This window comes from Myxococcus sp. MxC21-1, from assembly GCF_032612255.1.
Lineage (GTDB): Bacteria > Myxococcota > Myxococcia > Myxococcales > Myxococcaceae > Myxococcus > Myxococcus virescens.
In genome coordinates this window covers 2,801,071-3,031,756 of the sequence record NZ_CP123278.1, presented here as the reverse complement: position 1 = coordinate 3,031,756, position 230,686 = coordinate 2,801,071, and the positions used below count along the sequence as shown (strand labels likewise).

Here is a 230,686-nt window from a genome sequence, read left to right as displayed (position 1 = left end):
GCGCTGGCACCCACCAGCTTGCCCTTCTGCCGGCTCGCGTCGTCCTTCAGCGACGTGAGCATCATGAAAGGGGTGTCGTGAAGTTGCCGGTCCGCGCGGATCGCCGCGCACAGCGCGAAGCCGTCCATCTCCGGCATCTGCACATCGGAGATGATGAGGTCCGGCTTGAGCTCCCGCGCCTTGGTCAGTCCAATCGCGCCATTCGGAGCGTCGAAGAACTCCAACCCCCACCCCATCAGGTACACCTGAAGAAGGTTGGTGATGGTCTTCGTGTCTTCGACGATGAGCACCTTTGCGTTCATAACTGGTACCTACCCACCAGGTCCGAGAACCGTTTCGAGAGATTGGTCAGATTGCCTGACACCTGTTCGATGCGCCGGGTGCTCTCCACCGAGTCTCCCATGGCGGATGTCAGCTCGCTCATCGCCGTGGAAATCTGCTCCACGCCAATGGTCTGCTGACGCGTGTTGCCGGCAATCTGCCGCGCCGCGCCCGACGACTCGCGGATGACCTCCGACAGGCCCAGGATGGTCGTCCCCGCTTCGCGAGCCAGCTCCATGGCCGCCTGCGCCCGGCGGCTGCCTTCCTCCGTGGCGCTGACGGCCTGCCTCGTCCCCTTCTGCACTTCGTTGAGCAGGCCGCGCACCTGCTCCGCGGCGATGCGGGACTGCTCCGCCAGCGTGCGCATCTCCGTGGCCACCACCGCGAAGCCCCGGCCATGCTCCCCGGCCTTGGCCGCTTCAATGGAGGCATTGAGCGCCAGCAGGTTGGACTGCTCGGCCACGTCCTTCACCGTGCCGATGATGTCGCCAATCTGCATCGTGCGCTCGCTGAGGTCGGTGATGGACAGGGCAATGGCCTTCACCTGCTCGCCGAGCTTCTCCATGCCGGCGACGCTCTCGCTGACGACCTGCTGCCCCTCCGCGCTGAGGGCTTCGGACTTCTGCGTCTGGGAGATGACCGAGTCCGCGTAGGCCGTGGCCTGCTTGGACGTCTGGGCAATCTCCGCCACCGTGGTGCTCGTCTCATTGATGGCGGAGGCCTGCTGGTGGGCCATGGCCGACTGCTGCGTGGAGGTGGCCAGCACGCCCGCCGCCTCGCGCTCCATCTCCGCCGCCGCGCTGCGCAGGTCCTGCAGCAGGTGGGAGAGCGCGTCCGTCATCACCGCGAAGCTGCGCGCCACGTCGCCAATCTCGTCCGAGCCCTGGAGGTCCACCTGCTGACGCAGGTCCCCCGCCGCGATGCCCGCCGCCGCGCGCGCCAGCCGCTCCAGCGGCACCACGAGCATCCCGGACACCAGCCATGCCGCCACCATGCAGGCCACCAGCACGAGCAGGCTGATGATGGCCGTGAAGCGCGTGGCCTCCCGCAGCGTCTGGCTCAGCCCCTCCTCGTGGAGCGCCAGCTGGAGGGTGCCCAGGTGCGAGGTGGAGCCCGCCGCGAGCACGGGCGCCGTCGTCTCCACCAGGCCCGTGCCCTTCACGGACCTGCGGCGGAGCACCGAGGCATCGCCTTCGACGGAGGCCGGAGCCTGCGCCTCGCCGACGTAGCGCTCCGCGGCGGCCTCGCCCAGGAGGACGCCGTCCGCGTCATGGACGCGGACATAGGCGACCTCGGGCCCCAGGCTCAGCGCGCCCTGCACCAACTCCTGCAGCCGCTCCGGGTCGCGCTTCGTGCTCAGCATGGGCGCCAGCGTCTTCGCCAGCTCCACACTCACCGAGTTGGCGCGGCGGGACAGGTCGTTGCGAAGCGCGTCGCCCATCTGCATCCACGTCGTGGTGATGAGGATGACGGCCACCAGCCCCCCCGTCGCCCCGGTGAGCGCGAGGATTTTCATCCGCAGACTGAGCCTGCTCCCCGGCGCGCGGCCCGGCGGTGTCAGGTGCGTCCCTTTGACGTCCACGTTGCCTCCCACCTCGTGCGGAGCGCGCGCCTCTCAGCGCACTCCAAGCCAGCCAGCCTGCTCGACTGGCGCCAGGGCCTGCCTCAGGCCGCCGGCCGTCATCGTCTCCACCCCACGCAGCGGGTGTTCATCATCCAGTCCATCCAGCGCGCGCAGGGCGTTCTGCCGCGCACGCTCCGCGTCCTCGGGCCGATCCATGCGCCCATAGAGGGCCACCAGCGTGGCGTGCCCCAGCGCCAACCGGGGCTCCAGGTACAGCGCCTTGCGAACCGCTTCCACGGCCCCGTTCAGGTCGTCACGAACCTCGGCCACCATGGAGAGCAGCAGGTACGCCTCGGGAACGAGCGCCTTCGCGGCCTCGCGCGCCAGCGCCTCCGCCTCCTCGAAGTGTCCCGCACGCGCCGCGATGATGGCGCGCTCCAGGGCAGGAACCTCCTCGGCAGCGAGCGCATCCACGGCCACCGACCGCGGCACGGCCGGAGTGGCGGCGTCTGGCGTTGGCGCGGCCCGCGCGGGGCGCGACGTCCCGGGCTCGCTCAGAGATGGACGCCCCTCCGGCACGCGCGCGCGGCGCGCCCTTGAATCGTCCAGCGCCTGAGGCCACCCGGCTGGAGGCACCGGCGAGGCCACCTGATTGCGGCCCATCCCCAGGCGAGGAAGCCGCGCCTCCGGCGTCGCCGCGCGAGGCGCACCCGGCGCGGGGACCCGAAGCGCCACGCTGCCCTCGGCCTCCACCGTCTCCAGCCCCAGGCCGTTGGTCAGCGGCACCTCCGCCGGAGAGACGAAGAGCAGCCCACCGGGTGCCAGCGCGGAGATGAAGCGCTTCAGCACCTCCCGCGCGAGCTCCGTCGGGAAGTAGATGAGCACGTTTCGGCAGAAGATGGCGCCCAGGCCCATGAAGGGCGGCGGATCCACGGCCAGATTGTGGCGCCGGAACTCCACGGCGTGCCGGACCTGGGGGATGACGGCGTAGTCGTCGCCGTTGGCGACCAGGAAGCGCTTCTCCTGCTCCGGCTCGATGCGGCGCAGGGACCACGGGCCGTACACGCCCTCCCGCGCGCGCTGGAGCGCCCGGCCCGACACGTCCGTCGCCAGGACGCGGAAGCGGCCTTCGGGCAAGCCCTCCGCCATCAAGGCCATGGCGATGCTGTAGGGCTCCTCGCCGCTGGCGCAGCCCGCGCTCCACACCTGGAAGCACGGGGCCGGGTGCGCCTGTGCCAGACGCGCCAGGGTGCGCAGGTGCTCCGGGTGACGGAAGAAGTACGTCTCGCCAATGACGGCGTGCTCGATGAAGCACTCCACCGCCGCGGCCTCGCGCACCAGCAGCTTGCGCAGGAAGGCGTCGGGCTCCAGGCCTCGCGACCGCGCGGCCCGCCCCAGCGCCGTCTCCAGCGAGCGGCGCAGGCTGCGCGCCAACGTCACCCCACAGGCCGACTGGAGGACGTCCTCGACCCGGGCCAGCGTCGCGTCGTCGAGCACGCCCTCGCTCACGGCGCCTCCGGCCCCACGAGCACCGCGGCCGTCCGAAGCAACGGGCGCACGCCTTCGGGCGTCCGGCACAGCCCCGCCATCAGCCCGCTGGCATCCCACGGCAGCGGCGACGTCCCATCCGGCGTCCCGTCCACCAGCACCGGGGACTCCACCAGGTCGCGCACGCGGTCCACCAGCACGGCCACCGTCCGCGCACCGCCGCCGCAGACGACCAGGTGCGCATCCAGGAGGCCTCCCGCTTCACCCCCAGGAGCGCCGCCAGGTCCACGACGACGGCCGGGCTGCCCCGGTAGACGAAGGTCCCCGCCACGTGCGCGGGCGCCCCGGGCAGCGGCTCCAGCTCCACCAGCCGCACCACCTCCTGCACCGTCTCCGCGTCCATCAGCGCACTGGTCCCCGCCGCGTCCACCGCCAGGTACATCCCTGGAAGTCGCAGCTCGCCCGCCAGCGACGCCAGCTCCTGGCGCAGCTGGGCCTGCTCCTCCTCGAGCTGACTCAGCCGCTCCTCGACAGAGAGACGGCGCGACTGCGCGACCACGGAATTGTCTGGTGTGTCTGCCATCAGGGGAACTCCCGCCTGTCACTGAAGCGCGGGATTGGAGCACGCTAGTCTGTCCGACAAAGAAGCGTCAATGCGGGCTAACCGGCATTCACTCTCACACGATTGGCGAGTGATGGCGGCAACGGAAGGCATCAGACGTGCTGGATCGGACAGCCCACTGGTGCGTAGCGCTCGGCAGGTATGGTTTGATGAAGTGCGGCGACACTTCTGGAGAACCGATGTTGCTTGCAGTCTGGGGCTACGAATGATCAAGGGCGACTCGCCGAATCCCGAGGCACCCACTGGAACGGGCGCGGATCCGCTCATCGGGCGGAATCTGAACGGCCGCTTCAGCATCCTGGAACCGTTGGGCATCGGGGGCATGGGCAAGGTCTACCGGGCCCTGCAGGCGCCGCTCGAGCGCGTGGTGGCGCTCAAGGTACTCAACCCCAGCTTCCCCAGCAGCCGGGACCCTGGTTTCCAGAAGCGCTTCCTGCGCGAGGCGTCGCTGACGTCCAAGCTGCGCCATCCCAACACCGTCACCGTCATCGACTACGGGCAGACGGACGACGGCATCTTCTACATCGCCATGGAGTACCTGGACGGCCGGACGCTGGCCCAGGTGCTGGGGCAGGTCGGCCCGCTGGCGTGGTCTCGCGCCATCGCCATCACCCAGCAGATCTGCCGCTCGCTGCGCGAGGCGCACAGCCAGGGCATCATCCACCGCGACCTGAAGCCGGCCAACATCATGCTCCTCAACGAGCAGGATCAGGACCTGGTCAAGGTGCTGGACTTCGGCCTGGTGAAGTCGGTGGCGGCCCCCCAGGAGGGGCAGATCTCTCCTGAAATCACCCAGAACGGCACGTTCCTGGGCTCGCCGCAGTACATGGCGCCCGAGCAGGCGCGCAACGCCACCGACGCGCGCAGCGACGTGTACTCGCTGGGCATCGTGCTCTTCCAGATGCTGATGGGGCGTCCGCCGTTCATCGCGCGCGACCACATCGAGCTCATCTTCGCCCACTACAAGGAAGCCCCACCCACCTTCCAGCAGGTGCGGCCGGACCTCCACATCCCGCCGGAAATCGAGGCGGTGGTCCGCCGCTGCCTGGAGAAGGACCCGGCGCGGCGCTACCAGACGATGGACGAGTTGCTGGAGGGCCTGCGCGAAGCGAGCATGGCCGCGGGCGGCAACAGCGGCATCTTCAAGCGGCCCGGCGGCGCGACGACGACGGGCCCCTACCCGTCCCCCGCGCTGTTCTCCAACGTGGGCAACAACACCGAATCCGGTGACACGCTGGCGGTGGACATCAGCGTGGAGGTGCCCCGGGACGTCAAGCGCGCCCGGCAGCGCACGCTGCTCACGGGTGGCCTGGGAGGCCTCGTGGTGGCGGGCCTCATCGCGGGCGGCGCGGTGTTCTTCATGTCGAACAAGGAAGCGGCACCACCGGCCCCCGCGCCCCAGGCGGAGGCCCCGGCGCCTGTCGCCGCCGCGCCCGCCGCGGAGCCGGCCGCCGAACCCGCTGCCGCCGCGAACGCGGGCAAGGTCCGCTTCAAGCTGATGAGCCAGCCCTCCGGCGCCCGCGTCTTCTACCGGGGCAAGGAGCGAGGCGTCACGCCCTTCACCCTGGAGATTCCGTCGGGACAGGATGGCTCCGTCACGGTGGAGCTGACCTTCGCGATGGAGGGCTACCAGATGGAGACCGTCGTCACGGGCGGTACTGGCGAGGTGGTGCTGTCGCAGAAGCTGCAGAAGCGCCGGGGCGGCGCGGGCGGCAGCCGGCACGTCGAGGTGGCCTCCGTGAGCGCGGACGAGACGGCGGAGGAAGTCGAGCCGGTGGCCACGCCGGGCGGCATGTCCGCGCCGGTGATGCTCGCCCCCACGGCCTCGCCCGCCACGGAGCTCCCTGTCGCGGCGGCCGTCGGTGGCGCCACGGCCGCGGCGGCCGACGCGGCTCCGGCCAAGGGCTCGGCGACCGGGCTCGCGCTGCCGGTCCTCCCCACCGCGGCGGTGGCCTCCGCGCGAGGCGACGTGCTCCCCTACAACGAGGACATGCCTCGCCCGGAGATGATCGACCAGGGCAAGGACATCATCTACACGCGCGAAGCGATGGCCGCGAAGTCGAGCGGCGTGATGATTGTCCGCTGCACCATCACCCAGAAGGGCCGCGTGGAGAAGTGCCGGACCATCAAGTCCGTGGCCCACATGGAGCGCGCGGTGCTCGATGCCCTCACGTCCCGGACCTACAAGCCCATCGTCTACAAGGGCTACCCGGTGAACGTGGACTACACCTTCAGCATGCGCCTGGTGGCACCGCGCCGCTGAGGCTGCATCCCTGACCGCCCCCGCTGGACCCAGCGCGCATCAGGGTCCGGTGGAGGGCACCACGGGAGGCGCGGGGGAACGGCCGGCACATCGCCGCCGGGCGGCACGCCCCAGTCCACCACCGGCCAGCCCCGCTTCCGGGCGTGGCGCCGCAGCCGGTGGTCCGGGTGGACGGCCACGGGCCGCCCCACCACCTCCATCACCGACAGGTCCGAATACGAATCGGTGTAGAAGGCGCATGCCGACAGTGCCACGCCCGCCTCGCGCACATAGGCCTCGGCACAGACGCGCTTGCCCTCGCCGAAGCAGATGGTGCCCAGGGCGCGTCCGGTGTGGAGGCCCGCGCCATCGACCTCGAAGCGGTTGCACAGCACCGCGTCCAGTCCCAGCTCCCGCGCCACCAGCTCCGACAGGTAGCCCGTGGACGACGTCAGCAGGACGAGCCGCTCCCCGGCACGCCGGTGCGCGTCCAGCACGGCCCAAGCCCCGGGCCGATAGAGCGGCCGCACCTGCTCCGCGTAGAACACGGCGGTGCGCTCCTGGAGCGGCTTCGCGGGCGTACCGGCGAGCTGGGCAATCGCGCGCGCGACGGCGTCCTGCATGGACACGAAGCCCAGGTGGTAGCGCGCAATCCAGAGGCTGGCGCGCAACGCCTGGAAGCGGGAGATGTGCCCCAGCTCGAGCTCGCGGCGAATCCACAGCGAGCCCGAGTTGGCGGCGATGAGCGTCTTGTCCAGGTCAAAGAATGCGACGGCCACGCCAGGACCTTTCATCCCGCCATAGGGACGCCGCAGCACGGACCGCACGCCGCCGCACACGCGTCAGGACGAGCGCGGCCAGCCCCAGCCCCAGCGCTACCGGTCCCGGCGCCGCCGCGCAGCCGCTGCCCCGGCCGTCCGCCTTCAACGCAAACCCCGCCCCCTCCCGCACGAAACACTGGGTGGGCGGCAGGTGACGCGGGTAGATGTCACAGAACCCGGCGGCCGACCCCGAGTCGATGACACGCTTGCGCGTCTCCCCCGGCGGCGCGGTGGCCTCCATGGTGGTGCCCGGGACGAAGACATGGTCCAGCCCCACCACGTGGCCAATCTCGTGCGTCATGGTGTTCTGGATGTCCGTGGCCACGCAGTCCACCGAGGGCTCGCGTTCACACACCGGTGAGTCCACCGTGGTGAAGAGGAAGCCGTAGCCCTGTGCCGGCTGGGACGCGTTCAGCTCGATGTCCGAGTCCAACACCCGCCCGTCCCGATAGGAGAACGTGGACGTGGTGAGGCCGATGGTCCCAGGCGGATGCTCCCAGCACTGGTAGACGTTGCCGCACGTCTCTTCGGTCCAGCACGCATCATCCGCCGGGGCAACCTCGTGGCACGACGTCTCCCGGAACGTGATGATGTTGTAGTTGTCCCGGGGACGCGTCTCGTCGTAGCCCACGGCGATGGGCGCTCGCCAGTCCTCGCCCCGGGTGAACCGGTAGTCGCTGCACCCGTCGGAGACGTTCCGCCACGAGTCGAAGGACGCCTCGATGGCCGCCACCTCGGAGTCCCCAGGCGTGCGCGCGCTGCCCGCCGCATCCAGGTGGTAGACATACTCACGCACCGGCCACACCAGGCACAGCGGGTGCCTGGGCACCACGGTGCGGCGGTAGGCCGGCTCCTCCTCCATCTGCGCTTGAGCGGAGGTGGCCAGCACGCGGCCGCGAGCGCCAGCGCCTTCCTCACCGGACCGCCTCCTCGCGGCGGCGGCGGCGCGCCAGCCACAGCGACCAGACGGCCACCAGCGACAGCGCCCCACCCGGCCCCGCCGCGGAGCAGCCTCCAGCCTTGGGCCCCAGTTCGATGGACGTCACCGGGTGGAGGCACGACTGGCTGGCCTGCCCCTGGGGGTAGGCGTCACAGACGAAGCCGCGCGAGCCCGAGTCCACCACGCGCTTGGACACCTCTCCCGGCGGCGCGCTGGGGTTCATGGTGGAGCCGGTGGCGCGCGTGTGGTCCAGACCGATGAGGTGGCCGACCTCGTGCGTGGCGGTGTTCTGCACGTCGGTGGCAACGCACTGGGTCGTCACCGGCGGGAAGCACGTGCCGCCGTTCGCCGTCGTGAAGGAGAAGCGCGCCGCGTTGAAGGAGATGTCCGAGTCGTAGATGATGCCCGAGCGCTCGTCGTACGTGGTGAGGGTGATGGCGATGGTGTTGTCGTCGTCATCCCAGCAGTCATGCGTGTTGGCACACGTGTCGTCGGCCCAGCACGCATCGCTCTCGGGCACCACGGAGTTGCAGTCCCGGGTCCGGAACAGCACCAGGTTGGTATTGGTTCCCTGGCGCCGGTAGCCCACCTGGCGTTCGTCCACGCGCGGGCCTTCCACCAACGTGAGGTTGCCGCACTCGGCGAAAATGTTCTGCCAGCTCTGGAAGGAGGCGCGAATCGCGTCGAACTCGGAGTCGCCCGCCGTGTCCGGGTTGCCGTAGGTGCTCTGGTTCCAGACGATGCGATGGGACGTCCAGTAGAGGCACTGCGTGCCCGTGTCACCCGCATCGACACGGCTGCGGACGTAGGGGTCCACCTGGCCCAGGGTCAGGGCCAACATCAGGGGCGCGAGCGGCATCACGGCGTCTGCTCCCCAAGGGCTTCACGGATGGCGGCCTTCAGCTCCACCAGCGTCATGGACTGGAGCGTGGACGCGGCAGGCTTTCGGGTGACGGGGTCCAACAGCTGCGACTCGGTGGGCTCTGGGACGGCCAGCGCCGTCTTTCCCTCACGCTTCACCTGGAACTTCCCCTGCGCCATGTCGGAGACGCGGAAGGCACGGGGGCCGCGCTTCTGCAGGAAGACCACCACCTCCTCGCCCGGCGTGAAGGACGCCAGGCCGTGCACCACCTGGCCAATGTCCCCCATGCGGCCCCCGGGCTGGGTGACGAGCACCGTGCTCCCAGGCTGGCCCTTGAGCGACTCCGTCACCTGGATTTCGACGTCGGTGAGGATGCGCATCTTGTCGCCGCTCCAGCGGCTCTCCACGCGCCGGACGACCCCGTGGACCACGGTGTCCGCGCCTACCGCGAGCCCGGACAGGTCCACGCGGAGCTGGGTGGTGGCGGTCGCGGGCACGCCCACCAGGAGGACAGCCAGGAGCAACGTGCGAACTACCTGACGAATCGACATACGAGTTCTCCCTGGCCATCCAACTTACTCCAGGAATGCCCCTCCGCGTTGACCCTCCATCCTCGCCCTGCTAATCCGCGCGCCCGTATGCCTCCTGCCCTTCGCGTCCGCTTCGCTCCCTCGCCTACCGGTTACCTTCACATTGGCGGTGCCCGTACGGCGCTGATGAATTTTCTCCAGGCGCGGCGCCAGGGCGGCACCTTCGTCCTTCGCATGGAGGACACGGACCAGGGCCGCTCCACCCCGGAGTCGGTGCAGGCCATCCTGGACGGACTGAACTGGCTGGGCATCGACTGGGATGAGGGCCCCGGCAAGGAAGGCCCCTACGCCCCCTACTTCCAGATGCAGCGGCTGGACACCTACCGCAAGCACGCCGACCAGCTCATCGCCGAGGGCAAGGCCTACCGGTGCTACTGCACGAAGGAGGAGCTCGACGCGCAGCGGCAGGTGGCGGAGAAGGCGGGCGGCGCGTTCAAGTACCCGGGCACCTGCCGCGAGCGGACCGAGCCCCCCGCCGGCCGCAACGCCGCGGACGCCGTCATCCGCTTCAAGATGCCCGCGGGCGACGGCTCCGTGTCCTTCACCGACAAGGCGCTGGGCACCATCACCAAGACGCACAGCGACCTGGATGACTGGGTCATGATGCGGGCGGACGGCATCCCCGTGTACAACTTCGGGTGTGTCATTGATGACCACCTGATGGACATCACCCTGGTCGCGCGCGGCCAGGAGCACGTCAACTCCACCTTCCCGCAGCTCATGCTGTACCAGGCGCTGGGGTGGACGCCGCCCGACTTCGCCCACCTGCCGCTCATCCTGGGCCCGGACCGCGAGAAGCTGTCCAAGCGCAAGCACCCGGAAGCGGACGTGATGGTGCACAAGCGCAACGGCGTCATGCCGGAGGCGCTGCTCAACTTCGTCATCCGCCTGGGCTGGAGCCACGGCAACGACGAGGTCATCAGCCGCGAGCAGATGCTCGAGTGGTTCGACTTCAGCGACGTGGGCACCACCTCCGGCGTGTGGAACCCGGAGAAGCTGCTGTGGCTCAACCAGCAGTGGATGAAGCAGCTGCCGGTGGAGACCGTGGTGGAGCGGCTGCTCCCCTTCCTGGAGGCGAAGGGCATCCAGGCGAAGGGCGACCCGCGGCTGGAGACGCTGGTGCGCACGCTGCGCGAGCGCTCCAACACCCTGGAAGACATCGCCACCACCGCGGCCAACGTCTACTTCCGCTCCGGCATCACCCTGGACGAGAAGGCCGCCACCAAGCATCTCTCCGGAGAGTCCCTCAACCTGCTGCGCAAGGTGCGTGAGACGCTCGCCGCGCTGCCGGAGTGGTCGGTGGAGGCGCTGGACGGCGTGGTGAAGCAGGTGAGCGAGGCCTCCAGCGTCGGCATGGGCAAGGTGGCGCAGCCCATCCGCGTGGCACTCACCGGCAACACCACCAGCCCGGGCATCGGCGAGACGCTGGTGCTGGTAGGCCGCGACGAATCCCTGCTGCGCATCGACGCGGCGCTGACGCGCGGTTGAGCTGTCAAGCGCAGGTAGCGGTGGACGTCCGCAGCGCAGGCCCCTATCTTTCGGACCCATGATGCGTGCCCTTGACAGCCTGAAACGCGGTTTCTATAAGGCGCGCCCGCTCGGAGCGGCGCTGGTGGCGCTCTGGGCGGTTTCAGCGGGCGCCGAAGTCGTCAATGGCGCGCAGTTGCCGGATGGGTCCAAGCGGGTCGGTGAGAATCGCTACCGGTCGCCCAGGGATTTCGATGGCACGCTGGAGTACTACCGCGCGGTCTACTCGACGAGCGGTTACCCCCGCCGGCAGATCGTGAACCAGCCGGGCGTCAAGGCGGTTCACATCAGCAACCCCTCGGGGAAGAACTTCGCGGGGCTGAACATTTACGAGGCGAACGACGAAGTTCGCATCTACATCGTCCCGACCCAGCAGGCAGCCAGGCCCGCCAAGAAGCCGGAGACGACGAAGAGCAGGAAGAAGTAAACGTCGCACCGAAGTTGTTGCAGTCCCGAAGTGGTATTGGTAGAGAAGCGCCGCGGTCGAGCAGGTCCTTGGGGAATCGTCTAACGGCAGGACAGCAGACTCTGACTCTGCTTATCTAGGTTCGAATCCTAGTTCCCCAGCTCGTAGTTCCGCAGTTGCAGTACGCGTTGGTCCGAAGCAACCTGAGCAGGACGAAACAAAAGGGTTGACGAGGGCAGACGAAAAAAGGTAGAAATCGCGGGTAGTTAGCGGCGGTTGAAACAAGTATCGGCCCTGTCGTCTAGCGGTTAGGACGGAGCCCTCTCACGGCTCAAACTCGGGTTCGAATCCCGGCAGGGTCACACTGAGACGCCCACCTTCTGAAAAGAAGGTGGGCGCTTCGCTTTGCGGGCCAGTTGCTGGTGGCGCGAGATGGCGCTCTGCGGGGCCCGGCGCCTCTTTCGAGGCGCGGCCCGCGCGTTCCTGCTCACGATTCTGCGGGGTCCTTCAGGGCAACGGCGCGGCGATGCTCTGCCGGAAGGCGGCGAGCGCCGCGGCGAGCCGATCTTGCGCCCGCTGCACGCCCCGGCGCAGCAGCAACATGCGCACCTTCTCCGGCAGCGCGACGGCGCCCTGGCTGGTGCCGAAGCCCACCAGGTCCATGCGCAGCGTAATCGCCTCCAGCAAATCCCCCAGGTCTGCCTGGGGGCTGGCGAGCAGCAGCACGTCGGGCGGTCTGCGCTGGAGGCGCTCGGCCAGCGTGCGCCACTGGGGGTCGCCCGTCTCCACGATGACGACGTCCGCGCGCTCCAGTTCGGGGGCGTAGGGCGGCAGCTCCACCGCCTCGAAGCCAGCGTCCTGAAGAACGGTGACGGTATTCGCGCTGCCCACGACGGCCACGCGGCCATTGAGGCCCAGGCGCACCGCTTCCTCGTAGGCTCGCAGCTCCGCCTCCAGGGCTTCGTAGGCGAGCTCCGGCGCGTCCTGCCCGGAGGCCAGGAGGGCCGCAGCCTCGCGGGCCACCTCCCGGGCCTGCTCCCGCACGAGCAGGCCCGCCGTCCTGCGCTCCAGGGCTGCGCGCACCTTGGCGCGCAGCACCCGCAGGTCGTCAAAAGGCTTGAGGATGTAGTCACTGGCGCCCGCGGCGAAGGCGGCGACGACGCTTTCGGAGCTGGCGTAGCCGGTAATCATCACCGCTTCCAGGGACGGCTGGAGACGGCGCGCCTCGGCGATGAGCTCCACGCCGCCCATGCCGGGCAGGTTCTTGTCCGTCACGAGGACGTCGAAGCGCTGCTCGGCCAGCAGCGGGAGGGCGTCCTCCGCGCTCGCGGCCAGCGTCACCACCAGGTCGGCATCTCGCTCCAGAAGGCGGGCACAGATGTCCAGCACGACGGGCTCGTCATCCACCACCAGCACCGTCGAGGCGAGCGTCCCCCCTTCCCCTCCTTCACCCTCACCGGTTTCGAACGGGAACTCCATGGCCGCGGAGATTCGCACAGCTCACTTCCAACTACGAAGCCCGCATTTGAGGCCCGCTATGCTGAAGGTGTGGCGAGCTTTCAAGACGCATTGCAGGACAACCGGGTACCCGGGCGGCTGGGCGACGTGCGGCTGCGTTATGACGGCGGCCGGCTGGTGGGCGAATCCCTACCGCCGCCCTGGGAGCGGCGTGCCCTGCCTGGACTGCTCGTCGGCGTAGGGCTGGGGTGCGCGGTGGGCGCCGCCGTCCTGGTGGGCGTCCGGGAAGGCACGACGTCGGCCTTCGCCCTGGGCCTGCTCGCGGCGGCCCTGGTGGGTCTGTCCCTCAAGTTGGAGTCCCGGCTGGGCCGCCGGCGCTTCGTCCTGCACTTCCGCACCGAGTCCTTGCGGTTGGAGCAGCTGGCCTGGTCACCGGGCGCGACCCGCGCGGCGGTGGTGCCCTTCGACGCGGTGCGGGCCGTCCACATGGTGGAGCGCCCCGGTCCCCGTTACGCGCTGGTGGTGGAGTACGCGCCAGAGAATGCGGAGGGCCCGCTGCGCCGCGCGGTGCTGGTGGAGGCCATCCGCCCCTCCGAGACGCAGACGCTGCACCGCGTGTGGCGCATGCTCAGCAACGCCTTCGGACTCAGGGGAGCGGGGCTCGCCGGAGGGTGATTTCGATTTCGGTGCCCTCCCCTGGCGTGGAGGACAACCGGAGGCTGCCGCCGAACTGCGTGACGAGCTCCCGGCAGATGGACAGGCCCAGTCCGGTTCCCACGCCCACGGGCTTGGTGGTGAACATGGGCTGGAAGACGCGCTCCTGCAGCTCCATGGAAATGCCGCAGCCGTTGTCCGCCACCGTGAGCACCACGTCCTCGGGAGTCGTCGTCCACCGGACCTCGATGCGCCCGGGACGTCCCGTGGTGCCCATGGCCTGCGCCGCGTTGACGATGAGGTTGAGCAGCACCTGGCACAGCTTCACCGGGCCGAAGGTGACGCGCACGGGCTCGCCGTTGCTCGTCAGCCGCGCCCGCTCCCGCACCTCGGCGCGCGCCAGCTTCACTGCGAAGGACACCACTTCCGCGACGTCCGCCGTGGCCTCCAGGTCCTCACCGCGGGCCTGGGCTCGCAGCCCCAGCGCCACCTGCCGCAGGTGCTCGGCGCCGTCCGCCAGGTCCTTGATGAGGGCGGGCAGGTCCTCCACCGTCTCCGCCACGGCGGGGTCGGGGTCCGTCTGCAGGTGCCTCGACACGTACTGGATGACGCTGCCCAGGTCGCGCTGCAGCGACGCCACGTTCTGCGACAGGTAGCCCACCGGCCCCATCAGCTCGTGCGCGATGCCCGCCGTCACCTGTCCCAGGGTGGCCAGACGCTCTGACTTCATCATGCGCCCTTCCACCTCGCGGATGCGCAGCTCCAGCCGGGCAATCTTGAGCGCATCATCGAGTGCGGCCTGGAGCTCCGTCCGGTCCCACGGCTTGACGAAGTAGCGCGTCACCTGGCCGCGGTTGACGGCGTCGATGACGGCCTGCATGTCCGCGTAGGCCGTGACGAGCATGCGCTTGGCGTCCGGAGCAATCGTGCGCGCCCGCTCCAGCAGCTCCACGCCCGTCATGCCCGGCATCCGCTGGTCGGAGAGGATGACGCCAATCTCGCCCCGGCGCTGCTCCAGGAGCGCCAACGCCTCGCTGGGCGAGGAGCTGCGGAAGATGCGGAAGCGCTGCCCGAAGTTCGCGTCGAAGACCCGGAGGTTCAGCGCGTCATCGTCGACGTAGAGGACCGCGGGGAGTTCAGACGGGTTCATGACGCTCCTCCTGGCCAGCGTCCCATGAAGGGGGCCAGGCTGGTAGGGCCTAGGATAGCGCCTCACCCCCTTCGCGATCTGCTGGGTACCGCGCGCACCACCAGGATAGGGCAAACGCCTGACGCGTCGCGCCTTCCGGAGAAGCCCTCTCCGTCCCGGGGTCGTGTCAGCGCGAAGAAGCCGACTGTTGCGGAACCGTGGCCTCCAGGTCGCCTTCCAGCGCCCGGGCCACCGCGTCCACGGAGCCGAAGCTGGCCCGGGGAAGCGAACCCAGGAGCGAGAGCACCAGGGCCGGGGCCTCGTTCTCACGGGCCACCCAGGTCAACTGCCGCGCGGACAGCGGAAAGACGGCGCCGTCGAGCGCCTTGTGCAGCGACTCCGCCAGCGGCAGCGGCGGGCCTCCGCGCGACTCCAACTCCGACACACCCTGGGCAAGCCGTTCGCGTGTCATGTCGTCGTTCATTGGAAGCAAGTTAAGCAGCGAACGCCCCCGGCCGCCGACCTTTTTTCGCGCTCGTGGAGCAGGCGGGGGGACGAGCCACGCAACCCGCTTGTGGGTGGTCAGCACGCGGCACACGTCCCACCGTTACCCCCACGAAGTGTGCCGGATGGCACCTGCTTGGGAGGACACATCATGGCGGACAACAAGGGTAAATCCGAGGAGACGAAGCACAACGCAGCCGGAAACAACGGCTATGCGGAGCGCATCGAGCATGTGGAGGGCACGCACCCAGAGCCCTGGCCCGGCATCCGCGGTCGCTCGGACGATGAGGAGAATGAGCTGCCGACCGGAACGTCACGCGAGCGCCAGGCAAGCGTGACGCAGACTCAGCGCAAGCTGGAGCAGGAGGCGCACGGCCGCAAGGAGCCGACGCGCAAGTAACAAGGGCCCATCCGGGCCCTGCCCCGCCCTCGCGCGCCCCAGGACGGGCACGCGGAGCGGGGCAACCGGACGGCCTAGAACAGCAGCCGCGTGGGGTGCTCGAGCAGCCCGCGCAGCTCGCGCAGGAACTCGGCGCCAATGGCACCGTCGATGACGCGGTGATCGCACGACAGCGTCGCCGTCATCATCTTCCGGACCGCCAGCTGACCATCGCGCACCACCGCCTTCTCGGAGACGGCACCCACCGCGAGGATGGAGGCCTGCGGCGGGTTGATGACGGCGACGAACTGGTCGATGCCGTACATGCCCAGGTTGCTGACGGTGATGGAGCCGCCGGTGTACTCCTCCGGCTTGAGGGCGCGCTTGCGAGCGCGCTCGGCCAGCTCACGCACGCCCGACGCGATGGCCTGCAGGCCCTTCTGGTCCGCATCCCGGAGGATGGGCGTGATGAGGCCTTCCTCCAGCGCCACCGCGATGCCCACGTCCACACTGTGGAACTGGACGACCTTGTCGCCCTGCAGCGAGACGTTGATCTTCGGGTAGCGGCGCACCGCCATGGCCACGGCCTTCACGATGAGGTCGTTGACGGAGACCTTGAGGTCCATCGCCTTCGCCTCTTCGCGCACCTTCGACGCCGCCTCCATGTCCACCTCGATGGTGAGGTAGAAGTGAGGCACGCCGGGCTTCACCTCCGTCATCCGCTGCGCGATGACCTTGCGCATGGACGTGAGGGGGAGCACGGTCGGCTCGGGACGCACGCCCGGAGCGGGCTGCGCGGCCGGGGCCTTCTTCGCGGCAGGAACCGCCGCCGGTCCACGCGCGAGCGCCTCCTCGATGTCGCGCTTCACCACGCGGCCAGATGGACCCGAGCCACTCACCTGGGTGAGGTCCAGACCCTTCTCGCGAGCGATTCTCTTCGCCACGGGGCTGGCGCGGAGACGCCGGCCACCCGCCTGGGCCGGAGCCGCCGCGGGCTTCGCCGCCGCCGGCTTCTCGGGAGCCGGAGCAGGCGCCTTGGGCTGCGCCGCCGGAGCGGCCGGGGCCGCCTTGGCGCCCTTCACGGTGAGGTACGCGATGGGCGCCCCCACCTTCGCCATCTGGTTCTCTCCGACGACGATCTCCGCCAGGGTGCCGTTGTCGTAGGCCTCGATTTCGAGGTTGGACTTGTCCGTCTCCACCTCGGCCACGGCATCGCCGGAGGACACCTTGTCCCCCTGCTTCTTGAGCCACTTGACGATCTTCCCCTCCGTCATCGTCGGGGACAGGCTCGGCATCTGGATGGCGATGCGGTTGTCGCCGCCGCCCGACGATGCGGGCTTCGCGGCGGCCTGCGGCGCGGGGCCGCGGGCGCCGGCTGGGGCTTCTGCTCAGGAGGCGCGGCGGCGGGCGCGGCCTGCTTGCCGGCCCCCACCTTCTCACCCTTCGCACCAATATAGGCGATGGGCGCGCCCACCTTGGCCATCTCGCCCTCGCCGACGAGCACCTGCAGCAGGTACCCGTCGTCATAGGCTTCGATTTCGAGGTTGGACTTGTCCGTCTCCACCTCGGCCACGGCATCGCCGGAGGACACCTTGTCCCCTTGCTTCTTGAGCCACTTGACGATCTTCCCCTCCGTCATCGTCGGGGACAGGCTCGGCATCTGGATGGGAATGGCCATACGCGTTCAAGCTCCCTCGCGGTACAGCACCTTCTTCACCGCGGCGATGATCTTCGGTGCGTCCGGCTGGGTCGCGTTCTCCAGGTTCGCTGCATAGGACATGTTGACGTCCAGGCCCGTGACGCGCTCCACCGGCGCGTCCAGGTCGTCGAACGCCTTCGACTGGATGATATCCACCACGGACGCGCCCACGCCGGCGAGCCCCCAGCCCTCCTCCACGATGACGGCGCGGTTCGTCTTGCGCACGCTCGCCAGGATGGCCTCCTCATCCAGGGGCCGCAGCGTGCGCAGGTCCAGGACCTCCGCGCTGATGCCCTCCTTCGCCAACTCCTCGGCCGCCTGCATGCAGAAGTAATACATGCGGCTCCAGGTGATGATGGTGACGTCGGAGCCCTCGCGCTTCACGTCCGCCTTGCCGAGCGGCACGACGTGCTCGCCTTCCGGCACCTCACCCTTGATGGCGTAGAGCCGCTCGCCCTCGAACATGATCACCGGGTTCTCGTCCCGGATGGCAGCCTTGAGCATGCCCTTGGCATCCGCGGGCGTGGCGGGCGCAATCACCTTCAGACCCGGGAAGTGCGCGTAGTTGGCCTCCAGCGCCTGGCTGTGCTGGCTGGACAACCGGCCGCCAGCGCCGCCCGGACCGCGGAACACGATGGGGCAGCGCAGTTGGCCACCGGACATGTGCCGCAGCTTGGCCGCGTTGTTGACGATCTGGTCCATCGCGAGAATCGCGAAGTTCCAGGTCATCATCTCCACCACGGGGCGCAAGCCCACCATGGCCGCGCCCACGCTCAGGCCGGTGAAGCCCAGCTCGGCGATGGGCGCGTCGATGATGCGCGCGCTCCCGAACTTGTCCAGCAGTCCCTGCGACACCTTGAAGGCGCCGTTGTAACGGCCCACTTCCTCGCCAATCAGATAGACGTTGGCGTCGCGTTCCATTTCCTCGGCGAGCGCTTGGTTCAGCGCCTCGCGGTACATCAACTCGGGCATCGTCGGCTCCGACTCGAACTCGAAAAAGGGTTGGTAGACAGGTCAGCGCGCGCCTAGCGGATGAGGCCCGCCTTCTTGTCGGCCGCCTCGGCCTGCTCGCGCGGCTCCAGGTCCCACGTCACCTTCAGCTCCTGGCCACTGGGGTACGTCGGCCAGTTCACCTTCTTCCCCAGCACGCGCTCGCGGGGGCGCACGTCCTCCTCGCCCTCCTCCACGATGGTGTCGCGCCACAGTTCGTCCAGGCTGGGCTCGGGCGACTCATCGGCGAACTTCACCGCCTGGTCCACCTGCGCATTGACCTCCGCTTCGATGGACTCGAAGACGTCGTCCTGGGCCAGCCCCTGCTTCAGGATGTAGGCGCGCAGCTTCGGAATCGGGTCGCCCTTGCGCTCGTCCTCCACCTCCTGCTTGGTGCGGTAGGTGGCGGGGTCGGCCATCGAGTGGCCGCGGAAGCGGTACGTGTTGGCCTCCAGCAGCACGGGGCCCTTGCCGGCGCGGCAGTACTCGGCGGCGTCCTTGACGGCCTCGTACATGGCCAGCACGTCCATGCCGTCCACCGGCTCGCCGCGCATGTCGTAGGCGCTGGCGCGCTTGTAGATCTCCGGCACCGCCGCGATGCGGGAAATGGCCGTGCCCATCCCGTAGCGGTTGTTCTCGCAGATGTAGATGACCGGGAGCTTCCACTTGGACGCCATGTTGAACGTCTCGTGGAGGGCCCCCTGGCTGGCCGCCGCGTCGCCGAAGTAGCAGACGGTGACGCGGTCCTCGTTGCGATAACGGCTGGCGAAGGCCATGCCCGCCGCCAGGGGAATCTGGCCGCCGACGATGCCGTAGCCGCCGTAGAAGTGATGCTCGATGTCGAAGATGTGCATCGAGCCGCCCTTGCCCTTGCTGTAGCCGGTGTCCCGGCCCATCAGCTCGGCCATGACCATGCCCGCGTCGCTGCCACGGGCCAGCGGCTGGCCGTGGTCACGATACGCACTGAGCATGTAGTCATCCGGTCGCAGGGCCTCCACCGGTCCCACCGCCACGGCCTCCTGGCCGATGTAGAGGTGGCAGAAACCGGCAATCTTCCCCAGCGTGTACTGCTGACCCGCGCGCTCCTCGAAGCGACGGATGAGGTACATCTTCCGGTACATGTCCAACAGCAGTTCTTTTGAGTACGGGCTGGCCACTGCGGAATGCCTCCATGCTGGCCGCCCACGGAACTCCCGGGGCGGCAAACGCCGAGCGACTCAATAGCCGCGCGGCAGTGGGACTTCAAAGCCTTTCAAGCCCCGTCCACGCCAGGTCTATTTCAGGCGCAGTGCGTCAGGAACCCAGCGCGAAGTGCGGGACGGAAATGACGCCATCCAGCAACTCCACCGGCCGGCCCGAATGGTCCGTGGCCAGGTGGATGACGGTGGCCTCTGGAAACTTCCGCCGGTAGTCGTTCGCGTGCGTGGGCTCATTGTCGAATGCAGCCACCACGCTCCCCAGGCGGCCCAGCCGCGCGTGCGCCTCCCGCTTGAAGGCGTCGTCGTCCTCGGCCAGCGTGGGCTTCATCACGAGGAGCACGCGGTCGTCATCCGGCAGCGCCAGGCCGTGACGGCGCATGCAGGAGACGGAGCCTTCCCGCATGGCCTCATGGCGGCCCGTGACGTAGACGAGCCTCGCGCCGGTGGCCACCACTTCGTGGGTGAAGCTGGCCGCGCCGTCGATGGCCTCGTCGTCCACGCAGTAGTCGCTGGTGAAGAAGCGCTCGGCCCAGAAGCGGCGGGCTTCGGCGAAGTGGGACTCCACCAGGGCGTCCTCCAGGCCGCAGGCGCGCATGGCCTCCTTCATGTCCCAGCCCGTCACCCAGTGGCGCGGCTCGCAGGCGGCCAGCACGGCCAGCGAACGGGCGACACCATACTCCCGGAGGATGCGGGCCTGCCGGGGCCGGTTGTCGAACAGGGTGGAGTCCAGGTCGAACGCCAGCACGGCGGAGGAGCCCAGGGAGCGGGCGCGCCCCAGGATGGAACGCAGGGTGTCGCGCCAGTCGTCGCGGATACGCTTCTTGAAGTCGTCGTAAGCCATGTGCGCGGGGGAGATTACCTGCGCCGGCGGGCCTCGGGGGAATAAGGTCGCATGCCCGCTGCCGCATTGGGTGCTCCTCAAGCGGGCCTCGCCCACCCAAGCGGAGCGAGTCAAGCACGACGAAGGGCCGCCCCCGGCCTGCGTCCCCTTCCCTTCGTGGGGGCGCCCGCCCAGGGGGCGAGGAACGCGTCAAGCGGCTTTCGAATCAAGTTCAGTAACGGGGATTTCCTGGGTCTCTTCACTTGGACTCCCGTCCGCCCGGAGAGACGGCGATCCAGCGAAGGCGTGCTCCCGTTCACCCGATCCTCAAGTCGCTGGCACAGCGCATCGAAGCTGCCCCATCAATGCCAAGGGAAAGTTCGAAGAAGAATCGGATTCGGAGCCGTCGCGGCAGGACTTCCGCCCCCAGTGTGAGCGGGCAGCACGGCCCAACAAGGCACGGCATTCGCATCAACCGTGGGTTCCACTTCAACCGACCTACAAATACGCACTGACGTCGTCCCCAATTCGCCTCCCCGGTCAACGCGACACAGCGAATGCGCCACAGGGCTCCCTGACCTCCGCGTCGAGCCCCGCCGCATCCAGGCAAGGCTTCCGTGCGGCGCCCTTCAGCGACTCGTGACGGCCAGACTCGTCTGACGCGTAAGCCGGGTAGGCGCCTGCCCGCTCAACCCACCAAAAGAATCACCCCAACAAACACCACTCGCAGCCCACCGCACTCATTTCCAAGACAAAGAGCTGACAACGTGAGCGCAAAACAAAGAAGTACCACCGCACCAAGACACATCCTCCTGGCACTCGCAGGGATATGGTTCACAGCCTGCGGAGACGGTCCTCTCCACGAGGAAGTTGAACCGGCACCACAATCAACTGCCGCCCCATTGGGACTCACAACAACGAGCACTTGTACGCCTGCCCAAATCGCATGGGACCACAACACGAGCATTCCGGACGCCCAGAAGGTTTGCGCGGGGGGCTGGGAGTACCAGTCCTACATTCAGCCCTGTTACGCGGAGACCAACTCGAGCGCGTGTCCTGTCATTGGGTACGAGCAAGGAACGTGCACGTACCACCACACCTGTAGAGACCCGGCATTCGGGATCGAGCGATTCCAAACCATCAACCAGGCTCCAATCATCGAAGGAACCCGATACTCCGTCATGGAGTGCATGCCGGGACAAGGCTGCCAGTACTTCGACGAGTACGACTACGACAACCAGGGCGGATGCAGCGCCAGCGTCAACACAGTCAGGGATTCGCTCCAGGGCGGATGGCACAACACCGTGACGTCGACCTGGAGCGAAGGTGCCATCACTCTCATTGGCGAAGGCAACGTCGCGCGCTTCACCCAGCAGTGCTACGTCACGCTCTACAACGTCCCGCTCTATCACCAGAGAGCCGAAGCGCCCTGCGAGACCTATACCGCCCAATGCGACGACACCACCAAGCCCATCCATGGGTTCTGCCGACACGAGAGCCACGGCCCCGCCCCGACGGAAAGCGAATGCGGACTCGCCAACGATGGCGCGACAAACACCTCGCCTCGAGGACTCTCGCTGGAGTCCCTCAAGGCGACCCACGACACCGCGGCAGCCATTGATCTGAGCCCTCACTGCTCGACTTGCGATCACCTTCCAATGCAGGATGACTCGGACGTAAATGCGAAGTACGCCTGCATCAGGCTGCGACTCAATCGCCTCATGAGGGATACAAAGTCAGACCGAGTGGAACGCAACGTCACCGCCAGCCAACTCCGCCGACTCATCGAGATGCGGGGCGATGCGCTGACTGCGGCGAACCTGGCCGATGCCCTCAGTCTCTATCGCAACAGTCGCTTTGGCTCGAACTGTAACAATGACCTCATGGTTCCCGAGGTGAGTCCGACTTGTGATCCCTCGATTGAGCACGACCGTTCATTCCTTGAAACGGTTTGCCACCCCCTCTCACTGGATCACGTCCAGGTCGCAGTCACCCGCCAGTTCTTGGATGAATGCCTCGACTTCATCGAGAATGCACCACTCGACCCGCAGTGCGGACTTCAGCCGTACGCGCTGCCCTACCGAGATGTCTCGATCTCCCTGCTGAAGAAGGTCTTCGCGGCACCTCACGGTCCCAGCGGCGCGCCCCGGCAGCAAACGCTGGTCAACAATCTGGCCGCCCTCGAAAGATGGCGGTACCACTCGCTCCGCGTTCTCCATGCGAGTGATAACTACCTGGAGGCTCCCCCTCAATTCTGGGAAGAATTGAGCGTGCTGATGAGCGCCTTCTGGAAGGGCGCGTACGACAGCGAGCAGCAAGTCGGCACCACACTCTCCCCGGAAGCCCTTGACGATCTCTCCGCGGCCTACATGAAAGTGGACCGAGAAGTCCTTCTGAGTGCATTCGCTCCGGAGTCCTACGTCCAATCCGCACTCCTCCTCCCGGTGATGAGCGACGCGTTTCACGGGATGGTGGATCGGCTCCGGGTCGCAAGCGCGTCCCACGACCTTGCGTGTCGCTATCTCACCTGCGCCAGCGGCCAATTGAGCACCGAGGTGAGCCAGCTCTGGAACCTCCTCAGTCTGCTCGACGACGCGGCTGCGCTGCAGAGTGCACTCAACAGCTCGAACAAGGTCCGCAGCGAGTGGCGAGCAGTCTTTCAGGCCATCGTGAATCAGCATTCACGCCTGGCGGCGGCCATGTCAGACGCCCTGGGACAGTACCCACTGCCCTCTGGCGCTCCCTTGCGAACCTTGAGTCATGAGCAGATACCCCAGATTGCATTGGGAATGTCCCAACTCTTGAGAGAGGCTCACGCCCGGAGCACGAGTTATGAAGCGCATGGCCTGTTCGACTCGCTCCATCGGAACGTCCTGTCCCGGGGAATGAATACAAGCTCGCTGGAGCAAGAGGCGCTCGACGGGGACCTGAACCAGCTCCGTAACAACCTCAGCCAAAGGGTCTCTGAGTACACCTCCACCCGGACCGCACTGATTCAAAACCTGCTTGCAAACCTGCAGACCCAGCAGGCCGAGACATCGGGAATGTGGCGAATCACCGCGCTTCACGAGCGCATGAAGGTTGTGTCGAAAGACCTGGCGGGCCTGCGCAACAACGTAGAGGTCGCCAACGTGCGTCAGGGCGACTTCATGAGCGCTTTCGATGAAGTGGTCGCGACCACGGATTTGAACCAGCTCATCCATCAAGACACCATCCCCCCTATCATGCTCAGTGCTGGCAATGCGGTCTACGCGGGAGGCAGCCCCGACCCTGAGACCCGCATCGCTGACATTGCAGCAAGAACGAATGGTTCAACGCCTTGGATGAAGGCCACAGAAGCCGGTGACTTCCTAACGGTCACAGTGACCGGACAGTGGTCGCCGACCTGTGCAATCAGTCAGGGAACCCACAGGCTGCCTGGAAGCCCGAACACGACGAAACCCATCCTTGTCACCCGAACAGAACAGGGACCCAATGGCTCCCAGACAATCCCTGTTCTCACAGGTCCCGAGGGGTTCCTCGTCAATCTCCAGAACAGCAACTTCCAGGCTGTCTCCAAACAGACCGTAAAGGAAGACGGCACCTACAGGACGTTCGACAAAACGGCTTCCACCTGCGCGGGCATGGAGGCCTCATATGGCTCCCCCAGCATTGTCGAAGGTGCATGGGGCGCCTCTTTCAAGGCCTACGTCAAGGCCGAAGGGTGCCTGAACTGGGACTGGGGTGAGCGGAGCTCCACAACAGAGGTCGACAACAATGCGAACGGCACAGAAAGCCGCAGTGTCGCGGCATTCACCACCGGACTCCGCGCAGCCAATACCCCCTTCCCACAACTTCCAGCAGGCAGCCTGCTGCTCGTGGAAGTCGAACGTCCAACGGCTCCCGCGCAGGCTCTGCGCCGCCACATCCGGAACATCCATCCCGTCCAGGCGCCGCATACATCCATCGCGATCGACCGAGCTTCGGACCTCTACCTGGTGGTCAATGACAAAACGGGTTGTGGCCCCACGGCAGCCGGCAGCCTGACCGTCAACATCAGCCATTCTCGTCCCCTCGCCGCCAGCATCCAGCAACTGGGCAGAGCCATGGCAGCCGTGCGGGAAGACCTCCGCAGCAAGTTCCCGGACTACCTGAGGCAGGGAAGACTGCATCCTCAGGATCTATCAGCGCTGAGGAGTCAAGCGTTCGCCCGGCTCTCTACCGAATGCAATTGCAACGTGAACGACCCTTCGAAGATCCCCACCACCTTCAACGGTTTGTTCTCGGCCTGGCTGGAGCATGACCTCTCCATCCTCCAGAGACAGGTGGAGATTCTCGCAGTCAGGCGGGAGCAGGACATGTTGGCCCTGGAACTCCGAGCGCTCCGCGACGAACTGGCCTCCGCCCAGGCCGAATCCCGGTGGGTACGAATGCTTCCACTTTGGAACCTGCGAAACCTGGACGGCGCTCAACTCGATTCGAGAACTCGCGAAGTGGTGTCCGGCCTCAATCAGTACCTCTACCCCATCATCCACCTACGCTATCCAAGCGTTTTCACCGCTCTTACGAATGACTCAGCCGCCCGAGCTCGCCTCATGCATCTGGTCGACATGGACTGGATGGCACCGGCACTGGATCGCGCCGAGTCCATCCTCGACGTCGAGTTCGACATCCGCGACAAGTTCGCATCCGCGAGGGCAGCGGCAAATCACCTGACTCCGAAGGTCGTCGCACTCAGCTTTCCGCGTCCGGGCGTCCAGGCCGACACGCCTTATCGGAAAGTCAGTGATTCACGAGCTGCGCAGGTATGGGACCATCTGCTGACAACCGGCATCGCTCCATTCACGGTGCTCCCCGAAGACTTCTACACGGCCTCCGGCGGACACGCGCAGTTGTTCTGTATGGAAGGCTCTCCGATCATCCGCGCCATGGGCCTGTTCGCCCGCGTTCATGTGACGGACGGAGTTGTCCTAAGCAGCGCGCTCGCAACACGGGCGCTGACTCAATTCGGCTCACAACTCGCATTCCCCACACTCGCGGGCTTGGAGACGTATCAACAGAGCAATGCGGAGTGGCATTTTGGAGGCCTCCCCGTGACATATGGCACGGCGAGCGATGCACTAGGCACTTTCGAAAAACATGCCCTTCCTGAACGAGTTGGGAATGGCCTATCCCCATTCACCCAGTTCGATGTCGATGGAACAGTGCTGTTCGCACCCGTTAGATTGGACGAGCCCCCCCTCATTGACATGATCAGCGAGCTCGTCCTCGTGTTCCAAGTCGAGCCACGGCAGCTCACCCAACCGATGACGTGGATCCGGACGTGCCACCCGGGAACTGCGCTCACGAGCCAAGGACTGCTGAGCGTCGAATCAGACATGCGGTAGCCAAGGGCGCTTGGCGTCCATTGTGGGGGCGGACAGTTGTCGCATGTCCGCCCCCCTATTTCCATCTGCAACAATCGATACACATCCGAGGTACTTCATGAAACACGTGCGGCTCTCAACCGCGCTCATGCTGCATGGGCTTCTTGCAGCACCCTACGCATTCGCGCAAACCTCCTCCTCGCTGGACGCAAAAGTCCAGGCCCCCGAACTAAGCGAGCCGCGGCGCGGCTCCCTTGCAGGCCAGCTCGCCAGCATCACGTTTGGTCCTGCCGATGTCAGCCGCGGAGCCTTCAGCCTGCCGGGACCCTTTTCATTCCCCACGGAGCGCGGCGCTCCCATGGGGACATTCTTCCCCACCTACGCTGTGGACAATGGACTGTCGGAATGGGGCGCAGGTTGGCAGAACGCCCTCTCCTTCACGCGATGGCGCGTGAAAGGCAGCCCCGACTACCTCACCGATGAACTCGCCGGTCCCTGGGGCCGGTTCGTTCCAGGAAACGACGGCTACTGGTATCCCAGCGGCCTGGATTCGACGATTCGCCTTGAGCATCTCGGGGACACCCTGGTCGCGTACCCCCCCGACGGAAGCCGTTGGAAATTCGGAGGAGACCATCGGATTGTCACCCCCCGCGGGACCTGGTCTTGGTTCCTCGAGGAGGTCGTCACCGCAACGGGGCGAAAAACCCGCTTCGACTATGAGGCCAATGCTTCGGGACGAATGTTCCTCAAGATGGTTTCCTATGGTGGCGTCGGGGATGACTTCCAGCACCGCGTCCTGCTGGAATACGAACCGATTCCCCGTCCTTTTCGAGACTTTCGCTCAGGCCAGGAATTGACGCTTGACCGGAGGGTGGCCACCGTCATCTCGCAAACGAAACATGCCGTCACCGGCTCCTTCGAGGAGCGCTGGCGGCACGAGCCCACCTGGCAGGCGGAGGAACTCGGCCCATCGTTTTATCTTCAATCGGTTGTCCAGCGCTTTGCGTCAGGGCAAACCGCCCCTGCAGCAACATACACATATCAACTTGCCTCCGAGCGGCTTTCCGCGGCGTCTCTCGAACGCGTACCAAAGCTCGATGCGCTCTTCACGTCCTTTTCATCGGACGCGCTCCAGCCTAACCGAGGGACCCTGCTCGATATCAATGAAGACGGTCGAATTGACATCGAGCACCATGCGGGCAACACGCTGCTGGTCCAGGGGGATGATGGTTTCATCTACGAGCCGCTCCCCCCACGGCCACCTGACACGGTGTTGGCCTGCCGTGGTCCCCAGTCCTCCTACAACCTGCCTCGAAACCTCGCGCAGCTTCGGGCTGACGGCGAGTACCAGGTCGTAAGCCTCCAACCGTCGTCCCTGCGGACACAAACGGCGCTCACCGTCTGCAGTCGCCTGGGTCAATTCCTGGCGAACCAGACGATCCCTGGAGACTGGGAACTCGGAGCCAACGTCAAATTGGTGGACATCAACAAGGATCATCAGCCTGATCTCGTTCGTGTCAGCAGCGGCGAGTACCGTATTCTTCCGAATATCAGTACCGGGAGTACCTACGCCTTCGGCGCTCCGATTCAGGGAGCGCTCCGTCCCAGCATCTCCCCCAACGCCTCATGGCTTCACGACTTCAACGGCGATGGTTTGCCAGACATTGTCTCCCGGTACAGCGGCGGAATCATGGTCTGGTTCGGATTGGGGAATGCCTCCTTTCTGCAGAATGGCCAAGCGTTCGAAATTCGGACGCTTTCGGGCCTCTCCCTCACGAATCTCTCCGATTTCCAACTCAACTTCATTGACATCAACCGCGATGGGCTCACGGACATTCTCCTCACCCGGGTCTCCAGCCCAGCGACCGTGCTGGCCGTCAACACTGGGACCCGCTTCCAGGAAGTCCCCGTACCGGCGCTCGCTAGCGTAGGCATGACCTTCAGTCGCCCCGTCATCGCGGATTTTTCTGGCAGTGGCGACGTCGAGGTTTCCTATACGAGGATGGAACAGTTCGTCACGCGCGCGTATCGAATTACTCTCGACACGCCGGGTACCGGGCTGATGCGTACCGCCGACGACGGCAAAGGAACGGTGCTGCATTTCGAGTATGCGCAGAGCAACGCCACGCCTGGAGCACGGCAGCGCCAGCCGCTGCTCGCCGCGATGGAGGTAGCGTCCTCCGGCCATGATACGGTTCGATTCACCTACAGCCACCTGGAGCCCACCCTCCACACACGAGGGAAGTTCCTCGTTGGATTCAACAAGGTTACGCGCACTACGAACATACAATCGCATGACATCGAATTCCTCAATGCGGATGACTATTCTGGACTGAGGACCAAGGAAGTTCGACAAGACCCGCTCACCGTCGGAGTCCATGCTTTCGCACAGTGGGTTTACGAAGATGCCCCTTTCCGTGGGATCAACAGGAAGCGGCTCAAGGAGAACCTGCGTGGCTGGGCGTCCGACACCGCGGGCCAACTCGCATCTGTGGAGAAGACAGAGTACCTGGCTTACGAAATGGAAGTCTGCCCATCCACTGTGAAGCAGACGAATGAGCACGGAACACTGCTCGTCGAGAAGTCACGTGCAACAATTTCTGGGTTCGGCCCCGCGCTGCATTGCGTGGAGGAGACCATCCGCCACACTGGCACCCACGTGGATCCCACGCTCGACTTCCGTCACGAAGTCCAGATTGCACGCAACGCAGTCGGCCTCGCCACGGATGTCTACAGCATCACGCCAACCCAAACCCTGACGTTACAGCACGTCACCTACTCGTCTGACTACATGGTTTCGGGAATCTCCATGCCGGGCCGAGGCACCACGCACTTCGCGTACGATCCAGGCACCCGCATCCTTCGACAGATCACGACCCCGGATGGCGTGGTCACCCAAGTGATGCAGCGGCATCCGGTCAGCGACACGATTCTTTCCTTGGAGAAGGACCGCGGAGCGCAGCAATACACACGTCACTTCCGGTACGATGGGTTGGAGCGTCTCCAGAAGGAATGGGACGACCTCGCTGGTTCAGAGATCCAACCGAAGCAGACTTACAGCTATCAGTACGCCACCGGCGTCGTCCCGGCATCCATCTTCATGTCGAGCCTGGTCGATGAACAGGACGGAGCGGCACAAGACAGCGTCCTCTACGCCACTGCGGCAGGTGAGAAAGTCACGGAGGCAACACGGATCCCTGAAGGCTGGGTTTTCGACGGGCTGGTCGAGCGCAAGGCTTCCGTTGCTGAAACCCGAACGTTCATGCGCCCTTCGATGCCAGGCACCGAAAACGTGCTTGCACTGGATTACGCGGCGCTTTTCGCCAATGGGCAACCCGTTGACTTCACTCGCAAGTCCTCTCATGGCCATGCTGTCGCCACGGCGAGGTCGTTTCATGCGGGTGTTGAGCAGCAGGTCGCAACAGCTCTTCGTTTGGAGGCGGGCCAGCTTCACCGGACCGCCTGGGAGAACGGTACCCACCGCACGCAAGTGACCCTGGATGCCTCAGAGCGTATCGTCGCTCGCGAAGACGAGGCCAACGTTCGCCACAAATATCGCTACGATGCCCTGGGGCGCATTCGCCAAGTCGAACTGCCAGATGGCAGCATGCACCAAGCGCACTTCGACGATCACGGCCGGGTATCGCTGATGATTCGCGAAGGCGTCGCGAATATTGAATACGCCTACGACATGGTCTCAGGTCTTCCCGTGCTCAAGCGATTCTCGTCTCCTTCGGGGGTCGTGCAACGACAGGTCACGTTCACGCACGATCCAGTGGGCAGACTTGAAAGCGAGACGCATGCGGACTTCGTTGGCAGCGCTCCGCTCGTTTATCGTTATTATCATGATGGCACCAGTCCTGAACATCCGACGCTCCGTACCACTTTGGGACTGGTTTCCACGGTTCAGGGCGAGGGCTACACCAAACGGCTGGAGTATCGCGCAGATGGCAAGGTCTCCAGGCGAATCATTCAACTCGACGGATGGCACACGGTCGAGTGGATGTACTCCTACGCCGCCAATGGCGCCGTACGCACCGAAACCTTGAAGTTGTGGAGCCCGCAGGGACCTCTTCAATCGAGCAACACCAAGTCCTGGCATTGGAACACCTACGGACAACTCTCGGAGCTGCACCTGGATGGTCAGCTTTTGGCCCTACTCGACTACAACGAGAATGGGCAGCCAACCACCATCGCATTCTCAGCAGGTGGCAGCGCTTCGTTGGGTTACGACCCGTTGACGCGAGATGTGATTTCACTCACCCAGGTCGGACTCAACTGGAGCGCCTCCACTTCCCTGAGTCTGAATGCTCGCGGGCTCATGAGTCATGAGTCGTTCTCCATCGGCGGCACTCACCTTCAACGTCAGTACGGCCACTCTCCACAAGGCTTCCTCGTCAGCGCCGTCGATTCACAGCACGCCTATCAATACGGCTTCGATGATTCCGGATTGCCCACCTTCATTGAAGAGCAAGGAGCGCGGAGGAATTTTTCGCGCCAGGGCAACACCCTCACCGTCGGCGGCACCTCTCACGTATTCGACGCCATGGGGCGCATCGTATCCAAGGGAGATTTGTCGCTCGCCTACGGGCCCAACGGCCAGGTTGCCACCGCGACGAGCCCTCAAGGACAGTGGGCCTATCTCTACGACGAGACTGGCCAGCGCCTCCTCAAGCTTGAAGCAGGGAATCCCATTGCAGGCTACCTCGACGGGGGCGTCTATCTGGATGCCACCGGCCTCACCGAGCCCTTCCGCTACGGCGGTCAGCTCGCGGGACTGATCAAGAATGGTCAGTTCCAGATGGTAGCAACCGACCTGCGGGGCTCCATCGTGGCTGACACCGATGGGACGACACGCTGGGTATCTCCATTTGGAAACCGAAGCACCCATCCCGACATTGCCGCAGCACTCGACTATACGCAGAACGGCTACGATGCTGATTTGGGAGTCATTCGAATGGGGATGCGCGACTACGACCCCACGCTCAACCTGTTCCTCACTCCCGACCCGCTCTATCTTGAAGATCTGGAGAGGTGCAGCGATAAACCGGTCGAATGCAACCTATATGGCTACGCTCGCAACGCGCCACTCAACCTCGTCGATCCCTCAGGGCTCGACACCGTGGTGCTCCACGGTGGTGGTCCAGGAAGAGCCTCTGGCGTGACGTTGTTGGCAAACACCATGAGGGCCCTCCTGCCGGACGTACGGACTGTTGTCCCCGATAGGATCCATGGAAATGGCTATATGGAGAAGGATCCAACACGCGCGATAGCCTTCGCCACCAACCACGTCCATGGGGATCAAGCCCAGAAGAACCTCGTGGGGTTCAGCCTGGGAGGAGACGCCGCCATCTTCGCGGCGGCCGCCGCTGGGCCAGAAGGCGCCCAAGGCGTCAAGTGGAACAACGTCGTCGTGTACGGGGCACGCGTCGACCGGATCATGGACAAACTTGAGGCCGCCGCGAAGAACTCGGAGCACCTCGTCATCGTCAACCTCATCGGTGACAAGTACCCGCTGGCTGCTGGTGGAAACAACAATTTCGGAGACCGACGGGCCGAGTCGCTCGCCGACCAAATTATCCAGAAATACGGCTCGTTGGAGGAATTTTCCAAGAAGTTCCCAAACGTCACGCTCGGCAGCGCTGTCGGCAGTCATCATGGAGCAGGCGACAGAGGATCATCCGTGAGTTCGGTGGTAACCGCGTTTGGAGCGTCACGCGAACTGACCGGCAAACACACGATGACGCTCCCCTAAAGGAAGGCGCCTTGACGAGAGAGACACCCCATTCTCCGCGTGCCCAGGTGCGTGGGGCCCAGCTTCGTGCCACACGATGGGCCGGCGCCGCCGCCTCCGCGGCAAGCGCACTGCTCTATCTCATCACCCTGCTCCATGCGCTACACGGCGCAGGGGAAGGCTCCTTGCTGGAGCGAGCACGGATGTTCACGGATGAGGTTTCCGTCCCCATCAACCACTGGACGCTGGGGCTCAACCTTCCCGCATTCCACGCGTCAATGATCTCGCTATGGCTCATTGAGGACCGGGCGTCACTCGCCGCAGTCTTGGTGCCTCAACTCACGTTTGTGGCGGTGTCGTCGCTCCAGATGGCGCTCATCGCCATGGGCCTCGCCTGGCTCGTGCAGCGCGGACGCTCAGCCCTCCGCCAGCACAGGGCGAACGACTGAGCCGCAGGAGGCTCCCGGCATCAGCGCCGGGAGCCTCAGGCCGCGGACTTCCACCCCGAACGGCTGGGCGGCATTCCGGGGCCGGGGTCCGTGAAGCGCTGCATGCGCTGGATGCCGTTGCGGTCCAGCACCAGCCGCACGAACTGGACGGAGTCCTGGCTGCGGTCCTTCTCTTCCTCCACCACCGTGAAGCGGAACACCATGTCCACCGGGTAGCGCTTGGTGCCGCGGATGTGGCCCACGGACAGGTCCGCCAGGTCCACGTATTCCAACGCCAGCTCCGGCTCGTCCATGTCGCGCAGGAAGCGCTCCACGTTGAGGCGGAGGATGTCCGTCACGCCTGTCAGGCCGCGCTGCGTGCGCGGCAGGTGCCGGGCATCCAGGACAATCTGCTTCTGGTAGCGGATGACCGTCTCCGACAGCTCGCCCTGCGTCGCGGTGAGGAAGTCATCCCGCTGGCGCAGCGCCGCCACCGTGTCCGGAACCTTCAGCGAGGGCCCGTAGTCCACCCGCTCCTCACACGCGCCAATGACACGCCCGGTGACGGGGTCCACCAGGTCCGTGGTCCGGTCCGCCAGGTGCATGGCCGCCACCCGGCTGAGCATCCGGCGCAGGCCCTCCTTGATGCGGTCCTTCACCATGTACCCCACCACGAGGATGAGGAAGAAGTTGAGGCTGGCTTGCGCGTAGCGCTCCTGCGCCCAGAAGGCCACCGCGGTGGCGACCGTCATCGCGATGCCCGCGGCCAGCGCGAAGAGCATCTCCTCCCAGCCCTGCCGCTTCTGCCGCCGCTTCGACGACAGGAACAGCACGTTCATGCAGAACTTCTTCAGGAAGCCCAGCCGAAGAATGTACTCCTCGTTGTCCCCCGTTGGACTGAGCACGCTGCGCAGCCGGTGCTCCTTGCGGTACGCCTCCTCCCGCAGCACCGCCTCCATCAGCCCCTTGCGCAGCCCATGCCACGGCTCGCCGCGAGGCAGCGACTTCATGTCCGCCACCGAGCGCCGGAAGCCGCCTTCCACCAGCAGGCTGACGTATTCGTCCACCAGCCGCAGCGACGCCCGCGAGCGCTCCTGCAGGTGCAACTCCCCCACCGCGCGCAGCCACACGCGGAAGCGCGCCAGCACCTGCGTCACACCCGCCTGCATGGCCAGGATCTCGGACTCCAGCACCGCGCACGCGTCCGTGGTCAGCGCCGCGGGGCCCTCGCACCGCGACTCCACCCCGGTGGCGAAGCGGCGCAGCGCACCGCGCAGCACGCAGGACAGGAGCTTGGCCTGGTACACGACGTCCTTCTCCGACCCCATCCCCGTGCGCAGCCACGCCTCCAGGCGCACCAGCGGCGAGGTGTCCGAGTTCAGCAGCTCGTTCACCGCCATCACCGGCGTCTTGAAGCGCACGTAGTTGTGGATGTTCGCGTAGAAGTCCGCCCGCGGGTACGTCTCCGCGTCGATGTTCAGGCTCCCCGGCAGGAAGAGATACGCCTCGACGAGGTAGCGCGTCTCATCCGCCCCGGAGGGCTGATACTCGAGCTTGATCTCAAACTGCTTCCGGTCGTGGACCTCGAAGCGGCTCTGCAGGGGTGCGGGTGACTGGGACACACCCGGAGTCTACGCTACATCCCTGTCACGCGGGAGTGACCCCAACGTCACACATCGTTGGGGCCACACGGATATTACCCGCCAGTACCGGTCCGATTCGCTGGCGCCGCCGGGGGCACCGGCAGCGTGGCCGGCACGGGCGTGGACTTCGGCTGGGGCCGGGCGTTCCACACCTGAGTGGCCAGCAGCAGCCCGAGGAAGGACAGCGGCAGCATGGCGTAGGGCCAGTTGCCCCAGTTCGCGGCGGTCTTCGCCTCGTCACCCATCGGCAGGATGGACCCCAGCAAGATGGACTGCAGCGCGGTGCCCGCGTACACGGCGCCGTCGATGATGCCAACCGCGAGGCCGGCGTTCTTCTTCCCGCCGAAGTCCATGCTGGCCGTGCCGGACAGCATGCCGTGCACGCCGATGACACACAGGGACATGAAGATGACCGTCCAGCCCAGGGCCACGCTCTCCAGAACGAACACGGAGATGACGGCGCCCACCGACATGCCGGCATAGAGCACGGCGGACACGGGGCCGCGGCGCGAGTCGAAGACGCGGTCGCTGATGACGCCGGCGAACATGCCGCCGGTGATGCCCGCCACGCACAGCAGCATGCCCCAGTTGGCGGCGACGAACGTCTCGCCGATTCCCGTGGCCTTCGCGAACTTGGGGTACCACTGCATGATGGCGTTGCGCATGAAGCCGCTGCAGAACTCGATGCAGAGGATGATGATGATGGCGCGGTTGGTCAGCATGCGCTTCAGCACGCCCGCCACCCCCAACTGCGGCCCCGTCTCGCCGGAGGACGCGTCCGCGGTGTCGAAGTCCGGATGGCCCGCGTGGCTGGGCGTGTCGCGGATGACGAAGTAGTCCACCACCAGGAACACGGCGAGGATGGCCGCGGGCACGAAGAACGCCCAGTACGTGGGCGCCGCCTTCACGATGAGCCGGCTCCAGTCATAGGCGAAGTAGATGCCCAGCGAGATGAGGATGCCGAACACGCCGCCCAGCAGGCCGCGCTCGCGCACGTGGAACCAGGCCGCGTTCACCTTGACGATGGAGACCGCGCCGAAGCTCTGGAAGTACATGTTGACGGCGTAGAGGAACGACAGCGTCGCCACCAGGCCGCCCGGCGGCGCCCAGTTGTGCGTCAGCACCGCGTACACCACGCCGCCCATGGCCACGTTCGCCACCGCCGAACCCGCGGCCGCCATCAGGATGGTCTTCCGGCCACCCAGCCTGTCCGTCAGCGGGCCGTTGAGGAGGAAGGCCACGCCGTAGACGGCGGTGCCCCACGCGAAGATGGTGCCGAAGTCCGCGTTGGAGGTGCGGTCCCCCATGGCACTGGTGGCCACGTTGAGGTTGTAGCGCCCCATGTAGAGGAACGCGTACGTCATGCCCAACGGGAACCAGTTGAAGAACCGGCGGCGCTTGAATGCCTCCGAGTGTCCCAGCTCCACCTTGGGCAGGCGCGCGAGGACGAGGCCGATGGCCCCCAGGAGGATGAGGATGGGCAGGAACTGGGCCAGCCAGGGGGGCAGCGACGACATGCAGCGACCTCTGCGGTGGATTGCGGAACGCCGCGCACCCTACCCCGGCACGCGGCCGTGCGAAAACAATGCACGCCCTTCAGGGCTGCAGGGCGAGCAGCCGCGTCAACGCGACTTCCGTCTTCGCATCCGGGATGTCACCGCGCCGGCACGCGTCCAACACGTCCTGGATGGGACGCCAGTGCAGCTGCGTGCCTTCCTCTAGAGGCGAACCATCCCCTTCAGGCTCCTCGGGTGACAGCTCGGTGACGTCCACCGCGGCGGGAAACACCTTTTCGGACAGGATGCCCGGCGCCAGGAAGAAGGCGCCGCCCAACAGCTGGATGTCCTCCGGCTTCACGTTGAACCCGGCCTCCTCGTGCACCTCTGCCGCGGCGCGGCGACGCAGGCCTTCCTCGCCCTTGTCCTCCGGCTCCAGGAGTCCCGCGACAATTTCTTCCACGCGCAAGTAGCCAGACGCAGGGTCTGGAACGGTCATCGCGTCACGGCTGTCCTTCCGGAAATACGCCGCGGGCCGGAGGTTCATCCGCGTCAGGACCTCCATGCCTGACGCACCGCGGCGATAGACGAGCACCGCCACCGCGTCCAACCGGGGCCGATCCACCACGTCCACGCGGTATACGGGAGAGGAAGAACCGTCCGCGCGCCGGTTGCGGCAGCGCAGCCGCCGAACCCTGAGAAAGCCCTCGTCGCATCTCGCGGTAGACGAGAAATCCTCGATGATCTCGATGTCAGTCACACTGGAATGACGCTGCCGCATGTCCGCCTGCTCTCCTGTGGAGTAGGAACGCCGATGGCAGGAACCTGGCCCACCATGGTGGCGTTGCTTGCCCGACAAAGCTTGATCCCGTACCTTGCGCCCGCTTTACCGCCGTCTCCCTCCCGAAACACGGAATTCTCTTGATGCGTCGCCTCCTGCTCGGCCTCTGCTGCGCCCTGGCATCTGCTTCGTGCATGCCGGTGCTGGAAGGCCAGGACTACAACCTCGAGGGGCAGGAGGTGCGTCTGACGCTCCTTCATACCTCGGACATCCATTCGCGCCTCATCCCCTATGACTTCACGCCGTTGAAGACGGACGTGGACCTGGGGACCATCCCGGAAGCGGGTCCCTTCGGCGGCGCCACGCGCATGGGGGCGTTGCTCAAGCGCGAGCGCTCCCAGGGCGAGCGTGTGCTGCACGTGGACTCGGGCGACTGCTTCCAGGGCGCGCCCATCTTCAACCTCAACACCGGCGAGGTGGAGTTCAAGTTCCTCTCCGAAGCGCGGCTCGACGCGGCCGTCGTGGGCAACCACGAGTTCGACGCGGGCCTCCTCAACTTCACCCAGATGGCGCAGCAGCACGCGACGTTCCCGCTGCTGGCGGCCAACTACTTCTGGGACGACTGGCGGGCGAACGGCAACCACCAGACGGCCCTGGAAGTGGAGCCGTACACCATCCGCAACGTGAAGGGCCTCCGGGTGGCCATCATCGGCATGGCCAACATCTCCTCGCTCAACTCCATCGTCGAAGGTGGCAACAGCCTCCAGGTGACGCCGCTGGAGCAGAACGAGGTGGCGCGCGCCTACGTGGACCTGCTGCGCCCCGTCACCGACCTCATCGTGCTGGTCAGCCACCTGGGCCTCCATGAGGACCAGGACGTCATCCAGGGCTACGAGGCCTATTACGAGTACGCCCGCGCCAAGGCCTACGTGCAGCGTCAGAAGGAGCCCTGGCAGGTGCTGGAGTGGTTCGGCCCCGAAGGGGACGACAAGTCCGTGGTGCGCGTGCGCATCCCCGGCGTGGTGGGCGTGGACGCGGTGATGGGTGGCCACCTGCACGTCGTGCTCAACCCGCCGCAGCTGCTCACCGACCCCGCGGGCCGCAAGGTGGTGCTCGCACACTCTGGCGCGTTCGCCAAGTACGTGGGCCGGCTGGAGCTGGTGGTGAAGATGCCCGAGGTGCTCGGCACCGGTGAGGGCGGCGAAATCATCAGCCAGGACTACCGCGTGTTCCCCATGGACGCCCTGTGGTGCGACGACGCCATGCGCCGCTTCCGCCACGACAGCAGCGTGTTCTGGGAGGAGGGCCAGTTCCTCCGCGACGAGCGCGTCCGTCAGGCCATCCAGGCGTGCAAGAACCAGGAGGACCGGATGACCACGCATCTGCTCCAGCCGTACATCCTGGGCATGGACTTCAACTTCCAGCTGACGTCCATCTTCTCCTACGCGCCGCGCGACGTGCAGCGCCGCAACAACTCCACGGGTGGTGACTCGCCGCTGGGCAACATCGCCGCAGATTCCATGCGCAAGCGCCGCCGCGTCGAGGCGGAGATGGCGCTCACCAACTCGCTGGGCATCCGCGACAACCTCTACGCGGGCGTGGTGAGCCAGGAGTCGATGTTCAACGTGTTCCCGTTCGAGAACACCATCAACATCATGTATCTCTCCGGCAAGGAGATGCAGGAGATGTTCGACTTCGTCACCGAGCGCTCCGCGGAGCGCGGCTGCGTCAGCCAGGCGCAGATCTCCGGCGCCCGCTTCACCATGGACTGCGCCCAGGTGCAGGTGAACGACCTGCAGATCGCCTGCAACCCGGAGCTCAACGGCGCGGACTGCCCCAACCAGGACCGCCAGGGTCACGCGCCGTGGCAGTGCCTGGTGGACCAGAGCAGCGACGCCAGCGTGGGCCGCTGCTACGCGCACCCGGGCACCAACATCCAGATCAACGGCAAGCCGCTGGACGTCACCGGCACGTACAAGATCGCCGTCAACGACTACATCGCCAAGGGTGGCTCGGGCTTCAACGTCCTCAAGCGCAACACCACCCGCATCGAGACGGGCATCTCGCTGCGCGACTCGCTCATTGGCTACATGCAGGGCTTCTGCACCTGCGAGGACATCCTCGCGGGCCGCGAGACGTCCAAGTCGGGCCACTACTGCGGCAACCTCGTCAACGGCCGCTGGACGGTGAACGAGCAGGTGGTGGGCTCCTGCCGCGCCGCCGCCGACTTCAAGGCCGCGCTGGACAAGCAGGTGGGCAGCTGCGCCTGCAAGGATCTGCTGTCGCTCCCCTCGGACGCCGCGGAGCGCTGCGGCGTGCCGGGCCTGACGGCCGAGGACATCCAGAGCCAGTGCAACGTGCCGGAGGGTCCGTACACAGGCCGCTGCAGCTGCCGGGATGTCCTGGCGGGCAACAACCCCATCTGCGGCACGGTGACGAACCAGCTGCGGAATTTCTGTGAGAACCCCACCTCCGTGTCCATCGCGGACGCGGTTGAGGATTCCCGTATCGGCCGGAGGGTGAAGTAAATGAAGCGCCTTCTCTTCCTGTCGGCCCTGGCGGCGGCCGGCTGTTACACCCAGGAAACGTCTCAGCCTGATGGCGTCGCCTCGTTCCGGGTCAACCTCACGGGCATCTACACCGGCGGCACGCGTACCCCGCTGCCGGTGGTGAATGAGTGCGCCACCGCGCACGGCGGCCAGAACCAGGTGCCGCTGGAGGTTCGCGGCACGGAGGACTGCCGACTCGCCCTGCCCCGAACGCCGGTGGACTTCGACGTGGAAATCCTCGCCCTGGACGCGAAGGGCCAGCCCATGGAGTCGTTCAACGGGCCGGTGTCCTTCCGCACGGTGCCGGGCAACCTGATGGGCGAGTACCGCTACCGCTGGACCCAGCTCACCAACGGCCGGGGCACCGGCACGGTGCGCTCCGGCCAGCTCTACGGCGACACCCACGTCTGGGTGCAGGACGAGCCGCCCCAGGTGGATTACGCCGACGGGCAGGTCATCCCCGGAGAGCTGCCCCAGGAGCCGGCGACGCGCACGAACGCCACCGGCCTGTCTCGGCTGATGAAGTTCGAGGAGCCGACGATCGCCACGATCCAGGTTCCGCAAGCAGGCCAGCAACTCACGGCCTACGCGGGAACGTACATGCGCATCGGGCGCAATCCCGAGGCGGGCCCGCCCCTGCTTCAGAGCTGCCCCGAGGGAGACCCGAACGACCAGCAGCCCGTGACACTGGTGGTGACGGGTACGGACCCGGGCGGCTTCTTCGTCACGGACATGACGGCCTGCCGCGTGCGCGAGGACAGCGTCCCGGACGCCAATATTCAGACGCGTGAGCCCGACGGTTACAACCCCGGCCGCTTCAACTCGCTCTACATCTACAACTACTCTTTCCCGGAAGGCCTGGACCCGGGCGACTTGCTGTGGTCGGTGTCTGGCTCGGTCCAGGAGTTCACGGCCACCACCCAGCTAACCTTCCCCGCGTGGACGGTGCGCGAGCGCGTCCGGCTGCTGCCCCAGACGGAATGGGACAAGTACCTGAAGCTGGTGCCTCCCGTGGAAGTGAACGGGCGACTGTGCGGCTACAGCAACTCGCCGTACCCGACGGACCCGCTCTGTGGGTACAACTACAAGAACTTCAAGATGGAGGGCCTGGAGTCGTCGTTGGTGAAGCTCACCAAGGTGAAGTTCCCGCGCGTCTTCCACAACTGCGACGCCAACGGCAACGGCACGGTTCCCTTCTTCTGCCCCGACACTCGCGCGGGCACGTGGGGTAGTTGCGGCACGGACAACCCGAACGACCCAGACATCACCGAGCGACAGTGCAACATCGATTGCACGCTGGGCATCGGCCAGTTCGCCGGCATCCACTGCTCCGAGCGCAACACGTACAACGGCTTCGGCCAGTTCGTGGTGGAGATGAACCCCACCGGCGCCGCGGAGGCGGGCCTGGACGAATCGGTCCCCGGGCGCATCCAGACCTTCACCGCCACCGTCAACGCCGACCCCACCATCGTGACGTGGGCCCAGTCCAACAACTTCGCTCGGGACGTGCGAATCAACGTGTCGTGCGACAAGCCAGCCAACGTACGCTTCAGCGCCAGCGGCACGCCGGTGGCACTGGCGGCCCACACCCCGCTACAGCACGTCATGGCCACGGGCGAGAGCACCGTGTACGCCTCCGTCCAGAATCGCGAGGACGGCACCCTCACCTGCAAGGTGGCACCCGACTCGCGCACGCGCATCAACCTGGTCACCAAGGACGCGGTGCCGGACCTGGTCCCCGACTGCCGCGAGGATGACCCGAACGCCGAGGCGGCCCAGCAGTGCCGCAATCTGCGTGCGGCCACCTTCGACGTCGTGGGCCACCTGCGGCAGGTGAGCGCCGCCCGCCCCCGGTGGAACGTGCTGCCTCGCGACGTGGACGACATCTGCTGCTACCCCGGCCCGGGCATGGAGTGCCCGCGACCGATCCGGCCTTGCGTCAATCCGTAGTCTTCTGATGATTCTCGCGACCCGGTGACGGGAAGCAGGGAGGAGCGGTCCCCTGGGCCGCTCCGTGGAGAGGGACATTGAAAACGCTGCAGAAGCTGGCCCTGACCGGCCTGATTTCCCTGAGTGCGCCCGCGTGGGCCAGTGACTTCGTGGACACCCGTCTGTCGTTCGTCTTCGCGGACGACAACGTGCTCGCGGGCTCTGGTGAGACGACGCCGAACAGCCCCGATGCACGGTTCGGCGCCGGCAACCAGAACACGCAGTTCTACGACAACTTCAACACCCGGTTCTCCGGCTTCGAGTCCCTGTCGAACGTGGTGCTCTACAAGCGGGCACCGGCCTTCTTCGAGGGTTTGACGACCGAAGCGGCGCTGACGCTGCTGGTGCTCGAGCGGCCCTCGGGCGGCGTCGACATCCGCGACAACTCCAGCTACATCCGCCTCAACTACCAGCCGCCGGGCTGGAGCGAGAAGGAAGGCATCTCGCTCGTCGGCTTCCCGGTGTCCGCGGACCGTTTCCGTCTGGGCTATGCGTACCGCATCTCCTGGGGTGGCAGCGGCGTGTTCACCACCCGCGCCGCCACCAACGGCGTGCCCGGTGGCAAGCTGCAGATCACCCGCGACAACTGGTACGCGTACGTCGGCGGCAAGACGGCGCTCATGCAGAACGAGCTCATCCGCGAGGAAGAGACCAAGTACGGCCTCATGGCCGGCGCGGGCTGGGACATCCTGGAGACGCTGCGCGTCGAGGCGGGCGGCGGCTACTTCCAGAAGGGCCTGGTGCCCGGCCTGGCGACGCTCGGCGTGGAAGCGCCGGTGAACGCCGCGGGCGTGTCCGGACAAATCGTCTACCACGTGGGTGTGCCCGTCGGCACCAGCGTGGACTTCCGGCTCTACAAGAACGACCCGGACATCTATCAGCGCTTCTTCGCGCCGGAGCAGTACCCGGGCGGCCTGTCGTACACCGTGTCGCTGGAAGGCAGCTACCTGTCGCAGACGCTGGAGAAGCCCAACGACTTCGGCGCCACCAAGCCGCAGGGCGCCACCGCCGTGGCCCTCCAGGCACGCGCGAAGTACGACCTGCTCCGCGTCAGCCTCCTCGGCCTGTACCGCAGCCTGTCCTTCATCCAGTTCGAGGTGCCGGGCTTCCCGCCGTTCCAGGACTTCCCGGAGGGCACGGAGCTGAAGCCGGAGATGTTCCTCGCGGTGGGCGCGGACTACCACCTGCCGAAGCTGCACTTCACGCCGGGCTTCATCATCGGTGTGCAGCAGCCGGCCTCGTTCCGCAGCCCCACGCCGGTGCTGGGCGGCAACAACCCGCCGGAGAACCTCATCGGCACGCGCACCGTCGTGGTGCGTGACGTGAACCAGCTCAGCATCCTTCCGGAGACGTGCGGCCGCGGCGGCGCGGCGTGCAAGGCGGAGCCCATCTACTCCGCGAAGGCCACGTTCCGCTGGGACCTGTCCGACTCCGTCGCCGCCGTTGGCGAGGTCTACTACACGTACGACACCAACCGGACCACGTTCCGGGACGACGTGACGGGTGTGGCGCAGCCGAGCTTCGAGCGCCCGCACGCGCTGGGCTTCAACACGATGCTCCAGGCGCGCTTCTAGTCCACCGCCCTGCCCCACCGGGGCAGCCGGAAGGGCTCCGCGGCCCGGTCTCTCCTCGTGGGAGGCCGGGCCGTCGTGCGTCAGACGGTCGTCATCCGCACCACCTCGTCGAAGGCGGTGAAGCCCTGGGCCAGCTTGCGCACGGCGGCCTCGCGCAGCGTCCGCATGCCGGAGCGCCGGGCCGCCTCCACCATCTGCGAATAGGGGCCTCGCGGGCGATGAGGTCTCTCAGTTCGCCCGCGCTGGTGACGATTTCAAAGACGCCCGTGCGGCCCACGAAGCCGGTGCCACGGCAACGCACGCACCCAGCCCCTTGAGCAGGCGCACGCCACCAGGCAGCAGCGGCAGGGGCGCCTGGAGCGCGAGCAGCTCGTCCGGCGTCAGCGTCGTCTCCTGCGCGCAATGGCTGCACACCCGGCGCAGCAGCCGCTGCGCCATGACGCCTAGGAGGCTCTGCGCCAGGAGGAAGGACGGCACGCCCAAGTCCCGCATGCGCGCCACCGCGCCCAGCGCGTCGTTGGTGTGCAGCGTGGACAGCACCAGGTGGCCAGTGAGCGCGGATTGAATCGCGTTCTCCGCCGTCTCCGGGTCGCGAATCTCGCCTACCATGATGACGTCCGGGTCCTGGCGGAGGATGTGGCGCAGCGCTCCGGCGAAGTCGAGCCCCACCTTGGGCTGCACCTGCACCTGGTTGAAGGCATCCCACACCATTTCGATGGGGTCTTCGATGGTGGTGACGTTGACGTCCGGGCCCGCCAACGCCTTGAGCGCGGAGTAGAGCGTCGTCGTCTTCCCGCTGCCCGTGGGGCCCGTGACGAGGATGAGCCCATGTGGCTGGTCAATCCAGGACTCGAAGGCGCTCTTCTCGTCGGGCTCGAAGCCGAGCTGAGCGATGTCCTGCACCAGCGTCTCCGGGTCGAAGATGCGGATGACCACCTTCTCGCCGAACGCGGTGGGCAGCGTGGACACGCGGAGTTCGACCTCGCGGCCGTCGCGCTCCGTCTTGATGCGGCCATCCTGCGGCTTGCGGCGCTCGGAGATGTCGATGCGCGCCAGCATCTTCACGCGCGAGACGATGGGCGGATGCACCGGCGCCGGCAGCGTGTGCACCGGGTGCAGCACGCCGTCGATGCGCAGACGCACCACGCTGGTGGTGCGCTTGGGTTCGATGTGAATGTCCGAGGCGCGGTTGTCGAACGCGTAGCGCAGCAGGTAGTCCACGGCCTGCACCACGGGCCGGTCCGACGCCTCCAACTCCTGGGTGCCACTGAGTGAGACGAGCTGCTCGAAGTTGGCGACCTGGGCTCCGGCGGCGGCGCTGAAGTCGTCGGCGGCGCGCGCCAGCGTCTTCTTGAAGCCGTAGATGTCGCTGATGGACTTGAGGATGTCCGCCTTCGCGCTGAGGACAGGCTCCACCGGCAGCCCCGTCAGGCGGTGGAAGCTCTCGAAGAGCTCCCGGTCGAAAGGGTTGGCCACCGCCACCAGCAGCCGGCCCTGCGGGGTGCGCTCCAGGGGAAGCAGCACGTGCTTCTGCGCATAGGGCCTGGACACGGTGCGCGTGGCCAGCGCCATGTCGAGCTTGAGCGGGTCAATCTTCCGGTAGGTCATGCCGGCGGCGCGCGCGGCAGCCTCCGTGACGCGGTCCTCGTCCAGCACGCCTCGGCCGTTGGACAGCGGCACCTGGAACGCCGCCACGATTTCCACCGGAGAGACGTCGTACCGCGCGGCCTCCTTGCTGCCACCCGAGCCCCCTGGTGGGCCTTGAGCACCCGGGCGCGCGCGGCGCCCTCGCGGGCCAGCACCTCCTGGGCCTGCTGGGGTTGCAGCAGCCCCTGGGCGACGAGCGCCTCCAGCACGAACAGCGTGGTGAAGTCATCCCGGCTCTTCGGAGCAGTGCCACCCACGCCGCTCACTGGCTGTACCAAGCGCGTCTCCTTTCACCCCGGCCGCCCGCCGGAGTGCGACCCCGCAGCGTACCAGACGGATTCCGGCAAACGGCCGTGCGCCGAGCGGAAAACACCCCTGGCGCCCTCCGCTCCACCAGCCAGGCATGGAGCCGCTGTCAGGCACGTCGTGCGGCCGTGCGGGCACGGCGCCGCACCACCGTCAGTGCACGGTGCTCGTCACCGCGAGCACGGCGGCATCCACCAAGCACTCTGGCGTCGGCCGCTCCGCGACGGCCGCCGCGGGCACGCCCAGCCGCTCCAGGGCGGACGCCGTCGTCGGACCGATGGCCACCACCCGCGCGGTGGCCGGCGCTCGCGTCCGGCCTCTTCCACGAAGGCCTCGGCCGTGCGCGGCGAAGCGAAGAGCACGACGTCCGGCGGTGAGGCATCCAGCAAGGCCAACGACTCCGGTGACAGGGGCGCGGGCGTGGCGCGATACGCCGTCACCCGCGTCACCAGGAGGCCGTACTCTCTCAGCCCGTCTTCCAGCTCACGCCGGCCTTCCTCCGCGGCGGGAAGCAGGACTTCGTCACCCGGCTGCAGCGCATCCTTGATGAGGTTGAGCAGGGCCGCGCCCGTGCCCTCGGAAGGTTCGGCCACCACGTCCAGGCCGTAGCCCTCCGCGGCGCGCGTCGTGCGCGGCCCCACGGTGGCCACCTTCACCCGCTGTATCCGGTCCTGGGTGCCCGCCTCGCGCAGCGCCTCCATCAGCGCATCCACGCCGGTCGGGCTCGCGAACACCACCCAGGTGTAGCGCTGGATGTGCTCGGCCGCTGACGCCAGCGGACGTGGGTCCTCCGGAGGATGCAGTTCCAGAAGGGGCACGCTCAGCACTTCGGCGCCCTCATCCTCCAGGAGGAAGCACAACTCCTCGGCCCGCTCACGCGGGCGCGTCACCAAGACTCTCTTGCCTTCAAGTCGCCGTTCCACGCGAGTCGCAGTCTAGGACTCCCGCGCCTCGGAGCGGCGCGCGAAATCACGCAAGATGTCCGCCGCCCCACGCGACAGCAGGTCATCCGCCAGGGATTCACCCAGTGCATGGGCCTGCGACACGGGGCCGCGCACCTCGCCCCGCACCACGTGTGTGCCATCCGGACGGCCCACGAGTCCGCGCAGGAAGACGGTGTCGCCCGACACGGTGGCATGCCCGGCCAGGGGCACGGTGCAGCCCCCTCCAGCTTCGCCAGCAGCGCGCGCTCGGCGGTGACGGCGATGCGCGTGGTGGCGTGCTCCAGCGGCGCCAGCAGCGCGCGCACGCGCGCATCGTCCGTGCGGCACTGGATGGCCAGCACGCCCTGCCCCACCGCGGGCAGGCTCACCTCGGGCGGCAGCACCTGGGTGATGACGTCCTCCAGGCCCAGGCGCTTGAGTCCGGCGTAGGCCAGCACCGCCCCCGCGAGCCCCTGCTCCCGCGTCCTCGCCAGGCGCGTCTGCACGTTGCCGCGCACGCTGACGATGTCCACGTCCGGCCGGCGCGAGCGCAGGATGCAGCTCCGGCGCAGCGACGACGTGCCCACGCGCGCGCCCTGCGGAAGCGTGTCCAACGTCAGCCCGCCCAGGCCACAGAAGACGTCGCGCGGATCCTCCCGCTCCGGCACCGCCGCGAGCATCAGCCCTTCCGGGAATACGGACGTCATGTCCTTGAGGCTATGCACGGCGATGTCCGCGCGGCCGTCGAGCAGCGCCTGTTCGATTTCCTTCACGAACAAGCCCTTGCCGCCCACCGCGGACAACGGCGCGGACAGGAAGCGGTCTCCCTCGGTGGTCATCTCCACCAGGGTCACTTCCAAACCGGGATGCCGCGAGGTCAGCAGCGCGCCCACGTGACGCGCCTGCCAGAGCGCCAGGGGACTCTGCCGGGTGGCGATGCGCACGTGCGTCATCACTTGCCCCCGTGGCGACCTGGACTGGCGCGGCCATGACGGAGGGCGCGGCGGCGGCGGTGCCGACCTCCTCCTCCAGCAGACCGAACAGCTCGGCGGCGGCACCCGCCAGGCGGTTGCCCTCCCCTTCCGGCCCCACGGCGCGCAGCCGCGCGGTGGGCTCATGCAGCAGCTTGTTGACGATGGCTCGGCCCATGGCCTCGATGCTCTTGCGTTGCTTGTCGTTGAGTCCGTCGCCCAGGGCGCCCAGCGTGCGCTCCACCTCGGAGCGGGCAATGGCCTCCGCGCGCTGACGCAGTCGCGCCAGCACCGGCGTGCCCTCACGCAGCGCACGCTCCTTGACGAAACGCGCTACTTCCTGCGCGACGAGCACGCCCGCCTTCTGCGCCTCTTCCGCGCGCGCCGCGGCGTTGTCCGCGACGAACTTCTGGATGTCGTCCACGTCGTATGCATGTACCCAGTCCAGCGTGCCCACGGCCGGGTCGATGTCGCGAGGCACCGACAGGTCCACCATGAACAGCGGCCGCCCCCGGCGTCCGCGCCCCAGGGCGCCCACGTTGTCCCGCGTGAAGAGCGGCACCTGCGACGCGGTGCTGCACACCACCACGTCCGCCGCGGCCACCAGATTGAGCAGCTCCTCGAAGGGCCGCGCCTGTCCGCCCACCTCCGCCGCCAGCGCCTCCGCGCGCGCCAAGGTGCGGTTGGTGACGTAGAGCTTCGACGCACCGGCCTGCTTCAGGTGGCGCGCCGCCAGCTCGCCCATCTCCCCCGCGCCCACCACCAGCACCGTCTTGCCCGCGAGCCCGTCGAACACCTTGCTGGCCAGTTGCACCGCCGCCGCCGCCATGGACGTGGCCGCGCGGCCAATGGCCGTCTCCGTGCGCACGCGCTTGGCGCAGCTGAAGGCGGCCGCGCACGCGCGCATCAGCTCACCGCGCACCGCGCCCGCGCCCTGGCCCCGCTCGAAGGCTTCCTTCACCGGCCCAGAATCTGAGCCTCGCCCAGCACCATGGAGTCCAGGCTGCACGCCACGCGGAACAGGTGCACCAGCGCCGCCTCGCCCTGGTGCTCGTAGAGGTGCTCCAGGGCCTCCACGCCGCCCAGCACCTGCAGCTCCGTCAACGCGCGCTGCCGCGCCATCGCCGCGTCCGGCGCGAACAGGTACACCTCCACGCGGTTGCAGGTGGACACCCAGAGGGCCTCGACGGGCGCCTGGGCCAGCCGCTGGAGCACGTCCACCTGACGCGACTCCGGCAAGGCCAGTCGCTCGCGGACGGTGAGGGGCGCCGTCCGGTGGGACAGGCCAATGCAAATGAGCTCCATACTCAGGGCATCCTCATGGCCGCCGAGGGCGACGACACGTCATACGAGGACAGGAAGGACACCATGACCAGGCAGAACCCCGCCATGGTGAGGAAGGCCACCCGCCGCCCCCGCCAGCCCGCGACGGAACGTGCCACCAGCAGCGCGGCGAAGACCGCCCACGCAACGAGGGTGGCCAGCGTCTTCCCATCCACGGTCCAGGGGCCCGGCGCGGTGCCCACGAAGAAGGCCCCCGTGGCGAGCGTGATGGACAGCGCCAGGAAGCCCCACACCACCAGGCGCCGGTTCAGCGTGTCCAGGAACTCCAGGGAGGGAAGGCGGGAGAACAGCAACCCGAAGCGCTTCGCCTTCACCTGCCGCTCCATGAGCACGTACATGACGCCCACGCCCGCGGCGACCGCGAAGGCGGCCAGCCCCAACAGCGCCAGGGTGATGTGCAGCGGCAACAGCGGCTGACGCACCCCGGGAGGCAGCGGCGCCTGTCCGCCCTGCATCAGCAGGCCGGGCAGCAGCGCGGCCAGCGCCAGTGGCGTGAGAAAGGCGCCGATGACGGGCCGGCGGTAGCGCACATCCAGGAACAGGAAGATGACCAGCAACAGGAAGGCCAGTGCGGAGAAGCCTTGCGCCAGGCCCACCGGCCGCCCGCTCTGCACCCCGAGCAACTCGAAGAGCGCCACGCCATGCAGCGCCAATCCACCGCCCACCAGCACGCGCCCTGCCGTGGCCAGGGCCTCGGACTGGCGGACCAGGTAGGCCAGGTAGACGACAGCGGCGATGCCATAGGCGTGGCAGGCGAGCGAGACGAGCGTGTGGCTCATAGGGGCAGGCTCATAACCACGGAAGACGGGCGAATCAGCCCATCTTGTTGAGGATGAAGGCAGCCAGAAGGTCTGCTTCAGAGTCCGGTTTCTTGTCCGCGCCCTCTGGCCTGGGCGCGCCGGCGGCGACCTCCGCTACATACCCTGGAACAACCTCATAGGCGTTGTCCCCCACCAGCACCGAGTCGGCCATCTGCTCGGCACCCAGTCGGGCAAGTTGCTCCTCGGTCTTCACCCGGGCCACCAACCCCTGGGTGTCTTCGCCCGACACGAGTTGGACGAAGTGGACCGCGGGCGTGAGGGGGAAGGCCACGCCGCCTTCCGCCATCACCACCAGCCGGCCTTCGCGCAGGTCTGCTTTGTCCGCCAGCGCCCACTCCTCGAGCTGGGTCTGGGGCAGGAAGAGCTTCGTCACGCCCTCCAGCTTACACCAGCCACCCCTCCCCCGGGGGAACGCTTGGGGGAAATGGTTGAAACAGGCGCCATCCATCCGCATCTGAGCCGCCAGATTGGCTGATGGCCGGCCGATCCTTGCAGGCCCACCGGACGCGTACTACACGCGGCGGAGGTGCCCGGACAGGCACGAGGAGACACCATGGCAGGCGCGGACGTGACGAACATCGGGGATGGCGACTTCAAGCAGCAGGTCCTGGACTCCCAGGAGCCCGTGCTGGTGGATTTCTGGGCGACGTGGTGCGCGCCGTGCCGCGCCATCGCGCCCTCCATCGAAGCGCTGGCCTCGCAGTACAAGGGGCAGGTGAAGTTCACCAAGCTCAACATCGATGAGAACCAGGACACGCCGCAGGAGTACGGCATCCGTTCCATCCCCACCCTGCTCCTGTTCAAGGGCGGCCGCGTGGTGGAGCAGATTGTCGGCGCGGTGCCCAAGGCCCGCATCGAAGACGCCGTGAAGAAGGCCCTGACGTAGACTCGCCGCTGCGGGGTCGGGCGCGCGAGAGAGCCCCTGCTGCTCTTCCGCGCACCACCCGTGGCCTTCTCCTGTCTCAGCCCAGCAACTCCACGCAGCGGCGGAGCACCTCCAACCGCGAGTAGCGCTTGTCGTTCCCTGGCACCACGTGCCACGGCGCGTCGGGGCGGTGCGTGCGGTCCAGCATCTCCTGGATGGCCGCTTCGTACTTCTTCCACTTCGCCCGGTTCCGCCAGTCCTCGGGCCCCAGCTTGTAGCGCTTGGCCGGGTCCGCCTCGCGCTCGCGAAACCGCTGCAGCTGCGTCTTCTTGTCGATGTGGATGAAGAACTTCACCATCCGCACACCGTCCGCGGTGAGCATGTGTTCAAAAGCATTGATTTCATCGTAGGCGCGCCGCCATTCCGCCGGCTTCGCGAAGCCCTCTACCCGCTCCACCAGCACCCGGCCGTACCAGCTCCGGTCGAACATGCAGACCTCGCCCGCGCCCGGCGTCTTGCGCCAGAAGCGCCACAGGTAATGGTGTCTGCGCTCTTCCTCTGATGGCGAGGTGATGGGCCAGACCTTGTAACCACGCGGGTCCATCAGCGTGGTGAGCCTGCGAATGGCGCCGCCCTTGCCGGAGGCGTCCCAGCCCTCGAAGACGATGACGGCCTTCCGCCCCGCCAGGTAGTTCTGGATCTGCAGCTCGAAGACGCGCTCCTGGAGCGTTTTGAGCGTCTTCTCATATTCCGCGTGTTCACCCGCCGAGACAGACGGGTCGACCGCTGCGAGTGTCACAGTGCCATGAGGACATACGGGAAACACGTATCCATTTGCAGTCTTGTCATCAATTTTTTGAGATCGTTTACGAGTCAAGACAGACCCTCCAAGGTTGTATTGACAGCGATGACTTCAACCGCCAAATAGGCACATAGCAGTGTCTGTGTTGGCTGACTGTTTTCACTTGGAGTATTCATGGCACGTCCACGCAAAGAATTGTCCACCGTCCCGCTGACGCCGGCCATGGTGAACTGGGCCGAAGCCTTGGGAGACGCCATTGGCCGCGGCATGCTGCGCGCGCTCAACGACGGGATGCCCAGGCTGGGCAGCACCTCGCCCAGCTCTACCGCGCTCACCGCGGGCCGGCGCCGCGGCCGTCCGCCGAAGGTGATGGCGGGCGCCAGCCTGGTTTCACTGGATCGCCGTTGCACCATGGAGGGCTGTACTCGCGAGCAGCGCTCGAAGGGTCTGTGCTCCGCGCACTACCAGGCCGAACGCCGCCGCCAGATTTCGGGCAGCAAGTCGGCCTGAGTGCCTGCACACCGGACACCCGCCCACGGCCCTGGGCGATGACCGGTCCAACGCATCAGCCCTGCCAAGGGTCGGAAACGGACGACGTCGCCTTGAGCAACTCCCAGGCCGCCAGCACGTCCACCACGCGCTCCACCTCATTGGGCAGGGAGCGAGCCCGCTGGGACTTGAGATAGTCCTCCGCGAAGGCCCTCAGCCGCATCCCCACGAAGAGCCGCGCCAGTGCCACCTCCGTCTGACCGCTGAAGTCGAGGAAGCGCACGCCAAAGCCGCTGCGGCCCTCCGGCCCGTTCCCCCGCTCCTCCCGCACGATTTCCGCGCGCGCCTGCACGGGCGCGGCGCCCGGCTCCAGCGCGAAGCGCACGCCCAGCACGGTGCCCAGCGGCAAGTAGAAGGTGCTCTCCAGGAACGCCCCGCTGACGCTGACGTTGACGGACACGAGGCTCGCCTCGAAGCGACGCTCGCCCGCCTCGTCATCCACCCACACCTCGAAGCGCGTGGCGAGCTGGGCGCGGGGAAAGTGACGGTGCTCCGCCTCGCCCTGGTTCATCTCAATCAACGGCGCGAAGGCCGGCCTCGGCTCGGGGCTCACCGCCGCCACGTTGCCACCAGGACGCGCCGGAACCACCGCGGGGCGGACCTCCTTCGTCAGCGCCGCGACCTGCGCTGGCGCTCGCGCGGGCACGCGCACCGGCGCCTCCACCCGCGTGCTCCCGACTGCCTTCTGGCCACCCTTCCTCTGCATGACGCGTCCTCATCTGCCCGGGAGGGCTCGCCCTCCACGTGCGTTGGTGGGGTGATTCATACACCACCCCATGCCGCGCGCCGAGAAACGCTTGCGCCCGTCTCGCGAGGATAAATTCCGGAAATTCTCAGAACATGTGACGGCGCATGCTGATGTTCACCAGCAAGCCGATGCTGAGCATCACGGAAAGCAGGGATGAGCCGCCATAACTCATCAACGGCAGGGTGATTCCCGTCACCGGCAGCAGGCCAATCACCATGCCGATGTTCTCGAACACCTGCCAGAAGAGCATCGCCACGACGCCCACCGCGACGAAGGCGCCGAACCTGTCACGCGCGTTGAACCCCACGCCCAGGCCGAAGATGAAGATGGCGCCGTAGAGCACCAGCAGGACGATGCACATGACGAAGCCATGCTCCTCCGCCCACACGGAGAAGATGAAGTCGGTGTGCTGCTCGGGCAGGAAGCGCAGGCCCGTCTGGGTGCCCTCGCGCCAGCCCTTGCCGGACACGCCGCCGCTGCCCACCGCGATTTTCGACTGCGCCGCGTGATAGCCGCTGCCGCGCAGGTCCGCCTCGGGGTCCAGCCAGCCGGAGATGCGCTGGCTCTGGTGCTTCTTCAGGTGGTGCCGGACGATGGTGGGCCGAGGCTCCGGCACGTCACGGATGTAGTCGTTCCAGATGACGATGCCCGCGGCGAACACGCCCGCCACCAGCGTGGCCACCAGGTACCAGCGCACCTTCCCGAAGAGGATGATGGTGAGCGACGACAGGCCAATCATCAGCGCGGTGCCCAGGTCCGGCTGCACCAGCACCAGCGCGAAGGGCACGAAGACGACGAGCACCGGCTTCCACAGCCGCGTCAGGCCGTAGGAGGGCGCATTGGGCTGGAAGTCGTCGTGGTAGACCTTGGCCAGCATCAGCACGACGCCAATCTTCATGAACTCCGCGGGCTGCATGCGGAACGGGCCGATGACGAACCAGCTCTCCGCGCCCTTGGCCGTGTGGCCGAAGAAGCGCAGCGCGATGAGCAGCAGGATGTTGCCCACGTAGATGGGCAGCGCCATGCGCTGAATCCACCGGTAGTCCACCAGGCACACCACCAGCACGGCCACCATGCTGATGCCCAGGTAGCCCATCTGCGAGCCCCAGACGGGCGAGTGCGGCGGCCGTGACGCCGAGGCGAGGTTCCAGATGCCCAGCCCGCACACCGCCAGCACGGAGAAGATGAGGCCCCAGGGGATGTGGGGCACCATCCGGCGCTCAATCCGCAGTTGCACGCGTGCGGTCCTCTTCATCGCCCGGAAGCCGGGCCGGTGGCCGTACCCTTCGCGTCAGCGCCGCCTCATCGGCTGAGGGCGCGCGCGTCACGGAGGACGGCGTGTAGGGCTGGTTGGGACGCGGCGGCGGCGCCGTGGCGTCCAGCTTCTTCAAGTCGAAGTACTTCTGGAACACCGCCATCGCGGTGGGCGCCGCGTCCGAACCGCCGTGGCCGCCGTGCTCGTTGAGCACGACAACGGCCAGCTCCGGCTTGTCCGCCGGAGCGAAGCCCGCGTACCAGGCGTGGTCGCGCTCGAAGTAGCTCATCTGGTGCGTCTTCAAGCGAACCGCGCCCAGACGGGTCACCTGCGCGGTGCCCGTCTTGGACGCCACCAGGATGTCCTTGTCCCGCATGTGATTCATGCGCGCGCGGTAGGCGGTGCCGCCCGGCTCGTGCGCCACCACCACCAGGCTGTCCACCACCGCCTTGAGGTGCGCGGGCGACAGGTCCACCTTGCGCACCACCTCCGGCTGGAACGACTCGATGGTCTGCCCGTCCAGGTCCTCCAGGCGGTTCACCATCTGCGGCTTGTAGAGCGTGCCTCCGTTGGCGATGGCCGCGTACACCAGCGCCAACTGGAGCGGCGTGACGTTGGTGTCGCCCTGGCCAATGGAGCTGTTGAGCGCCATGCCCTTGGTGTAGCCACCGGGCGACGCCTTGTCGTGGTAGGCGCTGGTCGGCATGATGCCTGGAACCTCCGCCACCACGTTGACGCCTGTGGGGCTGCCCAGGCCCAGGGCCTTGCCCATCTCTCCAATGGGGTCCAGGCCGATGGTGTCCGCCACCTTGTAGTACCAGGTGTCGCAGGACGACTTCATCGCCGTGAAGCCATCCACGAGCCCGTGTCCGGCGTCCTTGTGGCAACGCCAGGTGCGCGCGCCCAGTCGGTAGCCACCGGGGCAGTTCACCACCGTCTCCGGGCGGAAGGCGCCGGACTTGAACGCAGCCAGGGCGGTGACGACCTTGAAGGTGGAACCCGGGCTGTAGTGCTCGGCGGCCACGCGGTTGATCATCGGGTCCAGCGGATCTCTCGACAGGAGCGCCATCTGCGCGGGCGTCACGCGGCCGGTGAGCAGGTTGGGGTCGAAGCCCGGGCGCGACACCAGCGCGCGGATGAAGCCCGTGTTGACGTCGATGGCGACCACCGCGCCCGTCACGCCGGGGAAGGCCCGCTCCGCCTCCTCCTGCAACCGCATGTCGATGGACAGCACCAGGTTGCTGCCCGGACGCGGCGACACCACGGCGTTGTCGCCCAGCTTGTCGTTCAGCTCTTCAATGGTCTGCCCGCGCGCGTTCACCACTTCCTTGCGCACGCCGTCGGTGCCGCGCAGGCGCTGCTCGAAGTAGCGCTCCAGCCCGCGCCGGCCAATGTAGTCCCCCAGGGCGTAGCGGGCGCCGTCGCCATTGAGGCGCTCCAGTTCCTCCTGGGTGATTTCATTCATGTAGCCCAGCACGTGCGACAGCACGGAGTTGGTGCGGTAGTGCCGGTGCGGCACGGGCGCCACCTCCACGCCGTCCAGGATGTCGCGGCGCGCGGCCAGCCGGTCGTACTCGTCGCGCGACAGGTCCACGCGCACCGGCACCGGCTGGAAGGGGGCGTTGCGCCGCCCCATGCGCACCATGTCCTCCACCTTCTTGCGCTGGTCCGGGTCCCACTGGAGCAGCTCCGCCAGGCGGGGGATGACCTGCTCGTAGCAGTCGGTGCAGAAGGCCGGGGTGATGAAGGCGTCGAAGGACGGACGGCTGTCCACCAGGATGGTGCCGCGCGCGTCCTTGATGACGCCTCGGTCGGCGCGCAGCCGCACTTCCTTGACGAAGTTGGCCACGCTCTTGGCGGCGTACTCCTCGCCCCGGGTGATTTGCAGGCGGTAGAGCTGGATGGAAATCAGCCCCAGGCCCGCCACCATGGCCAGGCCCAGCCACAGGAAGCGCCGCTTGAGCTCGCGCCCCGGCGTCGTGTTGCCCAAGGTGGGTGGCGTCACCGCAGCAACCCCGCGGGCCGCTCCTGAGACGCCTCGAAGCGCCGCAGCAACGGGTAGAGCGCCAGCGCCGCGAGGCCCGTGAGCGCCACCTGCAGCGGCATCTCCGCCAGCTGCGAGCCCGGACCGTCCTCCTTCACCGTCAGCCAGGTGAAGAAGGTGGCCAGCAGCGAATGGCCCACGTCCGCGCCCATGGCGAACAAGGCGAAGGCCAGCGGCCCCCGGACCTCCACGAAGGTCGGCACCAGCCTTCCCACCAGGAAGATGAACACGGCCAGGAAGGTGTAGAGCCAGGTGGGCTGCCCGCTCATCAGGTCGAGCAGATACCCCACGGAGAAGGCGGAGAAGGTCCCTTCGAGCAGCGAGGCCCGCAGGGCCAGGAACGCCACCAACACCACGGTGACGTCAATCCGGCCGAGCTCAAGACCTGCCTGCTTCACCAGGACCGATTCCAGCGTGAGCAACGCCAGCGCCAGCGCGACGGACACCAGGAACTTCATTTCGACGCGCCCTCCGCGGCGCTGCCCGGCGCCATGGCGCTGTAGGGGCTGCCCACCACCAACACCTCTTCCAGCTTGCTCGTATCCACCGCCGGAACGATGTCCGCGCCCTGGAACATGCCGTGCTCCTTCTTCTCCAGGTTCGTCACGCGCCCCACCACCACGCCGGGCGGATAGATGCCGTCCGTCCCCGCGGTGATGATGAGGTCACCGTCCTCCACATCCTCGGTGCGCAGCATGTTCTCCAACTTCAGGGGCCCGCCTCCCGTACCCGCCGCCGTGCCCCGGGCCCGCGAGCGCTGCACACGCACCGCCACCCGACTCTGCGGGTCCGTCACCAGCGCCACATCCGCATACCCGCCCGTCGCCCGGATGACCTGTCCCACGATTCCATCCGGCGTCACCACGGACATGCCGCGAAACACACCCTGCTGCTCACCACTGCTGATGCGGACCGACAGCAGCTTCGCCACCGGATTGACGCCCACCACCCGCGCGGGGATTTCCGGCCCGGGCTCGGCCTCCGCGTAGTTGAGCAGCTTGCGCAGCCGCTCGTTCTCCATCCGCGACTCCCCCAGGGACTGCACCGCCGCGCGCAGTTGGAGGTTCTCCAAGCGCAATGCGTCATTCTCCTGCCGCACGCCTCGGAGGTCCAGGTAGTTCTGGACCCCGGCCACCCCGCCCTCGATGACGGACGTCAGCCCCTGCTGCACGGGGGACGCCACGGCGATGATCGCCCGGTCGACGAAGTTGGGTTCCCTGCCCTTCCGGCCACCGAGCAGGAAGGCCACCAGCGGCGAAAGGAGCAGGAAGCCCACGATGAGGGGGCGGTAGTACCGCTTCAGGAGCGACCACACAGGCAGGAGTTTCCGGGGGTGTAATGAGGGAGCAGGGGCTGGCTAAGGGCTCTAAATCGCTTGCATTTTCCGGTGCGTTATCCTAGGCAGTCAAGGCCTGCATGGGGGGCGGTTCCTGGTCCACCACCCACCGGCCGGGCTACCAACAACACCGCGTCGCGAGTCCTTCCGCACGGCTTTTCTCGGCGCGTTTGCCCCAGAAGTGACGACAATGGACGGTCTGAATCCCCGGAAGGTTGCCTCGCTCCTGTTCATCATCGGCATCGCGGTGGTGTTCACGCTCCAGTTCGGCCCGGGCAGTTCTGGCTTCGGCGCCACGGGTGGGGCGACGGCGCCCGGTTCGGTGGCCTCGGTGAACGGCAAGGAAATCCCGCTGCGTGACTTCGCGGCGGCCTGGGCCCAGCAGATGAGCTTCCTGCGCTCGCAGGGCAGCCCGGTGCCCGAATCGCTCGCCCGTCAGTTCGGCATGCACAACCAGGTGCTCGACCGGTTGGTGAACACGGAGCTGCTGGCCCAGGCGGCCGAGCGCCACGGCATCGCCGCGTCCGACGATGAGCTGCGCAAGCTCATCCACCAGAACACGGACTTCCAGAAGGATGGCCAGTTCGACTTCGAGCGCTACCAGCAGGTGCTGCGCGACTTCTACCGGAAGTCCCCGCAGGACTTCGAGGCGGAGCTGCGCCGGCAGCTGGCCGCCCAGAAGATGATGGACGTGGTGCGCGGCAACGCGGTGGTGTCGGACGACGAGGTCCGCGCCCGCTTCGAGAAGGAAGGCAACCAGGCGAAGGTCGTCTTCGCGCGCTTCCTGCCGGCCATGTACGCCGACAAGGTCCCCAGCCCCACCGCAGCGCAGCTGGCCGAGTGGAAGAAGGCGCACGAGAAGGACATCAAGGAGTACTTCGAGGCCAACCGCTTCGTGTACCAGCAGCCGGAGCGCATCCGTGCGCGGCAGGTGCTGGTGAAGCTGTCCCCGGAGGCCACCGCCGACCAGAAGAAGGCGGCCCTGGAGAAGGCGCAGGCGCTGCGCAAGGAAATCGAGGGCGGCAAGGACTTCGCCCAGGTGGCGCGTGACAGCAGCGAGGACCCGGGCAGCAAGGCGCGCGGTGGCGACCTGGGCTGGGTGGAGCGCGGCAGCTGGGAACCGGCGCTGGCGGACGCGGCCTTCGCGCTGAAGCAGGGCGAGGTGACGCAGCCGGTGGAGACGAAGTTCGGCGTGCACCTGGTGAAGGTGGATGAGAAGCAGGCCGCCCAGGACAAGAAGCTCGAGGACGTCCAGGACGAGATTGCCACCACGCTCTACAAGCAGGACCGCGCCAAGCAGCTGGCCCGCGCCGAGGCGGAGAAGGCGCTGGCCTCCGTCAAGGCGGGCCAGGACCTGAAGACGCTCTTCCCGCCGGAGAAGGAGCAGCCCGCGCTGCTGCGCTTCGAGACGGAGACGCGCCCGGAGGCCGTGGAGACGGACAGCTTCACCGCCGAGGGTGAGGCGGTGCCGCACCTGGGCCCCGCGCCCGAACTGGTGAAGGCGGCCTTCGCCGTCAGCGCCCCGCAGCCGCTCGACAGCGTGTTCCCCATGGGTGAGGGCTTCGTGGTGGCGCAGGTGGTGGAGCGCCAGAAGCCGGACGCCGAGGGCTTCGAGAAGCGCAAGGAGGAACTGCGCACCCAGGCCCGTCAGGCCAAGCAGATTGAGCTGACGGAGTCCTTCCTCAAGGCGCTGCGCGAGCAGGGCTCGGTGGTGACGAACACCGCCGCCATCGACTCCGTGGTGGGCACCGGGTGAGTCCCGGCGTCCAACCGTGACGCCTCCGAGGGCCGGGCCGAGGGTACTCCCCTCCCCGGCCCTCTCTCATTGCGGGCTTCGCGGCCAACAGGGCCGAAGCGCCAGCTAGCGCTCCGGGAACTCGTGGGAGCCTGTGCCGCCGTTGGGCGCAATGGGCTCGGCGATGCAGAGCGCGTCCCGGCCCCGGGCCTTGGCCGCGTACATGGCGAAGTCCGCCGCGCGGATGAGGTCCAGCGCGGACGAGGCATGGTCCGGGTAGGTGGCCACGCCCACGCTGGCGGTGAGGCGCACGTCCAGGCCCTGCTCCAGGAGGAAGCTCCGCCCCCGAAAAGCCTCGCACACGCGCTGGCCGATGACGGCCGCGCCCTCCGCGTCCGTCTCCACCAGCAACATGGCGAACTCGTCGCCGCCGTAGCGGAAGACGGCGTCCAGGTTCTGCCGGCCCAGGGTCATCAGCAGGTCCCCCACTTCCTTCAAGGTGGCGCTGCCCACCAGGTGCCCGTGGGTGTCGTTGATGCTCTTGAAGTGGTCCAGGTCCAGGAAGACGAGCGACAGCGGGTGGCTGAAGCGCTCCGAGCGCTTCACCTCCTGGTCCAGCAAGGCGCGCAGGTGCCGGGCGTTGTAGCAGCCGGTGTGCTCGTCCGTAATCGTCAACTCCTGCACCCGCCGGAAGTTGCGCGCGTTCTCAATCGCGATGGCCGCGTAGTCCGCGATGGCGGTGAGGATGGTGAGGTCCTCGTTGGTGAAGGGTGGGTCCATGGGCCCGTTCACCAGTTCGATGATGCCCAGGACCCGGCCCCGGGCCAGCAGCGGCACCGCGAGGATGGAGCGGGTGTGGAAGGCGGAGGCTTCATCGAAGCGTGGCGAGAAGCTGGGGTCCCCGCCCACGTCATGGACGAGCCGCGCCGCGCCGGACGTGAAGACGGCGCCGGCAATGCCCTCGCCCGGGTTGAGCTGGAGGCCCTTGAGCACGTCCGCGCCGTCACCCACCGCGATTTCGAAGTAGAGCTTTCCGGTGCGCTCGTCCTGGAGGATGAGCGACCAGTTGCGAGGCAGCAGCAGGCTGCTGACCTTTTGCATCACCAGCGCCAGCACCTCGCGGAGCTCGAGCGTGGACGTCAGCGCCTTGGCCATCTCGTTGAAGGCGGCCAACTGCTCCACTGTCCGCTTCATGGCCGACAGGAGGTCCGCGGGATTCATCCGTAGAGTCCACTCCGGGGCACAAGTCTGGTAAGGCCGGGCCGAGCCGTAACATGCACATGAACGCAGATCAAACGTTGCTCGTACTGGCCTCGGCGTCGCCGCGACGCAGGGAACTTCTGGCACAGCTGGACATTCGTTTCACCGTTTCCGCGGCGGACATCGACGAAACGCCCCACGCTGGTGAGGCGGCGGAGGCCTATGTCGGGCGGCTCGCCCGGGAGAAGGCCCGCGTGGTGGCATCCCGCCACCCGGGCGCCTGGGTGCTGGCCGCCGACACCACCGTCGCCCTGGGCGCCGAGCTGCTGGGCAAGCCCCGGGACGCCGAGGAAGCCCAGGCCATGCTCACGCGCCTGTCCGGGCGGACGCATGACGTCTACACGGGCGTGGCCCTGGCCGGCCGGCATGAGGAGACGCTGGTGGTCCGCACCCGCGTCACCTTCCGGTCACTGAGCTCCGGGGAGATGTCCTGGTACGCGAACAGCGGCGAACCCCTGGACAAGGCGGGGGCCTACGCCATCCAGGGCAAGGGCGGTTTCCTGGTGGCGGGTGTGGAAGGCAGCACGTCCAACGTCGTGGGCCTGCCGCTGGGCGAGACAGTGGCCCTGCTGGAGCGAGCGGGCCTCCCCTTGCCCTGGAGGGCCTCATGAGCGGAAGCGTCGCGGAGCGGCTGGCGTCGGTGCGGGAGCGGGTGGCGGCGGCCTGTGCCCGGGCGGGGCGGCCGGTGGAGTCGGTGACGCTGGTGGCGGTGTCCAAGCTGAAGCCCGCGGACCTCATCCGCGAAGCCTATGCCGCCGGTCAGCGCGACTTCGGGGAGAACTACGCGCAGGAACTGCGGGACAAGGCCGCGGAGCTGGAGGACCTGGAGGGCCTGCGCTGGCATGCCATTGGGGCGCTCCAGACGAACAAGGTGAAGTACGTGGCGCGGGCGGCTGGGGCCTTCCACGCCCTGGACCGGCTGGAGGTCGCCCGCGAGCTGTCGAAGCGCCGCGAGGGCGCCCCGCCCCTGCCCGTCTACGTCGAGGTCAACGTGGGCGGCGAGTCCACCAAGAGCGGCCGGCGCCCGACGCGCTCGGCGTCTTCCTGGATGAGGTCCGCGCCCTGCCGGCCTCCAGGCGGTGGGGCTGATGGCGCTGCCGCCCCCACGGAGGAAGAGGCCCGGGCCCGCGCGGACTTCCAGGCCCTGCGCGAGCTGGCCCGTGTGCACGGGCTGCCGGGCCTGTCCATGGGCACCACCCATGACTTCGAGTGGGCCATTGAAGAAGGCGCCACCGTCGTCCGGGTGGGCACCGCCATCTTCGGTGAGCGCGCGCTCAAATCTCCTTGAACTTCACCCGCCCCTCCGAGTTCACGCTGACCTTGAACTCGGAGCCGCAGTAGTTGCAGCGCACCTCGTCCCCCTGGGCGAGCGCTTCATCCACGGGGTTGTTGGCGTTGCACGAAGGACAGTCGAAGTCCTTGTGCGCCTTGCCACCTCCGCGCGCGGATTCCTTCTCGTCATCGTCGAAGTCGAACGAACCGCCACCACCAGACATGTGCCCCTCCTGCGGGATGGCGCCCGACACCGCGGGCTGCCCCGCGCGGAGGCTACCAGCGGTGTCGTCGAGTGGACACGCCGCTGCGCGGCACCGCCGCCTGCCGGGCGAACAGGCCCCGGCCGGGAAGAGGCGTGCGGGAGCGTGACGTGGGAAAGTGTGCCTCCCCGTGAAGTGAGCGGCCATCATTTGAATGGCTGGTCAACAACCGCGTCAGTGGAAATGGGCGGTGGCGGGAATGGTTCCAAGCCGGGTCTGGCGCGGTGCGGCCCGGCTACCTAATTTCCAAGCGAGGGAGCTCACCCGATGCAAACGCAGTCCAAGTGGGGGTTCGCGGCGGCGCTCGCGGGGCTGGTCTGGTCGTCGACGGCCATGGCCCAGGAATCCGTGAACCCGGCGTTCGGCCCTGGGGAGCAGAGCTCCTACCGCGTCAGGTACCTGGGCATCACCGCGGGAACCGCGCAGGTGACGGTGGGTGCCCACATGAAGCAGTGGGGCCAGGACGTGTGGCCCATCGTCGCGGTGGCACGCTCCAACGACATGCTGGGCGTGTGGCCCATCAAGGACAAGTTCGTGTCCTACTGGCAGCCGGAGAGCCAGCGCGTGGTGGGCAGTGACTTGCACGCGGATGAGAACGGCTCGCGCCGCCGGCAGCGCATCAAGATGGAGCCGGATGGCAAGACGGCCTTCGTGGTGAAGCAGAAGGAAGGCGAGTCCCCGCGCGAGTCCACCCGCGAGGTGACGGAGGGCACGCTGGATGTCACCGGTGCGACGTTCGCGTTGCGCAACCGGGAGCTGGTCGTGGGGCAGGAGTATGCCTATCCCGTCTTCACCGGAAGCAAGCAGTTCACCCTTCGCGCGAAGGTGGAAGGGCGTGAAGTCCTGGGCACGGCGCTGGGCGACAAAGAGGTCTTCAAGCTCAGCGTGAAGACGGAGTTCGGCGGCAACCTCGCCTCGAAGCGGGACATGTTCGTCTACTTCACCACGGACTCCAGCCACGTGCCGGTGCGGGTGGAGGCGGAGTTCGCGCTGGGCACCATCGTCGCGGAGATAACCGACTACAAGCCGGGCCGGAGCATGACGGTGGCCCGCGCCGAGAATGGCGGGTAGCACCCGCCGGAGAGTGAAGGGGGCGGATGGGCGCAGGATGGGCGTGGGCGGTGGTGGCGGCGGCGATGTCCGCCACGCAGGAGCCTCAGGTGGTATCGCCCCTGGTCAAGGTCCGGCCGGGCGAAGCAGTGAAGGGACGCAAGGAGGCGCGCCTCAGCCTCGCGCGCGGTGAGTGTGAGGCCGTGCAGGTGGCGCTTCCCGGCCGGGTGGAGCGCCCCGCCGTGGAGCCGCTGACGTTGAAGGGCCCGGGCGCGGCGCTGAAGGCCAGCGTCTGGCGCGAGGCCTTCATCGACGTGAAGACGCCGTCCAACGGCAAGGGCCGCAAGGGCCCGTGGCCCGACGCGCTGGTTCCGGTGGATGCGCCGGGACATGACTCGAAGCTGCCCACCGTCTTCTACGTGGAGGTGTGCGCCCCGGAGAAGCAGGAGCCGGGGACGTACCGGGGACAGCTGCGGGTGAAGGCGGGTGACGCGAAGGTCCGGCCGGTGCCGTTCACCGCCGAGGTGCAGCCCTTCGCCCTTCCCGCCACGTCCTCGCTGCCCAACAGCTTCGGGGTGTCGATGTACAGCATCGCCCGGGGCCACGGCGTGGCGCCGGAGTCGGCGGAGGCGCGCAAGCTGTTGCGTGACTACGGACGCGCGCTCCTGGAGCACCGGGTGAGCGCCCACGGCATGAGCATGACGCCGCCTCCCGTGCGCTTCGAGAAGGGCCGCGCGGTGCTGGACTGGCGCGAGTACGACGCGGAGATGGCGCCCTTCCTGGACGGCAGCCTGCTGCCCTCCGGCGCCCGCTTCACCAGCACCGACGTGCGTGACAGCAAGCAGGCGAAGACGGACGCGGAGAAGACGGCGTACTACCGCGCCTTCGCCGAGCACTTCCGCGAGAAGGGCTGGCCCGCGCAGCTCTTCTTCTACGCCAAGGACGAACCCAAGCCCGAGGACGTGCCGCTGGTGAAAGCCCAGTCCACGCGCGTGCGCGCGGCGGGCGCGATTCCCGTGCTCGTCACCAGCCCGCTGGATGACGCGCTGAATGGCTCGGCGGACATCCTCACGCCCACGCTCAACTGCTTCTACCCTCGCCCCGGGCCGCAGACGTGCCGCAGCGTGGTGGAGCCGCGCGCGCTGCGCAAACGGCTGGCAGGTGACACCCGGGTGTGGTGGTACCAGAGCTGCAATTCGCACGGCTGCAACGGCGGCCCCCGGCGGACAAGGCGGTGGACGCGGCCTACAGCGGCTGGGCTTCGTACATGGTGGACCACCCCGCCCCGCTCAACCGGGCCATGGGCGTGCTCGCCTTCTCCTCCGGCGTGGACGGCGAGCTCTATTTCGACACCGTCTTCGCCTACAACACGAAGAAGGACCCCTGGAAGGACGTCTTCGAGTTCGGCGGCAACGGCGACGGCACCCTCTTCTATCCGGGGACACCCGCCAGGGTGGGTCCTTCTGGCCACCAGCCCATCCTCACGCTGCGGCTGAAGCACATTCGGGACGGACTGGAGGACTACGAGTACCTCCGGTTGCTCGCTGAGCTGGGTGACGCGGCCTTCGCCCGGACGGCCGCGCGCAAGTTGGCGCGCACCGGTTGGGACATCAACGCGGATGCGGGAGAATGGGAGGCGGTCCGCGAGGAAGTCACCACCCGGCTCCGGAAGCGCTGGGCGGAGTCCGAATATGCGAAGCGCCCGGACCGTCAGACGCCGCAGAGCACCCCGTAGTCTCTGGAAGGAAAAGGATGAGCCCCCTGCGCACCCTCTTCGCGGCCCTGTTGTCACTGTCCAGCGTCAGCGCCTGGGCCCAGTTGCCGGACGCGGAGGCGGACGCGCCGGAGGCTGAGAGCGCCAAGGCCGAGGAGCCCGAGGCGCCCCTCACCGTGGCGCCGTGCACCTCCGCGCTGCCGGCACTGCGCACGCCCATGGCGTTCATGCCGGGTGAGGTGCTCGAGTTCGACCTCGACGCCATGGGCGCGCAGGCGGGCACCATGACGATGCGCGTCCACAAGCAGAAGGATGGGCAGCTCCCCATCCAGGTGGAGGCGCAGACCAACACCTTCTTCTCCAAGGTGCGGCGCGTGCGCGGCAGCGCCACCGCGTACCTCCACCCTCGCACGCTGCGCCCCAATCGCTACGTCGAAGACACCATGGAGAACGAACAGCGCCGCAAGGTGAACGTCGCGTTCGGCCAGAAGGAGCGCACCGTCAAGGTCGACTACCAGTTCGGCCAGCGCCCCAAGGGGCAGTTCAACTACACCTTCGACAAGGACGGCCTGGATGTGGCCGGGGCCATCTACCTGCTGCGCCAGCTGCCGCTCAAGGACGACCTCCAGGTGTGCTTCGACGTCTACGGCGTGCGCCGCATGTGGCGCATGCAGGGCGCGGTGGTGAAGCGCGAACAGGTGACGACGCCGCTGGGCCAATTCAACGCCTGGCACGTGACGGGCACCGCCGTGCGACTGGACCGGCCCAAGCAGAAGCGTGAAGTCCACGTCTGGATTTCAGACGACGCGCGCCGCCTGCCGCTGGCCGCCGTGGGCACCATCGACCTGGGCGCCGTGCGCGCCACCCTCACCTCCGTGTCGCGTCCGGGTGAGAAACCGCAAAAGAGCGAAGGACAGGAAACGATGAAGTGGTGAGCAGCTGACGCCCCCTTCGTTGCGACTCCACGACATGGGCGTTGGGCTGGCGGATTCGCGCTGAGGGCCGGGGCACCTCGGTGCGCCGGGCTTCGGCCCTGACTGGAAAATTGACGGAGTGCTACCTGCCTGTAGCGTCGAGGCCATGGCTCCTCCGGCCCTGACCCTCGTCGCCCCTACGCCGTCGCGCCGTGCAGACCCGGTCCGGGTGGCGGTGGAACAGCTCGCCCGCTCACTGCCTGCGCGCACCGACGCGGCTGTGCTCGTGGACCTGCTGGAGGACGACCTCCGAGAGGGACTGGACGCGCTCGGCGAGGTGGAGGCCCATTTCACGGACCTGCTCGACACGCTTCGCACGGAAGCGGTGACACCGGCCGCGCTGGTGGAATCGGGTGATGACCTGCGCGTCCTTCAGCAGTTGGATTCACTCCACGACGCCGTCGTGCGGCTGCGCAAGCGCCTGTCCCAGGCCGCGAGCATGAATCGGCAGGCACATGCGCCGGTGCGCAGCCGCTGACACGCTGCCGCAGGCAGTACCAGCGCACGGCCGCGAACGCCGAAGCCGAAGCACTGCCTCGACAGTGCCCGTCACAGGCCGAGCGCAGGCTACGGCCCGCGCCAATGCGCTACCGCTTCCCGTCATCCCGGTAGCCTTGTCGTTACGAACGTCCCCTCAAGGACCCGACGCAGCAGGCGCGGCGGGCGCAGGAGCCGTCATCGCGGGCCCCAGCACGGGAGAAGGCGTCGCAGGCAGCGGGAGCGCTGGCGCGGCGTTGAGCGGCGCGGGCGTCCCCAACAACGGCGCCGGAGTCCCGGCATTCAGCGGCGCCGGCGTGCTCAGCAACCCCGGCGGCGGCGTGGCAGGATTCGAGTTGAGCGGAGGCTCAGTGGCGATGATTCCCGCGCTGGACTGCCCCGTGCCGACAAACGCATCGAACGAGCCCGGCGCCAGTGGCTGCACCGTAAACGAACCGAAGGTGGACGCGGTGGGCGGCGTCGCGAACGCCCCCGTCGTGCCTCTCCCGGGCGTCCCCGCCACCACGGTGGTCCCGTCCAACGGCGCCGCCGGAAGCTGTCCCGAGTATGTCACGGGCGTGTTCGTCACCGTCGGCACGGGAAAGCCCCCACTGATGACCTCAGGCGTCACCGGCACCCCTGGCACCGTCGTGGTCTGCACGGGCGAAGTCGCCGGCGCCCTGGAGCCGTCGCCGGCACCGTCACCCGCGTCACGGCCTCTGTATCCTGAAGCGCCCCAGCCGTCCCACTGCCCCCGATGGCCGAAGGCACGGGCGGAGGCGACGCGGTAACAGGCGCCCCTACCACGGCGGAGGGCGGTACCGGCGTCAGCGAGCGCCAGCTCAGCGGCGGATTGCCCGTGTTCTCCACGAAGGGCCGCGAACTCACCGCCGTGCCGCCCACGTCGATGGCTACGTCCTCGAACACGAACTGGATGAAGCCGCGCGGCTCGAGCCGCGGCGGGAGGTTCCACACCAGCACCACGAGCTCCGTGTCGTCGTAGCGAGCCTGCCGCAGCAGCCGGTGGGTGTCGTCATCCGCGTACGCGCCAGCGGCCAGCGCCGCCGCGTGCACGAAGGCCGTGTCCGTCAGAAGCTGTCCGTTGCGCCAGACGCTGCCCACACCCCAGACAGCCACCGCGGCATGGGTACGCGTCATCGCCGTCCAGCCCAGGCCACTGTCCCCATAGAACGGGACGTCCAGCAACACGCCGCCGCCCATGGCATGTTGAGGCGGGCGAAGCGGCGGGCCCGAGCCCCCCTGCCCCTGCTCCGGCGGGAAACCCGGCCGCATCAGTTCGACCCGGTACTCCGTGGCCCCCAGGCGGAAGGACGCTTCCAGCGTCCCTTTATCCCCAAAGGTGGCGCCCGGAAGGGACACGCGGTCCTCCACCGTCAGCGACGCGCTCCCCGTGCCGCTTTCAGCAAGGTCCGTGAAGGGAAGTGAGCCTTGGATGAAGAAGCCGTCTGGCTGCTCGGTCCTCGCGCTGGCCTCGCGGCCCTCGAACGTGAACCCGCCTGGCGCCGCGGCCAGCAAGCCGGACAGAACGAACGTGGTGAAGGGTCCCGCCATCGACGCTGCCTCCTTGGTTTACAAGGTAGGCAGCGGAGCGGGGAACGGCATGCCCCACCCCTGCGAACTAGATGAGGCCGCGCGCCCTGCGGATCTGCTCGACCGTCTTGTTGTACTCGATGTCGAAGGCGCTGGTCCCCTCCTGCAGGTGCTTCAGGCGGGAGCGGGCTTCCTTGTCGATTTCGTCGTCCACGTCGAGGTGACGCTTCATGACGGCGAAGATCTTCTGACGCAGCCCGTTATCCGCCGAGTACACCTCTTCGACGTTCCGGCTGATGAGCAGGAATTCAATCATCTGGTTGATGACGTACTCGATGCCCTCGTCGCCCATCTTGAAGCCGCGGACGTCCGCCATCTCGCGCTTCACCTGGTTGAACTTGGAATAGTCGTAGCCGCGACGCTCCAGCGCTTCACGCGTCGCCTGGTTCACACGCTCCTCGTTCGCAAGGTACTCACGCATGATGGCTGACAGGTCCATCTCGGCGTCGGCCACGCGCATCGGCTCCACCTCGATGTCCCCGTCCTGCATGAGCTGCTGAACGGCCTCGCGCGAGATGATCGGGATCACCTTCGGATACAGCCTCATGTCGGTCCCTCGCCCTCTGTGAAACGTGCTCGGAATCGTCAACCGCTATAGTTCAGCGCCGAGCCCAGTCGCAATGAAAAACCCCAGGAACGTCGCGCTTCCAGCGCACTTCCCATCAGGTCTGCAGCGGAAATTAATCACGCTGCCCCGGGCGGCGACCCTCCCTGCGTTTTTTCGTCGACGGGTTCGTGCGCGTCGTCAAGGGAAGCCTCCCGTACGGGATCTTCCGCATCCTCTTCTGGATGTCCGTGGAGGCCCGCATGGACGCGTTCCGCCATGGCCGGTCCGACGACCTCCGCGAGCTCTTCGATGGAGGCGTCCCCCACTCGCTTGAGCGAGCCGAAGTGCCGAAGCAGTTGCTTGCGCCGCGTCTCCCCCACGCCCGGGATGTCCTCCAGCGCCGAACGCACCCGGCTCTTGCGCAGCACCTGCTTCTGGAAGGTGATGGCGAAGCGGTGGGCCTCGTCCCGCATTCGCGTGAGCATGAACATCTCCGCCGAGTTCTGGGACAGGACGATGGGGTCCTTGCGCCCCACCACGAAGATGCGCTCGGGGCTCCGGGCGCTCTCCGCGTCGCGGTCGAACACCTCCAGGTCGCGGCTCTTGGCCAGACCCACCACGTCCACCGAATCCACGCCCACGTCCTTCATCGCCGCGTGCGCGCTGGCCAGTTGCCCCTTGCCTCCGTCGATGACGAGCAGGTCCGGCAGGTCATTGTCCTCCAGGCCCTTCTTCAGGCGGCGGGAGATGACCTCGTACATGCTGGCGAAGTCGTCCTGCTTCTCCAGCGTCTTGATTTTGTACTTCCGGTAGCGCGACTTGTCCGCGTCCCCGTCCGTCACCGCCACCTGCGACGCGACGATGGCCGAACCCTGGAAGTGCGAGATGTCGAAGCACTCCATCCGGCGCGGGAAGTTGCGCAGCCCCAGCCGCTGCTGGAGCCGGGACAGCACGGTGTCCGTTTCGTCCTTCGTGCGTCGGCGCTCCACGAAGGCCTGTTCGGCGTTCTTCGCCGCCATCTTCACCAGGTCCAGCTTCTCCCCGCGCTTGGGCACCAGGACGCGCACGCGCTCGCCCTTGCGCTCCGTGAGGAGCGCCTCGAGCCCCCCGGTGCCGTCCTCCAGTTCCAGCGGCAGCAGCACCTCCTCCGGCACGAAGCTGCCCTGGTCGTAGTAGAGGTTGACGAACGAGGCGATCAGCTCCTCGTCGGGGAACTCCTGGCTGCCGAAGGGGAAGGCCTGCCCTCCGTTGAGCCGGCCCTGCCGCACCCACAGGACGTAGAACAGGATGCGGTCCCCTTCCCGGTGGAAGGCGAAGACGTCCTGGTCCTTGAAGTCGGTGGTGGCGACCTTCTGCCGCTCCAGGCTCCGCTCGATGGCGCTGAGCTGGTCTCGTATCCGCGCGGCCTCCTCGAACTTCAGCTCCTGCGCGGCGCGCTTCATGCGCAGGCGCAGGCCCTCCACCAGCTCCCCCGCCTTGCCCTCCAGGAACATCACCACCTCATCCACGCTGCGGTGGTAGTCCTCCTGGGGCACCGGGTACACGCACGGGGCCGGGCAACGGCCAATCTGGTGCAACAAGCAGGGCCGCTTGCGGTTGGCCAGCACGTGGTCGGTGCACGTGCGCAGGCGGAAGAAGCGGTTGACCACCCGCAGCGTCTCGCGAATGGCGCCCGCGCTGGAGTACGGCCCGAAGTAGCGCGCGCCGTCGCGCTCGTATTTGCGCACCACTTCCAGGCGCGGATAGGGCTGCGTGCGGTCCAGGCGCAGGGAGATGAACTGCTTGTCGTCCTTGAGCAGGACGTTGAAGCGCGGCCGGTGCTTCTTGATGAGCTCGTTTTCGAGCAGCAGCGCTTCCTTCTCGTTGCTGACGAGCACTGTCTCCAAATCGCCCAGCAACTGGTCCAACAAGGACACGAAGACGCGCGTGTCGCCGGTGCGGTTGAAGTACGAGCGCACCCTGCTGCGCAGGTTGATGGCCTTGCCGACGTAGATGACCTGCCCCCGGCGGTCCTTCATCAGGTACACGCCGGGCTCGGTGGGCAGTGCGTCCAGCTTCTCCAGGAGCTTCGCGTCCATGCCAGCCCCCGTCTACTTGCGGCTCCGGGCCCGCGCGGAGCGTCCTCCGCCCCCGCGCCCCTTGCCCTTCTTCGGGGCCTCCGCTTCCGCCGCCTTCGCCGGGGCCCGCAGCAGCGAGCGCGACGCCGGCTTGAGCCCCAGGTCCATGTCCTTCAAGAGCTGCACGCGGTCCCGGTACTCGGCCGCCTTCTCGAACTGCATCTCGTCCGCGGCGGCGAGCATGTCCTTGGTGAATTCCTCGATGAGCCGCTTGATTTCCTTCGGCTGGAGGACGTCGTCCTCGCCTTCGGCCGCCAGCGGCAGGGCGCCCACGTCACCCGCCTCGTAGGCCGCGTGCTCGGACAGGTCGGTGATGTTGCTCTTCACCGAACGCGGGGTGATTCCGTTCGCCTGGTTGTACGCGCGCTGGATGTCGCGGCGGCGCGTCGTCTCCTCCAGGGCCTTCTTCATGGAGTCGGTGACGTTGTCCGCGTACATGATGACGCGGCCGTTCACGTTACGGGCCGCGCGGCCAATCGTCTGGATGAGGGAGACGTGGCTGCGCAGGAAGCCTTCCTTGTCCGCGTCCAGGATGGCCACCAGGGACACCTCGGGGATGTCCAGGCCCTCGCGCAGCAGGTTGATGCCCACCAGGACGTCGAACTCGCCCTTGCGCAAGTCGCGGATGATGGCCATGCGCTCAATCGCGTCGATGTCCGAGTGCAGGTAGCGCACGCGCACGCCTACGTCGGAGAAGTACTCCGTGAGGTCTTCCGCCATGCGCTTGGTGAGCGTCGTCACCAGGACGCGCTCGCTGCGGGACACGCGCTGACGCACCTCCTCCAGCAGGTCGTCCACCTGATTGCCCACGGGGCGAATCTCCACCTCCGGGTCGGTCAGGCCCGTGGGGCGGATGATCTGCTCCACCACCACGCCCTGTGACTTCTGCAGCTCGTACTCCGCCGGCGTCGCGGAGACGAAGATGGCCTGGGGCACCAGCTCCTCGAACTCACCGAACTTGAGCGGGCGGTTGTCCAGCGCGCTGGGCAGGCGGAAGCCGAAGCCCACCAGCGTCTCCTTGCGCGCGCGGTCGCCGCGGTACATGGCGCCAATCTGCGGCACCGTCTGGTGGCTCTCGTCGAGCATCACCAGCAGGTTGCGCGGGAAGTAGTCGATGAGGCACGGCGGCGGCTCTCCCGCCGCGCGGCCAGAGAAGTGCCGGGAGTAGTTCTCGATGCCGCTGCAGTAGCCAACCTGCTCAATCATCTCCAGGTCGAACATGGCGCGCTGCTCCAGCCGCTGCGCCTCCAGCAGCTTGCCCTCGCGCTTGAAGGTCTGCAGCTGTTCGGACAGCTCGTCGCGGATGGTCTGAATCGCGCGCCGGCGCACGTCCTCCTCGGCCACGTAGTGGCTGGCGGGGAAGATGACGATTTTCTCCAGCGCGCCCAGCGTCACGCCGCGCAGCGGGTCGAACTCGGTGACGCGCTCCACTTCATCGCCGAAGAAGCTGACGCGCACGGCCCGCTCCTCCTCGTACGCGGGGAACACCTCGACGGTGTCGCCGCGCGCGCGGAAGGTGCCGCGGTGGAAGTCCAGGTCGTTGCGCTTGTACTGGGCCTCCACCAGCTTGCGCATGAAGGTGTCGCGGCCCATCTCCTCGCCCACCGCCGCGCGCACCGCCAGGTCCACGTAGCTGCGGGCCGCGCCCAGGCCGTAGATGCAGGACACGCTGGCGACGATGATGACGTCGTCCCGCGTGCGCAGCGAATGGGTGGCCGAGTGGCGCATCCGTTCAATGTTGTCGTTGATGGACGAGTCCTTCTCGATGAAGGTGTCCGTCGACGGAACGTAGGCCTCGGGCTGGTAGTAGTCGTAGTACGAGACGAAGTACTCGACCGCGTTGTGCGGGAAGAGCGCCTTGAATTCGCCGTAGAGCTGCGCGGCCAGCGTCTTGTTATGGGCCATCACCAGCGTGGGCCGCTGCACGTTGGCGATGACGTTCGCCATCGTGAACGTCTTGCCTGACCCGGTGACGCCCAGGAGCGTTTGGTAGCGGTCCCCCCGCAGGACGCCCTGCGTGAGTTCGCCAATGGCCCTCGGCTGGTCGCCTCCGGGACGGTGTTCGCTGACGAGCTGAAAGTCCGACATACCCGCGAGACTTAACACCACGCGGGTGGGAAGGCCGGATGTTCGTAACCGCGCTACTTCGAAGTGTCCTGCCGCTTCAACGCTTCCAGGGATTGCAGCCGAGCAGCCTCGAACTCATCCCCCTTGTTCCAGCGAGGCAGCTCCGGTTGCCGGGCAACGTGGGCCCCCAGCAGGAAGAACAGGCGGATGTCCTCCACCGCGCCGGAAAAGTCCCAATCCGGACGCAGCTCGTCCGACGGCTGGTGGTAGTGCTTCGACTCCCAGACCTCCCGCTGCTGCTTGCCCCAGCCCTCCGGCTTGCCGATGAAGTCCATCCCACTGCCGAAGTACGCGGCGGGAATGCCCCGCTTGGCGAAGTTGAACTGGTCCGACCGGTAGAAGAAACCGCGGTCCGACAGCTGGTCCGCCTTCACCACCCGGCCCTGCGTCTTCGCCAGGGCGACCAGCGTGGCGTCCAGGTTGGACTTGCCCAGGCCGATGACGGTGAGGTCGCGGGTGCGGCCATGGATGTTGGCGCCGTCGATGTTGATGTTGGCGGCGACCCGGCCGTGGGGCACGGGCGAGTGCTCGGCCAGGTACTGCGAGCCCAGCAGCCCCTGCTCCTCGGCGGCCACGGCGGCGAAGAGGATGGAGCGGCGCGGCGCCTTGGGAAGGGCCTTGAACGCCTTGGCGATGTTGAGCATCGCCGACACGCCGGACGCGTTGTCGAGCGCGCCGTTGTAGATGGTGTCCTCGCCCGCCTTGCCGCCTTCCTTGCGGCCCAGGTGGTCATGGTGCGCGGTGTAGAGCACCACCTCCTGCGACAGCTTCGGATCGCTTCCGGGAAGCAGCGCCAGCACGTTGGCGGTGGGACTGCGGCGCACCGTGTTGGTGAGGCGTGACGACACCGTCACCCCGAGTGGCACGGGCTGGAAGTCGCGCTTCTGTGCGGCGGCCCACAGCGCGCACAGGTCCTTGCCTGCCAGCTGCAATACCCGGCGCGTGGCCTGCTCGGTCGTCCAGGCCTTCACCTGGAGACGGGGCACCTCCGCCGCGGGCAGTTCGAACTGCTCGCCCGTCCACGACGTCTGCACCACCTGCCACGGGTAGCCCGCGCTCGGCGTGGTGTGGATGATGATGGCGCCCGCCGCGCCCATCTTCGCGGCCTGCTCGTACTTGTAATCCCAGCGGCCGTACCAGAGTCGCGTCTTCCCCGCGAAGAGCTGCGGGTCATCCTCCGGGTCGCTGTTGAGGATGAGCAGCGTCTTGCCGCGCAGGTCCATCCCCTTGAAATCGTCCCACTGGTACTCGGGGGCCTGGATGCCGTAGCCCACGAAGACGAGCTCGGACGCCGCCAGCTTTGACTCGGGGGACTGCACGCCGGACACGGCGATGAAGTCGTGGTGGAACTTCAGGTGCACCGCGCCCTGGGGCGACTGGAACGACAATTCCTCGGGGCTGCTGGTGACGCCCACCAGGTCAAAAGGCTGCAGGTAAGAGCCGTCCGTGCCCAACGGCTGCAACCCGAGCGCCTCGAACTGCGAAGCGATGTACGCCTGCGCGAGCGCGTCCCCCCGTGTGCCGGGACCACGGCCCTCCAGCAGGTCACTCGCGAGGAAACGCACGTGCGCGCGCAGCACCTCCGGAGCGATGACACCGGACGCGGACTTCTCCGCGGGCGTCGTCAACTGCACGCGCTGCGCGAGCGCAGGAGCGGAGCAGAGGGCGAGAAGCAGGGGCAGCGAGCGCATCATGGTGTCCCGAGCCCTAACACGAAGCCCGGGACACCCGAAGCACTGCATCAGCCCTGGAGCGGCGCCACCTTCCACGTCGTGCCAGCGGGCGTGTCCATGATTTCCACGCCCTTCTGCTTCAGCTCGCCTCGCACCCGGTCCGCGGCAGCGAAGTCCTTCGCCGCGCGGGCAGCGGTGCGCTCGCCCAGCAGGCGCTCCACCTCCGCCACGTCGATGTCCCGCTCGCGCACGGCGCGCTCGCGGCGGCGCAGCAGCCACGCAGCGGGCGCGTCCTCGAAGAGGCCCAGGACGCCGGACACCCTGCGCACGTCCTCACGCAGCGCCTGTAGCGTGCGGCCCACCAGGGCCTTGTCCTTCACGGGCGGCTTGTCGGTCAGCTCGTTCATCATCCCGAAGAGGCCCGACAGCGCGCCCAGGCCGCCCGCGGTATTGAAGTCGTCGTCCATCGCGGACTCGAACTCGGTGAAGAAGCGCTGCGGGTCGCCATGCAGGGGCCCCTTGCCGAAGTCCTTCCCCGAGATTCGCTCGTCCACCTTGCGGAGCGTCTCGTAGAAGTACTCCATGCGCGTCTCAGCATCCGCCAGCGCCTTGTCGGAGAACGACAGCGGATGGCGGTAGTGCGTGGCGAGGAAGAAGAAGCGCAGCGCTTCCGGGTCCACCTTGGTCAGCGCGTCGCGCAGGCGCACCACGTTGCCCAGCGACTTGGACATCTTCGCGCCTTCCAGGTCCAGGAAGCCGCAGTGCATCCAATACCGCGCGAACGTCACCCCGTTGGCGGACTCGCTCTGGGCGATTTCGTTCTCGTGGTGGGGGAAGATGAGGTCCAGCGCGCCGCCGTGGATGTCGAACGTCTCTCCCAGATACTTCGCGCTCATGGCGGAGCACTCGATGTGCCAGCCCGGACGACCGGGCCCCCAGGGGCTCTCCCAGGCGGGCTCTCCCGGCTTGGCCGCCTTCCACAGGGCGAAGTCGAGCGGCTCGCGCTTCTGCTCACCCGGCTGCACGCGCTCGCCTACGCACAGCTCATCCAGGTTGCGCTTGGACAGCTTCGCGTAGTCCGCGTCGCTGCTCACGGAGAAGTACACGTCGCCCTGGGAGGCGTACGCGTGGCCCTTGTCCACGAGCTTCTGGATGATGGCGATGATTTCGGGGAGGTGGTCACTCACCCGCGGCGAGAAGTCCGGCTCCAGCAGGTGGAGCGCCCGGGTGTCCTCCCGGAAAATCTCCACGTAGCGTGCCGCCAGCTCCACGGGGGCCTCCCCCGTCTCCGCGGCCGCCTTGATGATCTTGTCGTCCACGTCCGTGAAGTTGCGGACGTACCGGACCTTCAGGCCCCGGTGACGGAGGTAGCGGACCACCACGTCGAAGGAGGTGAAGGTGCGGGCATTCCCGATATGGATGTAGCTGTAGACGGTAGGACCACAGACGTAGACCCCCACCTCGCCAGGAATGGCGGGCTGCAGCAGCTCCTTCTGCATGGTCATCGTGTTGAAGAGCCGAATGGCGGGCGGGGTCACGTGCGGCAATCCTCTCGGGTCCATAGGCGTGGGTGTGTCCCGCACTCTAGAGTCTCGGGTCGCGGACAGGCCAGTATTCGCAAGGGGTTCGTCGCCGCCCCCAATCTGGGAGAATGGGCATCATGGCTCCACCGAACCCAAAGCGGCCCCCTCGGCCGCCCCGCCCGCCCGGTACGCAGGCGCCCCAGGATTCAGACGTGGAGCTGCCCTTCGATGACGACGAGGTGGATCCGCTCCAGGCTGACGACCCGCGTCCCCAGCGGGTGCCCCAGTTTCCCGCCGGCTCCCGCCGCAGCCGGCGCCAGGGCCCAGGAGGGCGCGCCAACAGCGACCGCGAGCTCGCCTCCCGCTTCGACACCTCGAATGAGTACTCGGACCCCGGGTACGCGCCTGCCTTCCTGTACGTCGAGCGAGGCCCCGGCGCCGGACAGCTGGTGCCCGTCAAGCAGGGGGCGCTGGTCATCGGGCGGTCCTCCTCGTCCGACCTCCGCCTGCAGCACCCGTCCATCAGCCGCCGGCACGCGCACCTGACCCGCCGCGGCGAGCGCTTCTTCCTGAAGGACCTCAGCAGCCAGAACGGCACCTTCCTCAACCGCCATCGCATCACCTCGGAGGTCGAGCTGATGCCGGGGGACGAGGTGTCCCTCGGCAATGCCCTGCTGCGCCTGCGCGGCCCCGGTGGAACCCCTGCCCTGGGTGTGCCCGCCGTCTCCCACGACGACAAGCCGCCTTCGCGCAGGGCCTTGAGCACGGTGGGTGTGGCCCTGGGCGCCGCAGCGCTGGGTTCGGGTGTGGCCGCGCTCATCGCGCTGCTTTCCATGCGGATGGCCGGCGGCGCGGAGCACACCTCTCCCGCCCCGCCACCCGCGGCCCCCGGAGTACGGCCGCCGCTTCGCCGACCGTGGCCGTGTCGGGTGCGCCCACACGGCTCGACATGGAAGTGCCCGCAGCCAGCAGCGCCGACAAGACAGGCGACACGGCAACTGGAGTCGCGACGGCCACCACGGAGGATCCGCTTCCCGAAGCGGAGAACGCGCCCCTGACGCCCAAGGCCACGGGCATCAGCGCCCTGAACGTGGCGCGGGGCACCACGAAGCAGGTGCGTCCCGTGGCCGTGGCCCCCTCGAACAAGCGGGCGGCTGGGGCGCGCGATTCGGCGGCGGCGCCATCCGACGCCACCTCCGCGAAGGAGGCCGAGGTCCTGCGCCGCTACGAAGCGGGAGATTTGGCGGCGGCCCGGGACCTGGCCCAGGCGGAGAAGCTCACCGCGCTGCACGGGCAGCTCATCCGTTTCGAGACCGCCGAGGCGCAGGCGAAGAAGGCCCTGGCGCAGCGGGACTTTCCGGAGGCTATTGCCCAGCTGACGCTCGCCATTTCCGTGGACGACGCCCTGGCACATGGCTGGAGCAAACACGGACCGCCCCTGCGCAAGCAGTTGTCGCGACTCCATGTCCAGGTCGGCACGGAGCATGCCGCCGCGGGCCGGGTGAGCGAGGCGCGCGCCGCCTTCGAGCAGGCCCTGAAGCACGACACGGGCAACCGCGAGGCCCGCGAGCAACTCGGCCGGCTCACCGGCGCTTCAGCCCCTGACCAGCAGCATCGCGTTGAGCACCACGAAGGTGACCAGCGCCAGGCACACGAGCAGCAACCCCCTGTCCGTGCCGGGCCGCTCGCCTTCGATGAGCAGCCACAATCGGCCGTCCCGCGGCTGGAGCTCGCCCATGCGCTCCATCAGGGCCAGCGCATCGCGGTAGCGAGGGGCATCCTCTTGCGCCAGCAGCCGCCCTCGCACGGCGAAGGGACGCTGGTCGGGCTGCGGCGGTGGACGGCCATCCGTCCACTGCTCCCCGGGAGCGCTGGCCGGCGCACCACGAAGGGCGAGTCCCGCAGCCCCACGAGGACATACAGCGCGCCGTCCGCGCGCTCATAGGCGCCCCGGACCGTGGGCACGCCATGCACCTGGGCGTATCGGTTGGAAACGAGCGCCTCGAAGCGGTACGCCCCTTCCGCCCCCAACGTCAGCGGCACGCTTGGGGACAGGAAATACGACAAGTCCTTCCGCTGCATGCCGAGCAGCACCAGTCCCACGGCGATGGCCATGACCGCGGCCATGGGCCGTACGCCCACGCGGCGGCGTGACAACCGGAACTCGAGCTCCGCGATACGGCGCGCTCGCGCCTCTTCCGAGGGGGACTGCGGCGGCTGCTCACTCATGGGCGGGCATGATGTGGCGTGGAAAGACGAAACCCCGAGCTCCCTGACTGGGGAACCCGGGGCGACGAGTCTTGGACAGCAGCTGGACGGCTCAGGCCAGGTTGAAGATCTTCTTCAGGTCCGACTCGATTTCTTCCTCGGAGCAGTCCTTGGCCAGCGACAGCTCCTTGATGAGGAGCGAGCGCGCGGTGTCCAGCATCTTCCGCTCGCCGAAGGAGAGGTCCTTGTCGCCCTTCAGGAGGTACAGGTCGCGGAGCACTTCGGCGATTTCGAACACCGAGCCCGTCTTGATCTTCTCCATGTACTCCCGGTAACGACGGTTCCACGTCGTGGAGTCAACGGAGATGTCCTTCTCCTTGAGGATGGAGTAGACCTGCTTGACGTCCTCCTCGCTGATGATCTCCCGGAGACCGACCGACCCGACCTTGTTGATCGGGATCATGATCCGCATTCCGTTCTCCAGGATGCGCAGCACGTAGAAGGACTGGCGCTGCCCGGCCACCTCGGTGTGTTCGATACCCATCACTTCACCGACGCCCTGGCCCGGGTAGACCGCCTTGTCACCAGTCTTGAAGCTGGTCTGCACTCACTGCCTCCTTGAAAGACTCGTTCCCGGCCTTTCAGCCGGGCACTACTACCACAAACCACATCCACGGGCAACGATAACGCCTTGACCACCCAGGACGCTCCCGACTACGTTGTCGGTTTCTACACGCGGTGTCGGCAGATGTGTGCACCAGCGTGACGGGCGGCGGGTGGGGGTCGGAAGGTGGAACGTCATGCTTGGCGCGACCTGGGCGCGCGTCCTCTCTTCTTTCCCGCCCTGAGCCTGTCACTCGGAGCCCTCTGTGCCCCGGTAACAAGCGCGTACGTCGAGCCATTTCTCGTTTGTGGGCTTTTACTGGGAGCGCTCGGGCTGACGCTTGCCCGGCTGCCTGGTGCGCATCTCGCCGTGCTGGCGTCCCTCTGGGCGGCGGGCGCGGGGCTGGCGCGCTGGGAATCCCAGGTGGATGTGCCGGCGGAGCTGACCCAAGGCAACACCATCATCATCGAGGGAGAAACGGAGCGGGTGGACCGCTTCGACGGGACGACGCGTGTCCGATTGGCCGTCGCGCGGGCGGGCGTCTCTCCCGGGCCGCTCGCGCCCGTACGGTTCCGGATGAACCTGTCGCTGCGCGGCGAGCCACCGCCGCTCCTGCCCGGGCAACGTGTCCGGGCAGAGACGAAGCTGCAGCCAGACGCGCCCCCATCGAACCCGGGCGAGAAGGATTTCGGAGCAGCGCGACGGCGACAGGGCGTGGCCTTCACCGGTGGCATGGACGCGGGGCGCCTGATGGTGCTCTCCCCTGCCCCGGCGTGGCGGGTGTCATTGGAGGATACACGCACGCGGCTGGCGGCGGCGGTCCATGCGGTATCGCCATCGGCGGATGCGGCGGCGCTCTTCCTCACCCTGGCGGCGGGGCAACGCGCGGCGCTGGATGACGCGTGGGAAGAGGCCTTCTCTCGCGCAGGACTGGCCCACGTGTTGAGTGTCAGCGGGCTGCACGTGGCGGCGTTGGCGCTGATGACGCTCGCGGTGCTGCGGCGGCTGGTGGTGCGCACCGGCGAGCGGTGGCGGATGCTGGATGCTCGGCAGGTGGCGGCCCCCGCGGCGGTGCCCTTCGTCTGGGCCTACGTCGTGTTCACCGACAACCAGCCGCCCGCGGTGCGCTCCGCGGTGATGGCCACGGTGGTGCTGCTGGGGCTGGCGCTGTGGCGGCGCGCGGACGGGCTCAACGGGCTGGCCGCCGCGGCCGTGGTGCTGGTGGCCTGGGCGCCCTCCAGCGTGGCCGACCTGTCGCTGCGGCTGTCGTTCCTCGCCGTACTGGGACTGGTGCTGCTGTCACCACCGCTGCGGCAGGCGCTGCCCCTGGCCGAGCCCGACCCGTCCGAGCCCCACCGCGTCCGGCGCTGGTGGGGACACGCTCGGGAGACGGTGGCCCAGACGCTGTGCGCGAGCGCGGCCGCGACGCTGTCGGGACTCCCTATCGTCGCGGCGACCTTCGGACGGGTGAGTCTCGCGGGGCTCATCTCGAACGTGGTCGCCCTGCCCTTGTGCGGGCTGCTCACGGGCCGGCCGCGGGTGGCGCCGCGCTCTTCGTCGTCGCCCCCGCGCTGGCGACGCCGGTGCTGTGGGCCGGCGCCTGGGCGTCCGAGTTGCTGCTGGTCATCACCCGGCTCTTCGCGGCGGCGCCACTGGCCTCGGTCGAGGTGCCGTCACTGGGCTTCCTTTCGGCGCTCTACGCGGCGGGGCTGCTGACGTGGGCGCTCGGCACGGGGCGCTGGCGGCTGGGCGGTTTGCTGGCTCCCGCGGCCGTCGTCGCCGCCATCCTGGCACCGGTGCTCACGCCGCAGCCCGGGCTGCGCGTCACCTTTCTCTACGTGGGTCAGGGCGACGGCGTGGTCGTCAGCTCCGGTGGTGAGCACATGCTCGTGGATGGCGGCGGCGTTCCAGGCGGCATGGACACCGCGGAACGCTTCATCCTCCCGTACCTGAAGCACGCGGGCATCTCCCGGCTGGACCTCGCCGTGCTGTCCCATCCGCATCCGGACCATGCGCTCGGGCTGGCCTCCGCGTTGAAGCAGATTCCCACCCAGCGACTGTGGATGCCCGCGGGCGACGGAGACGGTCCGCTCTCGCGGCAGGTGGTGGCCGCGGCGGGGACGGCGCTGGTGGAGGAAGTCGAGGTGGGCCATCCACCCCTGCGCCTGGGCGAGGCGACCATCGAAGTGCTCGGACCACCAGCATTGGAGGCACGCGACCTGCTGGAAGGCGCGAACGACCGAAGCGTGGTGCTCCTGGTGCGCCACGGCGATGTCACCGTGCTGCTCACGGGCGACGTGGAGGCGGATGGCGAAGAGGCCCTGGCGGAACAGCTGGGCCCGGTGACGGTGATGAAGGCCCCTCACCACGGCTCACGGACGTCCTCCACGGGAGCCCTGCTGGCGCGCACACGCCCACGGCACGTCGTCTTCTGCGTGGGCCGGCGCAACCGGTACGGCTTTCCCCACGACGACGTGGAGGCGCGATACCGGGCGCTCGGGAGCGAGTGCTGGAGAACGGACCAGCATGGCGCCATCACCGTGGAAAGCGACGGCCAGGACGTCCGCCTCCTCACCTTCCTACCCCACGAGCCTTCTCCCCGAGTCCCCCCGGTTGCGCGGGCTGGGGGCGCATCACCAGATTGGGGCCGATGATTCCAGAGGATATCGACCTCCAGCAGCTCACCGCCGACTTGAAGAACGCGCTCGGCCCGGGAGAACCCATCGGGTACCTCCGTGGCAAGTCCGTGATGCGCAACCTGCTCGTGGACCTGCGCGGCTTCTCGCAGTTGGAGGCGGAGGAGCTCATCGACACGATGGAGACTCGCGGCTTCCTCCGCTTCCTGGGGGACCCCACCGAGCGGTCCGTCGCGGACGCGCACTGGGACATCAGCCCCCACGCGTGAGCACAGGCGCCCTATTCGAACACGAGCCAACCGAAGCGCGGCAGCGCATGGAAGTCGCCGATGAAGAGGGGCGAGAAGGACTGCCCCTCCACCGTGCGGCGGTCATGGTGCTCCAGCCGGTAGAGGTTGAAGCGCCAGCGGTCACCCGGCTGGGGCGGGATGTGCGGGACTTCGGCCAGCCGGTCGAAGGGAATCTGCATCTCCACCGACCAGCCCTCGTCGCGGTCCGAGGCATCATCCAACGTGCCCCGCACCTTCACGGCGGACGTCATCCCTGAATCCCAGGAGCGGTCCATGCCCTGCCGACGGGCGGGGAAGTACGCGTCGAAGATGACGTTGTGCGGTGACACCTGGAGCTCGTTGTACGTGCGACCATCCGCGTTCGCGTCGAGGAAGATTTCCACCACCTCCTCCTCGTAGATGGGGTCATCGCGCTTGCGCAGTGTGCCCCACACGTCCGGGTCATCCAGGTCGAAGGCCACGTAGAGGAACTTGCCGTCATGGACGAGCCGCGCCTCGGTGCGCTGGCGCGCGGCGCTCCCGTCGAAGCTCCGGCGCAGCACCACCGGTTTGGCCTGCTTCCACGCCGCGTCGTCGAGCACGCCGTCAATGGTGGGCGGCTGGCTCACGCGCGGGACGGAGTACTCGGGCAGCTCCTGCGCGGCCCCGCCCAACTGAGGCCCCAACATCCGCTGCGAGCCGTCATGCGCATGGGCGTCGTCCACGGGCAGCCGCGAGTCTCCCCGCCAGAAGCCGAGCATCACGCGCGCGGGCGTGCCCGGCATGGGCACCGAGTGGACGTCCTCGATGACCTTGCCCACCGGCCATGACGCCAGCGGCGCGGCGCCCCCCTGTACCTCATGGTCCGCGTTCGTGAGCATGCCGCCACTGGCCGGGTCCACGACGTGAACGAAGAAGGCGAAGCCCTGCGGCGGCGGACGAACCGCTTGGAAGTAATGGGCCAACCTCACCTGCGTGCCGGGCGCGGCCTTCTCCGGTGACACCTTGGAGCCCAGGTACACCACCGCGCCACCGGCGAACGTCGCGCCGCTGCGGAACGTGAGGTCCGCGGGCGCCGCGTCCAGGGTGCGGAGCTGCGTGGGCGCGGGAATGCGAGGTGTCTTCTGACGCGGCCCGGCCTGCTCATCACGACAGGCGGTGGCAAGACAGGTGACGGCCAGCAGCGGAGCGAGGACGGAGGACGGGAGACGCATCGAGGCCGCGCATCCTAGCGGGCTTCGCGTCCAATGGGTTCACCACGAGGTGGGCGAGCAGGCAACCATCGTGCCCCTCTCACCCCGAAGTCCCGGCAATTGTCATGCCGAGCGGTGGCTCCCATCTTCTCGCCTCAACCAGCGGTTCAGCCCCAAGGGAGGCGCGAATGAAAACTCTACTCAAGGTGGGTGCGGTGGTGGGTGTGCTGGGAGCAGGGAGCGCCATGGCACAAGAGCGGCTGGAGTCCTCCGCGGACATGCGTGGACTGACGTTCCTGGTGGGCGGCGGTGTCGAGGGCTACACGAGCGCACTGGGCTCCGACATCAACCCGGGCCTGGGCTACGGCGTGACGGTGGCCATCAAGCCCACGAAGGTGCTGGGCATCGAGCTGGGCTACTCGGGCGCCCTCAACGAGTTCGACCAGCGCGTGGTGACGGGCGCCCGGAGCGGCCCGGACCTGGTCCGCAACGGCGCGCACGTGGTGGCCACGCTGGGCCTGGGTGCCGCGCCCGTGCAGCCCTACGTCCTGGGCGGCGTGGGCATCAGCCGGTACAACGTGCGGGCCCCCACGGTCGCCTTCGCGGATGACACGGCGGGCAACATCCCGTTGGGCGGCGGCCTGCGCGTCCACATGGGCAACTTCACCGCTGATGCCCGGCTCCAGTACAGCTTCCTCCTGGACCAGCAGTTCGCGGCGAACGCCCCGCCCGGCGACGTCACGATTGGCGACCGGAACTTCAGCAGCGGCGGCAGCTACGCGGGCACCGTCAACATCGGCGCGACCTGGTAGCGACGCAGCCACCTGTGCCGGGGCATGAAGCAAGCCCGGACACCTGACCTCCGCGAGCGCTCCCCCGTCGCAGAATGCCGGCTTCTGCGAGGGGTGAGCGCGATGCACGCCCGCCGTCAGACTCAGTGGCGCCGGGAGACGACCCCGCATTAGGACGGAGGCATGCGCCCTTTCCTCACGGCGGAGTGGCGGTATCTCGTCATGCTCAACTACGAGGTGGACCCGGAGGTACTGCGCCCCCTCGTCCCTCGTGACACGGAGCTGGACACCTGGCAGGGCCGGACCTTCGCCAGCATGGTGGGCTTCCGGTTCCTCGACACGCGCGTGCGGGGACTGCCCGTGCCATTCCACCGCAACTTCGATGAGGTGAACCTGCGCTTCTACGTGCGCCATCTCGGCCCTGAAGGCTGGCGACGAGGCGTGGTGTTCGTGAAGGAAATCGTCCCGCGACAGGCCATCGCCACCGTGGCGCGCGTGCTCTACAACGAGCCGTATGTCGCGCTGCCCATGCGGCACGTCGTGGAGATGGAAGGCGCGCACACCGGCGCCCCTGGCCGCGTCGAATATGCGTGGAAGGCGGGGGGGAAGTGGCAGCACCTGGCGGCGACGACGCTCGGTCCGCCGCAGGCCAGCGAGCCTGGCTCGGAGGCGGAGTTCATCACCGAGCACTACTGGGGCTACACCGCGCAACGGGACGGCGGCTGCGCGGAGTACCGCGTGGAGCATCCCCGCTGGTCCGTGTGGCAGGTGGACACCACCGCGCTCGATGTCGACGTGGAAGGCATGTACGGCGCGAGGTTCGTCCCCTTCCTGCGCGGCAAGCCCAGCTCCGCCTTCGTCGCGGACGGCTCGGCCGTGGCCGTGTATCCCGGCACGCGAACGGGCTCCGGTGCCGGCCACTCGCCAGCCTCCGAGAAGCCGCGCGCCGCCTGAGCCAGGCCCGCGTCTCCTCCGCGGGTGTCTCGCGCTTCGGACGGCCCCGTCGCCCCCGGGACGCACATGGACGGCAAGTCCGCGGAACCCTGGCCTCCTGGGACGGCCGGTCCGTTGCTTCCGGGCTTTCCCATGCGCTTCGAATTCGAACACCTGGGCTCCACCACCCCCTTCGAGCTCTCCGATGGCATCCACCTCCTGGGAGGCGGCCCGGATGACCACATCCGACTGGAGGGTCTGCCCCCGAGCCTTCTCAGTCTGCGCATCGAGGCACAGCGGCTCATGGTCGAGGCCGCGCGCACCTTCTCCGTCAATGGCGTGCTGGTCCCCCCGGGCGTCCCGAGGCTGGTGATTCCCGGAGAAGCGCTCGGCCTGCCCGACGACATGGGACTGCGCGTGCTTCAGGAGGCCGTCAGTGAGCGCGGGCTGGGCACCGTGGCGCTCCTCAAGGGACTGCTGACGGGAACGGATGAACCGGCCCCGTCGCGCGCGGCCACCCTCACCTGCCTCACGGGACTGGATGTCGGGCGCGTCCACGCGCTCGCCGAGGCGCAGACGGACATCGGCCGGGGCAGCGACGTCGCGATGCGGCTAAGAGACCGGGCCGTGTCCAGGACGCATGCGCGCGTCCTCCACCGTGAGGGGGATTCTCCCTGGAGGACCTGGGCAGCCCCAACGGCGTCTTCCTCAACGGCCAGCGCGTCGAATCCCGGGTTCCGCTGGCGGATGGCGACGTCATTGAAATGGGCCGTTCATTGCTCCGCTTCCAGGCCGCCGTGGAAGAGACCCCGCCCCCGCCTCGCCTGCTGGCGAGCAGGAATCGCCCTCTGGCGCGGCCAGCCCTGCTTCCACCGAAGTCACGGTGGAGCCCACGCCCGAGGAGCCTCCCAGCATGCCCAAGCCTCGCGGCGAATGGTGGCTGATTGGACTGGGCGCGGTGGCGGCCTCCGTGGGCGTGGCCGTCACGTGGCTGCTCGCGACGGGAAGCTGACGCGAGGCTCAGCCTGGAATGGGGCCCAGCCCCGCGCGCTCCACGAGGAGCCGCGCGAGTTGCTGATGGTGCCTGAAGAAGCTGGTGAAGTGGACGAGGCCCGCCTTGCCCCGGATGGCGTAGACCGTCACGGGCCCAGGCAGGACATCGAGCTTGCGGATGTCCGCGAAGGTGAAGCGCCGCGTCCGCACCATGCCTCGGTAGGTCAAGCCCCGGGCATCCACGACGATGTGCGTGCGCCCGTAGTACATGAGCGACACGGCGAAGAAGAGGACGAAAAAGCCCGCTGAGAGGAAGGTCTTGAGCGGGACCTCATCGAAGAATCGGAGGAGGTACACCAACACGGCAACCCAGAGGAGGCCCGCGGCGGCCATGGCCGCTGCGAGGACCCGTCGGGGTCTGAAGACCTGCCGTCCGTTCGGTTCCGCGTCGCGCCCGGTCATTCATGGAAGCTAATGCTTGGGGCTGACACGGTCCACCGACCCACAGGCTTCCTGCCTGCCGGTCAACGCAGACGCGCCGCTTTCTGTCGGGATTCCTCCTGAAGCTGGGGGCGGACGTCCGCGGAGGAGGAGGCGGCATAGCGCTCGTAGAGGTCGCGTGCCTCCAGCATGCGGCCCATGGCGCGGAAAGATTCGGCCAGTCCGTAAAGCGGAGACGCCGAGCCGGGCTCCAGCTCCAAGGCGTACTGATAGTCCGCCGCGGCCTCCGCGTAGCGACGCAGGCCGATGTTGGCGCTGCCTCGCGCGACGAAGGCCACGGCCAGCATGGGCTCGAGCTGGATGGACTGGGTGAGGCTGGTCAGCGCGCCACTGAAGTCCTTGCTGGCGATGCGCTGTACGCCCTGCTCATACGCCCGGCGCGCCAGTGCGCGCGTCGTGTCGGCCACGGGGCCGGAGCCCGGTGCCTGTCCCGCGGCCTGGGGAGAAGCGCCCGCCTGCGCCATCTTCGCCCGCGCTCGGTCGATGTTCTCCTTCGCGCTCTGCTGGATGGCCGCGTCCTTCGTGAGCGCGGTGGCCCGCTCCCACTGCGCCACCGCCTGCCCGTAGTAGCCCAGCACCGCCAAGGCGTTGCCCAGCTTGAACAAGGCCTCCACATGGCCCGCATCCGCGTGAGATGCATCCAGGAAGGCGAAGGCCGCCTCGCGGTAGCGGCGCTCCTTCATCAAGGCGTCACCGTCACGGATGCGCGACGCCGCCAGCGCCGGATTGGACGTCACGGATTCCGCAACGGGCGCCGCCGAGGGCGTCGCAGCAGCCGGCGCGGTGGCCACCGCGAGCGGCTCGGCGCCCATGGCCTTCAGGTGTTCGGTCGCCTTGCGGACCCAGACCTGCTCCCCCTTGCGCTGCTCACGGGCGATGTACGCCTGATACGCGGGAATCGCCTTGTCCTTCTGCCCAAGCTGCCGGTAACTCTCCCCCAGCCCGTAGAAGCCGTCCGCGTCGCCGGGCTCGAGCTCGGTGTAGCGCTCGTAGGCCTGTGCCGCGGTGGCCGCATCCCCCGTCTTCCGCGCGGCATAGCCCAGGTTGAACCAGGCCATCTTGAAACCGGGGTCGGCCTTCGCGGCGTCACGAAAGAGCGTGAGCGCCTCCTGCACCTGCCCCTTGCGGAAGAGCACGCTGCCCAGGCCATTGAGAGCGGCGGGATAGCCGGGCGTGTCGGCCAGGGCCTCGCGGTAGGCGGTGGCCGCGTCATCCCAGCGGCCACGCGCCAGCGCCGACTCTCCGCGCAGGAATGCGGCCCGGGCCGCGGCGGAGGGCTCCGCGGCCCCCAGCAGCATTGCCGCGGACAGCGCGATGACGAACCTGCGCAAGACGACCATGACGGCTCCCGGGGTATCGATTCGGAAGCCGTAGCAGAAAAACCAGGGCCGCGTCAGCACGCCCGCGAGCGACGCCAGCCCTTCGCCTCCGCTCAGCTCCGGAACGGGTTCTGGAGCAGCACCGTCTCACCGCGGTCGGCGCCCACGGAGACGCACACCACGGGGACGCCGCTGACCTCCTCCACCCGGCGCACGTAGCGCTTGGCGTTCTCCGGCAGCTCGTCGAAGGTCCGCACGCCGGCGATCTGCTCGTCCCAGCCCTGGAGCGTCTCGTAGATGGGCTTGACGCGCGCGAGGTCCTCGTAGTCGCCGGGCAGCTCCGTCACCTTCTGGCCGTCCAGTTCGTACGCGGTGCAGATCTGCAGCGTCTTGAGGCCGCTGAGCACGTCCAGCTTGGTGAGGGCCATGCCCCACAGTCCGTTGACGCGCGAGGCATAGCGTAGCACCACGCCGTCCAGCCACCCGCAGCGACGGGGCCGGCCAGTGGTGGTGCCGAACTCGTCGCCCATCTTGCGCAGCTGGTCGCCGATGGCGTCGTGCAGCTCCGTGGGAAACGGACCGCCGCCCACGCGCGTGGTGTAGGCCTTGCTGATGCCCATCACCTTGTCGATGGCCGTGGGCCCCAGGCCCGAGCCCACCGCCGCGTTGCCCGCCACGCAGTTGGAGGACGTCACGAAGGGATAGGTGCCGTGGTCCACGTCCAGCAGCGTGCCCTGCGCGCCCTCGAAGAGGATGCGGGCGCCGCGGCGCACCTGACCGGACAGATAGAGCGAGGCGTCGTGGACGAAGGGCTTGAGCCGCTCGCCCAGGCCGGTGAACTCCGCCAGTATCTGCGGCACCTCGAGCTGCGGCACCGGGTCGCCCGCCTGCGCGCACAGGTCCTTCAGTTCGTCCAGCGCCGCCGGCAGCCGGGCCTCGATGCGCGTGCGCAACCGGTCCGCGTTGAGCAGGTCCCGCACGCGGATGCCGCGACGGGCCACCTTGTCCTCGTACGCGGGGCCAATGCCCCGGCCCGTGGTGCCAATGGCGCTGCCGCCGCGCGCCTTCTCGCGGAAGCTGTCCAGCAGCTTGTGCCACGGGAAGATGACGTGGGCATTGTCGGAGATGAGGAGCTGCGCGTCGTCCTTGAGGAAGCCGCGCACCTTCAGCGCGTCAATCTCCCCGACGAGGACGGCAGGATCCACCACCACTCCGTTGCCAATCACACACGTCTTCCCAGGGTGGAGGATACCCGAGGGAATCAGGTGGAGGACGGTCTTCTGCCCACCCACCACCAGCGTGTGGCCCGCGTTGTTGCCGCCCTGGAAGCGGACGACGACCTGGGCGTGCTCGGTGAGCAGGTCAACGACCTTGCCCTTCCCCTCATCTCCCCACTGCGCTCCGATGACGACGACGTTCGGCATGGTGCTCGCCGCTTAGCACGCGCGGGGGGCCGGGTGACAGTGTTCCGCGAAGCCACAATGCAGGGCCTGGCAGGCTGCCTTCTCCCTCCCATCCCATTCACCCCTCGCTTCACCGCGTGCCACGGCCCGTGCTGCCCCCGCGAGCCGCCCGGCGGCCTCCTCCAGGCCCCTGGGCCCGGACAGCCACTCAGGCTCTGGCTGGGACTCTTTCAGGAAGACGACTCCCACCCGCACCGGCACCCCTTCTCGCACCATCCGCCGAGCCACCAGCCCCAGCGCCGCCAGCTCGTAGGTGTACGCGGCCGCTCCCAGCGGATGACGCCCGCCGTGTTTGAAGGCCACCACCACGGCCTCCCCTTGGGGTGACTCCCACAGCAGGTCCACCGCCCCCTCGACACCCACCTCGCCCTCCAGGGCAAGCATGAACGGCAGGCTCCGGTGAATTGTCTGTGACGGCGCCCGCGCCAGCTCACGTGCGAACGCCGACGTCAGGAAGCGCTCCACGGTGCGCAGCACCTCGCCCATGCCCTCTTCGTCCGGCAGCGCGCCCGCGTCACGCAGCAGCGTCTCCAGGTGGGCCCGCCGCTCCGAAGCGTCTACATCCGGCGCCGCGAGTCGGAGGTCGACGCCGCGAAGCAGCCGCTGCACCAGGTCGTCGGGATGCTCGGCGGGAAGCCAGCCGTCAGGCTCCACCAGGGGCGGCGCGCCACGGGGCAGCACTTCCCAGGGCCACGGCGCACCGCGAAGCCCCAGCCGGTGCACGTAGTGGAAGCGGCGAGGACAGGCGATGAAGTCCTGCAACGCCTCCGCGGAAGCCACCGCGGCGCCCAGTGATTCCGCTTGCGCGACACGCTGGCCTCGCACCCGCAGCAGCGCGGCTTCGACGCGCGCCTCGGCGAGCAACAGGGCCTCCGGACCGGGCGGCTCCGGGTCCGCCGGTGGTGGGAGCGTGTCGACGTCCAGCTCATCGACCAGGTCACGCAGTTCCGCGTCCACCTCCAGGCGCCCATCGATGAGGTGCCACCAGGAGTCCTTGCCACCGCGTGGCTCCGCGCCGCCCGCCAGCACCAGCATGTCCTTGGCGCGCGTGAGCGCGACGTAGAGCAAGCGGCGGTACTCGGCGCCCTCGCGTGCCTTCAGCTCCGCGCGCACCGCCTTGAAGCGGCTGGAGGTGTAGTCATCATCCAGCGAGTCCGGCACCCACGGCTGCAGGGAGATACCGTGCGTGCGCTCGAAGTGGACACGCCCCAAGGTGCCACGCCTCCGGCTGCCCATCGAGGGCACCACCACCACCGGCCACTCCAGGCCCTTCGCGCTGTGGATGGTGAGGAGCTGCACCGCGCGAGGGTCGCTCGCGTCCAACAGGTCCGCCTGGGCCTCCGTGGGGTTGTTCTCCGCCAGCATCCGCAGCTCGCGCGCGAAGGCCACGCAGCCCCCGTGCCGCGCTCGTCTCGGCGCGACGCCAGCGCCAGCAACTTCTCCACGTTGGCGCTGGCCTGCTCCGCGTAGGGCGAGCCCGCGAGCGCCTCGCGGTAGCCCGTCACGTCCAGCGCGGACACCAGCAACTCACGCACGCCCAGCCGGTCGCGCTCGCGTCGCAAGCCAGGAAGCGCGGCGAGGAAACACTCCAGGCGTTGACGCTCTCGCTCGGACAACGACGCCAACACCTCCGGGTCCTTCAGCCGCGGTGACGACAAGGACAGGGGTGCGTCCCCCGCCAGGAGGAACAGCGACGCGTCCTTCAGCCCCACCAGGGGCGAGCGCAGCACCGCCGCGAAGGCCAACGCATCCTCTGCATCCGCCAGCAGCGCGAGCAGCGAGGCCATGTCCAGCACCTCCTGCGCGCCATAGAAGCCGCGACCGCGCAGCACGCGGTGCGGGACACCGTGGCGGATGAGTCTTTGCCGGTACACCTCCAGATGCGTGAAGGTCCGGAAGAGCATGGCCACATCGCCGCCTCGCGCGGGACGCAGCCCTTCGCCATCCTCGCGCGCCACGGACGGCGGTGCCCCTGGCGCCAGCAGGCACCGCAGCCGGCGGGCAATCGCATCCGCGTCCAGCCAGCGCAGGTCCGCCGACGTGTCCGCTTCTTCCAGTTGCAGCCGCTCCACCACCGGCGCGTCCGTCAGCGACGACCTCGCTGCGGAGAGGTCATCCTGCTCCGGGACGTAGATGACCTCGAAGGGCCGAGGCGCCCCGGAATCGGCGGCGACGAGCACCCCCGCGAAGGCGCGGTTGAAGAACGACAGCAGCCCGGGCACCGAGCGGTAGTTGTGTTGGAGGAACCCGCGCGTGCCGCCCTCATCCACCAGCTTCGTCGCCAGCACGGAGAAGACGGACACGTCCGCGCCACGGAACTCGTAGATGGACTGCTTGCGGTCACCCACCGCGCAGAGGAAGGCGGGCTCCAGCGGCAGCGCCGTCACCAGGTCCACGTCCGGCGCCAGCTCGCGCGGACCGTCTTCACGCCGCTCCGCCAGCAGCAGCACCAGCTCCAACTGGAGGCGGTTGGTGTCCTGGAACTCGTCCACCAGCAGCGCGCCGATGCGCTCCTGCACCTGTCGGCGGAACTCCGGGTGCGCCCGGAGCAGGTCGCGCGACTTCACCAGCAGGGACGTGAAGTCCAGCACGTTGCGGCGGGACAGCTCCGTGTCGTGCCGCGTCTCCACGCGCGTCAGCAGCTCGCGGAACGTCACCTCGAAGGGCGCGGTGCGCCAGGCGGCCCAGGCATCATCCAGCCGGGGCACGGAGCCATCGCTCTTGCCGAAGATGCGCCAGTAGAGCGCTCGAATGGGCCCCCCGGCCCCCTTGCTGAGCCGCGAGAAGTTGCGGCCGTCCGCCTTGAAGCATGCGCGCAGCCAGGGGAAACGCTCGCCCTGTCCGAAGTTCTCCGGCGTCATGCCGTTGAGCGCGCGCTCCAACCCACCCAGCAACCGGCTCCACTCGCCCTTCTCATCCAAGCCCCGCGCCTCGGCGCACAGCTCCAGGCACTGCGTGATGGACGACTCCAGCTCCGCGCGCGCTTCGGCGGCGTCACTCACGGCGGCCTTCTCCGCGCGCAGCCCTTCCTCGCGCAGCTTGCCGTAAACGGACATCAACGCTGCCACGAGCCCGTCGGAGAAGCCCGAGCCAGAGAAGCCCAGCTCCTGGCACAGCTCCCGGACCTGCGCGTCACCGACCTCCAGCGCGTCCAGCACCACGCGCTCGCAGACGTCCTGCACCAGCCCCGCCGCCTCCAGCGAGTCCAGCACCTCGAAGTTCGGGTCGATGCCCACCGCGGGCGGCGCGCGGCGCAGCAACTGGCCGCACAGCGAATGGAAGGTCCCCACCGTGGCCGCGCCCAGCTCCTCACGCAGTTGCCGCCAGGCATCTGGAAGGGGAAAGGGCTTGTCCAGGCGCGCCAGCGACGCTCTCAGCTCCGCTTCCTGGTCCAGACGCGTCTCGCCCTGGGCCAGCGCGTCCAGTCGCTGGCGGACGCGTGAGCGCATCTCCGCGGCGGCCTTGTCCGTGAACGTGAGCATGCACAGCCGTGACGGGCGCACCGCCCCGCCGGCCTCGCGCGCGCCAGCCATCAGGTGCAACGTCATGGTGACCAGGCTGTAGGTCTTGCCCGCGCCGGCGCCCGCCATCAGGGCGAGGTTGCGCTCCAGCGCGAAGAGGGACGGCTCGCCGCTCATCCACCGTCCTCCGTGACGCGTCTGTCCGTAATCCGGCACACCGCGCGATAGCCACACGTCCCGCAGTCCTGCGGCCGCGCGGCGAACTGGCCCTGCCGCAGCGTGCCCACCAGCGCCTCCACGGCGTTGGGCAGGTTGAGGCCCTCCTTCTCCGCGACCTTCGCGCGGACCTCGGGGTCCTTCGACAGCAGCTCGTCCAGCTCCGCGTCGGAGATGACCTCGGACAGGCGGATGGCCTTGCCCGTGCGCAGGGAGAACCACGCGGCCTGTCGTGCGTTCTTGTGGCCACTCTCGCGCGCCGCGTAGAGGTACAGCGGGAGTTGGAAGTCCGACGTCAGCAACCGCTCCTTCAGCGAGCGTTCGTTCAGCCGACCCGACTTGTAGTCGATGACGCCCACCTCCCCGCCCGACATGTCGAGCCGATCGATGGTGCCCTCGAAGTACACGGGCTCCTCGCCCGCATGCAGCACGACGTTGCTCCACTTGTCGTCACGGGCGGCCGGGCCGAAGCGGAACTCGAAGTTCTCCGGCATCATCGCGTCGAAGGGCAGGCCGCGTCGCTCGTCCACGAGGATGCGGCGAGCCATCGCTCGGGCCCGCTCGTGCGCCAGCTTCCACAGCTCGGGATGTCCCACGTGGTGCACGCGCTCGAAATCCTTGATGGCGGCCTTGAGCGCAGTGTCCAGCACCTCGTCCGGAACCTCCTCCGGCGCCTTGCCCAACAGCTGCTTCTCCCTCAGGGCCGCGAAGACCTCCTCCACCACCTTGTGCCAGAAGGTGCCGCGGCCCCGGGCGTCGAACTCCTCGCCCGGCACGTCCGGCTCGGCCACCTTCAGACCATACGAAAGGAAGCCCTGAAAGCCGCAGTTGCCGAAGCGCGCCAGCGCGGACGCGGAGAGCGGCCGGGTGATGTCGAAGCGGAACGTCTCGCGCAGGGACTCGCGCTGCGTGTCGAGGTCCACCGATCCGGAGTACGGGCCGGGCTGCACTTTCGGATCGCCGAAGAAAAACAGGCGCTCCATCTCCACTTCGGACAGCTCGCGCGCACCCGCATACCAGGCCTCGGACGCGAAGCGGCGCCGGAGCACCGAGGCAGCGGCGTCGGGCTCGGTGACCCGCAGCTTGGGCTGGGACAGGGCTTCCAGCGCCACGCAGCGACGCAGCTCGGACTCGGTGAGCACCTCGTCCAGCGGTGGAATGGGAGAAAGCGAGCGCGGCTCCCACTTCAGCGCGGTGAGCCGGCGCACCTCTTCCAGGAACGCCGATGGCACCTGCTCCTGACCGCCCGCGGACTCCACCGCGAAGGACAGGCTGACGCTCGCCTCGGCGGCGGCAAGTGCGCTGGCGAACAGCAGGCGGTCCTCGGTGAGGCGCCACGCCGCGCGCTCGTCGAACTCGCCGCCCGTGAGCCGGAAGACGTCACGGCCCAGATGCTTGTTGAGCGCGGCGCGCTCCGCGTCCGCCAGCAACGGAGACGGTGCGTCACGCCCGGGGAAGCGGCCTTCGGTCAGCCCCGCGAGGAAGAGGTGCTGGAAGGAACGGCCCGGCAACTCGGCCACGTCGAGCACCTCGACGGCGGCGCCACGGGGCCCGCGCGGAGGAAGGTGCGCATCCGCCATCGCGTCACGCAGCCAACGGCCAAACGTCCGGCGGCGCATCTTTGGTCCGCCGCCCACCGCCTTCATCATCCGCGTCAGGCCCAGCACCCGCAGGCGGAGCGCTTCGCGCGCGGCATCGTCCCGAGCCCGCGCATCCACCGCGCGCGCCCCCAACCCACCCTCCTCGCGCGGCGCCAACGCGCCCTCCGAATCCACGAGGCCCAACCGCTCCACCACCTGCCACCACGCCGCGAGCAACTCCGCGGCGGTGCCTTCTTCGGGAATGCGGCGGCAGGCGTCCACCAACAGCAGACAGCGCTCACGCAGCAGCTTCACGGCGTCGACGCGGGTGCTGTCCTGCGCCTTGCGCGTGCCGCTGAGCGCGAGCAGCCGCCGGGCCAGCCCGTCCAAGCGCACATCGTAGGCGCCCCGGCCTCGCACCGCGCCCAGCCGGTCATCGCGCACGGCGGCCTGGGCGAAGAGCGTCGCGGGCGCGTCCGGACCACCGCGCGACAAGGTGGGCGCATAGCGGCTGCCCATCAACTCCGCCATGCGCTCGACCGGGAAGCCATCCTCCACCAGCAGCGGCAGGTCCAGCGCCAGACGCACGGGCCCAGCGAGCCCTAGCGGCTCGCCCCAGGGAAGACGCACCGGCACGCCCAGCTCCCCCAGCGACTCTGAGAGCCAGCCGGCCTCGGGCCCCAGCTCGCGGTACGCCACCGCGATGTCGCCGGGCGCCACGCCTTCGGCCAGCAAGCGCCGCACGTCCCGAGCCACCAGACGCGCCTCGTCACGGGCCGTGGCCGCGTTCCACACGCGTAGGGACGGCATCGCGTCCTTCAATACGTCGCGCGGCGCCCGAGGTGAAAAGAGGTGGCGCCCCAGGTCGATGAAAGGCCGGCCCTCGAAGGTGACGTCCGCCTTGAAGAGGTCCACGTGCGTCATGGAATCGCCGCGGTTCTCGAAGGCGCGGAACAGCGCCGTCAGCGCCGCGTCCGCCACGGGCGAGCCACCCACCGGCGTCTCCACGCGCAACGTCACCCGACGTGACTCACACGCCGCCGCCAACGCCAGCAACAACTCCAGCCCCGAGGGCCGCACGTCGTACACGCCGTGCAGCACGAGCGTGCTCAGCCCCTCCCACCCCACGGGCCACGCGCCTCGGCCCAGCGCCTCGCGTGCACCGCGCAGCACGTCCTCGCGGTCCGCGAGACAGAGCTCCGCCATCCGCTGCTCGTACAGGTGGTACAGGCGCGCAATCACGCGGATTCGCGTCCTGCGCTCCTGCGGCAGGACCTCCACCGCGTCCTGAAGCTCCCGAGCGGACAGGCGCCCGGCCTTCAGGTCCAGCACCACGTCCAGCGCGGCGCGCGCGAAGGCGGGCTCTCGCACATAGTCGCCGAAAGGCGTGGGCCCCAGCTCCAATCCCAGGGAGGCCACCACCGCTCGCGCCGCCACCGCCGGGCATGGACGCCGGTTGAGCTCCCGCGCGCCGCCCAGCGCCTGCAGCATCTCCTCCCAGGTCAGCAGGTGCGCGCCCACGCTCAACCCACTGGCGTCACCCATGGCCCGCAACGCGGCCTGACGCCGGCCGGCGTCGGGGAACACGTGGAGGGTGTGGCCAGAGCGAAAGGGCATGCGGGGCGGATTCTAGAACGACCGGGCGGGTGACTTTCATGCTCCATTCATGGCCCGCCGCCCAGGTCATTTCCGTGCCTGCCCGGCCGCTGTCCGCGTATTCCCGGCCAGTCCATCGATATCCACGCCGGGCCTCCCGGATTTACAGCGAGTCGCGGGGGCTCATGAGCGCACATTCAGTGGCAGCTCCAACTCGAGCTGTGTGAGCGGAGTCGCCCCCAATCCCGCCCCCAGGAAGAAGCGCGCCAGGGGGCCTTCCGGCACGACGGCGCTCACAGCCAGCGCCTTCCCGGGCCACCGGGCGGCCAAGGCCCCCAGGAGCCTGCGGCCAGCCCCCTGCCTCTGGGCCGAGGGCTCCACCCCCACGGACCGGACGACCAGTGTGGGCGCCGACACATCCGCCACCATCGCCACCGCGGGGCCCAGCCGGAACGCACGCGCGGGCAACGCCAACCCCATGACTGTCGCGGGAGCCAGTTGCCAGGGCAATCCCTCGGGAAGCAGCCGCGCGCATTCCCACGGGTCCACTTCCTCCAGCGCGGAGGCCCCCACCCAGGGCTCGGGCGTCCCCGTGAAGCCCACCAGCCGGCGCACGCGCTGGAAGCCCAGCCGTTCGTAGAGCGTCACCGCGGGTGCGTTCTGTTCGATGACCTCCAGAAGCATCCGGGTGTCGCCACGCGCTCGCGCGTCCTCCAGCAGTGGGCGCAGCATGGCACCGCCCAGTTTGCGATTCCGCCAGGCGGGCACCACGCCCATGCCCGCCACGCGGCTCTCCCGTCCCCGGCGGGCCATCAACACGAGCCCCACGGGCTCCCCGTCCACGCGCGCGACGCGGCTCTCCTCCAGCGAGATGTGCTCACTGCGCACGCGTGCATCGAACAGGCTGGGGGCATCCGGCACGGTGACGAAATAGCCCTCGAAGGCGCGGGCAAACAGCGTGGAGAGGGCGCGCAGCGGCAGTTCCGACGCGGAAGTCAATTGCATGAGGGGGCACGCCTCCAACGACATGCGGGTTCGAGTCTACGCACGAAGTCATGGGACTTCGCTGGAACCCGACGGGATTGCGCCCCTATGCTGCCGCCCGTGCGCCTTCCTTATCGAGCGTTTGCCATTGCCGTCCTGCTGAGCGTCGTCCCCTTCTCCCCCGCAGCCGCGCAAGACGGCTCGGACGAGCCGCGGCTCCATGAGCTCCGCTTCGACTGGACCCGGGATGGCGTCAGCACCGGCGTGGCGGGCGTGCTGTGGATTTCCAGTGAGGCGTTCTTCAAGGACAACCTGGCCCCGGCGCAGTGCCGCTGGTGCGACCGCGCGCCGGATGGGACGGACCGCCTCAACCGGCTGGACCGCTGGGGACGCGGCATCGTCGGGTCGACGCCGTCCGCCCGCAAACGGGCCCACAACTGGAGCAATATCGTCGGCTTCGGCGCGCTGCCGGCGGGGGTGCTCGGCATCCAGTACGCCATGGGCCATGGCTCGGGCGCTCCGACTCGCTACTTCGCCCAGGACGCCACCATCATCGTCCAGAGCGCGGTGTTCGCCTCCCTGGCGAACCAGACGGTGAAGTTCATCGCCGGCCGCGAGCGCCCCTTCGTCCACATCCTGCCCGAGGACCAGAAGGGCCTCACCGACCACCCCAGCGACAACAACCTGTCCTTCTACAGCGGCCACACCAACCTCGCCTTCTCGCTGGTGGTGTCCGCCGGCACCGTCGCCGCGCTGCGAGGCTACAAGCATCAGGCGTGGCTCTGGGCGGTGGGCCTGCCCGTGGCCACCTCCGTGGGCCTGCTGCGCATGGGCGCCGACAAGCACTACCTCACGGACGTGGCCACCGGCGCACTGCTCGGCTCGGCGGTCGGCGTCGCCGTGCCCCTGCTGCTCCATGGCCGGAAGGGCGAGGCCACGCCGAACATCCAGTCAGGGCAGATCCACATGGCGCCCGTGGCCAGCGCGCGGATGATGGGCATCTCCGGCACCTTCTAGTTCCGCGCCGGCATCGCCTCTCCCAGGCCGAACTCCGCGGGGGCGCCCTCTCCCTCCGCGGCCAGCGGGGGCAGCGAGTTCATGTCCCAGCGCTGGCCGGCGGTCCATGAGATGGCGCCCGACAGGCCCCAGCCCGCGCGCAGGGCCTGACGGTCCTCGTACTCCAACCAGAAGATGGACTCCTGGGCCCTGGCCGCCTGGTCCAGGCAGGCGATGCGGGTGGCCGGACGTCCCGGGCCCTCCAGCGTCACCGCGAAGCCCTTGTGCGAGTGGCCGCACAGCATCCACTTCGGCAACACCGTGTCCACGAGCCGCCGCGTCACGGGATTGCCAATCCAATACGAGGGCAACGGCCTTGGCGGTGACGGGTTCTCCTCCCGCGCGCGCTGGACGATGCCTCGCGGCCATTCGTGGACCAGCATCAGGTCCACGTCACGAAGCTCCGCCACCTGTTCGACCTCCGGCGTGCGGAAGTAGCCGGCCTGCTTCACCATGTCCGGCGTGGAGGGTGGCTTCAGCGGCTGGTCGACGAAGCGCGGCGCGTGGATGCCCGACAGGTACGCCACCCGCAGTCCACACAGCTCGCGCACCCCGGCTCGGCCCAGGTACGTCACATTCGGCGCCAGCGTGCCGCCCAACTGGAGGTCGTGCAGCGCCTCGAAGTCCTCGTTGTTGCCCCCGATGAAGTACAAGGGCCGCTTCACTTGCCGGAGTCCATCCGCGTATTCCGCGAACTCGGCGGGCATGGCTCGCTTGGCGGCCTTGCGCCGGTGGTCATCCGCGCGGCGGAAGGCCTCGACGTCGCCCACCGCCAGCACCAGGTCCACCCGGCGGCCACGAGCCTGCTCGAGCGCGTCCAGCCACGTCTCCACACGGTGGAAGCGGCCATGGATGTCGCCCACGGCCGCGACAAGTAGGGGTTCCGGCATCTTGCTTGAAAGGCTGCACGCGCCGTATCGCCCTGTCGAGTCGAGATCATCTCTTGTCGCCAATGCCTGACAGAACGCAACCTCCCCAGGCGGCCAAACCCCGGGCGCGGCGGATGACGCACCCCGTCCAACCCGTGCCATTGAAGTCCGAAAGCGGCCAGACAGCGGCCACCCGGTATGGGAGTTTGCCCTCCATGAACGGCCTGGACGCCAGCGCGTGCTACCGCGCGATGCAGACCCGAGATGCCCGCTTCGACGGCCGGTTCTTCACCGCCGTCCGGACGACGCGCATCTATTGCCGGCCCATCTGCCCCGCCCGGACGCCCCGGTTCGAGAACTGCACCTTCTATCCGAGCGCCGCCGGGGCCCAGGAGGCGGGCTACCGGCCCTGCCTGCGCTGCCGCCCGGAGACGTCACCGGACCTCGCCTTCTGGCGGGGCACCTCCAACACCGTCGCCCGAGCCCTGGCGCTCATCGCCGAGGGCGGCCTGGATGACGACGGCACCGGGGTGGAGGAGCTCGCGGGCCGACTGGGCGTGGGCGACCGGCAGTTGCGGCGGTTGTTCCAGCAGCACCTGGGGGCCTCGCCCGTAGCCGTCGCCCAGACACGACGCGTGCTGTTCGCCCGGCAGCTCCTGCACGAGACGCCCCTGCCCATGGCCGAGGTGGCACTGGCCTCGGGGTTCCGCAGCGTCCGCCGCTTCAACGACGTGTTCCGGGCCCTGTATGGACGACCGCCCAGCACGCTCCGCAGGAGCCGGGCGCCAGTGGCCGAAGCCGCCGCGGGTGTCACGCTCTTCGTCCCCTACCAGCCCCCTTATGACTGGGAGGCGATGCTGGCGCATTTGGAGGCACGGGCCCTCCCGGGCCTGGAGCACATCGAGGCCGGGCGCTACCGGCGGACCGTGGCGACCACGGACGGTCAGGGCGCCGTCGAAGTCTTCCGAGCCCCTGGACGCGACGGGTTGCTCGCGACGCTCCGCCTCCCCCAGGTTCAGGCCCTGCCCACGGTGGTGGGGCAGGTCCGGCGCGTCTTCGACTTGGGCGCGGACATGGACGTCATCCGGGAACACCTGTCCCGCGACCCGCACCTCGCTCCGCTGGTGTCCCTGCGGCCGGGACTGCGAGCCCCCGGAGGCTGGGACGGCTTCGAGCTCGCGGTCCGGGCCGTGTTGGGACAGCAAGTCACGGTCGCCGCGGCGCGCGGCCTGGGTGCGCGGCTGGTCGCGGCGTATGGCGAGCCCGCCGGCGTCGAATCGACGGGAGACGCGCGCCTGACGCACAGCTTCCCTCGGCCGGAGAGACTGGCGCGGGAGGACTTGAGCTCGCTCGGCATGCCCGCCGCCAGGGCCCGGACCCTGTCGAGCCTGGCCGCCGCGGCCGTCGCGGACCCGAGGCTGTTCCAGCCGCGCGCCACGCTGGAGGAGACCGTGGAACGCTTCAAACGCATCCCCGGCATTGGAGACTGGACGGCGCAGTACATCGCATTGCGCGCCGTGCGCGAAACGGATGCCTTCCCTTCGGCGGATGTCGCGCTGCTGCGCGCGCTCACGGGCGCCGACGGCGTGCGTCCCGCTCCAGATGAAGCGCTCCGCCGCTCCGAAGCCTGGAGCCCCTGGCGCGCCTATGCCGCGCAGCACCTCTGGGCCGCGGACGCCGCTCGGCCCGGGCCCGCCCCCCACCTTCCCCGTTCCCCTTCGCGACAGAGAGATGACGATGCCCCCGCCGCTGCGTTTGCTCATGGACCGCGCCCCCACGCCCATCGGCTCGATGCTGGTCGTCTGTGACGAAGCGGGCTGCCTTCGCGCGCTCGACTGGGAGGAGTACGAGCCTCGGATGCTCCGGCTGCTGCGGCTCCACTACGGCGTGAACGGCTACGTGCTCGAGCCCGCGAGCGACCCGTTCGGCAGGACGGCGGCGATGCGGGCCTATCTGCGCGGAGACGTCAGCGTCATCGACGCGCTGCCCGTGGCCACCGCAGGGACGCCGTTCCAGCGAGAAGTCTGGCGAGCACTGCGGGACATCCCCGCGGGCGCCACCACGAGCTACGGCCAACTGGCCCAGCGAATCGGACGGCCCAAGGCCGTGCGCGCCGTGGGCATGGCCAACGGCGCCAATCCGATTGGCGTGGTGGTCCCCTGCCACCGGGTGGTGGGGGCCAACGCGTCGCTGACGGGCTACGGCGGTGGACTGGAGCGCAAGCAGTGGCTGCTCGACCACGAGCGCCGCCATGCATCGCGCGGGACTCAGCAGCCCTCAACGCGCTGATGCCGTCGGACGCCTCGTCCTGAAGACAAGACGCCCGGCGGCATCACGCTCCGCACGCCGGTTCAGCCGCAGCCCAGCGGGTACGTCACCTCTACCAGCGAACCCGCCTCGGGGGCCGAGGCACGGTCGAAGAGGATGGCATTCTCACGGGCGTCGTACTCCCAGCCGGACGTCACGCGAATACCGTCCACATCGACGACGATGCTGCCCGGATCTTCCGGCGTCTCGGACAGGGGGAACTTGCGGTTCGCGCCAAAGGTGCTGTCGGACAGCTTCTCCAACGAGCTGGCCCAGTTCGGCGTGCAGATGCTCTCCACCACGCCGCCCGTGGCCTCCGCCAGTTGGATGTAGCGGCTGCCCGAGCTGCTGGACGTGGGGCACCTGGCCAGGTCCGCTGGCCCGACGATGGCATTGACGCTCAGCTTCGAGCGGTCATTGCCCTTCAGCGCCAGCAGGTACGTCTCGTAGAAGGACACCGGCTGCGCGCTGAAGTCCTCCTCGTCCGACACGAAGATGATGGCCAGGCGGGCATCCTCGCGCAGGAAGCCTGCGTTGCCGTCGTTGGGCTGCGCGGTGCGCGGGTCATCCTCGTTGTAGAGCAGCGGGTCCGCCAACGCGCGGTAGGCGGCCTCCAGTCCCTGCTCGTTCCAATGGCAGACACCCACGCGGGTGTTGCTGGCGAAGACGCCCGCGGCATCCGGCGTCGCCGGGGTGATGATGCGCGGCCGGGAGCCGTCCACGGGGAACAGGCGGCCATTGTCTCCGCCCTGCGAGCCGCCCGGGCACTCGGACCAGCCGCCCGGCGACGGGTCCAGGCCCGTGGTGGTGACGCCGATGCGGTAGTCCACCGCGGCGCCGTCCGCCGCGCTCAGGAAGGCCGCGAAGTTCTGCCCCAGGCTCTGCTGCTCCTCCATCATCGACCCCGAGTTGTCGACCACGAAGAGCACGTCCACCTTCGCCTGTGACTCCTGGAAGAAGCGGTCCGTCTGCTCCGCCTTCGTCACGCCCTGTCCCACCATGCCCACCGTGTAGACGGAGCCATCCGCCAGGGTGAAACGCAACGCCGCGGTGTCAGCGCCGTCATCCACCGGGGCATACGTCGCCGTCAGCGGGCGCGTGCTCTGGCTCGCCAACGTCCACGGGGCGTTGCCGCCACCATCCACGGTGAACTCGCCCGCGCCCGCGTCGAACGACACCTGGCTCACCTGGATGGGCCCGACGCACGAGTTCACGGCCACCAACTCCCGAGTGCGCGGGCCGCACGCAAGCTTGGTGAGGCCAAAGTCCACCGTGGTGGGCTGCACCGCGAAGCACCCCACGACGCCCTCGCCCCGCAGCTCCACCAGCGGGTGTCCCTGCGTGGGGCTGTTCACCCAGGCCTCGGCCAGCCCCGAGAAGCCTCCTTCCTCTGACGGCTTGAAGCGGACCAGCAGCGTCGCCTTCGCGCCCGGCTCCAGCACGCCGTTGCGCACGGGAGACGCGGAGAACACCCCGTCCGACCCCTGTGCGAGCTGCATCGACGCCAGGTAGCACGCCTCCGTGCCCGAGTTCCGCAGCGTCACCCCCAGCGCCACCTCCGCGCCCACCGGCACCTTGCCGAAGTCCAGGTGCTGGGGCAGCACGTACTGGCACGGCGCGAACACCCGGCTGCGCCCCTCCAGCGCCACCGCCTCCGTGGCCGCGGAGCCGCTGTCACGCACCGTGACGGAGAGCTGTCCCTGGCTGGCGTCCGTGTTCCCCGCCTTGGGCCGGAAGGTGACGCTCACCCGGGCATTCTGCCCCGCGGGCACCCTCACGCTGGCGGGCGCCTGGGCCAGGGTGAAGTAGCCGCCCTGGCGCGTGTCGAGCTGGAGGTCGGTGACGCTCACGTCCTCACGGCAACGGTTGTAGACGGTGACGTCGCGCGTCGCCGTCATGCCCTCCGCCACCGTGCCGAAAGCCAGCCGCCGGGGCAGCACCGTCACGCACGAGCCGCCACCTTCACCCGCCAGCGACACCTTGGGACCCGGCGCGCTGGAGCCCTGCTCGCGCACGCCAATCTCCACCCGCCCGTCACGCACCTTGCCCACCGCCGCTGGCGTGAAGGCCACGCGTAGCTCCACCGCCGCGCCCGGCGCCAACTGCCCGTTGGCCACCACCGGCTCACTGGCGATGCGGAAGACGCCCTCCGAGCTGTCCACCAACTGCGAGCCCGAGAAGCTCAGCGGCTGCGTGCCCTGGTTGCGCACGGTGATGACCTGCTCCGCCGTGGCCCCCAGCGCCACGCGCCCGAAGTCCACGCGCAGCGGCGTCACCTCCAGCTTGGACGCCACGCCCGTGCCCGTCAGCGGTACCACCGCCGGCGCACACCCGTCACACACCACCACGTGCAGCGCCGCCTCGGCCGCACCCAACCGGCGCGGAGCGTAGGCCACGGGCACAACCAACGCCTCACCCGGAGCCAGCGAGGAGGGCAGGCCCTGCCCGGCGGTGAACTGGTCGGCGTCCGCGCCCTGCACCGACAGCGTCAGCGGACTGTCCACGTCCGATGGGTTGCGCACCGTCACCTCGCGCATCTCCACCAGGCCCATGGCCACGTTGCCGAAATCGAGCGCCTCCGAGGGCACCTCGATGAAGGCCTTCACGCCGCGCCCGGACACTGGCACGCGCCCACCGACCTCCGCGTCGGTGATGATTTCCACCACGCCCTGAATCTCGCCCTCTACCTGCGGCAGGAAGTGGATTTCGATGTCCTGCTCGCCACCCGCGGACAGGATGAAGGGCTCGAAGGGAGGAATGTTGACGTTGGGCACACTGGAGACGGCGCCTTCCACACGATAGGAAGCCCGGCCCGCATTGGCGATTCGCAGCTTGAACGTCTTGGTATGCCCCAGCGCCGCGGGACCGAAGTCCACGGTCTCAGGCCGGACGACGAAGGCGCTCTTTGCCCTCTGAGAGGCGGGCCGCTCACACGCCCCTCCCGCCACCATCACCGCCACCAATGCCACCAGCCCAAACGCCCTGCGCATAACGTCCTCCCCGCCCCACCGGGAGACGCCAGGAACACACCCTGGTTCACCTCACGGCTCAGCGGGGGGCCCTTTGCAACCCCGGTGCCCGGTCCGCCCACAGAGAGGCGAGGGGCGCTCCCACGCGGCACCCCTCTGGCCTCGCAGGGAAACGCCAGAGCCCACCCGGGAAATGCGGGTGTCCTTTCGCAGGACACTCCTGAAATTCCTTCAGGAACTCCAGGTGCCACACAGACGAATCCTCCGTCCGGGCGGGGCAGGCAGCCAGGCGTCGCGACTTCACCCACTCTGGGTGGAGCAGGAGGCGCCAGGGGATTTCAGGGGCGCCTCCCCGCCTGGGGGGTCGCCAGATGTGGGATGCGGAGCGCAACCCAGGACGTTCCCCTGCATCCAGAGCGGTTCCGACATGTTTCCCCCTACCGGAACGCATATTCAGTGGTAGATCGCCCGCCCATGTCCGAGCCCGACGTCATTTCCCTCAGAGGCGCCAAGGAGCACAACCTCAAGAACGTCTCCTTGGACATTCCCAAGAAAAAGCTCGTCGTCTTCACCGGCGTGTCGGGTTCGGGCAAGAGCTCGCTCGCCTTCGACACCCTCTACGCGGAAGGCCAGCGCCGCTACGTGGAGAGCCTCTCCGCCTATGCCCGGCAGTTCCTGGGGCAGATGGAGAAGCCGAAGTACGACACCATTCGCGGCCTGTCGCCCACCATCTCCATCGAGCAGAAGGCGGCCAGCAACAACCCCCGCTCCACGGTGGGCACCGTCACGGAAGTGCACGACTACCTGCGGGTGCTTTATGCCTCCATCGGGGTGCAGCATTGCCCCAACTGTGGCGTGAAGGTGGGCAAGCAGAGCGCGCAGCAGATTGTCGATGAAATCCTCAAGGCCCCCGCGGGCACCAAGCTCCAGGTGCTGGCGCCGCTGGTGACGAACCGCAAGGGCGAGCACAAGGACCTGCTCGCCGAGGCCCAGAAGCGCGGCTTCTCCCGTGCCCGCATCGACGGCGCGCTCAAGAGCCTGGAGGAGCGCATCGAGCTGGACAAGAAGTCCAAGCACGACATCGCGCTCGTCATCGACCGCGTGGTGCTCAAGCCGGACGTGAAGACGCGCCTCACCGACTCCGTGGAGACGGCGCTGCGCGAGGGCAAGGGCACGCTCATCATCACCGACGAGAAGGGCACGCTCGCCTCCGACCGGGTGATGTCCGAGCTCAATGCCTGCGCCAAGTGCGGCCTGTCCTTCGGTGATTTGACGCCCGCGTCCTTCTCCTTCAACAACCCCCTGGGCATGTGCACGGACTGCAACGGCCTGGGCACCAAGCCGGAGATGGACCCGGACCTCATCGTCCCGGACACGTCACGCAGCATCCGCGATGGCGCCATCGAACCGTGGGCCGGCAGCATGAACCGCGGCGAGGGCTGGACGGCCGACTTCGTGGAGAGCCTGTCGAAGGCCTTCAAGATTGATCTGGACGTGCCCTACGCCAAGCTGTCCAAGCGCGAGAAGGACACGCTGATGTACGGCGCCAGTGGCAAGTCCTTCACCGTCGCGTGGGGCGAGGGCGGCAAGTACAAGATGGAATGGGAGGGCCTGGTCGAGCGCATGATGCGCAACTTCAAGACGACCACCTCCGAGGCGCGCCGCACCGAGCTCCAGAAGTACTTCAGCGACAAGCCCTGCCCGTCCTGCAAGGGCGAGCGCCTGAAGCCGGAGAGCCGCGCGGTGAAGGTGCACGGGCGAAGCATCGTCGAGCTGAGCCGGCTGACCATCTCCGACTCGCTGGGCTTCCTGGGAGACATGGCCCTGTCCGCGCACGAGCGGAAGATCGCCACCGAGCTGCTGAAGGAGATTCGCAGCCGCCTGTCCTTCCTGGTGGACGTGGGCCTGGGCTACCTGATGCTGGACCGGACCGCGTCCACGCTGTCGGGCGGTGAGAGCCAGCGCATCCGGCTGGCGTCGCAGATGGGCAGTGAGCTGACGGGCGTCATCTACATCCTGGATGAGCCCTCCATCGGCCTGCACCAGCGCGACAACGGCAAGCTGCTGCTGACGCTCAAGCGCCTGCGGGATCTGGGCAACTCCGTCATCGTCGTGGAGCACGACGAGGAGACGATGGAGGAGGCGGACTGGCTGGTGGACTTCGGTCCGGGCGCGGGCGAGCTGGGCGGCCAGGTGGTGGCCCAGGGCACGCCGGAGCAGGTCATGGCGAACGAAGCCAGCTCCACCGGCGCCTACCTCTCCGGGCGGCAGGAAATCGAGATTCCCCAGGAGCGCCGCAAGCCGGACCCGAAGCGCAAGCTGGTCATCCAGGGGGCGCAGGAGAACAACCTGAAGAACGTGGACGCGGAGATTCCGCTGGGCGTCTTCAGCGCGATCACCGGCGTGTCCGGCGCGGGCAAGTCCACGCTCATCAACGAGATTCTCTTCCCGGCCCTGGCGCGGCACCTCTACGAGAGCCGTGAATCCCCGGGCAAGCACAAGGCCGTGCTGGGCATGGAGCACCTGGACAAGGTCATCGACATCGACCAGCGCCCCATCGGCCGCACGCCGCGCAGCAACCCGGCCACGTACACCAAGCTCTTCGACAACATCCGCGAGGTGTTCGCGATGACGCCCGAGGCGCGCGCGTTCGGCTACGGGCCGGGCCGCTTCAGCTTCAACATCAAGGGCGGCCGCTGCGAGGCGTGCGAAGGCGACGGCGTAAAGCTGGTGGAGATGCACTTCCTGGCGGACGTCTACGTGCCCTGCGAGGTCTGCGCCGGCAAGCGCTTCAACGAGGCCACCCTGCGCGTGCGCTACAAGGGGAAGAACATCGCCGAGGTGCTGGACATGAGCGTGCGTGAGGCGATGGAGCACTTCGGCGCGCACCGCGACATCATGCGGGTGCTGCAGACGCTCCATGACGTCGGCCTGGGCTACATCCGCCTGGGGCAGCCCTCCCCCACCCTGTCCGGCGGCGAGGCCCAGCGCATCAAGCTGGCCCGCGAGCTGGCGCGCGTGGCCACCGGCCGCACCCTCTACATCCTCGACGAGCCCACCACCGGCCTGCACTTCGAGGACATCCGCAAGCTGCTGTCCGTGCTCAACCGGCTGGTGGAGGCGGGCAACAGCGTGCTCGTCATCGAGCACAACCTGGACGTCATCAAGAGCGCGGATTGGATCATCGACCTGGGCCCCGAGGGCGGCGCGGGCGGCGGCAGGATTCTGGCCGCTGGCACGCCCGAGCAGGTCGCCGAGGTCGAAGGCAGCCACACCGGCCGCTACCTGGGCCACGTGCTGACCAAGGCCCGCAGGGCCCGCGTGGGCGTGCGTGTGGAGGACCCGGTGCCCGTGAAGAAGGGCGCGCGGGGCTGACGACGCACCGCGCAATGCCTCCTGGGAAAATGGAGCGGGGGGACGGGGGTGCCTTCATTCACCCCCATCCCCTCGCACCACCTTGGAGGAAAGACATCATGGGAAATGATAGGGATATTCCAATGCCTGTCAAACTCAGCCAGGCGACTTGAGTTGTATCAACAAACACACACGCCCATCGGAATGACGCAGGCAGTCGTGCGGGAGATTTCCGGCGTGGGTGCGGCCAGGAAAGCGCCGGGTGGCGCGGCGAGGCCCCTTCGTTCGGTGGAGTCCCGGCGGCCCGTTGGGTAGGGTGCGACTTCTCGGAATCTAGGAGCCCCCACCTTTCGTCACGAGGGAGCACCCCGTCGCATGGCCCAGGCACCCGCCGCGCAGAGCAACAAGTTCCCGCCGCAAATCCCCTTCATCATCGGCAACGAGGCGTGTGAGCGCTTCAGCTTCTACGGGATGCGGAACATCCTCACGGTGTTCCTCATCGACTACCTGCTGCGCACGCAGATACCGGACAACGCGCTGCGGGAGGCCGAAGCGAAGAGCCTGATGCACACGTTCATGGCGGGCGTGTACTTCTTCCCGCTCATCGGCGGCTACCTGGCGGACCGGTTCTTCGGGAAGTACCGCATCATCCTGGGGCTGAGCCTGGTGTACTGCCTGGGCCACGCGTGCCTCGCCATCTTCGAGCACAACGTCACGGGGTTCTTCACGGGCCTGGCGCTCATCGCCATTGGCAGTGGCGGCATCAAGCCCTGCGTGGCGGCCATGGTGGGGGACCAGTTCAATGAGTCCAACAGCCACCTGGTGAAGAAGGTCTTCGCCATCTTCTACTGGACCATCAACTTCGGCTCGTTCTTCGCGTCGTTGTTCATCCCCCTGCTGCTCAAGCACTTCGGGCCGTCGGTGGCCTTCGGCATCCCCGGGGTGCTGATGTTCATCGCGACGTTCATCTTCTGGGCGGGCCGTCACAAGTACGTCCGGGTGCCGGCCACGGGCGCCAACCCGCACAGCTTCTTCAAGGTGGTGGCCAGCGCGCTGCGCAACCGCGGCCAGGGCGGCGGCTGGCTGGACGGCGCGAAGCGGGAGCACCCCGAGGAGGCCGTGGACGGCGTGAAGGCGGTGTTCCGGGTGAGCGCGCTGCTGCTCCCCTTCGTGCCCTTCTTCTGGATGCTCTTCGACCAGAAGGCGTCCACGTGGGTGGTGCAGGCCCGGTCCATGGACCCGCAGGTGGGGCCGTTCACCTTCCAGGCCAGCCAGATGCAGTTCATCAACCCGCTGCTGGTGATGATTCTCATCCCCTTCCTGACGGCCGTCGTCTACCCGGCCTTCCAGCGCTTCGGCTGGGAGCTGACGCCGCTGCGGCGCATGCCCCTGGGGCTGGTGGTGGGCGCGCTGTCGTTCATCATCGCCGGCATCTTCCAGGTCACCATGGAAGGCGGCACGACGCTGAACATCGCGTGGCAGATTCTGCCGTACATCGTGCTGACGCTGGGTGAAATCCTGATGTCCACCACGGGCCTGGAGTTCGCGTACACACAGGCCCCGCGTGAGATGAAGGGCACCATCCAGAGCGTGTGGCTGGTGACGAACACGCTGGCCAACGCGGCGGTGGCCATCACCGCGAAGCTCAACGTCTTCACGGGCTCCGGGCAGTTCTTCTTCTACGCCGGCTTCGCCCTGGTGGCCGCAGTGGGAATGGCCCTGGTGGCCCGCCGCTACGTGGTGCGTGACTACTACCAGACGTCCGCGCCCATCCCCACCGAGGAGCGCTCCGCTGCCGGTGTGACGCCCGGCTCGGCGAAGTCCGCGTAGCCAGGCAGTCAGCCCGCGCGGTGAACGCCGGTACACCCATGAGGTGTGCCGGCGTTTGTGTTTCAGGCGTGGCGCCAGCGGTCCGCGAACAGAAACGCCGGCGCCCCCATCGGGACGCCGGCGTCTGGACTTCAATCAGCGGGGAGTCCGCGACCGCTCAGGCCGCCGCCACCGAGCTGCCCTGCTGCTCGGGAGTGGGCGCGGCGGGCTTCACCTCGTCCGTGCCGTGCATCATCCGCTTGAGGATGGGCGACACGACGAGCAGCAGCACGCCAGCGATGCCCGTACCCACGGTGATGAAGAGGAACACGCGGAACTCGCCCAGCCTCCCCGAGTAGCCGCCGAAGACGCCGGCCAGCTTGTTGGCCGCCGCGTTCGCGAGGAACCACACGCCCATCATCGCGGAGACGATGCGCGCCGGCGCCACCTTGGTCACCATGGACAGACCCACGGGCGACAGGCACAGCTCACCCATGGTGTGCAGCAGGTAGGCCATCACCACCCACCACGCCGCCGCCTTGCCCGTCGAGGCGCTCTCGCTGGAGGCGCCCAGCATGAAGAGGAAGCCGGCGGAGAGGAACAGCAGGCCCATGCTCATCTTCACCGGGATGCTCGGAGCCTTGCCGCGCGCGGACAGCCAGCTCCACAAGCCGGCGAAAATTGGCGCCAGCGTGACGATGAAGATGGAGTTGAAGTTCTGGAACCAGGTCGTCGGCACTTCCCAGCCCAGGATGCTGCGGTCCACCTTCGCGTCCGTGTAGAGGTTCATCAAACCGCCGGCCTGCTCGAACCCCGTCCAGAAGGCGACGACGAACAGCGCCATGATGAAGATGACGAGGATGCGGTCGATCTCTTCGCGGGTGAAGCCCTTCTTCTCCGGGGTGCCCGGCGTCGCCTCGGCGGCGGCCACCATCTTCTCCGGCACCAAGCCCACCGTCCCCAGCAGCTTGCTCTGCAGCGACAGGAAGGCGACCAGGCCCAGGAACATGCCCACGCCGGCGGCGCCGAAGCCCCAGTGCCAGCCCACGCGCTCGCCCAGCGTGCCGCAGATGAAGTTACCGAGCACCGCGCCCAGGTTGATGCCCATGTAGAAGATGGTGAAGGCGCTGTCGCGGCGGCCGTCACCGGGCGCGTACAGCCCGCCCACCATGGTGGAGATGTTCGGCTTGAAGAAGCCGTTGCCGATGATGAGGAAGCCCAGGCCCGCGTAGAACATCGTCACGCTGGGGAGCGCCAGGACGAGGTGGCCTATCATCATCAACACGCCACCGAGCACCACCGCCCGGCGCTGCCCCATGTAGCGGTCCGCGATGAAGCCGCCGGCGATGGGCGTCAGGTACACCAGGCCCGTATAGGTGCCGTAGAGGCTGAGTGCATCCGCGTCGGACCAGCCAAAGCCTCCGTTGACCTTGCTCGTGAGAAAGAGCACGAGCAGGCCACGCATGCCGTAATACGACATGCGTTCCCACATCTCAGTGAAGAACAGGAGGTAGAGCCCTCGCGGGTGCCCCTTGCGGGCATCACCCGCGGCTACGGTGCCTTGCATGCAGGTCGTTTCCTTGAAAAAGGAGAGGTACGACGAAAAAGGAGCGTGACTGTAGCAGACACGCGGGCCATGCCCAGGAGGACACCTGAGCGGGTAGGGAATTCCCCTTCTCCGCCGCCCGGACGCCGTGGGCTCGGGCGGGGCCTTTACGTCCTGCGTCAGCCCAGGCGGCCGACGCGCGGCTCGGACGCGAGGTCGGGCAGGCCTCCCGTGACACGGGGCGCCACGGGGCGCAGCGGCAGGCGGACCTCCACCTGCGTGCCCTCCCCCGGCACACTGCTCAGGGCGATGTTCCCACCGTGCTGGATGATGATGCGGCGGCTGAGCGCCAATCCCAACCCCGTCCCCTCGCCCGCCGCGCGGGTGGAGAAGAAGGGCTGGAAGAGCCGCTCCATGTCCTCCGGGCGGATACCCACCCCGTCATCATCGATGGTGACGATGGCCTCCTCCGCCGTGTTGGCCGTGGAGATGCGCACGCGGCCCTTGTCGCCCACCGCGCGCAGGGCGTTGTCCAGGAGGTTGAGCCACACCTGGTTCAGGGCGCCTGGGTTGCCCCGGATGGGCTCACTGCAGTGGTACGCGCGCTCCACCTTGACGCCCGACGGCACCTTCCACGCCAGCACGCTCAGGGTGGAGTCCAGCGACGAGTCCAGGGACAGCACCACCGGGGACTCGCTGGTCCGCGTGAAGGAGAGCAGGGATTCGGCCAGGTGGCGGATGCGCTGGCCACACTCCTCCACCACCTCCAGCATGGCCTTGCTCAGCTCCACGTCGGAGGTGCCGCTCGTCAGCATGTCCTTGAGCGGCAACAGCGCGTTCATCAGCCCGTTGAGCGGGTTGCGCACCTCGTGGGCGAAGCCGGACGTGAGCAGACCGATGGCCGCCAGCCGCTCGTTCTCCGCGGCGCGCACCGCCGCCTCGCGCAGGCGCAGCTGGGTTTCGATGCGCGCCAGCAGCTCGTTCGGGCTGAAGGGCTTGCCCAGGTAGTCATTGGCCCCGGTGCCCAGGCCCTCCACCTTGGCCGTCACCTCCTGGCGCGCGGTGAGGAGGATGACGGGGATGTCCACCGTCTGCGGGTCATTGCGCAGGGCGGTCAGCATCTGCAGGCCGGACATGACGGGCATCATCACGTCCGACAGGATGAGGTCCGGCCGCTCGCGCAGCGCGCGCTGGCGCCCGTCGTCGCCGTTGATGGCCTCCATCACCCGGTAGTGCTGGGCCAGCAGCCGGGCGAGGAAGCTCCGAATCTCCGGGTCATCCTCCACCACCATGATGCGGGGCGACTCGGGCCCCGGCCCCGCGTGGTCCCTGGCCGGCGGAGGCGACGCGCCCAGGACATCCGGCCCCGTCGGCTCCAGCGAGGGGAAGGCCCCGGAGATGCGGCGCTCGCGCCGCACGGGCATGACGGCCTGACGGCGCTCGCGCAAGTCCTCGCGGATGTGCGCGGTGCCCTTGGGCAGCCGCACGTGGAAGACGGAGCCCTGCCCCAGCTCGCTCGTCACGGAGATGCCGCCGGCGTGCAGCTCCAGCGTCTCCTTCACCAGCGCCAGGCCGATGCCCGAGCCACCAAAGCGCCGGGTGCCGCTGTTATCCGCCTGGGAGAAGCGGTCGAAGATGACGGGAATGTCCTGCGGGGCGATGCCCTGGCCGGTGTCCTCCACCTCGACGTGCACCTCCAAGTCGTCCTCGCGCACGCGCACCGTCACCCCACCCTTCTGGGTGAACTTCAGCGCGTTGCCGAGCAGGTTCTGGAAGACGATGTCGATGCGCTCGTGGTCCACGTGGACGGGCGTCACCGTGGCGCCCTCCAGCCGCAGCGTCACGCCCTGCCGCTCCGCCATGGTGTGGAACGGCGGCACCACCGTGCTCAGGAAGCCGAACAGCTCCAGCGGCTGGTAGCGCAGCCGCGCCTTGCCCGACTCCAGCTGCGCCAGGTCCAGCAGGTTGTTGATGAGCCGCAGCAGGCGCTGCGCGCTGCGCTCCATGTTCGTCACCAGCGGAGGCACCTCCGATGGCAACGACTCCGCCTGCTTCGCCAGCGCCTCCAGCGTCAGCAGGATGAGCGTGAGCGGCGTTCGCAGCTCGTGGCTGACGTTGTCGAAGAACTCGCTCTTGAGCCGGTCCAGCTCCTGCTGCCGCGTGAGCGACGCCTCCAGCTTCGTATTGGCCTCGGACAGCTCCTGCGTCCGCTCGGCCACGCGGTCCTCGAGCGCCTTGTTGGCGGCGAAGATCTCCTCGTTGCGCCGCTGCAGGTCCTCCAGGGACGTCTGCAGGCCCTGGTGCTGCTCCGACAGCTTCTCGTCCTTGCGCAGCAGGGCCGCCCGCGTGTCCAGCCACGCCCCCGCCGCCACGCCCACCATGCCCAGGGAGGTGACCGCGAAGATGGGGGGCGCCAGGTTCAACGTGCCCGACACCAGGCCGGCCACCATGCCCGCCATGCCGCCCACGATGTAGCGCCACGCCAGGGGTGGCAGGCTCTGCCAGCGGATGTCGTACTCGCAGCAGTCCGCCCCATCCACCTGGCAGCGCAGCTCCTTCACCTCCGCCAGGGGCAGGTTCCAGATGGCGGGGAACGCGGACAGGTTGCCCTGGCGCGCGCGGCAGAAGTTGCGATCTCTTTCGCGGATGCGGCTGACGTAGCGCACCTGCACCCGCGAGTCGGTGAGCGTGTCGATGTGGAAGCCGCCCACGCGGTTGTACGTGTGGTCCAGCTCCAGCGCGCGCTCGTAGACGCTGCGCGGCGTGGCCAGCGCCTTCATCATGTAATAGAGGAAGCCCACCGCCTCCGGACTGGCGATGCTGCGCCCCGCCTTCGTCATGAAGTCCGGATCACCGGAGTCCTTGTCGAGCACGTCGAAGAGCCGCTCGGTGAACCCCACGGAGACGAAGTTGGTGAGCGTCTCCACGTACGCCAACGTCAGCGGCAGCGCCTCACGCTGCCACACTCGCACCAGTCGGTCCCGGCCGTAGGTCCGCTCGTAGTACAACATCACGCTGCGCAGCATCCGGACACTCAGCTCGGGTGTGTCGGGGGCTGACGGTGCGGAGGCCAGTTCCGCGGGGACGGTCAACGCTTCACTCCTTCGGTCGTCAACACCATCGCATATTTGAGGGTGTCGGCGTCGTCCAGGAGTGCGAGGAAGCGTTCACAGAAAGCGTCATAGGGGCCGGCGCCCCCGAAGAAGGGCTCGGCGAGCGGGCGCAGCGTCCGGAAGCGGATGACCCAGTCCTCGCGGAGCCGCGCGTCCACCGCGCCCGCCGCCACGTAGAACGGGGAGATGTGCACGCGCACGTCCACCAACCCGGCCTTGCGGAACAGGTGGAACAGCTTGCGGCCCGCGTGCAGGTCGAAGCGCGCCGCGCGCAGGGCGGCGAGCAGCTTCTGGCTCTCCTCCTGGAGGTCCTCCGGAAAGGGCCAGTTCCACAGCCCCACCCCGTCGATGTCCGCCACCACCACGCGCCCACCGGGGCGGACCACGCGCACCAGCTCCGCCAGCGCGGGGCCCGGCTCTCCCAGGTACTCGAAGACGTACTGGCACCAGACGTAGTCGAAGTGGTCGGCGGGCAGATGTGTCTCCGGCAGCGCGCCCTGACGCAGCTCCACGTTGGGCCTGCCCGCCAGCAGTCCCCGGGCCGCCGCCGGTGTGCGGCCTGCGGCTCGATACCCACCACGCGGCCGTGCGGCCCCACCACGTCCAGCATCTCCGAGGTGATGACGCCGGGACCACAGCCCACATCGAGTGCGGCGTCCCCGGGCCTCAGGCCGGTGAGCCTCAGCCGCTCCGCGTAGGAGGTGGCGCTCGCCTGCGCTTGCAGGCGGTGCACCTCCTGGGCCGACTCCATCAGGTAGGTCATGCCGCGATGTCCTTGTCATCCACCCGGCTCCCACCCCGGCCATGGGCCGCCAGCCGCTCGAAGACGGCGAGCAGGTAGGCATTCCAGTCACGCACGAGCCGGCGGTGGGCCGTGAACTCCATCACCTTGCCCAGGTTGTGGAAACCGAGTGCCTCCAGGGCGGGCAGGTCCGCGTCCGAGGCCAGGCACTCCGCGGTGGAGCGGCCGCGCCGGGCCGAGTTCGCCACCGCGTGTGTCACCAGCGCCTGGCGCACGGCATCCGCTTCCCGTGCATCCGGCTCCACGATGACGAGCGAGAAGGCGTTGTACCACTCCGCCCAGAAGAGACCGGGCGACGAGTCCTCCATGAGGACGAACCCCTGGGGCCCGTCCTTGCCCTCGACCATGGCGATGCTGCGCGAGCGCCGCAGCCGCGCGTCCGAGTAGCGCCCGCCCAGCGTCCCCATGGTCATCTCGCCCTCCACCAGTCCGAGCTGCGCAGCCGCACCACGTCCTGCGTCTCCCGCAGGTGCTGCTCCAGCCAGCGCAGGTCGGACGTCTCCGCGGGGCGCACGCGCAAATCGCTCCGAGGCGGCGGCAACGCGGCGTCCACGGGGAGCCGGCACGGCGTGAAGGCATGCAGGCAGCTCAGGCCCGGGCGCTCCAACCGGCTGGCGATGGCGCCGTAGATTCGCGACGTCCACCGGTTGCGGCAGCGCCACAGCGCGCGCAGGTACTCCACGTCGTCCAGGCTCTCCGCGTAGTCGGCCGCGAGCGCCACCAGTTCCTGGGAGATGGATTCGTGCCGGTGGTAGCCCGGCCGCACCACCAGGTGCTGCGACAGCCAGGTGCGCGAGTAGATGCGCAGCCCGGAGATGTGGCCGTAGAGCCGGCCCTCGCGCTGATAGACGATGGCCTTGGACAGGCCGTGGATGCCGTTGCCCAGCCGCTGGTGCGCGTCCACCAGCGGCTCGGGCGTCGCCGTCTCGTGAAAGGGGTAGTCGGGAAAGCGGACGTCCGCGGATCGGAACAGGTCCCACACGTCGGAGAAGGGCAGCTCGGACGCATCACGCGCATCGGGACACCGCGCCTTGATGAAGGCGTCCAGGATGGCGGCGCGGGCCTCCGGCGCCAGCTCCAGGATGCGCAGGCCGCAGCGGCGCGGGCGGCCCATGCTGGCGCCCTCCTCCGACACCGTGAGCTGCCCGGTGTCCTGCACCTGGGCGCGGCAGCGCGAGCGCGTGCCGTCTGGCAGCTGCAGCATCACGTCGTCCAGCACCAGCCCCGGCGGGAAGGCCTCCCGGCCCGCATCGAAGGGAAAGGCGAAGCCGCCGGTGTGCAGGTCCAACAGCGGGCGGACGATGGCCTCCCCCGTCAGCGGCGAATTGAAGGACACCGCGAAGGGCCGCTCTGCGGAGGAGCGGAAGCGCAGGCTGTTGCGGCGGTGGTGCAGGCTCAGCGTGCGCGGCAGGGCCACCTCCACCTGGTTCGGCTCCGAGGCCAGCACCGCCGTGGTGCCCACATGGCACACGCCGCCGAAGTCCAGGCACAGCCGCACCACGTCTCCTGGATGGAAGAGCGTGCCCGGCTGGGACTGCTCGCGCAGCACCAGGCGGGACTCCTCCGGCAGCACCTCGGCGCGGGAGAAGTCCACCAACCGGTTGCCTTCGTGCGTGCGCAGCCCAAAGCCCACCCCCGCGCGCACGGCGCGGCGCAGCAGGCCGCGGATGCGCACCGAGTCGTTGAGCAGCGGCGCGGCGGAAGAGCGCGCGTGCTCCACGGGGCGCTCCAGCGACACGCCCAGGTGGAAGCCCTGGCCTTCGTGCGCGCGCAGCGGGCGCACCATGCGCACCGTGGCATGGCCGGCGCGCAGCACCAGCGTGTCGCCGCGCAGCACCTGGAGCCCTTCCAGCTCCGTGCCCGGCGTGAGCCGCTCGATGCGCACGCTGGACTCCAGGCGCAGGCCCAGTCCCCCGTGGCCACGTCGAGAAGCCGCGCGCGGAACGTCGTGCCATCCGCCGTGAAGCAGGCCTCCAGGACGCCGTGCGGCTCGCGGCGTTCGGACTCGCGCAGCTCCAGCAACTCCTGGACGGCGCGGCGCAGCGCCGGGCTGGGGTCATCCTCCAGCGTGAAGAACATGTGCCCCGCGGCGGCCACGTCCACCAGGCTGTGGTGGGCCTGCGCATTGTCCCTGGGGCAGAGCACCGCGCGGATGGAGCGCGGGGTGTAGCGCTCCAGATCCTTCAACAACCGGGGAAAAATGTCCGGATGCGTCAACACCAGCGCGGGAGCGGTTTTCGTGAGGAATTCGACCGCCTCCTGCCGGTTGGAGGCCTCGAGCACTTCGTAGCCATCCAGCAAGGCGCGGAGCCGTCCACGACGCTCCGCCTCCGGATGCACGACCAGCACTGCGCGCGTCGTCACGGTCATATGTCCTCCTCCACCGGGTCAGAGCCGCCTGCCCCCGGATGAACCACTTCACGGGTCGGAATGTGACCGCCAGCCTCCACCGCCCCGCCGGAGCTTCCGACGGCGACCCCTCACATTCCCCCCGTGGTTCGAAGTTCCCAGATGCAATGGCCGAACCGCATGCGCGGCGTCCGGCCCGGCTCGCCATCTTACCGGACCTCATGGGGAAGGGAGTGCCCCAGCATGAGGACAGGGCGGATGTTGGAAAAGGGCCGCCCGCTTGATTCGCGGCCACCCGGGCATCAGCAAAGTGGGGCAAACCGCACCCTGGCCGGCACTTCAAGTCCCGGTTAAAGGTGGGACTCGGGAGGTGCCATGCGCGCCGAAGTCGACTACGCGAAGGAAATCCAGGAGTTCAAGCGTTCCATGAACGCAGTCATCCTGGCGCACTATTACCAGGAGAGCGAAGTTCAGGACCTCGCGGACTTCGTGGGAGACAGCCTCGCGCTGGCGCAAGCCGCGGCGAACACGAAGGCAGACGTCATCGTCTTCTGCGGCGTCCATTTCATGGCGGAGACGGCGAAGATTCTCAATCCGTCCCGGCAGGTGCTGCTGCCGGACCTCAAGGCCGGCTGTTCGCTGTCGGACCGGTGCCCGCCGGGAGCCTTCAAGGCGTTCAAGGACAAACACCCGAACGCCTTCGTGGTGAGCTACGTCAACAGCTCCGCCGCGGTGAAGGCCATGAGCGACGTCATCTGCACGTCGTCCAACGCGGTGAAAATCGTGAACCAGGTGCCGAAGGACCGGCAGATTCTCTTCGCGCCGGACCAGCACCTGGGCCGCTACGTGATGAAACAGACGGGCCGCGACATGGTGCTGTGGCCGGGCAGCTGCATCGTCCACGAAATCTTCAGCGAGAAGAAACTGGTGCAGCTGAAGGTGGAGTACCCGGAGGCGGAAGTGGTGGCCCACCCCGAGTGTGAGCAGGCGGTGCTGCGCCACGCGGACTTCATCGGCTCCACCAAGGCGATTCTGGATTACGCGGTGCGTAGTCCGAAGCAGCAGTTCATCGTGGTGACGGAGGCGGGCATCATCCACCAGATGAAGCGGGCCGCGCCGAACAAGACGTTCATTCCCGCGCCGCCGGACAACGGCTGCGCGTGCAATGAGTGCCCGTACATGCGGCTGAACACGCTGGAGAAACTCTGGCGGTGCATGAAGGAGCGCACGCCCGAACTGACCATGCCCGAAGACCTGCGCGAGGGTGCTCGCGCGCCGCTGCAACGCATGCTGGACTGGTCTCAGTAGTCTGCGGATGAACGGCAGCAGCGGACATTTGCCAACTCGCGTCTTGCACCCCGCGAAGCACAATGCGATGGAGCCACCGTGGCCTTCCGATTCCTCGCAGTCCCCGCGCACCGACTGGTGAACTTCCCCCAGACGTTGCCGGACGATGAGCGCCTCGAGCCGGAGCTGCCTCCGGTCCATGAGGCGGTGGAGCGCGCGCTCACCGGCGCTGAATTCCGAGACATGCGAGCCAAGGACAGGCTGCGCACCCTGCTACAGGGGGACCGCCCCCCGTCGCTGGGCGCGCCCGAGACGGGCTTCGGCCCGTCCGCCATCTTCGCGCATCCTCCCCAGGACCTCCCGGCGCTGCTGCGGCTGGCGGACGAGCTGGAGAACCTGGCGCGCCGCGAGGCGGGTGAGCGCGCCCTGGTGTGGAAGTGCGGAGATTGCGGCGCCCGGTACGCGGTGCCGGTGGCCCTGGTGCGCCGGTGTCCATCCGCTGCGAGCGCTGCGGCACGCCGGTGGAGCTGGCGGCCACGCGCAGCCTGGGTGAGGAGTCCCTCATCGACCCGTTCCTGGGCGCGGTGAATCACAGCCGCAAGGAGCTGGCCGCCTTCTTCCGCGAGGCCATGGCCCGCGGCTGGCCGGTGCTGGTGGCCGAGGACAAGCGCGTGCCACGCACGCAGCCCTCGGCCTGACGGCGTCCGGCGGAAAACGGGTTCTCGCGCCGCACGGGGGACGGTAGCCTTGCCGGCCCCATGCGGCGCGCGCTCGTTCCTCTCCTGCGATGTCCCCGGTGCCGGCGTGGCGCCCTCCAGCCGGAGGTAGACGCCCCGGTGCTCTTCTTCGGCCCGCTGCGCTGCCGGCGTGCGGCGCCAGCCACCCGGTGGCCGAGGGCGTCGCCGACCTGGTGGTGGACCCCGCCGCGTCCGGCCCACTGCAACGTGGCATGGAGCAGCGCTGGGTGGCGCGCTCCTATGAGCGCTACATGCGCCCCGTGCTCCAGCGCGCCCTCACCCGCCAGCCGCTGGATGGCGACAGCGAGTTCGTCCTCTACCGCAGCCTCCTGGGCAAACCCGAAGGCACCGTGTTGGACGTGGGCTGCGGCACGGGGCTGCTCGCGCGGCGGCTGGCCCATGAGCCCGACGCACCGCCCGTGGCCGCGCTCGACGTGTCCCGCGCCATGCTGGAAGAGGGCGTGGCCCAGGTGCGCGAGGCCGGCGTCGCCGTGGACTTCCTGCGCGCCGAAGCCCCCTACCTCCCCTTCCACGACGGTGTGCTGGGCGCGGTGTTGATGAGTGACGCGCTGCCCTTCGTCGCGGACCTGCCCCGGATGATGATGGAGGTCCACCGCGTGCTACGGCCCGGAGGCCGCTGGGTGGCCAGTACCTACGCTTCGCCGGGAGCGCCTCGGGCGCTGCTCCACCGCGGCGTCGGCCTGCATCCACGCGGGGAGGCCGAATTGCGCCGGGAGGCCGCGGCGGCGGGCTTCGTGCGCTTCGAGCGCGTGTCCCTGCCGTCGCTGCTGGTGGTGAAGGCGGAGAAGGGCTCCGCCCAGACGCCTAGATGAAGATGCCCGCGGACGCGTCGTAGCGCGCCTCGTCGAGCTGCAGGTTCGCGGGCTGGCCGCGCAGCGCGTCCATCACCTGACGCTTGGGCTTCTTGCACTTGCTGCAGTCGCACGAGCCCTTCTTGCACGTGCAGTCCGCCTTGCTGCCGCACTGGCACTTGGCGGCCATGAGCGAGTCCAGCACCTCCAACGGGCGCTCCACGCCGCTGGTAGAGGGCTCGGCAGCCTTCGGCGTGGCCTCCGCGGCCTTCGCTTCCGGGGCCGGACGCCGGTGGGCCTCGCAGGCCTCCGCCGCGCCCGGTGCCAGGAGCAGGCCGCTCGCCATCAGCCCTCCGGCCACCCACATTCCGATGCGCGTCATGTTGCTCTCCTCGGGGCACTCCAGGCGCCCCTGCTCAAACGGCGCCTATACCGCAGCCCTCCCCGACTGCCAAGGCCGACAGCCATACCTTTGTCTACCTGGAAAACAGGCGCTGGCCGGGTTGCAAGGACGGCTCGCCGTGCAGGGAGGCGCCGCGTACAGTCCGCGCCGTCCGTGACGCCCCGACACTCCCGCCTCGTCCATGCCGCCGCGCTCGTCCTGGGGGTGCTCCCCCTGTGGGTGTCGCGCCACCTGCCCCTGGTGGACCTGCCCCAGCACCTGTACCTCATCTCCGTCCTGCACCGGCTGGATGACCCCACCACGCTGTACCCGCAGCTGTTCGCCGCGCGTCACGCGCTGACGCCGTACCTGGGCTACTACTACCTGGTCAGCGGCCTCAACTGGCTGCTGCCGCTGGAGATGGCCAACCGCGTCTTCCTCTCCGCCTACGTGGTGGGCCTGCCGCTCAGCCTCGGATTCCTGCTGCGCAGCCTGGGCCGGCCCACCTGGCCCGCCCTGCTGGCGCTGCCCTTCGCCTACGGCGACAGCTTCAACTGGGGCTTCATCAACTACTGCGCCGCGCTGCCGCTGACGTTGCTGTGCTGCGGCCTCTTCGTGCGGACGCTGGAGGACACGCCTCGCCGCCGGACGTGGGGCATCGGGTTGGCGGTGTGCCTGGTGGCGGTGCTCCTCTTCCACGTGCAGGCCTTCGGCTTCCTCGCCTTCGGGCTGCCCTTGCTGCTGCTCACCACGCGCGTGCCCGAGGACGCACAGGCCCGGGGGCTCGCCGCGCGGCTGCGGCCTCGCGTGCCCGCGCTGCTGGGGGTGGTGCCCGGCGTCGCGCTGTTCCTCGGCTGGGTGGTGCTTCGCTTCGGCGAGCCCGCGGACATCCAGCCCGGGGTGCCCTGGAAGGCGTGGGGGCCCACGTTCTCTCCACAGAACCTGGCGTGGAAGGGCTTCGAGCAGAACCGCGCCGAGTTCTTCCAGGTGCTCGCCAACACCTTCCGGGATGGCTCGGACCGGTGGGCCCTGTACGCCGTCGGCGTGGTGGCGGTAGCGGGCTGGGTCGCGGGGCTGCTGCGGCCGGAGCGCTCCGCCACCCAGGGCCTGGTGGCGCGCTCGCGGCTGATGGGGCTGGGCCTGCTGGCCCTGGCGCTCTACTTTCTGCTGCCCTTCGACATCCGCGGTTACGTCTACTACCTCAACACGCGCTACGCGCACCGCCGCTGCCCTCCTGGTGGCCACCGTCCCGGCGGCCATTCCCGCGTGGCGCAGGCCCCTGCGCGTCGCCGCCCTGGCGTGCGCACTGGTGCTGGCCTTCGTCATGGCGCGCGGCTACCGCGCCTTCTCTCGAGAGGCGCAGGCCGAATGGGGGCCGCTGGTGGCCGCCACCGCCCCACGCCCCCGTGTCATGGGGTTGATGTTCGACCCCAGCTCCCGGGTGGTGCGACAGCCCGTCTTCATCCACAGCGCGGCGGTGCTGGCCCGGGCGCGCGGTGGCGTGCCCAACTTCACCTTCGCGTCCACGCCGCACTCCCCGCTGCGCTACACCGGCGAGGAGCCCCCACCTTCCCCTCCGAGTGGCGGCCGCAGCAGATGGACTACGAGCGGCAGGGCGTCTGGTACGACCACTTCCTCGTACGCGGTGCGTCACCGTCGCGAGTGTTCGGTCCGCGGCTCCCATCCGAGCTGGCCGTGGTGGCGGAGCCGGGCAAGAGCGCGCTGGTGCGCCGGCGCTGAGTCCTCCGCCGCTCGCGGCACTGTGACCTGGTGGGCGCAATCCCCGCGCGGGGCATGCCCCGGGGCGGGCGCCGTGCAGTAGAAGGTCCGGTATGAGTTCCTCCTCTTCGGACCCTCGCTCCCTGCTGGATGCCTTGCGCTCCGGCGCGCCGCTGCCCGCCTTTCCCGCCGAAGCGGTGGAGTCCGCCCGCGCCCTGGCGCGCGACGTGTCCCAGGCCGCCCTCGCCCGCGTGGAGGCCCTTCCGGAGCCCCTGGCCCTGGCCGTGCTCGAGGCTGCTGTGTCGGACGGGCACACCGTCCTGCCGGAGGCCCTGGCGTCCTCGTCGGTGAAGCCCCTGGTCAAGGCCGCGAAGAAGGCGCTGTACCAGCTTCGCTCGCGCGGCGTCGCCGTGGCCGGGCCCGCGCGTGCCGCCCCGGCCGAGCCGCCCCCGCCGCCGCCCCCGAGGCCCTCAACGCGCTCGCCAGCGCCGTCACCGGTGACGGCGAGCGAGCGCTCGTGCTGGCACGGGTGCTGCGCGGCGCGGGCGTGGAGGTGGTGCAGATGCAGCTGTCCGACGAGCGCGGCGTGGTAGCGCTCCAGTTGGGCGACAGGAATCGCGCCACCTGGCGGAAGCTGGTGAAGGACGGGCTGGCCCATGGCGGCATCGTGGAGCTGCCACCAGAGGAAGCCGCGGCCCTGCTGGCCGAGGCCGCCGGCACCAACCTGCGCACCCGCACGCCCTTCCCCAAAGGACTGGACGTGGTGCTGCGCCACTTTGGCGTCCAGCCACAGCAGTCGCCCACCGAGCTGCCGCTGCCCGAGCCCGAGGACCTCCGCCGCGCGCAGGAAGCCGACGTCCTCCACGACACCGTGGAGCTGGCTTCGTGGCTGCCTCCGGAGCCCGACATGCGGGTCCTGGTGCAGAAGATGGACGAAGTGGTGCAAAGCCCCCTGTCGCTGAGCGACGTGCAGCGTCAGGAGCAGCTCCAGGCGGCAGTGCTCGGCGTGGCCCGGGACTTCTTCACCCCCGAGGTGCGCCAGCGCTACGCGCTGCGGCTGTGGCGGATGGCGGACTACTTCGAGCGGAGCAGCCGCCCACGCGAGGCGGACATCGCCCGGGCCGAGGCCCGCCGGCTCTTCCATGGAGCCCAGGAGCCCTTCTCCCGCTTCGCCGAGCGGCTCTTCGAGAAGGTGCTGGCCCTGGTCGCCGCCGCCGGGGCGCGGGCCGGTGCTCGGCCCGGCGCGGACACCGGCCCCGCGGAGGCCGCGCCTGCCCCCACGCTGGAGCGGCGCAGCCCCGGCGGGCTCATCATCCCCTGAGCACAGGGGACCTACGCACGGCCACTCAGGCCGGCGTCACGCGGGCACGCAGGAGCAGGTCCAGATTCTCTCGCTCCCACGCGAGGGCGCGGGCGTAGTCGTGGAACTGCTTCTCGTGCTCCATCAGCTCGGGCGGGTGGATGCAGCGCCGCCCGTCATCGCCCTTCCGCGTCCGGTACACGTGGTGGAGCATCTCGTGGAAGACAATCCACTCCACGAAGTAGCGAGGCACCACCGGCTGGTCCAGCGCCGGGTGGATGCGGATGACCTTCGAGTCCGCGGAGTAGGAGCCCATCTTGATGCTCTTGCGAGGCCCCTTCACCCGCGGCGCCGGGCCGTAGGTGATGGCCGCGTCGATGCGGCCTTCGAAGTAGCGCTCGTTCAGCCGGGCGTAGATGCGCTCCAAATCGTGGTGCTGCCCCACGGGCTCGAGCCGGATGCGCTTGCGCATCTGCGCCGGAGACAGGCGCCGGATGTAGACGCGGTTGCGCTCGATGAACTTGTCCAGCAGCACGCTGGCGTCCGGGTCACCCTTGCGCACGAAGCTGGCGAGCGCCTGCACCACGTCGTCCGGAGCGACCAGGAACATGTGGTGCAGCCGAAGCCGCCACATGGCCCGCTGGCGTTGGAACGTCAGCATGGTGTGCGTGTTGTCGTGAATCTCCAACGCCACCTTCGCGCGCAGGCGCGTGCGCAGCCGGCGTTCGAGCACGCGACGCCAGACCTTCAAGAGCCTGTTGGGCTCGGGGACGAGGGGAACCTGCCGGGCCACCCGGCCGGCCGTGTAACTCCGCTTCCTGATTACGTTTTTCTGACTCTTCGGGCGCGCCATAAGGGTTCCGGATTCTACGGACCCGTCTGACATGTGTAAACGCGCTCGGGAAGGCGAAAGCCCTGGAATTCCAACGACTTAAGGCCACTCAAGCCCACCAGGGCCCACTTGTCCGCCGCTGGGGCAGGATGCCGCATACGCTTCAAACGCCCGATGTCACTGGCGTCGCTTCTTGCATGGAATCTGCAGGACGAGCGGCCCCTCGCTCGCCGGCTCTATGAGGTAGGGTTTTGTACCCTTCGGCTTCCGACGCCCCGGGCACTGGTAGCTCACCCGGATGGGGCCCGCGGGCAGCGAGACCAGGGTGTTGATGGGGAGGCGCTCGCCCCCCTCGCGCCGCAGCACCGTACGGGCGGGGGCATCGAAGCGGACGCTCACCCGAGAGACTTCAGCGGTGGCCGCGAGCGGCGCGTCCGCGTTGGCCTCAGGGGACGCTGTTGCTCGCGGCTCCGGAGGCTTCGCCGATTCAGTCGGCGCCGTCGCTTCCGGGCGTCCGTCGTCTTGCGCCACGGGGGGCGTGTTCGTGAGTGTGGCGGCAGGCAGCGCCTGTCCCGTGGCGGGCCGGACGACGGGTGACGCCGTTCCCCGCGGGTCCAGCGCGCCGACCGACAAGTCCTGAGGCTGCCTCGCCGATGCTCCGTGCGCGCCGCCCCAGAACCACCACGTCAGGCCCATGCCCAGGGCGAGGAGCCCCACGACGCACGCGACCACCAGCGCCACCGGACGCTTGCGCTCGGGCGGCATGGCCCGCGTGTCGGCGGTGAACTCGCCCGAGTCCCCGCCATAGCCCATGGTGGACTCGTCATCGTCCGGATCATCCCGGAGCGTGGGCCGAGGGTCGGTGTACTCCAGCGAGGACTGGCTCAGGTCGGCATGGAGGAAGTCTTCGTCGTCCTCCTCCTTGTGCCGGCCGCCTCGGGACGGCGGCGGGCTCCTCGGTGGCTGCGGCCGCTGATTCACCGTGGCGGGAGTCAGGGAGACGGACTGGGAGAGCTCCAGGTCCAGCGAGAGTGCGCGACGCGGAGGCACCGGCGTGATGGACACGGAAGGAGCCGCGTCCTCCTCCGGCGGAGGGGGCCGGCGCGAGGCCGCCACGTGGGAGGGAGACGACGGGCCGGGGCGACGCGTGCGGGACGGCTCCGCCACGCGCGCGGGAGGAGGCGCCATGTGCGGCGAGGAGCGGCGAGCCGGAGCCGGCGGTGTCGAGGCAGGACGGGATGGAATGTCTCTGGGCCGACTCCGCTGCGGCACGGTGGACTCTCCGTCGCCGATGTCCAGGTCCTCCACCACCGGCGCCGTGGCCCGGTACCCCACGGGCGAGGTGGCGACGGCGGTGGACATCTCCGAATCCTCGTCGTCGTCCTCCGCCTGGAGGGCAGGCAGATCACGCGGGCGCGCCATCAACGTGGCGGGCTCCGGCTCGTCACCGGAGAAGGACACCGGCACCGAGTCCCTGGAGGCGCGGCGAGGCGTGGGCCGAGCGGTGAGGCCGGGCGTGAGCTGCGCGCTGGGCACCGAGGCCAGGTCGGACTCGGGCGTGGTCGAGGACAGGGTGGGGGCGGTGGACTCCAGCACGGACGGGCGCCGCGGCGGCTCGGCGTCCTGGGAGAGCCGAGCGCCCTGCAGTGGCACGGTGGCTTCACGCCGGCCGGGGCCCTTGGCCTCGGGGATGTGGAGGATGGTGCGCTCCTCCTCCTCGCCCAGCAGCCGGCCGATGTACTCCGACACGTCCAGGCTCTGCCGGAGGGTGCCGGAGGCGAGGAAGGCCTCCAGCGCGTCGTGCACCTCCGACGCGCGCTGGTAGCGCAGGGCGCGGTCCTTGGTGAGGCAGCGCATGACGATGCGCGAGAGCGCTGGCGGGTAATCGTCGCGAAGCAGGTGCGGCGGCGACGGGTCCTCGTAGCGGATGGCGTAGAGGATGCCCTCCGTCGTCGGCTTGGCGAAGGGCTGCCGGCCGGTGGTGATTTCGTACAGCATGGTGCCCAGCGCGAAGATGTCCGCGCGGTGGTCCAGCCGCTCCTGCGACACCTGCTCCGGCGCCAGGTAGAGGAACTTGCCCTTGATGACGCCCGGCTTGCTGCGTTCCATGAACGCGCCCGCCTTGGCGATGCCGAAGTCGACCAGCTTGACGCGCCCGTCGTAGCCAATCATCACGTTCTGCGGGCTGACGTCGCGGTGGATCAACTCCAGCGGGCGCCCATCCACGCCGCGGCTGTGGTGCGCGTAGTCCAGGCCGGCGGCCACCTGCGCGCAGATGCGCGCGGCCACGCCATAGGGCACCGTGGCGCCGAACTTGGACTCCTCGGCCATGACGCGCCGCAGGTCCACGCCCTCCACGTACTCCATGGCGATGAAGATGTTGTCGCCCTCCTTCCCCAGCTCGTGCACCTGCACGATGTTGGGGTGGTGGAGCTGCGCGGCGATGCGCGCCTCGTCCAGGAACATCTGGACGAACTCGGGCTCCTCCGAGAGGTACGGGAGGATGCGCTTGAGCACCACCAGTTCGGGGTCCGGCGGCCGCTGGGACAGGAACAGCTCCGCCATGCCTCCCACGGCGAGCCGCTTGATCAGCAGGTAGTTACCGAACGGAATGGCCGTCTGGGGCGAGCTCACGAAGAAAGGCCGTCTGTCTGAAGGTGAATGGACTGGACTTTTCCGGAGCTTACCCACAATCACCGGCTCCTGGGAGCCAGGGACCCGCATCGGTGGGTTCCGGACACCCACCCCGCCTTCCGGGCCCAAAAAGAAGCCGCCCCTCCCCGGGTGGGCGAGGGGCGGCCGAATCAACCGACGAGGGGCACGCCCTCGTCGCGGGCCCTTACTCCGTCTGGGCGCCGGGGGCGGCCGGACGAAGCGTCTCGGGCTCCGTGACCACACCCTGCAGGTCGTCACAACCCTCGGGGTAGAGCACCGTCGTCCACGTGTTCGTCGTGCCGGGAATCACGCCCGCGTCGTTGAAGCAGCTGAACGTGCTGGTGCCACCGTCCATGCAGGGCGCGTGGGTGAAGGTGTCCCACACGCCGCGGATGCCGTCCGGGAAGGTCACGGAGCCACCGTCGTTCACCATCATCCGGTAATCGCAGCGCTGCGTGCCACCATCGGTCGTCGTACCGAAGGTGCTGTTGTTGTTCACGAGCACGCCGCCGGAGACCTCAAAGCCGAAGTGCACGGTGTCTTCACCGCCATCGGGAGTGGCGAGCCGCTTCAGGGCCATGGGGTTGGCGTCCGTGAGCGTCAGCGGTCCCTGGATGTGGACGCGAGCGCCCGCGTGGTCCAGGTTGGGCCGGCCAGAGCCACCATCCGAGTTGCCGAAGCCGTTGTCGATGCTGACCACGATGTCGTTGGGCGGCGTCATCGTGCCCGTCTTGGTGATGACCATCGGGGTGGCTTCGCCGGCGCCGCGGAAGTCGAAGTTGTTCTTCAGGACCTTGCGGTAGCCCTCGCGGTCCCGGAAGCGGCTGTTGTTCTGGACGTAGCCCTGGATGGTCACGACGTCGCCCTTCGCAGGCACGTACGTGGTCGGAGGATCCGTCCGGTACTTCTGGACGAAGATGCCGTCCTGGGCGTTGTTCGGATCAGCCACCCAGAAGTCCGCCGAAACGCCCTTGTCGTTCGAAGAGACATAGGCCACCGTCGTGACGACGACGCCCTCCAGGATGATTTGCGGACGGTCGTCCAGGAGGCGCGCCTCGCGGATGGTCACCGTCTGGACGCCCGCGTCACCCGTGCCCGCGTCGCCCGTGCCCGCGTCACCCGTCCCGGAGTCCGGGCTACAGGTGCCGATGCAGCCCGCATCCGCCTGAGGCGGATCCGTATCGTCGTCACGGCCAGAACAGCCAGCCATGGATGCCATCGTCGCCGCGGTCACCAGCGCCGCCGCGCCTAGCGTCTTGCGCAGTTGCATTTCGAGAATCTCCATTCGTTCCGGCGCCGCGGTTCGTGAACACCGACGCCTGTCGGCCAGGGGGTTGGCGCCTTATACCGGTGCCGCGAGGGGGGCGGCAAGGAAGCCTCCTTGTTGGAGGTGTCGGTCTGGTGAAATCGCGACCCTCCCTGTTGCGCCGAGTGAACGATTCCTGCGACCACGTGTCTGTCGTGAAATCCAGACTGCCGTGATGCACCGTGCGTGTTCGCGAGCCAGCGCGTGGCGCTCACGTCAGCGCTCATCGCGGGCTTGAAGGTCCATGCGGCCGGATTCCCGTCCGGCGATGGGAACACCGCCACCCTCGCCTCATGGCCTGGCTTGCGCCGCACGCGGCATGCCACCATGGAATGCGTCCTGCACTCGTTCACTTCATGACCTCCAAAACGTGTCTCACCGCCCTGCTTGGCTTCGGCGTCCTGACGGCCTGCATCAATGTCCCCGACGTCGTCGAGCCACCGGGACTCCCGGACAGCGGGACGCCCTATGTCAGGCTCCAACTCGCCGGGGGCGCGACCCATGTTCGCGGCACGGTCACCGTCCACATCGAAACCAACGGCGAGTCGCCCGACGACGTCGAGCTCCTGCTCGATGGCGCATCCCTTGGGAACGTCACGGCCCCGACCGAATTCGCATGGGACACCTCGGCGCATACCGAAGGGCAACACTCCCTGACTGCCCGTGTCAGGCTCCAGAACGCGACGTGGCAGAGCGAGCCACTCGTCGTCACCATCGACCGGACACCGCCTACCATCGCCCTGAGAGCGCCGGCCGACGGGGAAGAGGACGTCAGCGCATCCCGCCCCATCCGGGTCGAGTTCTCCGAAGCGCTCCATCCCGACAGTCTCGCCGCATTGAGCGTCGAACTCCTCGTCAACGGTGAAAGCGTCGCCAGGACACTGAGCCTCTCCGAATCCCAGCGGACCCTGGAGATTCAAGCCGGCGTCGAGCTTCCGCTGCCCCGAGCTGTGGAGGTGAAGCTCACCGGTGTCCGGGACCTCGCGGGGAACCCAGTAGTAGAGCCTTCGGTGAGTTGGTCCTGGAACGTCCCTGCGTGGCTCCCTGTCGGTCCCCGCGACGGGCTCGTCATCGAAGAAGGTGCTGCGACCCTGTCACGGCTGGCGCTCAGGGGACACGCTCCGCAAGACGCGGTCGTTGCGTTCCAGGTCGACAACGGCGTGGGGGTACGTCGCTGGACGGGGCAGCGCTGGGAGCGACTGGGCTCCGTCCTGAAGCCCGCCAGCACCACCGCCGACCTCCGGTTCAGCAACGACGGCGAACCGGTCGTTGCCTTCTCCCACTTTTTCAAACGAGTGGACGAAGAACTCAACCCTGTCGACGTGGCCGAAACGGCCATCCATCGCTGGGCGGGCACCACGTGGGAACGCTTTGCACTGACCGCCAGCGACTGGGACACGGCGTGGCCTACGAACTGGCCCGAGCAGCGCGAAGCCCCCTCCTTCGCGTTCGACACAGCGGGGACACCCTTTCTCGCGCACGGAACTGGCGCCTACTCGGGATTCGGCTGCCAGGGTGACGTCCATCTCGCCGTCCAGACACAGAGCGACGGAAACTGGCTTCAAGTCGACAGCCCGTCTCGCGGCGCTCCAGAACAGTGCGGAATCGTCTCCACCCCCACCCTGTCGTTGAACAGCTCGCGGCTCCCGGTCGTCGCCTGGGCTGAAGTCATTCAAGATGGAGGTACGCCGACCCAGGACGCGCGCATCTTCGTCAAGCAACGCACGGCCGTAGGCTGGAACGCGTTGGGCGGAGCCATCAGGCACCACGCTGGTGGCACCTTCGCGTCTCAGCCCGTCTTGAAGGTATCGGCCGCGGACGTGCCTGTCCTCGCCTGGAAGGAATCCAATCCCAGCGGCTCTGGCACAACGGCGACGGACATCCACGTGCGTCAGTGGGAAGACCGCCAGTGGAAGGCACTGGGCGGCCCTCTCAGCGCAGCTCCCGGCAACACCCCCGCGGACAGCCCCGCGCTCGCATTGGACAGCGAGGGCACCCCGGTCATCGCCTGGATCGAAGAAGAGGGCACCGCCAGACGCGTGCACGTCCGGACGTGGACCGGCGACGCCTGGCTGCCGCTCGGCACTGCGCCCAGTGCGATTCCGGAGTCCAACGACGCCGCCACGGTGTCGCTCCAGTTGGATACGGACGGCACCCCCTGGGTGGCCTGGGACGCCAGCCCTGGCGGCGCCCCTGCACGAATCTTCGTCTACCGCTTCAACCGCTAGCCAGCCCCACGCCGCCAGTCGCTACACTGGCGGCATGGCATCCTCTCCCCTCCCCTTCCTCCGCGGCCTGCGGCCCACGCTGCACATCGCCCACCGTGGAGGCGCGGCCGTGGCGCCGGAGAACACACTGGCGGCCTTCCGGCAGGCCGTGGAGCGCTATCGCACGGACATGCTGGAGCTCGACCTCCACCTCACCCGGGACGGGGAGCTCGTCGTTGCCCATGACGTCACGTTGGAGCGCTGCACGGACGGCACGGGCCCGCTGGCCGCGCTCACGCTGGCCGAACTCCAGCGGCTGGACGCGGGCTTTCACTTCACGCCCGATGAAGGCCGCACCTTCCCGTTCCGGGGCCAGGGCGTGCGCATCCCCAGCTTCCGCGAACTGCTGCGCGCCTTCCCCAACCTGCGCCTCAACGTGGAGCTCAAGCCGGATGTCCCCGGCATCGAGGACACCTTCGCCCAGGTGCTTCAAGAGGAAGGCGCCCTGGAGCGGGTGTGCATGGGCAGCGAGCTGGACACCGTGGCCGAGCGGCTGGCGGAGCGTCTCCCTTCCGCCTGCCACTTCTATCCCCGCGATGCGCTCGCGGCCTTCGTCATCGCCCTGCGTGGCGGGGACACGCCGCCGGAGGACCCGCGCTACACCGTGCTCGACATGCCGCTCTACTTCGGTGAGGTCCGGCTGGTGGACACGGACTTCCTCCAGCAGTGCGCGGCCCGGGGCAAGTGGGTCAACGTCTGGACGGTGGATGACCCGAAGGAGATGCACCAGCTCCTGGCGGAAGGCGTCGGCGGCATCATGACCGACCGGCCGGACGTCCTGAGGCAGATCATGGACGACCCCTCGAAGCCGGGATAAGCCCCGGATTCATGCCTCGCACCACCGCTCGTACGCGCTCGAAGCCCGCCCAGGCCGCCCCCGCCCAGGAAGAGGCCCCCGCGACCACCCCGCGTCCCCGCAACACGATGCGCGTCAAGGTGCCCAAGGCGCGGCGCTTCGTGGCGCTGGCGGGCAACATCGGCGCGGGCAAGACGACGGCGGCGAAGATGATCAGCCAGGCCTTCGGCTACGAGCTGTTCGACGAGCCCGTCATCGACAACCGATTCCTGCGTGACTACTACGCGGACATGTCGCGGTGGTCCTTCACGCTCCAGCTCGAGTTCCTCATCCGGCGCGTCGAACACCACGAGCTCATCCATTCGTACCGCCGCAGCTGCGTGCAGGACCGCACCCTGTACGAGGACCCGGAAATCTTCGCCAAGTACCTCCACGGCCTGGGACACCTGACGAACGCGGAGCTGGACCTGTACTACGAGTACTTCCAGCGGCTGTCGCGCCACATCATCCGGCCCGACAAGGTCATCTGCTTCGAGGTCGGCAGCGTGGAGGTGCTCCTCCAGCGCATCCGCACCCGGGGACGCGAGGAGGAGAAGGGCATCCGCCACCAGTTCCTTCGGGGACTCAACGGCTACTACGCCAGCTTCCCCCTGGTGCTGCAGGAGAAGTACGGCGTGGACTGCCTCACCATGGATGTGTCGAAGCAGGACATCCGGCGAGGCCGGGGACGCGAGGAGTTCCTCGACCGCGTCTCCACCTTCCTGGCCTGAGCGCCGCGCCCGCGCCTGTCACCTGCGCGGACATTGTCTGGCCCATCGCGTTAGCGCTTGGGATATCCACCGGATGAACCGGCGCGGCCCGGCCGCAGGCTCCGTCCGACAACCCAAGGTGCGAGATGACCGACCTGAGCGCGAAGAATCCGAAGGACACGGAGGTGGTGATGACCCAGCTCATCCTGCCTCCGGACGCCAACAACCTGGATGCTGCCTTCGGCGGCAAGGTGATGCAGTGGATTGACATCTGTGGGGCCGTGGCCGCGCAGCGCCACTGCCGGCAGGTCGTGGTGACGGCCTCCATGGATGATTTGCACTTCCACGCCCCCATCAAGGTGGGCTGGATCGCGCTGCTGCACGGCCGGGTGCTGGCCGCCTTCCGCACCTCCATGGAGGTGGGCGTCACGGTGCACGCGGAGAACCCGCTCACCGGCGAGCGTCACCTCACCACCAGCGCGCTGCTGACCTTCGTGGCCATCGACAAGGACGGCCAGCGCGTGCCGGTGCCGCCCCTGCTGATGGAGACGGATGCGGACCGCATGGCCTTCCAGGAGGCCCAGACACGCCGGACGCTGCGACTGGCCCGGCAGAAGGAGAACCAGTCCTGGTTGAAGGTGATGACGCCCATCGCGGGTGCCTGACGCACGAAGGCCGGGCGGAGCATCCGCCCCGGCCCGGCCTTCCCGCCCGTGTCACGGGCGCTACCGCGGCGGTGCGGCTCAGGTCGTGAACGACGTGCCGCAGCCGCAGGAGGACTTCGCGTTCGGGTTGTTGAACTTGAAGCCCGAGCCGGTGATGGCGGAGACGTAGTCAATCTCCGTGCCCCCGAGGTACTGGCTGCTCATCGGGTCGGAAGCGATCTTCACGCCGTCCTGCTCCCAGACGGTGTCACCGGCCTTGGACTCCTTGACCAGGTTCAAGTCATAGCCCAGGCCGCTGCAGCCAGCGGGCACGACGCGGATGGAGAAGAAGTAGCCCTCGAAGCCTTGGGCCTTGATGACGCTCTTCACCTGCTGGATGGCGGCGTCCGTGAGGCGCACGGCCACCGGAGTGGCCTGGGAAGCCGGCGAGGCGGCGGGGGCGGCGGAAGTCGTGGGGGTGCTGTCCATATCCATGTCTCCTCTAGGGGACTTATAACGCCCGGGCCCGGAAAATCCATGGGCCCAGCCCCTGGGTTATATGCATCCGACATGGCTCGGACCTTCCAGACGCTGCTGGCCGGAGTGAAACAGGAGATTCGCGAGGTCTCCGTGGACGACGTGAAGCGGCTGCTGGACGCCCGGGCCTCCGTGCGGCTGCTGGACGTCCGGGAAGCGGACGAATACGCCGGTGGCCGGCTGCCCGGCGCCCTCCATATTCCCAGGGGTTATCTGGAGCTGCGCATCGAAAGCCAGGTCCAGCGGGACGAGGAGCTGGTCGTCTACTGCGCCGGAGGCACCCGCTCCGCCCTGGCCGCCAAGACGCTGAAGGAGCTGGGGTACGAGCGTGTGTCCTCCCTGGCCGGCGGCTACAACCGGTGGAGTGACGCCGCCCTGCCAGTGGAGAAGCCCTTCGTCCTCACCGCGGAGCAGAAGGAGCGCTACCGCCGCCACCTGAGCCTCCCCGAGGTAGGTGAGGCGGGCCAGGCCAAGCTGCTTCAAGCCCGCGTCCTGCTGCTGGGCGCTGGCGGACTGGGCTCACCGGCGGCGCTGTACCTCGCGGCCGCAGGCGTCGGAACACTGGGCATCGTCGACTCGGACGTGGTCGACCTGAGCAACCTCCAGCGGCAGGTCATCCACACCCGCGAGCGTCAGGGCCAGCCCAAGGTGGCCAGCGCCCGAGCCGCCATCGAGGCGCTCAATCCAGACGTGAAGGTGGTGGGCTTCGAGGAGCGCCTCACCTCGCACAACGTGTTGACGATTCTGGAGGGCTTCGACCTGGTGCTGGATGGCGGGGACAACTTCCCCACGCGCTATCTGCTCAATGACGCGTGCGTCATGCTCGGCAAGCCCAACGTCCACGGCTCCATCTTCCGCTTCGAGGGCCAGGTGACGTCCTTCGTCCCCGGCCAGGGCCCCTGCTACCGCTGCCTCTACCCCGCCCCGCCCCCGCCCGAACTGGCGCCCTCATGCGCGGAAGCCGGCGTCCTGGGCGTGCTGCCCGGACTCATCGGTCTGCTCCAGGCCACCGAGGCGCTCAAGCTCATCCTCGGCCAGGGGGAGCCCCTGGTGGGGCGACTGCTGACCTTCGACGCGCTGGGCACCCGCTTCCAGGAGCTCAAGCTGCGTCGGGACACACAGTGCCCCGTGTGCGCGCCGGGCGCGAAAGTGGAGCTCATCGACTACGAGCGCTTCTGCGCCGCCCCCACGCCCGCCTGAGGACGTCACGCCATGCCCATCCCCGAGATTACCCCCACCCGCCTCGCCGAGATGCTCGCCGGCCCCGCGGAGTCCCGCCCCGCGCTGCTCGACGTGCGTTTTCCCACGGAGAATGCGTGGGTGGCCCTGCCGGATTCGCTGCTGATTCCCCTGCCTGAATTGGAAGAGCGCGCGGATGAACTGGAAGCCCTGCGCGGCCGGCCCGTGGTGGTCTACTGCCACCATGGCGTGCGCAGCCTGGACGGCGCGGCCTACCTGATGTCGCTGGGCATCGACGCGGTGTCGCTGCGAGGCGGCATCGACCTGTACTCCCTGCAGGTGGACCCCAGCCTGCCCCGCTACTGACGGGGCAGCACGCCGCTAGCCCACGAAGGCGGACAAGTCTTCGGTCTGCTTGTTGATGAGGCCGGGCTTGATTTCGACCTCGAACATGAAGGGCTCCTTCAGGGGCCCGCCCTGCAGCTCCAGCTTGTGGCGGCCCTCCATGAGGTCGAGCTTCATGCCCTTGTTGCCCAGGTAGGTGCCCTGGTCCTGGCCATTGCGCTTCACGGAGATACCGCGCAGACCGTCCGGCTTCAGCGTCAGCTGGAGCTGGCCCCGGCGGAACTCGTAGGTGAAGGACTTGGCCTGACCGGGCTCACCGAAGGCGAGCGTGTCGACCTCCTCCTTGTAGATGCCCTGCTGCTCATTCACCAGGATGAGCGTGTCCTGGAGATGGACGCCCGTCGCATTGACGAGGGGGGTCTCCCCCAGCTCCGTCACCGGCTGCGGACTGCCGCAGCGTTCGGTGTGGCGCACCGAGACCTTCACCTTCTCGTTGGTGTTGACCGACAGCGTCACCGACTGCCCGTCGGAGGCGCGGCTGTTGAGCACCGAGAGGATGGGCTTGTGGAACACCACCCCCACGGCCACCAGCCCCACGATGAACCCGACGGTGGCGATGTTCCGCTTGGCCACACCCGCGCGAGCGCTCCGCGCGGACTTCTCCAGCGCCCGGTCCACCTCGGCGTCCTCGGCGCGCGAACGCGACAGGGCGACGCTCGACGTCCGCGAACGCGGCGGGGGCGACGGCATCTCCGCGCGGCTCGACGTGCGGCGGCGCGGCGAAGCCTCGGAGGGGTGGATGCCGGAATGCATCCCGGTCCGGCGGCGCGGAGGCGGCGCGGGCTCCGGCGGCGGAAGCATGGTCCGCTCGTCGTCCAGCTCCTCGTCCTCCATCCGGGTGCGCTCATCGACCGCCGCCATGCTCGCGCGCGAGCGGGACGGCGGCGGCCCCGGATCCTCCACGATGGGGGCGGCGCGCGTGGCGGAGCGGCGAGGCGGGGGCGGGTCGCCCACGCCGGTCCGGCTCAGGTCCGAACGAGAGCTCGTCCGCGCAATCTGCGTGGAGTTGGGGTTGGACGGACGGCGAAGCTCCGCGGACGTCCTGCTCCGGCGCGGCGGCGGGGCCTCCTCGATTCCGGACGGCGCATCCCACTCCCCCTGCTCATCGGGCTCCACCGCGGGCACCGCGGCCGAGGTGCGCCGGGGCCCCATGGACGTGCGGGAAGACGAGCCGCGCTGGCGCTCGCGAACCGAGGCCTCGCCCGGAGGCGCCTCCCAGTTCATGTCCGCGGCGGCGGAGGTGCGGCTGCGGCCACGCTCCTGCGGCGGCGGCGTGGGCGGCATGGGCGTGCCGGAGTTCGCGGAGTCCTCGCCCACGGGAACCACCTGGCCCTGGGCCTTCTCCTCGGCCAGACGGTCGGCGAAGAGCGTCTCCATCAGCTCGGAGATCTGCACCGAGCCGGCCACCCAGCGCTGCCCGACGAGAATCTCTTCCAGCGCCATCTGGAACTGGCGCGCGTCCCGGTAGCGGTCGTCCGAGTTCTTCGCGATGGCCCGCATCACCACCGGGTCCATCTCCTCCGGAACGTCCGCCACCTGGGAGGGCGCGGCGATGGCGCACTCCATGGCGGCCTGCAGCGTGGCCAGCTCCGAGTCGCGCTTCAACGGACGCACGCCCGTGAGCAGCTCGTAGAGCACCAGGCCGATGGCGAAGATGTCCGCGCGCCCGTCCAGCGGCTTGCCGGCGGCCTGCTCCGGCGCCATGTACGCGAACTTGCCCTTGATGGCGCCCGACTTCGTGAGCGACGCCTGATCCGCGGCCTTGGCGATGCCGAAGTCCACCAGCTTCACCGAGCCATCGAAGCTGATCAGGATGTTCTGCGGCGAGATGTCGCGGTGCACCACGCGCAGGGGCCGGCCCGCGTCATCCGTGCGGCTGTGGGCGTAGTGCAGGCCCTCACAGGCGGCGGCGACGATGCGAATAGCCAGCGGCCGCGCCACCCACTGCCCCGTGCTGGCGGCCTTGCGCATCACCCGGCCCAGGTCCTCGCCGTGGATGAACTCCATGGCGATGTAATAGGTGCCGTTGGCCTCGCCGAACTCGTAGACCTGGGCGATGTTCGGATGATTGAAGCGCGCCGCAATCAGCGCCTCGTTCCGGAACATCTCCACGAACTCACGGTCCTCCGCGAGGTGCGGGAGGATGCGCTTCACCACGAGGTTCTTGTGGAACCCCTCGATGCCCGTCTGGCGCGCCAGCCAGACCTCGGCCATGCCGCCCGTGGCGAGCTTCTTAAGAAGCTGATATTTCCCGAATGATTGAGGGTTCATCCCGGGACATTGCCGGCGGGGAGCAGGCTCAGGTGGAATGCAGCAGGGCAGCGCATCTTAGAGGACAGGCACTTCGGAGGCAAAGGCACCCCGGATTCAAATCCGGATGGGCACTGATCGCCAGCCTCCTCATTGCAACTACCACGGTTGCGGCTCCCGCGAACGATCAGATTCGTGTCGAACGCCGTGGGGACGTTCTGGAGCTCCGCTGGTCCGACGCGGAGGAGCGCCTCCAGGGGACCCTCCACCCCGCCATGCCAACAGAGGGAGAGCCCATCTCCGTGTCGTTGCATGTAGGCAATTTCGAGGGTCCCGAATTCGACGGCCCCCTCACCGTCACCTTCCACCCCACCGGGTCGCCTTCCCAGCAGACGAAGACGCTGACGCGGGACGGGGTCAACTGGCACACCCAGTTCACTCCGGACCAGCCCGGCCCCTGGGACCTGGAGGTGCGATACCGAGGGACCCACCTGAAGGTGATCACCGCGCGCTTCTCCGTGGCCAGCTCGCCCCTGCCCCGCGGCATGGGCTGGGTGTTGATTCTGGTGGGTGCCGGCACGGCGCTGGCCCTGGGCCTGCGCAACGTCCTGCGGCGCGTGAAGTCGTCCGGATCCACCCCTGGGGCAACGGAGACTCCGCCCCCACCTGCGGCGCCCTCCACGCCGGAAGCGGGCAGCGTCCCCACCCCACCGGCCGATCCTCCGTCCGGGCAGTAACTCCTTCCAACCGACGGGCATTCGTACAGGGTCGCCTGCCGCGACATTGGGAACTTCCGTTCCCTGTCACGGCAACGTGACGACCAGGTCACTGCTTTTCTGCGCCGTCGGGCCCGCTTTTCGTCCGGAACCGAACCTCCCCCAACCCTCCGCGTCCGCTCATCGAACGGGCACCCGTGTTGCAGTGGACGCGCTCCGCTGGCGGTCGGGGAGGCGTGGACATGGGCGGGTGGCGGCTGAATGAGCGGACGAGGCGGAACCTGCTCGTCGCAATCTTGATGGGCATGCCGGCGTGGGCTGTCGCCAAGACACCCGGCCCACGGACGGAGGCAGTTGCCGCGCCCGTGGAGGATGACCCTCTGTCAGGTGGCATGGTGGACGGCGTTGAGCCGCCTGAGCCCTTGCCGCCGGAGGAGGACGACGACGCGCAGACGCAGCTCGAGGGCGCCATGGCCCAGGCCCTGCCGCCTCCGTCGCGGCCTGCGCCCGGCGCGCAGCCGCCTTCCGTGAGTCCTCTCCCCGGAGCGGATGACGGGGCGTCGGCAGAGCAGGACGCGAACAAGCGCAAGAAGAAGCAGCGGCCCGGTCAGCCCCAGGATGACTCGCTGGGCGAGAATCCGGACGCGATTGACGACAAGCCCAAGGGCGAGGCGCAGACCATCCGCGTCATCGGACGCGTATCCGCACGGGCCCGCGCCGACGAGCGCAACCAGTACCAGCGCCGCCTCTCCATCGCGGACGCACGCGTGGGCGTGAGCACGTCACTGCCCAACCTGGAAGCCGAAGTGACGGCGGACCTGGCGGACTCGCAGATACTCAAGGACGCCTTCGTGCGTCTGGCGGATGACCGCAAGCGCTTCCGCCTCTACGGCGGCCAGTTCAAGACGCCCTTCCTCCAGCGCTCGCTGGAGTCGTCGTGGGACCTGCCCATCCAGACCCGCGGACTGGTGGAGGAGTACATCACGGAGACCCATCAGATGGGTGGCCGCCGCATGGGGCTGATGGGCGAAGTCCGGCTGAAGCAGGTCTGGGGGCTCAAGATCTCCGCGGGCTTCTTCCAGGGGGCCATCGACGAGGCGGGCGCGCGGTTGAAGGAGGACGCCGCCGCCCGCGTGAGCCTGCGGCCCTTCAACTTCAAGCCGCTCACCGTGGGCGTCAGCACCTACGTCTCCGAAGCCATGGACCTGGCGCGCAAGCACGCGGTGGCCGCGGACGCGGAGCTGAAGCTGGCGGGCTTCGTCTTCACCGGTGAGGCCATTTCCGGACGGCTGCCCCTGGGGCCCTTCACGGCGCAGATGCTGCTGGCCCAGTACCTCATCCACGTGGGCAACGAATGGGCCATCCAGCCCGTCGCGGGCGTGGAGGCCTTGCAGCTTCGCGGCGACACGGTGCGGGGGGACGGACATTCACTGGTGGGCGGCTTCAACGTGCTGCTCGGCACCCGCTTCCGGGCCCAATTCCAGACGGAGCGCGCGCTGCGCCCCGGCGATGAATTCCCTGGCCTGCAGCATTCCATCGAACTCGGCGCACGCTTCTGAGCACGGAGACCCAAACGATGCTGTCGTTCGCGGAAGGTGAAATCACCAAGCTCCGGCGGGAATTCAAGCTGGTGCTGGAGGAGAAGACGGCCGCGGCCCTGGGCACGCGCCTGTCGCTGGAGCTGGAGGGGCACCTGCCGCCGCCCACGCGCATCGTGTCCGTGTACTTCGACCGGCCCGGTGGCCCGCTGGCGGCGCGGGCACTGCTCACGCCGGAAGACTGTCTCAAGGTTCGGACGAAGGAGTACTCGCCGGACCGGGGCGCGGACGGCGAGGCGCGGGTGGTGCTGGAGGTGAAACGGGAGCGCCACGGCCTCACGCAGAAGCGCCGCGTCTGGGTGCCGCGCTCGGACCTGGGCCGCGTGCTGCACGGCGGGGCCAGCCTGCTGCCGCTCATCGCCGGAGGCAGCCTCAGCCCGGTGCTGGCGGTGACGTACACGCGCCACGTGTACCAGTCGTCGCAGGCGTGGCGGGTGACGGTGGATCGGGACATTCGCTACCACCGGATTGCGCCGGAGCAGGCGCTGTCCCAGCTTGCGTTGTCGGTGGAGCGGCTGGAGCCCGCGCAGTGGGTGGAGCCGCGAGTGGTGGTGGAGGTGAAGCATCTCGGGCACGAGCTGCCCGAGTGGCTGGCGTCGCTCAATCCGGGCGGCGCGCCGGCCTACAGCAAGTTCGCAGAGGGAATGGCGAAGGTCCACGCTTTCGCCGCGGATGGCGTCGCAGGGGGATAGGGCACAGTGTTCATCGACTTCGAGGGAATTGACGGAAGCGGCAAGACGACGCTCTCCAACCTGCTGGCCGCGAAGCTGAAGCGGCTGGGCTACCGGGTGGCGCATGCGCGGGAGGGCGGCGAGTTGCAGGCGCCCGCGGCGCGGCGCATCCGGGAGCTGACGCGAGACTCCCGGCTGCTGGAGATGTCTCCACGCACGGAGTTCTTCCTCAACCTGGCGCGGGACGCCCAACAACTGGATGAGGTGGTGGCGCCCGCGCTATCCCGGGGCGAGGTGTGCATCACCGACCGCTACCTGTACTCACAACTGGCGCTCAGCGGTGGAGGCCGCGGGCTGCCCATGGACGAGTTGCGCCCCGCGTGCGAGCTGGCCTCGCAGGGCCTGTGGCCGGACCTGGTCATCCTGGTGGACGTGGATCCGGACCTCGCCCGGCTGCGCAAGCGCCTGGGCAAGCTCCAGAGCAAGCGCGTCAATGATGGGGACAGCCGGAAGGGACTGGTAGGCGCGGGCCTGGCGGTGCGCGTGCGCGAGTCCTTCCTGGAGATGGCGCGGAAGGATCCGCAGCGGTGGATCATCCTGGAGAACAACGACGTCCCTCTGCGCGTGCTGGAGCAGCGGCTGGTGGACGCCGTCGTCGCCCGGCTGGAGGGTCGCGAGCAGCAGGTGCAGCGCATCGTCCCGGCGCCGGCCCGGCCGCGGCATGCCAGCCCCACGACGCTCGAGAACCTGGAAGAGCGCTTCTTCCAGACGCTGGACACCGTGGAGCAGCGCGAACCGGCGCTCGCGGTGTGGATGCTGAGCGGAATCCCGGGCCTGGCCGCGCACCAGCAGCGCCTGGCCTTCGCGGAGCGCTTCCCGGGCCTCACCGCGCGCGGCATGGTGGGCCTGGCGGACGTACCGGCCATGGAGCTGCGCGAGGTGCTGGCGGACCGGCGCCCGCGGAGGTGGCCTTCAGCCTCACGGGCCGCATGGACTCGCGCGCGGCCATGTTGCGGCAGCGGCTGTACGCGCAGGCCCCCACGGAGGTGCTGGCGAGCCTCAAGAACGATGGCTCAACCCCGGCGTGGGCCCTGCGCGAGCGCGCCATGCGGGACGGGCGGCTGGCCGACGTGCTCGCGGGGCTCGCCGGCCAGGACTGTGAGGAGTCCTGGTTGGTGCGCGAGGCGGGCATGCAGCGCAAGCTGTTCTCGGAGGTCGCGAGCAGCCTCACCGGTGTCCCGGGGGCGCGGGCGGATGCGCTGCGCGAAGTCCTGCTGCCGCATGACCGGCTGGCGGTGCTGCGCAGCACCCAGGGCCTGGACACACCGGTGGCCCGAGGCCTGCGAGAGGCCCTGGCGGGCAAGGCGCTGAAGCTGGTGCTCCGCTCGCTGACGGGGCTGGACACCGAGGAGGCCTGGGCGCTGCGCGAGCGCGGCGCGCCGCAGACGAAGGAAGCGCTGGATTCGGTGGACGGCATGGATGCCTCGCGGGCCTGGAAGCTGCGTGTGGACCATCTGGGCCGGTGGCCCACCACCGCGCTGTCCTCCCTGAAGGGACTGCCCATGGGGCCGCACGCGCAGGCGCTCATCGAGCGCGTGCTGGCGGAACAGCCAGACCGGCTGCCGGTGCTGCGCAACGCCTACGCCGTGGCCGCGACCGCACGGGCGCTCGCGCAGCAGCCCGCGCGCACGGTCCGCGCGAATACCTCTCCCCGAATGGAAGCCTAGGTCACCGCCATGGACGCATCATTCTCAGCCCTGTTCGAGGGCGCGAAAGCAGAGCTCAACGCGCTGTCCGTCACCGCGATTCTGCCGCGGATGCTAGCCGCGGCGCTCATTGGCACCCTGCTGTCGCTGCGGCCCTGGCGTCTGCTCATGAAGCGGGCGCTGCCCAAGGCGGACATGATTCAGGCGCAGGTGCTGCTGTGCGCGGCGGCGGCGGTCATCACCGCCGTCATCGGCGACAGCCTGGCGAAGGCCTTCGGACTGGTGGGCCTGGGCGGCTTCGTTCGGTTCCGCTCGGGACTCAAGGACCCGCGTGACGCGGCCATCCTCTTCCTGATGATTGGCCTGGGCATGGCGTGCGGCCACGGCAGCCTGGGGCTTGCCTCCGTCGGGACGGTGTTCGTGATGGTCCTGCTCTTCGTGCTGGATTGCTTCAACCGCGAGGAGGCGCCCGCCACGGCGAAGCAGCGGCTGGTGCTGTCGGCGCAGTCGGATGACCTGGTGGGCGCGGAGGCCACGCTGCGCCGGGTCCTGGGTGAGCGGAACGTCATGGTGAAAAGCTGCGCGCTCGACTTCGACGGGCGGCGGCTGGAGTTGGAAGTCGAGGAGCCGGAGCCGGGCTCCTCGCCGCGGCGCTGGGCCGCACGGAGGGGGCGGCCCTGCGAGGCTTGCGGTGGACGGCAGTGAATTCGAGGAGCACACGGGAGGAGCGGGTATGAGGCGCAGCTGGGTGGCCGTGTTCGCGGCGGGGTGGTTGGTGGCGTGTGGCGGCAACAGCCTGCCCGCGGGAGATTCGCAGGACCCGACACCCGGCGGCGGACTGCCGGGAGAGCCGGTGCCGCCGGGGGGGCCGGATGGTCAGGGCAACGGAGAGGAGCCCACCGGGTCGCAGTCGCTGTGGCCGCTGACCGCGGGCAGCACCTGGACCTACGACATCCAGGACCCCGTCGAGGGCAACTTCCAGAAGCAGGTGACTGTGGTGGGCCCCGGCGAAGTCCCTGACCAGCCGGGCATCAACGCCGTCCAGGTGCACAGCCGCCAGGACCGCGTGCGCAACGGCACCCTCTATGAAGAGTATTCGTGGCAGGTGGAGCTCACCAATGGGCTCGTCGTGCGTCTGCGCGAGGACGACTACCGCAATGGCCAGCAGGTCCGCTCCACCACATGGTCTCCCGCCACGGTGAAGTCCGTGGCGAGCGTCCCGGACGCCCTGCCCTGGACGTACAAGAGCGACGTGCTCGAGCACATCACCCTGGGCGACGGCTCGAAGGACCAGAAGGACCCGACGTACATCTGGAAGGTGCTCGAATCCGGCGTGACGGTGACGACGCGGGCAGGAACCTTCACCAACGCGGTCAAGATTCAGCGCGACAAGGTCAACAACAACGGCGAGGTGAAGCCAGACAAGACGCGCTTCTACTGGCTCGTCCCGGGCATCGGAAAGGTGCGTGAGGAAGGCGAACGCACCGAGGACCTGGCGGCCTACGACATCAAGCCTTGACGCCTGACCGGGGAGGAGGCGGATACACGGGGCCCTGCCCCACCGTCTCCTCCTCCGGGAGGGGGCAGGATGAAGGTCAGCGGTTGAACGGTTGCGCCTCTATCCCGAGCTTGTTCGGGAGGAGGCCGCATGCACCGGAAGACCCCCTTTCACCTTGCCCCCTGGGCGGCCGCGCTGATGCTGCTGGCCAGCACCGCGAGCGCGGGGACGCTGTATCGAGACCCTTATCTGCAGAAGGTGGGGCCGGACACGGCGACGATCGCCTTCCGGCTCGCGGCCAACTGCCAGGCGGAGGTGCGCTACGGCGAAGGGGCAGCCAACCAGTCGGCTGTCTCCCAGGACGGCGGGCAGGTGCACGCGGTGGTGCTGACCGGGCTGACGCCGGGCACCGAGTACACGTACGAGGTGTCGGCCTGTGGCCTGCGCACGCCGCTCAATCGATTCCGTACCGCGCCGGTGCCGGGGACCCGCAGCGTGCACTTCGTGGCGGTGGGCGACTTTGGCACGGGCGGCTCGAACCAGAAGAAGGTCGCCGCGGCCATGGTCAAGCGGCAGGCGGAGCTGTTCGTCGCGCTGGGGGACAACGCCTACGCCGATGGCACCGAGGCGGAAATCCAGAACAACCTCTTCGTGCCCATGGAGGCCCTGCTGGCCCAGGTGCCGTTCTTCGCGGCGCTCGGCAACCATGAGTACGTGACGAACCAGGGGCAGCCCTACCTGGACAACCTCTACCTGCCCACCAACAACCCCGAGGGCACGGAGCGCTACTACTCGTTCGACTGGGGCCACGTGCACTTCGTGGCGCTCGACTCCAACTGCGCCGTGGGACTGGCGTCGGCGGACCGTTGCACGCGGGACGCACAGAAGGCGTGGCTGGAGCGGGACCTCGCGGGGTCGACGCAGCCATGGAAGATTGTCTTCTTCCACCACCCGCCCTGGTCCAGCGGCGAGCACGGCTCGCAGCTCTCCATGCGCCGCCACTTCGGCCCCATCATGGAGAAGTACGGCGTGGACCTGGTGCTCACCGGGCACGACCACAACTACGAGCGCAGCAAGCCCATGAAGGGTGACGCCATCGCCGGGGCTGGCGAAAAGGGCATCCCCTACCTCGTGGTGGGCGGCGGCGGCGCGACGCTGAGGAAGCTCCCCGGCAGCAAGCCGGACTGGAGCGTCATCCGCGACAACCAGGCCTATGGCTTCCTCGACGTGATGGTGGTCGACGGCACGCTCACCGCGCAGTTGCTCGGGGTGAACGGAGACACCGTGGACCGCTTCACGCTCCAGAAGGAGCTGCCTCCGCAGGAGCAGCTTCCCGAAGGTGAGCTGACGCTCGCCGTGGAGGGCGAGCGGGGCGTGGCCCCCCACCGCGCCTTCTTCCGGGCCACGCCGTCCCTCGAGGCCGCCACGGTGACCTGGGATTTCGGCGACGGCGGCACGGCCGAGGGCGAGGTCGCCGAGTACGTCTTCGCGATTCCCGGGCAGTACACGGTGACGGCCACCGCCACCCAGGGCACGGTGAAGCAGACGGCCACCGCCCTGGTCCAGGTGGCGGAGACTCCCGGTGAGGGGCCCCAGACGCCGGATTCCGGCACGACGGACCCGGGCTCACCGAATCCCCGCCCGGGGCTTCCGGATTCTCCCGGCACCCCGGATGACGGCATGAGCAGCTCGATCGGTGGCTGCGCCGCGGGCCCCACCGCCACCCTCCTCCCGGCGGCCCTGGCCCTTCTGGCCGCGGGTCTGCTCCACCGGCGCCGCGAGTAGGGCCTCCCCGCCCCAGGTCCCCCGCGCCCTCCTCCTGACGTCACACGGCGGCAGGGCGGGCGTCCGCCGGGGCGGATTTGCTTTCCGCGCTTGTCAACCCGGCCCGAGGAATGCAAAGCCGCATTCCGTCATGGCCACCCAACGCAAGTCCCGCCCGCACTCGCGGTCGGCCCCGAAGAAGTCCGGCGCTCCGTCCGGGAAGAAGCCCTCCCCTCCGAGCGGCCCGAGCGGCCCCTGCGAGAAGACCTGGTCCTCCAGGCCTGCCTGGAGGCGTACGGCTCGGTCCGGCACGAGGGCCGCATGGCCGACCGCGCGCTCGACTTCACCCTGCGCCGCAAGGCCAACCTCTACTCCAACGAGCGCCGCGCCGTGGCCGAGCGCGTCTACGGCCTGCTGCGCCGCCAGCGAACGGTGGACTTCCTGCTGTCCCGCGCCCACCCACGCTTCGACAGCCTGGAGACCTCGCGCCAGGACGTGCTCCGGTTTGCCGCCTCGCGCGTCCTCTACGGCGAGCCCCACGGCCTGGTGGCCCGCCAGTCCGCGCTGGCGCCCCCGGATGCGCAAGCCCTGGGTGCCCTTCCCGAAGCCGCCGCCGCCCTGGAGGCCCTGCCCGCCCGCGAGCGCTTCCCCATCGCCGCGTCGCTGCCGGACTTCCTCGCCGACCGCTTCCTCCAGACGTTCGGCCGGGATGCCGCTCGCGCCGCGGAGGCGATGAACGAGCGCGCCCCGCTGGTCGCCCGCGCCAACCTCCTCAAGGGGGACCGCGACGCGCTGGCGCAGCGGCTGAAAGCGGAGACGGTGGACGTCAAGCCCACGCCGCTGTCGCCCATGGGCCTGGTGCTGGAGACGCGCATCAACGCCTTCTCCCTGGAGAGCTTCCGCGAAGGCATGCTGGAGCTCCAGGACGAGGGCAGCCAGTTGCTCGGCATGCTGGTGGACGCGCCGCCCACGCGCGTGGTGGATGCGTGCGCGGGTGCCGGCGGCAAGACGCTGCAGCTCGCCGCGCAGATGAAGAACCGGGGTGACTTGCACGCCCTGGACATCGATGAGCGCCGCATGGAGGACCTGAAGAAGCGCGCGCGCCGCGCGGGGTGCACAACGTGCGCGCCCAGCTCATCCCCCACGAGGGCCCGGATGCCGACGCCGCGCTGACGCCCCTCAAGGGCAAGGCGGACCGGGTGCTGGTGGACGCGCCGTGCAGCGGCACCGGCACCTTCCGCCGCAAGCCTGACGCGCGCTACCGCCTCACGCCGGAGGATTTGGAGATGCACGTGGGCCGGCAGAAGGCCCTGCTGGCGCGCTTCGCCACGCTGGTGAAGCCCGGCGGCCGGCTCATCTACGGCACGTGCAGCGTGCTGCGGGAGGAGAACGAGAACGTGGTGGAGGACTTCCTCGCGAAGCACCCCGAGTTCACGGTGAAGCCGGTGGCGGAGCTGCTGGGGGCGGAGCTGGCCGAGAAGGTCGGCCCCGGCCCCTTCCTCCGGCTGGCGCCTCACACCCACGGGACCGACGGATTCTTCGGCGCCGTCCTCGTCCGCGCGAAGTAACCTGCGGCCGGGGGGAGAGAGACACTGCTCATGCACCGTGCCGTCCGCTACCGCGTCTCCATGCCCCGGCCGCATACGCACCTGCTGGAGGTGGAAGCCTCCTTTCCAGGAGGCGCCAGCGTGTTGGACGCCGTGATGCCGGTGTGGACGCCCGGCAGCTACATGGTGCGGGAGTTCGCGCGGCAGGTGCAGGACATGACGGCCCATGCGCCGGACGGAACGCTCCTTCCGGTGCGGCGCGCGGACAAACGCACCTGGCGGGTGGACGCGAAGGGCGTGGCCGTCACGCTGCGCTACCGCGTCTACGCCAACGAGCTGACGGTGCGCACCAACCACCTGGACGGCTCACACGCCTACTTCAACGGCGCCGCCACGTTCCTCTACACGGAGGACACGCGCGGGCTGGAGCACCACGTCACGGTGGACGCGCCCCCCGGCTGGCGGACCTTCTGCGCGCTGGGCCAGCGCGCAAGCACCTTCGTTGCCCAGGACTACGACGAGCTGGTGGACAGCCCCTTCGAGGTCGGCCCCCACACGCCGCTCACCTTCAGTGTGGAGGGCGTGCCGCACGAAGTCGTGGTGTGGGGCGACACGGTGCAGGACCCGGAGCGGCTGTGCGCGGACCTGAAGCGCGTCTGCGAATGCCAGGCCCGCGTGTTCGGCGGCCTGCCCATGCCGCGCTACCTCATCCTGCTGTACCTGACGGACCGGGGCCGAGGCGGCCTGGAGCACAAGGCCAGCACCGCGCTGTTGTTCCCCCGCGTCGGACTCGCCACCCACCGCGGCTGGGAGGACCTGCTCACCCTGGTGGCGCATGAGTACTTCCACCTGTGGTTCATCAAGCGGGTGAAGCCGCGCGCGCTGGTGCCCTTCGACTACGCGAAGGAGAACTACACCTCGCTGCTGTGGGCCTTCGAGGGCTCCACGGCGTACTACGACAACCTCTTCGTGCGGCGCGCCGGGCTGATGTCCGCGCAGCGCTACCTCACGCGCCTGGGCGAAACGCTCACCGCGCTGCATGCCACGCCGGGGCGGCGCGTGCAGACGCTGGCGGAGGCGTCGCTGGTGAGCTGGGTGAAGCACTACCGCCCGGACGAGAACTCGCCCAACAGCGCCATCTCCTACTACCTCAAGGGCGAGGTCGTCTCCGCGCTGCTCGACCTGGAGATCCGCCGCGCCACCGGTGACGCCCGTGGCCTGGATGACGTCGTGCGCGTCTTGTGGCAGCGCTACGGCGACGGCTCCGGCGTTCCCGAGGACGGCGTCGAAGCCGTGGCCAGCGAGGTGGCCGGTGTGGACCTGACGCCCTTCTTCGACCGGGCGCTGCGCACCACACAGCCGCTGGACTACTCCGTCTTCGCCCACGTAGGCCTGGAGCTGAACTTCCGTCCGCGCGAGGCCGCCAGCGACAAGGGAGGCACGCCGCCGCGAGGCCGGGCCGGGGAAGGCAAGCCCAAGGGCTGGCTGGGCGTCACCACGCGGGGCAGTGGCACCGTGGCGGTGGTGATGGATGGCTCGCCCGCACAGGATTCGGGGCTCTACGTGGAGGACGAGCTGGTCGCGCTGAATGGCTGGAAGGTGGACGGCGCCACCCTGCTGTCCCGCTGCGAGGAGCGGAGGCCCGGCGAGACGGTGCGGCTCACGGTCTTCCGCCGCGACCGGCTGCTGGAAATCCCGGTGGTGCTGGGGACGAAGCCCGCGGAGGCGGCGTGGCTGTCCCGCGTGGAGCGCCCCACCGACGCCCAGAAGGCCGCCTATCAGGCGTGGCTCGGAAGCCCCTGGGAAGAGTCCCCTGGGCAGTCGTAGGCTTGGGGGCCATGAGCCCCTCATCGCCCAACATCATTCCACCGGATGCGCCCCTGCCCCGCTGCCAGCGGCATCGGACCACCGTGGCCGGGTGGCGTTGCGAGAGGTGCAACGAAACGCTCTGCCCCGACTGCGTGGTGGGCCGGCGGGCCCAGACGGTGGAGCTGGTGGCGTGCGAGCGCTGCGGCGACGTGGCGCAGACCCTGCTCACCTCCCGCAGCCGGGTGTCCGTGGCGCAGCGGCTCAAGAGCGCGTGGCGCTACGTCTTCACCGCGTCCGGCTCGCAGGTCATTGTGGCGGTCAGCGTCTTCCTGGCGGCGCTCCGGTGGCTGGTGGAGCTGGCCATCTCCTTCTCGGCCCTCATCCCGCTCACCATTTACGGAGGCGTCTTCTGGGGCACCTTCTTCACGCTCGCGCGGGACTCGGCGCGCGGCGAGACGGCGCTGCGCTCGCCCGACTACCGCGACTACTTCCATGACGCGGTCCTCCCCGGCCTCCGCGGCGTGGTGACCTTCGCCATCGTCTGGATGCCCGCGTTCCTCTACGTCACCGTGCTGCGCCCGCTCCTCCAAGAGGGGCGCTCGGCGCTCGGCGCGTGGATTCGGGGCCTGGACACCCCCGGGCTGCTGACAGTGGATCCGGTGCTGATCGGCCTGCTGCTGCTCGGCGTCCTCTGGCTGCCCGCGGCGCTCCTCATCACCGCCGCGCGCCAGCCCCTGCTGACCCTGTTCGACGTGCCCGGAACCCTTCGCATCGTCCGCCGCCTGGGCCGGGACTACACGCTGGTCGCCGGAACGCTGGTGGGACTGGGCGTCCTCCACCTCATGACGCACGGGGTGGCGTTGCTGCTGCGCATGCTGGACCTCTTCGTCATCTCACGCGTGCTGGCCGAAGCCGTCACGCTGGTCATCCCCTTCACCGCCGCGCACGTGGTGGGACTGCTGCTGTACACGCGGGGCGATGCGCTGGGGTATGGCCTCGAGCAAGACTACCTGGACCCCGTGCTGGGCGACGCACAACCGAGCCGCAGGGCGCCGCCCCTGCGCGAAGCCGGCCCCATTCCCTTCACCGGAGCGGCGGCCACGGCCACCGAAACGGGAAGCGCCAACGACGACACCCTGGGGGCGCTGGCGGCCGCGGTGAACGCCCGCGATGTTCCACTCGCGATGTCGCTGTATGCCACCGTGCAGCAGCAACCGCGGCTGCGTGTGCCCCCGGAGCATCACCTGTTCGTCGGACAGGCCGCGGCCGTGGAAGGAAATTTCCCACTGGCGGTAGCGGCGTTGGAATCCGCGGCAGACACGGCGCCCGATGAGCCCACCGCCCCCCGTGCGTTGGTACTTCTGGCGCGTGTGTTGGGTGAACGGATGCACGACGCGCCGCGCGCGGAAGAAGTCTACCGCTACGTGCTCCACCGTTACCCAGACACGGCAGCGGCACGCTTCGCGAGTGAACGCGTGTCTCCGACTTCCGACTGATACAGACGTTGCCGCGCTCGCACGCCAGCATCACCCTTCACGGCATGGTTCGCGCACGCTGGTTTTCGTGGCTCATCGGTTTCGGTCTCTTCGCGGCATGTGACCAGGCGCCTCGCATGGAGCGCGCGGTGGACGACTGCCAGGCGGAGCAGGTGTCGTTGAAGGTGGAGGTGCTGTCGGCGGAGGGCGCGCGCGTGCGCGGGGCGACAGTCACCGGCACCAACGTGACCTCCAACGTGAGCATCACCGGTGTGACAGACGACCAGGGCGTCAGCACCGCCATCAACGAATCGCTCGCGCCCAGCGCGGTGCGAGTCGTGGCCACCGCGGGCGCCAAGGTGTCCGCGGCCCAGCAGGTGGAATGGGTGTGTGACGCCTGCAACTGCCAGCCAGAGCCGGCCACCCTCCAACTCCAGCTCAATCCGTAGGACCCGCCCCGCGCGACGCTGAGACAACCGCTGTTTCATGGATTCATCTGAATGAACGCGAGGGAGGTTGTGCTCCACCCGCCCATGGAGTACGGCTGGTGACATGCGTGACGCTCGTCAGCCTTCCCCGCGTCTGGCCTACCCTGCGTCCAGGGGGGCCCTCCAGCCGGCTTCCTCCGAGCACGGGGCCGCGGGGATGTGTTGCCGCTGCGAGCGCGTTCCCCGCGCAAGGGGTCCTGTCAGCCCACGTTCCAGGTAGGTCCGGGCCCTCATCATGTCCGCAGACACCGTGGAACAGTTGCTTCAGTGCGCGCTGTCCGAGCTGACCGCGCGCTTCGTCACCCAGGCCAACCCCGTCCCCACCGGCTTGCTGGAGGCGTTGGACGCGGACCCGCGCGCGGGCGCGCATGCGCTCGCCCGGCGCATCCGTTCACGCCAGGAGAAGAACCGCGCGGAGGGCCAGCGCATGCGCAAGCTGCTCCGCTTCGAGACGGAGCTCTGGGAGCAGGGCCACACGCACATCGCGGGTGTGGACGAGGCGGGCATGGCACCGCTGGCCGGGCCCGTCGTGGCCGCCGCGGCCGTGCTGCCCAAGGGTTTCCGGCTCAAGGGGCTGGATGACTCGAAGAAGATTCTCGACGCCGAGAAGCGCGAGTCGCTGGCCGAGGCCATCAAGCGCGACGCGGTGGCCTGGGCCGTGGGCCGCGCGGAGGTGGAGGAGATCGACCGCATCAACATCTACCACGCGGGCCTGCTGGCCATGCGCCGCGCGGTGGAGGGGCTGTCGGTGAAGCCGGACCACCTGCTGGTGGATGCTCGCACGGTGCCGGAGTGCTCGGTGCCGCAGAAGGGCATCATCAAGGGGGACGCACTGTCTCTCAGCATCGCAGCGGCCTCCATCCTGGCGAAGACGACGCGTGACCGCTGGATGGCGGAGCTGGATGACCAGTACCCGGGTTATGGGCTCGCCGCACACAAGGGCTACCCCACGCCGCAGCACCTGCAGGCGCTGCGTGAAAAGGGCGTGCTGCCCATCCACCGACGCAGCTTCGCGCCGGTGCGCGAGGCCCTGGGCCTGCCGACCGGCTCACCGACTTCCGCCCTCCAGGCGGAGCTGTTCCCCGAGGCCCCTTCCCGGACAGGGGTGAAGTCATGAGCGCCGACCGGGACATCGACGAGTGGATGGCCGCGCGAGGCATCACCCTGCCCGAGGCCCGCGCTCGCACCCGCGCGGTGCTGGAGGAAGTGGGCCTCACCCGCCCCGGCCGCCAGCGCATGAGCGAGCCCAAGCTGCTCAAGGCGGCGGAGCTGCTGACGGGGCGCTTCTTCGCCGTGTGCGCGGACGGCGCGTGCCTCAAGGTCGCGCAGGCCAGCGGGCGTGAGCCGATGCGTATCGAGCCACGGCTGCACTGTGAGCGCTGTGGCGGCTCGGCCAACCGCCGCGCGGAGGTGGCCTTCGTGGAGGCCTGCCAGCGCTACGGCGTGCGCCGCGTGGTGGTGGTGGGTGGCTCGCCGGCCGTGCGCGAGGAGTTGGAGGCGAAGCTGGGCCACCAGATTGACTTGCGGATGGTGGACGGCACGGAACGCCGCACGGCGGACCGCGCCCGCAGCGACCTGGACTGGGCGGACCTGGTGCTGGTGTGGGGCGCCACGGAGCTGCACCACAAGGTCAGCGGCCACTACACGCACGGTGGGCCGGCCTACAGCCACAAGGTGGTGCACGTCGTGAAGCGGGGCGTGGCCGCGCTGTTGGAAGAAGGCATCACCCACCTGGAGCGGACGCGCTGAGTGCTGGACTCAGGCGACGCGCCAAAGCGACGCTTGAGTCCATGACGACCGAGTTCATCCTGCTCCGTCACGGAGAGACGGAGTGGAACTCCCTGGGGCGCCTCCAGGGACATCAGGACAGCACCCTGAGCCACGTGGGCCTGCGCCAGGCAGATGCCCTGGCCGCGCGCCTGGCGCCCGTCCGATTCTCGGCGCTCTATTGCAGCGACCTGGGACGGGCGCAGGAGACGGCGCGGCGCATCGCCACCCGCACGGGCCACACCGTCCAGACCGACCCCCGCCTGCGCGAACGGGGACTGGGCATCCTGGAAGGCCTCACCCGGGACGAGGCACGCCAGAAGCACCCGGACGTCTTCGCCGCGTACTCCGGTGGCGCGCCGGACTACATCGTCCCTGGCGGGGAGAGCACGTCCCAACGGCTGCGCCACGCGGTGGAGTGCCTGGAGGAACTGGGCGCGCGCCACCGGGACGAACGGCTGGTGGTGGTGACCCACGGAGGCGTGCTCAGCCTCCTGTTCCGCCACAGCCTGGGGATTCCGCACGCGGCGCCGCGCACCTTCTCCGTGCTCAACGCCGGGTGGAACCAATTCGACTACCACGAAGGTGCGTGGCGGCTGGTGACGTGGGGTGACGTCACCCACCTGCGTGCCGCCAGCCTCGACGACACCTGAGCGCCCACGCGGCCGCGCGTGGTGGCTACAGTTCCACCTGCGGGCGCTGCTCGTCGCGGCGGGACGCGCGCGTCGCGGCCGGACGAACCTCCAGCTCGGCGCGGGCCTCCTCGATGGCGTCGCACACCCCGTCGGCGGCCCGCTGGACCTGCTCCAGCGTGTGGGACGCCATCACCTGCATGCGGAAGCGCGTCTCGCGCAAGCGAACGGCCGGGTACTCCACCAGGTTGGCGAAGATGTCGCGGTCGAACACCTTCTTCGAGGCCAGCCGCGCCACCTTCGCGTCGCCCACCTGCACGGGGACGACGTTGGACGGCTCGCCCAGGCACGTCACGCCCCGCGCCTCGAAGGCTCCGCGCAGCGCCAGGATGTTCTCCCGCGCCTTCGCGCGCAGCGCGTCGCCCTCTTCCGAGCGGACGATGCGCAGCGACTCCAGCACCACCGCCGCCTGCATGGGCAGCAGCGCGTTGGAGAAGATGTGGGGCCCGCCCATGATGCGGATGAACTGGCGCACCGCCGGCGAGCGCGTGGCCACGAAGCCGCCATTGCTCGCGAACGTCTTGGAGAAGGCGCCCACCACCAGGTCCACCTTCCCCAGCAGGCCCTGCACGCCCAGGCTGCCCGTCCCGCGGGGCCCCATCGCGCCCAGGTCATGGGCCACGTCCACCAGCAGCGTCGCGCCGTACTCGCGGCAGATGGACTGGAGCTCTTCGATCCGCGGCACGTCCGAGTCCATGGAGAACAGGCCCTCGGTGACGACGAGCACCGCGTTCTGCGTGTCGCGGGCGCGAATCTCCTGAAGCTTGCGCCGCATGGCGCGGTTGTTGAGGTGCGGCACGCGGCTCACGTTCGTCGTCGCGGCGGCGGCGCCCTGCTGGAGGCACGCGTGCGACAGCGCGTCGAGCACCACGTGGTCATCGGGACGCACCAGCCCGGCGATGACGCCGAAGCCCGCGCCCCAGCCGGTGGAGAACAGCGCCACGTGCGGCGTCTGCAGGTGCTCCGCGAGCGCCTTCTCCAGCATCAGCGACGGCGTCGTATTGCCCCCCAGCATCGCCGAGCCCGCGCTGTGCAACCCATAGTCCTGGATGGCCCGCTGGGCCGCCTCCACCACCGCCGGGTGCGTGGACAGCGACAGGTAATCCTGCGAACCGAAGTTCAGCCCCTGGCGCGCCGCCCCCGTCTCGCTGCGGACACCACACTCCGCCTTCGGTGCCGCCTCCAGGCTTCGCGAGTACGGCCACAGGCCCGCCTGCCGCCGCGACTCCTGCCACTCGAAGAAGGGTTCCGTCCGCCCCAGCAGGTCAGGTCCCGTCGGCTGCGCGTAATGGGAGATGAAGTGGGTGAAGAGCGGCGAGTCGAGTTGAGCTCGGAAATCCATGAAGCACGTCCAGGGGGAAAGGTCGCGCTGTCAACGAGAGGCGCGGCGCTCGGGGAGGGGGGCGAGCGGCGCATTTAATGCCTCTGCATCTTTCCAGTGTCAACCAGCCTACCCTGACGGCTCCGCTGTATTCGTTTGTTCCGACTCAACCGGATGTGCTGCGTAGGCTGAAACAGGCGCGAAATACCCAGATAGGCACGTATTGTCCGAGTAGAAAACGACGAATCCCGGTTTTTCACCCCAGGGCAGAGGTGGCTTTTGACGCCCCCTGCCCTGAAGTGCGAGCAAGTGTCCGTCAGTCGTCGTTCTGCCTCAGCGCGGCCAGGACGTTGAGGTCCTCCAGGGTGGTGGTGTCCCCGGAGGCCTGCTTGCCCGCGGCCACGTCGCGCAGCAGCCGGCGCATGATCTTCCCCGAGCGCGTCTTCGGCAGCGCCTCCGCGAAGCGGATTTCGTCCGGCCGGGCGATGGCGCCAATCTCGCGGCCCACGTGGGCGGCCAGCGTCTTCTTCAGCGCGTCGGACGGCGTGTGGCCCTGCTTCAGGGTGACGAAGGCCACCAGCGCGGTGCCCTTCAAGTCGTCCGGACGGCCCACCACGGCGGCCTCCGCGACGGTTTCATGCGCCACCAGCGCGCTCTCCACCTCCGCGGTGCCCAGACGGTGGCCGGCGACGTTGACCACGTCATCCACGCGGCCCATCAGCCAGAAGTACCCATCCGCATCCGTGCGAGCGCCGTCGCCGGTGAAGTACATGCCGGGCAGCTCGTTGAAGTACGTGCGCACGTAGCGGTCCGGGTCGCCGTACACCGTGCGCAACATGGAGGGCCAGGGGCGCGTGACGAAGAGCAGTCCGCCCTGCCCTCGCGGCACCTTGTTGCCCTCTCGGTCCAGAATCTCCGCGTGGATGCCGGGCAGCGGCAGCGTGGCCGAGCCGGGCTTCGTCGGCGTGGCGCCCGGGAGCGGCGACACCATGATGCAGCCCGTCTCCGTCTGCCACCACGTGTCCACCACGGGGCAGCGGCCCCCGCCGATGACGTCGCGGTACCACATCCACGCCTCGGGGTTGATGGGCTCGCCCACGCTGCCCAGCAGGCGCAGCGAGGACAAGTCGTGCTTGCGCACGGGCTCCTCGCCCAGCCGCATGAAGGCGCGGATGGCGGTGGGCGCGGTGTAGAGGATGGTGGCCTTGTACCGCTCGATGATGTCCCAGAAGCGGTCCGGTCCCGGCTGGGTGGGCGCGCCTTCGTAGAGGATGGTGGTGACGCCGTTCATCAAAGGGCCGTAGACGACGTAGGAGTGGCCCGTCACCCAGCCCACGTCGGCGGTGCACCAGTAGACGTCGTCTTCGCGCAGGTCGAACACCCAGCGCGTGGTGAGCGACGTATTCACCGCGTAGCCGCCCGTGGTGTGCAGCACGCCCTTGGGCTTTCCAGTGGAGCCCGACGTGTAGAGGATGAACAGCGGGTGCTCGCTCTCCACCCACTCCGGTTCACATTCCGCGGACTGCCCGCTCACCAGCGTGTCCCACGCCACCAGCTTGGGCCCGGACAGCTCCAGCGTGCTCCCCGTGCGGCGGAGCACCACCACCTTCTCCATGGTGGGCATGTGCGGCAGCGCCGCCTCCACGTTCTTCAGGAGCGGCACCACCGCGCCCTTGCGCCAGCCGCCGTCCGCGGTGAGCAGCACCTTCGCGCCCGCGTCGTTCATGCGCTCGTGGAGCGCCTCCGCGGAGAAGCCGCCGAACACCACCGAGTGCACCGCGCCAATGCGAGCGCACGCCAGCATGGCCACCGCGGCCTCGGGCACCATGGGCAGGTAGATTCCCACCCGGTCCCCCTTCCGAACGCCCAGCGACTTGAGCGCGTTGGCCAGCTTGTTCACCTCGGTGGACAGCTCGCCGTACGTGAGGCTGCGGCGGTCGCCGGGCTCCCCCTCGAAGAGGATGGCGGGCTTGTCCTTGCGGGTGGCCAGGTGCCGGTCCAGGCAGTTGTAGGCCAGGTTCGTCTTGCCCTCGACGAACCACCGCGCGTGCGGCGGCTTCCAGTCGAGCACCGTCTGGAAGGGCGCCTTCCAGTACAGCTCCTCGCGGGCGCGGTCGCCCCAATACTTCTCAGGGTCCTTCGCGGCTTCGTCCCAGAGCTGCTGGTACTGCTCCATGCTCCGGATGTGCGCGCGCCGGACGAACGCCTCTGGCGGCGGAAAGACGCGTGCTTCCGTCAGGACCGAGTGAATCTCATGCTTCGAAGCCGCCATGCGTTCCTCCAGCGTGGACAATGCCACCCTGTTCTAGGAACGCGGAGCGCGCGGCTCAACCCTCCATGTCACAGCGCTTCGATTCCTTGACGGCCTCGTAGCGCAGCCACATCTCGCACACGCATTCGTCGGGGCGGCGCGTGTCGTAACGGACGCGCAGCACCCCCTTGAACTGCGTTTCGCACTGCGTCGTACCGTCGATGTGGATGTTGATCTGGTCCAACAGGCACTCCTGGCCGTTCACTTCGGCGGCGGCCTTGACCACGCTCCCGTCGATGGAGAAGTGGTCTCCATCCTCCAGGAAATAGCCCACGAGGTGGCTGTCCAGGAAACCGAAGTCCAGGCGGACGACGCGCCCGCTGATTTGCAGGGTGCCGTAGAGCTGGTTGCGGTTGGTCTCCAGCAGGCCGCAATCGTCGCGGAGGACCTCGACGGGCTCGAAGACGTAATCACCCGGCTCCTGGACGTGGGGCAGACAGGCCGCCAGGCAGGCCAGGAGCAGACCGGAGAGGACGAGGCGATGGCGTCTCGGAGTCGACACGGCGCGCACAATACTCCACGGCACGCATCTAGGAAGTGCGAGCGTGACGGCAGCGGGTAGACTGGGGGTCATGCCCGAATACCGCAACCCCAAGCCCACCGTGGACTGCATCATCGAGCTGCCCGGTGAACGCATCGTCCTCATCCGGCGTGCGAATCCGCCCGTCGGCTGGGCGCTGCCCGGTGGCTTCGTGGATGAGGGCGAGCCGCTCGACGTCGCCGCCGTGCGCGAGGTCCTGGAAGAGACGGGACTTCACGTGAAGCTGTCGGAGCAGTTCTTCACGTACTCGGACCCCCGGCGGGATCCGCGGCAGCACAACATCTCCACCGTCTACATCGGCTCGGCCGAGGGCGAACCGCAGGGCGCCGACGACGCGGCCGAGGCCCGCGCCTTCCGCGTGGATGATTTGCCGAAGGACCTGTGCTTCGACCACGACACCATCCTGTCCGACTACGTCACGTACAAGCGGACCGGACAGCGGCGGAAGCTCTAGGAGCGGCGCGGGAGGATGCATTACGCGCTCGTCCTGCTCGCCCTGGGAGGCCTGCTGACCCTCCACGAGTTGGGGCACCTCATCGCCGCGCGGTTGCTCGGTGTGCGGGTGCCCCGCTTCGTGTTCGGTTTCGGTCCACCGCTGGTGTCCTTCCGCCTATGGGGGACACAGTACGTGGTGGCGGCGGTGCCCCTGGGCGCCACGGCGCACCTGCAGGGGATGAACCCGCACCGTGCGGACGCGGACGAGGCCGCGGGCTTCGCCGCACGCGGGCCCCTGCTGCGCATCCTCATCATCCTGGCGGGGCCGCTGGCCAACTATGCGCTCGCGCTGGGGGTCCTGTTCGCGCTGTACACGTCGGGCACGCACGTGGTGGTGCCGCTGACGGTGGGGACGGTGCAGCCGGGTTCGGAGGCGCGCGCGCAGCTGCTGCCGGGGGACCGCATCGTCCATGTCGCGGGACAGCCGCTGCGGAGCTGGTCGGAGTTCGTGGAGAAGGTGGGCGCGGCACCGGTGTCCCGCTGGAGCTGGGCGTGGAGCGCGGCGGCGATGCGCGCGCGGTGGTGGTGCGGCCCCGGCCGGATGAACGGGGCACGGGCCGCATCGGGGTGAGCCAGCAGTACGTCTACAAGGCGCACGGCGCGGGTGAGGCGCTGAGCCATTCGTTCACGCACACCGTCAAGGTGGCCGAGGAAGGCGTGGCGCTGCTGAAGCGGATGATGCAGCACGGCCTGGAGGGCGCGGACGCGGCGAGCCCCGGAGCGCTGGTGCGGCAGGAATCCGCGGATGCGATGTCGTCCGGGACGGATGCCCTGCTGCGGACCTTGGTGGCCGCGTCGGTGGTGCTGGCGCTGTTGACGTTGCTGCCCGTGCCCGGGCTGGATGGAGGCCGCGTGGTGCTGCTCCTGGTCGAGGCGGCGAGCGGCCGGCGGATCCCCCTCGCGTGGAGACGGTGGCGCAGACGGTGGGGTTCCTGGGAATCGCCGTGGCCGTGGTCTTGATGGCGACCGCGGAGATTCGGCGCGCGTTGCCGGCGCGGTTCGGCATGGAGGACACGCCGGCTCAGGATGCGGGGACAGAACAGCCGTCGCCTGCGGCGTCGGCTTCCGCGAAGGGCACGGCCCCCGCTCCTGTTCAGGCGCCTGGCGCGCCGGAGAAGGGAGGCGACACGGCGGGCGCCACGCCTGCTGGGACGCCCGCTGCGGGCACGACGGCGGGGGCCGGGCCTGCTGGGGCAACCGCTGCGAGCACTGGAACGGGCACCCGTCCTGCCGCGAAGGGCTCAGCCGCGGCAGGAGCTGACGCGGGGACGTAGACAGCATCCGGTGTTGCCCCGGGTGCCGCGCCTGCTGGAACCCCGGACCGGGAGCAGCCACACGCGGCGCCAGTCCCCCGCCGGCCACGCCAGCAACCACCGCGCGCTGCACCTCATGTCAGGAAGACTCGGCGGCGACGTCCCGTCCGGTCACGGCGGACGGTTGTTCAGCACCGCCGTGATTGCGACACCCAGCCCCGACCTTCGAGCGCAGACGCGCCGCATGGGAGCCAGCGAATGGGAAGCACCGTATCCGCAGATGAGTGAGCCGCGGCGACACGTCAATCGTTGCCGCGGCCATCTGCCCCCAGCTCATCCCGGTACCCGTGGAGAGGCAGAGCGCCGCCAGATGTTCCTCATTTGTGCGGATGCAATCGTGCCTGACTTCAAATCCCCGTCGTGGAATCACTCCGTGCCAGCAGCGCTGTTGCTGATGGCGCCCTTCGACCTCCTGGCCTCACTGGCCATGGACATCTACCTGCCAGTCGTTCCGGCGATGCCCGGAATCCTCAACACCTCACCCGCCATCGTCCAGCTCACCTTGAGCCTGTACCTGGCGGTGCTTGGGCTCGGCCAGATGGTGTTTGGCCCGGTCTCCGACCGCATCGGCCGGCGCCGAGTGCTCCTGACAGGCGCACTCCTGTTCGCAGTCACCTCCTTCCTGCTCGCGGGAACCTCGGATGCCGCGATGTTCGTCGGCCTTCGGCTCGTCCAAGCCATGGGGGCATCCGCGGCCCTCGTCGCCACATTCGCAACGGTCCGCGATGTCTATGCGGAGCGCCCCGAGAGCGCGACCCTCTACAGCCTGTTCAGCGCCATGCTGGCCTTCGTCCCCGCGCTCGGCCCCATCGCGGGGGCGCTGCTCATGCAGCGCTGGGGATGGCGCGCCATCTTCATCACGCTCGGAGTCCTGGCCACGGCGGCGCTGCTGCAAGCCTTGCCACGGTGGCACGAGACGCGCCCGGCGCAGGGCCTCCCGTCGCGTCCCGCGTTCCGGCACATCCTGCGCAGCGCCACGTTCTGGACGTACACCCTGGGCTTCAGCGCGGCCATGGGCTCCTTCTTCGTGTTCTTCTCCACGGCGCCTCGGGTGCTCATCGGTCAGGCCGGCTTCTCCGAGCTCGGGTTCAGCCTGGCCTTCGCCACCGCCGCGCTCGCGATGATTCTGACGACCCGCTTCGCGAAGCACTTCGTGGGGAGTTGGGGGCTGGCGGGTAGCCTCACGCGGGGCATGGGCATGTTGCTGCTCGGCGCGGGACTCCTGACGGCCGGACAGCTCCTGGCAACGCCGTCGTTCTGGACGTTCGTCGCGCCGATGTGGCTCATCGCGGCCGGCATCGTGTTCTCCGTCTCCGTCACCGCGAATGGCGCACTCCAGGCCTTTGGCGATGTGGCGGGAACGGCGGTCGCGCTCTACTTCTGCATCCAGAGCCTCATCGTCGGCGTCCTCGGCACGCTGATGGTCGTCCTGCTGGATGGCGACACGGCGTGGCCCCTGGTGGGATACGCGTCCCTGATGGCAGGGGTGACGTTGACGGCGCTTCAGCGCCTCCAGCGCCGACAACGCGTCCTGACGAAGCCCGCGATGGCGGAAAGCCCCGACGCCCCCTAGCAGACGTCCCCAAACCGCGCCGCGGGGGCCTGATCCCGCGGCGCGGCGGTGGTTTCCAGCTTTCCCGCCTGGGACGGAACCCTGCCCGCCTCCCGGCTGTCCAGGGACCAACCGGGCGTCGGCCGTCTTTCGGAAGACGTCTCCTGGACGATGAAGGAGCCGCGAGCCATGCAAGGCCCTATGCTTCCCCCCGCGATGAACACCAAGGCAGGCGGTGGACTCTTCTGTGAGCTGTACTGGGGCAACAATCTGTCCGAGGCGTGGAGCTATGGGCCGGAGCATTCGAACGTCCACGCCGCCCCGGACGAGACGGCACCGCTACCGCTCTACGGCTTCACCCTGCCCGAAGAGCCGTTCCTGCTCGCCGAGCGCACCGCTCAGGGCTGGCGCATCCACCTGCCGCCCGCGGCCCGTGCCGAGCGCGCCATCCAAGGCAATGCCTATGCCGCCGTGCCGCAGACGGACCTGCGCCAGCACGGCGGACGCACGACCGTGGAGCTCGCGGAGGGCATGACGCTTCGCCTCTCGGAAGGCGAGCTCTCGCTGCGCATCCAAGGCTCCGTCGTCAAGGAACAGGTCAACCGGCTCCAGTGGAAGGACTTCGGCTGGCTCATCATCGTGAGCATCCTCTTCCTCAGCTTGCCCGTGGGTTTCCTCATCGCGGGCCCCACGCCCCAGCGCATCGAGGAATCCAAGGTCCGCGCCATGAAGATGGCCGCCGACAAGGAAGCCGCGCGCCGCAAGGCCATGGGCCTGGACACGCCCCTGCGTCCGCTCACGGATGAGGAGCTCAGCATGCAGCCCGACGGCGGTGACGACGTCACGGTCCCCGCCTTCCTGCGCGTCCGCTGAGGCGGCGATTCAGGGCCCCAGGCCGACCCAGACCTCCCCATCCTCGAAGAACTCCTTCTTCCAGATGGGGACGTCCTGCTTGAGCCGCTCGATGGCGTACTCGCAGCCACCGAACGCCTCCTTCCGGTGCGGCGACGCCGCGGCGATGACGACGGCCAGCTCGCCGGGTACCAGCGTTCCCACGCGATGGATGATGGACACGCGCACGCCGGGAAACCGCTCCGCAGCCTCCGCCCCAATCTCCGCCAGCTTCTTCTCCGCCATGGGCGCGTAGGCCTCGTACTCCAAGCGCAACACGCGGCGGCCCTTCGTCTGGTTGCGCACGGAGCCGCTGAACGTCACCAGCCCGCCGTATGACTCCCCGCTGACAGCCTCCACCACCTCTTCCAGCCGCAGGGGCCGGTCCACCACCAGGAACTTCCCAGGTGCGCCTCCCGCCACGGGGGGAATCAGCGCCAGCTCCGCCCCATCCCGCACCGGGGCATCCGGACCGACGAACTCCTGGTCCACGGCCACACGAAGGTGCGGCAGGAGTGGCGCCAGCGCCGCGTACTTCGCGCTCAGCAGCCGCAACACGTCCCGCACATGCGAGCCCTCGGGCAAGTCCAGGGACTCCCGCACCTGCCCGGTGCGCTCGCGAGCCGCGGCGAAATAGAGGACGGTGATGCGCACGTTCCCGGCGTCCGCCATGCCCCCGCTCAACGCGAAGCCTCCTGATCCGCGCGCAAGGACAGGCGTCCCTTGAGCCGGCCCCCGCCCTCCACCGGGCTGAAGTCGAGGAAGCCCGAGTCCAGCGGCGTCATCCGATCCAGCAGCGCCCCCGAAAGCGCCTTCGTCGCCCCGAGCAACATGTTGGGCACTCCGGGCACCTTCTCCGCCGCGCGCAGGTCCGCGCGCAGCCGGCCCAGGTCCACCATCACCGACACGTGGCCCGAGCTGAAGGCCTCACCACCGAAGCGCTCCCGCAGCTCGGCGCCCACGTCTCCGCGAGGACGGCCCTGCAGCAGCTCCCCCGCCATCAGGCTGGCGCGCTCGGGCGTGATGCGCAGCTCCACCGGATGCTCCCGAACCCGCGTCCGGAAGAGCGTGCCATTCGCCTCCTGCTGCGTCGTGTAGCGCAGCACGGAGTCCTCCAGTTGCTTCTGCACGAGCGCCCGCACAGGCTCCGACTCCGTCAGCCCCGCTTCGAACACGATGGAGCCCTTGATGTCGGGCCGCTTGTTCCGGATGAAGTTGCGGAAGAAGGCCGGGATGTCGAAGTACACGCGCAGCACCACGTCGCCGCGCAGCGCCTTGAGCAACGCCTCCACATCCAGTCCTTCACGACGCCAGGACGCCACCATGCGCTCGCGGCGCTCGGAGCCCGGCGCACCGAACACCAGCCGCGCCAGCTCCTCGGGCGGCACGGAAATCTGCGCCGCGGCGATGGGCCCCAGCTCCGCGTCCTTCAGCAACGCCGACGCGGGCGCGCGGGCGCCCTGGAACAACGGCGTCGAGGAGGACAGGAAGCCATCCAGGTCCACCCGCTCCGGCTTCACCGCCAGCGACGCGGCGAAGCCGCGAATCGGGTGGGTGCCTTCTTCCCCAGGCGCCACTCCGGGCTGCTTCCCGGAGAAGAGGTACATGCTGCCGCTCGCCACCTTCCCTCGCAGCTCGGTCAGGAGCACGTCCTCGGAGATGCCCGGCCCCGTGAGGCTTCGCACCGCCTGGCGGGCCACTTCCGCGTCGGGAATGGCCAGCACCTGCGCCTGCTGAGGCTCACCCTCGTCGGGCTCCTCCATCCCCTCCGGTACGGCGAGATAGAGGTAGCCTCGGTCCTCGAAGAGCAACATCGGGGGCCCGCCTGACGCGGGCTCCACGGTGGCGGAGCCGTCCGGCTGCGGCATCACGCCGTGCCCCGCCCGCTCCAGCTCACCGGCAACGGCCTTCAGGGCCGCCTCTGGCTCCGTGATGCCCAGCAGCGTCACGACGCCGTCGAACTCCGGGAGCAGGAAGAAGCCGAAGCCCTCGTCGGGGTCCACCACCGAGCCGGTGCCGTTCTCCAGGTCCGCGAAGAGCAGTGGCAGCAGCGGGGATGACTCCACGGCCCGCCGCGCGTTCTCCGGCCCCACGAGCCGCGCGTAGAAGTCCATCAACTGCTCCACGTGGCCGCGCAGCTCGGGCAGCCACATGACGGTGCGCGCGCTGGCGGGTACCGCGCGCAGCACGGGCCGAGGCACCACCGTCAACTGGACGCGACCGACCTCCTCGCCCTCGTGCAGGGCGCGCACGGTATAGGCGCCTGCCCGGGAGAAAGCGTGGGACACCCACGGCGCCGTCTGGGCGTCGCTGCCGTCACCGAAGTCCCAGCTGACGGCGGTGGCGTCCTCGCGCTGCGAGCCGAGGTCGACCGGCACGCCCGCTTCCACCGTCCGGTCCTGCCCCAGGTCCGGCCGCACCGCGCGACGGCAGCCGGAGGCCCAGGGGCCCACGGCGACCATCATCAGGAGGAGCGCGACAAGAGACCCAGGGCGGCGCGGAATGAGCGGCATGAGCCGCTTAGTAGTCCAGCGCCAGTCCGAACATCCAGCGCCGGTTCGACAGGTTCAGCCCCGGCCCGCCGAAGTTGTCCACATCCGCATAGGTGTACTCGGCGAAGATGTAGCTGTGGTTGACGCCCAGGTCGGAGTCGAAGTCGCGCGCGAAGCGCGGCTCCAGGACGTCCAGCATGAAGGCCACGCCACCCGTCGCGCCCCAGCCCCACTTGCCGCCCGAGCCCCGGTTGCCCCCCACGGCCTCAGTGCCCGTGCCCTTGAGGATCCACCAAGGCGTGTAGATGAGCCCCAGCTTGCCGTAAGGCACCAGCGGGATGCCCCATTCGAAGGCGGCGTAGTCGAACTTGTAGAAGGCGTTGAGGCTCAGGGGAATCAGACGCAGCGCCGTACGCTCCGCGGCGTCCGCACCGGAGGCCAGCTTCGCCGTTCCATACTTCTCGCCGTAGCCCGCTGAGAAGCCCACGCCCGCCGTACCCACGCCCTGGTAGAAGTATCGCTGGAGCTCTACCTCGAACGTCAGCAGCGACTCGCCGCCAAAGTAGTCCTGGTACGGCGTACCCGTGAGGCCGGGCTCTTCGTCGATGAGGGGCTTGTAGCCACCCAAGCGGAATTGAATGCCGCCCGAACGTGGCGAGCGCAGCGAGACTTCCTCCTCCACCACTACCGTGTCCTGCCCCCAGGCAGGCAGCGTGGCGAGCAGCGCCACGACTCCCAGGGCCGATGCCCGACTCATGACCGCTTCCTCCTCGACGACAGCCAGACTCCGAGGGACGCCAGCATCGCGCATCCCGTGATGCCACCACCCGCCGCGGCGCAGCCACCCGTCTCCGCGCCGCCAGCTCCGAGGTACCCTTGGTAGAAGCCGTTGCTTGCAATGGGCGTCCCTGTCGCAGCGGGCGAAGGTTCGCTTTGGTTACCCGCCCTGTCGATGGCAATCGCCTGGACGGCATACTCGACGCCGTTCTCGAGCCCTTGATCCATGCGGAAGACCGCGTTCGACGAAACCTGCCGCTTCGTCGAAATCACTTCACCCGCGCCCACACCACCGTCCTCGCCCGGAACGGACTGAAGGACCTGCACCTCCATGAACACCGCGTCGCTCGGCACCTTGACAGAGACACTCAGCGCGGCGTCCAGCCCCGTGACGCTCGGAGTCTCCGGCACCGCAGGGGGCTCCGGGTCATAGATGAAGCTGATGGAGGGCGTCCCAACCGAAACGAACGAGTCGTCGCAAGTGCCCAACCCCCCCAGCCGCTTGGTCGTGGCGCAGAGCCGGAACGTCTTGGTTGACGTTTGTGACTCGCACTTGGCGCCGTCCGCCACCAGCGCCTCGGACGCGTTGAAGGTCACCGTCCCCGTCAGCCGGGTATCCGATACCGCGATCTCGTCGAGAGACAGGTCGCCCGCCCCTGGCGCCCCCGTGCAACTCGATTCGTTCGAGAGCCAGAGGTGGAGCACGTCGCAATTGCCGGCGACACGCGTCCAGTTGACCGTGCGGTCCAAGCCGCAGTTCTCCTGGGAGACGACAATCTGATCGTTCTGGATGATGTCGCCCGTGGCTGAAAACGTCACGGTCTGCCCCAGGGCAGTCGACGCGAAGAGCAAGAGGCCAACGAGAGTGAGGCGCATGGGTACGCCCAGGCTAGCAAGCGGGAGGCCACATGAAACGCCTTCCCGTCCGCTGGGCATCACTCCGGGAGGGCCGTCCCGCCGCGCCAAACAGGCAGGACGGCCACGGAGGCTTTGCCAATTTGTCAGGCGGGGCGCTCGGCCAGGCGGAGTCCGGCTTCCACCAGGTTGAGGGCGGCGCCCCGGCTGGCGTTGTCCACCGAGGCGAACAGCGTCACCCACTCCGGCGCCTGGGGGAATGCGCGCACCCGGCCCACATGGACCGCCGGGTCGGACGTGACGAGCATGGGCATGGGGTACACACGCTCACCGGGCACATCCAGCACCTTCAAGGCCCCGGACGTCTTGAGGGCCGCGCGCACCTGCTCCACCGGGCCCGCCTTCTTGAGCTGCACGTTGAGGGTGAGGCCATGGCCGTAGAAGGTAGGCACCTGCACCGCCGTCCCGGCGATGACGGGCACATCCCCCTTGGACGAGAAGAGCCGAGCCGCCTCCAGCGTCCAGCCGCCCTCCTCCTCGGTCCAGGGTGAATTCACCATGAAGCCGCCGACCTGCGGCACCAGGTTGAACCCCACGCGATGGGGAAAGGCGTGCGGCTCCGGCTCGCGGCCCGACAGCAGGTCCGCCGTCTGCTTCTCCAGCTCCGCCACACCGCGCACACCCGCGCTGGACGCCGCCATCAGCGCCGTCACCTGCGCGCGCGCCACGCCGAAGGCCTTCCGCAGCGGCTCCACCACGTGCACCGCGGCGGTCGTCACCGCCCCCGGCAGACACACGATGCGGCCCTTGAAGGTGAAGCCCGCGCCCAGCACGTCCGTGTTGAAGCCCGGCAGCACCATGGGGACGTTGCCGTCACCTCGGAAGGCACTGCTGACGTCCACCACCCACGCGCCCGCGGCCTGCGCGGCCGGAGCCAGCGTGCGAGAGGCCTCGGCGGGCGTGGCCAGCAGCACCAGCTTCACGCCCCGGAAGGCGTCCGGCGTCGCGTGCTCCACCTCGAGCGAGTCCTCGCCGTACTCCACCTCCATGCCCTTGGAGCGCTCGGAGCCGAAGACGCGCACCTGTTCAGCGGGCACGTCCTGCGCATACAGCGCGGCGAGCACCTCGCGGCCCACCACGCCCGTCGCGCCCACCACGCCAATCGTCAAGTCGTCTCTCATGGCGCGTCCTTTACGCCACCGGAGGCCGGGAGCGCGAGCACCACGAGGCGGCTCAGTCTTCCTTCAACCGTGCGGTGGGCGCCGGTCCGGGCAGGGGCGGGAACTTCGGGTTGCGCTCCGGCTCCGAGGCCCGCACGTAGTGCGGCTCCATGGCAAAGAGCGCGTCCAGCGACTGCGCTTCCGGAAAGCGCGCCAGTTGCGCCAGCGCCACCGCCGACGGGAAGGCCGGCGCCGCCAGCAGCCGGTGAGGCGCCACGCCCTGAGACTCCAGGGCGGCGCGGTAGTCCACCAGCGCGGGCCCCAGCGCCACGGCCCGGGGCTCGGCGGCCATGCGCGCGGCAACCTCCGCGGGTGACATGGCCGTCTCCGGCTCCAGCGGCTCCACCGTCCCGCCCTGACGGACGTAGGCCCCCAGGTACAGGTCGTCCTTGCGCGCCACCGCCGGCAATACAGCGGCACGCCCTCGGGGCCCTCCAGCGCCACCGCCGCCAGCGACGAGGCCCCGGCCACCTTCAGCTTCGTCGCGTAGGCCAGCGACTTCACCGTCGCCAAGCCGATGCGCAGCCCCGTGAAGGAGCCCGGCCCCAGGCCCACCACCAGCCCTTCCAGGGCGGGGAGCGTGGCGCCATGGCGTTCGAGCAGCTCCCCGACGATGCCGGGCAGCAGCTCGCTCTGCTTCCGCGGCGGCCCCACCACCACGTGCTCCAGCGTACGCAGCGCGCCATCCGGCGCTCGCTCCACCAGGGCCAGCGACAACGTCAACGTCGAGGTGTCCAGCGAGAGAAACATGGGACGGCTCACTACACCGGCGCGGCCCACATTTCCTGCGGAATCTCCGACACCCGGTCCTGGCAGCGGTACAGCCGGACGCGCACCACGCCCTTGTCCAGCATGCCCAGCTTCCGGGCGGCGCCCTTGGACAGGTCCACGATGCGCCCGTCGATGAAGGGCCCCCGGTCATTCACGCGCACCTTCACCGCGCGCCCGTTCTCCATGTTCACCACGCGCAGGCACGAGCCGAAGCGCAGCTTGCGGTGCGCGGCCGTCATCGCCTCCTGGTCGAAGCGCTCCCCGCTCGCGGTGGGCCGCCCGTGCAGGCCGGGGCCATAGAACGAGGCCAACCCTTCGCCCAGGTACGAGCGCGGCATCTGCTCGCGCCGCGCCACGCCGGGCGTACCACCGCGGGACTTCGGCGACTTCGACGGGCGGACGGGTTCCTCCACCGGGTCGGGCCTGGCCGCGCGCGAGGCGCACGCGGAGGTGAAACCCAAGCAGAGCAGTCCGGCAACGGCGATTCCTCGCATGCGTCCTCTAGCGGGTGATGTCGTTGGTCACGGCCAACAGCATCAGCAGGACGAGCAGCGCGAGCCCCACCATGTTGGCCACCTCGCGGACGCGAACAGGGATGGGGCGGCGGCGAATTCCCTCCCAGGCGGCGGAAAGCAGGTGGAAGCCGTCCAGCACGGGGATGGGCAACAGGTTCATCACCCCCAGGTTGATGGAGATGAGCGCCATCAGGTGGAGGAAGCTGTCCAGGCCCTGCTCGGCGCTCTTCGACGCCAGCTGGTACATCATGATGGGGCCGCCTACGGTGTTCATCGGCACCGAGCCCACCAGCAGCCCGCCGAGGACCCGCACCATCTGCCCGACGATCTTCGGGACGATGAGCGCGGCCTGCTTCAGCGCGGCGCCCGGCCCCAGATGCACCGTCACCTCATCCAGCACCGGCATGTCCGCCGCGGAGAGCACCCAGTTGCGCACGCCCAGGACGATGGGCGAGCTCGCCGTGCCCATCTCGTCCTCCGTCTTCAGCGGCGCCTGCGCCAGCGTCTCCGTGCGCTCGCCGTCCGCGCCCCGCCAAGTCAGCTGGAAGGAACGTTCCTTCAGGGCGTTCAGCTTCGAGGAGAACTTGACGAAGGACTCCGGCTTCTCGCCATCCAGCGCGATGATGCGGTCTCCGGGCCGCAGGCCGCCCTTCTCGGCCGCGCTCCCCGGCGCCACGGTGGCCGGTACAGGTCGGACGTCTCCGCGCCCACCGTCGCCAGCCCCACACCCGGCTGCTTCGGCACGGTGAGCTTCAGCACGGAGGGCACCCGCCCCGTCACGACGCCCGCCGCCACGGAGTCCATGCGCCGGAGGGTGAGCTCCAGGGGCGTGCCCTCCGCGTGCTTGTCCAGCTCCTGCTGGAAGCGCGCTTCCGTCTCCACGCTCACGCCGTTGACGGCCAGGATGCGGTCGAAGGTCCGCAGTCCGGCCTTCTCCGCCACCGAGCCCGGCGGCACGCCGACGATGGGCGGCTTCGACACGGCCTCCACGCCAATGGAGCCGCGCTCCACCGTGTCGATGGGGGACGTCTCCACGTTCTTCGTGGGCGTCACATCCAGCGTCAGCTTCTGGCCGTTGCGCTCCAGGACGATGGGGACGGGCCGCTCGAAGCGGCCGACGAACGCCTCCCGCATGTCGTTGAACGTGCGCACTGGCTCGCCATCCACGGACAGGATGCGGTCTCCAGGGCGGATGCCGGCGGCCTGCGCGGGCATGCCCTCGCTCACCGTTCCCACGTAGGTGGAGGTGGCCTGGTGCGGGCCCAGGAAGACGAAGAAATAGACGAGGATGGGGAAGATGAGGTTGAAGGCCGGCCCCGCCAGGACGATGAGACCGCGCTTCCATGGGGGCTGCGCCAGGAAGCCCCGGCTGGCCTCCTCCGGGCTGAGCTCCTCGTGGGGCATGTCCCCCGCCATCTTCACGTAGCCGCCCAGCGGCAGCAGGGCAATCTGGTACTCCGTCTCGCCCTTGGTGAAGCCGATCAACTTGGGTCCGAAGCCGATGGAGAACTTCAGGACCTTCACACCACAGGCCTTCGCCACCAGGAAGTGGCCAAGCTCGTGCACCGTGACGAGCACGCCGAGCAGAATGACGAAGAACCCGATGTTTTGGAGCATGGGCGCAACAGTAATCGTGGGCGCCCAGGTGGACAACGCGCAACCGGGCCCGCCGAGCAGACGGGCAGCCGGAAGGGGCGGTCCTAGGGCAGCAGGCCCCGGACGAACTGCACGTAGACGAACACCAGGGGCGCGTTGAACAGGAGCGCGTCGATGCGATCCAACACGCCACCGTGCCCGGGGATGAGGACGCCCGAGTCCTTCACCCCGTAGGCCCGCTTCAGCATGGACTCACACAGGTCGCCCACCGGCCCCAGGATGCCGCCGGCGATGCCCAGCAGCACGCAGTCCCACACCGTGAACACGGGGAAGAAGAACTGCCGGGCAATGAACATACCGCCCACCGAGCCCAGCATGCCCCCGAAGAAGCCCTCCCACGTCTTGTTGGGGCTCACCTCCGGGTAGAGCTTGTGCTTCCCCAGGAACCGCCCGAAGAAGTAGGCGGCGGTGTCATTGGCCCAGGTGATGACCAGCGCGCAGATGACCCAGGCCAGGCCGTGGTCGGGCAACAGGCGCAGCGCGGACATGGCCGTGAGGCCCACCGCGCCGTAGAGGAAGCCGTTGACCAGGTGCGCCGTGCGGGTGGGCGCCTCCGCCAGCGGCCCCTTGAAGAGGTGGTAGATCCACGCGAAGAACGCGAAGACGATGGTGAGCCAGAAGGCCGTCTCGCCCGTGCGCGCCGCGTCCCGCATGGGCAGGAAGGGCAGCACCGCGGCGAAGGCCATTCCGACCCAGGAGGCCACCGTCAGGCGCTTCTGGACGATGAGGTAGTACTCACCCACGCACGCGGCGGCGGCGGCGCCCAGCAGGGCCGCGCTCCAGTAACCACCGAGGAACAGCAGCAGGAGGACCAGCGGCAGCAGTGTCACCGCGGAGACGACGCGGATGACGAGGTTTCGGTTCTTGTCGTTCACGCCTTGGCCTGCTGAGGAGCGTCCTCCCGCTGCACCTGTGCGGACGTGAGGCCGAAGCGGCGCTCACGCTGCTGGTACTGCGACACGCAGCGGAGGAACTCGTCAGTACGGAAGTCCGGCCACAAGGCGTCGGTGAAGCACATCTCCGCGTACGCCATCTGCCAGAGCAGGAAGTTGGACACGCGCAGCTCCCCACTGGTCCTCACCATCAGGTCCAACGGGGGCAGTCCCTGCGTCCAGAGGAACTGCTCGAAGTCGCTCTCCTCCAACCGTCCCGCCGCCAGCTCCCCACGCTCCACGGCCTCGGCCAGCCGCCGCGCCGCGTGGAGGATTTCCTCACGCCCGCCGTAGGACAACGCCAGCGACAGCACCATGCCGGTGTTGTGCGCGGAGTCGGCCCGGAGCCGGTCCAGCGGATCACGCACGTAGCGCGGCAGCCGGTCCACGTCTCCAATGGCGTTGAGGCGAATGCCGTTGTCCAGGATTTCGGAGCGCTCGCGCTCCAGATACTCCCGGAGCAGGTCCATCAATCCGGCGACCTCTTCCGCCGGACGCGCCCAGTTCTGCGACGAGAACGCGTAGAGCGTCAGCGCCTGGATGCCCAGGCGGCGCGCGGTGCGCGTCACTTCGCGCACACTCGACGTCGCCTCCCGGTGCCCCTCCAGCCGGGGCAGCCCTCGGGACTCCGCCCATCGCCCGTTGCCGTCCATGATGATGCCCACGTGGCGCGGCATCGGCCGGGCCTTGACGGCTTGTTCCAGGGTGGAAATCACTGAAGGGCGTTCCATGAAGCCGCGCACCCTAGCGATGCCGCCGCGCGCCGTCCACGGGCGCGTGCCCCAACCGTCACGGTCGGCCCCTGACTGGTCGCCCGGTGGCGGTGGGTGGCCGCTCCCCACCAGAGTGCAGGCGCCATGTAGGCACAGGTAGGCAGCCATTCACTTGGTGGCCTCTCAGCCCCATGGCCAATCCGGGCTGGCAATCTCCATGGGGCCGTCGCGCCAGGACGTGTAGGCGTCCTCGTCCGCGACCTGGTACGGCCTGCCGAAGGCGCGCGCGAAGTAGTCGCCCCAATGCGGCTGGGAGCCGTCGGCGTCCGTGAAGCCGTACTCCCGGGCCAGGGCCCAGGAGCTGAAGACACGGCCGGCCTTGGCGCCCACGTTCGGATCCGCCGCGAGCGCCGCCACCGCCCGGCCCACGAAGCAGGGACTCTCCGAGGCGATGAAGTGCGGGTCCTTCGCCGCGCCATCGCGCCAGTTCGCTTCCGTGACGCCGAAGTTCTCCAGCATCTCCTCGGAGCGGAGGAAGCCGGGCGTCAGCGCCAGCGCGGTGACCTTCGTGCGGCGCAGCTCCCGGGACATCCCGAAGGCGAGCCGGATGACGGACATCTTCACCAGGTCGTACCAGACGTTGCCGCGGTAGCCGAACGAGTCCCCATCCGTGATTTCGACGATGAGCCCCCGCTCACCGCCCAGCATGAGCGGCACGGCGTGGAGGCTGGTGAGTAGATGCGTGAAGACGGCCCGTTCGAACATCTGCTGCCCCTTCGCGGCGGACTGTTTCCAGAACGCCGGGCCGAACTCGGTGAGTCCGTCGCCGCCCCAGATGTCGTTCACCAGGATGTCGAGCCGCCCCTGCTCCCGCTGGATGCGCGCGCACAGGGCTTCGACCTCCGATTCGACGGAGTGGTCCACGCGGACGGCGATGCCCTGGCCGCCCTTGGCGTCGACAATTTCGGCGGTCTCCTCGATGGTCTCCCGACGCGAGCCCGTCGCGGGCCGTCCGCGCACGCTGCGCCCGGTGCAGTACACGGTGGCGCCGGCTTCTCCCAACATGGTGGCGATGCCGCGCCCCGCGCCTCGGGTGGCTCCAGCGACCAGGGCGACACGTCCTTCGAGTGGCTTCATGGCGGGCACTCCTCCAAGCCCACGGGCGACCGTGGACCGCAGTGGGTTCGTGTTCGCACCCTAGGCAGGGAATCCTGACATCCCCTGTCATGATTCCCCGCCTAGACTTCGCTTTGGAACCTGCCCATGCGCGCCGACCGACTCGTCAGTTTGACGCTGCTCCTCCAGACACGCCCGAAGATGACGGCGGGCGAGCTGGCAAGGGAGCTCGAGGTCTCCGAACGGACCATCCACCGGGACCTCGACGCGCTCTCCGGCGCGGGCGTGCCCGTGTACGCCACCCGAGGCGCCGCGGGCGGCGTGGCGTTAATGGAAGGCTGGCGTACCCAACTCACGGGCTTCACCCGGGCGGAGCTGCATGCACTGGCGGCCGTGGCGGCACCGGGGGCCCTGGATGACCTGGGCCTGACGTCGGCGCTGCGTTCGGGCCTGGTGAAGATGGCTGCCTCCCTGCCCGCACTCCAGCAACCCGCGCTGGAGTACGCACGCCAGCGACTTCACGTGGATGCGTCCTCGTGGTTTCCAGAACGCGAGGCCGTGCCTCATCTGGCGACGCTGCGCGACGCTGTCTGGCAGGACCGCCGCGTGTCCCTGACGTACCGGGACTTCGAAGGCAAGCCGAGCCGCAAGGTGGTGGACCCGTACGCGCTCGTCATCAAGGCGGACCGTTGGTACCTCGTCGCGAGCACGGGCGAGGATGAACCGCGTGTGTATCGAGGCTCGCGCGTGGACGGTGCACGGATACGCCCGGAGACCTTCATCCGGCCGGCGCGCTTCGACCTGCCCGCGTTCTGGAAGGCGTGGTGCTCACGCTTCGCGGAGAAGCGCGCGCAGTACGAAGTCACGCTGCGATTGACGTCGGAGGCGCTGGAGGCGCTGCGGAAGATTCGGCCGCGAGCGGAGGGTGCACGGCTGGATGCCGCGCCGCTCGCAGCGGATGGACGCAAGACAGTGGTCGTGGACTTCGAGCGCGAACCGATTGCCTTCAGCCAGCTCTGCGACGTCGGCTCGGGCTTCGAGGTGCTCGCGCCGGAATCACTGCGAACGAAGCTCCTGAAACTGGCGACGGGCATCCTCGACACGCATCGAAGTTCCACGCCTTGACGCACGACCAGGCGAAGCTTGCGCTGTTGGGCAAGCCTCGCGGGGACTACGCGGGCACAGCAATTCGCACACCCTTTCTTAGACAAAAGTACGAGCGTGGTAGCTTTGCCATTCATGGAAAGCTCCATTCTCAAGAAAGCACCGCTCCAGGTATGGGTGCTGAGCTTCACGCTGTTGCTACCTGGACTGGCTTTCGGGCAAACCGTGACGGCCAAGGCCGCGCAAGCCAGTTCGCGCGACTCCTCGTTTCGCGCACGGTTGAAGGCGGCAGCGCAGCTCTATGAGGAACTTGAGTACGAGCAGGCGCTGAAGACGCTCACCCAGGCCAAGGCACTGGCCACAACGGACGACGAACGGGCAGAGGCCGCGATGTATGAGGCCATTGTCCTCGCCGATCTCGGGAGACGCTCACAGGCCCTCCGCGCATTCCGCGAAGCCCTGTCACTTCAACCAGACTCCCAGCTCCCCGTCAGGGTCTCTCCCAAGGTGGCTCGGGACTTCGACGACGTACGCAAGAAGCTCCAGAGCGAACGCGTGGCTTCGGCCCCCGTCGAGCCACCGCCCGCCCCATCGCAGGACCGCCCCGTCCTCGAACCCGAGGGAACCGCGTCGGCCGTCGCGACACCATCACCTGCTGCGCCAACCCCTTCACTCCTCACCAGCGCCGAGCCCGAACTCATGGCACATGAGTCAGCGGGCCTCCGCATCCGTCCCCTCCCCGTGGCCTTGCTTGGTGCAGGGGTGCTCGCGGGTGGCATCGGGAGCTACCTCGGCCTGCGCTCCCGGAGCGACATCCAGAGCGCGCGAGACACCTTCAGTGTCGATGAGCAGATGGGACATCTGGACGCGGCGCGCGGAAAGGCGCTCGGCGCCAACATCTTGTTCGGTGTCGCGGCGACAGCGGCGGCGGGAGCGGTCATCACCCACTTCCTGGGTAACGAAGCCACGGCGCAGCGGGAGGCGCGATGAACCGCATTTTTCTGGCGTGCCTTGTTCTCCTGTGCGGCATGGCCTGCACCGTGCCCAGCCTCGACGAACTCCACCCATGTGACATCAACGACCTCATGGGCGACTCCGTCGACGCATTCCTGGGTGACAGGCCGACGTGCAGAGCCCTCAAAGTGTCGATCGACTACTCGGGGTTCCTTCCTGGCTGCGTGCTCGTCAGTGCCCGGGGCGAAGCCAGTGGGAAAGCGTCCTCCGTCGAGATTGCCGGCAAGGGCGGCCGCTCAGGAGGGTCCCTCCTCGTCAGTGTATTTGCGCCGAGCAACTGGGGCGACTCCGTCCAAGTGGAGGCACGTGCATTTGAGCAGAACTGCGAAGCGACACCCGTGATGACGCGTTCGATACGCGTGAGCCCCAAAACGGGGAAGACCGAAACAGTGACGCTGTCGCTCCAAGCAACGGACGCGGACGGCGACGGGTACGTCTCCGTGCTCACCGGCGGAACGGACTGCGACGACAACAACGCGAGCATCCACCCGGCTGCAACCGAGCTTTGCAACGACGTCGACGACAACTGCAACGGACAGTCGGACACGGTGGAACTGCGCCTGGGCCAGAGCTGCACGGAGGGCGCAGGCTGTGAGGGCGTCCGTGTGTGCGGCGGGAACGGCGAGGTCCTCTGCAACATGCCGCTGGCCGCGTATGCCTACCCCGACGTGGACCAGGACGGATACGGCGACCGGAACGCCGCTCCCGTCGCCTTCTGCGACGGTATCCCGCAGGGCTATGTCGTGAGCCCGGCGGACGACTGCAACGACAACAACGCCAGCATCGGGCCTGCCGCAACGGAGATCTGCAACGGCGTCGACGATAACTGCAACGACCAGATTGACGAGACGTTCACCGACCTCGGCACGGCGTGCACCGCGGAGGCCCAGTGTGCCGGCGTCTACGTCTGCGACGCCTCCGGCATCGCCACCACCTGCCAGGCCACGACGACGCCCACTGACTGGTTCCTGGACGGCGACGGAGACAACTTTGGTGACGGCACGGCCGTGACGTCCTGTGTCTCGCCTGGCGCGGGCTACGTCGAGGTTGGTGGCGACTGCAACGACGGCAACCCGTTCACCTACCCTGGCGCGCCGGAGCTGTGCGACGCCCTGGACAACAACTGTGACGGGAATCCCGAAGGCCCCGAGGTGTGCCCGAGCGGTGGTGCCAGTTGGGCAGCCCGGACCGTGGGTGCAACCGATCAGGAGTGGCGCTCCATCTTCACCGAGGTCCCCGGCGATGTGACTGTCGTGGGCAGTCAAGGAGGGACCGCGATACTCACGCCGCCCTCATCCACGTTCCAGACCAACGCGACCAATTGCGGCGACAGCAGCAGGAGCTGGCACGCCGTCTGGACGGACATGGCCAACCAGGGCCGCCTCTACCTCGGCTCGTCGGGAGGAAGCCTCACCTTCCTGGACAGGAGTCAGAATGCCTGCACCCAGACGCATGACATGGCCCGATGGATCCGAGGGCTCGTCGGGTTCCGCCGCGAAGGGACCCTTGAGATTCATGGGGTCACTGAGAACTCCGGCTCAGCAAACCAAGGCCTGACTTTCACGTGGACCGGAGAGGCCGGGCCGAATGAGCTGAACTTCGGAACCACCACTGTCGGGCCGCTCTTCGACCTCCACGGGCGTTCCCGGTCATTGCTGTTCGCGGTCGGCGGATTCGATGGCGGGTCCAGCAGACCTCGAATCTACCGTTTCAACACCAACACCAGTCAGTGGCAGTCGGAGCAGGTGGAGACCGCGATCTCAGGCTTGGGCCGACTTCGCGGCGTCTGGGTAGTAACCGACCGGGTCGCATTCGCCGTGGGCGAGTATTTGAGCGGCCAGAACTCCGTCCTCCGCTGGGACGGCAGCACGTGGAGCAGGATGCCCTTCCCCAACACGAACACCGAGACACTGACCTCCGTCGTCGCATTCGGAGCAAAGTCCGTCTACGTCACCGCCTACAACGGTCGCATCTACCGGTACGACGGCACGCAGTGGCAAATCATCTTCGAGAACACGAGCCTCCGATTCAACGACATCGCAGGCACGAGCCCCGCAGACCTCTGGGTCGCGGGAAACAACAGACAGATTCTCCACTGGCCTCAATAGCAAGCCTCACCACCGAGGCCACACATCAGGTGGCCTCGGTGCGGGCGCGGCTCACTCCGCTTCGAGATTGAGCTTGAACACATTGGGCTGGCCCGCCTTCACATCAACGGTCCGGGTCACGTCCTTACCCAGTTCCTTGTTGACGAGCCGGACGGTGTGTCGCCCCTCCGACACCTCAACCGCGGCGAACGGCGTCTGCCCCAGGACCTTCCCGTCCAACGACACCACGGCATACGGACGGATGCGGAACTCCAGGCGCCCCTTTGCGACAGGCGCCACCTTCTGAGTCGGCGCCCTTTCACGAGCCCGCGATGGATTCGGCACTGGCTCCCCAGACGCCTTCGCGGGCTCACGCTTCGCCACGACAGCGCTCCCCTCCTTCGAAGCCACTCCGCCGTTCTCAGGCGGAGCATCCTTCACAGTGGGAAGCCCTGCTTCGGGCGTAGTGGCATCCCGTTCGACGCGCGGTTCCTGCGGCGCCACGGGGACGTCCGCCGAAACCTGCGGTTCCGCCTGTGCCCTGTCACTCGAATCCTGAGCGCTCGCCTTCACGTCCACGGCTGGTTTCGCCTGCGGCACATTCCTGCCGCCTTGGCTCGGAGCAACAGGCTCGCTCGGCAACTGCGTGAGCGGCGGTGGATTCACACGAACCGGCGAGACCTCTGAATCACCGCCGCGCATCACGGTGACAGCGCCGCCCACCAACAGCGCCACTACGGCCCCGACGATGACGGCAACCCGCCCTCCTGGCCGCCCTGACGGCACCGTCGCGGCGTACTCCGTGCTCCGCGTATGCACGGCGTCGTCCGCGTCCTCGGGAGTCGTGGGCGCCGATGAAGCCTCTCCTGGCGGCGGCGACGAAGCAGCCGCCATCGCCACCGCGTCTTCGTCACGCGCATGCGGCACCTGTACCTTCGCCCCCGAGGCCCGGGACTGCGCTCTTGGCCGAGACGTTCCACGCGCTGACGCATCCGCCCGAAGCGCGGGCGTCTTCACGACCACCGGGTACGACTGAAGCGTGTCCTGCTGCGGGGAGGCGCGCGGCTCCAACGCCTGCACCACGCCACCGATGGCAATCGGCATGGGCGTCGTCGGCGACGTCGAATCCGCCGGCACCTCCACGGGCGCAACGAGCGACCGGGGCATCGGCGTCGTCGGCGAGGTCGAATCCACCGGCGGCGACACCATGGACGCGCTCCGGGCATCCGACTTCGCCTGCGACGCCACCGCGCCCTTGCTGCCTCCCTTCGATGGCGTCATCGCCGGAGCCGCGGCCACCTCCGGCACCCACTGCGCGATGCGCTGGGCAATCTGATACGCGCCCACCGGCTCGCCCGTCGACAACACGAACCGCTCCAGGTCGTCCTGCAACGCCCGGCAGTCCGCGTACCGCCGGTCCCGGTCCTTCGCCAGCGCCTTGTCGAGCACCTGCTGCAACGCCACGGGCACGTCCGGCCGCCGTTGCACCACGGGAATGAACGGCTCGAACAGAATCGCCTGCATCACGCTCACGTCCGTCGTCGCATCGAACGGCCGCTTCCCCGTGAGCAGTTCGTACAGCACCACCCCCAGCGCGTAGACATCCACCCGCCGGTCCATGGCCTTCGCCTGGAGCTGCTCGGGCGGCATGTACGCCACCTTGCCCTTCACCACGCCCGTGAGCGTCCGGTGCCCCTGCCCCGCCACCTTCGCGATGCCGAAGTCCACCACCTTCACCGCGCCCTGCCGCGACACCAGGATGTTGTCCGGGCTCACGTCGCGGTGAATCAAGCCCAGCGGCTCGCCCGTCTCCACGTCACAGAACTCGTGCGCGTACGCCAGCCCCTCCGCCGCGGCCGCCACCACCTTCGCGCAGAAGGCGGGGGGCAGCGCTTCCTCCGCGGCCCGCTTCACCAGCTTGCGCAGGTTCGGGCCGTCGATGAACTCCATGGCCAGGAAGAAGCTGCCCTCGGCCTCACCGAAGTCGAAAATCTGCACGATGTTCGGGTGCTCGAGCTGCGCCGCCAGCCGCGCCTCGCCCAGGAACATCTCGACGAAGGCCGCGTCCTCCGCCAGGTGCGGAAGGATGCGCTTGAGCACAAGCGTCTTCTCGAAGCCGCGTGGCCCCGCGGCCTTCGCCAGGAAGACCTCCGCCATGCCGCCTGACGCAAGCTTTCGCACCAGCTGGTACTTCCCGATTTGCATTGACTCGGGTTCTCTCAGGTTTGTCGGAAAAGTAAAACCACTTGCCGCCAGTTCTGCCGTGCGCCGAGCAATCAGGCGATGCCAACGTTGACCCTGACGTGACGTGGTCCGTAGGATTTCGGCACCCCATGCCCCCGAAGGTCATCGGTCCCTACCGCGTTCTGGAGACGCTTGGCAGTGGCGGGGCAGGAACCGTTTATCGGGCCCTGGACCGCCGCACCACCGACGAGGTCGCGCTGAAGCTGCTTTCAGCCGGCCCCGCGCGGGATGCTCGTGCCGCGCGCAGACTCGCCCGCGAGTTCGACACACTCGTAGACCTGTCTCACCCCAACGTCGTGAAGGTGTTCGAGTCCGGCGTGCACCAGGGCGTGCCGTACCTGGCCATGGAGCTCATCGAGGGCCTCACCCTCCGCCACTACCTCGACCTGAGCAGCGGCGACCGGCAAGCCCCTCCGGGCAGCCACACGCCGCGCAGCCCCTTGTCCGTCCTCCGGACCGCGGACGACGACTTCGGCCCCTTGAGCCGGAGCTTCTCCGATTCGATGGATGACTCGGAGGACAGCCCGTTTGACGGCACCTTCGGCCTGGAGGCCTTCGCGGAGGAGGCCCCCAGCGAGGACCTGGAGAGCTTCGCCTCCAGTGGCAGCCCGCACGTGGGTATCGGCTCGGATGATTCGCTGGAGGGCTTCGACCTGCCGCCCCCCATGCCGCGCCCCGCGGAGCCCGAGGAGGAGCCGGGGCGCGTGGTCCGCGAAGAGGACCTCAACCGGCCCGAACGCATGGGACGTCTCAAGGACGCCATGCTCCAGATTTGCGAGGCCCTGGCCTACATCCACGGCCACGGCCTGGTTCACCGCGACCTCAAGCCGTCCAACATCATGGTGGACGACGACCGGCAGGTGCGGCTGATGGACTTCGGGCTCGCCAAGTTCCTGGCGGACGACGCGGCCATCACCGAGGCCGGCAAGCTGGTGGGCACCTACCGGTACATGGCGCCGGAGCAGATTCTGGGCGAGCCCCTGGATGGACGCTCCGACCTGTACAGCCTGGGGGTCATCCTCTATGAGCTGCTCAGCGGGCGGCCTCCCTTCGACGCGAAGACGCCGCACGAGCTCTGGCGCCAGGTGCTGGAGACGGAGCCGCCCCCCGTGCTGGCGCTGAACCTTCACGGGGACCCGCAGCTCGCGCGCGTCGCCCACCGCCTCATCCGCAAGGAGCCGGACGACCGGTTCCAGACGGCCGAGGAAGTCTACGAGGCCCTGTCCGAGTGAATCCCTCCAAGCTGCACACCCTCACCGTGGACGCCGACAAGGCGGGTCAGCGGGTGGACCTCTTCATTGGTGAAGCGCTGGGCTTGTCTCGCGCGCGCCTCAAGCGCCTCTTCGAGGCGGGCGCGGTGAAGGTGAATGGCCGCCCCGCGAAGAAGGGCCTCACGCTCACCGCCGGGCAGCACATCGCCGTCGAGGTGGAAGAAGAGTCCCGCGAGGCCGTGCCCGACGCGGACTTCCCGCTCACCGTGCTGCACGAGGACGACTCGCTGGTGTTCGTGGACAAGCCCGCGGGCCGGCCGTCCCACCCCCTGCAGTCCGGAGAGACGGGCACGGTGGCCAACGCGTTGGTGGCCCGCTATCCCGAATGCGCTCAGGCCTCGCTGGACGCGCGCGAGGGCGGCCTGTGCCACCGCCTGGACGTGGAGACCTCCGGCGTCGTCGTGGCCGCGCGGACGCGGGACGCGTGGAACGCCGTGCGTGAGGCCTTTGGCAGCCGCGCCGTGGACAAGCGCTACCGGCGCTGGTGACAGGGCCACTGACGGACGAGGGCGACATCGACCTGCCCCTGCGTCACCACCCCCGGCATCCGGACCGCGTGGAGCCCGCGCCCTACGGGGCCGAGGACGCCCGGGAGGCGGTGTCGAAGTTCACCGTGCTGTCGCGCTCGGGTGAGTTCAGCGTGGTGGAGGTGAAGATTCTCACCGGCGTGCTGCACCGGTGCGCGCGCACCTCGCGGGCATTGGCGCCCCCATCGTCGGCGACAGCCTCTACGGCGGACGCGAGGCCCCGGAGCTGGGCCGCTTCTTCCTGCACGCCCGCTCCCTGGGCCTGACGCACCCGCGGACGCGGCGAAACATGACGGTCCACAGCCCCCTGCCCCCGGAGCTGCGCGCGGAGCTGGAGCGGCGCGGCCTGCCCCTGCCCCGCGGTGAGCAGCGGGACTGAGGGCTTTCCACTATTCGCCCATGACCTTGACGATGACGCGCTTTCGGCGCTGGCCGTCGAACTCGGCGTAGAACACCTGCTGCCAGGGCCCCAGGTCCAACTTCCCGCCCGTGACGGGGATGATGACCTGGTGGTGGACCAGCAGTGACTTGAGGTGGGCGTCGCCGTTGTCCTCGCCCGTGCGGTGGTGGCGGTAGTCGGGACCGGCGGGCGCCAGGTGCTGGAGCCACTCCCAGATGTCTTCATGGAGACCGGGCTCGTCGTCATTGACGAAGACGCCCGCGGTGATGTGCATGGCGGAGACGAGGACCATTCCCTCCTGGATGCCACTCTTGCGCACCAGGGCCGTCACGGTGTCGGTGAGACGGACCAGCTCCCGCCGCCGCGGTGTCTCGAACCACAGGTACTCCGTCAGGCTCTTCATATCCGTATCCGCCAGGCGTCAGAGTGCCCCGCTAAAGTGACTCACACCATGCGAGCCATCATCCACGTGGACATGGATGCCTTCTATGCATCCGTGGAGCAGCGGGACAACCCGGCCCTGAGGGGCAAGCCGCTCATCGTGGGCGGGCATGCCCAGCGCGGCGTCGTGGTCGCCGCCTCCTACGAAGTGCGCCCCTTCGGCGTGCGCAGCGCGATGCCCATGGCCCGTGCGACGAAGGCCGCGCCGCATGCACTCGTCGTGAAGCCCCGCTTCGCCGCCTATGCCGAAGCCAGCGAGCAGGTGTTCGCCATCTTCGAACGCTACACGCCGCTCATCGAGCCGCTGTCGCTCGACGAGGCCTTCCTGGACGTGACGGCGTCGGTGGGCCTCTTCGGCACGCCCGCGGACATCGCCCGGCGCATCCGCAAGGAGATTGCCGACGAGTTGAACCTCCCCGCCTCCGCGGGCGTGGCTACTGCGAAGTTCGTGGCGAAGATTGCCTCCGACCTCGCCAAGCCCAATGGCCAGCGGGAGGTGCGCGCCGAGGAGACGGTGGCCTTCCTCGCGGGCCTGCCGGTGTCGCGCCTGTGGGGCGTGGGGCCGAAGACGGAGGAGGCGCTCCGGCTCGCCGGGCTGAAGACGATTGGCGACGTGGCGGCCCGGGACTTGGACTGGCTGGAAGACAGGCTGGGCTCCAGCGGACGGCACCTGTGGGAGCTGTCCCAGGGCATCGACACGCGCGAGGTGGTGCCGGACCGGGCCGCCAAGAGCGTGGGCGCGGAGGACACCTTCGACGAAGACCTCGTGGGGGTGGACGCGCTCAAGCCGCACGTCCACGCCCAGGCCCTGCGCGTGGCCCGGCGGCTGCGGCGAGCGGCGCTGAAGGGCCGCGTGGTGCAGCTCAAATTGAAGTTCGCGGACTTCACGCTCATCACCCGGCGCACCACGCTGCGCGAGGCCACGGATGATGGGCAGACGCTCTACCGCGCGGCGCTGGAGTTGCTGGACAAGTCGCACCAGGGCAAGCCGCTGCGGCTCACCGGCGTCAGCGTGCAGTTGGACGAGGAGCCGCCCCAGTTGGGCCTCTTCCCCGCCGCCCCGCCACGCACCGCGAAGCTGAACGCGGCGCTGGACAAGATTGCCGAGCGGTTTGGCAGCAAGGCCATCACCACCGCGGACATCGCCGGCAGCGAGGCCACCGACAGCGCCGAACACCGCTCCGAGCGCCCGGTGGACAAGGGCGGGCCCAAGGACTGAGGGCCCGGTACGGGTGGGGCCTCACGCCTGTTCGCGGAGCGGCCCACACCTCACGGTAGCGACTTCGACTCAGGCAGCGCCCGACCCGGAAGCCGAGCCGGTGCCCTCACAGCACGGACGCGACCTCGAGTCAGGCGTCGCCCGACTCGGAGGACGAACCGGCGCTCTCACCGGACGAGCCGTTCGCCGAGGGACGGCGGCGACGGCGGCGGCGACGGCGCTTGCGCTGGCCTCCCGCGTCGGACTCCTCCCCTCCGCGGCGGCGGCACGCGGCTGCGGCACCTCGCCGGCCTTCCACGCTTCCAACTGCTCGCGATTCTCGCCCGTGGCCTCCACCGTCATCTCGAACACGGTGAGGGCCTCGCTGAAGAGCGGGTGCCGCTTGAAGGCGGCGCTGCGGCGACGGCGCTCACCGGACAGGGTGCGCTGGGCCAGCAGCAGCATGCGGCAGCGCTCGGCGATGCGGCGCGGCAGACGCGCGGACTGGACGAAGCCCGCGAGCAGGTCTTCCACCACCTGCGACACGGACGGGCGGCCCTCCTGCGACTCCTCGGGCCCCGTCGAGCGGCTGATGGGAATCAGCAACATCGCCAGGAGGATGGCGTCGTCCAGCGCCTCGCCCGCGGACACGCGCCGGTCCAGCGACTCCGCGAAGGCGTAGAACGTCTTCTCGCCTTCCTTGCCGTGCTGCTTGAGGTACGCGTTGACGGGCGGCAGGAGGATTTTGAGCGCGTCCAGCGCGTCCAGCAGCTTCAGCGCCGGCGCGGACACACCGCCGCGGATGAGGCGGAACGTCTCCTCCAGCAGGCGCGCGGGCGCGCAGCGGGGCAGGTCCTCCACCGCGCCTTCCATGGCCGCATACGTCCGCGACTCGATGTCCAGGCCCAGCTTCGCCGCGAAGCGCACCGCGCGCAGGATGCGCACCGGGTCCTCGCGCATGCGCACTTCCGGGTCGCCAATGGTGCGGATGAAGCGCTCATCCAGGTCACGGCGGCCCCGGACGTAATCGATGACCCGCCCTTCGGCCACGTCGTAGAACAGGCCGTTGATGGTGAAGTCACGGCGGCGCGCGTCCTGCTGCGCGGTGCCGAAGACGTTGTCGTGGGTGATGAGCAGGTCCTCACCGTCCCCCTCATCCTCACCGCCGTTGGCCGCCGCGTGCTCCAGCTCCGTCGGATTCGCACGGAAGGTGGAGACCTCGATGATCTTCCCGCCTTTGAAGTAGACGTGCGCCAGCCGGAAGCGCCGGCCAATCAGGCGGCAGTTGCGGAAGATGCCGCGCACCTCGTTCGGCGTCGCGCTGGTGGCGATGTCGAAGTCCTTCGGCTTGCGCCCCAGCAGCAGGTCACGCACGCAGCCGCCCACCATGTACGCCTGATGGCCGTGCTGGTGCAGGCGGAGCACCACCTTGAGGGCGTCCGGGTCCAGCTCATCGGGGTCGATTTCCGCCGGCTCGCCGCTGGGCCGGACATGGGGCGCGTGCAGCGCGCGCTCATCGGGCGTCGGCTCCGGTTCGGGCTCCAGGACGATGGGGACTTCCTCGACGTCCTCGCCCCGGGCCTCCGCGGCGTCCTCAGCCTCGGCGGCGGCCAGCGCGGCCTCGGCGCCCAGGACGGCGTCGTCCAGGCCCGACTCGGCCGAGTCTACCTCGTCGTCATCTTCCTCGTCGTCCTCGTCCTCGTCCTCGGCATCCGCGTAGGCGGGGGCCGGAGGCGGCTCGGCGGGGGTGGCGACTTGTATCGAGGGGATTTCAGTGGGGGCCTGCTCGTCGGCGGCCACGGGCTTGGAGGCGCTGTCCTCTTCAGGGTGCGCCGACAGCTCCAGCTGGGAGTTCATGGGAACCTCTTGTTCGCCGCGCTCGGAAGTCCCTGCCGCCTCGGAAGAGGCAACCTCGCGCGCGTCATTCTCGGGCGCAGGTGGCAGCAGACCGCCGGCAGGCGGCGTCTCAGTCAAATCTCGCGTCATCAGCCAGGGACACCCCATCGGGGCGCTTGTAGGCCTGCCGTCTATACCGCATCCTCCGGGTAGGGAGTAGCGATGGACGACATTGTTGTCGGATGTCACCGGGCAGCGGGCTCCCCCGCCCGCTTTCCTGCTCCCAACCAGGGGACAGGGCACGCGCGAAGCGTGGGGGCCGCGGGCCTGTGTCCTGTATCAACACAGCGTCCGCCGGAAACGTTCTGGGGCCGGCCCGCGAGGGGAACGCAGGCCCACCCGGGGGCAGCCGAGCGTCCTGCCCCTACTGCGGCTTGGTGCGCCCCTTGTGGTTCCGGGGCAGCGCGTGGTGGATGAGGGAGACGTAGTCCACCGCCTGCACCGGCGGGGGGCGGCGGCGTGCCCAGCGCGGCCAGGCGCTTGCTGAAGGCGGCCAGGATGTCCGGCATGGGCCGCATCGCCGCGAGCAGCTTGTTGGGCCCCTCCAGCGCCTGGGACAGCGCCACCGCCGCCTGCTGGAGCGGCAGCCCGCGCCGCAGCAGGTCCTGGAACGAGTTGGACAGGGTGATGATGTTGTGGCCCGCCGTCTGCACCATCTCCACTGCGATTTTCAGCACCTGCGGCGCCGTCAGGTGGCCGTCCGCCAGCAGCACCAGCGCGGCCTGGAAGTAGTTGAAGATGGGCACCACGCGCGGTCCGTAGGGCGTGAAGTGCGCGGGGGGCGTCAGCCTGTCCAGGTGGATGAAGATGCGGCGCACCGGGTCGCCCACCGGAATCTTCTTCCACGCCTCGCGCACCCGCAGCGCGTCGTCCGGGTACACCCCGCCCGCCTCCAGCACCTGCGACAGCACGCGCTCGTCCACGCGGCCCGCCACCAGATCTGCGAAGAGCGAATAGATGAACGCGTCCGCCTCCGCGTCGTCACCGAAGAGGACTTCCTCCGCCTCCACCGGCGCGTGCACCCGGCTCTCCAGAATCGCGGGCAGCTTGTAGCCCACCTGCCCGCGCAGGGCCCGGAAGCGGCCGCGCAGCAGGTTGCCCACGTTGTCCTTGAGGACGAACTCGTCCCACCGCACGCCGTCCAGCTTGAGCTTCTCCTCCAGCACGGCCCGCATCTGCTTCGGACTGCCGGAGACGATGCACAGCCGCGAGTCCCCGTTCTCCGACAGCTCGCGGATGAGCGCGCTGGCGCCCGGCACGGCCACCTTCTGGTGGGCCTTCTGGAACGCCGTCCGCACCAGGTCACGGAGCGAGTCGAACTCCGTCTGGAGGTACGTCTTGTCCAAATCCCAGCGGTAGATGCGCCGGGGCGGACGCGGGTCGATGCGGTCCGGCAAGCTCACTTCTTCAGGCCTTCCCGGATGGCGGCGCCCAGGTTGTTCGACACCACCTTCGCCGCGACCTTCCCCGCGTTGGCGATGGCCCGCGACTTCGAACGCCCGTGTGCCTTGATGAAGATTTTATCGAACCCCAGGATGGGGGCCCCGCCGTACTGGTTCCAGTCGGTGATGTCCTTGATGCGTTGGATGCCGCTGGACAACATCGCGAGCCCCGCGCGCCACCGCAGGCTCTCCTTGTAGGCGTACTGGGCCAGCTCCACCACCGTGTCGTGGACGCCCTCCAGCATCTTCAGGCAGACGTTGCCCACGAAGCCATCGGTGACGATGACGTCCGCGGTGCCCTTCGGAATGTCGATGCCCTCCACGTTGCCGATGAAGTGGATGTCCTTCATCTCCGACAGGCGGGCATGGGCCTCCACCACGCGGGGCGGGCCCTTCTGCGGCTCGATGCCATTGGACAGGAGCGCCACCTTGGGGCGCTCGTTCTGGGAGATGATGCGCGCGTAGGCGGAGCCCATCACCGCGAACGTCACCAGGTCATCCGCGGTGGCCTCCACCGTGGCGCCCACGTCCAGGATGAGGGAGAACGGGTCCCCCTTCGCGCCGCGCACCGAGCGCGTCGGGTACACCGTGGCCAGCGCCGCGCGCCGCACGCCGGGGATGAGCTGGAAGTGCCGGGCACACGCCAGCACGCCCGCGCCCGTGTTGCCCGCGGACACCAGTGCCTGCGCCTCGCCCTCCGCCACCAGCCGCGCGGCCACCGCCACGGACGCGTTCGGCTTGCGCGCCAGCGCCTCGCCTGGCTTCTCGTCCATGCCGATGAAGTCCGCCGCGTGCTGCACGGAGATGCGCTCGCCGTTGTGCTTCGTCTCCGCCAGCGCGTCGTCGATGAGGGTGCGGTCCCCCACCAGGAGCGTGTGGATGTGGGGGGACTCGAGCGACAGCATCGCCGCTCCCCGGACCACCTCGGCCGGGCCGTGGTCCGTTCCCATGACATCGAAGGCAATCGTCACTGGCTGCGGCTGCGTCCCCACCATGTCCTCCATCTTAGGACCTTTGCTCGGCCCCCGCGCCTGCCATTCTCGTCTGGGCCACCAGGGACAATCCCAGGAGCCCCGCCATCGCCACCATGCTCGCCGCCGTCCCGTACGGGGCCGCAGGCCCCAGCCGGGTGAAGAGCCAGCCTCCCAGCGCCGGCCCCAGAATCCGCCCCAGCGAGCCGAAGGCCTGGTACGCCCCCAGCACCGCGCCCAGCCGCTCCGGCGGGGCATGCAGAGATACCAGGGCGGACAGACACGGTGTCACCAGCGCCGACCCCACCGCCAACAACCCCATCACCGGGAACAGCCACGCATAATCCGGCGCGACGGGCAACAGGGCCAGCCCCGCCGCCGTCAGCCCGAAGCCCACCGTGGCCAGCAGCGCCTCGCGCCCCGGCGCGCTCCCGGGCCCTCCCGTCAGCCGGCGCACCAGCCCGCCCTGCACCGCCGCGGAAATCACCCCAATCGCCGCGAAGAGCCAACCGGAGCGCAGGCTGGCCTCGCGCAGCACGTCCAGGTCCGTCACCGCCGCCCGGAGGAACAGCCCGCCTTCCTGGAGCGGCACCGGCCCGGACGACAGGAAGCGCGTCAGCAGGTAGACGGAGAAGGTGCCTTCCATCTGCGCGAAGGCGGTGGTGAACACCAGCATCAGCACCAGGCAGCGCCCCACCACGGGCAGGCTCATGGCCAGCCTGGCGCCCTTCAGCGTGCGCGCGTGCCCTTCCCCCGGGCGCCCCTCCACCCGCGTCTCCGGCAGGTAGAAGTACGTGCCCGTCAGGTTGATGGCCACCAGCCCCGCCGCGAACAGACCGATGGCGAGGTTGCCACCCCAGGCGCCCAGGAAGCCGCCCAGCGCCGGTCCCAGCACGAAGCCCAGCCCGAAGGCCGCGCCAATGACTCCCATACCCCGCGCCCTGTCCTTCGGCGTGGTGATGTCCGCCACCACGGCCTGTGCGGTGGAGATGTTGCCACCGGAGATGCCGTCGATGACACGCGCCAGGAAGAGCAGCGGCAGCGACTGCGCGAAGGCGAACAGTAGGTACGCCAGGAGCGAGCCCACCTGGCTCACCAGCAGCACCGGCCGGCGGCCGTACCGGTCGCTGAGCCGGCCCAGTATCGGGGCCGACACCAGTTGCATCAGCGAGAAGACGGAGATGAGCAACCCCACCGTGAAGGGCGAGGCACCGAACCGCACGCCGTACACCCCCAACTGGGGAATCAGGATGCCGAACCCGATGAGGTCCAGCGCCACGATTCCGAAGACGACACGGAGTGACGCCGCCCGCCGCACCACCAGTTGCCCCTTTGCTGAAAAAGAAAACCGCCGGAGCGCGAAGATAGCGCCCCGGCGGCTCGAATGGGGGAGAAGTCCCGGGTCCGAAGGGCTTTACATCGCCTCGGCGGACTGGACGTTCCGGTTCGCGGTGTCGCGCTCGATGCAGCCCTTGGTCATCGTGTACTGGTAGGTGCCCAGCTCGTCACGCCAGTACTCGCCCTCGTACGGCCAGTAGAGCTGGTCGTCCTGCACGGCGACGGAGTACTTGTACTTCTTGACGATGGCCGTGCGGCCGCCCGCCTTGAGCTGCTCCTCCAGGAACTCCTTCTCCTTGGTGGTCGTCTCGAACTTGATGCGCAGGCCGTTGGCCAAGAGCTGCTTGAGCGCCACCAGCTCCGTCTCCAGCTTGCCCTTGGCCATGATGCCGGCCTTGGAGATGAGCGCCGTGCGCTGCACCTTGAGCCCCTCCAGCAGGGACTTGCTCAGCTCGGAGTACTTGAAGGTGTCCGCCCGGTTCGCGAAGGCGTCCATCTCCGCCTCCAGCTCGAGGATGGAGTCGTTCGTCTTGCGCAGGTCCTGGTCCGTCAGGGCCAGCCGGAGGATGCGCTCCAGGATGATGTCCGTCTCGTTCTTCTCCAGGCCGTCCTTGTTCTTCTTCTGCACGTCGGAGAGCACCGAGTAGTACTCGCTGGCCTCCATGTTCTTCTTCACCAGCGCCTCCAGCTGGTCGTGCACAGGCAGGTAGGTGCGCTCGAAGTCCTGGAGGATGATGTTGGACTCCCGGTAGCGGCAGTTCTCGTAATAGATGACCGCCTTCAGGATGAGCGCCTCCGGGAAGTACTCCTCGCGGAAGAAGGGCGACGACAGGGTGATGAGGCTGCCCAGCGCCTGCTCGTACTGGCCCACGCGGTAGTTGGCCCAGCTGGACTCGAAGAGGGCCTCCAGCCACTGGGTGTTCCCGCGCTCCACCTTGCCCAGGTAGAAGAGCGCGAAGCGGTTCTGCTGCATGCCGTAGTGCGTGCGGGCCAGCTGCATGAAGGCCAGCTCACGCAGCGACTTGTCCATCTTCGCCTGGTCCACCGTCTTGCCCGGCACCGGACGCGTGAGGCGGACGACTTCCTTCATCGCCTCGATGGCGGCCAGCATCTCCCCGTTGGCGCGCTTGGCCGCCGCGTCCTTCTGACGGCTGCCGTTGCGGAAGGAGGACAGGCCCTCCAGGTACTTGGCGCGAGGGAAGAACGGGTCGGTGCGCGGAATGGTCAGCGCCAGCCGCTTCACCTCCGAGAAGCTCTTGTCGGCCTCCTCGGGCTGCCCCACCTGGTCCAGCGCGCGGCCACGCACGAAGTGGTAGCGCGCCAGCAGGTAGCGGAACTCGTTGCGGTACTTCTCAGGGAACTCCTGGTTCGCGTGACGGGCAATCTCGTCGAGGATGACCGTCTCGTTCTTCGTCTTGCGGCTGATGAAGAAGAGCCACTCCAGGCTCGTCTTGAAGAACTTGGTGGACGGGCCCAGGGAGAGGATCTTGGAGAACTCGCCCAGGGACGAGTGGTACATGCCCATGCGGTAGAGCGACTTGGCCAGCACGTAGCGCGCCTCGGTGTGCAGGCCCGCCAGCTTCGGGTCCTCCAGCAGCTCGTGCGCCGCCATGGAGGCCTTCTCGTACTCGTCGTTCTTGAAGAGGCTGACGGCCACGTCCAGGCGCTGGCGGTCCGCCGTCTTGCCGGAGACGTCCACCGCGTCGAAGGACATGGTGGGCGCGGCCGGCTTGGGCGCCTCCTGCGTCAGGTCCAGGCCCATGCCCATGCTCCCGGTGTTCGCGGGAGGCGAAGCCGGGGTGGGCGCGGGCGTGGAAGGGGGCGCCACGGGCGCCGTCTCCGCGGGAGACACGCTCGTGGGCGCCTCGCTGGAGGAAGCAGCGGCGGCATCGTCGTCCGCGTCCTCCTCCTGCACCGGCACGGGCTTCGCCTTGTCGGCGCGGCTCTTGCGGGTGGGCTTCTTCTTGGGAGTGGTGCGCTTCTTCTTCTTGGACTGGCCGGCGAGGTCCAGGCCCTCGAAGTTCTGCGCGTAGGTGGGGGCCGTCCACGCGAGCGACAGCCCGAGGACGGCGACACGGATGAGCCGGAAGGAGCGCATCATGACTCGGACCCGAAGAAGAAGGAGACACCCAGCTCGAACAGGAGCTGGTTGCGCAGGTAGTTGCCGGAAACCTCGTCACCCTTCTCCACGTAGATGAGGTCACGCAGCTCCGTGCGCAGCGTGATCCACCGGTTGAGGAAGAAGCGCGCGCCCACGCCCAGGTTGGCACCCGGTGTGAGGTAGTTCTGTGCCACCGCGCCCGGCGAGTCACCGGGACCGCGGTACTGCACCACCGATGCGCCCGCGATGCCGTACAGGTCGAAATGGACGAAGGTCTCCGCCAGCAGCGACACCTTGCCGTAGATGGGCGCCCACTGGACGTCCGCGCCACCCAGCAGCTTGATCTGCCCCGGCGCCTTCCCGTCCAGCTCGTCGAGTGAGGGAGGCACACAGCCGCGCGTGGAGCCCTCGCCTCCATCCCCGAACGTGCATTTCTGCGCCGCGCCAGCCACCGTGTTGATGGCGTAGCCCACGCGAAGGCTGACACCCAACGTCTCCATGGGGTGGTACGTCAGCGTGCCGCCGAAGATGTACTTGCTGTAGAACGCGTCGCGCAGCGACAGCGTCGCGGACGGGCTGAACTCGAAGCGGCCCTTCTTGAGGAAGACGTGGCCGGAGACCGGCCGGACGCGCTCGCGCAGGGGCCCGAGCCGGTCCTTGTCGACCTCCGACACGTCGCCGGCTTCCGCCTCTTCGGTGGTCTGGGCGAAGCCCAGCACGGGCGCCGTCAGACAGAGGGCGAGGAGCACACGGAAGAAGCGCTTCATTCCGAGTCCCTCCCCGTCGACTTGAACGGCAGGAACAGCGAGATGCCTGCGTTGAGCGTCATGACGTTCTGGATGGCGCCCTTGCTGCTACCCAGGGGCTGATCCACATAAGAGGTGTTGATGAGGGCCACGTTGACGGCGATGTAGTCCTGAGCCACGAAGCGCATGCCCAGGCCCAGGTCAGCGGCCGGGTTGAGGCCTCGCCCCGGCAGCGCCGAGGTCTCCGTATTCACCACGCCCGCACCCGCAAGCAGGTAGCCGTCGAAGTGGAGGATGGAGTTGAGGAACGCCACCTTTCCGTAGATGGGGCTCCACTCCACGTCGCCCATCGCGGACCACTGGGGCACCGAGTAGTAGATTTTGCTGTTGAAGGTCCGCTTCGCGGTGCGCACGTCATCCGACGGCAACACCTGCATCAGCGAGGCCCGGGCGGAGATGGCCAGCGTGTCCGCCAGGTAGTACGCGCCCCGGACCGACAACCCCACCTTCGAATAGAAGGGGTCGTTGACCGAGAAGCTCACCAGCGGCGTCAGCTCGAAGCGGCCCTTCTTGAGGTAGACCTTCCGCTGGACGCTCTTCACCCGGTCTTCCTGGGTGATGTCCGTCAGCGGCAACTGCGGATCCGCTTCCAATGGCTCGTCCGCGGGGCGGGACGCCGCGGCCGGTGTGGCCTCCTCCACCGGAGGAGGCGCGGGTGATTCTGCATCCTGCGATGACTCGGCCTGCGACTCGTCGGTAAGGTCGAGTCCCATGCCTTCCTGGCCCTGGGCGGATGCCAGTGCGGGCACCAGACACAGGGCGAGCAGCAACTTGGGGCGGTTCAAATCCGGAGGCTCCGTGAGGGAGGGGGGCGTAACTGCCACCGGGGGTTCAGCGCGACTCTCGGCTTGCACATCCTATCGGTCGTATTCCCAACCATCAACCGCGCTGAGCAAGCCCGGTTACCGCCTATCCCTCCGGTATTCCTTCACAATTCCACCCGACGTACCGCCGTACGGGGGCGTTGGTGTTCCTGGGGGCTGTGCTACCCTCCTGAGGCTCGCGGGCCCCGAGGTCCCGTGCCCCATCCCCCCCTTTGTAGAGGTCAGAGGTCCCATGAAGATGTTCGTGCGAACCGCCCTCATGATGTCCGCCGCGCTCCTGTCGGGTGGCTGTGAGGTGGCCAGCGAGATTGGCAAGCCCTGCACGCTGGTGCGCAAGGCGACCCCCGAGGAACTGGCGGCCGGTAGCGATGTGGCCGTTCCCATCCTGGAAAAGGAGATCGCGGCCCAGCAGGACTTCATCTCATTCGGATCCGTGAACTGCGAAGACCTGATCTGCGTGCGGGATCAGGACTACCCTCGTGCCCTCAACCCGGATGGATCGCTAAACGAAAACGAACCGGCCCGGGGATACTGCAGCAAGCCCTGCGTCGAGGGCGCGTCTTCGTGCGACGTGACGGACACCGACGACGTCAATCCGGACCTGCCCGGCCGGATGTCGTGCCGCCCGATGCTGCTGGATCAGGACACGCTGGATGCACTCCGCTCCGCGGACGAGGCCTTCTACCGGCGGACGTTCGGCGAGAACAACTCGCCCTTCTTCTGCGCCGGCGCGCTCATCCCGGATTGACCCACCCGACACTTTTCGCGCGGAGGGGTAGACCTTTCCGCGCGACTGGTTCGTAAAGGGAGGGCCCGCGCTGTTTCCGCAAGGAGCCCTGCCTCATGAACCGTACGGTCGTCTTCCTCAGTCTGGCTGGCGGTCTCGCGCTCACCGCATTGGTGCTGGGACTGCCCCAGATGGGCACCCCGCCGGAGCCGATCGTCCTCGTCCACCCCACGCCACCGCCGCCCGTCCCGCCACCGCCGCCCGTCGTGCCCGCCACGGTGGGCTCGCTGACGCTGACGAGCCGGCTGTCCCATCCGTACGTCCCCGCGGGCACCTCCGAGGTGTTCGCCACCTTCGACCTGTCGGGCGCGCAGGTGCCGGGGGCACAGCGAAGCCCTGTCAATCTGGCGCTCGTCATCGACCGTTCGGGCTCCATGAGCGGCTACAAGCTGGCCCAGGCCAAGCAGGCGGCGCGGCACCTCATCGGGCTGCTGAATGACCAGGACCGGCTGGCCATCATCCACTACGGCTCGGACGTGAAGAGCCTGCCGTCCCTGGAGGCCACGGCCGCCAACCGCGAGCGGATGTTCCAGTACGTGGACGGCATCTGGGACGAAGGCGGCACCAACATCGGCGCGGGCCTGTCCGCCGGGCGCTATCAACTGTCCACCGCGCAGCGGACCTACGGCGTCAACCGCCTCATCCTCATGAGTGACGGCCAGCCCACCGAGGGCCTCACCGCCGACGAGGAGCTGACGCGGATGGCGCGGGAGCTGCGCGCCACCGGCCTCACCCTGAGCGCCATTGGCGTGGGCACCGACTTCAACGAGGACCTGATGCAGGCCTTCGCCGAGTACGGCGCCGGTGCCTACGGCTTCCTGGAGGACGCCGCCCAGCTCTCCACCCTCTTCCAGAAGGACCTGCAGCAGGCCGGGACGACGGTGGCGCGCGGCGTGACGATGACCTTCACCCTGCCCCCTGGCACGTCACTGGGCGAGGTGCTTGGCTACCGCGCCAGCCAGTCCGGCAATCAGGTGCACGTGTCGCTGCCCGACTTCTCCGCGGGCCAGTTGGAGCGCGTGGTGGTGCGACTCAACGTCACCGGGGACTCGGTGGGGCGGACGGCGCGCGTGTTGGACCTGAAGCTGGCGTACACGGACCTCATCCGTGACGCAGAGGTGGCCAACGAAGCCTCGCTGTCCGCGGTGGTGACCAACCGGCGCGAGGAGGTGCTCGCCCGCCAGGACCGCGAGGCCACCGTCTACGCCGCCCGGGCGCGCAGCGCCGTCAACATGCAGAAGGCGGCCGAGGCCCTGAGCGAGGGCCGCAAGGACGAGGCGAAGCTCTACCTGCAACGCAACCAGGCGCTCTTTGACGAAGCCAGCGCGGTGTCCGGCAGCGCCGCGGTGGCGGCGGACCAGGCCGAACAGCGGGCGGTGATGGACGAGTACGACAGCGCGGAGGGCGAAGAGGCCCGGCGCTCGCTCGTGAAGAAGAGCAAGGTGAAGGCGCTCAAGAGCTTCGGCAAGCTCGGCTCCACGTACTGAGAGTCGTCCCGCACATCACCCAGACGCCCCGCCGCACTGCGTCGTGTTCACGATTGTGTGCAGGTGGGGCGTGAAGTTTCAGGAATGGGCCCACACAGGATGCGTTCAGCCTTAAGCTGCGGCACCTCAAACCAACCTGTTTCCGAGTGGAGCCCCCCTCATGCAGCTCCCGCAGTTCCAGACCCTCATCGACATCTTCAAGCGCAGCACCTCCACCTTCGGCAGCCGTGACCTCTTCGGAGAGAAGAAGAACGGCCAGTGGGTCTGGACGACCTACTCTCGCTTCGGAGAGATGGTCGACGACCTGCGTGGTGGGCTCGCTCAGCTGGGCGTGGGCGCGGGCGACCGCGTGGCCGTCATCTCCAACAACCGCCTGGAGTGGGCGGTGGGCGCGTACGCCACGTACACGCTCGGCGGCGCTTACGTCCCGATGTACGAATCACAGCAGGTGAAGGAACTGCAGTTCATCCTCAACGACAGCGGCTCCAAGGTCGTTTTCTGTGCCACGGATGACATCGCGCAGCGCATCCAGGCCGTACGCGCGGAGCTGCCGCACCTGGAGCACATCATCCGCTTCAGCGGCACCACCAGCGACACGGACAGCTTCGCGACGCTGCTGCGGCGGGGCGCCGAGACGCCCACGCCCCTGGTGAGCCCCAAGCCGACGGACCTGGCCGGCCTCATCTACACGTCGGGCACCACGGGACAGCCCAAGGGCGTGATGCTCAGCCACTCGAACATCGCCCGCAACGTGTCGGCGATGCACGAAGTGTTTCCCATGGGGACGGAGGACCGCTCCCTGGCCTTCCTGCCGTGGGCGCACGTCTTCGGCCAGACGGTGGAGCTGCACGCGCTGCTGTCCATGGGCGCGTCCATGGCCATCGCGGAGGCGGTGGAGAAGATCATCGACAACCTCTCCGAGGTGAAGCCCACGCTGCTGTTCAGCGTGCCGCGCATCTTCAACCGCATCTACGACGGCCTGCAGAAGCGCATGGCCGGCGAGAAGGCGGTGACGCGGTTCATGTTCCACCGCGGCCTCGCGGTGGCGGCCCAGCGGCGCGCGCTCGCGGAGGCGGGCAAGTCGAGCGGCCTGCTGGACCTGCAGCACGCCTTCTTCGACAAGGTGGTCTTCTCCAAGGTCCGCGCGCGCTTCGGCGGGCGGCTGAAGTACGCCTTCTCCGGTGGGTCGGCCATCTCCAAGGAGGTGGCGGAGTTCATCGACAACCTCGGCATCACCGTCTACGAGGGCTACGGCCTCACGGAGACGTCGCCCATCGCCACGGCCAACTTCCCCAACAACCGGAAGATCGGCTCGGTGGGCAAGGCGCTGCCCGGGGTTCGCGTGGAGATCGACACGGCGGCCACCGGCGAGGCGACGCAGGGCGAAATCGTCGTCCACGGGCACAACGTGATGATGGGCTACTACAACAAGCCCGAGGAGAACGAGAAGGTGTTCACCGGGAACGGCGGCTTCCGCACCGGTGACATGGGCTACCTGGATCCGGACGGCTACCTCTACATCACCGGCCGCATCAAGGAGCAGTACAAGCTGGAGAACGGCAAGTACGTGGTGCCCAGCCCCATCGAGCAGTCGCTGACGCTCTCCACCTACATCGCCAACGCGTTGGTCCACGGCATGAACAAGCCGTACAACGTGGCCATCATCGTCGTGGACGTGGACACGCTGAAGAAGTGGGCCGCGGAGAAGGGCCTGGACACGACGTCCATGCCGGAGCTGCTCAAGCGTCCCGAGGTGCTCCAGCTCTACCGTGAGCAGTTGAACGAGTTCACCCGCGACGTGAAGGGCTATGAGCGCCCGCAGCGCTTCCTGCTCATCAGCGAGGACTTCACCGTCGCCAACGACATGCTCACCCCCAAGATGAGCGTGAAGCGCCGCAACGTCGTGGCCCGCTACAACGACGCCATCGAAGCCCTCTACCGCGAGGGCAGCGACCGCAGCGTCTCCGCAGCCTAGCCGCCCTGGGTGGCGGGCAGGGGCTCATCCCCCTGCCCCACCCTGTGTGCGAGTGCGCACCGGGAATGCGGGAAGGCCGGCGTGTCATCCTCGTCACCTGCACCTTTCCGTGTTGACCCGCGGAATCCCCCCGCCCTATCTCCGCGTTCCTCCTGGTTTCGGCGGGACAGCGCACGGAGGCGCGCACACCAATGGCGAGCACGGTCACCCCGTGGGTCGGGGTCATCATGGGCGGTAAGAGCGACCTGGAGCACCTGCAGCCCGCGGTCGACATCCTCAAGGAACTGGGCATCCCGCACGAGGTGCGCGTGGTGTCCGCCCACCGCACCCCGGACTGGATGATGGAGTACGCGTCCACCGCGGAGTCGCGGGGACTGTCCGTCATCATCGCCGCGGCGGGCGGCGCGGCGCACCTGCCGGGCATGGTGTCGAGCAAGACGCTGCTGCCCGTCATTGGCGTGCCCATGCCCACCACGCTGCTCAGCGGCCTGGACGCGCTGCTGTCCATCGTCCAGATGCCCAAGGGCGTGCCGGTGGGAACGCAGGCCATTGGCAAGCCGGGCGCCGCCAACGCCGCCCTGCACGCCGCGGCCATCCTCTGCCTCAAGTACCCGGAGCTGCGCGAGCGGCTCGCGGCTTGGCGCAAGGCGCGTACGGACGAAGTGCTGGCGCACCGGGAGCTGTCATGAGCCCCCGCGTGGTGCTGCCCGGCGGCACGATTGGCATGCTCGGCGGCGGCCAGTTGGGACGGATGATGGCCCTGGCCGCGCGCACGCTCGGCTTCCAGGTCCAGGCGTTGGACCCGGACGCGGACTGCCCCGCCCACTCCGTGGTGGACCGGTGTGTCACCGCGTCCTTCGGTGACACGGCGGCCGCGGAGACGCTGGCGCGCGCGTGCGACACCGTGACGCTCGAAATCGAGAAGATTCCCCTCGCCACGCTGGAAGCGGTGGCGCGGCACACCCCCATGCGCCCAGGTGCGGACGTGCTCCGCGTGATTCAGCACCGGGGCCGGCAGAAGGGCTGGCTCGCCAAGGGCGGCTTTCCCCTGGGCCCGTGGCGCGAGGCGCACTCCGCCGCGGAGCTGGCCGAAGCCATCCAGGCGCTGGGTGGACGCTGCTTCGTGAAGTCCAGCGAGGGCGGCTACGACGGACGCGGGCAGGTGGAGGTGACCTCCGCGGACGAGGCCGCCCAGGCGTGGCGCGAGCTGGGTGAGCGCTCCGTGGTGGTGGAGGCCGCGCTGGCGCTCCAGTCCGAGCTGTCCGTGCTGGTGGCCCGCAGCCCCCATGGAGAAGTGGCGGTGTATCCGCCAGCCTTCAATCACCACGAGGAGCGCATCCTCGCGTGGTCGCTGCTGCCGGGACCGCTGCCGCCCGCGGTGCTGAACAAGGCCACGGAGCTGGCGCGCGGCATCACCGAGTCGCTCCAGGTCGAAGGCCTGCTCGTCATCGAGCTGTTCCTGCTGAAGGACGGCAGCTTGCTCGTCAACGAGCTGGCGCCGCGCCCGCACAACAGCTTCCACTCCACCGAGGTGGCGTGCCTCACCTCGCAGTTCGAGCAGGCGGTGCGCGCGGTGTGCAACCTGCCGCTGGGCTCCGTGGAGGTGGTGCGTCCAGCGGCCATCGTCAACCTGCTGGGCGACTTGTGGCTGAAGGACGGCGGCCCTCGCTTCCAGGAGGTGCTGGCCATGCCCGGCGTCCGCCTGCACCTGTACGGCAAGCGGGAGGCGCGCAAGGGCCGGAAGATGGGGCACCTGTCCGCGGTGGGCAGTTCGCCCGAGGACGCGCTCGCCCGCGTGCAGGCCGCCGCCACCGCACTGGGGATGTGAAGCCGTGAAGACGAACAGCGCCCGGCTCCTGGACTCGCTCGGCGTGAAGTACGCGCTGCGCGACTACGACGTGGACCTGGAGGATTTGTCCGCGGAGTCGGTGGCGGCCAAGGTGGGCATGCCCGCCGAGCAGGTCTTCAAGACGCTGGTGGCGCGCGGCGACCGCACCGGCGTGTTGATGGCAGTGGTGCCCGGCAACGCGGAGCTGGACCTGAAGGCGCTGGCCCGGCTCAGCGGAGACCGCAAGGTGGACACCGTGCCGCTCAAGGAGCTCCAGCCGCTCACCGGCTTCATCCGGGGCGGCTGCACGGCCATCGGCGGCAAGAAGGACTATCCCGTGTACGTCGACGAGACGATGGAGCTGTTCGATGCCATCGCCGTGTCCGCGGGCGTGCGTGGCACGCAGCTCGTGCTCGCCCCCGCGGACTACCTGCGCGTGACGAAGGCGAAGACGGGCCCCATCTCCCGCGACAAGGCCTGAGCCCGGCTCACGGTGATTCGCCCGGGGCCTGCCCCTGCGCGGGAACGAAGAGCACCTTGCCGGACGTCATGTCCGCGGAGGCGATGCGCACCGCCTCGCCCGCGGACTCCAGCGGGAGCCGGGCGCGCACGGGCGTCTCCAGCGTCTGCCCCACCAGCGACGGCACGCCCATCAGCGCCTTGATTTGCGCGGCGCCGAAGCCTTGCCGGTGCCACTCCGACAGCCAGAAGCCCTCCACCCGCTTGCGCCCGAAGATGAGGTCCCCGGGCGCGATGCGGCACTCCTGTTCGGAGAGCGAGCCATACACGATGACGGTGCCGCCCTCCGGCAGCGCGTGGAGCAATTGCCCGGTGAGCCGCCCGCCCACCGGGTCGAAGGCGAGCGACACCTTCAGCTCGTGACATACGCGGAGCAGCCGCTCCTCGAACTCGGGCTCGTGGGTGCTCAGCACGTACTCCGCGCCCAGGCCCTGGAGCAGGGCCACCTGCTCCGGGCGCCGCACCACGTTCACCATGGCCACGCCCCGGCGCTTGGCGAGCGCCAGCAGCATCCGTCCCATGGTGCCCGCGGCGGCCGTCTGCGCCAGCGCGGTATGCCCCCTCCTTCGCACGCTCCATCAACACCCACGCGGTGAAGGGATTGATGAAGAGGCTGGCGCCCTGCTCGTCGGAGACGTGGCCCCGCAGCGGCAGGCACTGCCCCAGGGGCACCGCCGCGTACTCCGCCCACAAGCCGTCCCCCTCGCCGGGCGCCACACACGCCACGCGGCGCCCCACCAGGAGCCGGCCCGCGACGCCGCCCGAGGCCACCACCGTCCCGCTGGCCTCCAGGCCCGGCACCACGGGCAGCGGCTTGCGGATGCCGTACTGCCCACGCATGAACATCAGGTCCGCCGGGTTGATGGGGGCCGCCGCCACGCGCACCAGGACCTGGCCCGTGGTGGGCCGAGGCACCGGCCGTGACTCCACGCGCAGGGACTCCGGCCGTCCGTCATAGGCGGTGAGGACCAGCGCGCGCATCGTCTCGGGAACGACGGGGCTCTTCATCGGCAGACCTTTTTCGCCACCCATGCGTGAAAGGAACAGTTCCTGCCCGGCCTACATCCGTGGGGAGTCGATGAACGCCACTCTATTGCAGCTCCATCATCGCGAGGCCCTCGAGCAGACCGTGACGCGCGCGCTCACTGCCGGGGCCGGGGCCGGCGTGTTGCATCTGGCCCTGACACGCGTCGGGGTGCCCCTGCCGTTGGCGTGGCTCGTCCCCGCTGCCGTCGTGCTCGGGTGTGCACGAGGCGACAAGTGGGACCGCGTGCTGCTCGGGGGTCTGGGAATACTCCTCACCGCGCTGCCCTATGCCCTGGGCATGGCCCCAGGATGGACGGTGGCGTTCAGCGCGGCGGCGGCGGGGGCGCTGCTGGTGCGCTCGCGACTCAGTGAGCGCGGAGAGAATGGCCAGGTGGCGGAAGCCCGCCCCACCCTCTTCCACTTCGGACTGGGCGCGGCGCTGTGCGCGGGCTTGACGCTGGGCGGCATGGAGGTGTCCCGCGTCTTCTCCGCGCGACTGGCGGACCTGGCCACGCCGGCGCTGCTGGGCGCGGGAGTGGCGGGCGGCATCCTGGGCCTCTTCGTGGGATTGAGCGCGGTGGCCGCGCACCGCACTGTCAGCGGACCCGGTGGAGGCGCGCGTGGAGGCGCTGTTGCCGCAGCTCGCTGGTGACTTCCGTGCGCTGACCGAGCGGGCGCTGAACCTGTACCGGCAATGCGGACAGTCCCTGGCGATGCTCCCTCGCGAGCCCGCGCGCGAGGAACTGGCGCGCACCCTGGGGAAGATGACGCGCGACGCCGCGGAGCTCGCGTCTGAATGGGCGGGGGTGGAGGCCCAAATCGAGGAGCGCGCGCAAGCGGACCTCCAGGCCGAGCGCGAAGACCTGGAGCGCAGCGCCCGCGCCAGCACGGATGCCATCGCGAGACGCCAACTCGAGCTCGCCGCGGCTTCCCTGGGTGAGGAGGTGGAGCGGCTGGGCACCCTGAAACAACGGCGCGAGCGCATCCTCGCCCGCCTGAGGGCAGAGGTGGCCCAGTTGGAACGGGCCCGCGTGGCCCTGCTGTCACTGCGCAGCGGCCAGGCCCAACTCAAGGCCGCGGAGCTGTCCGCCCTGGCGCGCCGCTTCCGCGCCCTCTCCTCCCTCCAGCGCGAGGAGGCCCACTCCATGGAGGACGTATCTTCAATGATTCAGGGGGCTTCCATGCACTCATCTCCGCTGGAAGTCAGACAGGCCGAGGGCGAGGAAAGCCCGGCGTCTGGCCCGGCAAGCGAGCTGCCGAGGGTCGGCGAGTCTTGAGCGCCGGGGCTCCGGCCCCGGTGCATTGCCCCCGTGACATGCGGCCTTGCAGCTTCTTTCGGGGAGGGCATGGAGCCTGCGGTGGGTTCGGCTACAATTTCCCCACATGAGCCTGCCCCTCTCCTCCGCACCAGCCCCCGCCTGGCTGTGGAAAGGTGACGAGCCGAGCGTCACCTCGGTGTTTCAGCCCATCGTGGACTTGCTGCGTGGCGAGGTCATCGGGCACGAAGTGCTTTCGCGAGGACCCGGCGAGTTCCGCGAGCCGCACGTGCTCTTCACGCAGGCGCGCTTGGAAGGCTACACGTGGGAGCTGGAGCGCGCGTGCTGGACGTCCGCGCTGCGCTGCATCTCCACGTTGCCGGAGGCGCAACGCAGCGCGCCCTTCTTCTTCAACGTCAGCCCGGACGTGCTGAGCGACCCGCGATTCGGGGATGGCTCCACGGAGGAGCTGCTCGCGCGCTACGGGCTGAACCCGAAGAACCTGGTGCTCGAAATCACGGAGAAGGCGGCATTCGAGGACAACGCGCTGCTGCAACGGCTGACGCGGCAGTGTTCGGCGCTGGGCTTCGGCATCGCGCTGGATGACTTCGGCGCGGGGCACTCCGGATTGGTGACGCTGGTGAACAGCGCGCCGCAGTTCATCAAGCTGGACCAGGCACTGGTGCGGGACATCCACCGGCACAGCTACCAGCAGCACCTGGTGAAGTCGCTGGTGTCCTTCGCGGCCAGCGTCAACGCGACGCTGATTGCGGAAGGCGTGGAGACGTGGAACGAGCTGGCCGTGCTGCTCCGCCTGGGCATCCGGCACGCGCAGGGCTACCTGGTGGCCCGCCCCGCTCCCGCCCCCGTGCTTCCCAGCGTCGAGTTCGAGGCGCGGCGCCATGAAGCCATGCGCGCGCTCGACTTCCGCGAGGACGAGGACGACGAGACGGTGGGCAGCATCGTCATCCGCCGCAACTGCGTGGAGCGGCCCGTGACGCCCGAGGAGTTGGAGCGGCTGTTCCAGCAGAAGGCCGACGTGGACCACGTCGCCGTGCTGCATGGCGAACGGCTGGAGGCGCTGGTGTTGCGGCGCGCGACGGCCACGAAGGGCGCGGCGCTGGTGGCCCCGCTCATCGTCGAGGACCGGATGGCGCTCACCACCCTGGCGCGGCTCGCCATGGAGCGCGCGCCCGAAGCGCTCTATGACCCGGTGGTCGTCACGGATGCCCAGAAGCGTTTCCTGGGCACCGTCACCATGCAGCAACTCATTCGCCGCATCACGGAGTTGCTGGAACGGCGCACGCCGGCCTGATGACGGACACGGCTGCGGCGCGATGTGCACGACGCGGCCGTCCGACTACAGCCTCCTGAGTTGCGTCACGCCGTGTTGCCGCAACAAGGGACTGTGCAGCGCTGAAGCAGGGTCGCCCAGGACTTACTGACCAAGCAAACCTGCCCGCGAACAACTCCAACCCCTCCAACATGTATCAGGGGCTCTTGTCCTTGGGCTGAGTTCCGACGACCTCCGTCAGCCTCCTGCAGTCTTCAGCGAATGGAAGGGAGACGAAACATGGCGCCTGCGTGCCCTCCTTCCGTGACCTCTCCAATGCGATGGTGGCAACGAAGTCGTCTTCATCCGCCTTGCAATAGAGTTCCTGGGCCAGCTCCAGTTCCCCAGCCTGCTCAGCAAGAGCCGCCCGCTTGGCAAAGCACGCGGAAGCAGTTCCGCTCGGAGCACCCGGCAGGAACTCATCAAGTCGCTGGAGGGCTTCTTGGTCTCTCCCGATGGTGTCGAGATAATCGTAGGAACTCAGCACGAAGCCACAGTCTTTGTTGGCAGGCATGCCGTCTGACTTTCCGGTGAGCCAGAGCACATGGGCGAAGTCCTGCATTCCCTTCCAACTTCTAGCAGATGCCCCCTGCGTCGTATCCAGCTTTGCCATGATGAGGTACTGACCGGAAGCAAGCTGCGCCGTCTCCTCCGCCGACAAGACGTAATAGAGAAGTGCGTGAGGTGAGGCAGCCGTCAGTTTCACGGTGCTCGGAGTGAGCCCGACCTTGCGCAGGGGCCAATGCACAAGACTCCTCACCCGATTCTTCCGGAGAAAAACCTCGACGGTGAGAAACCGTTCCCAACCGCCCTCGGACGTTTCAATCAGGATATCGCCTTCGGCGGGCGCCTGCGCATCCGCCGCAAATACACTCGGGTGCGCTAGACCGACTGTCACGACCAACGGCCATCCCTGTCGCAAGGACGAAATCCTGGATCCGACAATGAGCCTGGGTGAGGCGACAGCCGGCGACCCGGCAATCTCACGTTCCGCGGTGCCCGACTGAGCCCGTCCCGGGACCGCGGCAAGCGCCACCACCAAGACCCAGCTCCGAAGAAAAGTCGTACACATGGACGCCCCCGTCCCAAGAAGACAAGGTGCACGCCATTTACGCAATAGGGTTACGGCGCTCTCCCGTAAGGACTCAGGGCTCGATGGCCATACCCGCCACGCCCTCGAAGCGGACAGGACTGCCCTTGCGGATGCCCACCTTCTCCGTCCAGCCGCCGGGCACCTCCAGCACGTACTGGCTGGGTACGCCCACGGAGCGGGACTCCAGTGAGCGAGGCACCGCGCGCGACACGATGCCCGCCACGCGCAGGTCGGACGTAATGAAAATCATGTCCAGCGGGATGAGCGTGTTGCGCATCCAGAACCCCTGGACCTCTTCGTGGGGGAAGAGGAAGAGCATGCCCTTCCCCTCCGCCAACTCCTTGCGCCACATCATGCCCCGGGCACGCGTGCCCGCCGTCGCGGCGATCTCCACCTCCACCCGGCGCGCTCCGCCGAAGGCATCCTCCAGCCGCACATGTCCACGCGGAAGCGGCTGCATGACGTAGTCCTCGGCGGTGACGTCGGTGACGCGCGGACGAGGCTCTGCCGCCTTCGGCGTGGCACGAGGCGCGCTGCCCTGCGCCTCCTGCTGACAGGCCGATGCCAGCAACGGCACCGCCATCACCATCCACCGAAGGCCGTGCTTCATGAGTGCGAGTGCAGCGGCTTGTTGAGCAGCTTCTCCGTCAGCTCGCCACCGAGACTGTCGGACATCAGTCCCTCCACCACCGTCTCGAACTCCACCCGCTGCGCTTCGCTGCTGTAGATGAAACGGATGCCCATGCCGGGCTCGTCCGCGTCCGCCTTGGACCAGACGACCTCGCCCAGCAATTCAAACGGGGCCTCCCGGTGTGGCACCGTCAGCTTGAAGAGGAAGCGCGTGCCGATGGGCAGCGGCTTCTTCGTCTTGATGAACGTGCCACCCTTGCTGATGTTCTTCGTGTAGTCCGCGAAGAACGAGTTGAGCTTCTTGTAGTCGACCTTCAGCTCGATGGGCGCGCGCCCGTTCTGGCGGTGCTCTGGACCTGTCTTCTGTTCGGACATGCTGGCCGGGAGTATAGGAGAGGCCATGCGGCAAGTCCTCACCCGCGCCTCTGGCCTGTTGCGTCGCCCTGCCGTCCTGGCCACCGTCCTCCTGCTCGCGGGCGGGGGCTCGGCGCTCGTCCTGCTCCCCCTCTTTGGCGTCCCCGGCTTCGAGCTGAGCCTGGCCCTCTCCATCGCCGTCGGCCTGCTCGGAGGGGGATGGGCATCGCCGCGGCCGCCCAGGAGCGTCGCATCCTGCTGGGCACCTCCCCGACCTCACCGGGCGCCCTCCGGCCGCAGACGCCCAGCGGCGCGGTGGGCCGGGCCCTGGGCACTGCCCTGCTCCTCAACGTCGGCGTCCTGGTGCCCCCTTCCTGGTGGCCACCCTGTTCGCCTGGCTGCGCACCGCGTGTGACCCGTTCGCACTGGTGGGCTTCTATCCGATGCTCACCCTCCCCTCGGCCGCGCTGGCCGCCTCCGCGGGCGTGCTGTGCGGCTTCACCGCCGAGCGCCCCCGCCGGGCCGCAGGGCTGTACGCACTCCTCATCCTCCTCTCCGCCGTGCCCACCGCGTGGCCCATCGTCGCCGGGCCCCAGGTGTTCGCCTTCAACCACTTCCTGGGACACATGCCCGGGCCCCTCTACGACGAGGCGCTGGGTGTCTCCGCCGCGCTCGGCTGGTTCCGCTTGGAGACGCTGCTGTGGGTCACCGTGCTCGCGGGGCTCACCTGCGCCCTGCTGGACCTGGGCACCGGGCGCCTTCGCCGCGCCGGCCTGCGCCGCGCCACCCTGGCCACCCTGGTGCTGCCCCTGGCCGCCATCGCCTTCATGGAGGCGCGCGGCCCCGCCCTGGGCCTGCGGATGACGGATGCGTGGCTCACTCAGGAGCTCGGCGGCCTGCGAGAGACGGAGCACTTCGTCTTCCACTACTGGCAAGGCAAGCCGCGCGAGGACGTGGACCGCTTCGCGAGGGACCTGGAGTTCCGCTGGGCCCAGACGCGGCACTTCCTGGGCGTGGCCCCCACCGAGCCCATCCACGTCTGGCTCTACCGCGACGAGCACGAAAAGCAGCGCCTGGTGGGCGCCGGCCGCACCCAGTTCGCCAAGCCCTGGCGCCACGAGTTGCACATCCAGGACCGGCCCTTCCCCCACTCTGTTCTTCACCATGAGCTGGCGCACGTCATGGCGGCCCCCGCGGGCAGCGGTCCTTTCCGCGTCACCACCCGGCTGGGCGTCTGGCCGCTCATGGGCGTCATCGAGGGTTCGCCGTCGCCGCGGACGGCCCGGTGCAGGGCGACCTCACGCTGCACCAGTGGGCGGCGGGCATGCGCAGGCAGAAGCTGGCGCCGGACATGCGCAAGCTGATGGGGCCGCAGGGCTTCTACCAGTCGGCACCCGCGCGCGCGTACACGGTGGCGGGCTCGTTCCTGCGCTACCTGGCGGACACCTATGGCGCGGACCGGCTGCGGGCCGTGTATGCCCATGCGGACTTCGACGCCGCCTACGGCCGTCCCCTGGGAGAGCTCGTCACCGAGTGGGAGCAGTACGTGGACGCGCTCCCCCTGGACGAAGCCTCCGTGGCGAGAGCCTTCGCGCGCTTCCGCACCGGCAGCCTCTTCACCCGCGCCTGCGCTCGCGAGGTGGCGCGACTGTCGGATTCCGCCCGGCAGGCGCTGGCGAGTGACCCCGAGGACGCGCTGAAGCGCTACCGCCGCGCCGGCGAGCTCCAGCCCGAAGAGCCGGCTTCCGCATCGGTGAGGCCGTCGCCTTGTCCCAACTGGAGCGCTACGCGGACGCGGACGCCGTGCTCGCCGAGGTGGGCGAGCGCATGAAGGGCCAGGCCGTGCTGGAGGCGGAGGTGGCCATGGCGCGGGCGGACGTCGCGCTGCGCCGCGACCAGCCCGGCGAGGCCCGCCGCTTCCTCGACACCGTGCTGTCGAAGGACGCCGGGCCGGAGCTGACGCGCACCGCCCAGGTGAAGCTCGCCGCCATGGAGGACGCCGTGCGCCGGCCCCCATCGACGCGTACTTCCGGGCCGGCCAGGACGAGGTGCGACTGCTGATCCTCGCGCGCGCCCTGGCCGCGGTGCCCACGGACCCGTTCCTCAACTACCTCATGGGGCGCCGGTTGCAGCAGGTGGGCTCGCCCGTGCTGGCCACGGGCTACCTGCAACAGGCCCTGGCGGCGGAAGGCCTGCCGGAAGCGCTCCGCCGCGAAGCCCTGCGCATGCGGGTGGAGTCCGCCTACCTGTCAGGGGACTGCGGCGCGGTGCGGCACGAGGTCGGTGCACTACCGGACTTTGGCGCCGCCTTCCGAGCCTCCGCCGACGAGTGGCGGGAGCGCTGCGACTTCGAGGAGAAGACCTTCCGTGGACTGCTGGTGCCACGACAGGCTTTCCGCTAGCCACGCTTTTCGGCTAGGCAGGCAGCCAGACAGCGGTGACGTGCCAGCCTGGCAAGGAGGACGTGGATGCGTTTCGAGTCGCGGCATCGGATTCAGGGGACGGTGGATGAGGTGGAGCGCGCGCTCCTCGACGAGCGGTACTTCGAGTTCCTCCTCAAGCACCACGGCGTGCTGCTGGAGCTGCAGCCCCTGGAGGTGAAGCCGGACGGAGACGTCGTGCGCCGCCGCGTGCGCTACCGCCCCAAGCCCGTCATCGAGAAGATTGGCCCCAAGACGGTGCCCCCGGAGTGGTTCGCGTTCATCGAGACGTCCACCTATGACAAGCGCCGCAAGGAGCTGACGTTCGAGAACGTTCCCACCTCGAACAAGATCTCCAAGATGCTGGTGAACACCGGCACCATGCGCTTCCGCGACGTGGGCGGTGGCCAGACGGAGCGGGTGATGGACGGTGAAATCGCCCTCAAGCTGCCCTTCCTCCTCAAGCCGTTGGGGCTCATCGCGGAGAAGGTCATCCAGTCGGAGGGCCTGAAGATCCTCGACAACGAGGTGCCGGTGCTCAACCGGTTCATCGCCGAGGTCATCCGCCCCGGTTAGTCGTCTTCCCGCCTCCGGCGGGGCCTGGGAATGGGTTGACTTCCGTTGGGTTGTCCCAATAAGGCCCCGCCATGCTCAAACGCTTCCTCGCCTTCAGCGTCCTGTCCCTGCTGGCCGCCTGCGCCCCGAAGCGCATCCCCGGCACGGACATCGTCGACAACTCCGACACGCGCGCCATTCTCGCGGTCATGGAGGAGTACCGCACCGCGCTGGAGGCCCGAGACGCCCAGGCCATCCAGAAGCTCGTCTCGCCTTCGTTCCAGGACGACGGCGGCACGCCGAACGACCCCAGCGACGACCTGACGGCGCAGAACCTGGTGCCCTACCTGGAGCGGGTGTTCCCCCGCATCCAGGGCCCTCGCATCGAGCTGAACATCCGCCGCATCCAGGTCGGTGACGGCGTGGCCGCCGCCATCTACTACTGGAACGCCTCCTGGCGGATGCCGTCGCTCCACTCGCGCCCGATGAAGGAGTCCGAGCTGGAGCAGATGGTGCTGCGCAAGGAAGACGGCACCTGGAAGATTCTCACCGGCATCTGACGCCGTCGGGCCCTCACAGGCCCAACAGCGCGGCGAAGCCCTCGGGCCCCATGGCATTCAATGCCCGGGCCCGGTTGAGGTAGGTGCGGTAATCCTTGCGCACCAGCTTGTCCGCCGGCAGCGGGGACAGGTGGTAGTCGCGGATGCGGCTCGCCGTGAAGCGCACCGCCCCGTAGAGCGCATGGCCGAAGAGGTTCGTGCGCTCCACGGCGGATAGCGGCCGGACGTCCATGTAGCCGCGAATGAAGGCCCGGCACAGCTCCGGCAGGTACTGCCCGCCGTCGAAGCACCAGGCATTGAGGGTGATGGCCACGTCCAGGCCGTAGTCCTCCCGGCACGCCATCTCGAAGTCGAAGAAGGCGCCCACGCGGTCCCCCAGCCACTTCACGTTGTCCATGAAGAGGTCCGCATGGATGACGCCTCGAGGCTCCAGTCCCTGCCGCACCGTGCGCGACGTCTCCATGTCGCGTTGCAGCTCACGCGCCACGGCCGCCAGCTCCGCGTCCGGGTGCGCCGCCAGCGCCTCCAGCCAGCCGCTCACCGTCTCCGGTCCGTAGGGGTTCTCCCGCGAGCCGGAGAAGGACTGCGTGTCGCGGTGCAGCTTGCCCAGCTCCGCGCCCAGCCGCTCCAGGTGGTCGGTGGTGAGGGCCGGGTGGCGCAGCTCCTCGCCCGGCAGCCAGCGGAAGACGCTGACACGGCCGCCCTCCAGCTCCAGGAAGGTCGCGCCGTCACGCGTCGTCAACTGCACGGGCCCCGGGAAGTGGTACGCGGCCAGGTGCGCGAGCAGCGCGGATTCGAAGCGCAAATCGTCCGCGGAGCGCACCGTGGTGTGGCGCACGAAGTAGCGCCCGCTCTGCGTCTCCACGCGGTGGTTGGTGTTGATGGAGCCCTGGGGAATGGGCGTCACCTCACGCAAAGCCCCGAGCCCGAATGCCTCCGCGACCCGCTCGAATGCCTCGCGGGGTAGCGCCGTGTGTACCGCCATACCTCTGACCTCCCACGTCCGTGTTCACGCCGCCGCCCCCGTTGACAGTCGAGGGGACCGTTCCTATCTGAGCGCGGCTTCTATACCCGGCACTACGGCCGGCGCACATCCAACTCCAGCGCGGGGGACAGGTCCATGGGCACCGAAGGGCGCAAGGACTGGCAGCGGCGCGAAAGCCTCACCAGCGCGCTGGTTCAGGTGGGCGTGGTGGCGGTGCTGCTCGCGGGCGCGGTGGTCTTCTTCGTCCACCGAGGCACCGTCCGTAAGCAGACGGAGGAACACCTGCGCGCGGCCCGCACGGCGGCCATGCGTGGCAACCCCGCGGACCTCGCCCGCGCGATGACGGAGCTGGAGGCCCTGTTCCATCTCGACGCCGAGGCCCGTGACGCCCAGGCCCTGGCCGCCGACATCCAGACGGTGCTGTGGCTGGAGCACCGGCAGCCCGGCGCGGACGCCAAGGCTCGCGAGCACCTCGCCCGCGCCGCGCAGTTGGAGTCGCAGTCCGGCGAGCGCTACGGCGCCCACGCCCTGCATCTGCTGGCCGCGGGCAAGTCCGCCGAGGCGGAGCAGTACCGGCCGGGCTCGAGGCCCGCGGCGCCAACAACGCCCGGCTGACGCTGGCCCGGGCCCTGGCGCTCCAGGCGCGCGGCGACCTTCCCGGCGCGAGACAGGCCTTCGCTCGCGCGGCGGAGGCGTCCTGGCGAGACCCGCGCTTCACCACCGCGTACGGCGAGGCCCTGATGGACGAAGGCCAGTACCCGCAGGCGGTGGAGGCCTTCGCCAAGGCCACCAGTGTCAACCCGGACCACCTGCTGGCCCGCGTGTCCACCGCGCTGGCCCACACCTACCAGGGGCGCAAGACGGAGGAAGCGCAGCAGGTGCTCTCCGGCGTGGAGGCCCGGGGCGCGGAGCTGACGCCCGGACTGAAGGCGCGCGCGGGCGCGTTGAAGGCGGAGCTGGCGCTGGCCCGCGGCGCGCCCGACGAGGCCCTCTCCGCCGCGGATGAAGCGCTGAAGGCCGTCCCCGATGAGCACTACGCCCTCTTCGCCCGGGCCCGGGCCCTGGCGGTGAAGCGTGACGTCCAGGCGCGCGCGGCCTTCGAGGCGGCCGTGGCCCGGCGCCGCAATGCGCCCCTGCTCTACCTGGACGGCGCGCGTGCGCTGCAGACCGCCGGTGACACCGACGGCGCGGTGGCCCTGCTGGACGCGTACGAGGCCACCTTCGGTCCGGTGCAGACCACCACCTCGGACGGCAAGAAGGCCGGCCTCTTGGAGAAGGACAGCCGCTACTGGCTGGTGCGCGGCGGCGTGCTGGAGGCCGCCTCCCGTCAGGACGATGCCCTGGTCGCCTACGACAAGGCCCTGGCGGCGCGCGGCGTGGACCGGCCCGGGCGCAGTACGCCAAGGGCGCGCTGCTGCTGGCGCGCAAGGACTACGAGGGCGCCCGCCCCCTGCTGGCCGCCGTGGCACCCGACAGCGGCGCGGGCACGATGGCGGAGGCCTACACCGCCATGGGGGACCTGCTCTTCGCGCAGGGCGAGCATGCCGCCGGCTGCCAGCACTACTTCTTCGGCCTCGCGCGCGCCCAGGCGCAGGGCACGCCCCGCGAGGCGCTGGCGGAGCGCGTGGAGGACATCCGCAAGCGGCTGGTGTCCGCCGGCCAGGCCAGCATGGCCAAGGCCTGGAAGGCGGAGTCGAGCTCGCTCCTAGAGTAGGTCGGTGGGGCTGATGGACTCCGGGCGGGCGCGCACCACGCGCCACTCGCCGTCCTCTTCCTTCTCGAAGGCGCCTTCGATGAGGTAGGCATTCAGCACGCTGTCGGCGGCCAGGTGCTCCACCTTCTCCGCCTGGGAGCGGCCGAAGATGAAGCGCGCCTGGAACTCCCCTTCCGAGGGCGACACCTCACGCACCTCCAGGTTCGTCACGAAGACGCGCACCCACTGGCCCCGCAGCACCTGCGCGGTGAGGATGCCGCGCACGTCCTTCTTCGACCAGCCGCCCTGCCCGTTGGAGCGGAAGCGCTCGGAGACGTGCTCCATCACCCCGCCCACGTCCTTCGCCTCCGCGGCGCGCGTCATCACCACCACCTGACGGCGGATGGCCTCCTCCACGGTGAGCTGCTGCCGTGGCCAGAAGTACAGCACCGCGCCGGCCGCCAGCAGCGCCAGCACCCCGCCCACCACCTGAGAGCGCGTCACGTTCACCATGGCCCCTCTCACGCCGCCTCGGGCTCGAGCACCAGTTCGTCCGCGTCGATGATTTCCGCGGGCCGCAGCGCCTCGCCAATCTGCTTCAGCCGGCGGTCCGACAGTTGCTCCAGGTACGTGCGGATGTCCGGAACGGCCGTCACCAGTTCGTGGAAGGCCGCGCGCTCCAGGAAGGCCGCCGCCGTCTTGCGCGCCGCCGCCACCGTGGCCGTCGCGCGCAGGCCCGTCAGCAGGGAGATTTCGCCCGCGACCTCGCCCTCGCGCAGCATGCCCAGCGTCACCACGCCGCCCGCCGGGTCCTCCTTCTGCACCACCAGCTCACCGGCCAGCACCAGGAACAGCCCCGGCGAGTGCTCGCCCTCCACCAGCACCTTCTCCCGGGCCTGGAGCGCCCGGAAGGTGAAGCGCCGCAGCAGCGCACCCCGCTCCGACTCCGGCATCGTCTGGAACATGGGCGAGGTGGCCATCAGGTTGCGCGCCATGCGCTGCTGAGCGAAGTCCGCCAGCACCTGCGGCACCGCGGGGTGGCTCTTGGCGACCGCGTTGAGGTGCTCGCGGCGAATCTCGAAGACTTCCGTGTCCGACACCGCGGACACCGTCGCCGTGGGCGGAGCGCCCGTCAGCAGCGCGATTTCACCGAAGATGGAGCCGCCGCCGAGGAAGCCCAGCGTGCGCGCCTCGCCCTCCATCTGCCGCGTCACCTCCGCCTTGCCGGCGACCAGGACGTAGAGGGAGTCGGCGGGCTCGCCCTCGCGGCTCACCGCCTCCTCCGGCTTCACGCGGCGCCACGCCATCAGCCGCACCAGGTCCACGAAGGCATCCCGGTCCAGCTCCGCGAACAGCGGCAGCGGCGGACGGCTGTTGGGGTCCGCGGCGCCGCCCGGGTCCGTCGCGGCCAGCACTTCGATGGCGCGGCTGGACAATTCCTCGCCCTGCAGCCCCATCAGGTCCGTCTCCACCTTGCCGTCGTAGAGGGTTTCGGGCGGCAGCGGCGGAGGCACCACCGCGCGGCCCGGCGCGTTGCGCACCGCGCGCGAGTGCACGCGAAACAGCGTCTCCTTCAGGCGCCGCTCGTTGGGCGCCGGTCCAGCGCCAGCTTGCACGCGGCCATGGCGGACAACAGGTAGTCCCGGCGCAGCAGGCCCTCCGCGCAGGCGTGGTAGGCGGTGACGGCGCGCTCACGCTCGCCCAGCTCCGCCAGGCAGCGCGCGGCCAACATCCGCGAGCGGTGGTCCGCGGGGACGCGGCGGACCGCCTCGGCGAACACGGCCAGGGCTCGCTCGAACTGGCGCTCCTCGATGAGGTCCATCCCGAGCTCACGCAGCGACGACTCGTTCATCCCTTTTCTCCCCGGCAAATCATGGTCGGCCCGCCGCCACTCACGGCTGGAGCTCGCTCAGATACATCTCCGCCTTGCGCTTGACGTCGGAGCCTTCCGAGGCCGTCTCGATGACGACCTTGAACATCTCCGCCGCAGCCTTTGGATCCCTGTCCCGCTGGATGTAGGCCCGGAGGAAGAGCTCCTCCGCCTTCTTCTGCAGGTTCTCCAGTCCTTCACGCGCCCGCCCGTCACCCGGGTTGAGCCGCAGCGCCTCGCGGAAGTGCGAGCCGGCCGCGCCCAGGTCGCCCTTCTTCAGCGCGCTCTGCCCCGCCGCCAGCGATGACGACGCGAGCTGTTCGTCGATGGTGTTCCCCAACGAGCCCCGGAAGCCAATCTGGCGGTACAGCTCCGCCGCGCGCCGCAGGGCTTCGCCGCCGCCTCCAGCGAGTTGGCGTCCAGCTTTTTCTGCCCATCCTCCAGCGCGCGCCGGAACTGGGGAATCAGACGCTTGAGGGCCAGGGCCCGGTCCTTCACGTCCTTGTCCGCCCGGTACTTGTCCGTCACCCGGTCGCACTCCAGGACGGCGCGCTGGTAGTCCCCCCCGTTGAAGCGGCGCTCCACGTCGGTGAAGGCCTCGGCGATGAACTCCTTGCGCTTCTCCTTGGCCACCTCCGCCGCGCGGGCGTTGGCGTTGCGGGTGCGGCGCGACGCATCCTGGGCCTCCTTCGCCAGCTCGGCCTCCAGGTCCGTCAGCTTCACCTCGTAGGCCGGCCGGTTCAGCGGGGGCAGCTGCGCGATGAGCGGGCGAATCGTCTCCGGGTCGCGCGAGGCGAAGGACTCCTCCACCTGCTGGAGCCGCCAGGCGATGTCCTTCTCCTCCAGCTCCGTCGCCAGCTTGCGGCGGATGTCATCCGTCTTCGCCGTGCCCTGCGGCGTGGCCTCCAGCTTCGCGCGCGCCTCGTCGAACTGCTTCTCCTCGATGAGGGTGCGGACGGCATCGAGCGAGGTCATCACCTCCAGCTGCGTGCGCGCGCCCCGGGCCAGGTTGTCCGCGTCAATGCCCGGCACCAGCTTCTCCGCCTCGCCGACGAGGCGGACGGCGTTGGCGAAGTCATCCGCGCGCACGGACTCGCGCGCCTGCTGCATCAACACCTTCGCCTTCTCCACCTTCGGGTCCGGCGGAGGCGGAGGCGGCGGTCCGGACGGAATCAGCATCAGCCCGAAGACCAGCACCACCACCAACGCGCCACTGCCGCCGATGAGCGCCTTCTGCTTGCCCGTCAGTCCACCGCTGTTCGAACGTGTCGGCGTGCTGCGGATGGGCGGACGGGACCGGGGCACGGCCACCCCACCCTTGGCGCCGGAGTTCTCCTTGAGAGAGTCAGGCAGCTTGTAGTTGGCGTTGGTGGCCTCGTTGAAGCGCGGGTCGTTTGGATCCACCTCGCTGCCACGCGCGGCGGCCTGGTTCTTCCGCTTCTCCTCCGCCTCGCGGGCGGCCGCCTCGCGCTCGCGCTTCTCCGCTGCCTCGCGGGCCTCCGCCTGGGCGCGCAGCTCCTTGATCTGCTCCGACTCGTCCACGAAGCGCAGGCGCGTCTTGCCCATGGAGATTTCGTCTCCATGCTTCAGCAGACACTCGTCCACGCGCTGGTCATTGACCTGGGTGCCACTGACGCTGCCCAGGTCCCTCATCACCACGCCGGCCTGGCCGTACACCAACTCCAGGTGCCGGCGGGACACGGACTGGTCCTCGAGCACGAAGTCGCAGTCCTTGTTGCGGCCCACCACCATCCGCACGCTCTGGAAGCGCTTCTTGCGGCCCTTGTCCGGGCCGTCCAGCACATGCATCTGCACTGGCGGTCCGGCGCGCGTGGCGTCCGCGTTGTCGTCTTCGTCCTCGTCGCGGGAGCGCCGCTCCTCCTCCACGGACTCGATGGAGGCCACGCGCGTCTCTCCCGTGCGGGAGCGGCCCGGTGACTCCTCGCCATAGAGGTCCGGGTTGGGCGGCCCATCGTCAGGGTAGCCGTCCTCGCCGGATGCGGGGGCGGCGAAGTCCTCGTCCTCGGACGCGGGGCTGCGCCGGGAGGGGGACTTCATGGAGTCTGGGTCCTCACCCGCAGCACCACCGGAACGGCCGGCGCCAGAACGGGAAGAGGGAGGAGGACGAGGAGGCATGGGGTGGGTTCCAGTCTCGAAGCGCCGGACATCTTAGAGCGCCGTCTCCATGGTGGGAATGCGGACAGGCCGCGGATCAGGGAAAGAACAGGGGCCCTTGAGCGTTGCTCCCGGCGGCGCCCCCTCCTATGTAGGCTGTCACATACCCCATCGTCTTCACTGCGGGAGTCCCGAAATATGCCCCGAGCGTCTGCGCCCTCGAAGCGCGCCCCCTCTTTGAAGCTGGCCCCACCAGTGGCCCGGCGGCCCACGCCCGTCGCCCTGCTGCCCCAGCCGCTGGTCGAGCGCCTGCTCGCCGTGGCCATGGAGCGTGGGGGCGACTTCGCGGAGGTGTACGTCGAGCGCACGCTCACCACGGCGGTGAGGCTGGAAGAATCCCGCATCAAGAGCGCGCAGACGGGCCTGGTCCAGGGCGTGGGCGTGCGCGTCATCTCCGGCGGCAAGGTGGGCTACGCCTTCTCCGACGACTGGGATGAGTCCGCGCTGCTGCGCGCGGCCTCCACGGCGGCCATGATTGCCCAGGGCGGCGGCGCCGAGCGCAGCTTCCCCGTGCGCCGCGCCGCGGTCCCCAGCCACTACCACGTCAGCACCCCGCTGATGAACGTGGAGGTGTCGCTGAAGACGGGCCTGCTCATGCGCGCCGACAAGGCCGCCCGCGCCTTCGACGCGCGGGTGAAGCAGGTCAACGGCGGCTACGTGGACCAGACCCGGCGCATCGCCGTGGCCAACACCCACGGGCGCTACACCGAGGACACCCAGGACCTGTGCCGGATTTCGGTGATGGTGGTGGCCCAGGGCAAGGGCGGCGAGCAGCGCACCGGCATGTACGGCGGCGGCGGACGCGTGCCCTTCAGCCACTGGGACACCTTCTCCCCGGAGGACGTGGCCCGGGAAGCGGCGCGTCAGGCGGTGGCCACGCTGGGCGCGGTGGACTGCGTGGCCGGCCCGCAGACGGTGGTGCTGGCGCCGGGCTGGAGCGGCATCCTCCTGCACGAGGCGGTGGGCCACGGCCTGGAGGCGGACTTCATCCGCAAGGGCACCTCGCTGTTCGCTGGGAAGCTGGGTGAGAAGGTGGCGTCCGACCTGGTCACCATCATCGACGACGGCACCGTGTCCAGCGGACGCGGCTCCATCAACATCGACGACGAGGGCAACCCGGGCGAGCGCAAGGTCCTCATCGAGAACGGCGTCCTCAAGGGCTACCTCTACGACAGCCTCAACGCGCAGCTCATGGGCCAGCGCAGCACCGGCAGCGGGCGCCGCGAGTCCTTCAAGCACCTGCCCCTGCCCCGGATGACGAACACCTTCCTGGCCCCGGGTGACCACGCCCCCGAGGACATCCTCAAGGAGGTGAAGCGCGGCCTGTACTGCGCCACCTTCGGCGGTGGGCAGGTGGACATCACCAACGGCAACTTCGTCTTCGAGGTCAGCGAGGCCTATCAAATCGAGGACGGCAAGCTGGGCCGCCCCGTGAAGAACGCGACGCTCATCGGCGTGGGGCCGGAGGCGCTGAAGAACGTGTCACGCGTGGGCTGCGACCCCATGCCGGACCCGGGCATGGGCATATGCGGAAAGAATGGCCAGTCCATGCCCGTGGGCGTGGGGCTGCCCACCGTGCGCATCGACAACATCACCGTTGGCGGAACCAAGGTCGCCTGAGAGAGAGCACCAACCATGGACTACCAGCAGCTCGCGAAGAGAATCGTCCAGCGCGCCAGGCGCAAGGGTGCTCGCCAGGCGGAGGCCTTCCTGGAGGTGGGCCGCCAGAGCAGCGTGCGCGTGCACCAGGGGCAGATTGAAGACCTCACCCAGTCCACCAGCAAGGGCGTGGGCGTGCGCGTGGTGCTCAAGGACCGCCTGGGCTTCGCCTATACGTCCGACTTCGAGCCCTCCGCCGTGGACCACATCGTGGACCAGGCACTGAAGCTGGCCGAGTTCTCCGCCTCCAGCAAGCTCAACGGCCTGCCCTCCGGCAAGGACCTGGGCCGCTTCGGGGACACCGGCCTGCTCTTCGACACGAAGGTGGCCGAGCTTCCCGGAGACTGGAAGATCAAGACGGCGCTGGAGGTGGAGAAGGCGGCCCGGGCGGAGGACTCGCGCATCATCGCCTTCAACGGCGTGGGCGCAGGGGACTCCGTGTCCGAGGTGTACATGGCCTCCACCGAGGGCGTGACGGGCGCGTACTCCGGCACCTACGTGTACCTGTACGCCGCGCCGGTGGCCTCCGACGGCAACGGGCTCCAGACGGGTTACTGGATGGACTACCGCCGGTTCCTGGATGACCTGGACGGGCCGGAGTCCATCGGCCGGGAGGCCACGCGCCGCGCGGTGCGGATGCTGGGCGCGAAGCGGGTGAAGACGCAGCAGGTGCCCGTGTTGTTCGACCCGCAGGTGGCCGCGTCCTTCGTGTCGGACGTGGCGGGCGCAGCGGACGGAAACGCCGTGTACCAGAAGGCCAGCCTCCTGGCCCCGCTGCTGGGCAAGCGGCTGGCGGGCGCGCACGTCACGCTGGTGGATGACGGCCTCATGCCCCGCGGACTGGCCACCGCGCCCTTCGACGGCGAGGGCGTGCCCACGCGGCGCACCCCCATCATCGAGCAGGGCGTGCTCAAGTCCTTCCTCTACGACGCATTCACCGCTCGCAAGGCGAAGGCGCGCACCACCGGCAACGCGTCACGCGGCTACAACGGGCTGCCCTCCATCGGAACCAGCAACCTGTACCTGGAGGCGGGCACGAAGTCGCCGGAGGAGCTGCTGCGCGAGGTGGACAGCGGCTTCTATGTCACCGCCCTGCTCGGCCACGGCACCGACCCGGTGACGGGCGAGCTGTCCGCGGGCGCCAACGGCCTGTGGATTGAGAAGGGCGAGCTGACGCACCCCGTGCAGGAGGTGACGGTGGCGGGCAACCTGCTGCAGATGCTCAAGGACCTGGACGGCGTCGGCAGCGACCTCCAGTTCCGCAGCGGCGCGGTGGGCGCGCCCACTGTCCGCTTCCGGCAGCTCACCGTTTCAGGCGAGTAGCCCACCCTTCCACGTCCCCCTACCGTGCGCCGGCGAGGGGACGTGTCAGGGCCTCCTCGTAGAACGCTTCAAGCAGCACGAGGAGGGTGCAGCCCATGGCAGCGAAGTCCGCACGCAAGTCCCCCGCCGCGAAGAAGGCGGCCACGCCGCGCAAGCCCCGCCGGAAGAAGGCGGCGCCGAAGTCCCGGGGCCTGTCCCCCGCGGAGGTGGCCAGCGACTCGGTGGAGTACCCCACGGAGCTGCTGGAAGCGGTGCGCGAGGACGGCGGAGAGGTGCTCGGCGTGTACCGCGACCCGCTGGGCGGCCACCCGGTGGTGTTCTCCGTGCTGCCCATCGACAAGGTGGAGCCCACGCCCTACCAGCGCGACGTGTCCGAGCCCCACGTGAAGCGGCTGGCCAGCGCCATGGAGCGGTTGGATCGCTTCCTGGACCCCGTCATCGCCGTGCGCAAGGACGGCCGCTACTGGACGCCCAACGGCAACCACCGCCTCAACGCCAGCCGGCTTCTGGGCGCCAAGTCCATTGTCGCCCTGGTGCTGCCCGAGGAGGACGTGGCCTACCAGATTCTGGCCCTCAACACGGAGAAGGCCCACAACCTCAAGGAGCGCTCGCTGGAGGTCATCCGCATGTACCGCGGACTGGTGGGCGCGGAGCGCAAAGGGCCGGAGACGGCCTTCGCCCACCTCTTCGAGGAGCCCTCCTTCATCACCCTGGGCGCCGCCTACGAGCAGCGCCCCCGCTTCTCCGCGGGCGCCTACCACCCCTTCGTGAAGGTGGTGGAGGACTTCCTCGACACGCCCCTGGAGGACGCCCTGCCCCTGCGCGAGGCCCGGGCCCGGCGGCTGCTGGAGCTGGACGACGCCGTGGTGTCCGTGGTGGACGCCCTCAAGGCGCGGGGCCTCCAGAGCCCGTACCTCAAGAACTTCGTCGTCGCCCGCATCAACTTCCTGCGCTTCCGCAAGGATGGCGGGAAGCCGGACTTCGACGCCACCGTGGACCGGATGCAGGCCAGCGCCCGGAAGTTCAACCTCGACAAGGTGCGGCGCGAGGACATTGGCCGGATGGGCGGCGGGCCGCTGGAGCCGGACGAGGAATCCGCTTGAGGGAACACGATTTGCAGGAGGTTGCGCCCAACATGACATCCCCCACGGTCCTGGTCGTCGACGACGACCGCGCGAACCTCGACTCGGTCATCCGCATCTTCCAGCGTGAGGGCATGGCCACGCTGGCCGCCGCCAACGGCACGGAGGCGCTGGAGCTGCTGCGCCGGCCGGAGGTCGCCGCCATGGTGACCGACCTGATGATGCCCAACATGGACGGCCAGGAGTTGCTGCGCGCCGCGCGCGCCATCCGCCCGGACGTGGAAGTGGTGCTGATGACGGCCTACGGCACGGTGGAGACGGCCGTGGCGGCCATGAAGGACGGCGCCTACGACTTCATCACCAAGCCCCTCAAGCGCCACGCGCTGGTGAAGGCCATCCAGAAGGCGCTGGAGAAGCGAGCGCTGGTGGCGGAGAACCAGTCGCTCAAGGCGAAGCTGGCGGAGATGAACGCGGCGGGTGGGCGCTCCATGGTGGGCCAGTCCCCCGCCTTCCGCGCCATGCTGGACACCATCCGCCAGGCGGCCCCCTCCACCGCCACCGTGCTGCTGCTGGGTGAGTCCGGCACGGGAAAGGAGCTGGCCGCGCGCTCCGTGCACGAGTTCTCCCAGCGGGTCCGCGGGCCCTTCGTCGCCGTCAACTGCGGCGCGCTGCCGGAGAACATCCTGGAGGCGGAGCTCTTCGGCGTGGAGCGCGGCGCCTTCACCGGCGCGGTGGCCCGGCGAGAGGGCCGCTTCGAGCGTGCCCACGGTGGCACCCTCTTCCTGGACGAAGTCGGTGAGATGCCGCTGCCCGCCCAGGTGAAGCTGCTCCGCGCGCTGGCCGAGGGCGAAATCGAGCGGCTGGGTGGCACGCAGACGGTGAAGGTGGACGTGCGCCTCGTCGCCGCCACCAACAAGGACCTGCAGAAGGAAGTGGCCGAAGGCCGCTTCCGCGAGGACCTCTACTACCGGCTCAACGTGGTGGAGATTCGCGTGCCCGCGCTCGCCTCGCGCCGCGAGGACATTCCCCTGCTGGCGGACGCCTTCCTGCGCCGCTTCGCCGCCAAGAACGGCAAGGTGCTGCGCGGCTTCTCGCAGGAGGCGATGGGCGTGCTGGAGAACTACGCCTGGCCCGGCAACGTGCGCGAGCTGGAGCACGCGGTGGAGCGCGCGGTGGTGCTGGCGCGTGGCGAGGTGCTGGAGGCCAGTGACCTGCCTGAATCCGTGCGCAAGGGCCCGCTGGGCTCAGCCGGACAGCTCGTCATTCCCATCGGGACGCCCATGGAGGAAATCGAGCGCCGGGTGATCCACGAGACGCTCCGTCACACCCGCGGAGACAAGACGCTGGCCGCACGGCTGCTGGGCATCGCCGCGCGGACCATCTACCGCAAGCTGGAGCGCGAGCAGTCCACCGGGGATGGCCCCACCGCCGCTCCCTCCGGCCCCGACACCGACGACTGACAGGGCGTCACACGGCCCCCCGCCTGCTTTTGACAATTTGTCTGGCGGGGTTTCGGAAGGCCCGTCACGCGTCAGGGGCGCCTGCTATTCCGGAATAATTCCAAGTAGTTGGCCGTAGGTCCTGTCTTGCCCGCCTGGCTCGCGATGGCACCTGGCTTGCTCAATGAGGGCCCGGCTTTCTCCCGGAAGCGTGATGGAACTCTTCTTTCGAAAATACTTTTGGACGGTGAACCTGGTGTTCATCCTGCTCGTCGGATTGCTGGCGGCGAGCACGGTGAACCTGTTCGTCGAGTCCGCCATCTCCCCGGTTCCCACCGGGGGGTCGTCCGCCCGCGCGCCTTCACAGCCGCGCCGCATCGAGACGGCGATGGCGATGCTCGACCTGGACCGTCTGTCACGGCTGACGGGCATCAAGCTCCCCGAACCCGAGCCCGAGGTTCAGGAGCCCGGCGGCGCTTCGGCGGAGGTGGACCCCAACGCCGCGCCCGTGAAGAGCGGCCTACGGGTCAAGCTGCTCGGCACGCTGGTGGCGAGCAACCCCGACTGGTCCTTCGCCTCCATCCAGGACATGACGACGCAGCGTTCGCAGACCTACATGGTGGGCAACTCCCTGCAGGGAGCCACCGTGGAGAACATCGAGCGCGAGCGCGTCATCATCATCAACGGTGGCCGCCGCGAGTACATCGACGGCAATCCGGGTGACGGCGCCTTCGTGCCGCCCTCGCCCCCGGTGGCCCAGGCCAACACCGCTCCGCCCAGCGACGGCAGCGGCATCCGCGCCACCAGCGAGAACGAGTACGAAGTCCCTCGCGCGGAAATCGACAAGACGCTCAACAACCTCAACAACGTCGCCATGCAGGCGCGCATCGTGCCTGCGTTCAAGGACGGTCAGGCGGTGGGCTTCAAGCTCTTCTCCATCCGTCCGGACTCCATCTACTCCAAGATTGGCGTCCAGAATGGCGACGTCATCCGTCGCATCAACGGATTCGACCTCAACAGCCCGGAAAAAGCGCTGGAGGTCTATTCGAAGATGAAGGACGCAGCCCGCATCGAGATCGAGATCGAGCGCAACGGTGCGCCGATCCGCAAGTCGTACAACGTCCGTTAATCACCTCCGCAGCGCCCGCTCCTCCATGAAGACGCTCCCGTCCTGGATGCTCTGCCTGTGCCTCGCGCTCGCTGTTCCCGCGCAGGCCCAGCGCCGCTCACCGCCCTCTGGTTCCGCCGGAGAGCGGACGATTTCCCCGCAAGGCACTGGCGCTACCGGCGCTGGTGACGCCAACGCGGGTCCCCGCCGCACGCCGACGTGCGAGGAGGCCCGCCGCAATGCCCGTTACGGCATCTACTTCGACAAGGTGGAGATCGAGAAGCTGGTCCAGACGGTCGCGGACGCCACCTGCCGCACCTTCATCCTGCCGGAGAACGTGCGCGGGAAGATCTCCATCATCGGCCCGGAGAATGGCCGGGTGGAGGTCAACGCGGACGCCTTCTACTCCGCCTTCCTCGCCTCGCTCGACGCCAACGGGCTCGCCGTCTACCAGTACGGCCGGTTCATGAAGATCGTCGACAAGCGCTCGGCGAAGCAGAACCCCATCCCGACCATCGTCGAGGACGGTGAGCCGTACACCACCAACGAGCAGATGGTGACCAAGCTGTTCCGCGTGCAGAACGTGGAAGTGGAGCCGCTGCGCGGCGTGCTCCAGCAACTGGTGTCCAAGGACGGCGACACGATTCCGTACCCGCCCGACACCATCATCATCAACGACGTGGGTTCCAACATCCACCGCCTGGAGCGCATCATCCACCAGCTGGACACGCGCGCCGCCAGCGACGAGATGCGCATCATCCAGGTGCAGTACGCCTCCGCACAGGACGTGGCCAACACGGTGCAGCGCCTCTTCGAGGCCAAGGGCGCCCGCCCCGGCCAGCCCGCCGCCGCCGGGCGCAATGTGCCCCCGCCGCGGCGCAGGCCACGCCCCAGGCCGGCCAGGGCCAGGAAGGCTCCACCGGCGGTCCGGTGACGCTGTCGCAGATCATCCCGGACGAGCGCACCAACAAGCTCATCATCGTCGCCAGCCCGGCGGCCTTCGAGCGCATCCAGGACATCGTCGGGCAGATTGACATCCCCACCAGCGGCGGCGGACGCATCAACGTCTACTACCTGGAGAACGCCAACGCGGAGGAGCTGGCCAGCACGCTCCAGTCGCTGGCCCAGGGCACCGGCAACGCGCCCCGCGGCCGCACCCCGGTGCCGGCACGTCCGCCGGGCGCCCCTGGCGGCCCCACCACGACGCAGGCGGCGGAGCTGTTCAGCGGCGAGGTGAAGATTTCGGCCGACAAGGGCAGCAACTCGCTGGTCATCGTCGCCAGCTCGGCGGACTACAAGAACATCGTCCAGGTCATCCAGCAGCTCGACAAGCCGCGCCGCCAGGTGTTCGTGGAGGCCGTCATCATGGAGGTCAACCTGGACCGCAACGCGCGGCTCGGCATGAACCTCCACAGCGGCTTCAGCCTGAGCACGGCGAGCGGCGATCAGGTGCCCGGCCTCATCGGCACCAACACCTCTGGCCAGGGCCTGCCGCCGTCCCTGTCGCTCACCAGCCTGGCGTCCTACGGCGGCTTCCTCGCCGGCATCCAGGGCCCTGTCATCCCCGCGCTGGAGAAGCTGGGCATCCCGGCCTTTGGCGTGGTGCTGCACGCCATGCAGCAGAGCTCGGATGTGAACGTGCTCTCCACGCCGCACATCCTCACCAGCGACAACGAGGAGGCGGAAATCACGGTGGGCCAGAACGTGCCCTTCCAGTCCGGCTTCAACCCGACCTCGCTGGGCTCGCTCGGGGCCGGCGTGGGCGCCGGCGGCGTCGCGGGAGGACTGGGCGGCGGCCTGCTGGGCGGCCTGGGTGGCCTGGGTTCGCTCTACGCCCCCATCACCCGTCAGAACGTGGAGTTGAAGCTGACGGTGAAGCCGCAGATCAACGAGAGCGACTACATCCGCCTGGTCATCAACCAGCAGACGGAGGAGATCGCCTCCACCGACCCGGTGCTCGGCCCCACCACGTCCCGCCGCAGCGCGAAGACGACGGTCATCGCGCGGGACCAGGAGACGCTGGTGATTGGCGGCATCATGCAGGACCGCACGCTGGAGAGCGTGTCCAAGGTGCCGCTGCTGGGTGACATCCCGCTGCTGGGCCACCTGTTCCGCGACACCACGCGCCGCAAGACGAAGACGAACCTGCTCCTCTTCCTGACGCCCTACATCATCCGGGGGCCAGAGGACTTCCGCGTCATCTTCGAGCGCAAGATGAAGGAGCGGCAGCAGTTCGTGGAGCAGTTCTACGGCCAGGTGCCCGGCTACGACGTGGCGGTGGACTTCAGCCGCAAGCCCGGTCCGCTGTCGCGCATGGGCCAGAAGGTGACACAGGAGGAGCAGCGCGCGGAGAACGGCGGTCCGGGCCTGTCCGGCGAGCGCGTCATCACCCCGGCCCCTCCCCGGCCAGCAGCCCGGGAGCCGTGCCCTCCACGCAGCGGCAGGCGCCCGCCTCCCCGGAGGATGAAGGTGGACCGGCGGTGCGGGAAGGCATGCCGCCTCCGGATGGTTCGGAAGAACCAGTGCCCGCGCCCGCCCCGCAGAACTTCGAGCAGCCCCCGCCCGAGGCCATCCAGGTCCCCGAGCCAGGAGACGCCGAACGCCTGCGCATCCAGCACATCGAGCCGGGGCCGAGGGAATAGACGCCATGAACCTGACCGCCGACCCCGCCCTCACCAGCGCCGCCACCGGCGGCACGGTTTCCCCGCGCAACGACGCCACGCAGCTCGTGGCGCACGGGCAGGCCTACCTGTGTGGCCGCCCGCTGGGGGAGATCCTGCGCGCCATCGTCCCCTCGCTCACCGAGGAGAAGCTCCAGGAGGCGCTCGCCATCCAGGACGAGAAGGGGCAGCGCATTGGCGAGGCCCTCGTGGGGATGAAGGCGGTCTCCGAGGAGGACGTGGCCAAGGCCCTGGGGCACCAGCTGGACCTGCCCTACCTGGCGCGCATCTTCGCCGAAGAGGTGGACGCGGAGCTCGTCAAGCGCATCCCCATCAACTTCGCCAAGCAGTCGCGCATCCTCCCGCTGTCCCTGGAGGGTGACACGGTGGCGGTGGCGGTGGCGGACCCGCTGGACACCGCCGCGCTGGACCACGTGCGCGTGCTGCTGGGCCAGAGCGTCAGCCAGCGCATCGCGCTGGGCTCCACCATCACCGACGCCATCAACAGCGTCTACGACCGCTCCGTCAACGAGACGGAACAGCTCGTGGACGAGATGGAAACGCAGGACCTGGACGCCATCGCCCACGAGCTGGACGAGCCCAAGGACCTGCTCGACGAGGACGACGAGGCGCCCGTCATCCGGCTGGTGAACTCCGTGCTGTTCCGCGCCGCCAAGGAGCGCGCCAGCGATATCCACATCGAGCCGATGGAGCGCGAGCTGCTGGTGCGCTTCCGCGTGGACGGTGTGCTGCAGGAGGTCATCAAGCCGCCCAAGCGCTACCAGAACGCCATCGTCAGCCGCGTGAAGGTCATGGGGCAGCTCAACATCGCGGAGAAGCGCCTGCCGCAGGACGGCCGCATCCGCATCAAGCTGGCCGGCCGCGACATCGACATCCGTCTGTCCACCATCCCCACGTCCTTCGGCGAGCGCATCGTCATGCGTCTGCTGGACAAGACGGCGACGCTGCTGGACCTGGCGGAAATCGGCATGAGCCAGAAGACGCTCGAGTCGATGGAAGCCGTCATCAAGCGCTCGCACGGCATCATCCTGGTGACGGGCCCCACGGGCTCCGGCAAGACGACGACGCTCTACGGCGCCCTGTCGAAAATCAATACGCCCGACCTCAACATCCTCACCGTCGAGGACCCGGTCGAATACCAGCTCAAGGGCATTGGCCAGATGGCCATCAGCCCGAAGATTGGGCTGACCTTCGCCCAGGGGCTGCGCTCCTTCCTCCGCCAGGACCCGGACGTCATCATGGTCGGCGAGATTCGCGACAAGGAGACGGCGGAGATCGCCATCCAGGCCTCGCTGACGGGCCACCTGGTGCTGTCCACCGTCCACACCAACGACGCCGCTGGCGCCGTGACGCGTCTGGTGGACATGGGCGTGGAGCCCTTCCTCGTGGCGTCCTCGCTCACCGGCATCCTGGCCCAGCGACTGGTGCGCCGCGTGTGCCCGGACTGCCGCGTGCCCTACGACCCCACCGACGCGGAGCTCAAGGAGCTGGGCCACACGGTGGCCTCCTTCAAGCAGCGCTACGGCGTGGACCGCATCTACAAGGCCGCCGGTTGCCCCTCCTGCAACCGCAACGGCTACCGTGGGCGAACCGGCATCTACGAGTTCCTCCCCGTGGATGACGACGTGCGCCAGCTCGTGCTGAAGAACGTGGATGCCTCCACCATCAAGCGGTCCGCCACGTCCAAGGGCATGACGACGCTGCTGGATGACGGCGCGCGGAAGATTGCCCTGGGCGAGACGACCATCGCCGAGGTGCTCAGCATCACCCAGGAGGACATGTAGCCGACAGCTCCTCCCTGGGAGGGGCCGGGGTTCCTGAACCATGCCGGTCTTCGAGTACAGAGGTCTCAATTCCGCGGGCAAGCAGATCAAGGGCCTGCTCGAGGCGGACTCCCCCAAGACGCTGCGGTCCAAGCTGCGCGCCGACGGCATCTTCCTCACGGATGTGCTGGCCCAGGCCGAAGGCAGCCGCGCCGCCGTGGCCAAGGGCACCAACGCGGCGCTGGTGGCGCGCGACATCGACCTGCGCAAGCTGGGCCGGGGCCGCGTCAACACCGACGACGTGGCCATCTTCACCCGGCAGCTCTCCACGCTGCTGGGTGCGGGCGTCACGCTGGTGGAGTCGCTCAGCGCGCTGGTGGACCAGGTGGAGAAGGAGCGCTTCAAGCGCGCCCTCTCCGACATCAAGCAGCGCGTCAATGAAGGCTCGTCCCTGGCGGAAGCCATGGGGCAGCACCCGAAAATCTTCCCCAGCATCTACGTGAACATGGTGCGCGCGGGTGAGGCCTCCGGCGCGCTGGACGCGGTGCTCACGCGCCTGGCGGACTTCACGGAGAACCAGGCCCGGCTGCAGCAGAAGATTCTCAGCACCATGCTCTACCCCGCCATCATGATGGTGGTGGGCGGCGGCATCCTCGTGGCCCTCATGGTCTTCGTGGTGCCGAAGGTGACGAAAATCTTCGAGACGATGAAGGCCACGCTGCCCCTGAGCACGCGCTTCCTCATCGCCTCCAGCAACTTCTTCCAGAGCTGGTGGTTCATCCTGCTGCCAGCCATGGCGCTGGGCGTGGTCCTCTTCATGCGCTGGACGAAGAGCCCCTCGGGAAAGCCCAAGTGGGACCGCTTCACGCTCAAGGCCCCCGTGGTGGGCAACCTGGTGCGCCTGCTGTCCATCTCCCGCTTCGCCCGCACGCTGTCCACGCTGCTCAAGAGCGGCGTCCCGCTGCTGGCGGCCATGGACATCGTCAAGGCCATCATGACCAACACCGTCCTGGCGGAGGTCGTCGAGAAGGCCCGCGACTCCATCCGCGAGGGCGAGAGCATCGCCAACCCGCTGAAGCGCTCCGGGGAATTCCCTCCGCTGGTGTACCACATGGTCGCCATCGGTGAGCGCTCCGGCCAGCTGGAGGAGATGCTCACCAGCGTGGCGGACAACTACGAGACGCAGGTGAACGTGCGCATCAGCGCCCTCACCTCGCTGCTGGAGCCCCTCCTCATCGTGGTGATGGGCGCGGTGATTGCATTCGTCGCGCTCTCCATCCTGATGCCGATTCTGCAGGTGAACTCGGCCATCCGGTGAGGTGTGGCGGAATGATGAACGACATGGCGGACCGTTGGATTCAACGCGTCACCCTGGCGGCAATGGTCGCCATGGCGGCGGCGCTGCTGACCGTGGGGGCCCGGTTGTACGGTCCCCAGCAACCGCGCCCGCCCGCCGGGGCGGCGGACAGCGTCCGGACGCCCTGACAAGAAGACACGACGACACGAGGGTGGCCTGCCAGAAAGTCACCCGGGATGGAGAGCACACATGCGCCAGAGCCAGAAGCAGCAGAGGAAGCAGCGCCGCAACCGCGGCATGACGCTCATCGAAATCATGGTGGTCATCACCATCCTCGGTCTCATCGCCGCGGCGGTGGGCGTGGCCGTCATCCCGCAGTTGGAGGCCGCGCGCAGGGATCGCGCCGCGCTGGACATCAAGAACATCCAGGGCGCGATGAAGCTCTACTACACGAAGAAGGGGAAGTACCCGGACACGGCCTCCGGCCTGCAAGCGCTGGTGGAGGCGCAGGCGCTCGAGCAGATGCCCAAGGACCCCTGGAACAACGACTACGTCTACATCAACGAGGGCGGAAAGCCGGTCATCATCTCCTATGGCGCGGACGGCGCCTCGGGCGGTGAGGGCAACGACGCGGACATCTCCTCCGCGGACGCGGCGGCTTCCGCCAAGAAGTGACGAACAAGTCGCGCGCGACACACGTTGACAGGGCTTGGGCATGAAAGAGCACGACGCCATTCCATCCCCGACGCCCTCGCACGAGGGGCCGGACCGCCGCCGGAGGCTGGGGCGGTTCCTCCTCGCGTTCGTCTTCGTGGCCGCCACGGGGCTCGCCTTCACGCTGGTCTACGTGACGGAGGACCGGACGCTGGACGCCAACCAGCGCCGGGCGCGCACGGACATCCGCCAGTTGGAGGGCATGTTCAAGTCCCACCACCGGCTGATGGGCCGCTTCCCCTCCCAGGCAGAGGGCTTCACGCCGCTCATCCAGGCCCGGCTCCTGGACCGCGTGCCGGAGGACCCCTGGGGCCACCCGTACGTGTACTGGATGGACGGCTCCACGGGCGCCGTCGTCTCCTATGGCGCGGACGGCAAGCCGGGCGGCACGGGGCCTGACGCGGACCTGAGCAGCGGCGGTGTGCTGGCCGCCGGTTGGGCGGATCCATGACGAAGCGGAGCCACCGCGCCCAGCGCGGCCTGACGCTCATCGAAATCTCCATCGCCATCATCATCGTCGCGATGCTGTTCTCCGCGGCGGTGATGGGCATCGGCTCCATCACCGGCGCCAAGGCCAAGGGCAGCGCGGGCGAGCTGGCGGGCCTCATCCGCTCGCTCTACGACTCGGCGGCGCTGCGCGGGCAGACGTGCCGGCTGGTCTTCGAGATTCCCGACCCCAAGAGCGAGCAGGCCACGCGCTATCACGCCGAATGCGCGGAGGGCGCCGTCACCACCGCGAGAGACCGCGACGAGACGCTGCGCGCGGAGAACAGCGAGCGCGAGCGCGCCGCGCGCAACCGCGGCAGCGGCAGCGGCCGTGACGAGCGGCGCAACTACCTGTCCGGCGGCAGCGGGACGAACGCCCCCAGCGCGCAGGAGCTGCTGGAGGGAGAGAAGCTGCGCGTGGAGAACGCGGCCCGCTTCTCCTCCTACACGTCCGAGGAGGTCCCCGCGCGCGAGCTGCCGGCGGACGTCAAGGTCTCCGTGTGGACGCGCAACCAGCGTCAGCCGGTGGAGAACGGCGTGGCGTACCTCTACTTCTTCCCGCAGGGCTACACGGAGAAGGCCTACGTCTACGTGCAGCAGGGAGACAACGTCTGGACGTTGGACGTGTCGCCGCTCACCGGCAAGGTGCAGATTGTCGCCGAGGCGCTGGAGGTGCCGCGATGAAGCGCGCCCAGGGTTTCACGCTGCTGGAAGTGGTGGTGGCGCTCGCCATCCTCGGGCTGGCGCTGATGGCCATCTTCGACCTCAACGCGGGCGCGGTGTCCAACCACGTCTACACCAAGCGCCTCACCGTGGCGTCGCTGCTGGCCCGGTCGAAGATGACGGACCTGGAGCAGGACCTCTACGACGACGGCTTCAGCCTGGACGACCAGGAGGAGTCCGGGGACTTCTCCGATGAAGGCTGGAACCAGTTCAAGTGGCGCGCGCGCATCATCGCGCCCAAGACGGACGGCGTGACGCCGGACCAGCTCATTGGCGCCATCTTCAACCTGCCCATTGGCGACAACGCCAGCGGTGATGACCCGCTGTCCGGGCTGGCGGGCCTCTTCGGAGGCGGCGCGGGCGGCAAGGACGGCGCGTCCTCCGGCGGCCCCCAGGCAGCGGGCCTGGGCGGCATGGGCGGCGCGGCCATGGGCATGGCCCAGCCCATGTTCACGCAGATGGTGGAGCAAATCACCCAGACGGTCCGCGAGGTGCACCTCACCGTCTACTGGCAGGAAGGCACGCAGGTGGAGAGCATCGACCTGGTGACCCACGTCGTGTCGCTCGGGCCGGGCTCGGACCGCAACGGCGGCGCCGCCGCGGCCCAGGGCGGAGGCTCCGACAACCAGTGGGTGACGCAGGACGGGCGGCCCGTGGCCAACCCCATCCCCGGCCCCAACGGCGTCATGTTGGATCCGACGACGCGCCAGCCCCTGCGCCGCAGTTCCGAAGCGCAGCAGGACCTGGGCGGCCGCCGGGGGAACATGGGCGGCGGCACCCTGATGGGCAACCCGAGGCTTCCGGGCGGCTTCCGAGGGGCTCAATGATGCGGCGTCACACGCGAGGCTTCACGCTGATGGAGGTCATGGTGGCCGTCGCCATCACCGCCCTCATGGGCACGGTGGTGGCCATGGCCTTCCAGACGGGCCTGACAGCCAAGGAGACGGTGGAGGTGGACGCGGACCGCTACCGGCAGGTCCGCGTGGCAATGAACCGCATGGCGCGTGAGATTGGCTCCGCCTACGTCAGCGACCGCTACGACTCCACCCGCTTCCGGGACCAGAACGACCGGCCCAGCAACTTCGTGGGGGAGCGCGGCAAGCTGCTGTTCACCACCTTCTCGCACCAGCGCCTCTACACGGACGTGAAGGAGTCCGACCAGGCCATCGTCGAGTACTTCGTGGAGGCGTCGGAGGACCGGGAGGCCCGCGGCCGGCAGGACCTCAAGCGGCGCGTCAACGCGAACATCGACGAGCGCATGGAGCAGGGCGGCCACGTGGACGTGCTCTTCGAAGGCGTGAAGGAGCTGGAGTTCGCCTACTGGGATTCGGAGAAGAAGGAGTGGGATGACGAGTGGGACACGCGGCGGACCGAGCGCAAGTCCATCCTGCCCACCCGGGTGCGCGTGACGCTGACGGCGGTGGACGAAACGGGCAAGGAGGCCCGTTACGTCACCCAGGCCCGAATCATGCTCAACACGGAGCTGCCGAGGTACTGAGCCATGCCCCTGCCCTTCTTCCAGCAGACGCCCCGGCGGCGACGCAAGCCCCAGCCCCGCCCGGCGCGGCGGGAGCGGCGCTCGCGCGGCGTGGCGCTCATCATCGCCATTGTCTCCATCGCCATCCTGACGGTGATTGCCACCGACTTCGCCTACAACAGCCGGGTGGACCTGCAGCTGGCGGCCAACCAGCGGGACGAAGTGCGCGCCTACTACATGGCGCGCTCAGGCATCGCGCTGTCCCGGCTGCTGCTGCGCTTCCAGAAGCAGGTGGACCAGACGCCCATCCCCAACCCGGCGGCCATCCTGGGGCAGCTGGGCATCGGCGGCACGCCGCAGGCCGGGCAGGTGCAGCCCTCCTCGCTCAACATCCAGCTCTTCAAGATGGCGCGCGTGGACTGTCACATGCTCCGCGGGCTGGTGAAGAGCGACGGCGCGGGTGGAGAGGTCTCCGCGCTGGAGCCCAAGCAGGACGACAACTTCAAGCTGGATGACGAGGACACGGACCCGGCGGCGCGCGAGGTCGCCTCGCAGATGACCATGCGTTCCTTCGGCGGCTTCGAAGGCTGCTTCCTGGCCACCATCACCGACGAGGAAGAGAAGCTCAACGTGCACCGCCTCATCGCGGGCGCGGGTGACGCGCGGCCCACGGCGCTGCGGCTCATGGACATGATGGCGGACCCGCGCTTCGAGTTCCTCTGGGAGCGGGACGACGCCAACAAGGTGCGCAGCACGCCCCAGGACGTCCTCCTGGCCCTCAAGGACTGGGCGGACGACGACCGGACGGGCTCGGCGTTCAACCCGGTGGACCCGGTGAATCCGCTGCCGGGTGGGTTCTCGGATGAAGGCGCGGCCTACAGCCGTTATGAACCCGGCTATCAGCCCAAGAACGCGCGCTTCGACAGCGTGGACGAGCTGTACCGGGTCCACGGCGTCAACGACCAGTTCATGGCGGCGTTCCGGGACCGCCTCACCGTCTATCCGGACATCAACCGCCGGCCCAACATCAACACCGACGACCCGGTGATGATGGGGCTGGCCATCATGTCGGTGGCGGACCAGACGCGGCCGGACCCGCGCCTGAGGGACCCGGTGTTCCTCAACGAGCTCATCGAACGCGTGCGCGCCGCGCGCATGTTCAGCTTCTTCGGGATGTCCGTGCAGGACTTCGTCGCGGTGGTGGAAGCCGCGGGCATCCTGGTCGACCCGGCCGTGAAGTCCAACGTCGCGGGCAACCGGCTCGTGGGCGACAAGAGTCAGACCTTCACCATCAAATCTGTGGGAGAAGCGGGCAGCGTGCAGAAGACGCTGACCGCCGTCATCCGGCTCGACGACACTCTGGGCCGGCTCCTGTACTGGAGAGAGGAATAGCATGGCCCGTATCCTTGGCCTGGACCTCGGCAGTCACGCCGTGAAGGGCGTGGTGCTGGAGGCGAAGACGAAGACGCACACCACCCATGGGTTCGCCGAGGTCCGGCGTGCCCAGGAGGGCGAGCGTGCCGACACGCTGCGAGCCGCGGTGCAGGAGCTGCTGGGCCAGCTCCCGCCGGGCAACGTGGACCAGATTGTCATCGCCCTGCCCGGCCCCGCGCTCACCACGCACGCGCTGAGCCTGCCCTTCTCCGACGCCAGGCGCATCGAGGCGACGCTGCCCTTCGAGGTCGGCAGCCAGCTGCCCTTCGACATCTCCGACGTCGTCTACGACTACCAGGTCGTGGGCCTGAAGGACGGCGAAGGCAAGGAGAAGGCCAGCGACCTGCTGGTGGGCGTGGTGCGCAAGGAAGAGCTGGCGGAGCTGCTGGCGCTGCTGTCCGAGCTGAAGGTGGACCCGCGCATCGTCACGCACCCGGGCCTGACCTACCAGAACCTGTTCCAGCAGCACCCGGGCCTCTTCCAGGGCACGGGTGAAGGCGGCGCGGTGGCGGTGGTGGACATCGGCCATGAGCGCACCTCCGTGTCGGTGGGCAAGCCCGGTGAGGGCGTCCAGTTCGCGCGCACCTTCTCCGGCGGCGGCAAGGACTTGAGCAAGGCGCTGGCGACGGAGTTCCAGACGTCGCTGGCGGAGGCGCACCACTGGAAGGAGCAGCACGGCGCGGTGGCCAGCGCGGCCCAGGGCCCGGACGCGGAGCGCGCGGCGGCGGCCTTCGTGCGCGGCCTGCAGCCGATGCTGCGCGAGCTGCGCCCCACCCTCAAGGCCTTCACGGCCCGCACCCGTCAGCAGGTGGGCGCGGTGGTGCTGTGCGGCGGCACCGCGAAGCTGCCGGGCATCGCCGAGCAGCTCTCCCGGGACTTGAATCTGCCGGTGCGGGTGCTGGCGCTGCCCGCGGACGCGAAGGCGATTCCCGCGGCGGAGCAGCCCGTGGCGGCCCAGGCCTATTCGCTGTCCCTGCGCGGCAACGCGGCGGGCGTGCGCGCGCCGCGCTTCAACCTGCGCCGGGGCGAGTTCGCCTTCAAGGGCGACTTCGACTACATGAAGGACAAGCTGGGGCTGCTGGCGTCCTTCGCGGCCACGCTCATCCTGCTGCTCATCGCGTTCGGGGTGGTGCGCAACTCCGTGCTGGCGCGGCGCGAGGCACAGGTGGACGCCGTGCTGTGCGACACCACCCAGCGAATCCTGGGCCGGTGCGAGAAGGACTACAACCGCGCGCTCAACATGCTCGCGGGTGTGGAGAGCCCGGCGGCGGCGCTGCCCCGGCTGACGGCGGTCAACCTCCTGGCGGAGGTGACGGGGCGCGTTCCGGACGACATGCCGGTGAAGTTCACCCGCATCCAGATCGACCTGAGCCGCGTCATCCTCGAGGGTGAGACGGACTCCTCGAAGCAGATCGACACGCTGTCCAACGCCATCAAGAACCACGACTGCTTCAAGGACGTCCGGCAGGGCAAGGTGGAGAAGACGCGGGACGGCAGCAAGATGTCCTTCCGCCTGGACGTGCAGGTGCAATGCCCTGGTGAGCAGGGAGGAGAGAGCTGACCATGGCCAAGCTTCAGGAAGTCTTCGCCCCCATCCAGACG

The 230,686-nt window shown here is 68.7% G+C and carries 178 protein-coding genes, 2 tRNA genes and 21 pseudogenes (2 of these 201 running past the window's edge); 107 read left to right on the top strand and 94 right to left on the bottom strand.

Features of this window, described 5'->3' with window-relative positions; all coding sequences use genetic code 11:
* From QEG98_RS14030 to QEG98_RS14015, 4 genes and pseudogenes are all read right to left on the bottom strand, one after another.
* Positions 1-302, bottom strand: partial view of a PleD family two-component system response regulator gene (locus QEG98_RS14030; protein WP_011552752.1) — the 5' portion only. Its footprint begins 82 nt before the window's first position; only the first 302 of its 384 coding nucleotides appear in the window; the start codon lies at positions 300-302; the stop codon falls past the left edge of the window.
* Positions 299-1,915 carry a methyl-accepting chemotaxis protein gene (locus QEG98_RS14025; protein WP_316567062.1) on the bottom strand — a complete coding sequence of 539 codons (1,617 nt, stop codon included), beginning with the start codon at positions 1,913-1,915 and terminating at the stop codon, positions 299-301. Before QEG98_RS14025 ends, QEG98_RS14030 begins: the two co-directional genes overlap by 4 nt.
* Before the next feature lie 21 nt (positions 1,916-1,936).
* Positions 1,937-3,394, bottom strand: a complete 1,458-nt coding sequence (locus tag QEG98_RS14020; RefSeq protein WP_316567061.1) for a CheR family methyltransferase — start codon at positions 3,392-3,394, stop codon at positions 1,937-1,939.
* A pseudogene (locus tag QEG98_RS14015) lies at positions 3,391-3,956 on the bottom strand (chemotaxis protein CheW). The gene QEG98_RS14020 and the pseudogene QEG98_RS14015 overlap by 4 nt, the downstream one beginning before the upstream one ends.
* A 244-nt stretch (positions 3,957-4,200) precedes the next feature.
* Between QEG98_RS14015 and QEG98_RS14010 the strand changes: the two are divergent.
* A complete protein-coding gene (locus QEG98_RS14010) occupies positions 4,201-6,258 on the top strand; it encodes a TonB family protein (protein WP_316567060.1) in 2,058 nt (685 codons plus the stop codon).
* Here QEG98_RS14010 and QEG98_RS14005 read toward each other — a convergent pair.
* From QEG98_RS14005 to QEG98_RS13990, 4 genes are read right to left on the bottom strand one after another with little or no spacing between them, the layout of a single operon-like run.
* Positions 6,219-7,016, bottom strand: a complete 798-nt coding sequence (locus QEG98_RS14005) for an HAD-IB family hydrolase (protein ID WP_316567059.1) — start codon at positions 7,014-7,016, stop codon at positions 6,219-6,221. The two genes, QEG98_RS14010 and QEG98_RS14005, sit on opposite strands and share 40 nt — an antisense overlap.
* Entirely contained in the window at positions 6,997-7,947 is a 951-nt protein-coding gene (locus QEG98_RS14000; RefSeq protein ID WP_316567058.1) for a myxosortase-dependent metalloprotease, MXAN_2677/MXAN_2678 family, read from the bottom strand. Before QEG98_RS14000 ends, QEG98_RS14005 begins: the two co-directional genes overlap by 20 nt.
* A gap of 25 nt (positions 7,948-7,972) precedes the next feature.
* A complete protein-coding gene (locus QEG98_RS13995) occupies positions 7,973-8,860 on the bottom strand; it encodes a myxosortase-dependent metalloprotease, MXAN_2677/MXAN_2678 family (protein ID WP_316567057.1) in 888 nt (295 codons plus the stop codon).
* Positions 8,857-9,411 carry a hypothetical protein gene (locus QEG98_RS13990; RefSeq protein WP_316567056.1) on the bottom strand — a complete coding sequence of 185 codons (555 nt, stop codon included), beginning with the start codon at positions 9,409-9,411 and terminating at the stop codon, positions 8,857-8,859. The genes QEG98_RS13995 and QEG98_RS13990 overlap by 4 nt, the downstream gene beginning before the upstream one ends.
* An 87-nt stretch (positions 9,412-9,498) precedes the next feature.
* On the opposite strand from QEG98_RS13990, the gene gltX reads away from it, so the two are divergent.
* From gltX to QEG98_RS13970, 4 genes are all read left to right on the top strand, one after another.
* Positions 9,499-10,938, top strand: coding sequence for a glutamate--tRNA ligase (gene gltX / locus QEG98_RS13985; RefSeq protein ID WP_316567055.1), 1,440 nt, complete (start codon positions 9,499-9,501; stop codon positions 10,936-10,938).
* A gap of 58 nt (positions 10,939-10,996) precedes the next feature.
* Positions 10,997-11,404 (top strand): hypothetical protein, encoded by a 408-nt coding sequence (locus QEG98_RS13980; RefSeq protein WP_141589069.1) that lies wholly within the window; start codon positions 10,997-10,999, stop codon positions 11,402-11,404.
* Positions 11,405-11,473: 69 nt separating this feature from the next.
* A tRNA-Gln gene (locus tag QEG98_RS13975) sits at positions 11,474-11,544 on the top strand.
* Between the two features lie 129 nt (positions 11,545-11,673).
* A tRNA-Glu gene (locus QEG98_RS13970) sits at positions 11,674-11,745 on the top strand.
* A gap of 145 nt (positions 11,746-11,890) precedes the next feature.
* Here QEG98_RS13970 and QEG98_RS13965 read toward each other — a convergent pair.
* Positions 11,891-12,862: a response regulator gene (locus QEG98_RS13965; RefSeq protein WP_316567054.1), complete on the bottom strand. Its 972-nt coding sequence runs from the start codon at positions 12,860-12,862 to the stop codon at positions 11,891-11,893.
* 69 nt (positions 12,863-12,931) lie between these two features.
* Between QEG98_RS13965 and QEG98_RS13960 the strand changes: the two genes are divergently transcribed.
* Positions 12,932-13,516, top strand: a complete 585-nt coding sequence (locus tag QEG98_RS13960) for a hypothetical protein (protein WP_316567053.1) — start codon at positions 12,932-12,934, stop codon at positions 13,514-13,516.
* Here the strand turns inward: QEG98_RS13960 and QEG98_RS13955 are convergent.
* Positions 13,488-14,645 carry a sensor histidine kinase gene (locus QEG98_RS13955; protein ID WP_090489075.1) on the bottom strand — a complete coding sequence of 386 codons (1,158 nt, stop codon included), beginning with the start codon at positions 14,643-14,645 and terminating at the stop codon, positions 13,488-13,490. The genes QEG98_RS13960 and QEG98_RS13955 overlap by 29 nt on opposite strands.
* Positions 14,646-14,811: 166 nt before the next feature.
* Positions 14,812-15,096 (bottom strand): DUF2795 domain-containing protein, encoded by a 285-nt coding sequence (locus QEG98_RS13950; RefSeq protein ID WP_090489077.1) that lies wholly within the window; start codon positions 15,094-15,096, stop codon positions 14,812-14,814.
* Positions 15,097-15,279: 183 nt separating this feature from the next.
* Here QEG98_RS13950 and QEG98_RS13945 point away from each other — a divergent pair, with 183 nt between their 5' ends.
* The gene (locus QEG98_RS13945) at positions 15,280-15,528 is read left to right on the top strand and encodes a hypothetical protein (protein ID WP_316567052.1); all 249 of its coding nucleotides are present in this window, start codon (positions 15,280-15,282) and stop codon (positions 15,526-15,528) included.
* Positions 15,529-15,602: 74 nt separating this feature from the next.
* Here QEG98_RS13945 and QEG98_RS13940 read toward each other — a convergent pair whose 3' ends face one another.
* The 5 genes from QEG98_RS13940 to QEG98_RS13920 form a co-directional block, all read right to left on the bottom strand.
* Positions 15,603-16,802, bottom strand: coding sequence for a dihydrolipoamide acetyltransferase family protein (locus QEG98_RS13940; protein WP_316567051.1), 1,200 nt, complete (start codon positions 16,800-16,802; stop codon positions 15,603-15,605).
* Positions 16,778-17,185, bottom strand: coding sequence for a biotin/lipoyl-containing protein (locus QEG98_RS13935; protein WP_316567050.1), 408 nt, complete (start codon positions 17,183-17,185; stop codon positions 16,778-16,780). Before QEG98_RS13935 ends, QEG98_RS13940 begins: the two co-directional genes overlap by 25 nt.
* A gap of 6 nt (positions 17,186-17,191) precedes the next feature.
* On the bottom strand, positions 17,192-18,178 hold the full coding sequence (locus QEG98_RS13930) for a pyruvate dehydrogenase complex E1 component subunit beta (RefSeq protein WP_090489083.1): 987 nt from the start codon (positions 18,176-18,178) through the stop codon (positions 17,192-17,194).
* 53 nt (positions 18,179-18,231) lie between these two features.
* Positions 18,232-19,353 carry a pyruvate dehydrogenase (acetyl-transferring) E1 component subunit alpha gene (gene pdhA / locus QEG98_RS13925; RefSeq protein ID WP_186817707.1) on the bottom strand — a complete coding sequence of 374 codons (1,122 nt, stop codon included), beginning with the start codon at positions 19,351-19,353 and terminating at the stop codon, positions 18,232-18,234.
* 136 nt (positions 19,354-19,489) lie between these two features.
* Positions 19,490-20,236, bottom strand: coding sequence for a hypothetical protein (locus tag QEG98_RS13920; protein WP_316567049.1), 747 nt, complete (start codon positions 20,234-20,236; stop codon positions 19,490-19,492).
* 1,169 nt (positions 20,237-21,405) lie between these two features.
* Between QEG98_RS13920 and QEG98_RS13915 the strand changes: the two genes are divergently transcribed.
* The 3 genes from QEG98_RS13915 to QEG98_RS13905 all read left to right on the top strand — a co-directional run bounded on the left by QEG98_RS13915 (position 21,406) and on the right by QEG98_RS13905 (position 31,743).
* Positions 21,406-25,581 (top strand): seawater-induced protein 61-2, encoded by a 4,176-nt coding sequence (locus QEG98_RS13915; protein ID WP_316567048.1) that lies wholly within the window; start codon positions 21,406-21,408, stop codon positions 25,579-25,581.
* 337 nt (positions 25,582-25,918) lie between these two features.
* Positions 25,919-31,315: an RHS repeat-associated core domain-containing protein gene (locus QEG98_RS13910; protein ID WP_316567047.1), complete on the top strand. Its 5,397-nt coding sequence runs from the start codon at positions 25,919-25,921 to the stop codon at positions 31,313-31,315.
* Positions 31,316-31,497: 182 nt separating this feature from the next.
* Positions 31,498-31,743 carry a hypothetical protein gene (locus QEG98_RS13905; protein WP_090489101.1) on the top strand — a complete coding sequence of 82 codons (246 nt, stop codon included), beginning with the start codon at positions 31,498-31,500 and terminating at the stop codon, positions 31,741-31,743.
* A gap of 35 nt (positions 31,744-31,778) precedes the next feature.
* Here QEG98_RS13905 and QEG98_RS13900 read toward each other — a convergent pair whose 3' ends face one another.
* From QEG98_RS13900 to QEG98_RS13890, 3 genes are all read right to left on the bottom strand, one after another.
* Complete coding sequence (locus tag QEG98_RS13900; protein ID WP_316567046.1) at positions 31,779-33,344, bottom strand: hypothetical protein; 1,566 nt, start codon at positions 33,342-33,344, stop codon at positions 31,779-31,781.
* Positions 33,345-33,418: 74 nt separating this feature from the next.
* Positions 33,419-34,882: an MFS transporter gene (locus QEG98_RS13895; protein WP_316567045.1), complete on the bottom strand. Its 1,464-nt coding sequence runs from the start codon at positions 34,880-34,882 to the stop codon at positions 33,419-33,421.
* 79 nt (positions 34,883-34,961) lie between these two features.
* On the bottom strand, positions 34,962-35,642 hold the full coding sequence (locus QEG98_RS13890; protein WP_090489107.1) for an NUDIX hydrolase: 681 nt from the start codon (positions 35,640-35,642) through the stop codon (positions 34,962-34,964).
* A 143-nt stretch (positions 35,643-35,785) separates the two neighbouring features.
* Between QEG98_RS13890 and QEG98_RS13885 the strand changes: the two genes are divergently transcribed.
* The 3 genes from QEG98_RS13885 to QEG98_RS13875 all read left to right on the top strand — a co-directional run bounded on the left by QEG98_RS13885 (position 35,786) and on the right by QEG98_RS13875 (position 41,754).
* Complete coding sequence (locus QEG98_RS13885) at positions 35,786-38,170, top strand: bifunctional UDP-sugar hydrolase/5'-nucleotidase (RefSeq protein WP_316567044.1); 2,385 nt, start codon at positions 35,786-35,788, stop codon at positions 38,168-38,170.
* Positions 38,171-40,141: a hypothetical protein gene (locus QEG98_RS13880; RefSeq protein WP_316567043.1), complete on the top strand. Its 1,971-nt coding sequence runs from the start codon at positions 38,171-38,173 to the stop codon at positions 40,139-40,141.
* A gap of 77 nt (positions 40,142-40,218) precedes the next feature.
* Positions 40,219-41,754 carry a hypothetical protein gene (locus tag QEG98_RS13875; protein WP_011552729.1) on the top strand — a complete coding sequence of 512 codons (1,536 nt, stop codon included), beginning with the start codon at positions 40,219-40,221 and terminating at the stop codon, positions 41,752-41,754.
* Positions 41,755-41,834: 80 nt separating this feature from the next.
* Here QEG98_RS13875 and QEG98_RS13870 read toward each other — a convergent pair.
* The 6 genes and pseudogenes from QEG98_RS13870 to QEG98_RS13845 form a co-directional block, all read right to left on the bottom strand.
* A pseudogene (locus QEG98_RS13870) lies at positions 41,835-43,679 on the bottom strand (GspE/PulE family protein).
* Between the two features lie 181 nt (positions 43,680-43,860).
* Positions 43,861-44,630 (bottom strand): annotated as a pseudogene (locus tag QEG98_RS13865) (uroporphyrinogen-III synthase).
* A gap of 12 nt (positions 44,631-44,642) precedes the next feature.
* A pseudogene (hemC, locus tag QEG98_RS13860) lies at positions 44,643-45,586 on the bottom strand (hydroxymethylbilane synthase).
* Positions 45,587-45,590: 4 nt separating this feature from the next.
* Positions 45,591-46,906: pseudogene (gene hemA / locus QEG98_RS13855) on the bottom strand (glutamyl-tRNA reductase); the annotation flags it as partial.
* Between the two features lie 2 nt (positions 46,907-46,908).
* Positions 46,909-47,724: an inner membrane protein YpjD gene (locus tag QEG98_RS13850; protein WP_090489130.1), complete on the bottom strand. Its 816-nt coding sequence runs from the start codon at positions 47,722-47,724 to the stop codon at positions 46,909-46,911.
* A gap of 34 nt (positions 47,725-47,758) precedes the next feature.
* A complete protein-coding gene (locus tag QEG98_RS13845) occupies positions 47,759-48,220 on the bottom strand; it encodes a hypothetical protein (RefSeq protein WP_090489132.1) in 462 nt (153 codons plus the stop codon).
* A 99-nt stretch (positions 48,221-48,319) separates the two neighbouring features.
* Here QEG98_RS13845 and trxA point away from each other — a divergent pair, with 99 nt between their 5' ends.
* Positions 48,320-48,652 (top strand): thioredoxin, encoded by a 333-nt coding sequence (trxA, locus tag QEG98_RS13840; protein WP_090489134.1) that lies wholly within the window; start codon positions 48,320-48,322, stop codon positions 48,650-48,652.
* Between the two features lie 76 nt (positions 48,653-48,728).
* Here trxA and QEG98_RS13835 read toward each other — a convergent pair whose 3' ends face one another.
* Positions 48,729-49,430 carry a polyphosphate kinase gene (locus tag QEG98_RS13835; protein ID WP_316567042.1) on the bottom strand — a complete coding sequence of 234 codons (702 nt, stop codon included), beginning with the start codon at positions 49,428-49,430 and terminating at the stop codon, positions 48,729-48,731.
* Positions 49,431-49,607: 177 nt separating this feature from the next.
* Between QEG98_RS13835 and QEG98_RS13830 the strand changes: the two genes are divergently transcribed.
* Positions 49,608-49,943 (top strand): hypothetical protein, encoded by a 336-nt coding sequence (locus QEG98_RS13830; protein WP_090489138.1) that lies wholly within the window; start codon positions 49,608-49,610, stop codon positions 49,941-49,943.
* 55 nt (positions 49,944-49,998) lie between these two features.
* On the opposite strand, the gene QEG98_RS13825 is transcribed toward QEG98_RS13830, so the two are convergent.
* The 5 genes from QEG98_RS13825 to mreC all read right to left on the bottom strand — a co-directional run bounded on the left by QEG98_RS13825 (position 49,999) and on the right by mreC (position 55,344).
* Positions 49,999-50,688, bottom strand: a complete 690-nt coding sequence (locus QEG98_RS13825; RefSeq protein ID WP_316567041.1) for a PilZ domain-containing protein — start codon at positions 50,686-50,688, stop codon at positions 49,999-50,001.
* Positions 50,689-50,815: 127 nt separating this feature from the next.
* On the bottom strand, positions 50,816-51,943 hold the full coding sequence (gene rodA, locus QEG98_RS13820; protein WP_316567885.1) for a rod shape-determining protein RodA: 1,128 nt from the start codon (positions 51,941-51,943) through the stop codon (positions 50,816-50,818).
* 7 nt (positions 51,944-51,950) lie between these two features.
* A complete protein-coding gene (gene mrdA / locus QEG98_RS13815) occupies positions 51,951-53,990 on the bottom strand; it encodes a penicillin-binding protein 2 (RefSeq protein ID WP_090489144.1) in 2,040 nt (679 codons plus the stop codon).
* The gene (locus QEG98_RS13810; RefSeq protein ID WP_090489146.1) at positions 53,987-54,487 is read right to left on the bottom strand and encodes a hypothetical protein; all 501 of its coding nucleotides are present in this window, start codon (positions 54,485-54,487) and stop codon (positions 53,987-53,989) included. Before QEG98_RS13810 ends, mrdA begins: the two co-directional genes overlap by 4 nt.
* On the bottom strand, positions 54,484-55,344 hold the full coding sequence (gene mreC / locus QEG98_RS13805) for a rod shape-determining protein MreC (protein WP_011552715.1): 861 nt from the start codon (positions 55,342-55,344) through the stop codon (positions 54,484-54,486). Before mreC ends, QEG98_RS13810 begins: the two co-directional genes overlap by 4 nt.
* A gap of 211 nt (positions 55,345-55,555) precedes the next feature.
* Here mreC and QEG98_RS13800 point away from each other — a divergent pair, with 211 nt between their 5' ends.
* On the top strand, positions 55,556-57,121 hold the full coding sequence (locus tag QEG98_RS13800) for a SurA N-terminal domain-containing protein (protein ID WP_316567040.1): 1,566 nt from the start codon (positions 55,556-55,558) through the stop codon (positions 57,119-57,121).
* Between the two features lie 105 nt (positions 57,122-57,226).
* Here the strand turns inward: QEG98_RS13800 and QEG98_RS13795 are convergent, their stop codons facing one another.
* Complete coding sequence (locus tag QEG98_RS13795; RefSeq protein ID WP_316567039.1) at positions 57,227-58,321, bottom strand: sensor domain-containing diguanylate cyclase; 1,095 nt, start codon at positions 58,319-58,321, stop codon at positions 57,227-57,229.
* 53 nt (positions 58,322-58,374) lie between these two features.
* Here QEG98_RS13795 and QEG98_RS13790 point away from each other — a divergent pair, with 53 nt between their 5' ends.
* A complete protein-coding gene (locus QEG98_RS13790; RefSeq protein ID WP_201425136.1) occupies positions 58,375-58,971 on the top strand; it encodes a Maf family protein in 597 nt (198 codons plus the stop codon).
* Positions 58,968-59,648 carry a YggS family pyridoxal phosphate-dependent enzyme gene (locus tag QEG98_RS13785; RefSeq protein WP_316567038.1) on the top strand — a complete coding sequence of 227 codons (681 nt, stop codon included), beginning with the start codon at positions 58,968-58,970 and terminating at the stop codon, positions 59,646-59,648. Before QEG98_RS13790 ends, QEG98_RS13785 begins: the two co-directional genes overlap by 4 nt.
* Here QEG98_RS13785 and QEG98_RS13780 read toward each other — a convergent pair.
* Complete coding sequence (locus QEG98_RS13780) at positions 59,635-59,856, bottom strand: hypothetical protein (protein WP_140861974.1); 222 nt, start codon at positions 59,854-59,856, stop codon at positions 59,635-59,637. The two genes, QEG98_RS13785 and QEG98_RS13780, sit on opposite strands and share 14 nt — an antisense overlap.
* Before the next feature lie 306 nt (positions 59,857-60,162).
* Here QEG98_RS13780 and QEG98_RS13775 point away from each other — a divergent pair, with 306 nt between their 5' ends.
* The 5 genes from QEG98_RS13775 (at position 60,163) to QEG98_RS13760 (ending at position 64,111) form a co-directional block, all read left to right on the top strand.
* Complete coding sequence (locus QEG98_RS13775; protein ID WP_090489158.1) at positions 60,163-60,966, top strand: DUF3108 domain-containing protein; 804 nt, start codon at positions 60,163-60,165, stop codon at positions 60,964-60,966.
* A 26-nt stretch (positions 60,967-60,992) separates the two neighbouring features.
* Positions 60,993-62,441, top strand: coding sequence for a hypothetical protein (locus QEG98_RS41875; RefSeq protein WP_410478013.1), 1,449 nt, complete (start codon positions 60,993-60,995; stop codon positions 62,439-62,441).
* Complete coding sequence (locus tag QEG98_RS41870) at positions 62,399-62,680, top strand: hypothetical protein (protein WP_410478012.1); 282 nt, start codon at positions 62,399-62,401, stop codon at positions 62,678-62,680. Before QEG98_RS41875 ends, QEG98_RS41870 begins: the two co-directional genes overlap by 43 nt.
* A 17-nt stretch (positions 62,681-62,697) precedes the next feature.
* Complete coding sequence (locus tag QEG98_RS13765) at positions 62,698-63,594, top strand: DUF3108 domain-containing protein (RefSeq protein ID WP_090489163.1); 897 nt, start codon at positions 62,698-62,700, stop codon at positions 63,592-63,594.
* 145 nt (positions 63,595-63,739) lie between these two features.
* A complete protein-coding gene (locus tag QEG98_RS13760) occupies positions 63,740-64,111 on the top strand; it encodes a hypothetical protein (RefSeq protein ID WP_316567036.1) in 372 nt (123 codons plus the stop codon).
* 156 nt (positions 64,112-64,267) lie between these two features.
* Here the strand turns inward: QEG98_RS13760 and QEG98_RS13755 are convergent, their stop codons facing one another.
* The 7 genes from QEG98_RS13755 to cysS all read right to left on the bottom strand — a co-directional run bounded on the left by QEG98_RS13755 (position 64,268) and on the right by cysS (position 73,747).
* Positions 64,268-64,771 carry a hypothetical protein gene (locus QEG98_RS13755; protein ID WP_316567035.1) on the bottom strand — a complete coding sequence of 168 codons (504 nt, stop codon included), beginning with the start codon at positions 64,769-64,771 and terminating at the stop codon, positions 64,268-64,270.
* A complete protein-coding gene (locus QEG98_RS13750) occupies positions 64,738-65,682 on the bottom strand; it encodes a hypothetical protein (protein WP_316567034.1) in 945 nt (314 codons plus the stop codon). The genes QEG98_RS13755 and QEG98_RS13750 overlap by 34 nt, the downstream gene beginning before the upstream one ends.
* 67 nt (positions 65,683-65,749) lie before the next feature.
* The gene (locus QEG98_RS13745) at positions 65,750-66,268 is read right to left on the bottom strand and encodes a DUF507 family protein (RefSeq protein WP_011552704.1); all 519 of its coding nucleotides are present in this window, start codon (positions 66,266-66,268) and stop codon (positions 65,750-65,752) included.
* A 137-nt stretch (positions 66,269-66,405) separates the two neighbouring features.
* Positions 66,406-68,346, bottom strand: coding sequence for an excinuclease ABC subunit UvrC (gene uvrC, locus QEG98_RS13740; RefSeq protein WP_141589098.1), 1,941 nt, complete (start codon positions 68,344-68,346; stop codon positions 66,406-66,408).
* Positions 68,347-68,358: 12 nt separating this feature from the next.
* Positions 68,359-70,473 carry an excinuclease ABC subunit UvrB gene (uvrB, locus tag QEG98_RS13735; protein WP_316567033.1) on the bottom strand — a complete coding sequence of 705 codons (2,115 nt, stop codon included), beginning with the start codon at positions 70,471-70,473 and terminating at the stop codon, positions 68,359-68,361.
* A gap of 53 nt (positions 70,474-70,526) precedes the next feature.
* Complete coding sequence (locus tag QEG98_RS13730) at positions 70,527-72,206, bottom strand: M28 family metallopeptidase (protein ID WP_410478011.1); 1,680 nt, start codon at positions 72,204-72,206, stop codon at positions 70,527-70,529.
* A gap of 47 nt (positions 72,207-72,253) precedes the next feature.
* Positions 72,254-73,747, bottom strand: coding sequence for a cysteine--tRNA ligase (cysS, locus tag QEG98_RS13725; RefSeq protein WP_316567032.1), 1,494 nt, complete (start codon positions 73,745-73,747; stop codon positions 72,254-72,256).
* A gap of 173 nt (positions 73,748-73,920) precedes the next feature.
* On the opposite strand from cysS, the gene QEG98_RS13720 reads away from it, so the two are divergent.
* Positions 73,921-74,766 carry an FHA domain-containing protein gene (locus tag QEG98_RS13720; protein ID WP_316567031.1) on the top strand — a complete coding sequence of 282 codons (846 nt, stop codon included), beginning with the start codon at positions 73,921-73,923 and terminating at the stop codon, positions 74,764-74,766.
* The gene (locus QEG98_RS13715; protein ID WP_316567030.1) at positions 74,658-75,653 is read left to right on the top strand and encodes a hypothetical protein; all 996 of its coding nucleotides are present in this window, start codon (positions 74,658-74,660) and stop codon (positions 75,651-75,653) included. The genes QEG98_RS13720 and QEG98_RS13715 overlap by 109 nt, the downstream gene beginning before the upstream one ends.
* A gap of 375 nt (positions 75,654-76,028) precedes the next feature.
* Here QEG98_RS13715 and QEG98_RS13710 read toward each other — a convergent pair whose 3' ends face one another.
* On the bottom strand, positions 76,029-76,523 hold the full coding sequence (locus QEG98_RS13710; RefSeq protein ID WP_013939202.1) for a CarD family transcriptional regulator: 495 nt from the start codon (positions 76,521-76,523) through the stop codon (positions 76,029-76,031).
* A gap of 183 nt (positions 76,524-76,706) precedes the next feature.
* Between QEG98_RS13710 and QEG98_RS13705 the strand changes: the two are divergent.
* Positions 76,707-79,174: pseudogene (locus tag QEG98_RS13705) on the top strand (DNA internalization-related competence protein ComEC/Rec2).
* Positions 79,171-79,425: a hypothetical protein gene (locus QEG98_RS13700; protein WP_174256959.1), complete on the top strand. Its 255-nt coding sequence runs from the start codon at positions 79,171-79,173 to the stop codon at positions 79,423-79,425. Before QEG98_RS13705 ends, QEG98_RS13700 begins: the two are co-directional and overlap by 4 nt.
* A gap of 11 nt (positions 79,426-79,436) precedes the next feature.
* Here QEG98_RS13700 and QEG98_RS13695 read toward each other — a convergent pair whose 3' ends face one another.
* Complete coding sequence (locus tag QEG98_RS13695; RefSeq protein ID WP_316567029.1) at positions 79,437-80,639, bottom strand: carbohydrate-binding family 9-like protein; 1,203 nt, start codon at positions 80,637-80,639, stop codon at positions 79,437-79,439.
* Positions 80,640-80,806: 167 nt separating this feature from the next.
* On the opposite strand from QEG98_RS13695, the gene QEG98_RS13690 reads away from it, so the two are divergent.
* From QEG98_RS13690 to QEG98_RS13680, 3 genes are all read left to right on the top strand, one after another.
* Positions 80,807-81,430, top strand: a complete 624-nt coding sequence (locus QEG98_RS13690) for a hypothetical protein (RefSeq protein WP_225909932.1) — start codon at positions 80,807-80,809, stop codon at positions 81,428-81,430.
* 162 nt (positions 81,431-81,592) lie between these two features.
* Positions 81,593-82,363: a DUF2071 domain-containing protein gene (locus QEG98_RS13685; RefSeq protein ID WP_316567028.1), complete on the top strand. Its 771-nt coding sequence runs from the start codon at positions 81,593-81,595 to the stop codon at positions 82,361-82,363.
* 653 nt (positions 82,364-83,016) lie between these two features.
* Positions 83,017-83,286: an FHA domain-containing protein gene (locus QEG98_RS13680; protein WP_316567883.1), complete on the top strand. Its 270-nt coding sequence runs from the start codon at positions 83,017-83,019 to the stop codon at positions 83,284-83,286.
* A gap of 76 nt (positions 83,287-83,362) precedes the next feature.
* Here the strand turns inward: QEG98_RS13680 and QEG98_RS13675 are convergent, their stop codons facing one another.
* The 6 genes and pseudogenes from QEG98_RS13675 to QEG98_RS13650 all read right to left on the bottom strand — a co-directional run bounded on the left by QEG98_RS13675 (position 83,363) and on the right by QEG98_RS13650 (position 94,476).
* Complete coding sequence (locus QEG98_RS13675; RefSeq protein ID WP_141589108.1) at positions 83,363-83,797, bottom strand: PH domain-containing protein; 435 nt, start codon at positions 83,795-83,797, stop codon at positions 83,363-83,365.
* A gap of 62 nt (positions 83,798-83,859) precedes the next feature.
* A complete protein-coding gene (locus QEG98_RS13670) occupies positions 83,860-85,236 on the bottom strand; it encodes a tetratricopeptide repeat protein (RefSeq protein ID WP_316567027.1) in 1,377 nt (458 codons plus the stop codon).
* A 32-nt stretch (positions 85,237-85,268) separates the two neighbouring features.
* On the bottom strand, positions 85,269-86,579 hold the full coding sequence (locus QEG98_RS13665) for an adenylosuccinate synthase (protein ID WP_141589110.1): 1,311 nt from the start codon (positions 86,577-86,579) through the stop codon (positions 85,269-85,271).
* A 12-nt stretch (positions 86,580-86,591) separates the two neighbouring features.
* A pseudogene (locus QEG98_RS13660) lies at positions 86,592-90,256 on the bottom strand (UvrD-helicase domain-containing protein).
* Positions 90,253-93,492, bottom strand: a complete 3,240-nt coding sequence (locus tag QEG98_RS13655) for a PD-(D/E)XK nuclease family protein (protein WP_316567026.1) — start codon at positions 93,490-93,492, stop codon at positions 90,253-90,255. The pseudogene QEG98_RS13660 and the gene QEG98_RS13655 overlap by 4 nt, the downstream one beginning before the upstream one ends.
* A gap of 162 nt (positions 93,493-93,654) precedes the next feature.
* Positions 93,655-94,476 carry a GNAT family N-acetyltransferase gene (locus QEG98_RS13650; RefSeq protein WP_316567025.1) on the bottom strand — a complete coding sequence of 274 codons (822 nt, stop codon included), beginning with the start codon at positions 94,474-94,476 and terminating at the stop codon, positions 93,655-93,657.
* A gap of 87 nt (positions 94,477-94,563) precedes the next feature.
* Between QEG98_RS13650 and QEG98_RS13645 the strand changes: the two genes are divergently transcribed.
* Entirely contained in the window at positions 94,564-95,472 is a 909-nt protein-coding gene (locus tag QEG98_RS13645; RefSeq protein WP_316567024.1) for a phosphatase PAP2 family protein, read from the top strand.
* Here QEG98_RS13645 and QEG98_RS13640 read toward each other — a convergent pair.
* A complete protein-coding gene (locus tag QEG98_RS13640; protein ID WP_090489204.1) occupies positions 95,469-96,401 on the bottom strand; it encodes a metallophosphoesterase in 933 nt (310 codons plus the stop codon). The two genes, QEG98_RS13645 and QEG98_RS13640, sit on opposite strands and share 4 nt — an antisense overlap.
* Positions 96,402-96,595: 194 nt before the next feature.
* Here QEG98_RS13640 and QEG98_RS13635 point away from each other — a divergent pair, with 194 nt between their 5' ends.
* Entirely contained in the window at positions 96,596-98,188 is a 1,593-nt protein-coding gene (locus QEG98_RS13635; protein ID WP_316567023.1) for an AlkA N-terminal domain-containing protein, read from the top strand.
* Positions 98,142-98,669 (top strand): methylated-DNA--[protein]-cysteine S-methyltransferase, encoded by a 528-nt coding sequence (gene ogt, locus QEG98_RS13630; RefSeq protein ID WP_316567022.1) that lies wholly within the window; start codon positions 98,142-98,144, stop codon positions 98,667-98,669. The genes QEG98_RS13635 and ogt overlap by 47 nt, the downstream gene beginning before the upstream one ends.
* A gap of 62 nt (positions 98,670-98,731) precedes the next feature.
* On the opposite strand, the gene QEG98_RS13625 is transcribed toward ogt, so the two are convergent.
* Entirely contained in the window at positions 98,732-101,677 is a 2,946-nt protein-coding gene (locus QEG98_RS13625; RefSeq protein WP_316567021.1) for a choice-of-anchor D domain-containing protein, read from the bottom strand.
* A gap of 453 nt (positions 101,678-102,130) precedes the next feature.
* Between QEG98_RS13625 and uvrA the strand changes: the two genes are divergently transcribed.
* Together uvrA and QEG98_RS13615 are read left to right on the top strand one after the other, a co-directional pair.
* A complete protein-coding gene (uvrA, locus tag QEG98_RS13620; RefSeq protein WP_316567020.1) occupies positions 102,131-105,031 on the top strand; it encodes an excinuclease ABC subunit UvrA in 2,901 nt (966 codons plus the stop codon).
* Between the two features lie 354 nt (positions 105,032-105,385).
* Complete coding sequence (locus QEG98_RS13615; protein ID WP_316567019.1) at positions 105,386-106,840, top strand: POT family MFS transporter; 1,455 nt, start codon at positions 105,386-105,388, stop codon at positions 106,838-106,840.
* Positions 106,841-106,997: 157 nt separating this feature from the next.
* Here the strand turns inward: QEG98_RS13615 and QEG98_RS13610 are convergent, their stop codons facing one another.
* The 6 genes and pseudogenes from QEG98_RS13610 to QEG98_RS13585 form a co-directional block, all read right to left on the bottom strand.
* Positions 106,998-108,386, bottom strand: a complete 1,389-nt coding sequence (locus QEG98_RS13610; RefSeq protein ID WP_316567018.1) for a peptide MFS transporter — start codon at positions 108,384-108,386, stop codon at positions 106,998-107,000.
* A gap of 158 nt (positions 108,387-108,544) precedes the next feature.
* The gene (locus QEG98_RS13605) at positions 108,545-111,457 is read right to left on the bottom strand and encodes an ATP-binding protein (protein ID WP_316567017.1); all 2,913 of its coding nucleotides are present in this window, start codon (positions 111,455-111,457) and stop codon (positions 108,545-108,547) included.
* The gene (locus QEG98_RS13600) at positions 111,454-111,990 is read right to left on the bottom strand and encodes a methyltransferase domain-containing protein (protein ID WP_316567016.1); all 537 of its coding nucleotides are present in this window, start codon (positions 111,988-111,990) and stop codon (positions 111,454-111,456) included. Before QEG98_RS13600 ends, QEG98_RS13605 begins: the two co-directional genes overlap by 4 nt.
* Positions 111,991-112,097: 107 nt before the next feature.
* Positions 112,098-112,229, bottom strand: a pseudogene (locus QEG98_RS13595) (SAM-dependent methyltransferase); the annotation flags it as partial.
* Positions 112,230-112,237: 8 nt separating this feature from the next.
* Entirely contained in the window at positions 112,238-112,687 is a 450-nt protein-coding gene (locus tag QEG98_RS13590; protein ID WP_316567015.1) for a hypothetical protein, read from the bottom strand.
* 2 nt (positions 112,688-112,689) lie between these two features.
* Positions 112,690-114,165 (bottom strand): hypothetical protein, encoded by a 1,476-nt coding sequence (locus QEG98_RS13585; protein ID WP_316567014.1) that lies wholly within the window; start codon positions 114,163-114,165, stop codon positions 112,690-112,692.
* Between the two features lie 30 nt (positions 114,166-114,195).
* On the opposite strand from QEG98_RS13585, the gene QEG98_RS13580 reads away from it, so the two are divergent.
* From QEG98_RS13580 to QEG98_RS13565, 4 genes and pseudogenes are all read left to right on the top strand, one after another.
* Positions 114,196-114,450, top strand: a complete 255-nt coding sequence (locus QEG98_RS13580) for a hypothetical protein (protein ID WP_316567013.1) — start codon at positions 114,196-114,198, stop codon at positions 114,448-114,450.
* Positions 114,451-115,004: 554 nt separating this feature from the next.
* A complete protein-coding gene (nadA, locus tag QEG98_RS13575) occupies positions 115,005-115,937 on the top strand; it encodes a quinolinate synthase NadA (protein WP_090489222.1) in 933 nt (310 codons plus the stop codon).
* Between the two features lie 78 nt (positions 115,938-116,015).
* Positions 116,016-116,614, top strand: a pseudogene (locus QEG98_RS13570) (hypothetical protein).
* Positions 116,615-116,802: 188 nt separating this feature from the next.
* Entirely contained in the window at positions 116,803-117,486 is a 684-nt protein-coding gene (locus QEG98_RS13565) for a class I SAM-dependent methyltransferase (protein ID WP_316567012.1), read from the top strand.
* Here QEG98_RS13565 and QEG98_RS13560 read toward each other — a convergent pair.
* On the bottom strand, positions 117,479-117,847 hold the full coding sequence (locus QEG98_RS13560; protein WP_090489227.1) for a metallothionein: 369 nt from the start codon (positions 117,845-117,847) through the stop codon (positions 117,479-117,481). The genes QEG98_RS13565 and QEG98_RS13560 overlap by 8 nt on opposite strands.
* A gap of 90 nt (positions 117,848-117,937) precedes the next feature.
* Between QEG98_RS13560 and QEG98_RS13555 the strand changes: the two are divergent.
* From QEG98_RS13555 to QEG98_RS13545, 3 genes and pseudogenes are all read left to right on the top strand, one after another.
* Positions 117,938-119,587 (top strand): annotated as a pseudogene (locus QEG98_RS13555) (hypothetical protein).
* 92 nt (positions 119,588-119,679) lie between these two features.
* Complete coding sequence (locus tag QEG98_RS13550) at positions 119,680-120,159, top strand: hypothetical protein (protein ID WP_316567011.1); 480 nt, start codon at positions 119,680-119,682, stop codon at positions 120,157-120,159.
* Complete coding sequence (locus QEG98_RS13545) at positions 120,084-120,887, top strand: hypothetical protein (RefSeq protein ID WP_316567010.1); 804 nt, start codon at positions 120,084-120,086, stop codon at positions 120,885-120,887. The genes QEG98_RS13550 and QEG98_RS13545 overlap by 76 nt, the downstream gene beginning before the upstream one ends.
* 25 nt (positions 120,888-120,912) lie before the next feature.
* Here QEG98_RS13545 and QEG98_RS13540 read toward each other — a convergent pair whose 3' ends face one another.
* From QEG98_RS13540 to QEG98_RS13530, 3 genes are all read right to left on the bottom strand, one after another.
* A complete protein-coding gene (locus QEG98_RS13540) occupies positions 120,913-121,659 on the bottom strand; it encodes a hypothetical protein (protein WP_090489233.1) in 747 nt (248 codons plus the stop codon).
* A gap of 216 nt (positions 121,660-121,875) precedes the next feature.
* Entirely contained in the window at positions 121,876-124,332 is a 2,457-nt protein-coding gene (locus QEG98_RS13535) for a serine/threonine-protein kinase (RefSeq protein ID WP_316567009.1), read from the bottom strand.
* A gap of 205 nt (positions 124,333-124,537) precedes the next feature.
* Positions 124,538-125,638 carry a hypothetical protein gene (locus tag QEG98_RS13530; protein ID WP_316567008.1) on the bottom strand — a complete coding sequence of 367 codons (1,101 nt, stop codon included), beginning with the start codon at positions 125,636-125,638 and terminating at the stop codon, positions 124,538-124,540.
* A gap of 377 nt (positions 125,639-126,015) precedes the next feature.
* On the opposite strand from QEG98_RS13530, the gene QEG98_RS13525 reads away from it, so the two are divergent.
* From QEG98_RS13525 to QEG98_RS13510, 4 genes are all read left to right on the top strand, one after another.
* A complete protein-coding gene (locus QEG98_RS13525; RefSeq protein ID WP_316567007.1) occupies positions 126,016-127,887 on the top strand; it encodes an Ig-like domain-containing protein in 1,872 nt (623 codons plus the stop codon).
* 34 nt (positions 127,888-127,921) lie between these two features.
* Entirely contained in the window at positions 127,922-128,743 is an 822-nt protein-coding gene (locus tag QEG98_RS13520) for a glycerophosphodiester phosphodiesterase (protein WP_316567006.1), read from the top strand.
* 11 nt (positions 128,744-128,754) lie between these two features.
* Complete coding sequence (locus QEG98_RS13515) at positions 128,755-129,492, top strand: deoxynucleoside kinase (RefSeq protein ID WP_316567005.1); 738 nt, start codon at positions 128,755-128,757, stop codon at positions 129,490-129,492.
* A 125-nt stretch (positions 129,493-129,617) separates the two neighbouring features.
* Complete coding sequence (locus tag QEG98_RS13510) at positions 129,618-130,136, top strand: acyl-CoA thioesterase (RefSeq protein WP_316567004.1); 519 nt, start codon at positions 129,618-129,620, stop codon at positions 130,134-130,136.
* A 78-nt stretch (positions 130,137-130,214) separates the two neighbouring features.
* On the opposite strand, the gene QEG98_RS13505 is transcribed toward QEG98_RS13510, so the two are convergent.
* On the bottom strand, positions 130,215-130,604 hold the full coding sequence (locus QEG98_RS13505; protein ID WP_090489251.1) for a HesB/IscA family protein: 390 nt from the start codon (positions 130,602-130,604) through the stop codon (positions 130,215-130,217).
* Between the two features lie 81 nt (positions 130,605-130,685).
* Between QEG98_RS13505 and moeB the strand changes: the two genes are divergently transcribed.
* Both moeB and QEG98_RS13495 read left to right on the top strand, forming a co-directional pair.
* A complete protein-coding gene (moeB, locus tag QEG98_RS13500; protein WP_316567003.1) occupies positions 130,686-131,852 on the top strand; it encodes a molybdopterin-synthase adenylyltransferase MoeB in 1,167 nt (388 codons plus the stop codon).
* Positions 131,853-131,864: 12 nt separating this feature from the next.
* Positions 131,865-132,197, top strand: a complete 333-nt coding sequence (locus QEG98_RS13495) for a rhodanese-like domain-containing protein (RefSeq protein WP_316567002.1) — start codon at positions 131,865-131,867, stop codon at positions 132,195-132,197.
* Between the two features lie 15 nt (positions 132,198-132,212).
* Here the strand turns inward: QEG98_RS13495 and QEG98_RS13490 are convergent, their stop codons facing one another.
* The gene (locus tag QEG98_RS13490; protein ID WP_316567001.1) at positions 132,213-134,507 is read right to left on the bottom strand and encodes a serine/threonine protein kinase; all 2,295 of its coding nucleotides are present in this window, start codon (positions 134,505-134,507) and stop codon (positions 132,213-132,215) included.
* Between the two features lie 254 nt (positions 134,508-134,761).
* Between QEG98_RS13490 and QEG98_RS13485 the strand changes: the two genes are divergently transcribed.
* From QEG98_RS13485 to QEG98_RS13420, 14 genes and pseudogenes are all read left to right on the top strand, one after another.
* Positions 134,762-135,223 (top strand): hypothetical protein, encoded by a 462-nt coding sequence (locus tag QEG98_RS13485; RefSeq protein ID WP_090489259.1) that lies wholly within the window; start codon positions 134,762-134,764, stop codon positions 135,221-135,223.
* Positions 135,224-135,399: 176 nt separating this feature from the next.
* Positions 135,400-136,761 carry a hypothetical protein gene (locus tag QEG98_RS13480; RefSeq protein WP_316567000.1) on the top strand — a complete coding sequence of 454 codons (1,362 nt, stop codon included), beginning with the start codon at positions 135,400-135,402 and terminating at the stop codon, positions 136,759-136,761.
* A 17-nt stretch (positions 136,762-136,778) separates the two neighbouring features.
* Entirely contained in the window at positions 136,779-137,492 is a 714-nt protein-coding gene (locus QEG98_RS13475; protein WP_316566999.1) for a VTC domain-containing protein, read from the top strand.
* A gap of 6 nt (positions 137,493-137,498) precedes the next feature.
* Positions 137,499-139,198 (top strand): annotated as a pseudogene (tmk, locus tag QEG98_RS13470) (dTMP kinase).
* A 9-nt stretch (positions 139,199-139,207) separates the two neighbouring features.
* A pseudogene (locus QEG98_RS13465) lies at positions 139,208-139,914 on the top strand (DUF4956 domain-containing protein).
* Complete coding sequence (locus QEG98_RS13460) at positions 139,911-140,696, top strand: hypothetical protein (RefSeq protein WP_090489269.1); 786 nt, start codon at positions 139,911-139,913, stop codon at positions 140,694-140,696. The pseudogene QEG98_RS13465 and the gene QEG98_RS13460 overlap by 4 nt, the downstream one beginning before the upstream one ends.
* Before the next feature lie 129 nt (positions 140,697-140,825).
* Positions 140,826-142,460, top strand: coding sequence for a metallophosphoesterase (locus tag QEG98_RS13455; RefSeq protein WP_316566998.1), 1,635 nt, complete (start codon positions 140,826-140,828; stop codon positions 142,458-142,460).
* Between the two features lie 130 nt (positions 142,461-142,590).
* Positions 142,591-144,007 (top strand): annotated as a pseudogene (locus tag QEG98_RS13450) (RsmB/NOP family class I SAM-dependent RNA methyltransferase).
* Between the two features lie 30 nt (positions 144,008-144,037).
* Complete coding sequence (locus QEG98_RS13445) at positions 144,038-145,813, top strand: PDZ domain-containing protein (protein ID WP_316566997.1); 1,776 nt, start codon at positions 144,038-144,040, stop codon at positions 145,811-145,813.
* 11 nt (positions 145,814-145,824) lie between these two features.
* Positions 145,825-147,291: a hypothetical protein gene (locus QEG98_RS13440; RefSeq protein ID WP_316566996.1), complete on the top strand. Its 1,467-nt coding sequence runs from the start codon at positions 145,825-145,827 to the stop codon at positions 147,289-147,291.
* A 44-nt stretch (positions 147,292-147,335) separates the two neighbouring features.
* Positions 147,336-147,719, top strand: coding sequence for a carboxypeptidase-like regulatory domain-containing protein (locus QEG98_RS13435; protein WP_244171627.1), 384 nt, complete (start codon positions 147,336-147,338; stop codon positions 147,717-147,719).
* A 274-nt stretch (positions 147,720-147,993) separates the two neighbouring features.
* Positions 147,994-148,875: a ribonuclease HII gene (locus QEG98_RS13430; RefSeq protein WP_316566995.1), complete on the top strand. Its 882-nt coding sequence runs from the start codon at positions 147,994-147,996 to the stop codon at positions 148,873-148,875.
* Positions 148,872-149,507 carry a hypothetical protein gene (locus QEG98_RS13425; protein ID WP_316566994.1) on the top strand — a complete coding sequence of 212 codons (636 nt, stop codon included), beginning with the start codon at positions 148,872-148,874 and terminating at the stop codon, positions 149,505-149,507. The genes QEG98_RS13430 and QEG98_RS13425 overlap by 4 nt, the downstream gene beginning before the upstream one ends.
* Positions 149,508-149,548: 41 nt before the next feature.
* Positions 149,549-150,178, top strand: coding sequence for a histidine phosphatase family protein (locus tag QEG98_RS13420; protein ID WP_316566993.1), 630 nt, complete (start codon positions 149,549-149,551; stop codon positions 150,176-150,178).
* A gap of 25 nt (positions 150,179-150,203) precedes the next feature.
* Here QEG98_RS13420 and QEG98_RS13415 read toward each other — a convergent pair whose 3' ends face one another.
* The 3 genes from QEG98_RS13415 to QEG98_RS13405 all read right to left on the bottom strand — a co-directional run bounded on the left by QEG98_RS13415 (position 150,204) and on the right by QEG98_RS13405 (position 154,360).
* Positions 150,204-151,559, bottom strand: coding sequence for an aminotransferase class I/II-fold pyridoxal phosphate-dependent enzyme (locus QEG98_RS13415; protein ID WP_141256461.1), 1,356 nt, complete (start codon positions 151,557-151,559; stop codon positions 150,204-150,206).
* A 295-nt stretch (positions 151,560-151,854) separates the two neighbouring features.
* Positions 151,855-153,810: an acetate--CoA ligase gene (gene acs / locus QEG98_RS13410; RefSeq protein WP_316566992.1), complete on the bottom strand. Its 1,956-nt coding sequence runs from the start codon at positions 153,808-153,810 to the stop codon at positions 151,855-151,857.
* A gap of 55 nt (positions 153,811-153,865) precedes the next feature.
* Positions 153,866-154,360 carry a hypothetical protein gene (locus QEG98_RS13405; RefSeq protein ID WP_316567882.1) on the bottom strand — a complete coding sequence of 165 codons (495 nt, stop codon included), beginning with the start codon at positions 154,358-154,360 and terminating at the stop codon, positions 153,866-153,868.
* A 61-nt stretch (positions 154,361-154,421) separates the two neighbouring features.
* Between QEG98_RS13405 and QEG98_RS13400 the strand changes: the two genes are divergently transcribed.
* From QEG98_RS13400 to QEG98_RS13380, 5 genes are all read left to right on the top strand, one after another.
* A complete protein-coding gene (locus tag QEG98_RS13400; RefSeq protein WP_140861898.1) occupies positions 154,422-154,844 on the top strand; it encodes an NUDIX domain-containing protein in 423 nt (140 codons plus the stop codon).
* Between the two features lie 15 nt (positions 154,845-154,859).
* Entirely contained in the window at positions 154,860-155,456 is a 597-nt protein-coding gene (locus tag QEG98_RS13395; RefSeq protein WP_316566991.1) for a site-2 protease family protein, read from the top strand.
* The gene (locus QEG98_RS13390) at positions 155,378-155,845 is read left to right on the top strand and encodes a M50 family metallopeptidase (RefSeq protein ID WP_316566990.1); all 468 of its coding nucleotides are present in this window, start codon (positions 155,378-155,380) and stop codon (positions 155,843-155,845) included. Before QEG98_RS13395 ends, QEG98_RS13390 begins: the two co-directional genes overlap by 79 nt.
* A 663-nt stretch (positions 155,846-156,508) precedes the next feature.
* Positions 156,509-157,771 (top strand): CmlA/FloR family chloramphenicol efflux MFS transporter, encoded by a 1,263-nt coding sequence (cml, locus tag QEG98_RS13385; RefSeq protein ID WP_316566989.1) that lies wholly within the window; start codon positions 156,509-156,511, stop codon positions 157,769-157,771.
* 48 nt (positions 157,772-157,819) lie between these two features.
* Positions 157,820-158,623: a hypothetical protein gene (locus QEG98_RS13380; protein ID WP_316566988.1), complete on the top strand. Its 804-nt coding sequence runs from the start codon at positions 157,820-157,822 to the stop codon at positions 158,621-158,623.
* A 9-nt stretch (positions 158,624-158,632) separates the two neighbouring features.
* Here QEG98_RS13380 and moaD read toward each other — a convergent pair whose 3' ends face one another.
* The 11 genes and pseudogenes from moaD to QEG98_RS13325 form a co-directional block, all read right to left on the bottom strand.
* Positions 158,633-159,313 (bottom strand): molybdopterin converting factor subunit 1, encoded by a 681-nt coding sequence (gene moaD, locus QEG98_RS13375; protein ID WP_090489296.1) that lies wholly within the window; start codon positions 159,311-159,313, stop codon positions 158,633-158,635.
* 8 nt (positions 159,314-159,321) lie between these two features.
* The gene (locus QEG98_RS13370; protein ID WP_316566987.1) at positions 159,322-161,154 is read right to left on the bottom strand and encodes a PKD domain-containing protein; all 1,833 of its coding nucleotides are present in this window, start codon (positions 161,152-161,154) and stop codon (positions 159,322-159,324) included.
* 7 nt (positions 161,155-161,161) lie between these two features.
* The gene (locus QEG98_RS13365; protein ID WP_141589564.1) at positions 161,162-161,890 is read right to left on the bottom strand and encodes an MXAN_2562 family outer membrane beta-barrel protein; all 729 of its coding nucleotides are present in this window, start codon (positions 161,888-161,890) and stop codon (positions 161,162-161,164) included.
* Positions 161,887-162,786 (bottom strand): MXAN_2561 family MXYO-CTERM-anchored protein, encoded by a 900-nt coding sequence (locus tag QEG98_RS13360; protein ID WP_316566986.1) that lies wholly within the window; start codon positions 162,784-162,786, stop codon positions 161,887-161,889. The genes QEG98_RS13365 and QEG98_RS13360 overlap by 4 nt, the downstream gene beginning before the upstream one ends.
* Positions 162,787-162,911: 125 nt before the next feature.
* Positions 162,912-163,946 (bottom strand): aspartate-semialdehyde dehydrogenase, encoded by a 1,035-nt coding sequence (locus QEG98_RS13355; protein ID WP_316566985.1) that lies wholly within the window; start codon positions 163,944-163,946, stop codon positions 162,912-162,914.
* A gap of 63 nt (positions 163,947-164,009) precedes the next feature.
* Positions 164,010-164,735 carry a tRNA (adenosine(37)-N6)-threonylcarbamoyltransferase complex dimerization subunit type 1 TsaB gene (tsaB, locus tag QEG98_RS13350; protein ID WP_410478009.1) on the bottom strand — a complete coding sequence of 242 codons (726 nt, stop codon included), beginning with the start codon at positions 164,733-164,735 and terminating at the stop codon, positions 164,010-164,012.
* A gap of 11 nt (positions 164,736-164,746) precedes the next feature.
* Complete coding sequence (locus QEG98_RS13345) at positions 164,747-165,250, bottom strand: septal ring lytic transglycosylase RlpA family protein (RefSeq protein ID WP_316566984.1); 504 nt, start codon at positions 165,248-165,250, stop codon at positions 164,747-164,749.
* 7 nt (positions 165,251-165,257) lie between these two features.
* Positions 165,258-166,888 (bottom strand): annotated as a pseudogene (gene rseP, locus QEG98_RS13340) (RIP metalloprotease RseP).
* A gap of 83 nt (positions 166,889-166,971) precedes the next feature.
* On the bottom strand, positions 166,972-167,802 hold the full coding sequence (locus QEG98_RS13335; protein ID WP_316566983.1) for a phosphatidate cytidylyltransferase: 831 nt from the start codon (positions 167,800-167,802) through the stop codon (positions 166,972-166,974).
* Entirely contained in the window at positions 167,799-168,590 is a 792-nt protein-coding gene (locus tag QEG98_RS13330) for an isoprenyl transferase (protein WP_011552625.1), read from the bottom strand. The genes QEG98_RS13335 and QEG98_RS13330 overlap by 4 nt, the downstream gene beginning before the upstream one ends.
* A gap of 165 nt (positions 168,591-168,755) precedes the next feature.
* Positions 168,756-169,709: an SDR family oxidoreductase gene (locus tag QEG98_RS13325; protein ID WP_316566982.1), complete on the bottom strand. Its 954-nt coding sequence runs from the start codon at positions 169,707-169,709 to the stop codon at positions 168,756-168,758.
* A gap of 126 nt (positions 169,710-169,835) precedes the next feature.
* Here QEG98_RS13325 and QEG98_RS13320 point away from each other — a divergent pair, with 126 nt between their 5' ends.
* From QEG98_RS13320 to QEG98_RS13310, 3 genes are all read left to right on the top strand, one after another.
* Positions 169,836-170,813 (top strand): helix-turn-helix transcriptional regulator, encoded by a 978-nt coding sequence (locus QEG98_RS13320; protein ID WP_316566981.1) that lies wholly within the window; start codon positions 169,836-169,838, stop codon positions 170,811-170,813.
* A gap of 114 nt (positions 170,814-170,927) precedes the next feature.
* Positions 170,928-171,782 carry a tetratricopeptide repeat protein gene (locus QEG98_RS13315; protein WP_316566980.1) on the top strand — a complete coding sequence of 285 codons (855 nt, stop codon included), beginning with the start codon at positions 170,928-170,930 and terminating at the stop codon, positions 171,780-171,782.
* A complete protein-coding gene (locus QEG98_RS13310; protein ID WP_316566979.1) occupies positions 171,779-173,914 on the top strand; it encodes a putative metal-binding motif-containing protein in 2,136 nt (711 codons plus the stop codon). The genes QEG98_RS13315 and QEG98_RS13310 overlap by 4 nt, the downstream gene beginning before the upstream one ends.
* Before the next feature lie 51 nt (positions 173,915-173,965).
* On the opposite strand, the gene QEG98_RS13305 is transcribed toward QEG98_RS13310, so the two are convergent.
* The gene (locus QEG98_RS13305; protein ID WP_316566978.1) at positions 173,966-176,098 is read right to left on the bottom strand and encodes a protein kinase domain-containing protein; all 2,133 of its coding nucleotides are present in this window, start codon (positions 176,096-176,098) and stop codon (positions 173,966-173,968) included.
* Between the two features lie 128 nt (positions 176,099-176,226).
* Here QEG98_RS13305 and QEG98_RS13300 point away from each other — a divergent pair, with 128 nt between their 5' ends.
* Both QEG98_RS13300 and QEG98_RS13295 read left to right on the top strand, forming a co-directional pair.
* Positions 176,227-177,369, top strand: a complete 1,143-nt coding sequence (locus tag QEG98_RS13300; protein WP_141589574.1) for a serine/threonine-protein kinase — start codon at positions 176,227-176,229, stop codon at positions 177,367-177,369.
* Positions 177,366-178,314, top strand: a pseudogene (locus tag QEG98_RS13295) (RluA family pseudouridine synthase). Before QEG98_RS13300 ends, QEG98_RS13295 begins: the two are co-directional and overlap by 4 nt.
* Positions 178,315-178,324: 10 nt before the next feature.
* Here the strand turns inward: QEG98_RS13295 and QEG98_RS13290 are convergent.
* On the bottom strand, positions 178,325-178,738 hold the full coding sequence (locus tag QEG98_RS13290) for a secondary thiamine-phosphate synthase enzyme YjbQ (RefSeq protein WP_011552617.1): 414 nt from the start codon (positions 178,736-178,738) through the stop codon (positions 178,325-178,327).
* A 48-nt stretch (positions 178,739-178,786) separates the two neighbouring features.
* Here QEG98_RS13290 and dinB point away from each other — a divergent pair, with 48 nt between their 5' ends.
* A complete protein-coding gene (dinB, locus tag QEG98_RS13285) occupies positions 178,787-179,995 on the top strand; it encodes a DNA polymerase IV (protein WP_090489327.1) in 1,209 nt (402 codons plus the stop codon).
* A 130-nt stretch (positions 179,996-180,125) separates the two neighbouring features.
* Here the strand turns inward: dinB and pcnB are convergent.
* The 7 genes and pseudogenes from pcnB to QEG98_RS13250 all read right to left on the bottom strand — a co-directional run bounded on the left by pcnB (position 180,126) and on the right by QEG98_RS13250 (position 189,313).
* Positions 180,126-181,831: pseudogene (gene pcnB, locus QEG98_RS13280) on the bottom strand (polynucleotide adenylyltransferase PcnB).
* 403 nt (positions 181,832-182,234) lie between these two features.
* A pseudogene (locus tag QEG98_RS13275) lies at positions 182,235-183,273 on the bottom strand (phosphatase domain-containing protein).
* Positions 183,270-184,307, bottom strand: coding sequence for a phosphate acyltransferase PlsX (plsX, locus tag QEG98_RS13270; protein ID WP_090489927.1), 1,038 nt, complete (start codon positions 184,305-184,307; stop codon positions 183,270-183,272). The pseudogene QEG98_RS13275 and the gene plsX overlap by 4 nt, the downstream one beginning before the upstream one ends.
* 10 nt (positions 184,308-184,317) lie before the next feature.
* On the bottom strand, positions 184,318-185,604 hold the full coding sequence (locus tag QEG98_RS13265; protein ID WP_316566976.1) for an MFS transporter: 1,287 nt from the start codon (positions 185,602-185,604) through the stop codon (positions 184,318-184,320).
* A gap of 93 nt (positions 185,605-185,697) precedes the next feature.
* Positions 185,698-187,722, bottom strand: coding sequence for an adventurous gliding motility protein GltC (gltC, locus tag QEG98_RS13260; protein ID WP_410478008.1), 2,025 nt, complete (start codon positions 187,720-187,722; stop codon positions 185,698-185,700).
* Entirely contained in the window at positions 187,719-188,489 is a 771-nt protein-coding gene (locus tag QEG98_RS13255; RefSeq protein ID WP_201425059.1) for an outer membrane beta-barrel domain-containing protein, read from the bottom strand. Before QEG98_RS13255 ends, gltC begins: the two co-directional genes overlap by 4 nt.
* Complete coding sequence (locus tag QEG98_RS13250; protein ID WP_316566975.1) at positions 188,486-189,313, bottom strand: outer membrane beta-barrel domain-containing protein; 828 nt, start codon at positions 189,311-189,313, stop codon at positions 188,486-188,488. Before QEG98_RS13250 ends, QEG98_RS13255 begins: the two co-directional genes overlap by 4 nt.
* Positions 189,314-189,584: 271 nt before the next feature.
* Here QEG98_RS13250 and cglC point away from each other — a divergent pair, with 271 nt between their 5' ends.
* From cglC to ybaK, 6 genes are all read left to right on the top strand, one after another.
* On the top strand, positions 189,585-190,100 hold the full coding sequence (gene cglC / locus QEG98_RS13245; protein WP_316566974.1) for an adventurous gliding motility lipoprotein CglC: 516 nt from the start codon (positions 189,585-189,587) through the stop codon (positions 190,098-190,100).
* A 95-nt stretch (positions 190,101-190,195) separates the two neighbouring features.
* Entirely contained in the window at positions 190,196-191,626 is a 1,431-nt protein-coding gene (locus QEG98_RS13240) for a vWA domain-containing protein (protein ID WP_316566973.1), read from the top strand.
* A 160-nt stretch (positions 191,627-191,786) separates the two neighbouring features.
* Positions 191,787-193,601 carry a long-chain fatty acid--CoA ligase gene (locus QEG98_RS13235; protein WP_316566972.1) on the top strand — a complete coding sequence of 605 codons (1,815 nt, stop codon included), beginning with the start codon at positions 191,787-191,789 and terminating at the stop codon, positions 193,599-193,601.
* Between the two features lie 191 nt (positions 193,602-193,792).
* Entirely contained in the window at positions 193,793-194,290 is a 498-nt protein-coding gene (gene purE / locus QEG98_RS13230; protein ID WP_140853892.1) for a 5-(carboxyamino)imidazole ribonucleotide mutase, read from the top strand.
* Positions 194,287-195,429, top strand: a complete 1,143-nt coding sequence (purK, locus tag QEG98_RS13225; protein WP_316566971.1) for a 5-(carboxyamino)imidazole ribonucleotide synthase — start codon at positions 194,287-194,289, stop codon at positions 195,427-195,429. The genes purE and purK overlap by 4 nt, the downstream gene beginning before the upstream one ends.
* A gap of 4 nt (positions 195,430-195,433) precedes the next feature.
* Positions 195,434-195,910 (top strand): Cys-tRNA(Pro) deacylase, encoded by a 477-nt coding sequence (ybaK, locus tag QEG98_RS13220; RefSeq protein WP_011552603.1) that lies wholly within the window; start codon positions 195,434-195,436, stop codon positions 195,908-195,910.
* A gap of 7 nt (positions 195,911-195,917) precedes the next feature.
* On the opposite strand, the pseudogene QEG98_RS13215 reads toward ybaK, so the two are convergent.
* Positions 195,918-196,929 (bottom strand): annotated as a pseudogene (locus tag QEG98_RS13215) (zinc-binding dehydrogenase).
* 49 nt (positions 196,930-196,978) lie between these two features.
* On the opposite strand from QEG98_RS13215, the gene QEG98_RS13210 reads away from it, so the two are divergent.
* From QEG98_RS13210 to QEG98_RS13200, 3 genes are all read left to right on the top strand, one after another.
* Positions 196,979-197,626, top strand: a complete 648-nt coding sequence (locus tag QEG98_RS13210) for a hypothetical protein (protein WP_316566970.1) — start codon at positions 196,979-196,981, stop codon at positions 197,624-197,626.
* The gene (locus QEG98_RS13205; protein ID WP_316566969.1) at positions 197,595-198,251 is read left to right on the top strand and encodes a hypothetical protein; all 657 of its coding nucleotides are present in this window, start codon (positions 197,595-197,597) and stop codon (positions 198,249-198,251) included. The genes QEG98_RS13210 and QEG98_RS13205 overlap by 32 nt, the downstream gene beginning before the upstream one ends.
* Before the next feature lie 106 nt (positions 198,252-198,357).
* Complete coding sequence (locus QEG98_RS13200) at positions 198,358-199,545, top strand: EAL domain-containing protein (protein WP_316566968.1); 1,188 nt, start codon at positions 198,358-198,360, stop codon at positions 199,543-199,545.
* Between the two features lie 175 nt (positions 199,546-199,720).
* Here QEG98_RS13200 and QEG98_RS13195 read toward each other — a convergent pair whose 3' ends face one another.
* The 3 genes from QEG98_RS13195 to plpQ all read right to left on the bottom strand — a co-directional run bounded on the left by QEG98_RS13195 (position 199,721) and on the right by plpQ (position 201,661).
* Entirely contained in the window at positions 199,721-200,461 is a 741-nt protein-coding gene (locus QEG98_RS13195; protein WP_316566967.1) for a hypothetical protein, read from the bottom strand.
* A 247-nt stretch (positions 200,462-200,708) separates the two neighbouring features.
* Entirely contained in the window at positions 200,709-201,245 is a 537-nt protein-coding gene (locus QEG98_RS13190; protein ID WP_316567880.1) for a DUF192 domain-containing protein, read from the bottom strand.
* 17 nt (positions 201,246-201,262) lie between these two features.
* Complete coding sequence (gene plpQ, locus QEG98_RS13185; protein WP_002639025.1) at positions 201,263-201,661, bottom strand: motility regulator PlpA; 399 nt, start codon at positions 201,659-201,661, stop codon at positions 201,263-201,265.
* A gap of 356 nt (positions 201,662-202,017) precedes the next feature.
* On the opposite strand from plpQ, the gene QEG98_RS13180 reads away from it, so the two are divergent.
* The 6 genes from QEG98_RS13180 (at position 202,018) to QEG98_RS13155 (ending at position 205,175) form a co-directional block, all read left to right on the top strand.
* On the top strand, positions 202,018-203,004 hold the full coding sequence (locus QEG98_RS13180; protein WP_316566966.1) for a hypothetical protein: 987 nt from the start codon (positions 202,018-202,020) through the stop codon (positions 203,002-203,004).
* Positions 202,965-203,471, top strand: a complete 507-nt coding sequence (locus tag QEG98_RS13175; protein WP_316566965.1) for a hypothetical protein — start codon at positions 202,965-202,967, stop codon at positions 203,469-203,471. The genes QEG98_RS13180 and QEG98_RS13175 overlap by 40 nt, the downstream gene beginning before the upstream one ends.
* Positions 203,408-203,701: a hypothetical protein gene (locus tag QEG98_RS13170; protein ID WP_316566964.1), complete on the top strand. Its 294-nt coding sequence runs from the start codon at positions 203,408-203,410 to the stop codon at positions 203,699-203,701. Before QEG98_RS13175 ends, QEG98_RS13170 begins: the two co-directional genes overlap by 64 nt.
* Positions 203,689-204,042, top strand: a complete 354-nt coding sequence (locus QEG98_RS13165) for a hypothetical protein (protein WP_316566963.1) — start codon at positions 203,689-203,691, stop codon at positions 204,040-204,042. Before QEG98_RS13170 ends, QEG98_RS13165 begins: the two co-directional genes overlap by 13 nt.
* A gap of 66 nt (positions 204,043-204,108) precedes the next feature.
* A complete protein-coding gene (locus tag QEG98_RS13160) occupies positions 204,109-204,636 on the top strand; it encodes a hypothetical protein (RefSeq protein ID WP_090489359.1) in 528 nt (175 codons plus the stop codon).
* A 71-nt stretch (positions 204,637-204,707) separates the two neighbouring features.
* Positions 204,708-205,175 carry a nuclear transport factor 2 family protein gene (locus QEG98_RS13155; protein ID WP_011552596.1) on the top strand — a complete coding sequence of 156 codons (468 nt, stop codon included), beginning with the start codon at positions 204,708-204,710 and terminating at the stop codon, positions 205,173-205,175.
* 13 nt (positions 205,176-205,188) lie between these two features.
* Here QEG98_RS13155 and QEG98_RS13150 read toward each other — a convergent pair whose 3' ends face one another.
* On the bottom strand, positions 205,189-206,160 hold the full coding sequence (locus QEG98_RS13150) for a homoserine kinase (RefSeq protein ID WP_316566962.1): 972 nt from the start codon (positions 206,158-206,160) through the stop codon (positions 205,189-205,191).
* 135 nt (positions 206,161-206,295) lie between these two features.
* Here QEG98_RS13150 and QEG98_RS13145 point away from each other — a divergent pair.
* Positions 206,296-207,874: pseudogene (locus QEG98_RS13145) on the top strand (tetratricopeptide repeat protein).
* Here the strand turns inward: QEG98_RS13145 and QEG98_RS13140 are convergent.
* From QEG98_RS13140 to QEG98_RS13125, 4 genes and pseudogenes are all read right to left on the bottom strand, one after another.
* Positions 207,866-208,366, bottom strand: a complete 501-nt coding sequence (locus tag QEG98_RS13140; protein ID WP_171442529.1) for a hypothetical protein — start codon at positions 208,364-208,366, stop codon at positions 207,866-207,868. The pseudogene QEG98_RS13145 and the gene QEG98_RS13140 sit on opposite strands and share 9 nt — an antisense overlap.
* Positions 208,367-208,374: 8 nt before the next feature.
* Positions 208,375-209,705 (bottom strand): annotated as a pseudogene (locus QEG98_RS13135) (cyclic nucleotide-binding domain-containing protein).
* A 40-nt stretch (positions 209,706-209,745) separates the two neighbouring features.
* A complete protein-coding gene (locus QEG98_RS13130; protein WP_316566961.1) occupies positions 209,746-210,063 on the bottom strand; it encodes a hypothetical protein in 318 nt (105 codons plus the stop codon).
* The gene (locus tag QEG98_RS13125; protein WP_316566960.1) at positions 210,000-211,781 is read right to left on the bottom strand and encodes an FHA domain-containing protein; all 1,782 of its coding nucleotides are present in this window, start codon (positions 211,779-211,781) and stop codon (positions 210,000-210,002) included. The genes QEG98_RS13130 and QEG98_RS13125 overlap by 64 nt, the downstream gene beginning before the upstream one ends.
* 255 nt (positions 211,782-212,036) lie before the next feature.
* On the opposite strand from QEG98_RS13125, the gene QEG98_RS13120 reads away from it, so the two are divergent.
* The 18 genes and pseudogenes from QEG98_RS13120 to gspM all read left to right on the top strand — a co-directional run.
* Positions 212,037-213,518 carry a TldD/PmbA family protein gene (locus tag QEG98_RS13120; RefSeq protein WP_316566959.1) on the top strand — a complete coding sequence of 494 codons (1,482 nt, stop codon included), beginning with the start codon at positions 212,037-212,039 and terminating at the stop codon, positions 213,516-213,518.
* 15 nt (positions 213,519-213,533) lie between these two features.
* The gene (locus QEG98_RS13115) at positions 213,534-214,880 is read left to right on the top strand and encodes a TldD/PmbA family protein (protein ID WP_316566958.1); all 1,347 of its coding nucleotides are present in this window, start codon (positions 213,534-213,536) and stop codon (positions 214,878-214,880) included.
* A gap of 95 nt (positions 214,881-214,975) precedes the next feature.
* Positions 214,976-215,983: a ParB/RepB/Spo0J family partition protein gene (locus QEG98_RS13110; protein ID WP_316566957.1), complete on the top strand. Its 1,008-nt coding sequence runs from the start codon at positions 214,976-214,978 to the stop codon at positions 215,981-215,983.
* A gap of 32 nt (positions 215,984-216,015) precedes the next feature.
* Positions 216,016-217,422, top strand: a complete 1,407-nt coding sequence (locus QEG98_RS13105) for a sigma-54 dependent transcriptional regulator (protein WP_316566956.1) — start codon at positions 216,016-216,018, stop codon at positions 217,420-217,422.
* Positions 217,423-217,615: 193 nt separating this feature from the next.
* Positions 217,616-218,530, top strand: a complete 915-nt coding sequence (gene gspC / locus QEG98_RS13100) for a type II secretion system protein GspC (protein WP_026113979.1) — start codon at positions 217,616-217,618, stop codon at positions 218,528-218,530.
* Between the two features lie 25 nt (positions 218,531-218,555).
* Positions 218,556-219,443: a hypothetical protein gene (locus QEG98_RS13095; protein WP_316566954.1), complete on the top strand. Its 888-nt coding sequence runs from the start codon at positions 218,556-218,558 to the stop codon at positions 219,441-219,443.
* Positions 219,440-220,651 (top strand): annotated as a pseudogene (gspD, locus tag QEG98_RS13090) (type II secretion system secretin GspD); the annotation flags it as partial. The gene QEG98_RS13095 and the pseudogene gspD, both read left to right, overlap by 4 nt.
* 505 nt (positions 220,652-221,156) lie before the next feature.
* A complete protein-coding gene (gene gspE, locus QEG98_RS13085) occupies positions 221,157-222,974 on the top strand; it encodes a type II secretion system ATPase GspE (protein WP_316566953.1) in 1,818 nt (605 codons plus the stop codon).
* Between the two features lie 40 nt (positions 222,975-223,014).
* On the top strand, positions 223,015-224,271 hold the full coding sequence (gene gspF, locus QEG98_RS13080; protein WP_140861854.1) for a type II secretion system inner membrane protein GspF: 1,257 nt from the start codon (positions 223,015-223,017) through the stop codon (positions 224,269-224,271).
* Positions 224,272-224,282: 11 nt separating this feature from the next.
* A complete protein-coding gene (locus tag QEG98_RS13075; protein ID WP_162295072.1) occupies positions 224,283-224,438 on the top strand; it encodes a hypothetical protein in 156 nt (51 codons plus the stop codon).
* 61 nt (positions 224,439-224,499) lie between these two features.
* Complete coding sequence (gene gspG / locus QEG98_RS13070; protein ID WP_090489382.1) at positions 224,500-224,925, top strand: type II secretion system major pseudopilin GspG; 426 nt, start codon at positions 224,500-224,502, stop codon at positions 224,923-224,925.
* A gap of 40 nt (positions 224,926-224,965) precedes the next feature.
* The gene (locus tag QEG98_RS13065) at positions 224,966-225,415 is read left to right on the top strand and encodes a type II secretion system protein GspG (RefSeq protein WP_194858311.1); all 450 of its coding nucleotides are present in this window, start codon (positions 224,966-224,968) and stop codon (positions 225,413-225,415) included.
* Positions 225,412-226,134 (top strand): prepilin-type N-terminal cleavage/methylation domain-containing protein, encoded by a 723-nt coding sequence (locus tag QEG98_RS13060; RefSeq protein ID WP_174256948.1) that lies wholly within the window; start codon positions 225,412-225,414, stop codon positions 226,132-226,134. Before QEG98_RS13065 ends, QEG98_RS13060 begins: the two co-directional genes overlap by 4 nt.
* Complete coding sequence (locus QEG98_RS13055) at positions 226,131-227,000, top strand: prepilin-type N-terminal cleavage/methylation domain-containing protein (protein WP_316566952.1); 870 nt, start codon at positions 226,131-226,133, stop codon at positions 226,998-227,000. Before QEG98_RS13060 ends, QEG98_RS13055 begins: the two co-directional genes overlap by 4 nt.
* The gene (locus QEG98_RS13050) at positions 227,000-227,671 is read left to right on the top strand and encodes a type II secretion system protein GspJ (RefSeq protein WP_090489931.1); all 672 of its coding nucleotides are present in this window, start codon (positions 227,000-227,002) and stop codon (positions 227,669-227,671) included. The genes QEG98_RS13055 and QEG98_RS13050 overlap by 1 nt, the downstream gene beginning before the upstream one ends.
* Positions 227,672-227,674: 3 nt before the next feature.
* On the top strand, positions 227,675-229,042 hold the full coding sequence (locus tag QEG98_RS13045; RefSeq protein ID WP_316566951.1) for a type II secretion system protein GspK: 1,368 nt from the start codon (positions 227,675-227,677) through the stop codon (positions 229,040-229,042).
* A gap of 1 nt (position 229,043) precedes the next feature.
* The gene (gene pilM / locus QEG98_RS13040; RefSeq protein ID WP_090489391.1) at positions 229,044-230,645 is read left to right on the top strand and encodes a pilus assembly protein PilM; all 1,602 of its coding nucleotides are present in this window, start codon (positions 229,044-229,046) and stop codon (positions 230,643-230,645) included.
* Between the two features lie 2 nt (positions 230,646-230,647).
* Positions 230,648-230,686 carry the start of a type II secretion system protein GspM gene (gene gspM / locus QEG98_RS13035; RefSeq protein ID WP_090489394.1) on the top strand. Its footprint extends 519 nt past the window's final position, so only the first 39 of its 558 coding nucleotides appear in the window; its start codon is at positions 230,648-230,650; its stop codon lies beyond the right edge, outside the window.

What these genes read in the sequence shown, in the direction of transcription:
- QEG98_RS13915 (WP_316567048.1), top strand. Translation starts at nt 21,406, where the DNA reads ATGCCGGGACAAGGCTGCCAGTACTTCGACGAGTACGACTACGACAAC.
- QEG98_RS13885 (WP_316567044.1), top strand. Translation starts at nt 35,786, where the DNA reads ATGCGTCGCCTCCTGCTCGGCCTCTGCTGCGCCCTGGCATCTGCTTCG.
- QEG98_RS13325 (WP_316566982.1), bottom strand. Translation starts at nt 169,709, where the DNA reads ATGAAGCCACTCGAAGGACGTGTCGCCCTGGTCGCTGGAGCCACCCGA.
- QEG98_RS13845 (WP_090489132.1), bottom strand. Translation starts at nt 48,220, where the DNA reads ATGCGGATGGATGGCGCCTGTTTCAACCATTTCCCCCAAGCGTTCCCC.
- QEG98_RS13950 (WP_090489077.1), bottom strand. Translation starts at nt 15,096, where the DNA reads ATGACACGCGAACGGCTTGCCCAGGGTGTGTCGGAGTTGGAGTCGCGC.
- cglC (WP_316566974.1), top strand. Translation starts at nt 189,585, where the DNA reads ATGAAGATGTTCGTGCGAACCGCCCTCATGATGTCCGCCGCGCTCCTG.
- QEG98_RS13790 (WP_201425136.1), top strand. Translation starts at nt 58,375, where the DNA reads ATGCACATGAACGCAGATCAAACGTTGCTCGTACTGGCCTCGGCGTCG.
- QEG98_RS13635 (WP_316567023.1), top strand. Translation starts at nt 96,596, where the DNA reads ATGAACGGCCTGGACGCCAGCGCGTGCTACCGCGCGATGCAGACCCGA.
- QEG98_RS13400 (WP_140861898.1), top strand. Translation starts at nt 154,422, where the DNA reads ATGCCCGAATACCGCAACCCCAAGCCCACCGTGGACTGCATCATCGAG.
- QEG98_RS13355 (WP_316566985.1), bottom strand. Translation starts at nt 163,946, where the DNA reads ATGAGAGACGACTTGACGATTGGCGTGGTGGGCGCGACGGGCGTGGTG.
- QEG98_RS13210 (WP_316566970.1), top strand. Translation starts at nt 196,979, where the DNA reads ATGCGTGAAAGGAACAGTTCCTGCCCGGCCTACATCCGTGGGGAGTCG.
- QEG98_RS13485 (WP_090489259.1), top strand. Translation starts at nt 134,762, where the DNA reads ATGCCAACAGAGGGAGAGCCCATCTCCGTGTCGTTGCATGTAGGCAAT.
- QEG98_RS13310 (WP_316566979.1), top strand. Translation starts at nt 171,779, where the DNA reads ATGAACCGCATTTTTCTGGCGTGCCTTGTTCTCCTGTGCGGCATGGCC.
- QEG98_RS13935 (WP_316567050.1), bottom strand. Translation starts at nt 17,185, where the DNA reads ATGGCCATTCCCATCCAGATGCCGAGCCTGTCCCCGACGATGACGGAG.
- QEG98_RS13560 (WP_090489227.1), bottom strand. Translation starts at nt 117,847, where the DNA reads ATGACGCGCATCGGAATGTGGGTGGCCGGAGGGCTGATGGCGAGCGGC.
- QEG98_RS13750 (WP_316567034.1), bottom strand. Translation starts at nt 65,682, where the DNA reads ATGGCGGGACCCTTCACCACGTTCGTTCTGTCCGGCTTGCTGGCCGCG.
- QEG98_RS13645 (WP_316567024.1), top strand. Translation starts at nt 94,564, where the DNA reads ATGCTGCCGCCCGTGCGCCTTCCTTATCGAGCGTTTGCCATTGCCGTC.
- trxA (WP_090489134.1), top strand. Translation starts at nt 48,320, where the DNA reads ATGGCAGGCGCGGACGTGACGAACATCGGGGATGGCGACTTCAAGCAG.
- QEG98_RS13880 (WP_316567043.1), top strand. Translation starts at nt 38,171, where the DNA reads ATGAAGCGCCTTCTCTTCCTGTCGGCCCTGGCGGCGGCCGGCTGTTAC.
- QEG98_RS13525 (WP_316567007.1), top strand. Translation starts at nt 126,016, where the DNA reads ATGACCTCCAAAACGTGTCTCACCGCCCTGCTTGGCTTCGGCGTCCTG.
- QEG98_RS41875 (WP_410478013.1), top strand. Translation starts at nt 60,993, where the DNA reads ATGGGCGCAGGATGGGCGTGGGCGGTGGTGGCGGCGGCGATGTCCGCC.
- QEG98_RS13715 (WP_316567030.1), top strand. Translation starts at nt 74,658, where the DNA reads ATGGAAGTGCCCGCAGCCAGCAGCGCCGACAAGACAGGCGACACGGCA.
- QEG98_RS13615 (WP_316567019.1), top strand. Translation starts at nt 105,386, where the DNA reads ATGGCCCAGGCACCCGCCGCGCAGAGCAACAAGTTCCCGCCGCAAATC.
- QEG98_RS13055 (WP_316566952.1), top strand. Translation starts at nt 226,131, where the DNA reads ATGAAGCGCGCCCAGGGTTTCACGCTGCTGGAAGTGGTGGTGGCGCTC.
- QEG98_RS13850 (WP_090489130.1), bottom strand. Translation starts at nt 47,724, where the DNA reads ATGAGCCACACGCTCGTCTCGCTCGCCTGCCACGCCTATGGCATCGCC.
- QEG98_RS13760 (WP_316567036.1), top strand. Translation starts at nt 63,740, where the DNA reads ATGGCTCCTCCGGCCCTGACCCTCGTCGCCCCTACGCCGTCGCGCCGT.
- QEG98_RS13700 (WP_174256959.1), top strand. Translation starts at nt 79,171, where the DNA reads ATGATTCCAGAGGATATCGACCTCCAGCAGCTCACCGCCGACTTGAAG.
- QEG98_RS13550 (WP_316567011.1), top strand. Translation starts at nt 119,680, where the DNA reads ATGAGTTCCTCCTCTTCGGACCCTCGCTCCCTGCTGGATGCCTTGCGC.
- QEG98_RS13255 (WP_201425059.1), bottom strand. Translation starts at nt 188,489, where the DNA reads ATGAAGCGCTTCTTCCGTGTGCTCCTCGCCCTCTGTCTGACGGCGCCC.
- QEG98_RS13240 (WP_316566973.1), top strand. Translation starts at nt 190,196, where the DNA reads ATGAACCGTACGGTCGTCTTCCTCAGTCTGGCTGGCGGTCTCGCGCTC.
- QEG98_RS13910 (WP_316567047.1), top strand. Translation starts at nt 25,919, where the DNA reads ATGGGGACATTCTTCCCCACCTACGCTGTGGACAATGGACTGTCGGAA.
- QEG98_RS13495 (WP_316567002.1), top strand. Translation starts at nt 131,865, where the DNA reads ATGCCCATCCCCGAGATTACCCCCACCCGCCTCGCCGAGATGCTCGCC.
- QEG98_RS13475 (WP_316566999.1), top strand. Translation starts at nt 136,779, where the DNA reads ATGCTGTCGTTCGCGGAAGGTGAAATCACCAAGCTCCGGCGGGAATTC.
- uvrC (WP_141589098.1), bottom strand. Translation starts at nt 68,346, where the DNA reads ATGGACGCGAAGCTCCTGGAGAAGCTGGACGCACTGCCCACCGAGCCC.
- dinB (WP_090489327.1), top strand. Translation starts at nt 178,787, where the DNA reads ATGCGAGCCATCATCCACGTGGACATGGATGCCTTCTATGCATCCGTG.
- QEG98_RS13745 (WP_011552704.1), bottom strand. Translation starts at nt 66,268, where the DNA reads ATGAGGCTGTATCCGAAGGTGATCCCGATCATCTCGCGCGAGGCCGTT.
- QEG98_RS13095 (WP_316566954.1), top strand. Translation starts at nt 218,556, where the DNA reads ATGAAGACGCTCCCGTCCTGGATGCTCTGCCTGTGCCTCGCGCTCGCT.
- QEG98_RS13455 (WP_316566998.1), top strand. Translation starts at nt 140,826, where the DNA reads ATGCACCGGAAGACCCCCTTTCACCTTGCCCCCTGGGCGGCCGCGCTG.
- QEG98_RS13920 (WP_316567049.1), bottom strand. Translation starts at nt 20,236, where the DNA reads ATGGCTTACGACGACTTCAAGAAGCGTATCCGCGACGACTGGCGCGAC.
- rodA (WP_316567885.1), bottom strand. Translation starts at nt 51,943, where the DNA reads ATGGTGCCCCACATCCCCTGGGGCCTCATCTTCTCCGTGCTGGCGGTG.
- QEG98_RS13965 (WP_316567054.1), bottom strand. Translation starts at nt 12,862, where the DNA reads ATGGAGTTCCCGTTCGAAACCGGTGAGGGTGAAGGAGGGGAAGGGGGG.
- QEG98_RS13150 (WP_316566962.1), bottom strand. Translation starts at nt 206,160, where the DNA reads ATGGCGGTACACACGGCGCTACCCCGCGAGGCATTCGAGCGGGTCGCG.
- QEG98_RS13765 (WP_090489163.1), top strand. Translation starts at nt 62,698, where the DNA reads ATGAGCCCCCTGCGCACCCTCTTCGCGGCCCTGTTGTCACTGTCCAGC.
- QEG98_RS13940 (WP_316567051.1), bottom strand. Translation starts at nt 16,802, where the DNA reads ATGCCGAGCCTGTCCCCGACGATGACGGAGGGGAAGATCGTCAAGTGG.
- QEG98_RS13435 (WP_244171627.1), top strand. Translation starts at nt 147,336, where the DNA reads ATGGTTCGCGCACGCTGGTTTTCGTGGCTCATCGGTTTCGGTCTCTTC.
- QEG98_RS13345 (WP_316566984.1), bottom strand. Translation starts at nt 165,250, where the DNA reads ATGCGAGGAATCGCCGTTGCCGGACTGCTCTGCTTGGGTTTCACCTCC.
- QEG98_RS13695 (WP_316567029.1), bottom strand. Translation starts at nt 80,639, where the DNA reads ATGCGTCTCCCGTCCTCCGTCCTCGCTCCGCTGCTGGCCGTCACCTGT.
- ogt (WP_316567022.1), top strand. Translation starts at nt 98,142, where the DNA reads ATGGACCGCGCCCCCACGCCCATCGGCTCGATGCTGGTCGTCTGTGAC.
- QEG98_RS13980 (WP_141589069.1), top strand. Translation starts at nt 10,997, where the DNA reads ATGATGCGTGCCCTTGACAGCCTGAAACGCGGTTTCTATAAGGCGCGC.
- QEG98_RS13105 (WP_316566956.1), top strand. Translation starts at nt 216,016, where the DNA reads ATGACATCCCCCACGGTCCTGGTCGTCGACGACGACCGCGCGAACCTC.
- plpQ (WP_002639025.1), bottom strand. Translation starts at nt 201,661, where the DNA reads ATGTCCGAACAGAAGACAGGTCCAGAGCACCGCCAGAACGGGCGCGCG.
- QEG98_RS13930 (WP_090489083.1), bottom strand. Translation starts at nt 18,178, where the DNA reads ATGCCCGAGTTGATGTACCGCGAGGCGCTGAACCAAGCGCTCGCCGAG.
- QEG98_RS13490 (WP_316567001.1), bottom strand. Translation starts at nt 134,507, where the DNA reads ATGAACCCTCAATCATTCGGGAAATATCAGCTTCTTAAGAAGCTCGCC.
- QEG98_RS13515 (WP_316567005.1), top strand. Translation starts at nt 128,755, where the DNA reads ATGCCTCGCACCACCGCTCGTACGCGCTCGAAGCCCGCCCAGGCCGCC.
- QEG98_RS13890 (WP_090489107.1), bottom strand. Translation starts at nt 35,642, where the DNA reads ATGCGGCAGCGTCATTCCAGTGTGACTGACATCGAGATCATCGAGGAT.
- QEG98_RS13050 (WP_090489931.1), top strand. Translation starts at nt 227,000, where the DNA reads ATGCGGCGTCACACGCGAGGCTTCACGCTGATGGAGGTCATGGTGGCC.
- QEG98_RS13110 (WP_316566957.1), top strand. Translation starts at nt 214,976, where the DNA reads ATGGCAGCGAAGTCCGCACGCAAGTCCCCCGCCGCGAAGAAGGCGGCC.
- QEG98_RS13065 (WP_194858311.1), top strand. Translation starts at nt 224,966, where the DNA reads ATGAAAGAGCACGACGCCATTCCATCCCCGACGCCCTCGCACGAGGGG.
- QEG98_RS13945 (WP_316567052.1), top strand. Translation starts at nt 15,280, where the DNA reads ATGGCGGACAACAAGGGTAAATCCGAGGAGACGAAGCACAACGCAGCC.
- QEG98_RS13785 (WP_316567038.1), top strand. Translation starts at nt 58,968, where the DNA reads ATGAGCGGAAGCGTCGCGGAGCGGCTGGCGTCGGTGCGGGAGCGGGTG.
- QEG98_RS13075 (WP_162295072.1), top strand. Translation starts at nt 224,283, where the DNA reads ATGATGAACGACATGGCGGACCGTTGGATTCAACGCGTCACCCTGGCG.
- plsX (WP_090489927.1), bottom strand. Translation starts at nt 184,307, where the DNA reads ATGGTGGGGACGCAGCCGCAGCCAGTGACGATTGCCTTCGATGTCATG.
- gltX (WP_316567055.1), top strand. Translation starts at nt 9,499, where the DNA reads ATGCCTCCTGCCCTTCGCGTCCGCTTCGCTCCCTCGCCTACCGGTTAC.
- QEG98_RS13425 (WP_316566994.1), top strand. Translation starts at nt 148,872, where the DNA reads ATGAGCGCCGACCGGGACATCGACGAGTGGATGGCCGCGCGAGGCATC.
- QEG98_RS13530 (WP_316567008.1), bottom strand. Translation starts at nt 125,638, where the DNA reads ATGGAGATTCTCGAAATGCAACTGCGCAAGACGCTAGGCGCGGCGGCG.
- gspC (WP_026113979.1), top strand. Translation starts at nt 217,616, where the DNA reads ATGGAACTCTTCTTTCGAAAATACTTTTGGACGGTGAACCTGGTGTTC.
- QEG98_RS13060 (WP_174256948.1), top strand. Translation starts at nt 225,412, where the DNA reads ATGACGAAGCGGAGCCACCGCGCCCAGCGCGGCCTGACGCTCATCGAA.
- QEG98_RS13650 (WP_316567025.1), bottom strand. Translation starts at nt 94,476, where the DNA reads ATGCAATTGACTTCCGCGTCGGAACTGCCGCTGCGCGCCCTCTCCACG.
- QEG98_RS13685 (WP_316567028.1), top strand. Translation starts at nt 81,593, where the DNA reads ATGCGCCCTTTCCTCACGGCGGAGTGGCGGTATCTCGTCATGCTCAAC.
- QEG98_RS13665 (WP_141589110.1), bottom strand. Translation starts at nt 86,579, where the DNA reads ATGCCGAACGTCGTCGTCATCGGAGCGCAGTGGGGAGATGAGGGGAAG.
- cml (WP_316566989.1), top strand. Translation starts at nt 156,509, where the DNA reads ATGTTCCTCATTTGTGCGGATGCAATCGTGCCTGACTTCAAATCCCCG.
- QEG98_RS13315 (WP_316566980.1), top strand. Translation starts at nt 170,928, where the DNA reads ATGGAAAGCTCCATTCTCAAGAAAGCACCGCTCCAGGTATGGGTGCTG.
- acs (WP_316566992.1), bottom strand. Translation starts at nt 153,810, where the DNA reads ATGGCGGCTTCGAAGCATGAGATTCACTCGGTCCTGACGGAAGCACGC.
- QEG98_RS13200 (WP_316566968.1), top strand. Translation starts at nt 198,358, where the DNA reads ATGAGCCTGCCCCTCTCCTCCGCACCAGCCCCCGCCTGGCTGTGGAAA.
- QEG98_RS13795 (WP_316567039.1), bottom strand. Translation starts at nt 58,321, where the DNA reads ATGAATCCCGCGGACCTCCTGTCGGCCATGAAGCGGACAGTGGAGCAG.
- QEG98_RS13370 (WP_316566987.1), bottom strand. Translation starts at nt 161,154, where the DNA reads ATGCCGCTCATTCCGCGCCGCCCTGGGTCTCTTGTCGCGCTCCTCCTG.
- QEG98_RS13445 (WP_316566997.1), top strand. Translation starts at nt 144,038, where the DNA reads ATGCACCGTGCCGTCCGCTACCGCGTCTCCATGCCCCGGCCGCATACG.
- cysS (WP_316567032.1), bottom strand. Translation starts at nt 73,747, where the DNA reads ATGGACCCGAGAGGATTGCCGCACGTGACCCCGCCCGCCATTCGGCTC.
- QEG98_RS13610 (WP_316567018.1), bottom strand. Translation starts at nt 108,386, where the DNA reads ATGCAAGGCACCGTAGCCGCGGGTGATGCCCGCAAGGGGCACCCGCGA.
- QEG98_RS13625 (WP_316567021.1), bottom strand. Translation starts at nt 101,677, where the DNA reads ATGCGCAGGGCGTTTGGGCTGGTGGCATTGGTGGCGGTGATGGTGGCG.
- QEG98_RS13800 (WP_316567040.1), top strand. Translation starts at nt 55,556, where the DNA reads ATGGACGGTCTGAATCCCCGGAAGGTTGCCTCGCTCCTGTTCATCATC.
- QEG98_RS13360 (WP_316566986.1), bottom strand. Translation starts at nt 162,786, where the DNA reads ATGCGCCTCACTCTCGTTGGCCTCTTGCTCTTCGCGTCGACTGCCCTG.
- QEG98_RS13440 (WP_316566996.1), top strand. Translation starts at nt 145,825, where the DNA reads ATGAGCCCCTCATCGCCCAACATCATTCCACCGGATGCGCCCCTGCCC.
- QEG98_RS13415 (WP_141256461.1), bottom strand. Translation starts at nt 151,559, where the DNA reads ATGGATTTCCGAGCTCAACTCGACTCGCCGCTCTTCACCCACTTCATC.
- QEG98_RS13290 (WP_011552617.1), bottom strand. Translation starts at nt 178,738, where the DNA reads ATGAAGAGCCTGACGGAGTACCTGTGGTTCGAGACACCGCGGCGGCGG.
- QEG98_RS14010 (WP_316567060.1), top strand. Translation starts at nt 4,201, where the DNA reads ATGATCAAGGGCGACTCGCCGAATCCCGAGGCACCCACTGGAACGGGC.
- QEG98_RS13905 (WP_090489101.1), top strand. Translation starts at nt 31,498, where the DNA reads ATGTTCACGGATGAGGTTTCCGTCCCCATCAACCACTGGACGCTGGGG.
- QEG98_RS13730 (WP_410478011.1), bottom strand. Translation starts at nt 72,206, where the DNA reads ATGATGCGCTCGCTGCCCCTGCTTCTCGCCCTCTGCTCCGCTCCTGCG.
- QEG98_RS13120 (WP_316566959.1), top strand. Translation starts at nt 212,037, where the DNA reads ATGCCCCGAGCGTCTGCGCCCTCGAAGCGCGCCCCCTCTTTGAAGCTG.
- moaD (WP_090489296.1), bottom strand. Translation starts at nt 159,313, where the DNA reads ATGGCGGACGCCGGGAACGTGCGCATCACCGTCCTCTATTTCGCCGCG.
- QEG98_RS13640 (WP_090489204.1), bottom strand. Translation starts at nt 96,401, where the DNA reads ATGCCGGAACCCCTACTTGTCGCGGCCGTGGGCGACATCCATGGCCGC.
- QEG98_RS13690 (WP_225909932.1), top strand. Translation starts at nt 80,807, where the DNA reads ATGAAAACTCTACTCAAGGTGGGTGCGGTGGTGGGTGTGCTGGGAGCA.
- QEG98_RS13830 (WP_090489138.1), top strand. Translation starts at nt 49,608, where the DNA reads ATGGCACGTCCACGCAAAGAATTGTCCACCGTCCCGCTGACGCCGGCC.
- QEG98_RS13160 (WP_090489359.1), top strand. Translation starts at nt 204,109, where the DNA reads ATGCGTTTCGAGTCGCGGCATCGGATTCAGGGGACGGTGGATGAGGTG.
- uvrB (WP_316567033.1), bottom strand. Translation starts at nt 70,473, where the DNA reads ATGTCGGACTTTCAGCTCGTCAGCGAACACCGTCCCGGAGGCGACCAG.
- QEG98_RS13775 (WP_090489158.1), top strand. Translation starts at nt 60,163, where the DNA reads ATGCAAACGCAGTCCAAGTGGGGGTTCGCGGCGGCGCTCGCGGGGCTG.
- QEG98_RS13330 (WP_011552625.1), bottom strand. Translation starts at nt 168,590, where the DNA reads ATGGAACGCCCTTCAGTGATTTCCACCCTGGAACAAGCCGTCAAGGCC.
- QEG98_RS13420 (WP_316566993.1), top strand. Translation starts at nt 149,549, where the DNA reads ATGACGACCGAGTTCATCCTGCTCCGTCACGGAGAGACGGAGTGGAAC.
- QEG98_RS13115 (WP_316566958.1), top strand. Translation starts at nt 213,534, where the DNA reads ATGGACTACCAGCAGCTCGCGAAGAGAATCGTCCAGCGCGCCAGGCGC.
- gltC (WP_410478008.1), bottom strand. Translation starts at nt 187,722, where the DNA reads ATGATGCGCTCCTTCCGGCTCATCCGTGTCGCCGTCCTCGGGCTGTCG.
- purK (WP_316566971.1), top strand. Translation starts at nt 194,287, where the DNA reads ATGAGCCCCCGCGTGGTGCTGCCCGGCGGCACGATTGGCATGCTCGGC.
- QEG98_RS13305 (WP_316566978.1), bottom strand. Translation starts at nt 176,098, where the DNA reads ATGCAAATCGGGAAGTACCAGCTGGTGCGAAAGCTTGCGTCAGGCGGC.
- QEG98_RS13780 (WP_140861974.1), bottom strand. Translation starts at nt 59,856, where the DNA reads ATGTCTGGTGGTGGCGGTTCGTTCGACTTCGACGATGACGAGAAGGAA.
- tsaB (WP_410478009.1), bottom strand. Translation starts at nt 164,735, where the DNA reads ATGTTTCTCTCGCTGGACACCTCGACGTTGACGTTGTCGCTGGCCCTG.
- QEG98_RS13825 (WP_316567041.1), bottom strand. Translation starts at nt 50,688, where the DNA reads ATGCAGAGGAAGGGTGGCCAGAAGGCAGTCGGGAGCACGCGGGTGGAG.
- QEG98_RS13520 (WP_316567006.1), top strand. Translation starts at nt 127,922, where the DNA reads ATGGCATCCTCTCCCCTCCCCTTCCTCCGCGGCCTGCGGCCCACGCTG.
- pilM (WP_090489391.1), top strand. Translation starts at nt 229,044, where the DNA reads ATGGCCCGTATCCTTGGCCTGGACCTCGGCAGTCACGCCGTGAAGGGC.
- QEG98_RS13125 (WP_316566960.1), bottom strand. Translation starts at nt 211,781, where the DNA reads ATGAAGTCCCCCTCCCGGCGCAGCCCCGCGTCCGAGGACGAGGACTTC.
- QEG98_RS13175 (WP_316566965.1), top strand. Translation starts at nt 202,965, where the DNA reads ATGCGCAGGCAGAAGCTGGCGCCGGACATGCGCAAGCTGATGGGGCCG.
- QEG98_RS13510 (WP_316567004.1), top strand. Translation starts at nt 129,618, where the DNA reads ATGACCGACCTGAGCGCGAAGAATCCGAAGGACACGGAGGTGGTGATG.
- QEG98_RS13045 (WP_316566951.1), top strand. Translation starts at nt 227,675, where the DNA reads ATGCCCCTGCCCTTCTTCCAGCAGACGCCCCGGCGGCGACGCAAGCCC.
- moeB (WP_316567003.1), top strand. Translation starts at nt 130,686, where the DNA reads ATGGCTCGGACCTTCCAGACGCTGCTGGCCGGAGTGAAACAGGAGATT.
- purE (WP_140853892.1), top strand. Translation starts at nt 193,793, where the DNA reads ATGGCGAGCACGGTCACCCCGTGGGTCGGGGTCATCATGGGCGGTAAG.
- QEG98_RS13895 (WP_316567045.1), bottom strand. Translation starts at nt 34,882, where the DNA reads ATGTCGTCGCTGCCCCCCTGGCTGGCCCAGTTCCTGCCCATCCTCATC.
- QEG98_RS13505 (WP_090489251.1), bottom strand. Translation starts at nt 130,604, where the DNA reads ATGGACAGCACCCCCACGACTTCCGCCGCCCCCGCCGCCTCGCCGGCT.
- nadA (WP_090489222.1), top strand. Translation starts at nt 115,005, where the DNA reads ATGCGCGCCGAAGTCGACTACGCGAAGGAAATCCAGGAGTTCAAGCGT.
- QEG98_RS13430 (WP_316566995.1), top strand. Translation starts at nt 147,994, where the DNA reads ATGTCCGCAGACACCGTGGAACAGTTGCTTCAGTGCGCGCTGTCCGAG.
- QEG98_RS13810 (WP_090489146.1), bottom strand. Translation starts at nt 54,487, where the DNA reads ATGAAGTTCCTGGTGTCCGTCGCGCTGGCGCTGGCGTTGCTCACGCTG.
- QEG98_RS13590 (WP_316567015.1), bottom strand. Translation starts at nt 112,687, where the DNA reads ATGGGGACGCTGGGCGGGCGCTACTCGGACGCGCGGCTGCGGCGCTCG.
- QEG98_RS13300 (WP_141589574.1), top strand. Translation starts at nt 176,227, where the DNA reads ATGCCCCCGAAGGTCATCGGTCCCTACCGCGTTCTGGAGACGCTTGGC.
- QEG98_RS13155 (WP_011552596.1), top strand. Translation starts at nt 204,708, where the DNA reads ATGCTCAAACGCTTCCTCGCCTTCAGCGTCCTGTCCCTGCTGGCCGCC.
- gspE (WP_316566953.1), top strand. Translation starts at nt 221,157, where the DNA reads ATGAACCTGACCGCCGACCCCGCCCTCACCAGCGCCGCCACCGGCGGC.
- QEG98_RS13990 (WP_316567056.1), bottom strand. Translation starts at nt 9,411, where the DNA reads ATGTCGATTCGTCAGGTAGTTCGCACGTTGCTCCTGGCTGTCCTCCTG.
- gspF (WP_140861854.1), top strand. Translation starts at nt 223,015, where the DNA reads ATGCCGGTCTTCGAGTACAGAGGTCTCAATTCCGCGGGCAAGCAGATC.
- QEG98_RS13140 (WP_171442529.1), bottom strand. Translation starts at nt 208,366, where the DNA reads ATGGTGAACGTGACGCGCTCTCAGGTGGTGGGCGGGGTGCTGGCGCTG.
- QEG98_RS13235 (WP_316566972.1), top strand. Translation starts at nt 191,787, where the DNA reads ATGCAGCTCCCGCAGTTCCAGACCCTCATCGACATCTTCAAGCGCAGC.
- QEG98_RS13955 (WP_090489075.1), bottom strand. Translation starts at nt 14,645, where the DNA reads ATGAACCCGTCTGAACTCCCCGCGGTCCTCTACGTCGACGATGACGCG.
- QEG98_RS13655 (WP_316567026.1), bottom strand. Translation starts at nt 93,492, where the DNA reads ATGCCCTTTCGCTCTGGCCACACCCTCCACGTGTTCCCCGACGCCGGC.
- QEG98_RS13675 (WP_141589108.1), bottom strand. Translation starts at nt 83,797, where the DNA reads ATGACCGGGCGCGACGCGGAACCGAACGGACGGCAGGTCTTCAGACCC.
- QEG98_RS13320 (WP_316566981.1), top strand. Translation starts at nt 169,836, where the DNA reads ATGCGCGCCGACCGACTCGTCAGTTTGACGCTGCTCCTCCAGACACGC.
- gspG (WP_090489382.1), top strand. Translation starts at nt 224,500, where the DNA reads ATGCGCCAGAGCCAGAAGCAGCAGAGGAAGCAGCGCCGCAACCGCGGC.
- QEG98_RS13190 (WP_316567880.1), bottom strand. Translation starts at nt 201,245, where the DNA reads ATGGTGATGGCGGTGCCGTTGCTGGCATCGGCCTGTCAGCAGGAGGCG.
- uvrA (WP_316567020.1), top strand. Translation starts at nt 102,131, where the DNA reads ATGTCCGAGCCCGACGTCATTTCCCTCAGAGGCGCCAAGGAGCACAAC.
- QEG98_RS13460 (WP_090489269.1), top strand. Translation starts at nt 139,911, where the DNA reads ATGAGGCGCAGCTGGGTGGCCGTGTTCGCGGCGGGGTGGTTGGTGGCG.
- QEG98_RS13365 (WP_141589564.1), bottom strand. Translation starts at nt 161,890, where the DNA reads ATGAGTCGGGCATCGGCCCTGGGAGTCGTGGCGCTGCTCGCCACGCTG.
- QEG98_RS13395 (WP_316566991.1), top strand. Translation starts at nt 154,860, where the DNA reads ATGCATTACGCGCTCGTCCTGCTCGCCCTGGGAGGCCTGCTGACCCTC.